General features: G+C 39.9%; 194 protein-coding genes and 2 tRNA genes (1 of these 196 only partly in view). 79 read left to right on the top strand and 117 right to left on the bottom strand.

The window, feature by feature from the left end:
- Window positions 1–632, top strand: partial view of a DUF2911 domain-containing protein gene (locus J1G40_RS04665; RefSeq protein WP_265241420.1) — the 3' portion only. Its footprint begins 211 nt before the window's first position; only the last 632 of its 843 coding nucleotides appear in the window; the start codon falls outside the window, past its left edge; its stop codon occupies window positions 630–632.
- 55 nt (window positions 633–687) lie between these two features.
- On the opposite strand, the gene J1G40_RS04660 is transcribed toward J1G40_RS04665, so the two are convergent.
- The 7 genes from J1G40_RS04660 to J1G40_RS04630 form a co-directional block, all read right to left on the bottom strand.
- Entirely contained in the window at window positions 688–2,394 is a 1,707-nt protein-coding gene (locus J1G40_RS04660; protein WP_265241419.1) for a sodium:solute symporter, read from the bottom strand.
- Window positions 2,395–2,498: 104 nt separating this feature from the next.
- The gene (locus J1G40_RS04655) at window positions 2,499–5,030 is read right to left on the bottom strand and encodes a PIG-L family deacetylase (RefSeq protein ID WP_265241417.1); all 2,532 of its coding nucleotides are present in this window, start codon (window positions 5,028–5,030) and stop codon (window positions 2,499–2,501) included.
- A 78-nt stretch (window positions 5,031–5,108) separates the two neighbouring features.
- Entirely contained in the window at window positions 5,109–5,654 is a 546-nt protein-coding gene (locus J1G40_RS04650; protein ID WP_265241415.1) for a mechanosensitive ion channel family protein, read from the bottom strand.
- A 4-nt stretch (window positions 5,655–5,658) separates the two neighbouring features.
- Window positions 5,659–6,606, bottom strand: coding sequence for a septum formation inhibitor Maf (locus tag J1G40_RS04645; protein ID WP_265241414.1), 948 nt, complete (start codon window positions 6,604–6,606; stop codon window positions 5,659–5,661).
- A 35-nt stretch (window positions 6,607–6,641) separates the two neighbouring features.
- Window positions 6,642–7,229, bottom strand: a complete 588-nt coding sequence (locus J1G40_RS04640; RefSeq protein WP_265241412.1) for a Maf-like protein — start codon at window positions 7,227–7,229, stop codon at window positions 6,642–6,644.
- A gap of 3 nt (window positions 7,230–7,232) precedes the next feature.
- Window positions 7,233–7,760, bottom strand: a complete 528-nt coding sequence (locus J1G40_RS04635; protein ID WP_265241411.1) for a KdsC family phosphatase — start codon at window positions 7,758–7,760, stop codon at window positions 7,233–7,235.
- Complete coding sequence (locus J1G40_RS04630; RefSeq protein ID WP_321160190.1) at window positions 7,744–8,544, bottom strand: Rossmann-like and DUF2520 domain-containing protein; 801 nt, start codon at window positions 8,542–8,544, stop codon at window positions 7,744–7,746. Before J1G40_RS04630 ends, J1G40_RS04635 begins: the two co-directional genes overlap by 17 nt.
- Window positions 8,545–8,646: 102 nt before the next feature.
- Here J1G40_RS04630 and ccsA point away from each other — a divergent pair, with 102 nt between their 5' ends.
- The 5 genes from ccsA (at window position 8,647) to bshB1 (ending at window position 16,051) form a co-directional block, all read left to right on the top strand.
- Window positions 8,647–11,820, top strand: a complete 3,174-nt coding sequence (gene ccsA / locus J1G40_RS04625; protein ID WP_265241409.1) for a cytochrome c biogenesis protein CcsA — start codon at window positions 8,647–8,649, stop codon at window positions 11,818–11,820.
- Window positions 11,821–11,917: 97 nt separating this feature from the next.
- Window positions 11,918–12,472, top strand: a complete 555-nt coding sequence (locus tag J1G40_RS04620) for a hypothetical protein (RefSeq protein ID WP_265241408.1) — start codon at window positions 11,918–11,920, stop codon at window positions 12,470–12,472.
- A 207-nt stretch (window positions 12,473–12,679) separates the two neighbouring features.
- On the top strand, window positions 12,680–14,086 hold the full coding sequence (locus J1G40_RS04615; RefSeq protein WP_265241389.1) for an MATE family efflux transporter: 1,407 nt from the start codon (window positions 12,680–12,682) through the stop codon (window positions 14,084–14,086).
- A gap of 40 nt (window positions 14,087–14,126) precedes the next feature.
- Window positions 14,127–15,302 carry a trans-sulfuration enzyme family protein gene (locus J1G40_RS04610; protein WP_265241387.1) on the top strand — a complete coding sequence of 392 codons (1,176 nt, stop codon included), beginning with the start codon at window positions 14,127–14,129 and terminating at the stop codon, window positions 15,300–15,302.
- Between the two features lie 26 nt (window positions 15,303–15,328).
- On the top strand, window positions 15,329–16,051 hold the full coding sequence (gene bshB1 / locus J1G40_RS04605) for a bacillithiol biosynthesis deacetylase BshB1 (RefSeq protein WP_265241385.1): 723 nt from the start codon (window positions 15,329–15,331) through the stop codon (window positions 16,049–16,051).
- On the opposite strand, the gene J1G40_RS04600 is transcribed toward bshB1, so the two are convergent.
- Window positions 16,048–18,102 (bottom strand): tetratricopeptide repeat-containing sensor histidine kinase, encoded by a 2,055-nt coding sequence (locus tag J1G40_RS04600; protein ID WP_265241383.1) that lies wholly within the window; start codon window positions 18,100–18,102, stop codon window positions 16,048–16,050. The genes bshB1 and J1G40_RS04600 overlap by 4 nt on opposite strands.
- 297 nt (window positions 18,103–18,399) lie before the next feature.
- Here J1G40_RS04600 and J1G40_RS04595 point away from each other — a divergent pair.
- Window positions 18,400–18,475: transfer RNA gene (locus tag J1G40_RS04595), tRNA-His, on the top strand.
- A gap of 146 nt (window positions 18,476–18,621) precedes the next feature.
- On the opposite strand, the gene J1G40_RS04590 is transcribed toward J1G40_RS04595, so the two are convergent.
- On the bottom strand, window positions 18,622–20,193 hold the full coding sequence (locus tag J1G40_RS04590; RefSeq protein WP_265241381.1) for a M28 family peptidase: 1,572 nt from the start codon (window positions 20,191–20,193) through the stop codon (window positions 18,622–18,624).
- 80 nt (window positions 20,194–20,273) lie between these two features.
- On the bottom strand, window positions 20,274–21,128 hold the full coding sequence (locus J1G40_RS04585; RefSeq protein WP_265241379.1) for an AraC family transcriptional regulator: 855 nt from the start codon (window positions 21,126–21,128) through the stop codon (window positions 20,274–20,276).
- Between the two features lie 132 nt (window positions 21,129–21,260).
- On the opposite strand from J1G40_RS04585, the gene J1G40_RS04580 reads away from it, so the two are divergent.
- From J1G40_RS04580 to J1G40_RS04565, 4 genes are read left to right on the top strand one after another with little or no spacing between them, the layout of a single operon-like run.
- Window positions 21,261–22,181, top strand: a complete 921-nt coding sequence (locus J1G40_RS04580) for a dihydrodipicolinate synthase family protein (RefSeq protein ID WP_265241377.1) — start codon at window positions 21,261–21,263, stop codon at window positions 22,179–22,181.
- 22 nt (window positions 22,182–22,203) lie between these two features.
- On the top strand, window positions 22,204–23,787 hold the full coding sequence (locus tag J1G40_RS04575) for an aldehyde dehydrogenase (NADP(+)) (protein ID WP_265241376.1): 1,584 nt from the start codon (window positions 22,204–22,206) through the stop codon (window positions 23,785–23,787).
- A gap of 13 nt (window positions 23,788–23,800) precedes the next feature.
- Window positions 23,801–25,522 (top strand): DUF885 domain-containing protein, encoded by a 1,722-nt coding sequence (locus J1G40_RS04570; RefSeq protein ID WP_265241375.1) that lies wholly within the window; start codon window positions 23,801–23,803, stop codon window positions 25,520–25,522.
- The gene (locus J1G40_RS04565) at window positions 25,512–26,522 is read left to right on the top strand and encodes a 4-hydroxyproline epimerase (RefSeq protein WP_265241373.1); all 1,011 of its coding nucleotides are present in this window, start codon (window positions 25,512–25,514) and stop codon (window positions 26,520–26,522) included. The genes J1G40_RS04570 and J1G40_RS04565 overlap by 11 nt, the downstream gene beginning before the upstream one ends.
- A gap of 15 nt (window positions 26,523–26,537) precedes the next feature.
- Here J1G40_RS04565 and J1G40_RS04560 read toward each other — a convergent pair whose 3' ends face one another.
- The 4 genes from J1G40_RS04560 to J1G40_RS04545 all read right to left on the bottom strand — a co-directional run bounded on the left by J1G40_RS04560 (window position 26,538) and on the right by J1G40_RS04545 (window position 32,509).
- A complete protein-coding gene (locus J1G40_RS04560) occupies window positions 26,538–27,521 on the bottom strand; it encodes a carbohydrate kinase family protein (protein ID WP_265241371.1) in 984 nt (327 codons plus the stop codon).
- Between the two features lie 235 nt (window positions 27,522–27,756).
- Complete coding sequence (locus J1G40_RS04555) at window positions 27,757–28,386, bottom strand: response regulator transcription factor (RefSeq protein WP_265241369.1); 630 nt, start codon at window positions 28,384–28,386, stop codon at window positions 27,757–27,759.
- A 736-nt stretch (window positions 28,387–29,122) separates the two neighbouring features.
- Window positions 29,123–31,102 (bottom strand): PorP/SprF family type IX secretion system membrane protein, encoded by a 1,980-nt coding sequence (locus J1G40_RS04550; RefSeq protein ID WP_265241367.1) that lies wholly within the window; start codon window positions 31,100–31,102, stop codon window positions 29,123–29,125.
- A gap of 138 nt (window positions 31,103–31,240) precedes the next feature.
- Window positions 31,241–32,509 carry a TolB family protein gene (locus J1G40_RS04545; protein WP_265241366.1) on the bottom strand — a complete coding sequence of 423 codons (1,269 nt, stop codon included), beginning with the start codon at window positions 32,507–32,509 and terminating at the stop codon, window positions 31,241–31,243.
- A gap of 288 nt (window positions 32,510–32,797) precedes the next feature.
- Between J1G40_RS04545 and J1G40_RS04540 the strand changes: the two genes are divergently transcribed.
- Genes J1G40_RS04540 through J1G40_RS04525 form a run of 4 tightly spaced genes read left to right on the top strand, consistent with a single transcriptional unit; the run spans window position 32,798 to window position 35,760 of the window.
- Window positions 32,798–33,238: a thioredoxin family protein gene (locus J1G40_RS04540; RefSeq protein ID WP_265241365.1), complete on the top strand. Its 441-nt coding sequence runs from the start codon at window positions 32,798–32,800 to the stop codon at window positions 33,236–33,238.
- A 39-nt stretch (window positions 33,239–33,277) separates the two neighbouring features.
- Window positions 33,278–34,225 carry an FAD:protein FMN transferase gene (locus J1G40_RS04535; RefSeq protein ID WP_265241638.1) on the top strand — a complete coding sequence of 316 codons (948 nt, stop codon included), beginning with the start codon at window positions 33,278–33,280 and terminating at the stop codon, window positions 34,223–34,225.
- Complete coding sequence (locus J1G40_RS04530; protein WP_265241363.1) at window positions 34,222–34,434, top strand: DUF4266 domain-containing protein; 213 nt, start codon at window positions 34,222–34,224, stop codon at window positions 34,432–34,434. The genes J1G40_RS04535 and J1G40_RS04530 overlap by 4 nt, the downstream gene beginning before the upstream one ends.
- A complete protein-coding gene (locus J1G40_RS04525; RefSeq protein WP_414855659.1) occupies window positions 34,435–35,760 on the top strand; it encodes a DUF3570 domain-containing protein in 1,326 nt (441 codons plus the stop codon).
- A 141-nt stretch (window positions 35,761–35,901) separates the two neighbouring features.
- Here the strand turns inward: J1G40_RS04525 and J1G40_RS04520 are convergent, their stop codons facing one another.
- The 4 genes from J1G40_RS04520 to J1G40_RS04505 form a co-directional block, all read right to left on the bottom strand.
- Window positions 35,902–36,450, bottom strand: a complete 549-nt coding sequence (locus J1G40_RS04520; protein WP_265241360.1) for a carboxymuconolactone decarboxylase family protein — start codon at window positions 36,448–36,450, stop codon at window positions 35,902–35,904.
- Window positions 36,451–36,718: 268 nt separating this feature from the next.
- A complete protein-coding gene (locus tag J1G40_RS04515; protein ID WP_265241359.1) occupies window positions 36,719–37,564 on the bottom strand; it encodes a helix-turn-helix domain-containing protein in 846 nt (281 codons plus the stop codon).
- A gap of 123 nt (window positions 37,565–37,687) precedes the next feature.
- A complete protein-coding gene (locus J1G40_RS04510) occupies window positions 37,688–39,406 on the bottom strand; it encodes a serine hydrolase (protein ID WP_265241358.1) in 1,719 nt (572 codons plus the stop codon).
- Between the two features lie 214 nt (window positions 39,407–39,620).
- The gene (locus J1G40_RS04505) at window positions 39,621–40,289 is read right to left on the bottom strand and encodes a hypothetical protein (RefSeq protein ID WP_265241356.1); all 669 of its coding nucleotides are present in this window, start codon (window positions 40,287–40,289) and stop codon (window positions 39,621–39,623) included.
- 144 nt (window positions 40,290–40,433) lie between these two features.
- On the opposite strand from J1G40_RS04505, the gene J1G40_RS04500 reads away from it, so the two are divergent.
- Entirely contained in the window at window positions 40,434–41,381 is a 948-nt protein-coding gene (locus tag J1G40_RS04500) for a helix-turn-helix transcriptional regulator (protein WP_265241355.1), read from the top strand.
- A 78-nt stretch (window positions 41,382–41,459) separates the two neighbouring features.
- On the opposite strand, the gene J1G40_RS04495 is transcribed toward J1G40_RS04500, so the two are convergent.
- From J1G40_RS04495 to J1G40_RS04450, 10 genes are all read right to left on the bottom strand, one after another.
- Entirely contained in the window at window positions 41,460–42,545 is a 1,086-nt protein-coding gene (locus tag J1G40_RS04495; protein WP_265241353.1) for a hypothetical protein, read from the bottom strand.
- Window positions 42,546–42,850: 305 nt separating this feature from the next.
- Window positions 42,851–43,264 carry a YeeE/YedE family protein gene (locus J1G40_RS04490; RefSeq protein WP_265241352.1) on the bottom strand — a complete coding sequence of 138 codons (414 nt, stop codon included), beginning with the start codon at window positions 43,262–43,264 and terminating at the stop codon, window positions 42,851–42,853.
- Between the two features lie 4 nt (window positions 43,265–43,268).
- Window positions 43,269–43,826, bottom strand: a complete 558-nt coding sequence (locus tag J1G40_RS04485) for a YeeE/YedE family protein (protein ID WP_265241351.1) — start codon at window positions 43,824–43,826, stop codon at window positions 43,269–43,271.
- Between the two features lie 29 nt (window positions 43,827–43,855).
- Entirely contained in the window at window positions 43,856–45,166 is a 1,311-nt protein-coding gene (locus tag J1G40_RS04480) for an FAD/NAD(P)-binding oxidoreductase (protein WP_265241349.1), read from the bottom strand.
- Between the two features lie 157 nt (window positions 45,167–45,323).
- A complete protein-coding gene (locus tag J1G40_RS04475; RefSeq protein ID WP_265241347.1) occupies window positions 45,324–45,530 on the bottom strand; it encodes a DUF2892 domain-containing protein in 207 nt (68 codons plus the stop codon).
- Between the two features lie 133 nt (window positions 45,531–45,663).
- Window positions 45,664–46,647, bottom strand: coding sequence for a DUF3365 domain-containing protein (locus J1G40_RS04470; RefSeq protein WP_265241346.1), 984 nt, complete (start codon window positions 46,645–46,647; stop codon window positions 45,664–45,666).
- Between the two features lie 31 nt (window positions 46,648–46,678).
- On the bottom strand, window positions 46,679–47,023 hold the full coding sequence (locus J1G40_RS04465; RefSeq protein ID WP_265241345.1) for a rhodanese-like domain-containing protein: 345 nt from the start codon (window positions 47,021–47,023) through the stop codon (window positions 46,679–46,681).
- Window positions 47,024–47,208: 185 nt separating this feature from the next.
- Window positions 47,209–48,621, bottom strand: a complete 1,413-nt coding sequence (locus J1G40_RS04460; protein WP_265241343.1) for an MBL fold metallo-hydrolase — start codon at window positions 48,619–48,621, stop codon at window positions 47,209–47,211.
- A gap of 67 nt (window positions 48,622–48,688) precedes the next feature.
- Window positions 48,689–50,422 carry a SulP family inorganic anion transporter gene (locus J1G40_RS04455; protein ID WP_265241341.1) on the bottom strand — a complete coding sequence of 578 codons (1,734 nt, stop codon included), beginning with the start codon at window positions 50,420–50,422 and terminating at the stop codon, window positions 48,689–48,691.
- A 68-nt stretch (window positions 50,423–50,490) separates the two neighbouring features.
- Complete coding sequence (locus J1G40_RS04450; protein WP_265241339.1) at window positions 50,491–51,123, bottom strand: Crp/Fnr family transcriptional regulator; 633 nt, start codon at window positions 51,121–51,123, stop codon at window positions 50,491–50,493.
- A 374-nt stretch (window positions 51,124–51,497) separates the two neighbouring features.
- Here J1G40_RS04450 and J1G40_RS04445 point away from each other — a divergent pair, with 374 nt between their 5' ends.
- From J1G40_RS04445 to J1G40_RS04435, 3 genes are read left to right on the top strand one after another with little or no spacing between them, the layout of a single operon-like run.
- Complete coding sequence (locus J1G40_RS04445; protein WP_265241337.1) at window positions 51,498–53,999, top strand: heavy metal translocating P-type ATPase; 2,502 nt, start codon at window positions 51,498–51,500, stop codon at window positions 53,997–53,999.
- A gap of 23 nt (window positions 54,000–54,022) precedes the next feature.
- Window positions 54,023–54,811 (top strand): cation transporter, encoded by a 789-nt coding sequence (locus tag J1G40_RS04440; protein WP_265241335.1) that lies wholly within the window; start codon window positions 54,023–54,025, stop codon window positions 54,809–54,811.
- Between the two features lie 4 nt (window positions 54,812–54,815).
- Window positions 54,816–55,526: a PepSY domain-containing protein gene (locus J1G40_RS04435; protein ID WP_265241334.1), complete on the top strand. Its 711-nt coding sequence runs from the start codon at window positions 54,816–54,818 to the stop codon at window positions 55,524–55,526.
- Between the two features lie 21 nt (window positions 55,527–55,547).
- Here J1G40_RS04435 and J1G40_RS04430 read toward each other — a convergent pair whose 3' ends face one another.
- The 11 genes from J1G40_RS04430 to J1G40_RS04380 form a co-directional block, all read right to left on the bottom strand.
- Complete coding sequence (locus J1G40_RS04430) at window positions 55,548–56,039, bottom strand: CIA30 family protein (protein ID WP_265241333.1); 492 nt, start codon at window positions 56,037–56,039, stop codon at window positions 55,548–55,550.
- A 48-nt stretch (window positions 56,040–56,087) separates the two neighbouring features.
- Window positions 56,088–56,252, bottom strand: a complete 165-nt coding sequence (locus J1G40_RS04425; RefSeq protein ID WP_265241332.1) for a Lacal_2735 family protein — start codon at window positions 56,250–56,252, stop codon at window positions 56,088–56,090.
- 232 nt (window positions 56,253–56,484) lie between these two features.
- Window positions 56,485–57,036: a carboxymuconolactone decarboxylase family protein gene (locus J1G40_RS04420; RefSeq protein WP_265241331.1), complete on the bottom strand. Its 552-nt coding sequence runs from the start codon at window positions 57,034–57,036 to the stop codon at window positions 56,485–56,487.
- 22 nt (window positions 57,037–57,058) lie between these two features.
- Window positions 57,059–57,715, bottom strand: a complete 657-nt coding sequence (locus J1G40_RS04415) for an SCO family protein (RefSeq protein ID WP_414855658.1) — start codon at window positions 57,713–57,715, stop codon at window positions 57,059–57,061.
- A gap of 10 nt (window positions 57,716–57,725) precedes the next feature.
- On the bottom strand, window positions 57,726–59,411 hold the full coding sequence (locus J1G40_RS04410; RefSeq protein ID WP_265241329.1) for a tetratricopeptide repeat protein: 1,686 nt from the start codon (window positions 59,409–59,411) through the stop codon (window positions 57,726–57,728).
- Window positions 59,412–59,607: 196 nt separating this feature from the next.
- Window positions 59,608–60,330, bottom strand: a complete 723-nt coding sequence (locus tag J1G40_RS04405; protein ID WP_265241327.1) for a DUF6090 family protein — start codon at window positions 60,328–60,330, stop codon at window positions 59,608–59,610.
- Window positions 60,327–61,130, bottom strand: coding sequence for a hypothetical protein (locus J1G40_RS04400; RefSeq protein WP_265241325.1), 804 nt, complete (start codon window positions 61,128–61,130; stop codon window positions 60,327–60,329). The genes J1G40_RS04405 and J1G40_RS04400 overlap by 4 nt, the downstream gene beginning before the upstream one ends.
- A gap of 101 nt (window positions 61,131–61,231) precedes the next feature.
- Window positions 61,232–61,960, bottom strand: coding sequence for a DUF6090 family protein (locus J1G40_RS04395; protein WP_265241323.1), 729 nt, complete (start codon window positions 61,958–61,960; stop codon window positions 61,232–61,234).
- A 153-nt stretch (window positions 61,961–62,113) separates the two neighbouring features.
- Window positions 62,114–62,854 carry a sulfotransferase family protein gene (locus J1G40_RS04390; RefSeq protein ID WP_265241322.1) on the bottom strand — a complete coding sequence of 247 codons (741 nt, stop codon included), beginning with the start codon at window positions 62,852–62,854 and terminating at the stop codon, window positions 62,114–62,116.
- 254 nt (window positions 62,855–63,108) lie between these two features.
- A complete protein-coding gene (locus J1G40_RS04385) occupies window positions 63,109–63,555 on the bottom strand; it encodes a hypothetical protein (protein WP_265241321.1) in 447 nt (148 codons plus the stop codon).
- Window positions 63,556–64,003: 448 nt separating this feature from the next.
- A tRNA-Ser gene (locus J1G40_RS04380) sits at window positions 64,004–64,088 on the bottom strand.
- Between the two features lie 195 nt (window positions 64,089–64,283).
- Between J1G40_RS04380 and J1G40_RS04375 the strand changes: the two genes are divergently transcribed.
- The 3 genes from J1G40_RS04375 (at window position 64,284) to J1G40_RS04365 (ending at window position 67,030) form a co-directional block, all read left to right on the top strand.
- Entirely contained in the window at window positions 64,284–65,039 is a 756-nt protein-coding gene (locus J1G40_RS04375) for a sulfite exporter TauE/SafE family protein (protein ID WP_265241319.1), read from the top strand.
- 86 nt (window positions 65,040–65,125) lie between these two features.
- The gene (locus J1G40_RS04370; protein ID WP_265241318.1) at window positions 65,126–65,761 is read left to right on the top strand and encodes an NAD(P)H-dependent oxidoreductase; all 636 of its coding nucleotides are present in this window, start codon (window positions 65,126–65,128) and stop codon (window positions 65,759–65,761) included.
- A 75-nt stretch (window positions 65,762–65,836) separates the two neighbouring features.
- On the top strand, window positions 65,837–67,030 hold the full coding sequence (locus J1G40_RS04365) for a DegT/DnrJ/EryC1/StrS family aminotransferase (protein ID WP_265241315.1): 1,194 nt from the start codon (window positions 65,837–65,839) through the stop codon (window positions 67,028–67,030).
- Here J1G40_RS04365 and ribB read toward each other — a convergent pair.
- The 8 genes from ribB to J1G40_RS04325 form a co-directional block, all read right to left on the bottom strand.
- Window positions 67,027–68,169 (bottom strand): 3,4-dihydroxy-2-butanone-4-phosphate synthase, encoded by a 1,143-nt coding sequence (gene ribB / locus J1G40_RS04360; protein WP_265241314.1) that lies wholly within the window; start codon window positions 68,167–68,169, stop codon window positions 67,027–67,029. The two genes, J1G40_RS04365 and ribB, sit on opposite strands and share 4 nt — an antisense overlap.
- The gene (locus tag J1G40_RS04355; protein WP_414855657.1) at window positions 68,166–69,656 is read right to left on the bottom strand and encodes an LptF/LptG family permease; all 1,491 of its coding nucleotides are present in this window, start codon (window positions 69,654–69,656) and stop codon (window positions 68,166–68,168) included. The genes ribB and J1G40_RS04355 overlap by 4 nt, the downstream gene beginning before the upstream one ends.
- A gap of 73 nt (window positions 69,657–69,729) precedes the next feature.
- Window positions 69,730–70,374 carry a LolA family protein gene (locus tag J1G40_RS04350; RefSeq protein WP_265241313.1) on the bottom strand — a complete coding sequence of 215 codons (645 nt, stop codon included), beginning with the start codon at window positions 70,372–70,374 and terminating at the stop codon, window positions 69,730–69,732.
- A 77-nt stretch (window positions 70,375–70,451) separates the two neighbouring features.
- Window positions 70,452–72,818: a DNA translocase FtsK gene (locus tag J1G40_RS04345; RefSeq protein ID WP_265241311.1), complete on the bottom strand. Its 2,367-nt coding sequence runs from the start codon at window positions 72,816–72,818 to the stop codon at window positions 70,452–70,454.
- Between the two features lie 64 nt (window positions 72,819–72,882).
- Entirely contained in the window at window positions 72,883–73,248 is a 366-nt protein-coding gene (locus tag J1G40_RS04340) for a diacylglycerol kinase family protein (RefSeq protein WP_265241309.1), read from the bottom strand.
- Window positions 73,241–73,747, bottom strand: coding sequence for a thiol peroxidase (tpx, locus tag J1G40_RS04335; RefSeq protein WP_265241307.1), 507 nt, complete (start codon window positions 73,745–73,747; stop codon window positions 73,241–73,243). The genes J1G40_RS04340 and tpx overlap by 8 nt, the downstream gene beginning before the upstream one ends.
- Window positions 73,748–73,853: 106 nt before the next feature.
- Window positions 73,854–75,338 carry a Na+/H+ antiporter NhaC gene (nhaC, locus tag J1G40_RS04330; RefSeq protein ID WP_265241304.1) on the bottom strand — a complete coding sequence of 495 codons (1,485 nt, stop codon included), beginning with the start codon at window positions 75,336–75,338 and terminating at the stop codon, window positions 73,854–73,856.
- Window positions 75,339–75,407: 69 nt separating this feature from the next.
- Complete coding sequence (locus tag J1G40_RS04325; RefSeq protein WP_265241302.1) at window positions 75,408–76,628, bottom strand: trans-sulfuration enzyme family protein; 1,221 nt, start codon at window positions 76,626–76,628, stop codon at window positions 75,408–75,410.
- Between the two features lie 153 nt (window positions 76,629–76,781).
- Between J1G40_RS04325 and J1G40_RS04320 the strand changes: the two genes are divergently transcribed.
- The 3 genes from J1G40_RS04320 (at window position 76,782) to lpdA (ending at window position 79,389) form a co-directional block, all read left to right on the top strand.
- Window positions 76,782–77,240, top strand: coding sequence for an Lrp/AsnC family transcriptional regulator (locus tag J1G40_RS04320; RefSeq protein ID WP_265241301.1), 459 nt, complete (start codon window positions 76,782–76,784; stop codon window positions 77,238–77,240).
- Window positions 77,241–77,321: 81 nt separating this feature from the next.
- A complete protein-coding gene (locus tag J1G40_RS04315; RefSeq protein ID WP_265241300.1) occupies window positions 77,322–77,825 on the top strand; it encodes an ankyrin repeat domain-containing protein in 504 nt (167 codons plus the stop codon).
- A 157-nt stretch (window positions 77,826–77,982) separates the two neighbouring features.
- Window positions 77,983–79,389 carry a dihydrolipoyl dehydrogenase gene (gene lpdA / locus J1G40_RS04310; RefSeq protein WP_265241298.1) on the top strand — a complete coding sequence of 469 codons (1,407 nt, stop codon included), beginning with the start codon at window positions 77,983–77,985 and terminating at the stop codon, window positions 79,387–79,389.
- A gap of 14 nt (window positions 79,390–79,403) precedes the next feature.
- Here lpdA and J1G40_RS04305 read toward each other — a convergent pair whose 3' ends face one another.
- Window positions 79,404–80,588, bottom strand: coding sequence for a DUF1624 domain-containing protein (locus J1G40_RS04305; RefSeq protein ID WP_265241296.1), 1,185 nt, complete (start codon window positions 80,586–80,588; stop codon window positions 79,404–79,406).
- A gap of 170 nt (window positions 80,589–80,758) precedes the next feature.
- Between J1G40_RS04305 and J1G40_RS04300 the strand changes: the two genes are divergently transcribed.
- The 5 genes from J1G40_RS04300 to J1G40_RS04280 all read left to right on the top strand — a co-directional run bounded on the left by J1G40_RS04300 (window position 80,759) and on the right by J1G40_RS04280 (window position 88,585).
- Window positions 80,759–81,292, top strand: a complete 534-nt coding sequence (locus tag J1G40_RS04300; RefSeq protein WP_265241294.1) for an NADPH-dependent FMN reductase — start codon at window positions 80,759–80,761, stop codon at window positions 81,290–81,292.
- A gap of 5 nt (window positions 81,293–81,297) precedes the next feature.
- Window positions 81,298–82,593, top strand: coding sequence for an anthranilate synthase component I family protein (locus J1G40_RS04295; RefSeq protein ID WP_265241293.1), 1,296 nt, complete (start codon window positions 81,298–81,300; stop codon window positions 82,591–82,593).
- 73 nt (window positions 82,594–82,666) lie between these two features.
- Window positions 82,667–83,974, top strand: coding sequence for a tRNA lysidine(34) synthetase TilS (gene tilS, locus J1G40_RS04290; protein ID WP_265241291.1), 1,308 nt, complete (start codon window positions 82,667–82,669; stop codon window positions 83,972–83,974).
- Complete coding sequence (locus tag J1G40_RS04285) at window positions 83,962–85,956, top strand: protein-disulfide reductase DsbD family protein (RefSeq protein ID WP_265241289.1); 1,995 nt, start codon at window positions 83,962–83,964, stop codon at window positions 85,954–85,956. The genes tilS and J1G40_RS04285 overlap by 13 nt, the downstream gene beginning before the upstream one ends.
- A gap of 229 nt (window positions 85,957–86,185) precedes the next feature.
- The gene (locus J1G40_RS04280) at window positions 86,186–88,585 is read left to right on the top strand and encodes a penicillin acylase family protein (RefSeq protein ID WP_265241288.1); all 2,400 of its coding nucleotides are present in this window, start codon (window positions 86,186–86,188) and stop codon (window positions 88,583–88,585) included.
- A gap of 255 nt (window positions 88,586–88,840) precedes the next feature.
- On the opposite strand, the gene J1G40_RS04275 is transcribed toward J1G40_RS04280, so the two are convergent.
- The 4 genes from J1G40_RS04275 to J1G40_RS04260 all read right to left on the bottom strand — a co-directional run bounded on the left by J1G40_RS04275 (window position 88,841) and on the right by J1G40_RS04260 (window position 91,970).
- Window positions 88,841–89,632 (bottom strand): DUF6090 family protein, encoded by a 792-nt coding sequence (locus tag J1G40_RS04275; RefSeq protein ID WP_265241287.1) that lies wholly within the window; start codon window positions 89,630–89,632, stop codon window positions 88,841–88,843.
- Window positions 89,629–90,366 carry a DUF6090 family protein gene (locus tag J1G40_RS04270; RefSeq protein ID WP_265241286.1) on the bottom strand — a complete coding sequence of 246 codons (738 nt, stop codon included), beginning with the start codon at window positions 90,364–90,366 and terminating at the stop codon, window positions 89,629–89,631. The genes J1G40_RS04275 and J1G40_RS04270 overlap by 4 nt, the downstream gene beginning before the upstream one ends.
- A 12-nt stretch (window positions 90,367–90,378) precedes the next feature.
- Window positions 90,379–91,161 carry a DUF6090 family protein gene (locus tag J1G40_RS04265; protein ID WP_265241284.1) on the bottom strand — a complete coding sequence of 261 codons (783 nt, stop codon included), beginning with the start codon at window positions 91,159–91,161 and terminating at the stop codon, window positions 90,379–90,381.
- Between the two features lie 89 nt (window positions 91,162–91,250).
- On the bottom strand, window positions 91,251–91,970 hold the full coding sequence (locus J1G40_RS04260; protein WP_265241282.1) for a DUF6090 family protein: 720 nt from the start codon (window positions 91,968–91,970) through the stop codon (window positions 91,251–91,253).
- 200 nt (window positions 91,971–92,170) lie between these two features.
- On the opposite strand from J1G40_RS04260, the gene J1G40_RS04255 reads away from it, so the two are divergent.
- Window positions 92,171–93,706 carry a YifB family Mg chelatase-like AAA ATPase gene (locus J1G40_RS04255; protein WP_265241280.1) on the top strand — a complete coding sequence of 512 codons (1,536 nt, stop codon included), beginning with the start codon at window positions 92,171–92,173 and terminating at the stop codon, window positions 93,704–93,706.
- A gap of 80 nt (window positions 93,707–93,786) precedes the next feature.
- Complete coding sequence (locus tag J1G40_RS04250) at window positions 93,787–94,149, top strand: four helix bundle protein (RefSeq protein WP_265241635.1); 363 nt, start codon at window positions 93,787–93,789, stop codon at window positions 94,147–94,149.
- 114 nt (window positions 94,150–94,263) lie between these two features.
- Here J1G40_RS04250 and J1G40_RS04245 read toward each other — a convergent pair whose 3' ends face one another.
- From J1G40_RS04245 to J1G40_RS04235, 3 genes are all read right to left on the bottom strand, one after another.
- Complete coding sequence (locus J1G40_RS04245) at window positions 94,264–94,977, bottom strand: DUF6090 family protein (RefSeq protein WP_265241278.1); 714 nt, start codon at window positions 94,975–94,977, stop codon at window positions 94,264–94,266.
- A 76-nt stretch (window positions 94,978–95,053) separates the two neighbouring features.
- Window positions 95,054–95,770: a DUF6090 family protein gene (locus J1G40_RS04240; RefSeq protein WP_265241276.1), complete on the bottom strand. Its 717-nt coding sequence runs from the start codon at window positions 95,768–95,770 to the stop codon at window positions 95,054–95,056.
- A 507-nt stretch (window positions 95,771–96,277) separates the two neighbouring features.
- On the bottom strand, window positions 96,278–98,524 hold the full coding sequence (locus J1G40_RS04235; protein ID WP_265241274.1) for a carbohydrate binding family 9 domain-containing protein: 2,247 nt from the start codon (window positions 98,522–98,524) through the stop codon (window positions 96,278–96,280).
- Window positions 98,525–99,005: 481 nt separating this feature from the next.
- Between J1G40_RS04235 and J1G40_RS04230 the strand changes: the two genes are divergently transcribed.
- Entirely contained in the window at window positions 99,006–99,608 is a 603-nt protein-coding gene (locus tag J1G40_RS04230) for a hypothetical protein (RefSeq protein WP_265241272.1), read from the top strand.
- A 73-nt stretch (window positions 99,609–99,681) separates the two neighbouring features.
- Here J1G40_RS04230 and J1G40_RS04225 read toward each other — a convergent pair whose 3' ends face one another.
- The 3 genes from J1G40_RS04225 to J1G40_RS04215 all read right to left on the bottom strand — a co-directional run bounded on the left by J1G40_RS04225 (window position 99,682) and on the right by J1G40_RS04215 (window position 104,319).
- Window positions 99,682–101,403, bottom strand: coding sequence for an ABC1 kinase family protein (locus J1G40_RS04225; protein WP_265241270.1), 1,722 nt, complete (start codon window positions 101,401–101,403; stop codon window positions 99,682–99,684).
- Window position 101,404: 1 nt separating this feature from the next.
- On the bottom strand, window positions 101,405–101,767 hold the full coding sequence (locus J1G40_RS04220) for a hypothetical protein (RefSeq protein WP_265241269.1): 363 nt from the start codon (window positions 101,765–101,767) through the stop codon (window positions 101,405–101,407).
- A gap of 371 nt (window positions 101,768–102,138) precedes the next feature.
- A complete protein-coding gene (locus J1G40_RS04215; RefSeq protein WP_265241268.1) occupies window positions 102,139–104,319 on the bottom strand; it encodes a tetratricopeptide repeat protein in 2,181 nt (726 codons plus the stop codon).
- A 273-nt stretch (window positions 104,320–104,592) separates the two neighbouring features.
- Between J1G40_RS04215 and J1G40_RS04210 the strand changes: the two genes are divergently transcribed.
- Together J1G40_RS04210 and J1G40_RS04205 are read left to right on the top strand one after the other, a co-directional pair.
- A complete protein-coding gene (locus J1G40_RS04210; protein ID WP_265241267.1) occupies window positions 104,593–105,717 on the top strand; it encodes a helix-turn-helix domain-containing protein in 1,125 nt (374 codons plus the stop codon).
- 118 nt (window positions 105,718–105,835) lie between these two features.
- Window positions 105,836–106,567, top strand: coding sequence for a CPBP family intramembrane glutamic endopeptidase (locus tag J1G40_RS04205; RefSeq protein WP_265241265.1), 732 nt, complete (start codon window positions 105,836–105,838; stop codon window positions 106,565–106,567).
- A gap of 131 nt (window positions 106,568–106,698) precedes the next feature.
- Here the strand turns inward: J1G40_RS04205 and J1G40_RS04200 are convergent, their stop codons facing one another.
- The 6 genes from J1G40_RS04200 to J1G40_RS04175 form a co-directional block, all read right to left on the bottom strand.
- Entirely contained in the window at window positions 106,699–107,217 is a 519-nt protein-coding gene (locus J1G40_RS04200) for a nuclear transport factor 2 family protein (RefSeq protein ID WP_265241263.1), read from the bottom strand.
- Between the two features lie 142 nt (window positions 107,218–107,359).
- Window positions 107,360–108,646 (bottom strand): hypothetical protein, encoded by a 1,287-nt coding sequence (locus J1G40_RS04195; RefSeq protein WP_265241261.1) that lies wholly within the window; start codon window positions 108,644–108,646, stop codon window positions 107,360–107,362.
- Window positions 108,647–108,699: 53 nt separating this feature from the next.
- Window positions 108,700–109,986, bottom strand: coding sequence for a hypothetical protein (locus J1G40_RS04190; RefSeq protein WP_265241259.1), 1,287 nt, complete (start codon window positions 109,984–109,986; stop codon window positions 108,700–108,702).
- 21 nt (window positions 109,987–110,007) lie between these two features.
- Window positions 110,008–111,486, bottom strand: a complete 1,479-nt coding sequence (locus tag J1G40_RS04185; protein WP_265241258.1) for a hypothetical protein — start codon at window positions 111,484–111,486, stop codon at window positions 110,008–110,010.
- A 225-nt stretch (window positions 111,487–111,711) separates the two neighbouring features.
- Window positions 111,712–113,421, bottom strand: a complete 1,710-nt coding sequence (locus J1G40_RS04180) for a hypothetical protein (protein ID WP_265241256.1) — start codon at window positions 113,419–113,421, stop codon at window positions 111,712–111,714.
- 202 nt (window positions 113,422–113,623) lie between these two features.
- The gene (locus J1G40_RS04175) at window positions 113,624–117,547 is read right to left on the bottom strand and encodes an ATP-binding protein (RefSeq protein ID WP_265241254.1); all 3,924 of its coding nucleotides are present in this window, start codon (window positions 117,545–117,547) and stop codon (window positions 113,624–113,626) included.
- A gap of 532 nt (window positions 117,548–118,079) precedes the next feature.
- Between J1G40_RS04175 and J1G40_RS04170 the strand changes: the two genes are divergently transcribed.
- The 3 genes from J1G40_RS04170 to J1G40_RS04160 all read left to right on the top strand — a co-directional run bounded on the left by J1G40_RS04170 (window position 118,080) and on the right by J1G40_RS04160 (window position 121,839).
- Window positions 118,080–118,955, top strand: a complete 876-nt coding sequence (locus J1G40_RS04170; RefSeq protein WP_265241253.1) for an AraC family transcriptional regulator — start codon at window positions 118,080–118,082, stop codon at window positions 118,953–118,955.
- 101 nt (window positions 118,956–119,056) lie between these two features.
- Entirely contained in the window at window positions 119,057–120,388 is a 1,332-nt protein-coding gene (locus tag J1G40_RS04165; protein ID WP_265241250.1) for a vanadium-dependent haloperoxidase, read from the top strand.
- Between the two features lie 137 nt (window positions 120,389–120,525).
- Complete coding sequence (locus J1G40_RS04160; RefSeq protein WP_265241249.1) at window positions 120,526–121,839, top strand: serine hydrolase domain-containing protein; 1,314 nt, start codon at window positions 120,526–120,528, stop codon at window positions 121,837–121,839.
- 44 nt (window positions 121,840–121,883) lie between these two features.
- Here J1G40_RS04160 and J1G40_RS04155 read toward each other — a convergent pair whose 3' ends face one another.
- The 3 genes from J1G40_RS04155 to J1G40_RS04145 all read right to left on the bottom strand — a co-directional run bounded on the left by J1G40_RS04155 (window position 121,884) and on the right by J1G40_RS04145 (window position 125,102).
- The gene (locus J1G40_RS04155) at window positions 121,884–122,255 is read right to left on the bottom strand and encodes a MauE/DoxX family redox-associated membrane protein (protein WP_265241248.1); all 372 of its coding nucleotides are present in this window, start codon (window positions 122,253–122,255) and stop codon (window positions 121,884–121,886) included.
- Between the two features lie 106 nt (window positions 122,256–122,361).
- Complete coding sequence (locus J1G40_RS04150; RefSeq protein WP_265241246.1) at window positions 122,362–123,243, bottom strand: hypothetical protein; 882 nt, start codon at window positions 123,241–123,243, stop codon at window positions 122,362–122,364.
- Between the two features lie 116 nt (window positions 123,244–123,359).
- Complete coding sequence (locus tag J1G40_RS04145; RefSeq protein WP_265241244.1) at window positions 123,360–125,102, bottom strand: tetratricopeptide repeat protein; 1,743 nt, start codon at window positions 125,100–125,102, stop codon at window positions 123,360–123,362.
- A gap of 226 nt (window positions 125,103–125,328) precedes the next feature.
- Here J1G40_RS04145 and J1G40_RS04140 point away from each other — a divergent pair, with 226 nt between their 5' ends.
- Entirely contained in the window at window positions 125,329–126,741 is a 1,413-nt protein-coding gene (locus J1G40_RS04140) for a TIR domain-containing protein (protein WP_265241242.1), read from the top strand.
- A gap of 177 nt (window positions 126,742–126,918) precedes the next feature.
- Window positions 126,919–127,443 (top strand): hypothetical protein, encoded by a 525-nt coding sequence (locus tag J1G40_RS04135; protein WP_265241241.1) that lies wholly within the window; start codon window positions 126,919–126,921, stop codon window positions 127,441–127,443.
- Between the two features lie 86 nt (window positions 127,444–127,529).
- Here the strand turns inward: J1G40_RS04135 and J1G40_RS04130 are convergent, their stop codons facing one another.
- From J1G40_RS04130 to J1G40_RS04090, 9 genes are all read right to left on the bottom strand, one after another.
- Window positions 127,530–127,811, bottom strand: coding sequence for a hypothetical protein (locus J1G40_RS04130; protein WP_265241240.1), 282 nt, complete (start codon window positions 127,809–127,811; stop codon window positions 127,530–127,532).
- 151 nt (window positions 127,812–127,962) lie between these two features.
- Window positions 127,963–128,733 (bottom strand): hypothetical protein, encoded by a 771-nt coding sequence (locus tag J1G40_RS04125; protein WP_265241239.1) that lies wholly within the window; start codon window positions 128,731–128,733, stop codon window positions 127,963–127,965.
- A 419-nt stretch (window positions 128,734–129,152) separates the two neighbouring features.
- Entirely contained in the window at window positions 129,153–130,382 is a 1,230-nt protein-coding gene (locus J1G40_RS04120) for an aminotransferase class V-fold PLP-dependent enzyme (protein ID WP_265241237.1), read from the bottom strand.
- Between the two features lie 183 nt (window positions 130,383–130,565).
- A complete protein-coding gene (locus J1G40_RS04115; RefSeq protein WP_265241235.1) occupies window positions 130,566–131,087 on the bottom strand; it encodes a DinB family protein in 522 nt (173 codons plus the stop codon).
- A 68-nt stretch (window positions 131,088–131,155) separates the two neighbouring features.
- A complete protein-coding gene (locus J1G40_RS04110; protein ID WP_265241233.1) occupies window positions 131,156–132,040 on the bottom strand; it encodes a DUF1080 domain-containing protein in 885 nt (294 codons plus the stop codon).
- A gap of 35 nt (window positions 132,041–132,075) precedes the next feature.
- Window positions 132,076–132,267: a hypothetical protein gene (locus J1G40_RS04105; RefSeq protein WP_265241230.1), complete on the bottom strand. Its 192-nt coding sequence runs from the start codon at window positions 132,265–132,267 to the stop codon at window positions 132,076–132,078.
- A gap of 19 nt (window positions 132,268–132,286) precedes the next feature.
- Window positions 132,287–132,412 carry a hypothetical protein gene (locus J1G40_RS04100; RefSeq protein ID WP_265241228.1) on the bottom strand — a complete coding sequence of 42 codons (126 nt, stop codon included), beginning with the start codon at window positions 132,410–132,412 and terminating at the stop codon, window positions 132,287–132,289.
- A gap of 31 nt (window positions 132,413–132,443) precedes the next feature.
- On the bottom strand, window positions 132,444–133,166 hold the full coding sequence (locus J1G40_RS04095; RefSeq protein WP_265241227.1) for a DUF6090 family protein: 723 nt from the start codon (window positions 133,164–133,166) through the stop codon (window positions 132,444–132,446).
- Between the two features lie 68 nt (window positions 133,167–133,234).
- Window positions 133,235–135,019, bottom strand: a complete 1,785-nt coding sequence (locus J1G40_RS04090; RefSeq protein ID WP_265241225.1) for a hypothetical protein — start codon at window positions 135,017–135,019, stop codon at window positions 133,235–133,237.
- 269 nt (window positions 135,020–135,288) lie between these two features.
- On the opposite strand from J1G40_RS04090, the gene J1G40_RS04085 reads away from it, so the two are divergent.
- The 4 genes from J1G40_RS04085 to J1G40_RS04070 all read left to right on the top strand — a co-directional run bounded on the left by J1G40_RS04085 (window position 135,289) and on the right by J1G40_RS04070 (window position 139,731).
- Entirely contained in the window at window positions 135,289–136,149 is an 861-nt protein-coding gene (locus J1G40_RS04085; protein WP_265241223.1) for a DUF2911 domain-containing protein, read from the top strand.
- A 166-nt stretch (window positions 136,150–136,315) separates the two neighbouring features.
- Window positions 136,316–136,816: a (2Fe-2S)-binding protein gene (locus J1G40_RS04080; RefSeq protein WP_265241222.1), complete on the top strand. Its 501-nt coding sequence runs from the start codon at window positions 136,316–136,318 to the stop codon at window positions 136,814–136,816.
- A complete protein-coding gene (locus J1G40_RS04075; RefSeq protein WP_265241221.1) occupies window positions 136,800–139,022 on the top strand; it encodes a xanthine dehydrogenase family protein molybdopterin-binding subunit in 2,223 nt (740 codons plus the stop codon). The genes J1G40_RS04080 and J1G40_RS04075 overlap by 17 nt, the downstream gene beginning before the upstream one ends.
- A gap of 28 nt (window positions 139,023–139,050) precedes the next feature.
- On the top strand, window positions 139,051–139,731 hold the full coding sequence (locus J1G40_RS04070; protein WP_265241220.1) for a class I SAM-dependent methyltransferase: 681 nt from the start codon (window positions 139,051–139,053) through the stop codon (window positions 139,729–139,731).
- A gap of 6 nt (window positions 139,732–139,737) precedes the next feature.
- On the opposite strand, the gene J1G40_RS04065 is transcribed toward J1G40_RS04070, so the two are convergent.
- Window positions 139,738–141,030: an APC family permease gene (locus J1G40_RS04065; protein ID WP_265241218.1), complete on the bottom strand. Its 1,293-nt coding sequence runs from the start codon at window positions 141,028–141,030 to the stop codon at window positions 139,738–139,740.
- Window positions 141,031–141,327: 297 nt separating this feature from the next.
- On the opposite strand from J1G40_RS04065, the gene J1G40_RS04060 reads away from it, so the two are divergent.
- Window positions 141,328–141,657, top strand: coding sequence for a YegP family protein (locus J1G40_RS04060; protein WP_265241216.1), 330 nt, complete (start codon window positions 141,328–141,330; stop codon window positions 141,655–141,657).
- A gap of 409 nt (window positions 141,658–142,066) precedes the next feature.
- On the opposite strand, the gene J1G40_RS04055 is transcribed toward J1G40_RS04060, so the two are convergent.
- The 3 genes from J1G40_RS04055 to J1G40_RS04045 all read right to left on the bottom strand — a co-directional run bounded on the left by J1G40_RS04055 (window position 142,067) and on the right by J1G40_RS04045 (window position 144,141).
- Window positions 142,067–143,179 carry a pyridoxal phosphate-dependent aminotransferase gene (locus J1G40_RS04055; protein WP_265241214.1) on the bottom strand — a complete coding sequence of 371 codons (1,113 nt, stop codon included), beginning with the start codon at window positions 143,177–143,179 and terminating at the stop codon, window positions 142,067–142,069.
- 184 nt (window positions 143,180–143,363) lie between these two features.
- Window positions 143,364–143,666, bottom strand: a complete 303-nt coding sequence (locus J1G40_RS04050; protein WP_265241212.1) for a hypothetical protein — start codon at window positions 143,664–143,666, stop codon at window positions 143,364–143,366.
- A 31-nt stretch (window positions 143,667–143,697) separates the two neighbouring features.
- Window positions 143,698–144,141 carry a hypothetical protein gene (locus J1G40_RS04045; RefSeq protein WP_265241211.1) on the bottom strand — a complete coding sequence of 148 codons (444 nt, stop codon included), beginning with the start codon at window positions 144,139–144,141 and terminating at the stop codon, window positions 143,698–143,700.
- Between the two features lie 225 nt (window positions 144,142–144,366).
- On the opposite strand from J1G40_RS04045, the gene J1G40_RS04040 reads away from it, so the two are divergent.
- The 11 genes from J1G40_RS04040 to J1G40_RS03990 all read left to right on the top strand — a co-directional run bounded on the left by J1G40_RS04040 (window position 144,367) and on the right by J1G40_RS03990 (window position 156,550).
- Complete coding sequence (locus J1G40_RS04040) at window positions 144,367–145,560, top strand: Nramp family divalent metal transporter (RefSeq protein ID WP_265241209.1); 1,194 nt, start codon at window positions 144,367–144,369, stop codon at window positions 145,558–145,560.
- Window positions 145,561–145,605: 45 nt separating this feature from the next.
- Window positions 145,606–146,340 carry a 5-oxoprolinase subunit PxpA gene (gene pxpA / locus J1G40_RS04035; protein WP_265241634.1) on the top strand — a complete coding sequence of 245 codons (735 nt, stop codon included), beginning with the start codon at window positions 145,606–145,608 and terminating at the stop codon, window positions 146,338–146,340.
- The gene (pxpB, locus tag J1G40_RS04030) at window positions 146,337–147,074 is read left to right on the top strand and encodes a 5-oxoprolinase subunit PxpB (RefSeq protein ID WP_265241207.1); all 738 of its coding nucleotides are present in this window, start codon (window positions 146,337–146,339) and stop codon (window positions 147,072–147,074) included. The genes pxpA and pxpB overlap by 4 nt, the downstream gene beginning before the upstream one ends.
- A complete protein-coding gene (locus J1G40_RS04025; RefSeq protein WP_265241205.1) occupies window positions 147,067–147,906 on the top strand; it encodes a biotin-dependent carboxyltransferase family protein in 840 nt (279 codons plus the stop codon). The genes pxpB and J1G40_RS04025 overlap by 8 nt, the downstream gene beginning before the upstream one ends.
- A gap of 191 nt (window positions 147,907–148,097) precedes the next feature.
- The gene (gene ilvD / locus J1G40_RS04020) at window positions 148,098–149,774 is read left to right on the top strand and encodes a dihydroxy-acid dehydratase (RefSeq protein WP_265241201.1); all 1,677 of its coding nucleotides are present in this window, start codon (window positions 148,098–148,100) and stop codon (window positions 149,772–149,774) included.
- A gap of 132 nt (window positions 149,775–149,906) precedes the next feature.
- Window positions 149,907–151,640 (top strand): biosynthetic-type acetolactate synthase large subunit, encoded by a 1,734-nt coding sequence (ilvB, locus tag J1G40_RS04015; RefSeq protein ID WP_265241199.1) that lies wholly within the window; start codon window positions 149,907–149,909, stop codon window positions 151,638–151,640.
- 8 nt (window positions 151,641–151,648) lie between these two features.
- Window positions 151,649–152,227 (top strand): O-methyltransferase, encoded by a 579-nt coding sequence (locus J1G40_RS04010; RefSeq protein WP_265241198.1) that lies wholly within the window; start codon window positions 151,649–151,651, stop codon window positions 152,225–152,227.
- Between the two features lie 59 nt (window positions 152,228–152,286).
- A complete protein-coding gene (gene ilvN, locus J1G40_RS04005; RefSeq protein ID WP_265241197.1) occupies window positions 152,287–152,814 on the top strand; it encodes an acetolactate synthase small subunit in 528 nt (175 codons plus the stop codon).
- Between the two features lie 27 nt (window positions 152,815–152,841).
- Window positions 152,842–154,317, top strand: coding sequence for a ketol-acid reductoisomerase (gene ilvC / locus J1G40_RS04000; RefSeq protein WP_265241196.1), 1,476 nt, complete (start codon window positions 152,842–152,844; stop codon window positions 154,315–154,317).
- Between the two features lie 62 nt (window positions 154,318–154,379).
- Window positions 154,380–155,972, top strand: coding sequence for an NADP-dependent glyceraldehyde-3-phosphate dehydrogenase (locus J1G40_RS03995; RefSeq protein WP_265241194.1), 1,593 nt, complete (start codon window positions 154,380–154,382; stop codon window positions 155,970–155,972).
- 35 nt (window positions 155,973–156,007) lie between these two features.
- Window positions 156,008–156,550, top strand: coding sequence for a GNAT family N-acetyltransferase (locus J1G40_RS03990; protein ID WP_265241193.1), 543 nt, complete (start codon window positions 156,008–156,010; stop codon window positions 156,548–156,550).
- Between the two features lie 188 nt (window positions 156,551–156,738).
- Here the strand turns inward: J1G40_RS03990 and leuB are convergent, their stop codons facing one another.
- From leuB to leuC, 4 genes are all read right to left on the bottom strand, one after another.
- Window positions 156,739–157,794, bottom strand: a complete 1,056-nt coding sequence (leuB, locus tag J1G40_RS03985; RefSeq protein ID WP_265241191.1) for a 3-isopropylmalate dehydrogenase — start codon at window positions 157,792–157,794, stop codon at window positions 156,739–156,741.
- A gap of 25 nt (window positions 157,795–157,819) precedes the next feature.
- Window positions 157,820–159,337 carry an alpha-isopropylmalate synthase regulatory domain-containing protein gene (locus tag J1G40_RS03980; protein ID WP_265241189.1) on the bottom strand — a complete coding sequence of 506 codons (1,518 nt, stop codon included), beginning with the start codon at window positions 159,335–159,337 and terminating at the stop codon, window positions 157,820–157,822.
- A gap of 85 nt (window positions 159,338–159,422) precedes the next feature.
- Window positions 159,423–160,019 (bottom strand): 3-isopropylmalate dehydratase small subunit, encoded by a 597-nt coding sequence (gene leuD, locus J1G40_RS03975; RefSeq protein ID WP_265241187.1) that lies wholly within the window; start codon window positions 160,017–160,019, stop codon window positions 159,423–159,425.
- 55 nt (window positions 160,020–160,074) lie between these two features.
- On the bottom strand, window positions 160,075–161,490 hold the full coding sequence (gene leuC / locus J1G40_RS03970) for a 3-isopropylmalate dehydratase large subunit (protein ID WP_265241185.1): 1,416 nt from the start codon (window positions 161,488–161,490) through the stop codon (window positions 160,075–160,077).
- A 311-nt stretch (window positions 161,491–161,801) separates the two neighbouring features.
- Between leuC and J1G40_RS03965 the strand changes: the two genes are divergently transcribed.
- Window positions 161,802–162,914, top strand: coding sequence for a DUF2911 domain-containing protein (locus J1G40_RS03965; protein ID WP_265241183.1), 1,113 nt, complete (start codon window positions 161,802–161,804; stop codon window positions 162,912–162,914).
- A 192-nt stretch (window positions 162,915–163,106) separates the two neighbouring features.
- Window positions 163,107–164,204, top strand: coding sequence for a DUF2911 domain-containing protein (locus J1G40_RS03960; protein WP_265241181.1), 1,098 nt, complete (start codon window positions 163,107–163,109; stop codon window positions 164,202–164,204).
- A gap of 64 nt (window positions 164,205–164,268) precedes the next feature.
- Here the strand turns inward: J1G40_RS03960 and recG are convergent, their stop codons facing one another.
- Window positions 164,269–166,374 (bottom strand): ATP-dependent DNA helicase RecG, encoded by a 2,106-nt coding sequence (gene recG / locus J1G40_RS03955; RefSeq protein ID WP_265241179.1) that lies wholly within the window; start codon window positions 166,372–166,374, stop codon window positions 164,269–164,271.
- Between the two features lie 81 nt (window positions 166,375–166,455).
- Here recG and J1G40_RS03950 point away from each other — a divergent pair, with 81 nt between their 5' ends.
- Together J1G40_RS03950 and J1G40_RS03945 are read left to right on the top strand one after the other, a co-directional pair.
- The gene (locus tag J1G40_RS03950) at window positions 166,456–168,546 is read left to right on the top strand and encodes a M1 family metallopeptidase (protein ID WP_265241178.1); all 2,091 of its coding nucleotides are present in this window, start codon (window positions 166,456–166,458) and stop codon (window positions 168,544–168,546) included.
- Window positions 168,543–169,484, top strand: a complete 942-nt coding sequence (locus tag J1G40_RS03945) for a patatin family protein (protein WP_265241177.1) — start codon at window positions 168,543–168,545, stop codon at window positions 169,482–169,484. Before J1G40_RS03950 ends, J1G40_RS03945 begins: the two co-directional genes overlap by 4 nt.
- Before the next feature lie 36 nt (window positions 169,485–169,520).
- Here J1G40_RS03945 and J1G40_RS03940 read toward each other — a convergent pair whose 3' ends face one another.
- From J1G40_RS03940 to J1G40_RS03905, 8 genes are all read right to left on the bottom strand, one after another.
- The gene (locus J1G40_RS03940) at window positions 169,521–170,039 is read right to left on the bottom strand and encodes a hypothetical protein (protein WP_265241176.1); all 519 of its coding nucleotides are present in this window, start codon (window positions 170,037–170,039) and stop codon (window positions 169,521–169,523) included.
- A gap of 77 nt (window positions 170,040–170,116) precedes the next feature.
- Entirely contained in the window at window positions 170,117–170,893 is a 777-nt protein-coding gene (locus tag J1G40_RS03935) for a hypothetical protein (RefSeq protein WP_265241174.1), read from the bottom strand.
- Window positions 170,894–170,962: 69 nt separating this feature from the next.
- On the bottom strand, window positions 170,963–171,709 hold the full coding sequence (locus tag J1G40_RS03930) for a polyphosphate polymerase domain-containing protein (RefSeq protein WP_265241172.1): 747 nt from the start codon (window positions 171,707–171,709) through the stop codon (window positions 170,963–170,965).
- Window positions 171,684–174,674 (bottom strand): right-handed parallel beta-helix repeat-containing protein, encoded by a 2,991-nt coding sequence (locus tag J1G40_RS03925; RefSeq protein WP_265241170.1) that lies wholly within the window; start codon window positions 174,672–174,674, stop codon window positions 171,684–171,686. Before J1G40_RS03925 ends, J1G40_RS03930 begins: the two co-directional genes overlap by 26 nt.
- An 82-nt stretch (window positions 174,675–174,756) precedes the next feature.
- Complete coding sequence (locus tag J1G40_RS03920; RefSeq protein WP_265241166.1) at window positions 174,757–175,434, bottom strand: DUF4956 domain-containing protein; 678 nt, start codon at window positions 175,432–175,434, stop codon at window positions 174,757–174,759.
- 219 nt (window positions 175,435–175,653) lie between these two features.
- Entirely contained in the window at window positions 175,654–177,213 is a 1,560-nt protein-coding gene (locus J1G40_RS03915; RefSeq protein ID WP_265241164.1) for an FMN-binding glutamate synthase family protein, read from the bottom strand.
- Between the two features lie 61 nt (window positions 177,214–177,274).
- Window positions 177,275–178,549, bottom strand: a complete 1,275-nt coding sequence (locus J1G40_RS03910) for an amidohydrolase (protein WP_265241162.1) — start codon at window positions 178,547–178,549, stop codon at window positions 177,275–177,277.
- A gap of 11 nt (window positions 178,550–178,560) precedes the next feature.
- Window positions 178,561–179,106 (bottom strand): DsrE family protein, encoded by a 546-nt coding sequence (locus J1G40_RS03905; RefSeq protein ID WP_265241160.1) that lies wholly within the window; start codon window positions 179,104–179,106, stop codon window positions 178,561–178,563.
- 128 nt (window positions 179,107–179,234) lie between these two features.
- Here J1G40_RS03905 and J1G40_RS03900 point away from each other — a divergent pair, with 128 nt between their 5' ends.
- From J1G40_RS03900 to J1G40_RS03890, 3 genes are all read left to right on the top strand, one after another.
- Window positions 179,235–181,559 (top strand): ATP-dependent helicase, encoded by a 2,325-nt coding sequence (locus J1G40_RS03900; RefSeq protein WP_265241158.1) that lies wholly within the window; start codon window positions 179,235–179,237, stop codon window positions 181,557–181,559.
- Between the two features lie 75 nt (window positions 181,560–181,634).
- Window positions 181,635–182,540 carry a glycoside hydrolase family 16 protein gene (locus tag J1G40_RS03895; protein ID WP_265241156.1) on the top strand — a complete coding sequence of 302 codons (906 nt, stop codon included), beginning with the start codon at window positions 181,635–181,637 and terminating at the stop codon, window positions 182,538–182,540.
- 85 nt (window positions 182,541–182,625) lie between these two features.
- Window positions 182,626–183,246, top strand: a complete 621-nt coding sequence (locus tag J1G40_RS03890) for an L-threonylcarbamoyladenylate synthase (protein ID WP_265241154.1) — start codon at window positions 182,626–182,628, stop codon at window positions 183,244–183,246.
- A 129-nt stretch (window positions 183,247–183,375) separates the two neighbouring features.
- Here J1G40_RS03890 and J1G40_RS03885 read toward each other — a convergent pair whose 3' ends face one another.
- The 3 genes from J1G40_RS03885 to J1G40_RS03875 all read right to left on the bottom strand — a co-directional run bounded on the left by J1G40_RS03885 (window position 183,376) and on the right by J1G40_RS03875 (window position 185,790).
- Window positions 183,376–184,227, bottom strand: a complete 852-nt coding sequence (locus J1G40_RS03885; protein WP_265241152.1) for a flagellar motor protein MotB — start codon at window positions 184,225–184,227, stop codon at window positions 183,376–183,378.
- Window positions 184,228–184,329: 102 nt separating this feature from the next.
- Window positions 184,330–185,331, bottom strand: a complete 1,002-nt coding sequence (locus J1G40_RS03880) for a glycosyltransferase family 2 protein (protein ID WP_265241150.1) — start codon at window positions 185,329–185,331, stop codon at window positions 184,330–184,332.
- Window positions 185,332–185,343: 12 nt separating this feature from the next.
- The gene (locus J1G40_RS03875; protein ID WP_265241148.1) at window positions 185,344–185,790 is read right to left on the bottom strand and encodes a type I restriction enzyme HsdR N-terminal domain-containing protein; all 447 of its coding nucleotides are present in this window, start codon (window positions 185,788–185,790) and stop codon (window positions 185,344–185,346) included.
- Window positions 185,791–185,815: 25 nt separating this feature from the next.
- On the opposite strand from J1G40_RS03875, the gene holA reads away from it, so the two are divergent.
- Window positions 185,816–186,820: a DNA polymerase III subunit delta gene (gene holA, locus J1G40_RS03870; RefSeq protein ID WP_265241146.1), complete on the top strand. Its 1,005-nt coding sequence runs from the start codon at window positions 185,816–185,818 to the stop codon at window positions 186,818–186,820.
- Between the two features lie 6 nt (window positions 186,821–186,826).
- Here holA and J1G40_RS03865 read toward each other — a convergent pair whose 3' ends face one another.
- From J1G40_RS03865 to J1G40_RS03815, 11 genes are all read right to left on the bottom strand, one after another.
- Complete coding sequence (locus J1G40_RS03865) at window positions 186,827–189,082, bottom strand: aminotransferase class III-fold pyridoxal phosphate-dependent enzyme (RefSeq protein ID WP_265241144.1); 2,256 nt, start codon at window positions 189,080–189,082, stop codon at window positions 186,827–186,829.
- A gap of 112 nt (window positions 189,083–189,194) precedes the next feature.
- Complete coding sequence (locus J1G40_RS03860; RefSeq protein WP_265241142.1) at window positions 189,195–189,596, bottom strand: hypothetical protein; 402 nt, start codon at window positions 189,594–189,596, stop codon at window positions 189,195–189,197.
- 4 nt (window positions 189,597–189,600) lie between these two features.
- Window positions 189,601–190,089, bottom strand: coding sequence for a hypothetical protein (locus tag J1G40_RS03855; protein ID WP_265241140.1), 489 nt, complete (start codon window positions 190,087–190,089; stop codon window positions 189,601–189,603).
- Window positions 190,090–190,105: 16 nt separating this feature from the next.
- Window positions 190,106–190,591: a DoxX family protein gene (locus J1G40_RS03850; protein ID WP_265241139.1), complete on the bottom strand. Its 486-nt coding sequence runs from the start codon at window positions 190,589–190,591 to the stop codon at window positions 190,106–190,108.
- Window positions 190,592–190,711: 120 nt separating this feature from the next.
- Complete coding sequence (locus J1G40_RS03845; RefSeq protein WP_265241138.1) at window positions 190,712–191,908, bottom strand: helix-turn-helix domain-containing protein; 1,197 nt, start codon at window positions 191,906–191,908, stop codon at window positions 190,712–190,714.
- Window positions 191,909–191,963: 55 nt separating this feature from the next.
- Complete coding sequence (locus J1G40_RS03840; RefSeq protein ID WP_265241137.1) at window positions 191,964–194,375, bottom strand: thiamine pyrophosphate-dependent enzyme; 2,412 nt, start codon at window positions 194,373–194,375, stop codon at window positions 191,964–191,966.
- A gap of 161 nt (window positions 194,376–194,536) precedes the next feature.
- Window positions 194,537–197,374: a metalloprotease gene (locus J1G40_RS03835; protein ID WP_265241135.1), complete on the bottom strand. Its 2,838-nt coding sequence runs from the start codon at window positions 197,372–197,374 to the stop codon at window positions 194,537–194,539.
- A 4-nt stretch (window positions 197,375–197,378) separates the two neighbouring features.
- On the bottom strand, window positions 197,379–198,065 hold the full coding sequence (locus J1G40_RS03830; protein WP_265241133.1) for a TIGR00730 family Rossman fold protein: 687 nt from the start codon (window positions 198,063–198,065) through the stop codon (window positions 197,379–197,381).
- Window positions 198,066–198,186: 121 nt separating this feature from the next.
- The gene (gene uvrA / locus J1G40_RS03825) at window positions 198,187–201,051 is read right to left on the bottom strand and encodes an excinuclease ABC subunit UvrA (RefSeq protein ID WP_265241131.1); all 2,865 of its coding nucleotides are present in this window, start codon (window positions 201,049–201,051) and stop codon (window positions 198,187–198,189) included.
- 157 nt (window positions 201,052–201,208) lie between these two features.
- Window positions 201,209–201,976, bottom strand: coding sequence for a TIGR03915 family putative DNA repair protein (locus tag J1G40_RS03820; protein WP_265241129.1), 768 nt, complete (start codon window positions 201,974–201,976; stop codon window positions 201,209–201,211).
- Between the two features lie 2 nt (window positions 201,977–201,978).
- Entirely contained in the window at window positions 201,979–202,206 is a 228-nt protein-coding gene (locus tag J1G40_RS03815; RefSeq protein ID WP_265241127.1) for a hypothetical protein, read from the bottom strand.
- A 124-nt stretch (window positions 202,207–202,330) separates the two neighbouring features.
- On the opposite strand from J1G40_RS03815, the gene J1G40_RS03810 reads away from it, so the two are divergent.
- Window positions 202,331–203,083: an XRE family transcriptional regulator gene (locus tag J1G40_RS03810; RefSeq protein ID WP_265241126.1), complete on the top strand. Its 753-nt coding sequence runs from the start codon at window positions 202,331–202,333 to the stop codon at window positions 203,081–203,083.
- 3 nt (window positions 203,084–203,086) lie between these two features.
- Here the strand turns inward: J1G40_RS03810 and J1G40_RS03805 are convergent, their stop codons facing one another.
- From J1G40_RS03805 to J1G40_RS03795, 3 genes are all read right to left on the bottom strand, one after another.
- Window positions 203,087–203,998 (bottom strand): alpha/beta hydrolase, encoded by a 912-nt coding sequence (locus J1G40_RS03805; protein WP_265241124.1) that lies wholly within the window; start codon window positions 203,996–203,998, stop codon window positions 203,087–203,089.
- A 9-nt stretch (window positions 203,999–204,007) separates the two neighbouring features.
- Window positions 204,008–205,702 (bottom strand): gamma-glutamyltransferase, encoded by a 1,695-nt coding sequence (ggt, locus tag J1G40_RS03800; RefSeq protein ID WP_265241123.1) that lies wholly within the window; start codon window positions 205,700–205,702, stop codon window positions 204,008–204,010.
- Window positions 205,703–205,782: 80 nt separating this feature from the next.
- Window positions 205,783–206,367, bottom strand: a complete 585-nt coding sequence (locus J1G40_RS03795; protein WP_265241121.1) for an acyl carrier protein phosphodiesterase — start codon at window positions 206,365–206,367, stop codon at window positions 205,783–205,785.
- A 93-nt stretch (window positions 206,368–206,460) separates the two neighbouring features.
- Between J1G40_RS03795 and glmM the strand changes: the two genes are divergently transcribed.
- The gene (glmM, locus tag J1G40_RS03790) at window positions 206,461–207,849 is read left to right on the top strand and encodes a phosphoglucosamine mutase (protein ID WP_265241119.1); all 1,389 of its coding nucleotides are present in this window, start codon (window positions 206,461–206,463) and stop codon (window positions 207,847–207,849) included.
- On the opposite strand, the gene J1G40_RS03785 is transcribed toward glmM, so the two are convergent.
- A complete protein-coding gene (locus tag J1G40_RS03785) occupies window positions 207,846–208,835 on the bottom strand; it encodes a sterol desaturase family protein (protein ID WP_265241118.1) in 990 nt (329 codons plus the stop codon). The two genes, glmM and J1G40_RS03785, sit on opposite strands and share 4 nt — an antisense overlap.
- Window positions 208,836–208,924: 89 nt before the next feature.
- Window positions 208,925–209,833 (bottom strand): lysophospholipid acyltransferase family protein, encoded by a 909-nt coding sequence (locus J1G40_RS03780; protein ID WP_265241117.1) that lies wholly within the window; start codon window positions 209,831–209,833, stop codon window positions 208,925–208,927.
- Window positions 209,834–209,872: 39 nt separating this feature from the next.
- Here J1G40_RS03780 and J1G40_RS03775 point away from each other — a divergent pair, with 39 nt between their 5' ends.
- Together J1G40_RS03775 and J1G40_RS03770 are read left to right on the top strand one after the other, a co-directional pair.
- Window positions 209,873–210,520 carry a rhomboid family intramembrane serine protease gene (locus J1G40_RS03775; protein WP_265241633.1) on the top strand — a complete coding sequence of 216 codons (648 nt, stop codon included), beginning with the start codon at window positions 209,873–209,875 and terminating at the stop codon, window positions 210,518–210,520.
- A gap of 153 nt (window positions 210,521–210,673) precedes the next feature.
- Complete coding sequence (locus J1G40_RS03770) at window positions 210,674–212,320, top strand: hypothetical protein (protein WP_265241116.1); 1,647 nt, start codon at window positions 210,674–210,676, stop codon at window positions 212,318–212,320.
- Between the two features lie 73 nt (window positions 212,321–212,393).
- Here J1G40_RS03770 and J1G40_RS03765 read toward each other — a convergent pair whose 3' ends face one another.
- Window positions 212,394–213,500: a TlpA disulfide reductase family protein gene (locus J1G40_RS03765; protein WP_265241113.1), complete on the bottom strand. Its 1,107-nt coding sequence runs from the start codon at window positions 213,498–213,500 to the stop codon at window positions 212,394–212,396.
- 102 nt (window positions 213,501–213,602) lie between these two features.
- Window positions 213,603–214,106 (bottom strand): hypothetical protein, encoded by a 504-nt coding sequence (locus J1G40_RS03760; RefSeq protein ID WP_265241112.1) that lies wholly within the window; start codon window positions 214,104–214,106, stop codon window positions 213,603–213,605.
- Between the two features lie 166 nt (window positions 214,107–214,272).
- Between J1G40_RS03760 and J1G40_RS03755 the strand changes: the two genes are divergently transcribed.
- Window positions 214,273–217,191 carry an FAD-binding and (Fe-S)-binding domain-containing protein gene (locus J1G40_RS03755; RefSeq protein ID WP_265241110.1) on the top strand — a complete coding sequence of 973 codons (2,919 nt, stop codon included), beginning with the start codon at window positions 214,273–214,275 and terminating at the stop codon, window positions 217,189–217,191.
- Here the strand turns inward: J1G40_RS03755 and J1G40_RS03750 are convergent.
- On the bottom strand, window positions 217,177–218,043 hold the full coding sequence (locus tag J1G40_RS03750; protein WP_265241108.1) for a UDP-2,3-diacylglucosamine diphosphatase: 867 nt from the start codon (window positions 218,041–218,043) through the stop codon (window positions 217,177–217,179). The genes J1G40_RS03755 and J1G40_RS03750 overlap by 15 nt on opposite strands.
- A 203-nt stretch (window positions 218,044–218,246) precedes the next feature.
- Between J1G40_RS03750 and aroC the strand changes: the two genes are divergently transcribed.
- The 5 genes from aroC (at window position 218,247) to J1G40_RS03725 (ending at window position 223,825) form a co-directional block, all read left to right on the top strand.
- Window positions 218,247–219,314 carry a chorismate synthase gene (aroC, locus tag J1G40_RS03745; RefSeq protein WP_265241106.1) on the top strand — a complete coding sequence of 356 codons (1,068 nt, stop codon included), beginning with the start codon at window positions 218,247–218,249 and terminating at the stop codon, window positions 219,312–219,314.
- 82 nt (window positions 219,315–219,396) lie between these two features.
- The gene (locus J1G40_RS03740) at window positions 219,397–220,722 is read left to right on the top strand and encodes a dicarboxylate/amino acid:cation symporter (RefSeq protein ID WP_265241104.1); all 1,326 of its coding nucleotides are present in this window, start codon (window positions 219,397–219,399) and stop codon (window positions 220,720–220,722) included.
- Between the two features lie 86 nt (window positions 220,723–220,808).
- Entirely contained in the window at window positions 220,809–221,840 is a 1,032-nt protein-coding gene (gshB, locus tag J1G40_RS03735; RefSeq protein WP_265241102.1) for a glutathione synthase, read from the top strand.
- A complete protein-coding gene (locus tag J1G40_RS03730; protein WP_265241101.1) occupies window positions 221,833–222,660 on the top strand; it encodes an N-formylglutamate amidohydrolase in 828 nt (275 codons plus the stop codon). Before gshB ends, J1G40_RS03730 begins: the two co-directional genes overlap by 8 nt.
- Entirely contained in the window at window positions 222,653–223,825 is a 1,173-nt protein-coding gene (locus tag J1G40_RS03725; protein ID WP_265241099.1) for a flavohemoglobin expression-modulating QEGLA motif protein, read from the top strand. Before J1G40_RS03730 ends, J1G40_RS03725 begins: the two co-directional genes overlap by 8 nt.
- A 55-nt stretch (window positions 223,826–223,880) precedes the next feature.
- Here the strand turns inward: J1G40_RS03725 and J1G40_RS03720 are convergent, their stop codons facing one another.
- Window positions 223,881–224,294, bottom strand: a complete 414-nt coding sequence (locus J1G40_RS03720; protein WP_265241097.1) for a thiol-disulfide oxidoreductase DCC family protein — start codon at window positions 224,292–224,294, stop codon at window positions 223,881–223,883.
- Between the two features lie 37 nt (window positions 224,295–224,331).
- Entirely contained in the window at window positions 224,332–226,230 is a 1,899-nt protein-coding gene (locus J1G40_RS03715; protein ID WP_265241095.1) for a tetratricopeptide repeat protein, read from the bottom strand.
- A 346-nt stretch (window positions 226,231–226,576) separates the two neighbouring features.
- Here J1G40_RS03715 and J1G40_RS03710 point away from each other — a divergent pair, with 346 nt between their 5' ends.
- The 5 genes from J1G40_RS03710 to J1G40_RS03690 all read left to right on the top strand — a co-directional run bounded on the left by J1G40_RS03710 (window position 226,577) and on the right by J1G40_RS03690 (window position 230,684).
- Window positions 226,577–227,083 carry a hypothetical protein gene (locus tag J1G40_RS03710; RefSeq protein ID WP_265241093.1) on the top strand — a complete coding sequence of 169 codons (507 nt, stop codon included), beginning with the start codon at window positions 226,577–226,579 and terminating at the stop codon, window positions 227,081–227,083.
- Window positions 227,084–227,207: 124 nt separating this feature from the next.
- The gene (locus tag J1G40_RS03705; protein ID WP_265241091.1) at window positions 227,208–227,696 is read left to right on the top strand and encodes a T9SS type A sorting domain-containing protein; all 489 of its coding nucleotides are present in this window, start codon (window positions 227,208–227,210) and stop codon (window positions 227,694–227,696) included.
- Window positions 227,693–228,349 (top strand): PorT family protein, encoded by a 657-nt coding sequence (locus J1G40_RS03700; RefSeq protein WP_265241089.1) that lies wholly within the window; start codon window positions 227,693–227,695, stop codon window positions 228,347–228,349. The genes J1G40_RS03705 and J1G40_RS03700 overlap by 4 nt, the downstream gene beginning before the upstream one ends.
- A gap of 1 nt (window position 228,350) precedes the next feature.
- On the top strand, window positions 228,351–230,276 hold the full coding sequence (locus J1G40_RS03695) for a hypothetical protein (RefSeq protein WP_265241087.1): 1,926 nt from the start codon (window positions 228,351–228,353) through the stop codon (window positions 230,274–230,276).
- Between the two features lie 30 nt (window positions 230,277–230,306).
- The gene (locus J1G40_RS03690; protein WP_265241085.1) at window positions 230,307–230,684 is read left to right on the top strand and encodes a hypothetical protein; all 378 of its coding nucleotides are present in this window, start codon (window positions 230,307–230,309) and stop codon (window positions 230,682–230,684) included.
- The last annotated feature ends 2 nt before the right edge of the window (window positions 230,685–230,686 follow it).

Genomic DNA, 230,686 nt, shown 5'->3' with positions numbered 1-230,686 from the left:
ATGCAAGAACCAAAATCACTTTTGGTGATGACGTGAAAATAGGGGAACAAACTGTTAAAGCCGGGACTTATGCCATTTTCACAAAGCCTGGTGCGGCTTCCTGGGAAGTCATCTTCTATACAGACGCCAGTGGTGGGGGAACTCCACAAGATTGGGATGAAAGTAAGGTAGCTGCTAAAACTACAGCAGAAGTTTATTCTATGCCCATGGATGTTCAGACGTTTACAATGACCATAGATGACTTAAATAACAATGGTGCTACTTTAGGCATGTTATGGGAGAAAACCTATGTAGGGGTGCCATTTACGGTACCTACTTCTGATAAAGCTGTAAAGAGTATTGAAAGCGTAATGTCCGGACCATCTGGAAACGACTATTTCGCGGCGGCTTCATATTATTTCGAAGAAGGGAAAGACCTTGGAAAGGCCAAAGAATGGATAGACAAGGCTGTTAGTATGAACGACAAGGCTTTCTGGGTAATGAGACAGCAATCTCTTATTTATGCTAAAATGGGAGACAAGGCAGGAGCTATTAAGGCGGCCAAAAGATCTTTGCAAGTTGCAGAAGCAGCAGGTAATGCAGATTACGTTAAAATGAACAAAGATTCCCTAAAAGAATGGGGAGCAATGTAGAAGAGATTCTCTTGCTTTTAATTGGAATAATCCCGGCGAATTCGCCGGGATTTTTTTATGCTTTCAATTCTGGATTATTCAATGTTCTGTCGAAGACTTCAATAAGGCAAGCCAGGAATATAACAAGGCCACATCCAAAAGCGTTGAGCCAGAGGTAAGACATCCAATCGAGACTATAGCCTACAATTACAATTATTTGTGTTATGATGGCTGCAACAAATACCGAATTACCACGAATAAATTTAAAAAAGAAGGCCATCAGAAAGATGCCCAGTACATTGCCATAAAATATAGAACCTATAATATTTACGAGTTGAATAAGGTTGTCAAATAGGCTCGCCACACAAGCTATGATGATAGCGATAATGCCCCATAGCAGTGTAAACCCCTTGGAAACCGTAACGTAATGTTTTTCGTCATAATCTCCTTTTTTATTTCTTTTATAAAGATCTAGAGCACTAATGGTGCCAAGGGCATTGAGTTCGGAGGCGGTGGAAGACATTGCTGCCGATAATATCACCGCCAGAAGTAAGCCAATTAACCCCTTTGGAAGATGATTCAGAATAAAATGGATAAACACGAAGTCTTTATCATTGGTCTCAACGGAATCGTCTGCCATTGAAATAAGCGTTTTTGCGGTTTCCCTTTTGGCCCTTTCTCTTTCGTTAATGGAAATTATTTGTTGCTTGGCCTCCATAGTGGCAGTATATTCCTTTAGTTCTAAAGCTGCCGAAAACCTATCCTGTGCAATTTTCTTTTCTACTTCGAGTTCTCTATGGTCTTGCTCCAGAATTTTGTAATCTTCTGCAAATTCTGATGCTAAAACTGCTTCGGATGCTACGGGATTGAAATTGAGAGGGGAGGGGTTGTATTGATAGAAAACAAAGACCATAACCCCAACTAAAAGGATAAAGAATTGCATGGGTATTTTCAGCAGTCCGTTAAAAATAAGACCTAACTGACTTTCTCTTACAGATTTACCCGAAAGGTAGCGCTGCACCTGGCTTTGATCTGTTCCAAAATAGGCTAGCGCCAAAAACATTCCGCCAGTCAGGCCACTCCATAGGGTATACCTGCTTGTGGTGTTAAACTCAAAATCGATGATATTTAATTTATCGCTGGCCCCTGCAATTTTAAGGGCTTTGCTAAAATTGATATCGGCCGGAAGATAGCCCAGGATAAAGAAGAATGCGATAAACATTCCTGTCATTATGATGAACATCTGTTGTTTTTGGGTAACATTTACAGCCTTGGTGCCACCGGAAACAGTGTAGATGATGACCAGAGTCCCAAGAATTATGTTGAGCGTTTTCAGGTCCCATCCCAGTACTGCCGACAAGATGATTGAAGGAGCATAAATGGTAATTCCTGCAGCCAGGCCACGCTGGACTAAAAATAAAACTGCAGCCAGAGATCTCGTCTTTAGGTCGAATCTGTTTTCTAAAAACTCATATGCCGTATATACCTTTAGTTTGTGATAAATAGGTACAAAAACCAGGCATATAATAATCATGGCCAGGGGCAAGCCAAAATAAAACTGTACAAAGCCCATACCATCGTGAAAGGCCTGTCCGGGAGTAGATAAAAAAGTTATTGCACTGGCCTGGGTAGCCATTACTGAGAGCCCTATAGTCCACCATTTGGTCTTGTTTCCTCCAAGGACATAATCATCTACGTCCTTGCTGCCTTTAGTTTTCCATACCCCATAGGCAACAATAAAAAGCAGTGTACTCGAAAGTATGATCCAGTCCAGATTCCCCATGCTAAGCGTTTGAGATCATTATGTAGTAAAAAACAAGAATGTAAATGAAATTGAGGATGAGTACCAGACTGTACTCTTTTTTCCAAACTAACTTACTTCGCATATTATCCTTTTATGTCGTTTTCCGAATCCACCTTATCCTTTCCTATGGATAACATGTTGGCAAATATCTTATAAGCTCCTGACACTCCGGCCGGAAGTTCCCGGAAAAAACTAAGTCCGGTATAGATGTAATGACCTTTGCCATAAGGGCTCACTAAAAGACTCCCTTTTGTAGCCGTTTCGTCTTCATCATTCATAGACAGGATAGGAGTAAAATTTGGATCCCATTCACTAGGGAAATACAATCCTCTTTCCTGTACCCATCCTTCAAAATCCTTGGGCTCGATAGGGTTAGGAAAGTTAACCAGCGCATGGTCTTTGGCAATTATTTCAACAGGGGAATTCTCGTTGGTCACCCTGTCTCTTGACAATTTAAGCGGAAATGGAGCAATATTTTCATAGGCCCTGTCCCACCTGCCAGCAGTATTATATTGTACTATCAGGTTACCACCCTGATGTACATATTTAAACAAGAGATCTTGTTTAAATTTAAGTTCGGGTAATACATTATATGCCCTTATGCCCATCACCACAGCATCGTATTTATCCAGGCTGCCCTCCTGAATATCTGAGGGGCTAATAGTATGAACAATATAACCAATCTGTTCAAGGCTTTCTGGCACTTTATCTCCTGCGCCAGCTATATAACCGATATGCTCACCTGCTTTTTGAATATTCAATCTTACCACCTTTGCTTCAGAGGGTAACAGCACAGACTGGGTAGGAATATGATCATAAGCAATACTTATTAATTCTTTTGTCAGTTCCTTGCCATCTATTTTTACAATAGGCGAAATATAATTTTCATCTTCTTTTTCTGGTGGAGTCAGGGTAAAAATTAATGTCTTCTCTTCCCCTTTATTGATGATTTCAAAAGGAATTACTTCTTTATCTACCTTCCATCCTTCTGAAAAACACAATTGTACCTCTCCTTTAAGATTGTCTTTCAAGGCTTTTATGGTAACAGGAATCTGTTTTGGGCTGGAGTCCGAGAAAATAATCACCTTGTCTTCTATCCTTGAAGAAGCTTCCGGTAAAACTTCGAAAGGCTGGTAAAGCTCCCCTTTATCTGGTCTGGAATACCTGCGAATTACTGCTTTTTTAAGATGTAATGGGGTACCGTTGATCTCTAGTTCGAAGGTGGCGAAAAACTTACGAGCGGTCTCAGGGCTTCCTATTATATCAGGATTATCAACTTTATACATCCCAAGACTCCCTTTTTCGGCCAACCAATACGGACTGCTGTATTCAGCGTCCTCTGGGATCAGCATTTCTATTTCCAAATTCTTTTTGGTGTTATGCGCCAGGGCTATTTCTTTTTCACTGGCCATACTGTTACCTACTTTTACCGACTTGAGTGTAATTTGGGCATTACTTCTGTTAAGTGCCTCGAGATTTACTATTATGCTATTTCCCGGATTGGAATAAGCAAAATCGGCCGAAGCTTCTAAATAGAGCCCGGTCACAGCAGTAATTAAATCTTCAATTTCCCCGGTCTTTATTAGTCTCCAATGCGGATCCTCTATTTTTTGTATGAGCGTATAAGCCGATAGCAGTTCAGGAAGGTGTTGTGAGGGATCAGAAAAATTGAAATTATCTGCCACCGCATATAAAATATCACCTACTGCAGCACCGCCTTTAACCCTGGACCAACTTGTATCGATACCATCAAAAATATTATTCTCATCTTGAGGAAGATCCCCTTTTAAAAGTTCTATATATTCCTTTTCACTACCTCTTGTTGTAAGTCGACCAAAACCCTGGCAGAGGTGCTGGCTACTGGCCAGAGAAGCAATTTCGTTATTAGAAAGTCCTTTCAGCGGATAGTATACGCCGGTGTCAAAATTCAGCATATTTGATTTATCTGCTTTTTCAAAATTTTCTCTGCTACCATAAAACCACCAGGAGGTATTAAAAAAAAGCCTTCGGGGTTGCCATGTAGCTGTTTTGCTCAAATGCTCCGGATAAATAGTGGCATTGCCTGCAAGATCAAAAGCTTCAGTACTCAGAATAGCAGATGACGTATGATGTCCGTGAGTGCTGCCTGCTGTTCTGTGATCAAATCTATTTATAATAACATCGGGTTTAAAATTTCTAATGACCCAAACCACATCGCTTAGCACAGACGCCTTATCCCATAATTTAAGTGTTTCTTTAGGGTGCTTGGAATATCCAAAATCATTAGCGCGGGTAAAAAATTGTTGCCCTCCGTCAATTCTACGGGCAGCCAACAGTTCCTGGGTTCGCAAAACGCCTAACAATTCGCGTAATTCCGGCCCAATTAAATTTTGTCCTCCATCGCCTCTGGTGATAGATAAATATCCAGTTCTGGCCTTGACATCATTAGACAGGTAGGAAATTAATCGGGTATTTTCATCGTCAGGATGCGCCGCGATGTACAGAGCAGAACCAAGAAAATTCAGTTTTTGGAGTGCATGGAACGCTTCAGATGAAGATAATTTTTTAGGAGCTTGTGCAGTGGCTGGTAGAATCGCTATAAGTATTCCAATGAAGAATACCAGAATATTGCGCATAATATGGATCTTTTGTCGGTCCTCAAATATAGAAATATTCACCGCTTAGAATACCGCTTTTACAGTTTCTTTAACATGCTAATGCTCTTCATTACCCTCATCCGAAGTTTCCTTGCTAAAAATTGTGGTCACTGCTTTTTGAATCATCAGATTGTTCGGGTAGGTGAGTAGTTCACCATTATTTTTTCTTAAATGAACATGGAAGGCCTTTATATCCTCTATAATATATGTTTCCTCAAAATCAAATTCCTTGTCCCAAATCTTGATCCTGTCGCCAATTTTAAATGGAAATGAGAAAAATAGAATAACCCCTGCGGTTATATTGCTTAGTATAGACCAGTTGGCGAACAGCGCCACCCCGATTACTGCAAATACCGATGAGAATAACAAGCCGAGATTCCTGAAGTCTATTCCCCAGATAAGTCCTAAGATTCCAATCCCTAGTGCGGTAAAAAATACGGATACGTACTTGGTGATCAGCAAAGTCCTTGCCTCTACTATATGGCTTAGCTTACCTACTTTCTTAATGGTTTTTGAACTTATAAATCTTAAGATCAATAGCGTAAGTAGACAAATTCCTGTCCATAACAATTCATTTCTGTGTTCAAGAACAAAATCTTCCATATTTCTAAATACCTAAGCTGTCTCGTAAAATTACATCCTTATTTCCATTTTGCCTCCAGTAAGGGGTCTTTAAAACCTTATTTTTAGTCGCTGTTGAGGTCAGTATTTTTGCGTTATTTCCGAACCCGCTTTTAAACGACTCTGTCCACCCTTCAATGGTATGTGGAAATTCCTTGCTGAATTTAATTTTTAGATTCCTTTCTAGCCCCGGGTAGTCCAGTTCGTAGTGCATATAGCCCTCTGCTTCGGTTAATGTTGCTTTCGCAGCATATGCTTTAAATTCCTTATGCCCAAGACGGGTGTACTCTAAAGAGGGGATAATTTGCAAATCGCCCTTTGGCAGGTTTTGGTAATCGATTCTAATTTTATTCCAAAGTTCATTCTCTAGAATAGTTTTATCTACTTTAATGTTTTGGTCTGCCTCGCCTTCAAAATACGAATGCGCCATAATTTCGAATTGGTCCCTGTTGTTAATCTGTGCATAAACGTGTCCGCACCATTCTTGTACAGAATTAGTCACCTTGATGGCGTGTTGGTTGTCATATACAGGATAGAAAGTACTGCTCATAATAGAGTAGGGGTAAATTCCAGTTAAATATTTCTTGGTGCTATTTAGCTTAAGTACCGGAATATTTTGTGGGTTACTTCGGTCTGCCTTTACCTGTTCCTCGGCTAAAAAAGGCTCTGTGACATAAATCAGAACGGCATGTCCTTCTCTGATCTCTCCATACCTGGCTTGTTCCAAATTGTACGAGGTGATCTCTGCATCACCGGCATACCAATAAGTTTTAAATTCTTTGGAGAGCCGTTTTTTTGGAGAATTATCTTTGATTTCTTCTCTTAGCGCAAGATTTTTATCTGCATCGGATGCTTCTACTTTACAGGATTCCAAAACAAGGATCCCTAATGCAAAAACCACTATTGCCAGTTCAAATTTTATCCATTTTCTCATGAGTACACATTTTAGTCAAAATTACCCAAAAACCCTTAGCCTACCATGCTCATTAACGTTTTGTAAACCAAATGGGTCGGAAGTCCCATTACATTGTAATAGGACCCTTTAATATTATCAATTCCTATGAGTCCAATCCATTCCTGGATACCATAAGCGCCTGCCTTGTCAGTAGGACTAAAATTAGACACATAATAGTTAATTTCTTCCTCAGAGAGGCTCTTAAAGGTCACTTCAGTAGTATCGTGTAGTGTATGCTGACCGGAAGCAGTAGTAAAACATACGGCAGTAATAACTTTATGTGTATCTCCAGACAACTTTTGCAACAAACTGCAGGCTTCATTCAGGTCCTTTGGCTTAGACAAAGAATGGCCATTATGCCAGACGATAGTGTCCGAAGTTATGAGGATGTCATTGGGATGCAACTGGCCGTCGAATGCTCCGGCTTTTAATATAGCCAGATACCTGGCAATGGCTTCTGCTTCTAAATTAGTCGGATAAACTTCTTCAACGGGTTTAAGTCGCACCTCAAATTCTATTCCCAATTCCTCAAAAAACTTCCTTCTTCTTGGGGAGCCCGATGCTAGTATGATATGGTGATGTTTCAGTTTTTCCTTTAACATCTTCTAGTCGTTCGCTGCGCTGTAGTTTTGGAACCAATCTCCCCTGGCTTTCAGTACTTGTTCTATAACATCCCTTACACATCCTTCACCGCCATTCTTAGGAGAAACATAACTGCATATGGCTTTTACTTCCGGAATTGCATTTTGAGGGCAACTAGATACGGCTACCAATTCCATCGGTGGCAGGTCTGGCATATCATCCCCCATATAGAGCATATTCTCAGGGGCAATATCATAGATGTCCATATATTCTTTAAGCGGGTCTTCCTTATGGTGAGCTCCCAGGTAGATGTCTGTTATACCAAGTGCTTTTAATCTGGATCTCACCCCTTCATTGGTGCCGCCAGTAATTATGCAAATATTGTACCCTTTTTGTAGTGCTGTTTTTAAAGCATAACCGTCTTTAACATTCATTTTGCGAAGCATTTCTCCTTTTGTGGTAATTAACAGTGTCCCATCTGTTAACACTCCATCTACATCAAAAACGAAAGTGTTGATATCCTTTAAATATTCCTTATAGTTTTTTTTCATAAGTCTTCAAAATAGATTCACTTAACAATGAATATATATCCTTTTGATTTTTAGAATTTAATAATTGCAGGTGTTTATCCATTGTACCTGTATCGTTTCGCCTTGCAGGCCCGGTTTGGGCCTCGAAGGGCGGCATGTCCGCAATTTTGTTTGTAGTTTCTAGAATTAATGGTTTTAAAATGGAAAAAGACAATTGGTGCTCCCCGCAAATCTCATTTGCGATAGTAAACATATGATTTGTAAAATTATTTACAAAAACAGCCGAGAGGTGCAAGGCGTTCCTTTGTTCGGCAGAAATTTCATGTACCTCCCTGCTTAAAGTACTGGCCAGCTTATGCAGTATTGCAAGGTCTGCCTCATTTTCTGCTTCAATGCAAATAGGGACCTGCTTAAAATTAATTCTGCGGTTTTTACTAAAGGTTTGAAGCGGATAAAATACCCCTGTCCTGTTATTTACCAACCGCTGCATAGTAACACTGCCTGAGGTATGTACAACTAATTTATTACTTAATTTAAGTAACTCTGAAACAGTATTTATAGCGTCATCACTTAAAGCAATAATATAAATATCTGCATCTACTAGTAAATTGTAATCTGAAGTTATTTCGGTGGTCTTATGGAAGTATTCAAGGGCTTTTTTGTTTCTTCCTATGACCTGCCTTATTTGTACGCTGTCGCAATCAGAAAAAGCATCGAATAAATGCCTGGCTACATTTCCGGTTCCGATAAGGACAATTGAAAGCATCCCCAAAAGTACAATTTTTATTAGGCTTGTCGTTGACAAAGAATTAACATTTATCTTAGTCCTTTTATAGAAGATAATTCACCGTTAAGTGCCAAAAAGGCTGTATTTTTGCCTCCTGAAAACCAAATTGGAATTGCTTCAATGACAGAAGTACTCAAGAAGATCTTCTTTTCAACCAGATTGATGGCCATATTATTTATAGTCTTCGCTACGGCCATGGCATTTGGGACTTTTATAGAAAGTTGGTATAGCACGGAAACCGCAAGGATCTGGATTTATAATGCCACCTGGTTTGAGGTGATCATGGTGCTTTTTGTCATCAATTTTATTGGTAATATGTTTAGGTATCGGCTTTTCCGCTGGGAGAAATGGCCGGTATTAACCCTACACCTATCCTGGATCCTGATAATTCTAGGTGCTTTTGTTACCCGCTATATTAGTTTTGAGGGAATGATGCCCATTCGTGAAGGTAATTCAGAGAATGTCTTTTATTCCGATAAAACTTTTCTGACTGCTTTTGTGGATGGAGAAATAAATGGGGAACCCAGAAGAAAACCGCTTGAAGACGACCTTATCGTAACTTCCGAAGCCATTAAATCTTCTTTACCATGGAATAACGATTTTGACGGACAGGAATTTACCATTTCCTATGTAGATTTTATAGAAGGAGCAAAAGAAGGCCTGATCCCTGATGAGGATGGTACAGAATTTTTGGAAATTGTCGAAGCAGGGGATGGCAATAGGCACGAACATTTTCTGGAGGCAGGCAAAGTCACTAATATCCACAACATTTTATTCAGCCTGAACAACCCTACGGAAGGGGCAGTTAACCTTGTAGTTACAGATAGTAGCTATCAGATACTTTCACCTTTTGAGGGAAGTTTTATGAGAATGGCAGATCAGTTTCAGGGCCAGCTGACTAAAGACAGCTTACAAACACTGCAGCTACGATCTTTATATCAACTTGGAGGAATGCAGTTTGTTATTCCCAAACCCTTGACCAGAGGGAAATTTGGAGTGGTAAAAGTACCGGAATCCGAGATCACGGAGGCTACACAGGATGCCCTGGTCATAGCAGTTACTTCTAATGGAGAGCGTGTACAGAAAAAACTCTTGGGAGGTAAAGGCTCAGCAACGTTTTCGGATAAGTTTAGTGTTGGCGGGCTAGATTTTACCCTGGCTTATGGTTCTAAAGTATATGAATTGCCCTTTAGTATTAGATTGCACGATTTTATTGCTGAAAAGTACCCTGGAACCGAAAAAGGGTATGCTTCCTTTATGAGTAAAATTACCGTGGAAGATGAACGCCCATTTGATTATGATATTTATATGAATCATATTCTGGACCATAAGGGCTACAGGTTTTTCCAGGCGAGCTTTGATCCGGATGAGAAGGGTACCGTATTGTCTGTAAATCATGATTTTTGGGGCACCTGGATAACCTATATGGGCTATTTTCTCCTATACATCGGACTTATGGGAATAATGTTCTTTGGCAAAACACGCTTTAAAGACCTTGGAAATCAACTAGCCAAACTAAAAAAGAAGAAAGCCGCCCTTACTACGACTATTCTGCTGGCAGGTGTTTTGAACTTAAATGCCCAGGAGCACACGGCTGATGACGGACATGACCATACGGTGGCGCCAACACAGCAGCAATTAGATTCTCTTTTACTATCAACGGTTGTGACCGAGGAGCATGCCGCCAAATTTGGCGAATTGGTGATACAGGATGAGGGGGGAAGGATGAAGCCCATAAACACCTTTGCTTCCGAATTATTGAGAAAGTTGAGCTTTAAGGGCACCTATAAAGAGCTCAATGCGGATCAGGTGTTTATCTCCATGATGCTGAATCCGGCACTGTGGTACAATACAGAAATTATCGCCCTGGACAAAAAGGCGCAAAATGATAGTATCCGTACTATTATAGGGATCTCTAAAGGGCAGAAATACATTAAGGCAACCGATTTTTTTGATGCCAGGGGTCAGAATAAACTGGGTCCCTATTTGCAGGAGGCATTTGCTACTAATACTCCCAATAAGTTTCAACAAGATTTTAAAGACGCCTATTTCCGACTTAGCTTGTTAGACCGGGCGCTTAGTGGGGAGATTGTTAAAATATTTCCACTGCTTAACGATGAAAATAACAAATGGATATCTGCCCTGGAATACAGGGGCGGCCAATATCAGGTTGGTGATTCTCTTTATGCCAATTTCATTAAAAATGCGGTTCCTTATTACCTGATGTCCGTACAACGGGCCATAGTTTCAGGGGATTATTCCGAAGCAGACAAATTGTTGGCTGCATTTCACAAAAACCAGGAAAATCACGGGAGCGAGGTCTTACCGACCGAAAAGAAAGTAAAGGCAGAGATCATTTATAACAGATTAGACTTATTTAACAGATTGTATAAATACTATGCGCTTGTTGGAGTACTTATGTTCCTGGTCTTGATATTCCGAATTTTCCGTGAAAGAGAAATATGGCGTATTGCCACTTACTTTTTCAAAGGGACTATCTTCCTCTTCTTTATCTGGCATACCGCAGGTCTGATAATGCGTTGGTATATCTCCGGGCATGCACCCTGGAGCGACGCCTACGAAAGTATTTTGTATGTGTCGTGGGCCACCCTTGGTATGGGCCTCTTATTTAGCAGAAAGAGCGAAATGACTATTGCAGCGGCCACCTTTGTCACCTCCATGTTACTTTGGATAGCCCATCAGAGCTGGGTAGACCCCTCTATAGCCAACCTGGTCCCTGTTCTTGATAGTTATTGGCTAATGATACATGTTGCTGTAATTGTTGGTAGTTATGGGCCGCTAACCGTAGGCATGATATTGGGAGTAGTGTCTCTACTACTCATTATCCTTACCGGCAAAAAGAACAAGAAACGGATGGAGATCAATTTAAAGGAATTGACCGTCATCAATGAACTTAGTGTTACGGTTGGCCTTGTAATGTTAACCATTGGGAATTTCCTTGGCGGTCAGTGGGCCAACGAAAGCTGGGGCCGGTATTGGGGATGGGACCCTAAGGAGACCTGGGCACTCATCTCAATAATGGTCTACGCCTTTGTGATTCATACCAGACTTGTTCCTGGCCTAAGAGGCAGGTGGACATTCAATTTTCTGACCATAGTGGCTTTCGGGAGTATTATGATGACCTATTTTGGTGTTAATTTCTATTTAGTAGGATTGCACAGTTATGCCAGTGGAGCACAGGTGATTACACCAGATTTTATCTGGTATACGGTGATTGGTGTACTGCTTCTGGGAGGTATAAGCTATTGGCGCTATAAAGTTAACTACAAGTAATTCTCCCTCAACAGACTATTTAAGTATCCTGATTCTTTTTAATGGGGTAGGACTCAATTTCCTTAAATTTATCGTGCAAAAAACTAAAATTTCTACGATGGCTAAACGTAAACTGAAATGGAATTCTGAGAAAATACTAAGTCTGTCCGCAATGAGCATGAGTTTTATTACCCTGCTTATATTCATGTACCAGACCGATCTTATGAAAAAACAAAACTACCTCTCTATCTTGCCGTATTTGGTTGTGGGTGATAGTCATAATAGAGCTAATCTATCCTATGAGCTAGATATTTATAATCATGGAGTCGGGCCAGCAATTATAGAATCTGTTACTATAATTCACCAGAATAAAAGATATGATCTCAGAGAACACGACAACAGGGTTTATTCTCTATTACGGACTCTGGCCCCACGTTTAGACAGTGTCATAAATTATTCAACTTCCACTTTGGAAAGGGGATTGGCCATTCCGGCAAATGCGGAGTACAATATATTCGCTGTTAATAATTCTACTGAAGATTATCTTCTTATGACTTCCGAACTTGAACGTTTATTAGCAGAAGGATTGAACTTTGAAATTGTTTATAAATCCATGCAAAATGAACATTGGATGATTAGCATAGACTCTGAGGGCCCTGTTAAATTGGATTGAGAATCTCCTACACGGCATCAAAATTTTAAAAAATATTTGGTGCATTTATTTAATTATTCAATTTTTTTATGATCTTTGCGCCATCATGAAGTTATAGAAATTATGTTAGCCATAGATGTCATAGGTAGTACACCTGAAAATTAGAGCCGTATTCTTTGCTGCTCCAAGACATCATTTTTCTTCTATTAAAACATAATTATTTCTATAATGACTCAAGATAAACTCACATTTAAAAAACTATTCAATTCGTTCATCATTGCTATAACAGGCAGGGAGAATAATTTTACAGAAGGCAGTATACGCAAGGCCATATTTATGCTTTCCATCCCTATGATCCTGGAGATGATGATGGAATCTATATTTGCCGTAGTAGATATTGCCTATGTCTCTCAGGTAAGCGTAAATGCAGTAGCCACTATTGGGCTCACAGAATCTGTAATCACCCTGGTATATGCTGTGGCTATAGGCCTTAGTATGGCTGCTACGGCCGTAGTAGCCAGAAGAATAGGGGAAAAGGATATAAAAGGCGCGCGAGAAGCCGCTATGCAGGCCATTATGCTTGGGGTTTTGGTGGCCCTTTGCGTAGGTGTTGTTGGTATTTTTTATGCCAAAGAAATCCTGGCCTTGATGGGTGGCGAATCGGATTTGATCGCAGAAGGATATGGTTATACTCAATGGTTAATAGGGGGTAATATAACCATCCTACTACTGTTTTTGATCAATGCCATTTTCAGAGGTGCCGGAGATGCTTCAATGGCTATGTGGACATTGGTATTGTCTAATGGTTTAAATATCATCCTGGATCCCATTTTTATTTTCGGATGGGGGCCCATCCCGGAATACGGTGTCATGGGAGCGGGTATTGCCACAAATATTGGTAGGGGAACCGCGGTAATCTTTCAACTCGCCATCTTGTTTTTCGGATGGAGTCGGATTAAAATCGGTTTTCAGGATATCGTATTACGTACTAAGGTGATGATGAACCTGGTAAAAGTATCGATCGGGGGCATTGCCCAGTTTCTTATTGGAACATCGAGCTGGGTCTTCTTAATGCGCCTGATGTCAGAATTTGGCAGTGAAGTACTTGCAGGGTATACAATAGCCATACGGGTAATGATGTTTACCATCATGCCTGCCTGGGGTATGAGTAATGCCGCCGCTACATTAGTAGGACAGAATTTAGGAGCCAAACAACCTGATAGAGCAGAAAAATCTGTTTGGATTACCGGGAAATACAATGCGTATTTCATGTTGATGGTATCTGTGGTTTACCTGTTGTTTGCAAAAGAAATTGTCACCTGGTTTAATGCAACCCCCACTGTTGTCGAAAATGGAGCACTTTGCCTACAGATTATAGCAGCCGGGTATATCTTTTATGCTTACGGGATGGTGGTATCACAGGCGTTCAATGGTGCCGGGGATACCAAGACACCGACGAAAATCAATTTCATTGCCTTTTGGATTTTTCAGTTGCCATTCGCCTATCTGGCGGCAATAACTTTTGAACTCGGAGCCCTGGGAGTGTTTATGGCCATCACTTTGGCAGAAGTAATGCTATCGGTAATCGCAATTATCTGGTTTCGCAGAGGTCATTGGAAAAAAGTTAAGGTATAGTCTAATTTTGTAACTTTAACACGGCTAAAACCGGATTGTTATGGAAAGAAAAAAAAAGGGGTTAAACACAATTTGCACTCATACAGGCGAGATAAAAGATGACACTTACAAAGGAGCCATTTCTCCGCTGTATATGAGCACTTCCTACGCATTTGAAGATGTAGATGTAAAGCGATACCCGAGATATTTTAATACCCCAAACCAGGAAGGCCTATGTAAAAAGATCGCCGCGCTGGAAAACACAGAGGCCGCACTCATCTTTGGTAGCGGAATGGCCGCGATAAGTACGGCGTTGATGGCCTTTCTCAGGGCAGGAGACCATATTGTGCTTCAGAATTTGCTGTATGGGGGTACCATCAATCTGGTGACAGAAGAATTTGAAAAATATGGTATATCCTATTCCTTTACAGAAGGATTGCATGCTGATGATTTTGAAAAGCTAATAAGGCCCAATACAAAGGTGATCTATATAGAAACCCCTTCAAATCCTTTATTAACCCTTACAGACATCAGTAGTATTGCCGCCCTTGCGAAAAAGCACAATCTGATATCGATGATAGATAACACTTTTGCGAGTCCGGTAAATCAGAACCCTGTAGACTTAGGTATAGATATTGTTGTTCATAGTGCCACCAAGTATATGGGAGGGCATTCGGACATTTGTGCAGGTGCGGTGGCAGCATCTTCCAATCATATTGAAAAAATATTTGCACTTGCCAAGAACCTTGGAGGTAGTTTAAGCGACTATACAGTGTGGCTGCTCGAAAGGAGTTTAAAGACCATGGGGATCCGGGTTAGGGCGCAGAACAATAATGCGCTCCTAATGGCAGAGTTCTTAGAAAAACATGAGGATATTGATAAAGTGTACTATCCGGGGCTGACGTCGCACCCGGACCATGAGTTGGCCGTTGCCCAGATGAAAGGTTTTGGTGGAATGCTGTCTTTTGAATTAAGGGAAGAACTGGATGCTGCTTTATTCCAGAAGTCCTTGCAGCTTATTAAATCTTCCATGAGTCTGGCCGGGGTAGAAAGTACTGTGCTTACACCTGCAAAGGCTTCACACTCCTTACTGTCGGCCGAGGAGCGAAAAAAGCAAGGTATTGCTGATGGTCTTATCCGATTTTCAATCGGTATTGAAGAAATTGAAGACCTTATTGCGGATATTGAACAGGCAATTCAGAAGGTAAGAAAGATGGCATCGGCTGTAGCCAACTAGTTATATAATAATTGAGGTTAAAATATATGAAATTAGACATTTTGGTTTTTGGTGCTCATCCGGATGATGCAGAATTAGGGGCCGGGGCAACGATAGCAAAGGAAGTAAGCAACGGTAAAAAAGTTGGCATTATAGATCTTACCAGAGGAGAACTTGGAACCAGAGGGTCTGCCGAGTTACGCGACAAAGAGTCTGCAGAAGCTGCCAGAATACTGGGGCTGGCAGTAAGAGAAAATTTAGAATTTGCAGATGGTTTTTTTGTGAATGATAAACAGCATCAAATTGCTGTGATTCAGATGATACGAAAATACCAACCAGATATTGTGCTCTGCAATGCGGTTTCTGATCGCCATATAGATCATGCAAAGGGGAGTAAATTGGTAAGCGATGCCTGTTTCCTCAGTGGTTTGTCAAAAATAGATACAAAGCTGCCGGGTGACGATCAGTGGCAGGAATCCTGGAGGCCAAAAAATGTCTACCATTATATACAGTGGAATAATATAACTCCTGACTTTGTTGTTGATGTTACGGGCTTTATAAAAAAGAAGCTGGAAGCTGTCGCGGCCTATACCTCACAATTCTACGATCCGGATAGTAAAGAACCTGATACGCCAATAAGCAGTAAAAATTTTGTAGACAGTTTAGAGTATCGTTCAAGAGACTTTGGACGGTTGGTAGGGGTAGAGCAGGCGGAAGGTTTTACGGTAGAGCGGCATATAGCCGTTAAACATCTGGGTGATATTTTTTAACTCGCTTTGCTGTAATTTTTTTCTTTTTCTGCTTTGGGTAAGGTGAAATAGAATGTACTACCTGTTCTTAGGTTACTGTTCACCCAAATGGTGCCATTGTTTTTTTCTACCATTTCCTTGCATAATGAAAGTCCTAAGCCTGTACCTTTTTCATTATTTGTACCGTAGGTAGTGATGTTCGCATTTTTAGAAAAGAGCTTTTCCTGTGTTACCTTATCCATTCCTACACCGGTATCCATTACTGAAATTTCCCAATGGTGCTGTTTTTGTTCAGACCTAATAGTAACAATACCACTCTCTGGTGTAAACTTGAGTGCATTACTAATAAGGTTTCGGATAACAATATCTATTTGATCACTATCGGACCAGGTAAGCGTGTTGGCGGCAATTTCACTGACAATTTTAATAGATTTTTTCTCTGCAATTTCAGAAAGCAGGTTAACATTCATATCAACCAGAGCTTCAATATCTACCACTGAAGGCTTGGTAACCGCGCCATTCATTTGGGTATAACCCCAGGAAAGCAGATTATTTAGCGTAAAGAAAATATGATCCACGTCGTCTCTGAGTTTAGGAATAAATTCCAGAAAGTCTTTCTGACTTATTTCACCGTCCTTAAACATTTTCAACAAACCTTGCAGTGCTCCAATTGGCCCCCTGAGATCATGTCCAATAATAGAGAACAACTTGGTTTTAGTTTCGTTACTTTCGCTAAGGGCGGTCTCCCTGTTTTCAAGAATTTCCTGTTTACTCTGTAATTCTGCGTTGAGCTTTTTCTGTATTTTCTGCCCTCTGTGCACCAAGATGGTAATGGCTATAAAGATGAGTAAGATAGCCAGGGCCGCATTTACATAATTTTGCTGCTTAGCCAAGGCTCTTTCATTCTCCTGGATTAACTCCATTTTCATATGATCGTGCTCATCCTTAACTTGCAGCATAGTAAGACTTTTTTGGTTCTCACTTCGTGAAAGGGTGTCCGAGAGTTCCTGATAAATCTCGTGATAGGATAGGGCAGTAGCGAACTTGTTTTTGTTCTTGTTAATTATATAAAGCGTGCGCGCACATTTTTGTTTGCCCTCTAAAAAATCAATTTCATTGGAGATATTAAATGCTTCCTGGGCATATTTTTCGGACAGTATGTCCTTTCCTTGTCCAAGGTAGGCCTCCGCCATTCCGTTGTACAAATCTATTTTACCCCTGGTATCATTCAGGGTTTTATGAAGAATATTACTCTGATCATACCAGTAAAGTGCCCATTTATATTTTTTCTGCTTTAAGTATATTTTCCCTTTGGTTTCATAGGCAAACGCAAGCCAATCCGGGCTTGAGTTTTTTTCAAAGATGGCGGTGCTTTTATTAATATAGAACATTGCGTAATCCAATTCTTCCATATCTGCATAAAGCGATGCTAAGTTGCTGAAAGTTTCTGCATTAATAAGTTCATCATTTAACTCGTCATTGATCTTTTTAACTTTCTTATAATATATTAAGGCGTCTTCAAAATCATGCTGGGATGCAAACAAGCTTGCAATGTTTTCATTTAGGATAGAGAGCATTTGTTTGTTGTCTTTCTCTTCTGCCAGTTCTAATGCTTTCAAATAGCCATTGAGTGCTTTTGCAATATCACCTTTATAACCATATTCGCTAGACAGGTTATTTAGTATTCTTAATTTTAAATCATCATTGTTGATTTCTTGTGCAATAGTCCAGGCCTCGTTGTATTTTTCGATGGCCTTGGCATTTTTACCCTTATCCGAATAATAATCCCCTATTCGAAACAGGGCCTCACTATGTCCGTTTTTGTATTCAGCAGATTTGCTGTGCTCAAGTGCCTGGGTAGCCAATAACAACAAACTGTCTTCATTGATATATCGCATTTTACCAGAATACTTGTTGAGGAGATTGATATAGGTGGTATCCTTTACATTAAAATCATTTTGAGACTGTAATTTGGTAATTCGATCCTTTATTTTTTGGTGATCTTTATGTTGCGGGTAGCCGAAATGAATGCTGCACACAAGCATTAAAATAAGAAGAGAGGTTCTTCTCAAATTTTTAGGTAGGTTTTGTAAGTCGGGCGTATTCAAGGGCATTTTTTGTACAACATAATCAAGACGTAAAAATAGGTTGCTCTTAAGGCCATATCTAATTTATGTTGTGAAACGGCGATTTTTGTGTGTTTTATCGCATTTAATGTGCATTTAGTCGATGTTTTTACAAATATGGCACCCAATTAGGGGCTGCTCTAATTGTTGACTTTTTTCTGAAAACCTGGAATTACCAAAATATCGTTCCATTTATTTTGAATCAAAGACTAAAAAAAATTACCTTTGCCACCGCTTGCAAATGGTGGTTGTAGCTCAGTTGGTTAGAGCGCTGGATTGTGGTTCCAGAGGTCGCCGGTTCGAACCCGGTCTTCCACCCAAGAGGTCATCACGCTGCAGGCGTGATCCTGGACTCAGAAGGTTATAGCTTACAGAGCGCACCTTTTAAGTAAAAGTAACAGAGAAAGGCCCGGTTGATATCAACCGGGCCTTTTATATTTATCGCACAATCTCTTATGGGCTATTTTATTTGGTGGCTTTATCAACAATCACCCGCTGATCCCTATTGGCTACGGCCCATGCCGTATGGAAAATAAGACGACTTCTGTTCTCTAAAAGATCGTAATTAATTTTATCCGGAGTGTCACCGGGCCTGTGGTAATCGGCGTGGGTGCCATTAAAGTAAAATATTATAGGGATATTGTTCTTTGCAAAATTATAATGATCACTGCGGTAATAAAAACGATTAGGATCATTATCATCATTGTATTTATAATCTAACTCCAGGCCAGCATATTTTTCATTGATTTCCTCAGAAAGTTCATGAAGATCAGTGCTCAATTTGTCCGAACCAATTAGGTAAACATAGTTCCGGTCTCCATCTCTTTTAGGGTCTATTCTACCAATCATATCAATGTTTAAATTGGCTACAGTTTGGGATAAAGGAAAAATGGGATCTAAATCTGTGTAGTACATGGAGCCTAAAAGGCCCTTTTCTTCTCCGGTAACATGCAGGAATACTATAGATCTTTTTGGTCCATTGCCCTTATCTGCGGCCATTTTAAAGGCCTCCGCAATTTCTAACATAGCTACAGTACCCGAACCATCATCGTCTGCCCCATTGTTTATTTGTCCGTCAGCCGTAATTCCTATATGGTCTAAATGAGAAGAGATAATTACATACTCATTAGGTATTTCGCTGCCTCGTACTATAGCAGCCACATTTTCGGATGAGATTTGATCATTTTCACTATTCAAATCCAGGGACACCTTGGCGGTCTTGACTTCCAGATTGGCAGCTTCTTCAATATTTGGTAAAATGTCTTTGGCCATGGTTGTTCCCATTATAATCAGGGTGGGATTTTTGTCTTCGCTTTTCAACCCCATATTTCCAGACTTATTTCGTTGCATATAGTCGAAATATCTCTTGTATCGCGCGTAATTAGCAGTGTCATAATACAAGATGGCTTTAGCGCCCTTTGCTTTGGCTACTTCTGTGCGCTTTCCTATAGATTCGGACATATTGCTCCAGGCAGATTTATCATTAGAACCAGAGAGGACGTAAGAGCCATCAGCATTCTTGGGCTCACCAAATTTCATAAGGACAATTTTATCTGTTACGTCAATGTCTTTGAAATCGGAATAATCACCTTCTTCAATTCCATACCCCACATAGACAATTTCATCATAAGCACTAATATTTCCTGAAAACGTAAGAAACTCTTTTCCAATAGTATATAATTTATCATCTATAGTAATAGTTCCAATTGGTAACTTTGCCATTTCTAAGGGTACATTCTGAAAATAATCTCCATCTTCCTTAGCAGCAGGGATACCTAATTTCTGGTATTCTTTCTTAATGTATTCAACTGCTTTTTTCTGACCTTCCTTACCGGTTTCCCGCCCTCCAAATTCATCTGAAGCATAGATATATAGATGGTCTTTTAGCTCCCCTTCTGTAATGGTCCCTGCATAATTTTCAGCACTTGCCGTAACTTCTGCTGCTGAACTGGAAGAACTCTCCGGAGGAGAGACCGTCTTCTGGGATGAATTACAGGCCAGAAATAGGCCGAATACAAGAAATAATATTTTCTTCATAATGGATGGATATTACATTCAAAATTCCCCAAAAATAGTGAAAAGAAAACGAACAAATTGTAAGAAAAATATAAATGTTCTTAGCTGGCGCGTTTCCCTATTTTATTGAAGTATGCGGTAGGAGTAACCCCCTTGATATCCTTAAATTTTCTATTAAAATTGGAAATAGAGCTAAAACCTGATAGCGTAGCAATCTCCGAAATGGAAAGCGAAGAACTATCTCCCAGTAATAAACAGGCATGCTCTATCCGTAATTCTATAACAAACTGGAAGAATGTTTTGTTGGTGCGCAGTTTAAAGAAGCGACAGAAGGCACCAGGGGTCATAAACGCCATTGCTGCGACAGTATTCAGCGTTATCTCTTGCTGAAAATTGTTCATTACAAAGTCGAAAACAGTCTGCATTCTACTCCCTTCATTTACTGATAATTTTTTAGGGTAGACAAAGCCTGTTAATACCTGCTGTTCCGATTTGGAAAGCAAACGAAGCAATTCCAGGAAAATCAGGAATTTTGAAAACTTATCTGTTGTGGCAATTTGTCTTATAAGTTTACAGGCAACTTCTGTATTGGAGATTAACTTAAACCCGGCATCGGACCTCATAAAAAATTCCTGAACCTGCTCCATCTCAGGAATATCAAAAAAATATTCCCCAAATGAAGTTTTAGTAAAGAATATAGAAATCATATGTGCTTCTGCAACATCAGCCGCACTTCTATATACATGAGGACATTTTTGCCCAATTACAAACAGGTCCCCGGATTTAAAAGGATGTACACTATCTGCTACTACCAATTTCCCTGTACCGGCAACTATATAACTTATCTGAATTTCTTCATGCTGGTGAAGCTTATCATAGAATTGCTCCGAGTAATCTGTCTGTACCACTAACCGTTCATGTACCGGTTTGGGAATTTTAAAAGGTTGAACCTTCATAACATTAAGCGTATATTACTCAAAAATATAAATTAGATTCTAAAATGGGTTAAAATAAGCTCAAAAAAGGGTAAAATTTAGGCATGGTAACAACCTTTGGGTATTTATTTTTGTCTTATAAAACAGCAACATATGGATATTAAATGGGAAGGTGTTATGCCTGCAGTAACTACTAAATTTACCAAAGAAGACGAGTTAGATCTTCGTATGTTTCGGATTAATATTGAGGCCCAGCTGGCAGCTGGGGTACATGGCATAATCCTGGGAGGCACCCTGGGGGAAGCAAGTACCTTAACAGAAAATGAAAAAGAAATATTAGTTAAAGAAACCGTGGACCTTGTAAATGGTAAGGTGCCGGTGATTCTAAACATAGCTGAACAGACCACAACTGGGGCAATTACTGCCGCCAGAAAAGCCGAGAAATTTGGAGCAGCTGGCCTGATGATGCTACCGCCAATGCGCTATAAGGCAGATGATTTTGAAACAATGACCTATTTTAAGGAGGTGGCACAAAGCACAGATTTACCCATTATGATCTATAATAATCCAGTAGACTATGGCATTGAGGTAAGTCTGGATATGTTTGAAGAGTTATTGAGTTGTGATAATATTAAAGCGGTAAAAGAGTCTACGCGCGATATCACCAATATTACACGTATCAAAAATAGATTCGATGATCGTTTAAAAATATTGTGCGGGGTAGACACCCTGGCACTCGAAAGCCTGTTGATAGGTGCTGAAGGTTGGGTAGCCGGACTTGTATGTGCATTTCCAGAAGAAACTGTTGCTATTTATGAGTTGGCCAAAATGGGCAGAATAGACGAAGCCATTAAAATATATCGTTGGTTTATGCCTTTATTGGAACTGGATATAAGCCCTCAGTTGGTCCAGAATATTAAATTGGCCGAAGTGGCTACGGGCATTGGCACAGAAAATGTAAGAGCCCCAAGATTACCTCTAAGGGGTGCAGAAAGGGAACGGGTTTTACGGATTATTGAGGAGGGTGTAAAAACTCGGCCCGACTTAGCAGCATTTAAAGCGATGAATCCTTAAATTTGATACAGACATTTATATTATGATTCACGGTAAAAATTATATAGGTCATTCGACATCGGCCCAGGGTTCAAAAACATATCAAACATTTAACCCTTTATTGAACAGGGAAAATGAAACCCTGTTCCACGAAGCTTCTGAAGAGGAAATAAACAATGCAGTTTCCCTGAGTAAAGCTGCGTTTAATACTTACAAAGAATTATCTGGCTCAAGGAAGGCTTCCTTTTTAGAAGCCATAGCCGACGAGATCATGGAATTGGGTGATGAGCTGATTCAGACCTACTGTTCAGAATCCGGACTTCCGGAAGGCAGGGCTATGGGGGAAAGGGGCAGAACCATAGGACAATTGCGTTCTTTTGCCCATCTGATTAAAGAAGAATCCTGGGTAGATGCCTCTATCGATACGGCACAACCAGATAGAGCACCCATTCCCAAGGCGGATATCAGGAAAATGCTGGTACCTCTTGGCCCCGTGGTAGTTTTCGGGGCAAGCAATTTTCCACTGGCATATTCTACCGCCGGCGGAGATACCGCATCGGCACTGGCTGCGGGCTGCCCGGTAATTGTTAAAAGTCACCCCATGCACGCAGGCACCGGGGAACTGGTAGCCTCAGCAATCATTTCAGCCGCAAAAAAAACAGGAATGCCAGACGGGGTATTTTCCAATTTAAATAGCAGTGGCATAGAAGTCGGGCAAAGTCTGGTAAAACATCCCGATGTAAAAGGAGTTGGTTTTACCGGAAGTATCCGTGGGGGAAGAGCATTATATGACCTGGCTGCAAGCAGAGAAGAACCTATTCCGGTCTTTGCAGAGATGGGCAGTATTAACCCGGTTATTATTCTTCCTTCAGCCATGAATAAAGATGGAGCTGAATGGGCTGCCACCTATGCCGGTTCTATTACCCTGGGTAGCGGACAATTTTGTACCAATCCCGGATTGCTGCTAGGGTTAGATGGTGATGAAATGGAGCATTTTGTTGCACAACTTTCAGAGGAAATTATAAAGAAAGAGCCTTCCTGTATGTTGCATCCTAATATAATTGGGGCGTATGAGAAAAATAAGGCCATGGCCACTGCTCAGGCAGGCACTGATGTTGCCGCTTCATATTCGGAGGAAGTCCCTCCCAATTTTGCAAGACAAACTGTTCTTACTGTAAATGGTAAGACCTTCCTGGAAAATAATAGCTTGCATCATGAGGTTTTTGGACCTTTCTCTTTGGTGGTAAAAGCCAAAGATATGACTGAGCTTGTAGAAATAATCTCAGGGTTAGAAGGCCAGCTAACCGGAACTATTATTGCTGAAGAAGAGGAACTATCTAATAATCCTACCTTGGTAGGAGCTTTGCAAAACAGGGTAGGGCGGCTAATTTACAACGGTGTCCCCACCGGTGTTGAAGTATGCCCGTCTATGCATCACGGAGGTCCTTATCCCTCTTCAACAGATAGCAGATTTACTGCAGTGGGTATCCATGCGATTAAAAGGTGGGTAAGGCCTGTAAGTTATCAGAATTGGCCCAACAACCTCCTGCCGAATGCTTTAAAAGATGAGAATCCGTTAAAAATTTCCCGCCTGGTTAATCAGGAGCAAACTAAAGACGAACTCTAAAAACAGTGAATTAATGAAGTGTCTGGGGACCTTACTGTTTTTAGTGCTATTTGTTAGTTGTAATAGCCATGTGGAAAAAAACGAAGCTACCCATTTACAGGAAATCATCTCTTCCTATGAGACCCATGAGGGTTATGATAAGGAAGAATATCCTTTGGGACTTTTTACAAAGGCATATTTTAAAAAAGAAGCAGAATTTGCTGAAACCATCATAAAGGAACTCGATGCCCTGGACAAGAGTTCATTGAGTGAAACGGATGATATTTCTGCAAAATTACTTCGATTTCTTCTACAGGATAAGATAGATTTTTATAATTATGAACGCTATCTGAACCCAATTCTGTCAGATGCAGGTTTTCATGCCAGCCTGCCCTATATGGTAAGGCCACTTGCAGATCATAAACAGGCCATAAAGTACCTGGATAAGCTTAATGCCATACCCCAATACGTAGACCAGCAATTAGTGCATCTAAGAGCAGGCCTGGCCAAAGGTGTTGGGCAACCAAGAGTAATATTTAAAGGATATGAATCTTCCTATAATGATCATATAGTAGCAGATTTCAAAGAAAGCTATTTTTATTCTCCCTTTAATAATTTACCAACAACATTAAGCAAGAATCAAAAAGACAGTTTGTTGCTGGCAGCTAAGGAAAGCATTCAGAAAGCTGTGATTCCCCAATTTAAGAGGATCAAGGCCTTCTTTGAAGAGGAATACCTGCCAAAAACCAGGACATCTACTGGTATTTCCGAGACCCCGGAAGGCATTGATTACTATCAGAACAGGATTAATTACTATACTACCAGTACGGCCTATTCAGCGGACAGCATCCACAACATTGGAAAAAAGGAAGTGGCGAGGATTAGGGCGGCTATGGAAAAGATCATAGAAGGACTTGAGTTCAAGGGAAGTTTTGCCGATTTTCTTAATTTTCTTAGAACAGATGATCAGTTTTATGCCAAAACTCCTGAACAGCTGCTTATGATAGCACGCGATATGGCGAAAAGGGCAGATGAACAATTGCCGAGGTTCTTTAAAACGTTACCCCGTAAACCTTATGGGGTAGCTGCAGTACCAGCTGCAATTGCTCCAAAATATACGGGCGGAAGGTACGTAGGTACCGGTTCCCAAAGTACAGATCCCGGATATTACTGGGTAAATACCTATAATCTTCCCAGCAGGCCACTGTATACTTTACCCTCACTTACGGTTCATGAAGCCGTACCGGGGCACCATCTGCAAGGGGCGCTGAATTTGGAATTGGGCGATAGCATTCCCGAATTTCGCAAAGACCTCTACCTTTCGGCTTACGGAGAAGGCTGGGGCCTCTATACAGAGTTTCTAGCCGAAGACATGGGCATGTATACCTCCCCCTATGAACATTTCGGGAAATTAACCTATGAAATGTGGCGTGCCTGCAGGTTGGTGGTAGACACCGGCATTCATGCAAAGGGTTGGACAAGAGCGCAGGTGGTAGACTATATGGCTGCTAACACGGCCTTATCCATGCATGAGATCAATACCGAAACAGACCGGTATATCTCCTGGCCGGGCCAGGCACTTTCATATAAGATAGGAGAATTAAAAATCAGGGAGTTGCGCAAGAGGGCAGAAGAACAACTCGGAGAAAAATTTAATATTCGTGAATTTCACGAAGTGGTGCTGGGACAAGGCACAGTTACCCTTGCTATTTTAGAACAAAGAATAGAAAATTATATTACTAAGAATGGCAATTAGAGGGACTTTTAAATGTATTGATGCGCATACCTGCGGTAACCCTGTTCGTCTTGTAGTAGAGGGTGGTCCCCAATTGCGGGGTGCAAATATGAGTGAAAAAAGACAAGACTTTTTAGAGCAATACGACTGGATACGCAGAGGGCTGATGTTTGAACCACGGGGGCACGATATGATGAGTGGAAGTATACTCTACCCTCCTTCCGATGTAAATAACGATATAGGGGTGCTGTTTATTGAGACCAGTGGTTGCTTGCCTATGTGTGGACATGGCACTATTGGAACGGTAACAATTGCCATTGAAGAAGGCCTGGTACAGCCCAAAAAACCGGGATTTTTGAGATTGGAAACTCCGGCCGGACTGGTAGAAGTTAGTTATAAACAGACCAATGGTCAGGTAGACTGGGTGAAATTCTTAAATGTAGAATCGTATCTGGCAGGCCAGGAACTCAACATAGATAGTGCTTCACTGGGCTCCCTGCAGTTTGATGTGGCCTACGGAGGTAATTTTTATGCCATTGTGGATGCCCAGGAAAATTTTAGTGATATAAGGGATTACAGCGCAGCCGACCTTATCAGATTTAGTCAGGAGATTCGGGATAAAATCAATCTGAAATATAAAGATCAATTTATTCATCCCCTGGACAGCTCCATTAAAAATGTGAGTCATGTTTTATGGACAGGGGCGCCTATTTCTGGAGAAAGTACAGCAAGGAATGCTGTGTTTTATGGAGATAAGGCTATAGACAGATCTCCCTGTGGTACCGGAACTTCTGCCCGGATGGCACAATGGTGTATGCAAGGTCGTTTAGAGGTAGGAGATGAATTCATTCATGAGAGTTATATAGGATCTAGCTTTATTGGTAGGGTAGAGGAGAAAACCGAACTGGCAGGCTTACAGGCAATTCGTCCAAGTATTCAGGGCTGGGCCAAAATTTATGGGCATAATACCATTACCATAGATGACGATGATCCTTATGCCTTTGGATTTCAAGTCGTCTGAAACTAATGAACGCTTTTAGATACTACCGTAAGTATCAAGAATCATTTGATCTGTTTCATCTTTAGATTTAAAAACGTCAAATGTCCTGCCCTGTGTCCTTTGAGCGCCAAGAGAGTTGGCATATTTGGTTGCCCTGATGTAGTTGGTTTTATCTTCCAGCAAACCAAATCCTAATCCGCCTGCAAAGGAGTCCCCACAGCCAGTAGTGTCTACCACGTGATCTACCCAGACAGATTTTACAAATACTTCCTTAACATCCTCGTCTTCTTTATAAAATACGGCCCCTCCTTTTTCATCCAGGGTAACAATAAGACAATTGATACCATTATTCAGGGTATGTTGTGCAAGGGCCATTAAATGCTCTGTACTCACTTCGTCAAAATGCTTAAGTTCTTCTGTTTGGTATTCCTTTTCGAACCAGCAACATTTAGATTCTTCCAGATTCATTTTTAAAACATCTATATAGGGTAGCCACTGATCCCTGTCTATCCAGAATTTTATGAGTCGGTCACCAAGGATAGTGGTCGTATTGGTAGGCCCGTGGGCATCAAAAATAATGGTTCCTTCACTGTTCTCTTTTATATACTTCAGGGTTTCCAAAGGCACCTCATAGTCTGTTATCGGTACACAAACGAAAGCATCACAATGCAACAGTTCTTGCAGGTCTTCGGGTACAATAGGGTTCATAAACCCGGTTTGTTTCTCCAATCTGTTATTCTGATCAACAAACTTCAACTGAATTACATCACCCTGGTCTGCATCAGAGGTAATATAGGCAGTGTTTATGTTAGAATAATTGCTAAGAAGTTCCTTAACAGGACCTTCATCAATTTTGCGAACATGGGATACCAAATGTACTGTTCCATTTTCCCCAAGTAATTTTGCCAGACCTATAGCCGTATGGGTGGCACATCCATATTTTTCTATTACTTCTCCATGATGTGTGGTAATATGATCTCTTGGTATGGGTCCCAGAACCGCTACATTATATTTAGCCATTATTCTAACGCAAATTAAGTTGTGTAAAGTTCAAGATAAATAAAAGTAGGTAATCCCGGAAGTTTTAACTTATATATTCCGAAGAAAAGGAAAGGATAGTTTAAAAAAAAAGCATTTTAGTCCAAAAGAGGACTAAAATGCCTTCCGAATAATTGAGCTAGCAATATAGATATTCCCTGATGATCTGATGTATTTGAAACACACCTGGCAGACCTCCAGAAGACTATCCATTGTATCATGATAGTTCTAACTCCTGAAGCTTGTTTAATGCTTCGGATTTAGAATTCACATCCAGTTTAAGATAGATATTCTGAATATGAAAGTTTATGGCACTTGTGGTTACAAACAGTTTGTCAGCAATAGTCTTGTAGGTTGCACCTTGTGACAAATGCTCAATAATCTGATTTTCCCTTTTAGAGAACGATTTATACGTTTTGCGCTGAAACATGGCAATGACTTTCTTGGCAATATCATTACTGATAATTGCACCTTCGTTGCGCACCGACTTCAGTGCACGATGGAGTCGTTTTTCATTAACAGGCTTTGTGAGGTACCCGTTAGCACCATTTTTAAAGGCTCTTTTTATACAATCGAAGTCGCTCTGATCACTATTGATAATTATTTTGACATTCGGATCTTTATCGCGAAAAAGTTCCATGCCTTCAATGCCGCAGATGTCCGGGGTTGAAATTTCCGAAACAATTATATCCGGGAGAATATTCTCATAGTCTTCCAGGGCTTCGTTTACAGAACTATAGGCACCTGCCAGATCAAAGTCTGAATAGGATTCAAAAAAACTTGAATACAAATCTTGAATTTCGGGATTATTATCAATAATGATAATTTTTAAAATCTCTGGTTTCATATTAAATAGAATTTGGGTTGTATTTCTTCTGATCTTCTGTTGAGGAAGATCTTAAGTTTGTCAGTGTCAGGTTCTTGGTTCTTACAATCACAAAAATTGGGATTGTAAAGTTTACTGCATGGAAGTAGGATTCTTATTCTTGGTCACAAAGCACCAGGCACTTATAATAAAGCGTTGATTAAACTTTTAAAATAATTGATTGCCTTTTGCTTGTTATGGCATGACCAATAAAGGATTCCCACCTTGCTAGTTTAGCAGTATCTGAGTTCCGGTCTGTGCCTAAAGTTGAGGTTTAAAAAAGAATAGGATTCTTTTTGTTTACGCCTGTCGTTCTGTGTTGTGACGGTGGGGTGGTTGACGCCTGATGTTGAGCTCTCAGTTGCGTCGCTCTTGATGTTGATGTCGGGGTTGAGGTACGTTTCCATTGAGTAGGGGATTTGGGTTGTTAGAAAATGTGGTTGTATATTTTTCTATAGTAAATATACCTAATTATGCTGCTCTGGCATAAAATTAGTAGGTATTTTCGTTCAAATGCGCATAGTTTTAACGTTTAGAAAAATAGCACAGGACATACCTACTGGTCGGTCTGTGAAATCCGTTTCTTACTTTGCCTTTGTAACCCTGATAATGGAGATAGGGGAGTGAAGAAGATTTTAAAAAGTAGACTTTGCTGCTGCCTTCCTTCTAAGGAAGGCAGCATACAAAGCCGGTCATTGACTAATACAACATTGGCATCTTATAAATCGTCAAATTGAATTTCGGCAGTGGCTACAGGATCTGAAACCTGCATTATCCATTTTTCATCACTGTACTTCCCAGATAAATGGTTAACCACGGCGCTTCTTGCATCCTCTTTCATTTTAAAATCGGCCAGATATACATAATACAACCCATTTTCACGATTATAAAATTGCTTGGCATTAAGACCTTGTTTCGTTAAGTCGTTTACAAAAGCCTTCAAATACCTTTTGTTCTTATAAACATTGGCAATTAAATAATAACCAGGCTCAACCCCGGCAATATCTGACCGATTTAGTACTTTAATTGGAAGCTTCGCATAATCCTTGTGTTTGCCAACTTCCTGATCTTTACTCGCTATATTATCGAGCTTATCATTTGTTTTTACATTTTGGGCTGTTTTACTTTTATCATTATTTATAACATATTTTTTCGTTGCTGTTTTTGAATTCGCCTTTTTCTCCGCCTGTCGAACATTTCTGTCTACTTTGGCATAATTCCTATGTACCTGACCATTAAAGACCACGGTTTCAGAAGGTACATCATTGGAGGCAAGCAATGTTTTTGGAGTACGATTATCTTGCAGATTATCCTTGATGGTCCTTTCGATATCTTTTCGTAAAAACCGGACAATGGTTTCAAACCTTTTCTCAAATTCCTTATTACGGGCATTTTCAACCGAGTCTTGTCTCATAATCAATTCATCAAGAATTAGACTATTCTGATAGGCCAACTCATTATCCGAATTTATTTGTTCTGAATTTTTCTGGTTTTTGCGATTTGCTTTTCTAGAATTCTTCGTTTTACCATTAGACTTTTGCAATGCAGGGGCATTTTCATTATCGGTAGCAAGACTTGCAACATGGGCTGCATAATCTTCTGCTATATCATCTATTAATGTATTGGTACTGCTGTTAGATGCCAGTTGTTTTTTATTCTGGGCCTTCAATTGAAGTATCTGCTCTTCGTAGTTACGAATAATCTGGTCTATTTTGGCGTCAGTTGAGATATCTGCAAAAGCCAATGGGGCATCATCATTCTTAAAGGTATAGGCTAAAGACAGTTCATGGTTCCAGCCAAAGTCGGCATCTTTATCAAGAATGTCTTTCTCCATCAAATATCCGAGCGACATTTTCTTATTCAGGTTAAAACCTAAACCAACAGACATTCCATATTCGTTATCAAAGGTAGACTGCAACCAGCCGTACTTTGGCAGGTCTAACAGAACAGCTCCTATATAAGACAGGCTGTTGTCCTGGTTTCTGCCCACCTGTACTAACGGCATCAATCTAGCATCGGCAAAAAGCCCATATTTTGAGATAAAACTGTGAGTGTATTGCAGCGAGGCCCTAATACTCTTGTCGTTTAAATTTGCAGAAAAATTGTTGGTAGTTTGGTTGTACTTCAGTAAATCTTCTGCATAAAGACCAAAATCAAATCGCCCGACTGACAAGGTCACTCCTGGTTGTATGGCCACTTTACTTTCTTTTTGAGCTCTTGATAGCGTAGGGTCTTCACTGGTTGCGATTACCCTGTTTTGGTCTAACCCCTCATTAAAATAAGTGACGTTGGTTCCAAAAGTAAGTTTGCTTTTATCTCCTAGTTTGATAGAATGAGCATAATTGGCATTAAATCCAAATTCCTGAATTACACCAGACCACTGGCTGTAGACACCAATACCCAAAGCTGTATTCTCGTTAAGTTTATTGCTGAATCCAAGAAAATAGTTCTGACTGTTATCTTCGAAGGTAGCATACTGATTCCTGTGAAGTATATTCAGATAGGATTTGTTTTCTCTTACCAGAGAGAATGTCGGATTTATCAAAAATCGGTTAAAAAATAACTGATTGTGGTAGGTGTTTTTAGAACCGTTGGTATTGGTTGGGGTTTCCTGAGCGAAGGCAGCAGGAATACTGATTACCACGTACAGAACGGTAAAAAGACAGATCTTATTTAAGATAGTTGTATTGCAGCTCATCTTACTGAAAATTTGGGTTGTTGTATTTTAATCTCTTCCGATTGTATTGATAATCGGTATCGTCGTCATTGCATCATAGGGTATTGTAGGGACACTGAATTTTTTGAGTAATTCAATGCGTTTGCTTCCCTGCTAACCCTATTCGTCGTCGAAAAAGGCGTTGGAATAGTCTATTTTTGAACTGGTATTCAGGGCTTCCAGTAGATTGTATTCCATTTTCGCTTTAGAGGTGTTTTCTTGCTCTGAGGCATATGAGAATACCACGCGTTGAACGTTTCCTTCGGCTTCTCCCCGGTTAGACATTACATAACCCTTTCCTTTTTCTTCAGAGAGAAAAATTGAAAAGTCGTCCTTTTCACTGTTGATTGGGCTACCTAAGTTGACAGACCATTGCACTTTTCTTTGCCCAACCTGGGCCATATAAAGATCCATGCCGCCATAACCCTTTCTTCCGTCAGAGGCAAAAAACAGGGTGGTACCATCTACCATATTTGGATAAAGGTCGTTTTTCTTACTGTTTACCTTATCGCCTAGATTTTTAGCAACTCCCAATGATCCGTCCTCGCGAATAGCAGCAACATAGATGTCAAATTTACCGTAGGTTCCAGGCATATCCGAAGCAAAAAACAATCGCTTACCGTCGCCCGAAATCGCAGGATGGATAGAAGAATAGTTCTTGGGGCTTAAATGTACTTGTTTTACATTTTTCCACTGTCCATTAATTTTATCTGCTTTGTAAATTTTATGTACTAATTGCTTTTTAGAGAATAGTCCATAAGTAGGTTTTACATATTCTGCCCTTGTAAAGTAAGCTACTCTGCCATCTGCAGAAATGGCCATAGGAGCTTCAAACGAAGTATCTTCACCAGAATGCTCTGCTGTTTGTGAAACCGGTATAGGCTTTGAGGTCATCTGGGCATCAAAGAACTGGTCTACTTTGTCATGAAGTTCAAGAGAACTGGCAGAACTGGCTATATAGTCCTGAGATTCCTGATCTCCTTCATTGGGATTAATAAGGTATTCTTCCTGTATTACAGCTACCCAGTCTCTTTGATCCATTTTAGAGGAAACATGCCAGTGATTTAATTTAGCTTTGGCAAATTCATATCGCTCCTGATAGCCTTTATTTAGTCCTTTACCTTTTTGGAGTTCCTCCAATTTGGCGTACCAGAAAACTGCAGTTTCAAACTTTTTGCTCATAAAGTAGACGTTACCCAAATCTTCATAGATTTCCTGATCTGTATAACCCAGACTTTTTAATTGCAAATAGTCTTTCTTTCTTTTTTCCGTTTCTTTTACACTTGCAAATGAAGTATCGGACATTTCAAATTGTTGTGCGGATAATGTATAACAGAAAAGAGTTAAGATACATATAAAGGCCGCTTTGTAGGTAGTAGCTTTCTTCATGAGATAAGATTTTGAGTTCTTAGAAAGTTCAAAGTTGGGTTTTTATCTTTGAGTTGTTGTTAGTAAAATTTCATAGGTTTTTGGTTGAAGGTGTTAAAATCGACGACCAACTACCAGGTTTTCACTACAGATAAATAAACTGTGCCTACCACAAATATTGGGGTTAACAGATTTTTTGGATGTCCAAATAATAAATCTATGTTAATAGGTAATTTTAGTGTTTTTAGATCGTTTTATTTAAAGTAAGTATCGAATTATTGATGCTTATCGAGAAAATTATAATGAGATATGAAGTATCTTACCACCACTTTTCTGCTATTTTTTTTGATGTCATCTTTGGCATTTTCTCAAGATTGGCAGACAGATTTCGAGCAGGCCAAAACGCTTGCAACCCAGGAAAACAAAAATATCATTCTGGTTTTTCAGGGCTCTGATTGGTGTGCTCCCTGTATAAAACTGGATAGGGAGATCTGGAGCACCGAGGAGTTTAAGAATTATGCGGCCAAACACTTTGTCATGCTTCAGGCCGATTTTCCAAAAAAGAAGAAAAATGCCTTACCTGTTGAATTGCAGAACGCAAATGCCCTTCTGGCAGAGGCATACAATAAGAATGGGATATTTCCTTTAGTAGTGATTATGGACAACAGAGGGAAAGTTTTAGGGCAAACCAGTTATAAGAAAATGTCGCCTTCTGATTATATAAAACTTTTAGCATCTTTTAAAGCTTAGGTATTGAAAAGTATCACAATAGTATTTACACTTATTTTCATGTACTATCCGGTATCGGGCCAGCAAACCTATAAGCGCAGCCTGGAATTGATGGGTAATGGCTTTGAGATTACGGTTGTCGCCAACGACCAGAACATGGCGGATGAATATATAGACCTTGCAATAGAGGAGATGACAAGAATAGAGCGGCTTATTTCTTCCTGGGATCCCAATTCACAAACATCATATATTAACAACAATGCAGGGATTAGGGCGGTTAGAGTAGATGCGGAACTTCTGGAGCTTATAGACCGGGCGATTAAAATTTCAATTCTTACCGATGGTGCTTTCGATATCAGCTACGCTTCTATGGATAGAATATGGAAGTATGATGGAAGCATGTCTTCCATGCCTTCTGAAGAAGAAATAAGACAGTCTGTGGCGAAAGTGGGCTATGAAAATATAAAATTGAATAAAGAAGAAAGCACCGTTTTTTTAAGGAATAAAGGAATGAAAATAGGTTTTGGCGCTATTGGTAAGGGGTATGCTGCCGACCGGGCGAAGGCTGTCCTATTGGAGCATGGGGTAAGCTCTGGGATCATTAATGCATCCGGGGATATGAGTGCCTGGGGCAGGCAGGTCAATGGTCAGCAGTGGAAAGTAGCCATTACTAATCCTCTGGATAAAGAAAAGGCTTTTGCAATGTTACCTATTAACAACGGAGCTGTCGTGACTTCAGGGAACTATGAAAAGTATGTAAAATTTAATGGGATACGTTATAGTCATATTATTGACCCAAGAACAGGGGTTCCTGCAAGGGGAATAATCAGCGCTACGGTATTTGCACCCAAGGCCGAGATTGCTGACGCATTGGCAACAGCCATATTTGTTATGGGTACTGAAGTGGGAATAAACAGAATTAATCAGTTGCCCAATATAGAATGTGTGATTATCGATGAGCAGGGTAAGTTGCATACATCGTCCAATATTCAAATAAGTAAAATATGATTAGGAAAATGCTACTTGTTGGTTTGGCTCTTGGCTTTATTACTTCCTGTGCGGTTGTAAAGGAATATGAAAAGGTAAACCTCAATGATCCGGACATGCTGCTAACAGATAGGAAGTCAGATCGTAATATTACCATATTTCACTCTTACAGGGAAGCCGCTGTTGGGGCCAATGGAGGTAAAACAGGGGGCGGCTGCGGCTGTAATTAAATGATACTTTTGAAAAAGATAATTGCCTTAGTTATTTTCGTCTTTGCATTTTCGCTTCAAGCATTAGATGCACAAAGTAGTACACCCCAGTATCAAAAAAGAATACTCGAGGCCACTGAAGTGGATTTCTTGTCAAGTTATTACTCTCAGGATGGTGACAATGCCGCCGTTAGTGGGGGCATTGGTACAGAGGAATTAACAGATATTACCGGGACGGTTATATTATCTATTCCCTTAAACGACAATGATGTCCTGACAATAGATGCAGGAGTCTCTGCTTATACTTCTGCCTCATCAAGTAATGTTAACCCTTTTGACAGCAGTACCCTTTCCGATCCGTTTGTAGCTACATCAGGAGCATCAGGGGCCGACACCTGGGCTAACCTGACCGGGAGCTATAGCCACAGCTCTGAAGATAGGAATACCATCTGGAGCGCACGCTTATCCGTAGCAACCGAATATGATTATTTCTCGGCTGGTTTGGGTGGTAGTTATACCCGGCTATTTAATGAAAAGAATACGGAGCTCAGTATCTCTGCTAACGTTTATATAGATAATTGGAATACGATATATCCTTTTGAATTAAGACCTTTCGGAATAAGTGGGGATGGTATAAATGATACTTTTTTTACATTCAACACCATAAGTGGCAATGCCAACTACGCTCCCGCATTTACAGCATTTGAATCTACCGGTCGTAATTCTTATTCGGTCGGTCTGGGATTTTCTCAGATTCTGTCAAAAAATGCACAGGCATCTGTTATGGTGGATCTGGTTCAACAAAGTGGTCTATTATCTACTCCTTTTCAAAGGGTATATTTTAGTGATGTGGCCGACTCATTCATCGAGAATTTTCAATTGGCAGATGATATAGAGCGCCTGCCAGACGCCCGTTTTAAAGTTGCCTTGGGAGGAAGGTTAAATTACTATATTAATGAAACCTTTGTGTTGCGGACCTATTACAGGTATTATATAGACGATTGGGGAATAAATTCCCATACGGCAAGTCTCGAGATACCGATTAAGATTACAGATAAATTTACTTTATACCCATCGTACAGGTATTACCGCCAAACAGCGGCCGATTATTTCGCGGGCTACGAAGGGCATTTGTCTACCGATAACTATTATACCTCAGACTATGACCTCTCGGACTATTCTGCTAATCAGTTTGGGTTTGGTGCAAGCTATACGGATATCTTTACCAAGTTGCACATCTGGAAATTTGGTCTAAAAAGCATTGATTTGAAATTCATTCAATACGATCGCAGCAATACTTTGAGTTCTTATATGATCACTACCGGTTTTAAATTTGTTTTTGATTAGTTGGTTTAAAACCAAAAAAGGCCCCCGAAGGAGCCTTTCAGCAACAAAAAATCAACAATCTACTTCATTATCAAATCTTTATTTGTTGCTTTTGGAATATAGAGGACAGAAATAACTACCAGTCCTTACCTAAACTTTAGCCTATGCAACAGCAGTTTCCAGAGGTTGTGCTATTGGAAAATCTATCTCTATTTCGGTAGTATTATTGATATAATTGGAAATTGTTTTGTCACCTACCAATACAATGGTGTCTATCAAATTCTCTTTCGTCCATCCGGCATTAAAGAAATTTTCTAAAACTTCCGTATCAGATGCACCTCTGTTTTCTGTCAGGTTTTTAGCTAGTCTTGCCAGGGCATCGAGCCTGTTATCAAATGAGGCCCCTCCGGCTCTTAATTCTAGTATTTGATCTGCTGTGAAACCATTCATACCCGCAATTGCTGTGTGGGCAGATAAACAGTAATTACAGCCGTTTACCTCACTTACTGCCAGGTTTACAACTTCCTTTTCTTTTGCCTTTAAGGAGGTCTTGGCATTAGATAGGGTCAGATAGTTTTCTAATGCATGCTCACTGTGTGCATAAGTGGCGAACAGGTTGGGTACAAAACCAACTGCTTTTTCCAATTGATCAAAAATCGCCTGATTTTTAGTGCTTACTTCATTTTTTGTCGGAACATTAATTGTGCTCATAATTTTATTTATTAATAGTTAAACTTAATTCTTGTTTTGAGGAAGCATAGCGCTCATCTCATTTACAATGCAAAGATGGTTCACGAATGGGGGCAAGAACATATACGTTATTCCCTATTGATTGTCAATTGTTCCCTTCCTAATGACAATTGAAGTAGCAACGCGGATTTATTGTGGAATTTTAGGGCAGCATGGCAGCGTATTCCCTAATCGGTAACATGGATATAGAAAAGTGTCTGGTATAATTGAAAGGCTGCTAAGTTGGAGATCAGACTGTGCTTAGCTTCTTCTTTTTGAATTCTATCGGGCTGCAGCCAATGTGTTTTTTAAAAAATCTGGAGAAATGTCCTGGCTCCTTATAACCCAGTTCGTATGTAATCTCCTCGGCGGTTTTGTCAGAATATAAAAGCAACCGCTTGGCCTCGAGCAATATACGCTCATTAATAGCAGTTAGAGGCGTCTTATTGCTGTATTTATTGAACAGGTTAGAAATGGTCTTTGGAGATTTAAACAATAGTTCCGCATAATCTGCCACTGTGTGTTTTTCTCTGAAATGCTGTTCTACCAGGATATTGAATTTTCTGATAATATCAAATTGTGAGTTGTGTATATCTGTATCGGGTAGCTCCTTTTTAACCAACCTGCTCGATTTTATAAGTAATCTCTTAAGAAGGGACCGCAACATTTCACCCTGGATATGATCACTGGTCTCGAATTCTTCTTTAAAGAAGCGAAACAGCAATTCGAAACTTGAGGCTTCTTCCTTGTTAAGATGTATTGTGGTGGGGTGGGAGGAGCCAAAGAAAAGGAACCCATTACAGGATACCTCCTCGTCATGATCCCTTATACAGTAGAATTCTCTGTTAAATAGCAGCGCTATTAAGCCATCATCATTACCTGGTATTTCTATCACATTCAAAGGGGTACAGAATACCAGCTGATCTTTCTCTAATGCCATTCTATACCCGTCAATAATAATAGTGGTAGCCTGCTTGCTACTCCAGATGACCTGGAAGTATTGCTGTTCTTTTAACAACTCCCGCGAAGGAGTACAATTAAACTCGGCCAAAGTAATTAGCCCATCTTCCTGTAAGCTTTTATAATCTAATCTCATCCCTGACTTAGTCGGTTAAAACCCGGAAACAAAACAATTAGCTGTCCATTTAATACGATATGCCTTTTGTGTCGTAATTATCATTACAATCCTAGCAGATCAATATTCAGATTGGATGATGGTTTATTCAATTTTTGAACCCACCATTGTGCGTCCTCCCTGCAGCAGAGTGAGGCTTTCGACTTTATCATCCTCGTTCCGATTAAAAGTAAGTTGGGCTTCTACCACTTTATAATAAAATACAGATGATGATTTAGGAAATACGGGAAATTGGGGCTGTCCTGTAGCCTGGACATTTAGCTGCTTTTCATTTCTTGTCACGGTTAGTATAAAACCAGGTGCCAATTCATATTTGCCGACATAGTTTTCAAGGATGCCTTCGTCAACAACTATTTCAGTTACAAGTTTGTTGGTGTCAACGCCTAACTCTTTTAGTTTATCCAGGCCATTTAAATTACCTGGATTAATGGCTACCGATTTTTCGTAATTTTCTATTGCCTTTTCTTTGTTTCCCTTTTCCATAAAAGCCTCTCCGTAACTATCATAAACATTTGAGGAATTCGGATAATTCTCAATATTTAATTTAAATACGGCAAGGGCATTTTCTAATTCTTTCCTGGCGAGAAAATAATAGCCAAGATCGTTTAGTTCATTCTCAGAGAAGTCATATATATCTATTGGACTTTTCTTTAACTCACTATAGGTATCAAGAGCGGCAGTAAGTCCATCACGCTCTATTACCTGCAGCATTTTAGCACCAATAGAGGATTTAATTTTATTCAATGGAGATTTTGAATACAAAAGGTGCCTTCCTAAATCGTCTGCTCCTGTAGTTGAATTACACAAAACCACAACACCTTTGCTTCCATCTTTAGTAAAACCGGCAAAAGTCCGGTACCCTCCAGTACCTCCGTTATGCCATATAATTTCTTCTTCGTCAAAAACCTGGGTGTGCCATCCAAGGCCCACAATGGGCTCTGCCCCTTCAGCTCTTGAATTTTTATGAGACAATTGCATGGCAGGGTATAATTTAGTCTTTACCATCCCCATGTTGGCCGCCAGATACTTAATCATATCTACTGCACTAGATCTTATCGCTCCTGCCCCTGCCAGGGTAGTCAAATCCCAATTCTCTACTTCAATTCTCCCCCGATGCCCTGTGGCGAGGTGCTTGCTCATTTCCGGAGTAAGTAGAATTCCCGTGTTTTCCATTTTTAGAGGATTGGCAATTACGCTCAACATTAATTCCTCATATGTAGTATTGTTTTTAGCAGCCAGGAGATGGCCCAGAAGACCAGCGGCATAATTAGAATATTCGTACTTACTTCCAATATCTCTGGAAAGTTCATACGAGTTTAAAAAATCGTATAGTTGTTTTTCGGAATAATCTATATAAGGGTTAGCCGGGTTGGCCGGATTAAAATTATCGGGCATCCTGGGTAGAGAAGAGGTATGATTAGCCATGTGCACCAATTTGATGCTTACACCATTTCTTGTGGGAGCTTTTACTCCATCGGGTAATAAGATTTGCAATGGATCCTCTAGATTCAATTTGCCTTTAACCACCATATCTGCTAACAATATCCCGGTAAATGTTTTGGAAATAGAACCAATCTCAAAAATGGAATACTCATTTACTGGTTCATCAGTTTTTAAAGATTTAACGCCAAAACTATGATAACGCGTCCCTTCCTGGTCAATTATTCCAATTACTATACCCGGATTCTTGCCATTGTCTATTCGCAACTTAATATTCTCAATTACTTCATCAGACAATTTGGTTTGAGCCTGACAACAGAACAGAGCACCAACAAGAAGAAAAAAGAATAGATTTTTTAGCATATCGAAGTCAATTTTTAGGAGGTATTAGAAATTTGCTATGATAGATGAAGACGCAACTCGTTACCGGCACAAAAATATCAGCAGTTACTCACGCATTCATTTATCGACTGCATAAGTTCATCAATTTTTATGAATTATAGAGGATTATAATTAAAAATCCAATGACAGTGCATTTTATGGCGAAGGATATTCAATTATATGGGAAGGCTATTAATTAGAATTCCATTTTTTTTTGCTCTTCTAAGTCTACAGCATGATAGAAGGCAGCAAAAGTGGCTTTCACCCAGAGGATAGCGATGAAAGCGCCAACGATAAAACACAATAAACCTCCAAGGAAGAGCGGTATGGCCAGTAAGGCGATACCAAAGATTTGCCAACCATGATCCCTGGTCATTTCCCAGCTTTTTTCGATAGCAGCTATTGGTTCCAGATTTTTGTCCATTACCAGGTAGGAAACAAATGCCAGCCTGCAAGCAAAGATAATCCCCGGGATGATAAAGAAGACCAATCCAATTCCAATAATGGCGAAGGTTAATAAACTGGCCAGGACTATATTCATATAGTTCTTTTTAAAACCCTCGAAAAGCAAATACATGTCCATAGGTTCATTTCGGATACCTTTGAGATTTAATAAATCACCACCGTAGTTAATTACTGGAAATACTAGCAAAAGATAAGCTCCCGAGAGAAGTTTTAAGAAGATGTTAGATAACGTATTGTCAATTTCCGATTCACGAGCAATGGATGCCGGACTTTCGAGAAGACCAACAATTAATGCCACCAAAAAGAAATAGAGAAAATATTTCCACAACTGTTGCCAGGCGTAGCCATAACTGCCAGTTACTGTGGTTTTCGGACTGCGTTCAGAGTTTATTACTTCCATGGTGTTTTGAATATTGTTTAGGATAAAAATACATGCTTCATTCAAAAATCGCTTCCAACTTTAGTAGTGATTTTAAAAACACTACTAAGGTATTTATGGGTATTGAACACATTTATATACTTTTAACCTATAAATAAACAATTCTTGCTCAGCCTTGCATTTATAGTAGCTTTTATTTTTTGCCTTGCAATTGCCATTGCAGGAATTTGGATTTCAAGGCATTTCATTAATACCTACAACACATTTTTCCATAAACATTACTTCTATTATTTGGTGACCTTTTACGCTTTTGCATTCTATGGGATTTGGGCACAAATTCTGATGCGAATATTGCTGAACACTATAAGCACCAAAAATGAAACCATCATACTTGCAGCAAATTTCCTGCCCATTCTGGGGGTTCCATTTCTTTTTATATCCTGGATCATGTTGGTGAAAATGGGTTATTCGATAACATCATCTCCAATAAGAAAAAAACTATCAGTTCTTGTAGTTGTTTTGTTTGCAGGGTTATTTCCCCTGTGTTGGGTAGTGTATGTTGCATTGTACAAAGCACATTGGTTTTTGGGTGAACAGTTTGCCTATACCCAGCTAGGACTTATGTTTTTTGCTGAATTTGCCATAATGACCTTTTTTGCCGTTAATGCCTTTAAATACTCAAAACCCATTAAGACGGGCAGAAGGAAAATCATCAGGATTTTTACCTTTTTGATGCTTTTGGGAATCATCATTCGGGCGGCCACTTTACCACTTTTATTTACGGATATAGCGTTTGTGCCCCCCATAGTTCTGTTGTATTTTTTGTCTAATATATGCCCCTTGTTCTATTTAAGATTTAAATCGGATGTACTATTTACCCCTGTTTTTGCAGGAAGGCCCAGTGATGAAAAAAAGGAACTACTTTATAAAAAATACAGCATTACCAAGCGAGAAAAAGAAATTGTTGAGGGTATTTGTAAGGGGCTGACCAATCAACAAATCGCCAACGAATTATTTATAAGCCTGCAAACTGTAAAGGATCATACCCACAGAATATACTCCAAAATTGGGATAAACAGCAGGTTGAAACTGGTGCAGCTGATTAACGGGTAATGGTTGACCTTAATTATTTCGGCGTTGAAAGCCAGCTATGATTAATTAAGATGCCAGATAACTTTCTTTATCTGCTCTTTATGGAAAGTGAACTTCTACAGGATTTAAATTGATATAAAACGGTTTTGCGAAGCTTAAACTCAATTCACCGGTTGCGGCATCAGTATAAGGGGCCATACACAGTAACCTGTTGTTTTTAAAATCGGTTTTAAGTACGGTCAGCCCAAATAGATTTTCAGATTTTAAGATGGTACTACCTTCTTTTCCCCAGGCTTCCCAGGGGCCTTCCATAGAACTGGAGCGGTAAAGACGTACACTCTTGTCTACTTCCTCATCAGATTGTCCTTCATAAATTCTGTTACAGGTTGAAACTATTAAATAATACCACCCATTGTCCTTGTCATGAACTAATTTAGGCAACTCTAATTGGGTAAATTTATCTCCATCCGGCAGGGTAGTGGGGGGGTACATTTTATCTATTCTGAATAATTCCCCTTCTTTTTTTAAGAGTGCATGAGCCATTGCATTTTTTAGTGGTGCAATCTTGGCTGCCCAGAACAGGTGTACATCCCCTTCCAAACCGATAAACACAAATGGATCTCTCCAGGCCATTATAGGCCCTCCGCCTTCTCCATCGTTATGCCCCATGCTATCTGGAGCGTCCAGATAATAGCCCAGGCCAATAATCTCATCCCGATCTCTTATTGGTGATGATATGGGTTCATCCGCAATTTCATTTATTGTATAACCATCATTGGAAACAGCCAGGGCAATGTTTTGCAAAAAACTTCGGTCCTGACCCGCGTTCCAAAGACCGGTATAGGCAGTTAATTTTTTACCATTGGGTAAAACCTCAATAGAACCGCTCCAAATGGTCTTGGAATCGTGCTTATCTTCACCTAAACGGGCACTTAAGAAGCAGCCTTCATCTTTCCAGCTTAGCCCCTCGTCCTGTGAACTAAAGTGCCTGATGTGAAAGGGATAAGAATTTCTTTCGGATGGATAAAGACCAGTACCGTCTTTTTTTGTGCGACTCACCGCCAGGCAGTAAAGATGTATTACATCATCTTCTACAAATGACCAGGCGTCCCACAGATAGAGATGTGGATGGCGGATACCGTTGGTAAACGCCGAGTTGTATGCTGTCGGAATGTTTTGTTGCATGTGGAACTAACTTATAAACCTTTTCTAATAGCTTAAAGCTGGCAAAGTTAAATTATTTATTTCTTAATTAACGCTATTTATTATAAAGAGGTTTTGTAGTTTAAAACTTAAATATAAGGCAGGTTTTTCCTATTTGTATCAAGTTAGGCCATCTTTTATATTATGGCCCGGAAAAATTTTTATTCCAGGAATCGTCCTGGTCATTCTAAGGACCAGTCTATTGATGAAAAGACAATCCACATGCAGCCAGTTAATTAAATCAGATTTCTTTTTAATTCAGTAATAATTCTGAAGCTGAACCAGAATTAATGGGGGAGCTTGTCTTTCAGCAAGCCATATAAGAAAGTACCCAGGATAGCGGCTCCAATAACCACAAATATAGATACATACCCCGCCCCTGCAAGAGTAAACATCGGTCCGGGGCATGCGCCCGCCAGGGCCCAGCCTAAGCCAAAGATAATGCCCCCAAAAATATATCTGTAAAAATTCATTTCCTTGGGAGGTAAAACTATTTTCTCGTTGTAGAACGACTTCATTCGAGTTCTTTTTATAAACTGTACCACTAGTATACCAAGCAATAATGCAGAACCTATTATTCCGTACATATGAAAAGATTCAAATTTAAACATCTCGTATATGCGAAACCATGAAGCTGCTTCTGATTTAAACATTGTTATACCAAAAACAATCCCGATCAATAAATATGATACTGTTCTCATAAGGTTAAAAAATTAAAGGAAAAATAAAATGAATCATAACCAGGCCACCAGCAAAAAAGCCGATCACAGCTATTAGCGAGGGTAATTGTAGATTACTTAAGCCCGAAATAGCGTGCCCGGAAGTACAGCCACCAGCGTAGCGCGCTCCGAAACCTACCATCAGACCGCCAATAGCCAGTATTGAAAGGCTCTTTATATTGGTCAGGGCACTTAAGTCATAAAGAACTTCCGGTAGATAGGCCTTACCTGCACTATTGAATCCCAGTAACTTTAAATCTTCCACTGTTGCCGGATTAATAGCAACCGCTGTTTCTTCGGAAAGCAGATTGGCGCCTATAAAACCACCAATAATAGCTCCTAAAACCACAACAAGGTTCCATTTTTGTTCTCTCCAATCGAATTTGAAGAAAGTTGCCTGGTTACCTGCACCACAAATAGTACAAAGTGTTCTTAAGTTAGAGGACATTCCAAAATTTTTCCCCATCAATAACAACAGGAACATAATAAGCGTAATCATTGGTCCTGAAACGTACCAGGGCCAGGGTTCATAAATCCAATTCATATTAGTTTATTTAGTGTGGCAATTAAATATCAAACATATTTTCCTTTCATCATTTTGTTCCAGTAAAGATAGGGTAAACCGTATTTTTTAAGCACCCAAAGCCTCCAGTGCTCTTTGGAAGAATCTGATATAAGCATTTGTTTTAATTTCGGGTCAGGAGTAAAATTATTGTTGTAATCAAATTCGGCAAGGACCATTTTACCATAGTCTGTCACCAGCGGGCAGGAAGAATAACCGTTATAGGCCATGGTGCCCATTTTATTATGCTTTATTAAAATATCAATATTGTCTACCACAATAGGGACTTGTTTCCGTATAGCAGCGCCGGTTTTGGCAGTCGGCAAGGCTGCGACATCACCAAGGCTAAAAATATTTGCATAGCTATTGTGCTGCATAGTTTTATGGTCCACGTCTACCCAACCGGCATCATTTACCAAAACCGAATCTCTTACAAAATTGGGGGCAACCGAAGGGGGAGCGGTGTGTAACATATCGAAATGTATTCCATATCTGTTACCATCCCTGCTAACTTTCACATCCTTGTAGTTGTATTGGAAAGTAGTGTCTATTTCTAATTGTTCCGACTCATCTTCCGATGGTACAACGCAACCACCTTCCTTGATGGCTTTGCCCAATTCGTACCAGGCAATCTGTTTTTCGCCATCAACAGCAACTAATTTGTGATAAAACCTTAGGTTAATATCTTTTCTATTGACAACTTTCATTAAGGTCTTCGCAATCTCCGGAACACCAAAAATGATAGTACCGCTGGTGGCAAATACCACATCCGTTTTTTTCCGTACCCCACTTCTTCTGAAGTGATTTTCTGCCAGATACATTATTTTCTGGGGTGCACCTCCGCATTTAATCGGTGTTGCAGGCTGTGTAAAGAGGGCCGTGCCGCCTTTAAAATTTTTGATGACCTCCCAGGTATGATCAGGATCTGTATAGTTGCTGCACACCACACCTTTATCTATGGCCTCTTCCAGTCCGGGTACAAGACTGTAATCGTAAGCAATTCCGGGGGCTACAACCAGATAATCATAGGTTATATCTCCGGTAGCCTCTGTATGTACGGTATTTTTTTCCGGGTCAAAACCAGTGGCTTTATCTTTTATCCACTTGGCACCCTTCGGAATTACCGAAGCCATCGGCCTTGCAGTCTTTTTATAATCGAAGGTGCCGGCCCCGACCAGCGTCCACGCCGCCTGGTAATAATGTGTATCTGCGGGTTCTATTATGGCTACGTCTTTTGCCTTCTTTTGACGAATTAGCTGTGCGGCCACCATTATACCAGCGGTACCGCCTCCAATGATTACTATTTGATGATGTGATCCCATTTAGAAAGGTGTTTTTAATATTTGATAAAGTTAAACTGTTTTTCAGGGCCCGGCAGTAACCTAGGTTACATAGCCATAAAAAACTACCTACGCTCTTATACCAGATACCCTGCTGCGAAACTAAAAGGGCACTGGATGGCTAAAAAGAGGTTACTTACTAATTATTCTTCTTGTGTGTATTGAGCCCGAAAAAAGTATACAGAGGACAAAAATTGATAAAACTGGTAATAAGAAATATCCCCGCTAAGGCCAGCAGTACCATCCCCAATGTACCATCAATTACTTTGTAATAGTATAAGGCCGCAATGATTAGTGCTACTACAATTCGGATTCCGCGGTCTAAACCACCCATATTTTTTTTCATAATCGGATATTTAAATTATTTAATTAACTATTTGTTCTATAATAAGTACAAGTGCAGTAACAATGCCTATACACACCAGGCATACCAATAAAAGCTTAATCCCTTTATTATACTTCATTTGCACCTACCTTATTCATTCTATGCTTTCTTCTTCAAAATGTATAGACCAGATACCGCGCACCTGATTTTCAGCATAGCCTACCGCCTTGTCTCCGGGATATAGTGCATTAAGCGTGGCCAATGTGCCTGGTACAATTTGCTCATCAGGTTTACCATGGCACTGCAGGCACATAGCATTGGTGGTTATTGGATAGTAAAAACTAACTTCCCCTTCTTCCCGTTTTACAATGGGTTTGGGTGTTGTTTTTGCCGCAATTAATTTCTGATAATAACTTATATATCCCAATTCTTCCTGATTCGCCATATTATCCGGGTTTCTCGGTTTGTCAGATACCCTTTTGATAATAGCATTTTTCATAACAGACACACTGTCTGTGAGTCTGGTGGCCTGTGTATTGCAAAATTCAATAGCGCCCGAGGGCCCTTTTTCAGCAATTGCCCGGATCAGGTTTTTACCAAGTTGATTTTTGGCTGCTTTGGCATATTCCATTCCTACGCCAGCATACCTGGTATGGATATTTTCTGACGCCCTGAGCTGTTGTTCGCTATCCTCCTGGTTTTGATGATTTACATCGTACCAGTCTGGTTTCTCAATATCATTATCGTATAAGTATTCGGCTATTTGGGTAATGGCATCCTCAGGGTAGGGGATATAGGGCATTATGCCAAACTTTTTAAGTGCTCCGGGCATTTTAGAATTCTGTTCGGGGTCGTTCACCCAATTCATTAGGGCATTAGTGAATTCTTCCTTTGTAGTATTTTCTGTGATATAGTGCTTTTTAATGGCCACCATAGGCGGGGCTATCATACTTTCTTTTGTTACTTTGGGATTGTGGCAGATATAGCATTCTTTCTCCAGAAGCATCTTTCCCGGATGCCCTATCTCACTTGCGGCAACCTCATTTTGTGAAGTATCTGTTATAGGTACTGTATCTGACTTTTTACCTTCTTTACAGGCTGCAAATACTAGAATCAGCGCAAGTAGCAGTTGTTTCATAATCTAATTTTTAACGCCATGATTGGCAGATTTAACCCCATTGCAAATACCCTCCCTTTAAGTCGTACACTTTCTTAAATCCCATATCTATTAGCCTCCGGGCCGACTTCAGACTTCTTGCACCTGATCTGCAATACAGAAACAAGGGCTTATCCGGATCTAATTTTTTAAATTGTTTAATAAATTCAGGGCTATTATAGTAATCGATATTGACTGCATTTGGGATATGGCCCTCATTATATTCTTTTGGGGTACGAACATCCACCAATTGAACATCATTTCGCCTTATTGCCGAAGCATAATCCGCTTTTTCTAAAATTATAATTTTATCGGTGCTTTCGTCTTTAGTTCCTAAAAGAGTATTTAAAAATGACATGGAATAAATTTAATTAGTTAAAGGTACATTGCCTGTTGCAAGTGAAATGTGATTAATATCATTTATCACATAAAAACAACATTAATATTGTATTAGAATTAAGCCCGTAGCTTTTATAAAACTACATCAGGAAACGGCCCGTCAACAGACAGGCGGACCGTTTCTTAATGGATAGTGCTTCTAATTTATAGCATTGTAGAAGGACAGATATATTCAGATTTCTCCATACCTGTTTTTGCTATTTCTTCAAAACCTCCGACAACATCTGCGAAATTGGTCCATCCTCTCTGTTTTAAAATAGAGGACACAATCATACTTCTGTACCCACCACCACAATACATTGCAAAATATTGGTCTTTTGGAAACTGGGCCAAATGCTGATTAATTTGATTAAGAGGAACATTTATAGCGCCTATCAGATGCTCAGAGTCGTACTCGCTCTTTTTACGCACATCAAATATTGGAAGTTCTGATTTGGCTTTTTCCTCCAGGGCTTTCGCCGTTATTCGTTGCGAAGTTTCAAAATCTTTCCCCGAATCTTTCCAGGAGCTAAATCCGTTCTTCAGATAGCCAATGACGTGGTCGTAACCTACCCTGGATAATCTGGTAATGGCCTCCTCTTCTTTCCCGGGATAAGTTATAAGGAGAATTTCCTGCTTTACATCCGGGATCATTTCACCTACCCACATGGCAAAACTTCCTTCCAGGCCAATGTTAATACTATTAGGGATAAACCCTTGAGCAAAATCTTCGGCGTCTCGTGTATCTAACACCAGTGCAGCTGTTTCATTAGCGGCGGCCTCAAATGCCTCGGGAGTAAAGCCCGTTTTGGCGCGGTCCATAACCTTATCCAGGCTATCATAACCTTTAATATTCATCAAAACATTCTGTGGAAAGTATCCGGGAGGGGCGGTAAGCCCGGTGAGCAATTCCTTTATAAACTCCTCCTTAGTCATATCCGCTCTTAAAGCATAATTCACTTCTTTTTGATGCCCCAGGGTATCTGTGGTTTCCTTACTCATCATTTTTCCACATGCAGAACCTGCTCCATGGTTAGGATAAACAATTAGATCATCTGATAAGGGCATGATTTTGTTCCGAAGAGAATCAAATAAATGTCCTGCAAGTTTTTCCTCGGTCAGGTCTGACACCACATGTTGTGCAAGGTCTGGCCGGCCTACATCCCCAATAAATAAGGTGTCGCCGGTAATAATTCCATGTTCCTTGCCATTTTCATCTATTAAGAGGTAAGTAGTACTTTCCATGGTGTGGCCTGGTGTATGGATCACTTTTACTTTATAATCGCCAACCTCAAAGATCTGTCCGTCTTTTGCTGTAGTAGCCTCATAGGCGGGCTTTGCCCCGGGTCCAAATACAATTTCAGCTCCCGCTTTCTTCTGCAAATCCAGGTGACCACTAACAAAATCGGCATGAAAATGAGTTTCAAAAACATATTTAATTTTTGCATTATCTTTTTGAGCCCTGTCCATATAAGGCTGAACTTCTCTTAGGGGATCAAAAACTGCTGCTACTCCTTTACTTTCTATATAATACGCGGCATGTGCTAAACATCCGGTATAAATCTGTTCTACTTTCATCTATTTGTTTTTTTAAGGTTAATGAAGCAAATTTAGCTTCGTAATAATTAATATACAGTGACTTAGGTTACATAAGTATTTTTTTTGATTGCAGCGTAATCTTTTCTTCAATCGCGCTTTTTTGGCTCAGGGTCTTACAATGTTCAAAAGCCTCAGTTGTCTTTACGAATAAGTTCTCCTTTCCAATATCTTCTATTAAACCGCTGGTATAAAAGATATCCCTGATGGGTCCTATCGCCCCTGATACCAGAAATTTTATCTCTCTGTTTTTTAGCTCATTTATTATTTGCCGTAGCATATGTACGGCACTGCTGTCAATATAATTAATGGCTTCTGCATTCAGAATGACATATCTCAGGTCTTGCTCTCTACCGCGGATTTGTTTTAAAAGTTCTTTTTTAAAGTATTCTCTGTTACCAAAATAGAGTTGGGCATCAAAACGAAGAATGAGAAATTCTTTGAAGGTTTCTGTGTCTTGTGGAAACCTCGCCACATTTTTAAAGTAGTTAGTATTTCTGATTCGTCCCAGTACAGCTATATGGGGCCTGGAGGTTCTGTATACCAGCAGCAGTAACGAAATGAGTACTCCCAGCAGTATACCTTCCTTAATTCCAATCCCAAGAGTTGTCATAAAAGTAACGAGCAAAACGAAAAATTCATCCCTTCTGTGTTTAAAAAGGGTTACAGGGTATTTAAAGTCGATCAGCCCAAAAACCGCTACCATAATAATTGCTGCCAGCACAGCATTAGGCAAATAATAGAATATTGGGGTAAGGAATAATAATGTAAGCCCTACGACCAAAGCACTTACCATAGGAGCTATACCAGTTTTTGCCCCGGATTGCTCATTTACTGCCGTTCTGGAGAAACCCCCGGTGGTAGGGTATGACTGAAAAAATGAACCTACTATATTTGAAGTCCCAAGGGCAATGAGTTCCTGATTGGCATCTACTTCGTAATCATCATGTTTTTCTTCAACTGCCTTGGCCACTGATATGGCTTCCATAAAAGCAATCAGTGCAAGTGTCAATGCTATAGGAAGTAATTCTGAAACCCTTGACAGGTCTATCCTTGGCGTGGTAAGCGCTGGTAGTCCTTTTGGAACCTCCCCTACAATCTGAACCCCAAGTTGATGCAGTCCGAAAACATACACACTGAATATGCCCAGTGCTACAATAAGTAAAGCCCCGGGAAGCCGATTATGGATTTGCTTTAGTGTTTTAATAAACAGTATCGCTGCTAGTCCTATTACAAGGGTAATAATGTTCGTGTCTGAAATATTATTAAAGGCGTTTTTTAAAAGGATATGTATCTGGTTACTGCGTTCAATATCGATGCCTAATAAGTGTTTTAGCTGGCTCAACCCTATGATAATCGCGGCTGCAGAGGTAAATCCACTGATAGCAGGTTTAGATAAAAAATTAACCAGAAAACCCATTCTCAGCAACCCCAAACCCAGTTGAATTACCCCCATGAACAGGGCCAGAAAAATGGCCATTGCAATATACTCTTCTATACCCGAAAGGGCCAAAGCACCCAGCCCGGAAGCCACCAGTAATGAATCCATGGCAACAGGTCCTACTGCTAGCTGCCTTGAAGTGCCCATTAAGGCATAGATAATTTGTGGAATGAGTGATGCATAAAGCCCAAATACCGGGGGCAAGCCCGCAATCATGGCATAAGCCATACCCTGGGGGATAAGCATGATGCCTACGGTCAGCCCGGCACTAATATCGCCAGGAAGGCTGGCCTTTTTGTAGTCTGGGAGCCATTGAAGTATTGGAAAATAACGTTTGAGCATCAATACAGAATTTGAGCACAAAAATAGCGCCTATAGATGCCACAGACAGTAACTTAAGTTACACAGGCTTATAATTCCAAAATTTTAATATAATTACGGTGCAGTTCAATTTTCCCCATTTGCTCCAGTTTTTTAAGAAGTCTGGAAATTACTACTCTGGAGCTATGCAGATCATAGGCGATCTCCTGATGGGTATTGTGGATGATATCTTCCTTATTAATTCTGGCCTTTTCTTTCAGGTAGCTGACAAGCCTCATATCCATTTTATCAAAAGCAATACTATCTAGCGTTTGCAGTAGTTCATTGAGGCGGTGGTGATAACTATCGAACACAAAATTCCTCCAGGACTTGTATTTGGCCGTCCACTCATCCATTTTTTGAATAGGTACCATGATTAAAGTGGTATCCATTTCTGCAATTGCCCTGATTTCGCTTATGGCATCACCCATACAGCAGGTCAGGGTCATAGAACAGGTGTCTCCTTTTTCCAGGTAATAAAGCAATAGTTCATCACTGTCTTTATCTTCACGCATTACTTTAATGGCCCCTGAAATGAGTAAGGGCATTGCCTTAATATACTGCCCTATATCCATAAGTTTATAGCCCTCGGGGACTTCCTTAAAAGACCCCACTTCGGCAATCTCATTTATCAGAGCATCTTCAAAAATATGACCGTAACTTTCCTTTAATGCTTCAATCATTTTAAAATTATTTTTAGCCCTTTATGACTGGTTTGATGTGTTTATCAAGATGTTGCCAAATAGATTTCAGGGGACCTATTTATAGCAAATACTTAAACCTGTTGATACAATAACAAAGTTAAGATATAAACTACAATTGATACGGCCTAAGGACCCAATAAAATGATAGATCCAGAGGTGTATTAAAATTGTACAAAACTACAATTGCGATAACACTTAAGACCTTTATTTACAGCCAATTTTTTATTCGATAAAGCATATAGTATTTTTACATGGAATTTACCGAAGTATGCTTTACTATTCCAAGCTGCTGCAGGTGAAAGACCTGTTATAACAATCAGGCAAATTAGTATCGCGCATTGATCTCTTAACTTATGAAACACAGCTATCACATACACGGAATGACCTGCAATGGCTGCAGGCAACATGTAGAGGAGGCACTTTCCAGGGTTGAAGGCGTTCTAAAAGTAAATGTTGATTTAGAAGAAGCCGTGGCATCCATTGAAATGGAGAGCCATATTGCCCTTGAAAAATTTCAAAATGTTTTGGAAAATGACGGTGGGCGGTATAGTATCCATATGCCCGGGGAACATAATTTAGAAAAGGAGAAGAAGGCCCAAAAACCTAGGGGTAAAGGTACCGGTACATTTTACTGCCCCATGCACTGTGAAGGGGACAAAACATATGACCAGGCCGGAGATTGCCCTGTATGCGGGATGGATTTAGTGGAAGAACAATCCCTAGCGGCTGGCACGTCCAGAAAATGGACATGCCCCATGCATCCCGAGATCATAAAAGATGATCCGGGAGACTGTCCTGTCTGTGGTATGGATCTTGTGCCTGTGCAACCCGGACCTTCTGCGGAAGAACAGACATATAAAAATTTGCTAAGGAAATTTTGGATAGCCACTGTCTTTACCTTGCCCATATTCTTAATTGCCATGTCTGAAATGCTCGAGGGCAATCCCCTGTACAATATTATGGACCAGAAATACTGGAACTGGATACAGTTTGGACTTTCATTATCCGTAGTCTTTTATGCGAGTTGGATGTTTTTTGAGCGCGCTTACAGGTCTATAAAAACCTGGAACCTCAATATGTTTACTCTCATTGGAATTGGTGCGGGAGTTGCCTGGTGCTTTAGTGTCTTTGGGATGTTTTTTCCAGATTTCTTCCCGGCGCAGTTTAAGACCCCTTCTGGTAGTGTACATGTCTATTTTGAAGCGGCAGCAGTTATCCTGACACTGGTGCTTTTAGGACAGCTGTTAGAAGCAAGAGCCCATAGTAAAACAAATTCTGCTGTAAAAGAACTTTTAAAACTGGCTCCAAACACTGCGATAAGGATTAGGGACGGAGCCGAAGAAGTAATCGGGATTGATGAGATTGTACCAGGTAATATCTTAAGAGTAAAACCTGGAGATAAAATTGCTGTAGACGGAATTTTAACCGAAGGAGAGGCCTCGGTAGATGAATCTATGATTAGTGGGGAACCCATTCCAGTTTATAAAAACGTAGGAGATAAGGTAATCAGCGGAACTATAAATGGCAACCTTTCCTTTTTGATGAAGGCAGAAAAAGTAGGTGCGGACACCCTACTTTCGCAAATAATACAAATGGTCAATGATGCCAGTAGGAGTAAGGCTCCTATTCAGCATCTGGCCGATAAAGTTTCCGGATATTTTGTGCCAATTGTGGTCCTGATTGCCATCATCACTTTTGTGATTTGGGCGCTGTTTGGGCCAGAACCGGCCTATGTTTATGCCCTTGTTAATGCCATTGCTGTTTTAATTATTGCCTGCCCATGTGCGCTTGGCCTGGCCACCCCGATGTCTGTTATGGTGGGCGTTGGGAAGGGTGCACAGAATGGGGTATTGATTAAAAACGCTGCTGCTCTAGAGAGAATGGCTAAGGTAGATACCCTTATCATAGATAAGACCGGAACCATTACCGAAGGCCAGCCGACGGTAGAAACCATTGAAACAAATACGGCTATTTTAACGGAAGAAAAAGCACTGGAATATATAGTATCGTTGAATCAGATGAGTGAGCATCCCCTGGCGGCGGCTACTGTGAACTATGGAAGAGCAAAAGGAGTAAAATATTTGAAAGCTGAAAAGTTCAGGGCAGTAGCAGGAATGGGTGTTGAAGGTGAAATAAATAGTAAGATCATCTCTCTTGGAAATGACAAAATGATGGCATACTCCGGTGCAATTTTGTCCTCAGCTATAGAGGATAAGGCTGAAGAATATCAACAGCAGGGTAAAACTGTTGCTTTTCTGGCGGTAGATAAAGAAGTAGTGGGGTTTGTGGTCATTGCAGATAAAATAAAAAAGACGAGCAAAATGGCCATTAAAATGCTAACTGATAAGGGAATCAATGTGATTATGCTTACCGGAGATAACCCAAATACAGCATACGCAGTGGCCAGGGAACTGCAGCTATCAGATTTTCAAGCAGCCATGCTCCCGGCAGATAAGTTAAAGGAAGTAGAACGGCTTCAGGATAAAGGCCATATAGTTGCTATGGCTGGTGATGGTATTAATGATGCTCCGGCCCTGGCCAGGGCCGATGTTGGCATTGCCATGGGTACCGGAACAGATGTTGCTATAGAAAGTGCCGGGATTACCCTGGTAAAGGGAGATTTAAAGGGTATCGTCAAGGCCAGGAACCTTAGCAATAAAGTAATGAAAAACATTAAGCAGAACCTGTTCTTTGCTTTAGTGTATAATACGCTTGGCGTACCTATCGCTGCAGGGGTTTTATTCCCTTTCTTCGGGATTTTACTATCACCCATGATTGCCGCAGCGGCTATGAGCTTTAGTTCTGTTTCGGTCATAGCAAATGCGCTGAGGTTGAGGACAGCATCTATTGGCTGACGTGCACCAAATATTTAAAAAAGTTGAATAAGTCAGTTTTCAAAATATCAAAAATGGATTGCCCATCTGAAGAGGCTATGATTCGGATAAAACTCCAATCTATCAGGCAAATCATAAAACTTAATTTTGATATTCCGAATAGAAAACTAACGGTTTACCATAATGGAAATATAGAGGAAATACACAATGAAATTTCCGAGCTTAAATTTGATGAGCAGTTAATTGCATCTGAAAGAACAACAGAAACTATATCGGATGATTCTATAAGTCAGAGAAAAGTACTTTGGACAGTATTAGTCATTAATGCCATTTTCTTTATTCTGGAAATGACAACAGGTTTGTTGTCAAACTCAATGGGTCTTGTTGCGGACAGTTTGGATATGCTTGCGGATTCTTTTGTATATAGCCTAAGTCTTTTGGCCGTGGGGGGTTCAATATTAAGAAAAAAGAGTATAGCTAAAATAGCAGGGTATTTTCAAATAGTATTGGCAGTAATTGGATTTTTTGAAGTTCTGAGACGTTTTCTTTTCCCCGTAGAAGTTCCAGATTTTAGAACAATGATCATAGTTTCAATTTTGGCGTTGATGGCCAATGTGGTTTGTCTGACTATATTACAAAAATCAAAAAGCAAGGAAGCACATATGCGTGCCAGTATGATTTTCACGTCCAATGACATTATTATAAATACAGGAGTTATTATGGCAGGAATCTTAGTGCTGTTGACCAAATCTCAAATTCCGGATTTGATTGTAGGCGGAATTGTTTTTGTTATTGTGATTCAGGGGGCAAAGAATATATTAAAATTAGGCTAATAAAATGGTAAAAAGACATGCAGCAGTAAAAATTCGCAAGATTCATAGGTATCTGGGCGTATTTCTGGGGATTCAATTTTTAATGTGGACCATTAGCGGACTTTATTTCAGCTGGACAGACATCGATGAAATTCACGGGGATCATTTTAAACAATTACCTCCGGTATCTACTTCCTTTACAGGATTACTGGGAATATCAGAAATTAAGGATATTGAGAAGGTTTCTTCCATGGAACTTTTGGAAATTGCCGAAGCACCTTATTACTGGATCAATTCCTCTGTCTTGTATAATGCTATAACAGGAGAATTAAAGGAGCAGTTGACCAGCAACGAGGCATTAAAAGTGGCCGCAAGATATATGCAACCGAGTCTAAAAGTAGCGACCGTTAAACTTATCGAAGAAGTTGGGCCACATCACGAATATCGTGGCAGGCCGCTGCCTGCTTATGAAATTTCGTATCAGAGCAAAGAAAACCTTAAGGCGTATGTTGCAGTCCAAAATGGTGCATTCCAGACCGTGCGGCATCGCAATTGGCGCTGGTTCGACTTCCTTTGGATGACACATACTATGGATTACAAAGGGCGGGATAATTTTAATACCTCATTGTTGAGGATCTTTTCTTTACTGGGGCTGCTTACGGTATTGAGTGGCTTTACTTTATGGTTTACCAGTTCTCCAAGAATTAATAGACTAATGAAAAGGAAATACAAATAACAAGCAAGAATAAACTTTATTTCATTTCAAAGAGATGGTATCAATCTCTAGTTTAAAAGATTCGGCTCTTTTATTCCCTATTAAGAATGCAATTTCTTCTATGCCGTCGGCCGAGTAATTGGGGCTGTCCAGTTTACGCCCTCTGAAAGTAGGATACATATCTTTTAAGGGAAGCTCAATGGTTTCCCAGTCATTTGATGTTTGGAAATAACTGATATAGGAATAATAATCGGTCGATTTTTTTTTAACCCTGAACTGATAGGTTTTCCCGTCTCCCTTTATCCGGAGTACTACTTTGGTATAAGGAGTTGTTGTAATTTTCTTAAATCGATATCGCAAAGAGGAGAAGCCTCCATTATTTTCCAGGGATACCTTCCCATGAAAAACGCCCTGTCCTTTTTCATTGATATAAAAGCTTCCGGCAGATCTGCCTCCCATGACCACATCATCAACAACGGTCCAGTTTGCCTGATTGTTGGCCTTGTTAAAGTCGACTATGATATGTGATTGCATGACTACTGTGCTAATGATTATCAAAAATAGTCCCTGCATAGATAGCACTTAGCCCAAATTTTCCATTTGTGCCAGCACCTGTTCTGCTTCATAAATCTTCTGGTCGCTCATTTTCCTGTTGGTGGTAGAAAGTGTAAAGGCTTCTTCCAAAAGCCGTTTATATTGCTTTTGCAGTTTATCTTTTTCAGTTTTCTTTTTAAATAGTCCGAACATCTTTTAATTTTTTGGAGGGGGGGGTACCCAATAATTATTGATAGGCTGTAAATATAAATATTGTTTAACAATTATACATTAACATTAAACAAATTTTAAGATTTTAAAAAAGATCCCCTTAAAGAGTACATATATTTTTTAGACTTAATAACTGCAATCGGTGTTTGTTAGCAAAACACAAACAATAAGGAACAAATTTATCTTGGCGATTTATAACATGATTTTTTCGGGACTATTTCAGTTCAAAATGTTGAAAAATTTTGTCATAACCAGCATGCAGCATTTTACCTTCCATGGCAAATTGCTCGGGAACTACAGTTAAGCCCAGACCTTCGGTGAACCTATTCATAAAGCTCCAGGTACAGCAAATTATCATGGCATCATACAAAGCCCTTTCAGACCAGCCCGCATCAAATACAGCATCGGCATCAGCCTGAACCATTTTGGTTGGGTTTAGTGTTAATTTGTGCAGGTATTTAAATATCGGTTTTAAGTTTTCGTCAACTTCTGCCGTGTCTATGTCATTAAGCAGACTGGAAACCAGTGATTCGTCTATTCCGAATTCCACTGCCGTAGCGGTATGTGCACCTGCACAATACTTGCAAGCATTAGTGGCGGAAACATAAGCTGCCATTAGTTCTCTTTGAGCAATGGAAAAAGGAGAATCATCGGTCCTCATAAGTATCTGATGAAGGACGATTAATGGTCTTTCAATTCCTGTGTTGAATTTTGCGAAGGCGTGGGGTACTTTGTCCTCGGCGCTAAGTGATGGGAAAAAAGGCATATGATTTTAGTTTAAGTTAGAATTAATTTTTAGGTCTATACTGGATTAAAACATCAATGTCACTCTTTAAACGTTCTATTTCTTCATCTTTGGTGCCGTCATAAATTCCTCTTATCTGTTTCTTTTTGTCTACCAGGATGAAATTTGGGGTGTGAATAAAATCCTGCAAACCCCCATCTCCCTGTTCCACAACCGCGAAATAGCTTTTGCGTGCCAATTCATAAATATGTTTCTTATCACCTGTGGTGACATTCCATTTTTCATCAATTACACCTTTGCTATCTGCATATTGGCGCAGTACAGGAACACTATCCAGCTCCGGAGTTACGGAAAGCGAGAGGAACATGATATCGTCCTCTTGCATAAAAAGGTGCTGCAATTTTTCCATATTATTGGTCATAATAGGGCAGATACTAGGGCATCGTGTAAAGAAGAAGTCTGCCACATAAATTTTATCCTTATAATCTTCCTGAGTAATTGTATTTCCGTTTTGATTTATTAGTTCGAAATCTGCAACTGTATGGTTTTCAGTAGAGTTATGAAGGTTTATGTCAACCAGTTCCTGATTAAAATCTGAGGGTTGGTAAACGGGTAATTGGGTCTTGGAAGTTCTATGGCAAGAGGCGATCACGAAGGTGAACATAATTAGAATTAAAAATTCAATAACTTTAAGCTTCATTTGTATCCTATTAGCTAATGCTTTTTGAAATAAACATTTTTGCTTCAGTAACTTCTGGCCTATCACTGTTGGAGTTCGCAGTCATTTCCAGTAATTTTTCAAAATACACTTTTGCTTTTTCCAGATCACCAGATTGTATGGATGCATTGGCCGCGCCATAAAGGCCATTAAATCTGTTGGGAGTTCTCTTTAAACTCTTTTCGTAGGCATCCAGCGCCTCCTTTGGTTTGTCAATAGCCAATAACAAATCTCCAAGGAGTTCGTTGGCTGGTACTACTTCCCCGGGAGTTACAGGATGTTTTTCGGTGGTATCCTCTAAAGCTGCAGATGCTAACATTAGGTTTCTCGCTTTTTCACGGTTACCCATGGCGAGGGCTATCCAGGCTTCCGAAGCCTTCAGTTGAACCATCACTTGCTTGGCTTTGTATTCGTCTTCTAGTTGTACAAGTTCTTGTTGCAGTGTTTTAAGGATAGCCAGTTCATTTTGAGCCGTATCCAGATCTCCTTTATTCGCCGAACCAAGGGCCCTGGTAAAATGTAAAATAGATTTTTCCCAGGGAAATTTCTTCCAGTCGAATTCCGTTATCGGAGTTTCAAGTGTTGCGGCCATGTCCCAATCCTTATTTTCCAAAGCCATTCTTGCCGGGATGGCCGCAAATGGGTACGAGACAGTTGCATTGTTCCCCCATACTTTTTTTATGCCTTTTACATAATTGTATTGCTCTTTGGCCATTTCGGTATTTCCCTGTTGTAAATAAGCGTATAGCAGATAATCCAGGGCATGTATTTCGCTGGTCCAATGGCCTTCATTACCACTAGACTCGGCATAGCATTGGGCAGCGGAGGCCGACCGAATGTTAGATTGTATAGACTCTTCCCATAATCCCAATCTCGTAAATATATGGGAGGGCATGTGCTGTGCGTGTGCAGAGTTGGGGGCAATGTCTGCATATCTCCTTGCAGTAGTTAGTGCCATTGGGGCCAATTCCGGATTATCATAATTATGTATTATATAATGGGCAATTCCCGGATGGTTGGGTTTGTCCGGAAAAATGGCTTCTAATATTTTACCGGCTTTTCTTTCATTAGTATGCATTTTATCTCCAGGGTCGGCGGTTGATTTCAGGGCGAGGGCATAAAAAATAGCAGCCTCGGTATCATCGGGATACTTTTGATAAATCTCCTCCATTTTTTGCTCCATCAAAAAAGCCCTGGTTTTATGATCTATGGTTTTCCAATCTTTATAATAGGCCCCTATAGCATTTAGGTAATCTTGTTCTTTAGCGGTTTTAGAGAGTGGTTCTGCCATTTCAAGAACAAAGGCGCCTTTCTCCAAATCTTTTGATTCTGGAGCACTCCATAGCGCATGATAGATACTCATGGCCACTCCCCAGTAGGCCATGGCACAATCCGGATCGGCATCGATAACCTTTACAAAAGCTTTTTCGGCTTCGTCATATTCAAAGGAATGTAAGAGGGATACGGCAAGATTAAAGGCATCGCGCACATCATAATCACAATTGAGGGAGAAATCTACCTCCCCAAATTGTCCGCTGCCACAAAGCAGCAGTTCTCCTCTCTGGAGTTCTATAAAGGCCAATGCGGGGTTAGGTTTTGGAACTTTTTCCTTACATGCCATAGTAATCAAAAAGAAGGGAAATAAAAGAATCACCAGTAAATGGCGGATTGGTCTCATGTGGTTGCATTTAAGAATTAAGTCGGGGGATATAATTACTGGAGCACTATTGTATCTAATTAAGTGCTCCTCTTTAAAGGTAAGCTAATTGTTTGATATTGTAATAAATAGACTGGATATTGCGCAAGTATATAGATAGACCTCCTTGTTAAACAGACGGCTCCGGGAGGATTTTTTCCGTAAATGGTCAACCTTTTTATATTGTTTCTAATGATTTTTCTATCATTTCAACTAATTCTTCGGTATGATACAAAGCCTTGGTTTTTAATTCCAAAGCGAGTCTTCTAAAATGTATTCTATGCATCAGCATGTTCTTATAGGTGGTGTCCTCCATCAAATCCTCGTAATTTATCGGTGTGTGTTTGCGGTATTCTGTCTCTCGAAAATGCTTGTGTACCATAGGAAGTACGGAGGAGGGCCAAAACTGATTTTCTAATCGCACAGTCTCGGCAATTAATTGGGCATATTCCATGTCGAATAAGTTAATAATACCTCGCTGTAGTGCATCTGTATGTATAATATCAAATCCTATTGATCTAATGGATTCATAGCTCGATTTCGAAATTATGATATCGGGTGAGTAAAGTGCTTGTGCAAAAACTATATCCAAAGAAGGGGAATAGGGTTTTCTTTCATCCAGGTGCTTAACAATATAATTTGCCTGTTTAATACTTCGTTGCTCCAAGGAAATACTGGCATTTAAACGATCAATGTTGATTAGAAGATCTTCATGCAATGCATGAAGCAAATTTTGTTCAGTGATGTTTTCTTTTCGCTCTTCATTCCAATTGTTCACCTGAAGAGCCAACAAAATACCGATCATGACCAATGTAATCTCGCCAACAGCATAAAGCAGGTACTTACTGAATTTGTTTTCAGAGAGCAGTCTTTGACGAATGCGCCGAAAGAATTTTATCATTTCCCCTTTTTTAAATCTTTATTAATCATCTTAAGCAATTCCCTCCCCATTTTTTGCACTTCCCGGGCGTCCCAATAATGCTTATTTACCTCTTTTATTAAATCTTTGATCATAATCACAACTTTCTCATCTTCCCTGATAACATCGAATATTTGTTTTGGTTCCGGGGGGTAACTGCAGGAAATGTTATGTTTATCCCGTAAATAGTTCTTTAAGTCTTCTGCGAATTTATATTTATAATTGATTGATTGCTCTCCAAATTTCCAATCCAGATGATAGTAATATTCATTGATTTTCACTTTAAGGGAATCGTTATTCATATCGGATAATATTGCCAGGTTATTAATTTCATTGATGGCAGAATAGTTGAAGAACATACCTAAAAAAGTGTTATTAATCTGATCCATGCTTGTATCTATGTATTCCTTATCCAATTCATCGGGATGTGGCTTAGTCCAAACTTTTACTATAAAAGTATCTGGCCTTGGTATATCTGGCAGAGTATCGGTGGGAATTCCTGACTTCCTTAATAAATACTGCCAGGAATGGAATCGAAATTCATTGAACTCCATTGATATATTTTGTTCACGGATATCATGTTCAATGGCTTTTGCAAGACTTTTTAAATGATCCTGTACCGTATTTTTTTGAATTCTGTCTACATTCCAATTATTGATAGATAATGCAATTAAAATTCCAATGACTACAAGAAAAATTTCCCCAATGGCATATAACAGGTACTTACTGAATTTGTTTTCAGAGAGCAGTTTTTGACGAATGCGACGGAAAAATTTTATCATAATTTTTTATTCTTATCTTCCCGAGTTGTCTTCCCGGGGATCCCCTCCAAGTAGGGGAGGGCTTTTTGACGGTTTCTACCAAAGAATTTTAGCATGGGTTCTTAAGAATTATTATCCAAATAAGCTTTGATATCTTCTAATATTCTCTGACTACGATCTCTATACTGCTCTATGGTAAGCATATAATTTTCATAAAAGATACTATATCGAAAAGCGCATAAGTTTTTGAATTCTTTACTGGTAAGCATATAATTTATAAACTGCTCATCTCTTTTATTCTGCATGATATTAGAATACCAATCATTAGACTTCCAGAGATCATTTGTTTTAATAAGGTCATCAATAATTATGGTCTCTACTTTTTCAGCAAAGAAAATGGAACTCGCATAAAAATTAATAATTTTAAATGCCAATGAATCATTTTTACTTTCAGCATTATTTTCGAAATTACGTAGCAAATTATAGCCCCTTTTTTCTATACTTAATACTCTTACGTCTGTCAGAATTGAAAAGACAAACTCATTTTCTTCTATGTCTTTTAGTTGTAATGAGTCATTCAATATTTTTTCAAAGAGTTTTTTTCTTTCCTTCATGAAGTTTAGCACCATAGCAACTTCAGAAGCATCTTTCTTGATATCTTCAGCAACAATGCCATAAATATTGTTTAAAACCTCTTTTTTTTGTCGTGATTCGTTCCAGTTATTGATGCTGAGAGCAATCAATATTCCAATTACAACCAGTGCAATCTCACCAAAGGCATATAGCAGGTATTTGCTGAATTTGTTTTCAGTGAGGAGGTTTTGACGAATGTGACGGAAAAATTTTAGCATGGGTATAATGGTTTGTCTTTGTCTCTTGTAGCTTGCCTGCCCCCTATAGGAGCTAACTCAAACACATTTCGGTTTCTGCTGAATCCCACATTATGTTTGGAACATCTGTTCCCGAGTGCTTGCTATGATTTTCCTTATAGCGTTCTTTTTGCTTCAGGCAAAAAAATGAATTAAACTATATAGTATTGCTATAAGCATAAATGCACCAATAGCTAAAAACAAATAAGCTCCCTTTGTGATATCTGCAATTGTCTTTTTAACTTCAGCCCGATCATTGACATTGGGAAATTCGGTCGTTGGGGCTTCAACACCCAAGAATTTACATAATGGCTCCCATCCCTGATCTACTGTAAAAATCAGAAGTTTGTCAGCAGAAACAGCCGATTTCACTTCTTCTATATGTTCGGCGTAACGGGCAATGGCCGCTGCCTTATCATTCATTGTCCCTTTATGGGAGCGTTGCCAAATTAATTGGGAAGACATATTACGCATCTTCTTAGCAAAAGGTGTTATTAATGCAAAAAATTTGAATTGCCAACGGTTTTCTGTAAAATAGATGGTATCTATGGTACTCTTATACCACGCCTCAGGTCTCCGGGGATGAAGAGTTAGCACCACTTTGGCATCTGGATATGCCTCGAGCAATTCTCGCCAATCGCAACAACCTGGATTATCTACCGTAGCCGTGTAATTTGCAAATACTTCACTCCAATTGTGCTGCTGTCCTGCTGGGGCATTAGCCACCCGATTCCAAAAGTCAAGATGAGTTTTGTTCTCTTTGTTTAAGAGCACTTCAGCCAGATGATATGATGGAAATCCAAGTGCATTCAATGCTGTATAGGTAGACATTGTTCCGGTTCTACCAAAACCAGCACCGATAATTTTTAAGCTCATGACCTGTTTTTAGCTATCAATGTGCTTCAGTCCTGGAACCAAGAACATACTGATCATTGTTTTCCAAATATAAAGGATAAAAAGGGAAATTTTGGGAGATGAGATTTGTAGTTGATTCTGAGGTATACGACGTTTGCAAGTGGTATAAAATATTACAAGATTTGGAATGACTCTCTTTATTTGTGTATTCTTACTAAAAAAAAGCCCTTTGAAGGGCTTTTTTCTATTTAGGGTATTAAAATTCTCTTTTAGATTTAGTCTCCCTCGCTCATTGAGAAACTTCCATCCCCATTGAAGGACTCAAGCGTTATGGTGACAGACCATACCCCGGAGGTTCCTCGGTCGGTTACACCTGAAAATGAATCCGGTTCGGTGGCGCCGTTAAGCGACCTGTTCAATACGGAATTGCCATCAGCATCCAATACTAAAATGTTGAAAGTCCCTTCGGCAGTTGCTGTAATGTCGGCATTATAATCGGCCCGGCTTAAATTGTTCAACCAAATAAAGGTGCGTGAAGCACTACCTCCGTTTCCTGTGAAATCCCCGTCCACATCACCATTAAAATCGTCTCCATTGTCAAAGAGTACAGATCCATTGACCCTAACCTGGGCCATGGTGTCATTATCATCATTACTACACGATGCAAAGATTATAGCCACGCTAAAAATTATAATTGCAAAGAAATTGTTTGTAGGTTTCATAATAAATAAGATTTAAGAATATATATTACAACCTTAACGGATATTGCACTATTTTATTCTAATTACACGTCCCAAAACCCCGCAATTTTCATTGCGGGTTTTCTTTTGCGGAGGAAGAGGGAGTACCTTCGGTGTTCCCTCATACCACATGCTGCAAATGCAACTTTAAATCCTTGCAGGATTAACGTCTTAAAAACAAAAATCCCAAACAAGCGAGCTTGATGGGATTTTATTATTTCAAGCCGCGTTAAAAGTTGCGCTTGATTGTGGAGGAAGAGGGATTACTCGCTACGCTTGTGATCCCTGGGCCTCGCACTCCTTACAATAAAGCTCGAAGCTACTACCGTAGCTTTGGGCCTTTTTCTTTCTGCACCTAACAAAATCAAGCTTTTGATGTTCGCAAAAAGAAAAAGCCCGATTTCTTTCAGAAATCGAGCTTTGCTCTAAGCGGAGGAAGAGGGATTCGAACCCCCGGAGGTGTGACCCTCGCTGGTTTTCAAGACCAGTGCATTCGACCACTCTGCCATTCCTCCTTAATGAAACTAACTTCTTTTGTTAGTTAAAGAATTAAAAAAGTTCAAGTTGAATTAATCCCGCCTAGGGCGGGATATCTAAATTTCTCCTCAAACCGGATGCAAATATATAACCCTTTTTTTATTCCCACCAAGGATTGACTATTAATTGCATCTAAAAGTCGATATTTTGATCAGGACCCGTATTTTTGTTTAATGGAAGAATGGTACCATTATTTACTCTTAGTTGTTGTAGGGTTTGCAGTGGGTTTTATTAATACCGTAGCTGGTGGTGGGTCCTTAATTTCACTGCCCGTCCTTATTTTCCTTGGGCTACCCCCCAGTGTGGCCAACGGTACCAACAGGGTAGCGGTGGTCATCCAGAATATTATGGGAACGGCCGGTTTCAGGAGTAAAGGGGTTTCAACCTTTCCGTTTAATCTCTACTTAGGAATTTCTGCCCTTTTTGGGGCCATCCTGGGAGCATATATTGCAGTAGACATAAAGGGGGAGACCTTTAACAGGATATTGGCCATCATAATGATTGTAGTGGTACTGATCATTATTTTTAAGCCTAAAATCAGGATGGAAGAACTACAGGAGAAAATCACAGGGAAACGCCTGTGGATAGGGATCATTGCCTTCTTTTTCTTTGGAATCTACGGTGGTTTTATCAACGCTGGCCTGGGCTTTATTATTATCCTATTTTTGCACTACGTCAACCAAATGACCCTGGTAAGGTCTAATGCTACCAAGGTAGCCGTGGTCCTGATCTATAGCCTTGCGGCCCTGACTGTTTTTGTATTAAACGATAAGGTAATTTGGGAAGTGGGTTTAATTCTGGCCATAGGCAACGGTATTGGTGCCTGGCTGGCCAGCAGGATTTCGGTGAATAAGGGCGATGGTTTTATAAAAACCTTTTTGGTGGTAATGGTGGTGATCATGTCTGTTAAGCTCTGGTTCTTTAATTAGGGGTCATTGGGCCATCTAACAAATATGTATCTGTATATAAATACTATTGCCGCGGCAATAGTAAATCTAAAATGTGATAGCTATAAATGGAAAATATAATCGAATATCTGGAATGGCGCTATGCGGTCAAAAAATTTGATGAAAACAGCATCCTATCTAACGAGAAAATCCAGAAACTAAAAAATGCCTTTAACCTTACTGCTACCTCTTATGGTTTACAGCCTATCAAGATGGTTGTGGTTAGCAACAAGAATTTGCAAAAACAATTAGTAGCGCATTCGTGGGACCAACAACAGGTAGCGCAGGCATCCCATCTTTTAATATTTTGTATAGAAGACAGCATAGATGCTAAATACATCAGCAGTTATTTTGAGCGGGTTAAGCAAATTAGGGGAACCAGTGATGAGATACTTAACCCTTTTAAAGAAGCTATGCTCAATAATTTTGAAAATATGGATTCCGGACAAATATATCAGTGGGCCAAGAACCAAGCCTATCTGGCTATGGGGAATTTACTCACCATCTGCGCTGTGGAGAAAATAGATTCCTGCCCGATGGAAGGTTTTATCCCTGCTGCATACGATGAATTACTTGGATTAAAGGAAAAGGGTTTAAATTCCGTTTTAGTGATGCCTGTGGGTTACAGGGCAGAGGATGATATGTTTTCCGGGCTTAAAAAAGTAAGGAGAAATATACAAGACAGCGTCATCGAAATAGACTAACTCTTTTACAATTAGCAATTATCAATTAGCAATTATCAATTAGCAATTATCAATTAGCAATAAACAATTAGTAGTATGCCGGGATTTGAATTATTTGGTGAAAAAGAAAAGGCAGAGGTACAACAGGTGCTAGACACAGGAGTACTAATGCGTTATGGTTTTGATGGTATGCGCAACGGGCAATGGAAAGCTCTCGATTTGGAAAAGAAATTAGAGGAAAGGATGCAGGTAGAGCACGCCCAACTACTTAGCAGCGGCACGGCCGCACTCACCGTGGGGCTTGCAAGTGCAGGGATAGGAGCAGGGGATGAGGTAATATTACCCACATTTACTTTCGTTGCAAGTTTTGAAGCCGTCCTGGCCCTTGGGGCCATTCCTGTTTTGGCAGATGTTGATGACACCCTTACCCTGGATCCGGATGCAGTGGAAAATGCAATAACAACAAGGACAAAAGCGGTGATGCCAGTACATATGTGCGGTTCCATGGCAGATCTTGAATCACTGAAACAGCTGTGTAGCAAACACAGTCTATTGCTGATAGAAGATGCCTGCCAGGCTATCGGCGGGAGTTATGATGGGAAACCTCTGGGCAGTTATGGAGACATGGGGTGTTTCTCGTTCGATTATGTAAAAACCATTACCTGTGGTGAAGGGGGCGCACTTATCACCAACAATACAGAATTTTATCAGAATGCTGACCATTATTCGGATCATGGTCATGACCATATCGGCAATGACAGAGGAGCAGAAGGCCACCCGTTTCTTGGATATAATTACAGGATTTCCGAATTGAATGCGGCGGTTGGTCTGGCGCAAATATCCAGATTAGACGATTTTCTGGAGATTCAAAAAAGGCATTATACAATTATAAGAGAAGCCCTGAGCAGCATCCCGGAAATAACCTTCAGAAGCGTGCCGGAGAAAGGGGTAGAAAATTACTCTTTTTTAAGTTTTTATCTGCCTTCTGCCCAAAAGGCCAAAGCGGCCCAATTGGCTTTAGGTTCAGCGGGTATCGATGGTTGTTTCTATTGGTTCGATAATAATTGGCACTACCATACCAAATGGGATCACCTTAAAAAATTAACCAGCCTGGGGCCTTTAAGCAAGGAAGTGGTTGAAGGTTTGCCAGATTACAGCGCATCCAATTTCTCCAAATCGGATCATTGGGTCGGTAGAAATATCTCCTGTCTGATTAAATTAGGATGGTCAGCAGAGGAAATTCAAAAAAGAGCTGCCGATATGGCAAAGGTTTTAAAAGAAATCCTCTAATAAGATAGATAGTCAACAATTTCTAATCCATAACCAATAATTCCAACGCGTTTGGTCTGTTGGGTGTTGGTCATCAGCCTCATTTTGCTAATATTGAGATCGTGTAGAATTTGTGCCCCGATACCAAAGTCCTTGGCATCCATAGCAATTTTAGGAGCCTTCATAATTCCTTTAGCCTGGTTCTCCCTTAAACCGGTAATTCGTTTCAACAGATTAAAAGATTCACTTTGCTGGTTGATAAAAACAATTGCGCCTTTACCTTCTTTGTTCAGTAATCGGAACATATCGTCTAACTTCTTGTCGGCATTGTGGGTAAGTGTTCCCAGAATATCATTATTCACCAAAGTAGAATTAATCCTGGTAAGTACTGGGTCATCTAACTTCCAATTCCCTTTGGTTAGTGCCAGATGTACCTGGTCATTAGTGGTTTGCTGATAGGCATGGAGGGTAAATTCACCAAATCTCGTCTCGACCTCAAAAGATTCCTTTTTCACAATCAGGCTATCGTGCCGCATACGATAGGCAACAAGGTCTTCAATAGAAACCAATTTAAGATCGAACTTCTTTGCCACCTCCACCAGATGTGGTAAACGCGCCATGGTGCCGTCTTCGTTAAGGATTTCTACAAGGATTCCGGCAGGTTCAAAACCCGCTAATCTTGCAAAATCCACAGCAGCCTCGGTATGTCCGGTTCTGCGCAATACACCTCCGTTTCTTGCACGTAAGGGAAAAATATGTCCCGGCCTCCCTAAATTAAATGGTTTGGTCTGTGGATCTACCAGTGCTTTGATGGTTTTTGCACGGTCATGAACAGATATCCCGGTAGTACAACCCTGGCCTATAAGATCTACAGAAACTGTAAATTGTGTATGATGCAAGACAGTGTTGTTTTCTACCATCATGCTTAACTCTAATTGTTCGCAGCGTTCCTCGGTAAGTGGGGCACAAATTAATCCCCGGCCGTGTCTGGACATGAAATTGATCATTTCCGGACTCACCATTTCAGCGGCGGCTATAAAATCTCCTTCATTCTCCCGGTTCTCATCATCCACTACAATGATAACCTTGCCATTTTTGATATCTGCTATGGCTTCTTCAACAGTATTCAATTGAATTTTCTCTTCCATCTTTGCAATCATATTGCACTTTCTTTAGTTTTCTTTTTAAAGAGGTCTTTGAAAAAATCTATTATATGCCCGAAACTGGTTAACCCTCTGTCTGCAGTTGCCCTCCTCGTTAAAAAGATCCCCAAAGGTAACATTATTAAGGTAGATAGCCATGCTCCTGCGATAGGATGAATATTTCCTTCCTTGGCGTAGTTACCAGCAAACACTCCCAGAAAATAGTAAGCTAAAAATAGCACTATGGCTATGACCATTGGAAGTCCAAGCCCCCCTTTTCTTATAATTGCTCCCAGGGGTGCCCCGACAAAAAACAGGATGATACAGGAAAAGGCCAGGGCAAATTTCTTGTGCAAAGACAAGATATGCATATTGGTAATCTTATAGCGCCGATCTAATTCATCTTTTTTGCCATTGACCGAATTTAGTATGGAGGAAACGGAATTATTGGCCGAATTTAAAATTTGCACCCGCTGCCATTGCTGATATAAATCCAGAACACCTGCTATATCTGTAGGGGGTTCCTTTTCCGGAATCGCTTCTATTTGTACCTTTTGAGTAGCTTTAGCAGTATCAGCTTGTGCAACAGCGGTATTCTTTGTCATGGGAGTTATCAGCGAATCTAACTTTATTGATTTGCTTTTCTTTTCCGCCATGGTATCCTTGGCCATAAGGGGTACAAAGACTCCCATTCTGTTAGCGATGTTTTTAGAGAAGGCACGGACTACGTTTACATTTCCCCTTTTAAGAGAGTCGATATCTTTTGTGAGGCGGGCTATGTTTTTCATTTTATCCGTTCTCACATTCCGCTCTTCTTCAAGATCCTGGTCGTTCTCCGGCACCAGAATGTTCCTGGTATAACTCTCAAAATTGGCCCTTGCAAATGGGAAATTCCGCTTGCCCTCTTTCCCCTTAGGTATAATATCTTCATAATAATGACCGTCGGTAAGCACAAGCGAAATAATTTCGGAGCCCTCGCTACTAATAAGTTCGCCCTTTTTAGCTTTGATCACCTTGTTGTTTTTTTGAAGGTGCGATTTTTCATGAATAATGACCTTATCCAGAAAGCGGTCATTTTCTCCGTGTTTATTATCCACTTTGATATTCATGCCTTCAAAATCACTAAAAACGCCTTCTTCAATTACCGCTGCAGGTTTTACAGTGGCGATGTTTTTTCGGAGGTTGTAGATTTTTTGTTCCGAAGCAGGGATAACATTATTGGCAAAATAAAAAGTAACTCCGCCAAGAATGGTCACAAAAAATATAAGGCTAAGCATAGACCTTTGAAGTGAAATGCCCGAAGCCTTCATTGCGGCAAATTCATAATTCTCAGCAAAAGCCCCAAAAGTAAGGATAGAGGAGAGTAATACGGTCAGCGGTAAAACTTTTTCTGTAAGATTGGGCATCAGGTAAAAGAGGAACTTGCCAATAATTACAATGTCAAGACCTTTCCCTGCAAAATCGTCAATGAAAAGCCATATCGTCTGAAATATGAAAATAAACATCAATATTACAAACGAACTGAAAAAATTGAGTAGAAACCGTCTTAATATATAAGTATCTAATATACGCAAATGGCTAATTTCTTATGATGTAGTAACCATCGTTCTGGTACTTATTCTCATCAAAAGTAAATAAGGTTTTTGACAATGGCTGATCTGTTTTAAAAGAATTAACAGTAATCGTAGTCTTGGTGCCATTCTTCCCCGTTTCAATAAGCTTGTAAATATGCTTGGTTTCAATATCTATCCCCAGCAGCCTTGAGGCAATTTCGGAATTAGTATCAATAGGAGTTAGTTTTACAAACTGTATTTTTCTCCCCTGTACATTCTGCAGGATATCCCAGTCATAATTATGTCCTTGCTTGTAAAAAGTAAGTAATTTAGAAGGCGTCATAGCATTCTCATCCTCAGATTTGTCTTCTATGGTTACTTCCTCATTTTCGGGTACAATAGTATACACTTTATTACCATCATACATCTGCTGAGCGCCCAGGGAATTAAAGAGGTATTTATCCCCGGCCAATGTAACATCCCCTCTGGTTTCTGTGTTGATGTCAGCTTCCGTATTTTGCAATTCAAATTTAAAAGCGACATAAATGTTGCCATAACTTTGCACCTTCTCGTAAACCTCGTCTAGCAAGGCTTTAGCCTTATCAGTACTTTGGGCCGAAACCAGGCTACTGGCTATGGTAAATAAAAAAAGAAGTACTATACGTTTCATTTTGCTTTGTTGTCTAATTAATTTCATCTCATCTCATCACTAAGTGGTAAAAACCACTTTCATTGGGGCAAAAATAACTATTTACCTTCATTACTTAAGAGTTGTTCCAGGGCGTACATATCGGAAACAAGTACTTGCCTTGCTTTACTTCCTTCAAAAGGCCCTACAATGCCTGCTGCCTCTAACTGATCTATAATTCTACCTGCTCTGTTGTATCCAAGTTTTAATTTTCTCTGTATCAGTGAGGCAGAACCCTGCTGGGCAGTAACCACAACTTCGGCAGCATCCCTGAACATGCTATCTCTGTCCTCTATTGCATAATCAAGAGCTGTGCCAGAATCTTCACCAGAGTACTCAGGCAAAAGATGTGCTTCCGGATAAGCCCGTTGCGACCCAATATATTCGGTAATTTTGGCAACCTCAGGGGTATCTACAAAGGCACATTGAATTCTGGTGACATCGTTACCCTGGGTAAACAACATATCTCCGCGGCCAATCAACTGATCGGCTCCCTGAGAGTCAAGAATGGTCCGTGAATCTATTTTAGAAGTAACCCTAAAAGCAATTCTGGCAGGGAAATTAGCTTTAATTATTCCTGTAATAACATTAACCGAGGGCCTTTGTGTTGCAATTATAAGATGTATACCAATGGCCCTTGCCAATTGAGCAAGACGGGCAATCGGAGTTTCCACTTCTTTCCCCGCGGTCATTATAAGATCGGCAAACTCATCGATCACCAAAACGATATACGGCAAGAATTTATGTCCGTCATTTGGGTTTAGTTTACGCGATTTAAATTTTACGTTGTATTCCTTAATGTTACGGACCATGGCCAGTTTCAGTAATTCATACCTATTGTCCATTTCTATACAAAGCGAGTTCAACGTATGTATCACCTTGGTGTTATCAGTTATTATCGCCTCTTCCGAATCGGGTAATTTGGCCAGAAAATGCCTTTCAATCTTATTGTACAAGGTTAATTCTACCTTTTTAGGATCAACAAGGATAAACTTTACCTCTGCAGGGTGCTTTTTATACAGTAATGAAGTCAGAACCGCATTCAGGCCAACAGATTTACCCTGCCCTGTGGCACCAGCCATAAGCAGATGCGGCATCTTGGCAAGGTCCACAACAAAGGTTTCATTGCTAATGGTTTTGCCAAAGGCGATTGGCAACTCCATTTCGGCTTTTTGAAATTTTGTCGCGGCTATGACAGACCGCATAGATACCGTACTGGCATTCTTGTTAGGTACCTCTATTCCTATAGTCCCTTTTCCCGGGATTGGTGCTATGATCCTTATGCCCAATGCCGCAAGGGACAAGGCAATATCGTCTTCCAGGTTTTTTATCTTGGAAATACGAACCCCGGCCTCGGGTACAATTTCATATAAGGTAACCGTAGGCCCTATGGTTGCCTTTATCTGAGCAATTCCAATTTTATAGTTTTTCAGGGTGTTAACAATCCTGTTTTTGTTCTCTTCCAGTTCTTCCTGGTTAATAGTGATGCCGCCGGTAGATCCGTGTGGGTCCAGAAGATCCAGATGGGGAAATTTATAATTGCCTAATTCCAGGGTAGGGTCGAATTCCCCAAAATCCTCAACTAATTTATCTGCTAAAACATCCTTCTCTTCCTTTTCTTCCTTAATGCTTTCAACCTCCATTTTAATAGGATCTTCCCTGGCCACCTCTTTGGTTTTGCCTTTGGGTTTCTCTTTGGTGGTTTCCGGCTCTAATGGAGGAATATCTTCTTTGTGGGTATAGGTGTCTATTACAATTGGGGTTTCTTCTTCTACGGGAAGCACAACTGTCTCAGCTGTCTTCACCTCTTGTTTGGTTTTGAAGTCGGTTTTAATCGCCTTACTCTTCGTTCTGAGATACGCTCCAATAGCTTCGGGACTAAATTTAAACAGCCGGACCAAAATTACGATCAGTCCAAAAAGAAGTAGGAGCAGCACTCCAATTTTACCGGTATAGTCCTGAAGGAAATCGTTCATTTCATAACCTACCAGGCCACCCAGAAGCGGTTGGCTAAAAGCAAAAAAGCCAAAAGCGATAGAGGTCCAGATAAGGAAGATGAGTCCCCAGATCCATTTATTCCAAAGTCCCTTTCTGTCTATTCCAAGGAAAAGGTATAGCCCGGTAAGACATAATAAAAAAGGGAATATAAAAGAAGCAAGGCCAAAGCCCTTATACATAAAAAAATGACTGACACTTGCCCCAAATTTGTTCAGCAGATTTTTGGCCTCTTCATTTCTATTGGCAAATTCTGAAAGCGTACTCTGATCATCCTGCCATGTGAAGTAGAATGAGATAAAAGAAAAGAACAGGGCAAGGCTAACCACTACCAAAAGGCTGCCCAGGATAATCTTATTCTGTTTTGAAAGTTTTAAGGACCCCCCTTTTTTTGAAGTTGTACGGGTCGACTTTTTTCTTTTCTTGGCCATTAAACAGTGCTATACTTTGGGGTAAAAATACAAATTTAGGAAGGATAAGTTCAGGACATCGATCTTAAAAGATTTTAGGAAGATAAATTATCAGGCCAATAATGGCAGCGGCAATGGATACCATCATCACAGCTCCGGCAGAAATATCTTTTATAAAACCTATCTTATGATCAAATTCGGGTTGCACAAAATCTGAAAGTTTTTCAACTGCAGTGTTTAATCCTTCAATGCCCAGTACAAGAGCAAATGCAAAGATTTGCAGTATCCACTCTGTGTTCGAAATATCGAAATAAAATCCGGCAGCGGTCATCAGCAACATTATAAACACCTGAATTTTAATGCTGCCCTCTGTTCTGACCAGTAACAATGCTCCGCGCATTGCAAAACCTATACTTTTAACACGGTTTTTAAGAAAGCTTTCCTTAGCCATTTTTAAGCGCTTCTATGGCATTATCGTAGTTGGGCTCATCTCCGATTTCTCCTACTTGTTCTGTATATATTACTTTTCCATGCTCGTCTATGACCACTACAGATCTGGAGAGCAAGGACTGGAATCCGCCATCGGTGAATTCCACCCCATAGTCTTTTCCAAACTTATGGTCTTTAAAATCAGAAAGCATATGCACTTTGTCTATTCCCTCTGCTCCGCAAAACCTTGCCTGGGCAAAAGGGAGATCACGCGATATACACAATACCTCAGTATTATTTAATTCAGCCGCCCTCTTATTGAACTGCCTTACAGAATTTGAACAAGTACCGGTGTCTACACTCGGAAATATATTAAGCACCAGTTTCTTCCCTGCAAAATCTGTGAAAGACGCGGAAGACAGGTTGTCTCTGGTTAATTTAAAAGATGGAGCTTCACTTCCTACAGCTGGCAAGTTGCCAATGGTATTAACAGGAGTGCCCCCCAGGGTTACAGTAGCCATTTTTAGTGTTTTAAATTCTGTGTGAAATTAAAAAATTAAAAGGGTAATCGCATACTTAGGGACGAAAACTTTGTGCTTTTTACATCGGCTTTTGTAAGGGTGAAATTTATGCCGATTTACTTGTCAGTTGCTTTATTTTAATTCCGAGGCCGGCAAAGACTAATGTGGTAATAGGGCTTAACCAATTAAATATGGCATAGAACATATAATCTGCCACACTAACCCCTAGTACTCCGCTATGGTAGGCGCCACAAGTGTTCCAGGGTATAAGCACCGAGGTTACGGTTCCCGAATCTTCCAGAGTTCGGCTTAAATTTTCAGGGGCTAATCCCCTGTCTTCATAGGCTTTTGAAAACATTTTACCCGGCACAACAATGGCGAGGTACTGGTCTGAAGCCGTAATGTTAAGCGCGAGGCAACTTCCTACGGTGCTGGCAAAGAGTCCGAATGTGGTTTTGGCCATTGCCAGTAAAGATTTAGTGATACGAGATAAAGCTCCAATCCCGTCCATTATCCCACCAAATACCATGGCACAAACAATGAGCCAGATGGTGCCCAGCATGCCCGCCATTCCTTTTGCTGAGAACAGATCATTGAGTGCAGGATTGTCCGTGGCGATATTTGTTTTAATGGTAATGGCATTTAAAATTCCTTTATATCCCGATTCAAATGTCAGGCTATCAGCGCCTGTAATACCTGCCACAATATCTGGTTGAAAGAAAAGAGCAAAAACACCTCCCAATAAGGTGCCTATTAAAAGAGCGAGTAATGGAGGGGCTTTTTTTACAATTAGCAAAATAACAGCCAATGGCACTAAAAACAGCCACCCGTTAATATTGAAGGTAGCATCTATGGAGCTCAAGATTGCTGCGGTATCGGCCTCGCCACTGGTATCCAGATTTAAACCAATTATGATAAATACGGTTAGGGTAACAAGAATTGTAGGAATGGTTGTTAATGACATATAGCGGATATGTCCAAAAAGTTCACCGCCTGCCATGGCAGGTGCTAAATTTGTAGTATCGCTAAGGGGCGACATTTTATCACCAAAATAGGCGCCAGACAAAACGGCTCCGGCAGTCATTCCCAAAGAAATTCCAAGAGCATCTCCTATTCCTATTAAAGCAATACCTACGGTTGCTGCGGTAGTCCAGCTGCTACCTGTAGCTATAGATATGATAGCGCAAATAACTACACAGGCACCCAAAAATATGGTAGGATTCAATATTTGCAGGCCGTAATAGATCATTGCCGGTATAATTCCGCTTACCAGCCAGGTACCTGCCAACGCCCCTACCATTAGTAATATAAGTAAAGCCCCTGTGGTAGATTTCACATTTTCCGCTACTTCTGCCAACATTTGTTTATAGGAGACCTTATTAAAGAACCCTACGATGGCAGCTACAGCGCCACCCATTAAAAGAATAAACTGGTTAGAACCCCCAATGGCATCATCTCCAAATACATACACATTATAAGCCAACATCCCTACCAGGGCGAAAACCGGGATAAGTGCTTCCCAGATGTTTAATTCAATATTCTCTACAATATGTTCGTCCTGTCTGAACGGGTTCTTTTTTTTGGCGGCCATAAGGTTTGGATTAGTTTGCTGGTAATATTACGATTTTGAATACTGTTGTGCAAACCAGAGGCCACCCCCCTAGATCATAGCTTTGAGATCTTCCAGGATTCCCAGTTGTAACATGCATTCTTTCATTGTCTTGTAAGTACGGTGAATGTCGTTGTCCAGGCCAATAGAAAATCTAATCAGGCCGTCTGTTAAGCCCATTTGCTGTTGTTCTTCCAAAGGAATTTCTGAAGAAGTGGAAGTGCCGGGAGCACTAAAGAGGGTTTTGTAGAAGCCCAGGCTTACCGCCAGATACCCCAGGTTTTTTTTCTGCATTAATTCCATCAAATCATTGGCATTCTTTAAGCTACCAACGTCAATAGTCATGATGCCTCCATAGCCGTATTCTGAAGTCATCTGGTTTTTCATGATTGTATGACCAGGATGTGAAGGGATTCCTGGGTATACCACACGAAGCCCGTCCTTTTCAAAGTTCTGGGCGAGGTATTGAGCATTTTCACTGTGTTTCTTCATGCGAATGTGCAGGGTTCTCATGTTTTTTAGAATGGAAGCCGCCCGGATGCTGTCTAAGGTGCTTCCCAATAGCATTCCTGCTCCGTTATTAACATCTTTAAGGCTAAGACAAAACTCGGTGGTACCACAAACAGCCCCGGCGACACAGTCACTTGTTCCATTGATAAACTTGGTCAGGCTGTGAATCACCACATCGGCCCCTAATTTTGCCGGGGCAATAGATAAAGGCGAAAAGGTATTGTCTACAACCAATGGAATATTGTGTTTTTTAGCAAGTCGTGAAAGTGCTTTTATATCTGCTATTTCTAGCAAAGGATTACTAACACCTTCACAGTAGATCATTTTTGTATTTGAAGTGATGGCACTTTCAACTGCCTCAATTTTAGTGGTATCAACGAATGACGTTTTAATCGAGAACTTTTTCAGGAAGTTTTTCATAAAAGCATACGTGCCTCCATATATAGTCCGGCTGCTCACAATATGATCACCGGCATCGCACATTTGGAGAATAACGCTGGTTATGGCTCCCATTCCGCTGGCATATACATTGGCAGATTCTGTTCCTTCCAATGCTGCAAGCGCCTCTCCCAGGTAGAGGTTAGAAGGGGAGGAGTGTCTGCTGTAAAGGTAACAGCCTTCGGTATTGCCCTCAAAGGTATCGAACATCGTTTTTGCAGACAGGAAGGTATAGGTAGAAGAATCGGAAATGGAGGGGTTAATCCCGCCAAATTCACCAAAATACTGTAAGTCTAGAAGACTATCGGAAGCTTTATAACGCATATCTCTTGATTTAAACATCAAAATTAGAGCATTATAGATTAAATATCAATATATTACGATTAATATAGAAAATAAAACTATAATAAAGTATATTTACAGTATTAAAATAAGTAAATAGGATTATTTTTAGGTAGTTGATGAAAATATTTCACTATGAAATTAGATAGCACAGATTTAAAATTACTGTCATTATTACAGGCAAACAGCAAGAAAACAACTAAGGAGTATGCCAATCAGCTAGACCTTTCCACAACAGCCGTATATGAAAGGATAAAGAGATTGGAGAAATCTGGAGTAATTTCGGGTTATGTTGCATTATTGGATCGTAAAAAAGTGGATAAGGCCTTTTTAGTCTTTTGCCATGTTAAACTGAGTCAGCATATAAAGGAATATGTGCTGCAATTCGAAAAAGAGGTACAGCAATTAGAAGAAGTTGCAGAATGTTATCATATCAGCGGGGACTATGATTATATCTTGAAAATACATGTGAGAGATATGGAAGCATACAGAGATTTTATGGTAACAAAGCTTACAGCAATTAGTAATATCGGTAGTACTCAAAGTTCTTTTGCTATAAACGAGGTGAAGAACAGTACGGCTGTTTTTCTATAGCTCCTGATTTCACCTAAAATCTTGTTAAACAGCCTTTTCTATCTGCACTATTTATGTACTTTTCTATCTAAACCAGCAGTGATGAAAAGAAAACAGTTTATTAAAGCCGCTACAGGTACCGGATTAATCATGACAGCCGCTCCTTTATTTGCCTTTAAGGCTCAGGAAGATGCACCATTTAATAAAACAGTGGTGCAAGAGTTCGTCAGGGTTTCGCATGGGAAAACAGAGAGGGTAAAAGAGATGTTGGAAGAGCATCCTAACTTACTTAATGTGGCCCACGATTGGAAAAATGGCGACTTTGAAACAGGATTGGGGGCAGCAAGCCATGTAGGGCATAAAGAACTTGTGCAGTATTTTTTGGATAAGGGCGCCCAGGCCAATATTTTTACGGCCTGCCTTTTTGGGAAAATGGAAATAGTAAAGCCCATGTTAAATGCCTTTCCCAATACAATTAATGCGTTGGGGCCTCATGGGTTTACACTTTTGCATCATGCTGTCCAGGGAGGGGAAGAGGCTATGGAAGTAAAAGAATTTCTGGAAGCTATGGGTGCTAAGGAAATGAGGATTCCAGTATTTTCATAATGTTGCATCTTTCGCTGTAAAAAAGGACCAATCCGCTTCACAAATCCCTGTTTTGGATGTGCAGGCCTGCTTGTACAACGACAAAACATTCGTACTTTTGTACTTAAGATCAATATCAAATTATACATTTGATTTCCACACCTAGAAATACAAGATTATGAGTTCATATGATGTAGCAATTATAGGCTCCGGCCCTGGAGGTTATGTTGCAGCTATTCGTTGTGCCCAGTTGGGTATGAAAACTGCAATTATTGAGAAATACAGTACCCTTGGCGGTACCTGTCTGAATGTCGGATGTATCCCTTCAAAGGCATTGCTGGATTCTAGCCATCATTATGAAGAAGCAATTAAGCATTTTGCAGAGCACGGAATTGAGATTCCCGGAGAAGTAAAGGTAAATCTGGAGAAAATGATTTCCAGGAAACAAGCTGTGGTAGATCAGACCACCAAGGGTATTCAGTTCCTGATGGATAAGAATAAAATTGATGTCTTTGAAGGGGTAGGGAGTTTTAAAGATGCCACCCATATAAATATTACCAAGGGCAAGGGAAAGCCCAAGACCATTGAGGCAAAAAATACCATAATTGCCACCGGGTCCAAGCCTTCGAGCTTGCCTTTTATAAAAATTGATAAAGAACGTATTATCACCTCAACAGAGGCGCTAAAGCTAAAAGAGATTCCAAAACACATGATGGTCATTGGTGGAGGGGTTATCGGTTTAGAGCTTGGCCAGGTATATAAGAGACTTGGATCTGAAGTGACAGTTATTGAGTACATGGATCGCATAATTCCCACAATGGATGCGGCCCTCTCCAAAGAGTTGATGAAGGTGATGAAGAAACAAAAGGTTAAGTTTCACCTTTCACACAAAGTAAAATCTGTGGAAAGAAAGGGGAACGAGATTACAGTTAAAGCAGATAATAAAAAGGGTGAGGAAGTTGTATTTACAGGAGATTATTGTCTTGTATCTGTGGGCAGACGCCCATATACTGATGGTCTTAATGCAGAAGCTGCCGGTGTAAAAATTGATGAAAGAGGCATGGTAGAAGTGAATGATCACCTTCAGACTACAGCGCCAAACATTTATGCTATAGGCGATGTGGTAAGGGGGGCAATGCTTGCACACAAGGCCGAAGAAGAAGGTAGTCTGGTAGCAGAACAACTTGCCGGCCAGAAACCACATATAGATTACAACCTGATTCCCGGAGTTGTTTATACCTGGCCAGAAGTGGCTGCGGTGGGCAAAACAGAAGAAGAGCTTAAAGAAGCCGGAGTCAGCTATAAAGTAGGGCAATTTCCTATGCGAGCTCTTGGAAGGTCCAGAGCGAGCATGGATATAGATGGGTTTGTAAAGATTTTGGCAGATAGCAAAACGGATGAAGTCCTGGGAGTACATATGGTCGGGGCCCGTGTGGCAGATCTTATAGCCGAGGGGGTAACCGCTATGGAATTCAGGGCATCAGCTGAGGATATCGCCAGAATGAGTCATGCGCATCCAACCTATGCCGAGGCTGTTAAAGAAGCTGCGCTTGCAGCAACTGAGGACCGGGCATTACATATTTAGACGGTAGTAGCGAATTAATTCTTGACCACTCCTATTGCCCTTAGCAAGCGGGTAAAAGAACTTTTTAATACCCTCTGAATTGCAAGGTACAAAGGCGCTATTAATTGCCATAAAGCGCCTATCGCCATATTCAGGCTAGCTTTTATCTTCTCTTCATGTGTATCGTATAAAAGTGCCAGGTAAGAACATAGCACCATAAAACCAATGGCTCCTGTAATGGCAAGCGTGGGGTTCAGTGAATGATTGAAGTAATAATAAAGCCCCATTCCTGTAAAACTACCATAGAGGATAATAAAATGAATTACATAAATAGATAAGGTGTTTTGGCCTGTCCGTAAAAACGTTTTGTTCTTTAGATATTCACGGAATAACATAAATATGGCAAAGACCACCAAAACATCACCCAGGCGAATAAACAGATAATTGTTAGAATAAATGGCTTTGAATAATCCGATACCACTCCATTCTGAAAGTGACACAAAAAAACTGGACGAGAAGTAGATCAGGGCCAAACCAGAAATTGCGGTTATTGGAATAGCTGCATGGTATAAGTTTTTGGCATTTTTATAATGGGTAAAGATGGTTGCCAAAAATCCTCCAAAGGCGGTATATCCCAACCATGGAATAATTGTAAATACAGAACCATTAGCCCTGGATATGTAATTGGCAAGAGCAGCAGGCATAAAACTTAAATCCCATTGTTTATAAGCCGGCTCAAAAAGAAATAAAACCAAAGTAATCGCCAATAAGCTCACCGGGAAATATATTTTCTTGCTGTTATGGGTCAAAAGATATACCCCAATTATTGCCAGGATGGATAAACCTATGCAATGCAGCACATCTACCAGAAAAAACGATTTGTATATTACCCCTTTAAATAGCCCAAACAGGTTTAGCCGAAGCAGGTAGGCAATTACTAAAAGTTGTAAGCCTCTTTTGACTCCTTTTTTTATCCTGGGGTTTTCCAGTCCCCGCTGTGGTACCTTGATCAGCAGATAGGTAAAAATAAAACCGGAAACCGTAAAGAATACGGGAGCAGTAATACCCCTAAAATATTTCCATACCACATAAGCGCTATTTGCAGGGTCCCTAAAGGCGTTGTCCAGAAGTCCGTCTATAAAATGCCCCTGTAGCATCATAAGAATTGCCCATGCCCGCATAGCGTCAATAAAATATAATCTGGCAGTTTTCTTTTCCAATAGGGTGCTGATTAAATTAAGATCTAAATAACTTTTCTACACTGCTTTCTTAATTCCTATATACTTGTTTAACAGTGTCTTTGGATGTTAACGCTGCAAAATTAGCTAAAATGCTCGCAATTCAGATCGAATTGAGGTATTTTCGTTGCTCGAACTTTTTAAACGATTTTATGGCTCAAATATTGGCATTCGCAGGAAGCAATTCCTCTACTTCCATCAACTATAAACTAGTTAAATATACCACCGGTTTAATAACCGATCACGACATTCAACTATTGAATATGTCGAATTTCCCTTTCCCGATGTACAGTGAAGATCTGGAGAAAGAGAAAGGATTTTCCAATTCCTTAGTGGAGTTAAAAGACGATATAAGGAATGCCGATGGTCTTATAATTTCGGTGAATGAACATAACGGAGGCCCTTCCGCTTATTATAAGAACCTCCTGGACTGGCTCTCCAGGCTGGAGCGTAAATTCCTTACAGATAAAAAGGTATTGCTTATGTCTTGCTCGCCCGGGGGCAGGGGTGCTATTGGCTCGTTGGAGTACAGCCAGAATATATTGCCCCGGTACGGTGCAGAAATTGTCACAAGTTTTTCATTGGCCAATTTTGGAACAAATTTTAACCAAAATCAGGGGATAACAGCTGTAGAACTGGCCACAAAACACGGTGATGCACTAGAAGAATTCTTGTCCAAACTTTAGATGTCTTGCGAAAAGAAATAACTTTTAAGTTAAAGAATTTAAAGGTTTTTAAGAGCCAGTTGCTGCAGTGGGCATCCCAATTCCATGAAGTTGCGTGGTTAGACAGTAATGAACACAGTACCAACTACCATACTTACGATGCAATTCTGGCGGTTGATGCCCTGACATCGCTTAAGACAGATTATACAGATGCCTTTGATCAGCTTCAAGAATATCATAAGCAAACAGGCGATTGGCTTTTTGGTTATTTGTCTTATGACTTAAAAAATGATGTGGAAGCCCTTAGTTCCGATAACGCCGATGGGCTGGAGTTCCCCGACCTTTATTTTTTTCAACCCAAGAAGCTTATTTCCATAAAGGGAGAAAATGTGGTATTCAGCTATTTGAATATGGTTGCTGATGAAATTAATGAAGATTTCAAAAAGATTACACGGCAGTCAGTTTATCAGGATTCACCCAGCACAGAAGGGGAGGTCAAAATTAAACTTCGGATTTTTAAAGATGCCTACTACAGCCAAGTTCAAAAAATGTTGGCGCATATTCACAGGGGCGATATATACGAGGCTAATTTTTGCCAGGAATTTTACGCGGAGAACACTGTTGTTGATCCGCTGAAGATATACAGGAATCTCAATGCTATTTCCCAGGCACCCTTTGCAGCTTACCTGAGGCTGGAAGACAAATACCTGCTATCTGCAAGCCCTGAACGCTACTTGCTAAAGCAAGGGAATAAGGTAATTTCACAGCCTATTAAGGGTACTGCAAAACGATCTGAACAACCGGCAGAGGATCTTGATCTTAAAAACAGATTAAAGAACGATGCGAAAGAAAGGGCAGAAAACATCATGATTGTAGACCTTGTACGGAACGACCTTTCTAAAAGTGCGCTTAAGGGTAGTGTTGAGGTAGAGGAACTGTGTGAAGTGTATTCCTTTAAGCAAGTGCATCAAATGATATCTACAATTACCGCTTTAGTTTCGGAAAACAAAAACCCGATCGATATAATAAGGGAAACCTTTCCCATGGGCAGTATGACAGGGGCGCCAAAAGTATCGGCCATGAAGATAATTGAAGATTTAGAGGCTACCAGGAGAGGTTTGTACAGTGGCGCTGTAGGGTATATTAGCCCGGAGAATAATTTCGACTTCAACGTTGTAATAAGGAGCATCCTATACAATCAGAGCCGTCAGTTTGTTTCTTATTCCGTGGGCAGTGCTATTACTTCTAAAGCTGTTCCTGAAAAGGAATACGAAGAATGTCTTTTAAAGGCCAAGGCGATGCGGCAGGTATTAGAAGCCTAGAACAATACGTAGTGTAAATTACTTGGACGTATCCAAAATTGGTTACGGCAGCAACTTTAAGTACTTTTGACAGGTGCTAAGCGAATTCAAAAAACATATTGAATATAATTTCCCCGCCCTCCTGCAGTCACCATTTTTGTTGGCCTGTAGCGGAGGTATAGACAGTGTGGTTTTAGCCCATCTGTGCGCGGCCTGTAATTTAAAATTCGCACTGGTTCATTGCAACTTCAGATTGCGCGGAGAAGAAAGTGATGCGGATGAGGAATTTGTGAAGGCATTGAGTAAGGAACTGAACCTAAAATATTTTGTAAAAGGTTTTGATACAGAATATTATGCAAATTTAAATAAAGTGTCAGTTCAGATGGCTGCAAGAGATTTGCGATACTCCTGGTTTGAAGAATTAAGAGGTAAGGAAAAGTATAGTTATTTGGTTACTGCACATCAGGCCGATGATAATCTGGAGACATTTCTCATTAATCTTTCAAGAGGAACTGGGATTGAAGGACTCAATGGAATTACAGAGCGCTCCTCAACTATTTTGCGCCCATTGTTGGTTTTCACCAGGCAGGATATTCAGCAGTATGCAACTAAGAACAAGCTGTCATGGAGGGAAGATTCCAGCAATGATGATCGCAAATACCTCCGCAATAAGATCAGGCATGAGATAGTGCCAAAATTAAAAGAACTGCATCCAACCTTTGACAAGAATTTCGCTAAAACATTAAAATACCTTGCAGGTACATCGGCCTTGGTAGATGAGCATATCTCCGATCTAAAAAAGACACTACTTCAACCCCATAAAGACCACTATCGAATTTCGGTGAAGGAGCTGAGTATGCTCTCGCCATTAGAGCCCCATATCCACGCCATATTCAAAGAATTTGGATTTACGCAATGGGAAGATATTTTAGGACTGTTGACCACCCTTAGCGGTAAGGAAGTAAGATCTGGCACGCATCGACTTATCAAAGACAGGGATGAATTGCTATTACAGGAATTAAAGCCCGGTAAAGCTACCCCCGACATGTATTTTCTGGACGATCCAGATTCCAGGCCGCCTTTGCAGCTGTTGCAACAGCGTGTTAATGAGATCTCAGAAACTGCCGATACCATACTATATGTTGATAAGGAAACGTTAAATGATAGACTAAGTGTAAGGAAATGGCAGAATGGTGACTATTTTTACCCTTTGGGAATGAAGGGGAAAAAGAAGGTTGCCAAATTCTTTAAAGACGAGAAAATGGACCTGATTGCTAAAGAAGCACAATGGTTACTATGCTCTGGGAATGATATTGTCTGGGTCATAGGTAGGCGGGCAGATGATAGGTTTAAGGTGACAGGTAAAACAAAGAAGATTTTAAAAATCACATGGGTAGAATAAGTATAAAATGGCTGGTTGTAGTACTCCTTTTCATAGGTACTCCGGTACTTTCCCAAACGGAGGACAATCCTGTATTATGGTCGCATGAGGTGACTACCCTGGAGGATGATACTTTTGAACTTGTATTTAAGGCAGAAATCCTTGAGGGCTGGCATGTCTATTCTCAATATACTGCTGATGGTGGCTCCTTACCCAGTGTTTTTACCTTTCTGAAAGCCAATGAAGATTATGAACTCCTGGGGAAAACTAAAGAAAGCCAGACCATAAAAGAGTACAGTGAGATTTTTGAAGTGGAGGAAACTTTCTTTAAAAAAAATGCGGTTTTTACTCAAAAGATAAAGCTTTTAAAACCCGGACTTTCCCAGGTAGATGTTGATCTGTTTTATCAGGTGTGTAAGGAAGTTTGCATACCTATGGATCGGGCCTTTAGTTTCTCTTTAACCGGTGAAGCCGTGGTAATTAATGAAAAGGAATTAGACGAACGCAGCCTGGCCATGAGCAGCGCCCTGAAGCTAGAGCTTAAGAATAAAGAAATATTGCTTACCGAGGAAGGTGAAGGAATAAAAGGTAGCTCGGGTCTATGGATGATTTTTGGATTAGGATTCTTAGGAGGTCTAATTGCACTGCTTACCCCATGTGTATTTCCGATGATCCCCTTAACGGTATCTTTCTTCACCAAGCAATCCGAAAATAAATCGAAAGGCATCGTCAATGCGATGCTTTACGCATTTTTTATTGTTCTTATCTATTTTCTATTGAGTCTTCCCTTTCATGTGTTCGATTCAGTTGATTCGCAAATTCTTAATACTATTGCCACCAATATATGGCTTAACATCCTCTTCTTTATAGTCTTTGTATTTTTTGCATTTTCATTTTTTGGCTATTACGAATTAACCCTTCCCAATTCGTGGGCAAATAAAATGGATGCAGCTTCCTCTAAAGTAGGAGGGGGGTTGGGAATATTCTTTATGGCAGTTACCCTGGCTATCGTTTCATTTTCCTGTACAGGGCCAATTTTGGGAGGTTTATTGGGAAGTACCACCCTTGCCGTTGGTGATGTTGCTACAAACTTAACTGCCGGGATGGTAGGCTTTGGACTGGCACTGGCATTACCATTTGGATTGTTTGCCCTTTTCCCTGCCTGGCTCAATACCCTCCCTAAATCAGGGGGCTGGATGAACACGGTTAAAGTTGTTCTGGGATTTCTTGAACTGGGATTGGCACTTAAATTCTTATCAAATGCGGACCTGGTAGGGAATTGGGGATTGCTAAAGCGCGAGGTTTTTGTGCTGCTCTGGATTGTTCTTGCACTGTTGATGACGGTATATTTATTTGGAGGATTCAGATTCACTCAACAGGGACCTAAACAAAAAATTACGCTTCCAAGGAAATTATTCGGATTGCTTAGCGCCCTTTTTACCCTGTACCTGATATCCGGACTGGGAGGATTTAGTTCCTTAAAACAGCTAAGTGGTTTTCCACCACCAGATTTCTACAGTGTTTTTGAGCAGGATAGTGATTGCCCGCTGGGAATAGACTGTTTTAAAGATTTTGATGAAGGGGTGGCTTATGCACAAAAGATAAATAAACCCATACTGCTAGATTTCACTGGGTGGGCATGTGTGAATTGCAGAAAAATGGAGGAGAATGTATGGAGTGAACCCGATGTTTATCCACTGATCAAAGAGGATTATGTACTAATTTCTTTGTACGTAGATGACAGGAAAGAATTGCCGAAGGAACAACAGTTCAGCTACAAATATGATTCCGGAAGGGTAAAGGACATTAACACCATTGGTGAAAAGTGGGGCACTTTTCAAACGGTGAATTTTGGAGCGGCTTCACAGCCCTATTATGTATTACTTTCCCCGGATCTGGAAGTGCTGAGTCCGGCCATTCAGAACACAGACAGCGATACCTATAGAGAGTGGCTTAAATCTGGTCTGGAGCACCATAAATTATCTGCCAGTTTGAAAGAATAATAGCAAAAGCAACAAACATTTATTACAAATTTTTGCGGTAATCTTTTAAATTCCAATTTTATTGTATCCTCAAAAGTACTCGCTTGGAATCTAGTGTATACCTTCTAATGTCTGTTTGGTAGTTAAAAACCTCTAGCATTAGAACTGCGCAATTCCAATAAAACGCCCATAACCCCTCTTTTTTAATAGGTGGAATACCGCTATCTTTATGGGGCAAAAAAATCAACAGGTGAAAAAACTTATAAAGTTAGGCTGGGTGCTTGGGGCGATTGTTGTATTAGTGGCTATTTTGTCATTTGTCTTTATACAGACATTAAAGCCAGATTACGAAGGGGAAAAGGAATTTACCCAACTGGGAGATACCGTTGAGGTATATTATGACGGCTATGGAATTCCGCATATTTATGGTCAGAGCGAGGAAGACGCCTTTAGGGCCCTGGGGTATGTTCATGCGCAGGACCGGCTTTGGCAGATGGACCTGCTAAGAAGAATTGCACGTGGCGGACTCTCGGAAGCTTTTGGAAAAGATCTTATTCTTACAGATAAGTTTATGCTCTCTCTGGGGATAGACGATGCTTCTACTCAAAGTGTTTCACAGTTAGACGGCGATAGCCAATCGGCCCGGATTTCTCAGGCGTATTTAGATGGGGTAAACAAATTTATAGCCGAGGGGCCAACACCTATTGAGTACTATTTAACAGGATTAGAGAAAGAAACTTTCCAGATCAAAGACATTTACAATTCCATTGGTTATATGGCCTTCTCTTTTGCTATGGCACATAAAACAGATCCATTGCTGTCTGAAATTAAAAGTAAACTGGGCCCTGCTTATTTAAAGGATCTGCAGATAGATTCGGATACCAGTACCGTGCGAATTAAGAATTATCCGGAAGTTGACCAGGATTCCACAAAAAATACCCTAAGCGCATTTACGGCAACAGCATTGAAAGGTTTACCACTTCCCCAGTTTGTTGGTAGCAATAGCTGGGTGATTGGTGCTGAAAAGACTAAAAGTGGTAAAGTTATCCTTGCTAATGACCCACATATAGGTTTTGCCCAACCATCGGTATGGTATGAAGCCCATGTGACTGCCCCAGGCTATGAAATGTACGGGTATCATCTGGCAGGCATCCCTTTTCCGGTACTGGGACACAACAGGGAAATTGCTTATGGGATTACCATGTTAGAGAATGACGACATTGATTTTTATTACGAACAGACCAACCCTGCGGATAGCACACAATACAAATCTGGTGAAGATTGGGCATCTTATGAAATTCTGACCAGAAGCATTAAAGTAAAGGACACTACGGATGTGGTCTTTAGCTATAAAAAAACTAAGAATGGCCCTGTGCTCAATGGCATAGCCAATCAGGTCAGGGGAGAACGGCCTATTAGTATGTCCTGGATTTATACCCAGTTAGACAATAAGAATTTAGACGCTTTTTACGATGTGAGTCATGCTACGGACTTAGACTCATTTAAAGCCGCACTGAGAAATATTCATGCCCCGGGTCTTAACCTGATGTACGGCGATGCAGAAGGTAATGTGGCCTGGTGGGGTACTGCCAAATTATATGAGATGCCAGAGGGGGCGCATACCAAATTTGTTCTCAATGGCAGCACCGGTGATGAAAGACCTATTCGTTATAAGGACTTTTCTGAGAATCCTCATGCTGTGAACCCTGGTTCAAATTATGTGTACTCTGCAAACAATCAGCCCGACGCCATGGGCAGCAAGCTCTACCCGGGTTATTACCTTCCCGAAAACCGCGCAAAAAGAATTGTTGAATTACTGGAGCAAAAAGATGACTGGGACAAGGACGCCGTAAGTAAAATGATTACGGATCACACTTCTACGGTGAATGTTGATATTGTTAAGGAATTGGGCAAGCTTGTAGATGTAAAGCAATTATCTGATGAGGAAATTGTCTTGGTTGATGCGATGAGTACCTGGGAGGGAGACTATCCTTTAGAAAGTGTCGCAGCCACGCTTTATCACAAATGGATCTTTTACCTTTTAAAGAATACTTTTGAAGACGAATTGGGAGAGGAATTGTTTACGCAGTTTTTAAGTACCCATTTCCATAAACGGCTAATTGCACCTATGGTGAGTACCCCGGATTCTGTATGGTGGGATAATATGAATACGACCGAGGTTGAGGAAAACCAAAGAGACATTGTAAACGGTGCCTTGCTGCAGGCCATTGATTCGTTAAGGGGATTGTTTGGAAATGATCCGACTAAGTGGACCTGGGGAAGGATACATTCGGTTGAGCACGGACACCCTATAGGGCAGGTAGCTTCTATGCGCCAGTTTTTTAATGTCGGGCCTTTCCCGGCTACTGGAACAAGGGAAGTAATAAATAATATGGCATTTACCTATGGCGATGGCGAATTGTTCAATGTGAAACACGGCCCTTCTACCAGAAGGGTAATAGACTTCTCTGATATTGAAAACAGCATTAGTATTTTGCCCACCGGCCAATCCGGGAACCCTTTTAGCGACCACTATGACGATCAGGCAGAGATGTATGTCAACGGGGAGTTTAGAAAAATGATGATGAATAAGGAGGAGATCATCTCCACTGCTGAATCCAAACTTATATTTAAGCCCGGTCCTGAGTAATCCTCATTTATTTAAACGTATTGCATGCGTGTTTGTGAAAACCCAAAACCGGCTTGTTGGGTCATAGGTCTTTCCGGAATCCTCATCATACCATCTCCGATGTGCTGGTGGTAGGGAACGGTTTTGTACCTTCCTGCCGCAGGTAGGTATGAGCTGTTTAAATGGTTTATTCATGGTGTTAGCCTTTCCGTATTTATTAAATCGTATGTATAATAATCCTCATAGGGTTTTATTTGCATACGACCTTACCATTGATTAATTCTCCATTTTCTGAATACCCCTATTATTTAGCTCTTCAATGATTAGTTGTGAAATTCGTTTATAGTCATCTCTAAGTGGAATTGCATTAATTAAATAAATGTAAATGTCTTGAGTTATATTAGCAATGAGATTATAATATTTGATATCCTCTATAAGATCCTTTCTAATTGGAGCCAGCTTATTAGCCATACTAATAGGATAATAATTACCTGGCCACGCACTACTGTAATTGCCCTCCTTCACGATCGCTCTGGGGATTATAGAATTTTCATATTCTTCTAAATTTTTAACGCTTTCTACAAATCGTTCCTCCACATGTTTGAAACGATCTACAAGAGTAGGCCAATTTGTAAGCAGGACTTTCAATGAATCATTCTGAATCCGATCGATACCGCCTGAGTTTACTAAGCTGTTTAGAACAGTATTAATGCCACCCCAGACAGCAATATTAGTATTAGGAGAATTGGCGGCAATTTTTTGTACAATGGGAATAGTGTCGTCTGTAATTAAATTTAGATAGGATCTACATTGTTTTTCCTGTGTCTTTCTTTTTTCTATTAACTGATCGAGTTTGATCTGATTTTCATCAAATTCTAGCTTTAAGTTGATCAGTGCCTCGTTCTCTGCTTTTCTGTCTTTTTGGTCTTCATTCCAATTATTAATTGAAAGGGCGATCAAAATACCGATGACAACTAATATGATTTCCCCTATGGCGTATCTGCCGTATTTGAACAATTTGTTGTCATCAGCTAGTTTTTTCCGGATTTTACGAAAGAAGTTGATCATTGTTTATCTCTCAAAATGGTTTGTAATATTTTGTTTTTTTCCTTCAATGCGCCTAGTGTATTCAAAGCGTTTGATGTGCTCATTCTGAGTTTCATCAGCAAACCTTTAAAATCTGTATCATTAAAATGTTTTGAAACTGTATCCATGTCAATTAAATTCCGATCAATATCACTGTTATCATACCTTTGCGGGCTAAAATAGCTGTCAATTTTCGAGGCATTTATATTTTTAAAATAATCCCTTACATCATTTTTTATAATAAGTTCAAGACGTACAGCGTCCGAGAGGGCGGCATTTTCATATTTAATATAATCATTGACCTCTCGTCTTATTCGGAGGTCTTTAATAAACTCCAATTCGGTTAGCTGATTCTTGCCGGAAACCAGATCAAGTTCCGGAGCTCTATTAACCTGTCCTATACTGAATGCGCTATCCTGCCTTCCATCGTTCTGCGAAAGCTCATAGAGGTAATAATGCAAGTCCTGCTTTAGTCTAAGAATTGTTATCATCTCGTTAATAGTCGCCTCATCATCTTGAATGTCATTGAGGATGTTTTGATAGCGCTGTTCTTCAATCTTCCTTTCCTTAATTTCTTCATTCCAATTATTGATTGAGAGGGCAATTAAAATACCAATAACAACAAGTACAATCTCCCCCACAGCATATTTGAGGTATTTGCGTGTTTTATTTTTCTCCATAAGGTTGTAGCGTATTTTACGAAAGAATTTAATCATTTATAAATAAGTTCAAAATGAAGGTTTAACAATAGAATCTATACGCTGAATATTCGCACCCATTCGTTGATAAATGGGTAATAATGTGTTGGTATGTGTGACCAATTCCGCTAATAAGTTTAAAAAAGTTCGATCTTGTAACAAATTTGAATAGTCACCGGCATTTGCGGACAAAGGCTCATAATCAAAATCTTCAACTTTATTAATAGCATCATTGTTTACTGCAATATTGATTATTGAAATGTAGTCCACCTGTCTATTTAAAGCTGGACTTAAATGGTTGTCCACAAAATTGTTTTGCAGCTCTTCATAAGCGGCTAATAACTGTAAATTGGCCTTTAATTGTGTCAACTCTTGACGTAACTTTTTGGACCTTAGAAGGTTTAGCTTACCAGAAGCAATTAACTCATCGTAAATACTGGTTTGGTTAGATTTCCCCATCAGAAAACGTTTTTTTACATCAAAAAGGCATTGTTCTACGTGCCTTCTCAAACTATCATGCATTGGTATTCCACTTAATTTAATCAGTTCTCTTGCCCCGTTAACTACTTCAGTATATTTTTTTAATCCGCGTTGATGCTGAAACCTGTTATGATTCATTTTTTTTGCAATTGCGTCAAATAATAGTACTTCTTCATTTTTATCGAGCCTGTTTTGGTTCCAATTATTTACTTGTAATGCCAGCAGAATACCTATCATTACCAATACAATCTCCCCAATGGCATATAATAGGTATTTTGAGAATTTGTTTTGGGTAAGAAGACGTTGTCTTAGGTGTCTGAAGAAGTTGATCATGTTTGTTTATTTTTAATTTCAATGCGGCAAGCTGGTATCCACACACCCCAGCTGGCCATAGTTTTCGCTCTGCCCTCTATATAAGTTTATCATTCTTCTATATAATTATCTATAGCTGAAACTAAGGCTTTTATAGAGGTTGATGCTTTCTCATAATTAACAACTTGATTGTTTAATGTTAATAATCGATAATCGATAACATTATGGTAATAACTGTCATTCCAAATAAATTTGAAATCATTTGGCGTTGCAAACTTTGAAAATGTTGGGTGGTTGAAATTATTTAAATAATAAGAGCGATTTACTTCGTTAATCGACATCTCTAATTCATTAATCCAATTAAGCATTTTATAGTTGCTTTCAAAAAGTTGAACAATTTGGAACCGAATGTTCTCGTCTTTAATAAGGTCTAATCCTGCGGATTTCAGGTCTTCGTAAAAGGCACTATTCGGTTGAAGTAAGCGCATTCCGTAAATTACCCCAAATAAAGTGTCTAACTCTTTAGTATATTCATAGTCTTTATTTTCTAAAAGCGATTGTAAATGCTTTATATCAGAAATTGAATTGTTTACATGTAATTGCCCAGCAATAATAAGATCCAGATCTACTAACACCCCTTTTTTTATTTCGGATAGCGTCTTTATTTCCGATTGTTTTTCAATCCTCTCATTATTCCAGTCGGAAATTGACAGGGCTAATAAAATACCAATCAATACTAAAAAAATTTCACCAATGGCATACAGCAGATACTTGCTGAATTTATTTTCGGTTAACAGTTGTTGTCTAATACGTCTAAAGAACTTGAGCATAGGAAGTAATCGTTGGCAGTTATTCCCTAAGATAAGGAATTGATAAATACGAAATACGAAGTATATTTTTCTAACCTCGTACCTCGTACCTCGTTCTTCCAAATAACTGCAACGCCTTTTCAGGGAATAAATTGATCTTCGCTTTGGCTGTCCGGTTCAGAGGGCCACTAAGAATTAGTCAAAGATCAAAACAAAGCTAAATGCTCACAAAAGTTTATGGTAGTGCCGTATTTGGGGTAGAGGCAACTACCATTACCGCTGAGGTTAATGTAGCTTTGGGCATAGGTTACCATTTGGTGGGCCTTCCGGACAATGCCATTAAAGAAAGCAACTTTAGAATTGCAGCCGCATTATTAAATAATGGGTATAAAATTCCCGGGAAGAAAATTACGCTTAATCTGGCTCCGGCAGATCTCCGCAAGGAGGGTTCTGCTTATGACCTTACTTTGGCCCTTGGGATATTAACTGCTTCGGGGCAAATACTGGGAGAGGGCCTGGAGCAGTATATTATAATGGGTGAACTTTCACTAGATGGCAGCCTGCAACCCATTAAGGGGGCGTTGCCTATTGCCCTCAAAGCCCGTGAAGAAGGATTTAAGGGCTTTATTTTGCCTGTCCAAAATGCCAAAGAAGCCGCAATTGTTGAGGGTTTGGAGGTTTATGGGGTGGGGAATATTAAAGAAGTCATTGCATTTTTTGACAAGGGAGACCCGCTAAAAAGAACTGTAATAGACATACAGGCCGAGTTTTACAAGGCCCTGGAATTCCCGGAATTTGATTTCTCGGATGTTAAAGGGCAGGAAAGTATTAAGCGATGCATGGAAATTGCCGCCGCGGGGGGGCATAATATTATCCTTATAGGCCCTCCAGGTGCCGGTAAAACTATGTTGGCCAAGCGCCTTCCTTCTATCTTACCGCCCATGACCTTGGACGAGGCCCTGGAAACCACCAAGATCCATAGTGTGGTGGGGAAAATCAAAAACAATGGTCTAATGAGTCAGCGGCCGTTCAGAAGTCCGCATCACACCATTTCAGACGTGGCCCTGGTAGGAGGGGGGAGCTATCCCCAGCCAGGGGAAATTTCTTTATCACATAACGGGGTGTTATTCTTAGACGAATTACCGGAGTTTAAAAGGGGGGTACTAGAGGTAATGCGGCAACCATTAGAAGATAGAGAAGTGACCATTTCCAGGGCCAGGTTTACCGTTACCTATCCCAGTAGTTTTATGCTGGTGGCCAGTATGAACCCGAGCCCCGGGGGGTACTTTAACGATCCGGATGCTCCGGTAACTTCTTCCCCAGCAGAAATGCAGCGGTACCTGGGAAAAATTTCCGGCCCTCTATTAGATCGCATAGATATCCATATAGAAGTGACCCCGGTACCTTTTGAAAAACTTTCTGAAGACCGTAAGGGTGAAAGTAGTCTAGAGATTCGCAAGCGTGTAATCGCTGCCAGGGAAATCCAGAACCAACGTTTCAGGGCACTTGACACCGTTCATTATAATGCCCAGATGAACAGCAAGCAAATTCGGGAGTTTTGTGAGCTGGACCTTCCTTCAAAGAGTTTATTAAAGAATGCGATGGAATATTTAAACCTATCGGCCAGGGCATATGACCGTATCCTGAAAGTAGCAAGGACCATTGCCGATCTGGAAGGGGTCATGGATTTAAATGGAAACCACATAAGCGAGGCGATTCAATATCGGAGTTTGGATAGGGAAGGGTGGTTAGGTTAATTAATGTTCGAGGTTGGAAGTACGAAGTACAAGGTGGAATTTTAGGTGACAATATTTAGTAATGAAACTAAAATAGAGTAATACAGGATCTCAAGCTTAGAACTAAAAGATTTGCTGTTGATTGTTGGAAGTTATGCAAAAAAAACCCTAAATCTCGGGAATATGATGCTTGGGAAAGACAGCTAATACGATGCTCAAGTTCAGCAGGAGCAAATTATAGAGCCTCCCAGCGGGCGAAGTCAAAAGCAGATTTTATAAACAAACTAAAAATTGTAGAAGAGGAAGCAGACAAATCTATTTATTGTTTAGAATTATTTGAAGAGGTCCTGGACCCGGGTGAAAATGAAATCAAACAGTTGAAAAAAGAGGCGAATGAGCTTTTGGCGTTAATAGTTGCATCGATTAAAACTGCTTGGAAAAACAAGGACAAACAAAACCGATAATCATATTCTCTTAATTCGTACCTCGTATTTCGTCCTTCCTCATATCACGAGCGTGACGACCGCACCGGTAGGGGAGTGTTAATTAAAAATAGCGTTCTAAACAGTCCCAATTCTTTACTCTTCTTCTAATTCCTCTTTAATAAATTGCAGTACTCTTCTACATTTCTCTAACAATCTGCTTCTCTGTCCATTTAACCAATCCTCACGCTCACTAATGGCCTTTAAATTTTCCAAAAACGATTGATTGCTTTGTACCGAGGCATAATCGTTCGGAATTCTTCTGTTGCTGAAATTATGGATCATGTATTTTGCCACTTCTTCTATATAAACATCTCGAATTGCTTCTGACTCATTAGTTTCAAAGTGCTTCAGCTCACTTTCGAACAGATTTACAATGGCCACTCTCAATTTTGCTGAGGTTAAAACACTAAATCCTTCGTTTTTAAAGATTTCATATCCCGAATAGCTGAGCGTAGTGTTTCGAAAATCTAAACTAGCCACAAAAAAATGGTACTCAAGAGAATCCGAATAAGGTGTTTTATCAACAATGGCGGAGGTGATAATCGCTCTTGAACTATTTAACTCTTTCACTGCCTTGATGGTTTCTTCTAAGGCCTCACAATTCTTAGTTAACGATTCAGACAGTTGACCAAGCACCTCCCGCTCCATAATTCTATCCTTTCTCCATTCATTCCAATTATTAATACTTAAAGCAATCAGAATACCGATGACAACAAGTACAATCTCACCAATGGCATAAAGGAGGTATTTGCTCAACTTGTTTTCAGTTAGAAGTTGTTGACGAATCTTTCGGAAGAATTTTATCATGTGAAGTGGTTGGTTTTTCTTGATAAAGAATGGAGCCGAAGATAGGCAGTAAATAAATACAGCCATTGTTAGTCTTTCATTCTTTCTTTTTTAATTCTCTCAGGATCATTTTATAAAGATTATTAAAACTTTTATTCCATTCTTCTTGCCATCGTATTTGATCCTCTCTGTAGGCCTTAAGGGTTCTGAGTATATTCAGATACGTTTTAGATTGCTTCAATTCCTTGTAATCAATGGGTATCATTTTCGTTCGCATGGCTACTTTTTCAAATAGATTGATTAAGACCGGGTTGGCAGTATGAAAGAAGAAATCTTCCTGTCTTTGCGATAGATTTTCCATCCAACCAGCATCATAAATCCCCAAATATTCTCTAATCGTATCATTTGTTATGAGATTTCTTCCATAAGTTTTAAGGCTTTCATAACCAGCATTTTGGAAGGAGGGAGAACACCATGTCAAAGATTTTGAAAAATGGTATGCCAGTGAATCATGGTAACCAGTGTTCTCTTCCAATTGTTTAAGTATAATATCCACAGAGGCAATTGAATTTTTGTTGCTTTTCAGGCATGCGGTATTTCGGAAAATATTATCTTCTAGTGCAATCAAAATATCATTCAGAATCTGATGTTCAAATTTCTCGGTTTTACGGGCTTCATTCATGTTATTAATCTGCAAAGCAATCAATATCCCTATCACCACCAATAGAATCTCCCCAATAGCATACACTATGTATTTGCTGAACTTGTTTTCAGTTAGTAATTGTTGTCTAATTTTTCTAAAAAACTTTAACATGTGTAGTATTGGTTGGTGGTAGTCTTCCCAAGATACTGAATTATTATCCGGGAATCAGAATTGATAGATAATCGTAAACTGGATGGATTTTAATTGAATTGCACTTCGGTATCATTCAAATTTGTAAAATACATACTTACACATTCGGGTGTATAACCGAAGCTATTCAATACAGGAGTTTGGATAGGGAAGGGTGGTTAGGGTAGGTTTCAGTAATCAGTAATCAGTAATCAGTAATCAGTGAACAGTGAACAGTGAAGAGTAAACAGTGAACACGAGATCTTTTTTGATTATCCTGTGGATGATTGAAAAAGGCTGCGAGATGATACGGCTGGATAAAGTAGACAGTAAAAAGTAAACAGTAAAAAGTAAAAAGTAAACAGTTATCGTCAGCCTGAGGGCCATGTGCTGCAAAGCCCCGTACGGCTGGAAATGAACAATTCATCCTGTTGGGTACCAGAAATCAGGCCCTCTTAGCCTTGATCAACCTTAGTTTAAATATCTACACTAAAAACGATAGGTATAAACCATCTTAAGCGCCCCTCCCTGTTGTATGGTAAAAAACCTTCTGTTCAATGCGGGGTTGTTCTGCCAATTGTGGTTATACACAAAAAAAATGTCGGTTCCGGGAGTAATTATCCATCGAAACCGGGTATTGGTCCCCAGAACTTCGCTTACATCATCAAACTGAATGTTTGACGAGAGCGAAATATCCGGGGTAAAATCAAAGCCTAGATCCAAGCGGAATAAATTGGTATTAAACCCACTATTTTCAGCGGTTACCTTGGTGTATATGTATTGGCTGCCCAGATTAATGCCCGGTACCGGACGAATAGTTAAACCCATCACCAGGTTCGAGATATTCCCAGTCCAGAAACCACCGGCTTCATAGCCAATAGATCCCGATACTTTGCGGAACGATGCGGAAGACGCCTCCAATTCATAGCCCCAATTTGCATAAGCTCCGGGAACCACAACTATAGAGCCATCCCTGAGGATATCAAAATCCTCATCTAAAAACTCAAAGTTCCTGCCCACCTTAAATTCCAGTTGTTCCCCTGATTCGAAGGTAATTTCTCCCAACGTAAATGTAAGGTTCTCGGTAAGTAATTTATTCTCCAGTGAGGTGAGATATTCATAGCGAATACCCCACTCAATTTCTCTTATAAGGGAGCTTTTTTCGAACAAAGGCGAATAGCTAATTCCCGGTTGAAATCTTTTAAATCCGTTACGTCTGTTAAACCCAACTGCCGGGTCGTAGGCCACACCAAATACCCGGTAAGATGCATAAGCAGACCAAGGCCGGTTCGGAAAATTAAAACGTATGCCACGTACCGATCTATCTAGTAGTGAAGTGGTCTGGTCTAATGGGGACGCTGCATTATGTCCTATAAAAAAAGCTGAAAACTGCAATACATTGTCACCCATAAATTCAGAAGTGCTCAAAGTAAGGTCGGTTCCCAGGGTACTTCTATCTTGCACCGGATCCCCTAACAGCACATCGTCTTTAGTGCTTCTTAGGGTATACAAAACCCCTATGGAGCTTTCCTTCCAAAATTCCCGTCTGTACCTTGCCACCGTAAAACTTTCCGGATTCAGCTCCCCTTGCTCCCCGGTACGCACATGTATCAGCGCAATATTGTTCTTCCCCATATTACCTACTAACCTGCCACCGTATTGTATCGGAATGGGCACCCCGTTTACCAGGCCGATCCTGCGACTAAAATAAGGATCCACACCACTTCGTGGGGCAAATGATAAAATGGAGGAGCCCTCAAGGAAAAAATCTCTCTTTTCAGGAAAACGCAAAGGAAAACGTGTAAGGTTTATTTGTCTATCGTCTACCTCTGTCTGTGCAAAATCAGTATTGTATGTGAAAGAGACCTTCAACTGGGAAGTAATATTGTAATTAATATCAAACCCAAGGTCGGCGGAAGTAGTGTTGTCAGACTCATCGTTCTCCTCATCATATTCTTTGCTAGACTGGGTAATGGCATAAGGGACAACTTCTAACCCTATTCCCTGAGACGGGTCAACAAGGCCGGTAAGTATACCGGCATTCTGTGGCCGCAACAGCCCCTGATTTCGTCGATGGCCGGTCCAAAGCAATTCCTCGTTTTTACGACGTATGGTCCTTTGAAAATTAATTCCCCACGTATCGCTTTTAGGATCAAAGTTTATGCTCCTAAAGGGAATCCTGATTTCGGCAGACCAGCCAAAATCACCAATATAGGTCCATGCCTTCCATATACCATCCCAGTCTTTGTTTAAAGTCTGTCCCTGGCCTGAAGAAATGAGACCATCTCCCCGCAATCCCAAAGGATTAATTTCAAAAAAATAAGCCCTTCGTTTGTCCATAAAGGTGTCGAATATCCATCTGAAACGGTCGTCTGTTTGCAGTGATGCATCCCTTTTTTTCTGAAAAGCCTTTATACCTGTTGGATCACTATCATAGCAAATTACCCCGATATAGATATTTTGTTTATCGAAAGCAACCCTTATTTCTGTTCTATCTGTAGGTTCACCGCCCTCTTTGGGTTCTTGCATCAGGAAATTGCCATTACCCGGTATATTTAACCAAAACGACTCATCGACAACACCATCCATCTGAAGCTCAACACCATTGAGTAAATGCCCCTTTATTTCCTTAAGCCCAATCTCATTCACAATATCCTGGCCCAATCCAGGAAACGGGAAAACACACAGCAATACCAGAAATAAGGCCTTAGGAACAATTTTTATTGAGCAATTCATAGTAAACTCTTAACGATACTCCTTTTTGGGTTTTTGCGTATGACGAGACATAAAATTACGGGAAAAGAAAGTAATTATAGGAATCAAATCACTGAAGAGATTTAATATAGGTTCTTAGATATGCAAGAATGGTTTGGATAGGGTTCAGTAATAAGTGATCTGTATACACGAGATCTTTTTTGATTATCCTGTAAATAATTAAAAAATGCTGCGAGATGATGCGGCGGGTAGAAATGAACAGTAAACAGTAAACAGTGAACAATGAACAGTAAGCAATTATCAGTATAGAAGTTTGGATAGGTAAGGCGGGCGGGGCTCTTATCAGACATAAGTCTCGACAGAAAACACTGACTGGTATCCGAAGAATAAAAATAGCGCAAGCTTAAATTTCCTAAACAATTAGGTGCCAATCCTGACATATATCATTGCCCAAATAGATCATACTTCTGAAATTTATGGATCAAATAAAAAGTATATCATTATGAAAAATACAGATAACACACACTTTATGGATAAGGTGGTAGAGTCTCTTAGAAAGGCCGCCATCGAGATTGAGGAATTTCAAGTACAAGCCGCTCTTGGCAAGGCAGAAGCACATGATGCTTACGAAGTAGCAAAGAAGCATTTCAACCAATTTATTCATGAAAGCAAGTCAAAAGTCCGGGAAGGCAAGGAACAGGTCAATGAGATCAATGCTAAACTAGATGAACTTCGCGTTCAGTTGGCATTAGGGAAGGCAGAGACTAAAGAGAAGTTCATAGAACAAAAGAAACTCCTTTTAAAATCGCTTCACGAATTGGAGGTTAAAATTAAGAGTAATCCAAAAGTGAGCAAAATGTACGCATTTATGCAGATTGAGATAGAGAAATTCAGAGTAAAATTGGATGTACTTGAAGAGAAATTTGAGGAAGGTAAAGAAAGTGCTAAAATAGCCTTCGAGAAGCGCAAAGCAGAATTCAACGAATTCATTAATGGGGTTAAAACGAAACGTGAAAAGAAACAAGAAACCAAATGGGAACATTTCCAAACAGAGGTTTCTGAGGCGTTTACCCATTTAAAGCGGGCGTTTGAGCCAACGGCATAAACACTATCCTTATTTATCAGAAAGAAAGCACGATGTTTTAGATCGTGCTTTTTTTGTGCTTAATAAACGCATGTCAATCCTCCCAAACGTCCGAATCGTCATGATCGCCTTTACGTACATCCCGTATCATACCAATCCCAAGTATAACAGTAAGAATAAGGCAAATTATGCCAATTACAGAGAAACCACCCCATAGTGGCTCAATCTCCGATATAATAAATAAGGTCGCGCCAATTATAAGAGCGCTCATTATAAACGCCGTGATTATTTGTTTGGTGACCCGATGTAAGGTATGAACCATAGGATCTATTCCTTTATGAGTAATATCTACTTTAACTTGTCCACTATTTATTTTGCGTATGGCGTTTTTCAGATCACGGGGAAATTCCTCCATGTAATTGCCTATTTCAAATAGCGAATTAATAGCCTTTTCGCCCATTTTGGCAGGACTGAATTTTTTTGAAATTGCTTTCAATAGATAAGGGCGAACCATGGCTAACTGATCCAGGTCCGGATCTAACTTTTGTATAACACCTTCAATGGTAACCAGTGATCTGGCGAACAGATAAAAATGTGTCGGTACTTTTAAACCATGCTCAACAATGATATCCTTGAGCTCCATCATAATTGTACTCAACTCATTTTTATGAACATCGCGTACGTAATGCTTTTCAACAAATTCGTTGATATCAAACTCCAGTTGCCTTATATTTTCAATGGCCTGATTGTTTGATAAGCGTTGAAGTGCTTTAATGATTTTGTTTACATCCCTTCGTGTAATCGAAAGGAATAACTGTCCAAATGTCTGAATATCCCTGGGTAGGATACTTCCCATCATACCAAAATCCAGGTAACATATATGTGAATTTGGAAGCACCAATAGATTTCCCGGATGAGGATCGGCATGAAAGAATCCATAGTCGAATATCTGCTTAAAATAGGTTTTTGTCAATCGATGAGCAATAACCTTTGGGTCATGACCTTTTTCTGCCAGGGCCTCAATCTTATCGATCTTGATACCGGAAATAAACTCCAGTGCCAACACTTTATCAGTCGTATACTCCTGATATACCTTAGGGGCACTTGCATATTGGTCATGACTTTCATCCTGGACAATGTTGTTATAAAAACGCTGTACATTGATAGATTCATGAATAAAATCCAGTTCCTTCAATATGGATTCCTCAAAATTGCGTACTAGGCCAACAGGATCAAAACTATTAAGTGAAGGAATACGCTTAGACAATACTTCGGCAATATTATACATGAGTTTAATATCCTCAATAATTGTTTCCTTAATCCCGGGACGCTGAATTTTCAGGGCTACCCGTTTTCCGGAATGCAGTGTAACAACATGTACCTGTGCCATGGATGCAGAAGCGAATGGAGTTGAATCGAACCAGGCAAATAATTCATCTACATCACCTTTTAACTCCGTTTCTACCATTTCCCTGGCCATATTTTCGGGCATGGGGGGCACCTTGTCCTGGAGTTTTTCCAATTCACTGATCAAATCGGGCGGAATCAGTTCGGCATGGTTACTCATAATCTGACCGAACTTTACAAAGGTGGGGCCAAGTTCTTCACAGACAAGGCGCATTTTTTCCCATTTATTAAAGCTCAGGGCATGTTTGCGCGTAGTGCGCGGTACCAATCCGCGTACAAAACCATACTTTTTTTGTTTCTCCAGATAATAGACCAGGTCTTCGAAACCATATTTAACCAGTACCTTAAGAATTTGGTTGTATCTGGTGGCAGATCGGTACCTGCCTTTTATGTCGGGATAGAAGTTCATATCAGGCCTTCTTTTCAAGATGATTCAATCTGGCTTCCAATAAAGCAATTGCCGCATCGGCGGTCTCAAGTTTTTCATTTAACGCCTTTATCTCATCCAAATGGGCGATATTCATTTTCTTATAAAATGTAACCACCGTTTCCTCGATCTTCACTTCCAGTTCATCCTTTAACTGACCGGCCTTTACAATAAGCTTATCCATAAATTCCAATTCATTTCCATCTGCGTCTAAATTGTTGCCATTAATGGAATCTGTTTTTGTATCAGAAAGCTCTTGTATCCTTTCTATCAAGTGCGTGTCTTTTGCCAGATAGTACAAACTGGACGACAAGGTGACTAATTCTATAAGTGTCTTGGTTTTCATATGAAGACATATTTAATAGGTTTATCAAATTTATCACTGATACCTTAATTTATCTATGATTAAAGTCATATATAGCAAGGAGATTGGTTTAGATGTCCCAAAGTGGATAAAGCTTCCCTTAGAATGTTTAAAAAGACGTGTAACGCTGGTAAGGGTAGGTTGTCAGTGAACAGTTATCAGTGAGTGGTAAACTGCAAACACGAGATCATTTTTGATTAACCTATAAATGATTGAAAAAGGGCTGCGAGATAATGCGGTTGAATAAAGTAACAGAAAGCAATTATCAGCATAGAAGTTTGGATAGGGAAAGCTGTTGGTTTAGGTTCAAATCAGCTAGTTGAAGAAGGACGTATCTCTTGGTTTTTTGGAGATCAATCTTTGCGCCAGGTATTAACTGCAAGTTCTGATTTTTCCCATTTTTGATTTTCCAGGTTGTAAACATAAACGTAAGAGTCAATCACCATCCCATTTGCATAGTTAAAAGCATATTGATATTTAAGGTTGGTTCTGTTCATATAGCGGTCTTCTGCGATAGGCAGAAGTTCAATGGTTGGAAATACCTGTCCGTTTTCAGCCATCTCACGTTTGTAAAATAACTTGCCCGCCTCAACCCAAAATTTACGAGGACCGTAAGTGCCTACCACTTCTTTGAGCTGATTGGCCAGGGTAATGGAATCTAAATCTTTTACATATACGATATGTGCTAGGGCGTCCTTTAAATAATAATGACTGGGATTCAACTTAATCGCTTCTTCATAAACTACTTTAGCGCTATCTAGTTGTCTATTTTCCAGGAGTGATTCTGCCTTTAAAATGCTTTTGTTAATTTTCCAGTACCAGGTTATTAAGGAACCTTTTAAATCGTTTTGCTCCTGCCTAAAAGCATAAATCTGCCCGAGATCGTTCTTTAAAAACTCAGTGTTCCATGTACGGCCGGTCAAGGTGTGTCCTGCAATTATTTCATAATCTCCTGCCAGTACAAGTGGACCAATCCCTTGATTGGATACATAGCGCAACAGGGTATTTTTATTTATCCAAAACGTTTGTGTCTGTTCATTGTCGTTCGACCTGTATACGCCTTCAAATTTCTTTAATGCCTTTTTGGTTACAGGATTGTCCTTTAAATATGCAATGGCCAGATCGTGTACCTTGGTAAGATTTTGCCAATTAGGATGTAGTAATTTTATTTTTTCCTGGGTTTTGGTAGCTGAATTGATATCGCCTTGTAACAATTGTGGTAATAGTTTTAGGCTAAAAAGGACATCGTCATTTGGTTGAACCAGTAGCAGGGCATTTATTTGTTTTAAAATATAATCATAATCCTCACGGATCAGACTGGCATCAAGAAGGTTATAGCCGTTATTCTGACTTTTTTTGTATTCCCAGGCGTCGAAAGCCAGCTGTGTATACGCTTCAAGATTTTTTGTCTTTCCATAAATTTTGTTTAATACCCCGTTATAATTCTCATCGCTAGGATCTACTTCCAGTTGTAATTTAACCAGCTCCTCCGCCTTATCAAATTCGTCATAGGCAAGGTATTTTAGTATAAGAGCTTCTCCTTGTTTTTGTAATGGCAATTTGTACCGGTAACGGAATGCTTTATCTGCTAATACGCGATCTTCAAATTTACTAAGGTTAAAATTCAAATTTCTTTTCCCGCCGTAAAGGTATGCAAGCGCAAATGTACTGTCTTCTTTTACAGCATTTTCATATTGCCGATTTCTAAAATGTTCCAGGGCTTTTAAGTTACTGCTGGTAATTTCCTTAATGTTTAAATCGAGATAATTTGGGTTATTAAATTCTTTAGAATCTAATGTGCGAATAACAAATCTAGAAATATTATCGATCAGGCTTAATACATCTTTTCCGGTAACCTTTTCTTGTGCTTTGATCTTTGCATTTTTCGCATTTCTGATATATGTAGTAATTGTGTATTCATTATTTATGATCTCATATTCCCCATCCACATAAAAGTCATGGAAATAACTCGCCTGTTTAACCTTTTCTGTAGTATTACGTATACCGGCCACTTCAGGACTCAAGTTTTTGTTCTGCAACAAGTCTTCATGGAGCAACATAGAAATTCCAAATTCTAGCCATGTAGTGGTACTATCGGCAACTTTAGATTTAAAATCATATATATAGAAACCGGTTCTAAACTCTTCTTTAGTAATTAGGGCGGATCTTTGCTCACCTGCCTCTGTTGTATAGTTCACAGACTTTGTTGTTGAACCGAGATCTGCGGTTCCAAATCCGAAGTAAAGCCCAACGGTTATTAATACCAAATTCAGAGGGAAAATGATCTTCTCTCTCAGCCGTAAAATTTTGCTATTAATACGCTCCCGGTGATAGAGGTAAATGACCAAAGAAGGGATGATACCTACAAAAAACCACAGCAAGATGTCTACCCAATAGGGAGATATTTGATATCGGTTTAAAATCCAATCCACAAATTGTAAGAAGGTCCAGGCAGCCACTAAATAGGCAGCAAAAAACTGAAGTACCTGCAACCATTTTTTTTGTCTTTTTTTGGATGTACTCTTTTCCGACATAGTATTATTTAATTATCACCAACAGTTTTATATATGATGAGTGCAATTCACTGAAGCACATGTCATTCAGTTGATAGTAATTATTTAAAGAAGGGGAGCACTCAAATATAGCCAAATCCCGGGCAATGTACACAGTGTGTGATCTTTTTGGTTATCCTGTGGATGCTTGCAGTTAGTGATTAACAATTAGCAGTAAGCAATTAATTAAAAACGGCTGTCATTAAACACGTGATGACCGTTGCCTTTCTGGAGATATCCTTATATTTAATTGTTATGACATACAACTTAGGTGCCTTGCTTTCTTTCCTGGTGGCTTTCCAGTTATTCTTTGTAGCAATCTACTTATTTACGCATAAGAAGGGCAGCAAAAGAAACAATAGCCTTCTTGGGTTTTTGTTCTTAATGTTTGCTATTAATCTACTGGATTTTACAGCTCGGGTAAGCGGTTTGGTCTTCGCTAATCCGATGCTTCACCTTTTAGATGACGCATTTTTCTTTTTATATGGACCTGTTTTATTTTTCTATTCACGTGCCGTGGTATACCGCGATTTCACTTTTAAAAGAAAAGAGCTAGGGCACTTAATACCTTATCTGATATTTACGGCTCTTGTTATATTTCTTATCCTGGTGGTTGATGCTGAGACCAAATCTGAAGTTGCTGAAAAATTTAACACAGCAGAATTACCCCCCTGGGTATACGCAATTAGCCTGCTTACTTATTTACATGCTGTTTGCTACCTATGGCTCTCCTGGCGAACAATCAAAACATACCATAAGGTTATAAAAGACAAATTCTCCAGTATTGAGGGGATTAATCTCAATTGGCTGAGTTTTATGATCCGGGCATTTTTTGGAATCACGCTAGTGGCTATGATCCATAACCTGACTCCCATCTTTGGGAACATCTATTTCGTATATGCTTCGGTCTTGGTATTGCTTGTTGTTTCGTTTTACTTTATCAACCTTGTACTGGTAAAGGCCCTCAATCAGCCGGCCATATTTTCGGGAATAGACAGGGAAGAAACCAGGAAATATGCCATGTCTAACCTTAGCCAGGAAGAGGCAGATCATTACAAACTTCAGCTGGCTAATTTAATGCAGTCCAAGCAGTTCTTCCTGAATCCGGAACTGAAAAGTAAGGATTTAGCAGAGGAATTAGGCGTAAGTAGTAAGGTGCTATCGCAGGTAATTAATCAGGGATTTAATCAAAATTTCTTCGATTTCGTCAATAGCTATCGCTGTGAGGAAGTGAAAAGAATATTACAGGGCCCGGACAAGAAAATTACTGTTATCGAAGCCATGTACCAGGCTGGCTTTAATTCCAAATCTTCTTTCAACAAGGAATTTAAAAAACTAACCGGCCAAACCCCGACCGAGTATAAAAAGAGCTTGTCCTAAAGCAGGTTAAACCATATAACTACCACCACTGCCGCATTAATTCGTCCGTTTTCCTGAAGACGGTCGACTCGCATTATCAACTACCATAGTTTTGGAACTCATCTAAAATTCTAGTAGTATGGAAGCTAAAATTAAAAATGTACCGGCTGAAGGTTACAGTTGGTTATTCTGCCTGCGGGAAATGCTTTTGGTATTTCTTCCTGCATTCTTATTTGTTAAACTAACTAGTTCCTGGGCCGGGGAAGACATTATCAGAGGCTTTGTAGTTATTTGGGGAGCCAACCTGATGATGCTGGCCATGATCTGGACAAGCATGAAGCTCCGCGGGCAAACATGGCAGGAGTTAGGACTCACCTTTAAATCTGTAAATCTTAAACAGGCGCTGATCATCATTGGACAATCATTGCTTGTATTTGTATTTGGCGTAGGCTGCTTTATCCTGGGCTCGGTTATCGTAGCTAATATTAGCGGGATTCCGGAAAGTGCGGATTTCAGCAATTATGAATTTCTAAAGGACAATCTCGGTGGTCTTATATTATCCCTGGCAGGGGTCTACTTTATATCCTCTTTTGGGGAGGAAGTTATTTACAGGGCGTTTCTAATCAATCGGCTAACTGAGATGACAAGGTCATTTAAATACAGCAAGCATTTGGCCGTACTGATAAGTGCCATTTTCTTCGGGCTAATTCACTATGAGTGGGGGGCTATGGGCATGGTTCAGACCGGGTTTATGGGCCTGGCGATGGGGGTATCCTATCTGGTACTAAAGAAAAGGTTATGGGTGCTGATCTTGGCACATATCTATATGGATACGCTGCTTTTTGTTCAGCTCTACCTGGCCAGTAATTAAAGCAATATTACTGCTGAAATTTGTTTTTGATCTGTTTGGTTTAAATCGGAATTGTGTAAAGAAATAAGTACAAGGCCAGGATTTACGATCACAAATCCTGGCCTTTAGTATTGGTTTATTGGTGTCTGGTTTTACATTTGTTCTTCCTGTTTCAGGGGAGAGTGATGCTCGTGAACCATTTTCCAGCCCTCATCAGTTTTAACAAATAACAGCGTAATCTGATCGTTCACTACAACAAGATCTTCTCCAAATTTCAACTCAAAATCTGAGTGAAAGGTAAGATTGGCTACTTCTCCGTATACTGCAATTTTCAGGTCTTTTGCATCAAACTTGACAACCTCGGTCACCGACCCAAAGACATTGCGTTCGTGACTTTCATTGCCTTCACTGCCATTTCGTGGCTCTCCGCCTTTAAATTCGGTAAACTTGGGGCCATAGGCATGGAAGGAGATGAGTTTGTCAATATCCCCGTCTTTAATGCTTTGTGCAATGGCACCAAATGTTTCCATTACCTCTTGCTCAGCCTCCGGGAATTCATCATTTATAAGATCAACTTTAACTTCTGTCACTTCCGATTTCGCCTCTTTTTGCTGACATGCCGTAACAAAAAAGCCTAAAGCTATTAATGTAAATACTAACCGTGTTTTCATAATTATAAAATTTAAATGTTTGATTTTGATTACAATACAAGATTACCCCAAATTCCAAAAAAAGGCATTTACTATTTATTCAAAACCTTGGAGTATTTGTGAAATGACGTTTAAAATTAGCATCACTGTCTTATTGCTGCTATTATTCCCAGAGCCGGGAACAATCTACACAATAGACTATCTCACTGGTAGATTCTTTATTCCCATTAATAACTATTTCAAGTTTCTTGGCACCTTCGCCTAAATTCACAACTGGAAATGTCAGGAGTCTTTCTCCTGTGCTGGTGTTGGTGAAAGTGCTTTCTTCCTGGTGTGCTTTTGTCCATTTGTCTTTACCGAATAGCCCCCTGTAAGTGATTCTTTTTATACTGCTTTCTCCTCTTGGCAGACCCTTAAGACGTACCATTACCAGGATCTCATCTCCGGTAACAAAGGGGCCATCAGATGAAATACATCTGGAATATCCGTTATTCGTGTCAATTCTTTTGCAAATTTCCAGACTGTAAATAGGGTCGGATAGCTTTGGAGGTGCAAAAGGAGTTACGTATATACTCAGGAATTCTTCTTTTACATTATCCCCCTTCTGAGCTCTTAAAAGATACCTCGTTGTACGAATAGGCGATACAATTTTATCTCCAATGGCCTCAACAGGCTCACCGTTAAGCGTAACTTTATCAGCGTTATAAACATCCCATAAAAGTTTAGATGCTATGCCTCTGCGAACGGTAGGGCGACTGGCATAAAAATTACCTAAGACGGGCTCATTGTTCTCCACCTCAATTCTAACATTCTTGCTTTCTACCTTTGTTGGCCCTTTGGATGAGCCTGCACTTGCCATAAGTACGTATGTTGAGGTTTTATCTATAACAACATTTTTAGATCCGCTAGTTGGAACGCTAAAAAGCGCTCTGGTTCCCTTTTGTAATAAACTAACTTTTGAAGCATTCTCTGTTTCCCATGAAAGTGTTACCGTTTCTCCTTTTTCGGCGAAATCCTTGCTTGTAGAAAATGAAATTATCTCAACTGGAGAAGCTGCGGCTAAACTCCAGGTCATTGGAAATGGAAATGCTTCACACAGTATAATGCTTCTATTGGCGATCATACAAACTTTAATGCTTTCGCTGCTAAAATCTTTCCCTCCCGGTTTTTTAGAAATTTTAAAACTGGCGTTATGATTCCCAACTTCTATTTGGTGACTTTCCAAAAGGACATCCCTATAATTGGCCTTTCCATCTGCCATAACGGGAAACGCCCTAATTACCATGCCCTTGGTATCAACTTCTCTGGAAAAACTGTATTCAACGGAAACCTCAATTTCCGAGCTTGACAAATTTTCTGCGTTGAAATTATGAATACTTATTCCTCCCTGAGCCTGAATAAAGGACATTGCCGTAATGCTCATTAAAATTGTTAATAATAGACTTTTCATTGTTTTAATATTTTTTAGTTGATAGCGTACCCTTAATTTGTCTTCTGTATTTTCTAATCTATTTTATTAGCTCGTTCACTTATTTTATTGGGTATACCCGAGGCCACATATAGTATATGATAGCCTTCATCTCCTCCTAAATCTGGTCCGCCAACTTTAGTGGTTATCTGAACATAGCCCTGAATGGTTCCATCTGCTCTTTTTGTGATTTCAACAAACTTTACTCCCAGGTCTTTATCATTTTCTTGTTGTTCATTGACTACCAAAAGTTTTTTGTTATTTACTACCAGCGCATGGGAGGTGCCATTATCAGCATCTGCCAAAGCAGCTCCATCTTCCTTTGTAACAACAAATCTTTTATATACTTCTCGGATATCCATTTTATATGGAAGGTTTGCTATTGTAGGTTTAATTTCAAAAGCAATTTTAAACTGTGCTGTTAAGGGAGGAGCGGCCCATGGTTTCCACTTATTGTCGCCTATTCCGTCCAGATCGAAATCGCCTTTGCTGTCAAACCTGTTAGAATCGTCCTGAATTAACATCATGTAATACCCTTTCGCCTCCTTCCACCATATCATTTCTGAGGGATGAATCTCAGGTCTGTGATGATGCAACCATTCTCTAACCCAGGGACCATAAAGGCAAATTTCTTTCCCTTCAAGTCCAATTACAGGATCCTGGCTTTTCTTCCCCTTTTTCTTTTTAAAAGGGAAAAATACATTTTGATACAAACTTTGATCCGGAGTAACTTCCCCCTCCAGGAGATATTGACCTCTCTTATTTTTGTGCCAGCCGCTGCTACTCATTAAAAGCGTTTCTTCCTTGTATGGGAGTGTTTCAGTAATTAAAAATGAAAAGTCGTCATTAGGTAGAATAAACAAATTCCAATCCATCTCATCACCGGTTCCGTCATAGGTTTTAAAATTTTCTAATTTTCCACAGCAAACTTGTTTTCTGGTGCTAAGAGGCAGCCAATTATTTTTATACCCTGTGCCGGGAAGGTCCTTAATTTTTTTTTCTGCAGGCCTGGTGCCTATATTGTTTCTAACTGGATCAAACCCCTCTATCCCCTGCATTTTATAGACAATTTTATTCCATTTTGCTATGTCTTCCCGGGTGCTTCTGGGAGGATTGTTCACCAGGAAGTTATTTTTGGAATCATCCACAGCAACAGGGTTTTTTTGTGGGCTCTTGGTTCTATGATCACGAGTTGTTACTTTCTTAGTTCTGTGGTCACGGTTCACCTGAGCTTGGACAGGTGCAATAGAAAAAGAAACTAAAATCACAAATGACAAGCATAGAAATATGGGATATGATTTAAGCGTTTTAGTTTTTTTCATACCGTGTTGATTTAAATGTTATTAATTTATTTTCGGTGCATCAAATTCATTACTTCGAGACTTAATTACTTCCCTGGCCGTTTCTCTTATTGTTGCCTTGTTGTTTTGAGCCAATTTTTCCAGGTAGCCGGAGACCTGACTATTTTTAATGAGACTGAGCGAATAAATAGCTTCAATTTTTATCTGATCGGATGTTTGTGAATGTTCAATCAGGGATTTGATAAATGGATAAACAATGGGTGAGCCGGTATTCCCCAGTACAAACAACTGCTGAATTGTATCTTTTTCGGTCCTCATTTCCTTTAGAAGAAAGCTGGTTAATTCATCTGCTTGTACGCTGTCGATAGCTTTAATCCGATAAGCCATTCCTCCCAGGGTAAGTTGAGCAGTAGACCTGATAAAATCGTCTTGGGGCTCCTTAGCCTTAAATGCAATAGCTTTTACAGTTTCAATGGCATTCTTAGTTGGAAAGGCTGTGGTGGTTAGTTCTGTCAATAGCTCTTCCAGAAGTTGTTCATTGTTATGATTCCTGCTGATAATATCGGCAATAGCATCTGTAGCTTCTGATGTTTCCGCCGTTGATAATGCCGTGCGAAGTACCCTGGAGATTATAGAATTAAACGGTTCTCTTTCCAGGATCCCACCCACTTGTTTACAGGTATCCGGGTATAAATAAAAAACTGCTCTGAACTTTTCAATTAAAGACACTTCCTGCTCTTTGGTTAAGTCATGAGCTGTGGATAATCTTTGAAATAGCTGCTGCCAATTATCTGTACCCAAGGTTCCTGCATGCACCATTTTAGTTATATTTTTGGTAGAAACAGGAGCACTTAAAGTGGTTTGGATGCTGTAATTGTCAGAGTTTTTTATAGTTAATAAATGCTCTTTTATGTTATTTTTTATTTTGGTTTTGGACCTTAGCAAAACCGCCACTTTGGTGCCTGATGCACTTATGGTATCCGTTTGGTAAAGCACTATTTGCGCTTCAGAAGTGTTAATTTTATTGATTGCGCCATCATTATCAGTTTCAATTGTAGTGGCATTATCTATATCAATACTTTGATTTTTTCTCTTCGACTTGTACGCCAGATATTTTACTATTTCTTTATTATAGGTAACAGCTGATGAACCGGACTTTGCCATACGGTAGTTAGCCATATAGGTGCCATTATTGTTTTCTTCTACAGTTTGCCAGCTTTTAGATTTCTTTGCTGGTTGTACAAATTGCATCCTGCCAATAATATCTTTGAAAACACCCGTTGCCATGTTGCTCAGGGATGAATCAAAATAAATATGTCCTATTTTCCCGGAATCATTTATCTGAACAAATACTGGTTGCTTTAAATCTTTGCTAATAAATTCTGTATCCATACTAATTCCGCCACTTTTGAGGGTAAATGAAAGGTCTGTTAATTGATAACAAACCAACTTACCCTCAGTATTTTTCTCCAAGATTGTTTTTGCCAGTTGAGCTTTTATAAGTACTTGAGCTTGCTGCAAAGTGGCACTTTTAAAAAATGGTTTTTTTAGATTGACGGTATCCGAACTGTATAATTTTTTTATGTCGTTATATCCTAAGCTTTCTGAACTATAGGAATAATGCAATTGGTCAGAAACCTCAGTTACCATACTTCCTTTACACCCGAAACTTAACAGGCATAAAAGAAATATGTAACTAAAAAAAACCCTCTTTCCCAACATGATTGTCTATGGTCTTTTATTATTTTAATTGCCTATCATCACAGGTTCTTCGTCATATTTGGCAATATTGGCCAATGTATGAGTATTACTGCCCTCGGCGATAGTTCCTGATGCCTTAAATCCGTCCCAATTAAATACATTGTGGGTTATACGTTTGCAATCCCCTCCATAAATTGGTACAAAATCCGGAACACAAACTTCGGCATATGCATCAAGTTTGCCACTTAGCATATTGACGTCATAACCAAAATAGTGGTTAATGCCAACTACAATTTCTTCAGAGTTTTGATTCCAGATCCCTGTATATGCCTGTAGTTCCATGTCTGCCTTGATGAAGGTAAGTTCGCTCTCAACCCCACCTCCCAATACCTCTGCAAATTCAAGACCTGCTTTGCCATAGGCCTTTAAATTTACTAATGGTTTTGCATCTACCTGTGCAACTGTTCTTTCAATCTTGCCTTCGTATTCATAACCTAACTCACCTTTAATACCAATAAGACCTACGAAGTCTATCCCTGCTATTATTGGAACCTCAAATTCAAAAGAATTATCAAAGCTTTTACTGTAGCTGTCGCTAATCGAGTGTTTTTGCGGAAAAGATCTATTATCATTAATAATTGCCGTACCCAGTATCTTTAGCTGAATATTTGTAGTCATCTTTTTGGATACATCGGAAGGAGCATTAAATTCGCCTGATGCACTAAGTATATCCATAGAATTATTTAAAATTGTACCCTTAACCTTTCCGGATGCAGACACATTAAATTCTGACTTATTTTTTTCCGGATTATTAGGGTCGTACGGATAAATTTTTGCGTAACGATGTAATCTACCTTCAATACTGGCCTGAAATGTATCGGGGTGACCAAAACTCCAAATTGCTGTTTTATCTGCTGGCTTATATTCGTGAATAGGAGATAAGTTGCCAATCCTTTCAATTCTGAATTTCTGAAAGCGGCGAGGAACAATGGTTCTTTTGGCCATCATACGGCCGCTGGATGATTTTGAGAAATTATATTTATTGATTTCCTTTTTTTCACTCTCAGTGTACATGCTGAAGGGCTTTAATGTAATTACTTTTCCTTTTACATTATCAAATGAAGTGACCACCCCCACTTTTTTTTCAAGACTCATAAACTTTTTAAGGTTGGCTCCTTTTCTAAATGTACCTACAGATCTTGGAGCTGTCGCCTTTCTTGCATTTAAGTATCTGTTACTGGTATATGTTCTTGAAATTGTTTTAGGAGTCTTATTTCGTAATGAAAAGCCCTGGGCATTAAGTAATTTTTCAGTTTCATTGAGTTTGTCTATTGCTTGCTGTGCAGTAGTTCTTCTTCCATTTTTCAAGGTAATGCTTCGGCCAGGCGAAACAGCTCTGCCATTTTTATCTTCAAGTTTAAATGGCACAAATTTAATTTTACCTTTGGATGTTGCCCGGTAGTTAGGATTATTAGAGCTTATTTTAACAGCCTTCATTTTGTTTTTTTGAACAGGGGATCGTTGTGCTTCTTTTTTTAGTCTTGCAAAGGGGTCATCCACACTTTTATTTCTTTGGTCGCGGACAGTAACATTTTTGTTTTGGGTGCGATGATCACGAACAGTGACGTTTTGGTTTGGAGTACGTTGATCTCTTTTTACCTGGGCATTTAGCGGCATCATGGCTACCATAATGAAAGCACTCAGCATCAAAATAAGAAGGGTAGCTGTGCTTTTAGTTTTTTCCATTGTTTTCATAATAGTTTATTTTATCTTTCAATACAGCAAATTCAAAGTTGATCTTGCTCGAATGTTTATGTATAGCAAGAATAGCTCAAGATTCGCTTATGTTCATGCACTATTTATTCAAAGACTAGGAGTAATAGTGAATCGGGAATAAAAAGCTTGTACTATTATTGCATATCTATGCAATTAATACTTTTAAAGGGTAGAAAATCAGTTACTTAGAAACTTCGCTAGGGGTAATGCCAAATTCTTCCTTGAAGGCACGGCTAAACCATGAAGGATCGTTAAAACCGGTCTCATAGGCCACCTCGGAGATGGTCTTATTTGTGGACTGGATCAAATCCTTAGCTATTTGAAGACGAATAGAGCGTATAAAGACGGCGGTTGATTTGTTTGTAATGGCTTTTAGTTTTCTATAAATCTGGGATTCACTTAGATGTAATTTATCGGCGAGGTTTTTGGCACCAAAGTCAGCATTGCCAATATCCTCCCTTATGACTTGGATGATTTTTTGAAGGAATTTTGTTTCGGGATTTTCTTCCTGTTTGCCCAGAAAATTGTACAGGCCATCTTTTTGGATTTTGTCGACTAGTTTTTTACGCAATAACAATAGTTGATCCAATCTAATGAACAATTCTTTTTCATTAAAAGGTTTGGCCAGATAGGCATCTGCACCTTGGGACAGTCCTGTCAGCCGATCTTCCGCAGTTACCTTGGCCGTTAAGAGAATAATGGGTATATGGTCTGTACGTTCATCGCCCTTGAGCGTAGCACACACTTCGAAACCGTCTTTTCCGGGCATCATGACATCACTGATAATGATATCCGGTATTTTCTCATAAGCCATTTCTATACCCTTATCCCCATTAATGGCATGAAGTGTTTGGTATTTTCCTTTGAGACAGGTTTTTAAATAATGGGCAACATCCTCATTATCCTCAATAATCAGTGCCAGGGGTAATGTAGAGACCTCATCAAAAAAGGAGGATTCTACTTTGGTATTGGGAGCTGTTTTTTTAACGGGAGGTTCATCCGTTATTTTGGCATCCAAGATTTGAACCGCATTATTAGTTACTGGTATTTGTACGGTAAAAGTGCTCCCTTTACCAAGGGCACTCTCTACAGTAATGGTCCCTTTCATTAATTCTACAAATTCCTTGACCAGGGAAAGACCAATGCCTGTACCTTCTTGCTTAGATGACAATTCGTTATCTACTTGATAGAAGCGATCAAACAAATGAGCGATGTCATTTTCTGCTAGCCCCAAACCATTGTCCTGAACTTTAATGGAGAATAGTTCGCCGTCTTTAGTTTTGATTTTGTTGAGGTGAACAATTATTTTACCATAGGCTTTGGTGAATTTTATTGCATTTGAAAGTAGATTGGAAATAATCGATGCCATCTTATTTACATCTATATCCATTTCCAAGGCATTAATTTCGGAATATACGGTAAGATTTATATTCTTGGATTCGGCCAAGGAATGAAAACTTTCACTCAAATACTTCACAAAGGGAATGGCATCGGTCTGTACCAAATTCAACTCCATAGAACCACTTTCCACCTTTGACAGATCCAATAACTCATTGACCATGTGCAATAGGTTTTTGCCATTACGACGAATCATGTTCAAAGATTTTTCAGCCCCTTCAAATTGTTTGTTCAGTACATTGGTTTTTAAGGTTTCCGCCATTCCAATAATAACAGTGAGAGGTGTTCGAAATTCGTGTGTGATATTCGAGTATAAACGTGATTTTGATTCATTCAACTGCTCTAATTGTTCCGTTTGGTGGTTCAAAAGTTCATTTTTGTGCCGAATCTCGGTAGTCCTATCTGCTATAAGATTTTCTAAATTTTCATTTTTTCTTTTCAATTCCTTGGACCTCCATTGTAACAGTAGCGATACCAATGCAATTGCTCCCACAACATAGATTAAATAAGCCCACCATGTTCTGTGCCATGGTGGTAAAACGGCAAAGTAGAAACTATCCTCGTTACCCAAATGATTGAATACATTTTTTGAACGTACTTTAAAACTATACTCCCCTTCAGGTATGTTCGTATAGTCCTTCATGGTTTCAGAAGTCCAGGACGACCAATCTTCATCAAAACCTTCCAAGATATATTGGAATTGGTTTTCGGACTCGTTGTCAAAACTTGTGGCAGAATACTCAAATCTGAATGCATTACCTTGAAACGGAATTGAAGTATTTCTTTTGGCCTCCCCGGCACCTCCATAGAGCATCGAGTCATTTTGAATCGTTACCTTTCGAATATGGGAATTAAAGTCCAATTTCTCATTGCCGACAATAGTAAGATCATGACGAATCACCCCGCCACTGCCACCATACCAAACCACATCGTTAGCTTCCGGAAAATGCGCTACACCAAGTTCTTGTGTAATACGTTCATCTGCGTTTTTTTGAATACGGTATGTTCCATTTCCCTCATTTATTGCCTTGATTCTAGATCTTCGTTCATCTTCCTTTTGTAATTGGGCAAACATCCAAACATGACCATCTTTGTCTTCAAGCTTCACCGAAATTTCCCCGGGTAATTTAAATAGCTGGGCAATGCTCGAATCTTTAATGATACTATCCTGTTTTTTATCATAAGCGTAAATATCATTATCGATATTGAACAATACCTTATTATTGATCGATCTTAAAAACAGCACTCCATCCGGTAGTTCTTGGTTAGATTTAAAGTGTTTGACTTTTGGATTATGAAAACTATCTGAATTTCTAAGTGATCCGGCTTCTATCTTCCATACGCCATCAACTTGGGATTCTAACCATAGATTTCCATCGGTGTCTTCTATAATTTTACGAATATCATCATCGATACCTCCTATTCTTCCATCGTTTTCCCATTTCCCATTGTTATAAACAATAGAGGCCAGACCATCTGCCAAACCAACATAAATTCGATTAGGATTTTTCTTTGATCGAAACAGAGCTCCACTTTTAAGCTTAATTTGTTGTTCCAATTTATGGTCTACATAAATGTATAGCCCTGCTCGTGTACCCACAAATAGAGTATCATTGGACATAAGAAATTCAATGGCTTGTTTTGATGAGGTTCCAGTGGAAGAAACCAAAGGACTTATATTTTCAAAATAACTATGGTTTTCAATACTTTCGTGATTACCCAATCTTAGGACACCATTGTAGTTGGCAAGATATAGCTTGCCATCAATTACAACAATATCGTTCACGTAACCTTCAATACCTTGCCTCTCGTCAAAAATAGAATAGGGCGATGATAGTTCAACTCGGGATATTCCATAATTGGTAGCGGCCCAGACCCCTTTTTGATTATCTTCGAACAGTCTAAAAATGGTATCGTCCTGTAATCCCAAATCTTTATTTACTGCTTGAATTATGTTACCATCTCGATCGATGGTGATTATCCCATTTCTTACCGTCCCTATGGCATAATTGCCATTACTGAGTTTAATGATTCTACGTGCCAATGATTTCGACAAAAAATTCGAAGTTTTCACATTCAACGTTTGGATCTTGCCATTTTCTAGTACAAAAATCCCCTTAGTATATGTTAGGATTAAAAGTTTGTTCTTATCATGGGTTGAAACATCAGTAATTACTTTTGCCCCTATTTTAGAAGCATCGATTACCTCCTTAAATCCATTAGCGTCTATTTTTTTTAGTTTGAGGTTATTCTCCACCGCGTAAATTTCATTCCCTATTTTTTTAGAAAAATTAAAACCTGAAGAAGAATCATGAACTGAGAAGCTATTGTTTTTCCATTCGAATATTTTTTTCTCCGCTGTAAAGTATATGCTTTCATTTTGAATACTAATATCGCCAACGAGTTGAAAGTTCTTTTCTTCCAGATTTTCTTTCAAGGAAATAAATTGGAGCAACCCCTGCTCATCGGGCTCTAAGTACCCCAATTCATTATAACCACCAACATAGATTCTGTTATTCGAAGCTATTGCCAGCGCCCTGGCTATACCATAGTTTGGCAGTTCTATAAGTCTCCAGGAGACACCATCATACTCCAAAACCCCATTATTATTGCCTACGTAAATGAAACCTTCCTTGTTTTGTACAACAGCCCAATTTTGGGAAGCGGCGTTGTAATCTGTAGGGGAATAATTCTGAATATAGGGCAACCCGGTGTTTGAAACTTGTTGGGAGTGTAAGCCATGAATACCTAGGTTGAAAACAAGCGCAAGCAGAACCAATGGTCTAGATCCATTTTTAATGCAAATGTAAAAGAGATGTAAATATTGGATCATAACCATTTTCCCTTGGTCTTTTAGTGTACATTAACCGCACCACCACACATGCTTAATACCTATATACGTAAATTAAGAAAATAAATTGGTTGTTCTTTGACTAAGCGAATTTATTAAAGCAGCGTCATAATCAACATACAGTTTTTCAATATAGTTACCACTAAATTCACTTTTGTTGGCAGAGCGCAAGCGCTGCCTGGTCTTTATAAGGGAATGAAGATTTATAAGGCAGCCCTTGACAGTCTTATCCCCAAGGTACTGAATTATCGGTTAAGTTTTCAAAAAGTAATATCCCCGTGATTATTAATTTTTACCTTTTTACAGTATTGAAGAATTGTTATCTTAGAGAGGAATAAGATTTGGAGCCAATAATTCAGGTGTCCTGCTGTTCTAAATACGTCTTATAATGGAGATAATCGACTTTTATAAGTTTGTTGAAGGGAATCCTTTATTTAGGCAGATGTCTGTAGATGATGTTTTGTTTACAGCGTATGATTGCCCATTAGAAGGATCACCGGTAGATTACTCCACAGAAAAGAATTATTTCTGTTACGTCTTTGTCGGAGGAGGCAGGTGGAAAACCCCAACAGAAGAATATACCTTAAGGGCAGGAGATGCTGCTTTTTTAAAAAAAGGCGTACACAGGGTATTTAAAATTCTCAATGGCGATTTTTGTGCACTACTGATTTTCATGCCCGATGAATTTATAAGTTCGGTACTCAAGCACGAGACAGACCTGATTTTAGCGGAGGCCCTGGATGAAGAGACAGATTCTGTTATCCCATTAGCCCTAAATCGGAGTCTTATACAGTATTTTAACTCCTTAATGAACTATTTTTCGGAATCAGACCCGCCTTCCAAAAGCCTGCTAAAAGTGAAATTCAAAGAATTAATCATCAATATTGCCACCGGCGGTCACAATCCCCTTGCAACACGCTGCTTTAAGGAAATTGCTGCTACCGGTAGAAAATCTATAAAGGTGGTAATGGAAGAGAACTTCATTTTTAATCTGAAATTAAAGGATTTTGCAGCGTTATCTAATCGGAGTCTGGCAAGTTTTAATCGGGACTTTACTAAAATATACGGAACAACTCCGGGAAAATGGCTTAAAAGAAAACGGCTAGATTATGCCAAATATCTTCTGGAAACAACCGATCTCAATATCAATGAAATTACCCTCGAATCTGGTTTTGAGAATACTTCACACTTTATCCGCAGTTTTAAAGCCCATTTTAAGAGCGCTCCTATGACCTTTAAGAAACAGATGTTGACTAAGGTGTAAATTCTGTTGAGCTGAGGTTTTTAGTATATCATTTGATATTCCTGGAACATTTTCGGAATTAGATATTTTCTAATATTGTGTACAAATTAATTTCACCTATTATGAAAATTACACTTAAACAACCGTTAGCCATTCTGGGATTTATAATAGTACCTCTGCTTTTTATGAGCTGTTTGGCTCAGAAGAAAAATGCAGATAGTTATTCTGCTGAGCTCGTCGGGGTCTGGAACAAGAAAGTAATAGATTATGCTATTGCCGAAGATAACCTCTTTACCCTAAAAGGGGTACGCACCACCGCAATGATGCATGTAGCAATGCACGACGCACTCAACACAATAGTACCTAAATATGAGCGATACGCCTATAAGGGTACTGCCAGCGAAGCAAACCCTATTGCCGCGGTATCCCAGGCTGCATATGAGGTAGCTTTAAGCCAGTATCCGGATCGGCAGTCCGAATTGGATAGAGAGCTGGCAAAATGGTTAAAAACAGTAGAAGAGGGGAGTGCCAAACAAGAAGGGATTCGCCTTGGAAAGGCTACTGCCACGTCCATCCTTGGTATGCGAAAGGGTGATACCTATAATGAGGAGGCAGAATACACCTGGCATCCTATGGCTCCGGGGGTGTATGCAGAATTCAGTGAACACAGTGGCACTCCAGAGGGGTTTATTTTTGGAGCGGGATGGTCCAGGGCAAGAACTTTTATGCTTAAAAGTTCTGATCAATTCAGGGTCCCACCGCCACCAGAGATCAACAGTGCAGATTATACAAAGGCCTTTAATGAGGTAAAGGAAGTGGGTGGAAGTACAAGTAAGACCAGAACAGCAGATCAGGCCCATTACGCCATGTGGTGGAAAGAATTTGTCGAGATTTCAATGAATAGGCTGGCTACGAGTCTTGTATCGAAAGAGCAAATAGACTTATGGACAGCTACCAGGTCATTTGCATTGCTTAATATGACCATCTACGATGCCTATGTCTGTGTTTTTGACAACAAGTTTTTCTATAATCATTGGAGACCGTATACGGCTATTAGATGGGCGGCCAATGATGGTAATCCCGATACAGAAGCCGATACCACCTGGAATACACTTCACAACCATACCTATGCCTTTCCTTCCTACCCTTCAGCTCATGGTTCTGGCAGTGGTTCAAGTATGGCAGTATTGGCCAACACCCTGGGAATGGGAGATGACTACAAATTTACAATGAAAGTTCCGGAGGTAGAGATTTCCGGTCCAATGTCCGAAAAAGTAAAAATGGACCCGCCCGAACGCAGTTTTAATAGTTTTTCTGAAGCAGGTCTGGAAGGAGCAATGTCAAGACTCTATTTGGGGATTCATTTTAGATATGATTCCGTGGAGGGTAATAATTTAGGGGTGAAAATTGGCGAATATGCCTGTCAAAATTTTCTAAGACCCCTTAGCAATTGAAAAATATTAGCTTTTGAAAGGCTATTTAATAAGTTAAAAATTCGATGAAATACATAATAATAGCCGCTTTAATCGGTTAATATCTTATATAATACTATATTCAACCTGCCAAAACCATAAAGCAGTAAACCCAACGCATGCAACGATTCAAGGTCCCAAAAGGTCTGTCTATTTTATTTCTTATGCTTCTGGCTCTAACTATTGGCATAGGTTATCAGTTTTCATCCGATGCCCCAATCATTGCAAATACAAAGGAAGTAACCAAAAAACCAGTATTTAGTGAGGAGCAGTTGAGGTTATACCATTTGCAACAGCACGAATTACAAGTTGCTGTAAATGCCTATTTTGAAAAAGCTATTGCGAATGGGGATGTTGTTGGTGCCGGACTAAGTATCGTAAAGGGAGATTCTATTATTATATCAGAAGGCTATGGCAAAAGGAACATAAACCTTGAAGACCGGGTAGACGATCAGACGGTATTTAGACTGGGGTCCTTATCTAAGGGATTTGCGGGGGTTCTAGCCGCCAATTTAAAGGATGAAGGCAAGTTAAATTGGGAAGACAGGGTTAGCGATTACCTTCCGGATTTTCAATTGGGAGATCTTATCAATACCCAAAAAATTACCCTGGCCAATATTTTATCTCATACATCAGGTGCTCCTTACCACAGTTTTACTAATCTGGTAGAAGCCGGCTTACCGCTTACAGATATTGCCAAACATTTTAAAGAGGTTAGGCCAATAAGTAATCCCGGATCCTTGTATAGCTATCAGAATGCATTATTTGCCCTTTCTGAAGAGATTATGTACAAGGCCACCGGCAAAAAAATTAACACTTCTCTTGAAGACCGGTTTTTTAAGCCTCTGGAGATGTGTTCCACCACTATGGATTATGAGGCCCTGGTGCAGACAGAAAATGTTGCTTTGCCTCATACACCGAGACGTTATGGATGGAGGGCCAAGAGGCTGACAAAGAGCTATTTCAATGCAATTGCAGCAGGAGGCATAAATGCCAGTGCTCTGGATATGGCAAGATGGATGCGATTTTTACTGGGTCACAACCCAGAGGTTATGAGTAAATCTGCATTAGCGGAAGCGTTTAACCCATTTATAGAAATTAAAGGGCGGAGTAAATATTATCATCGCTGGCCCGGGCACTTATCATCGTATTACGCCTTTGGGTGGCGGATACATAAATTTAAAGAAGATGATACCAAGCAGGAGAAAACCATTTGGCACCATGGGGGCAGTGTAAATAACTACCGAAATGAAATTGCGGTTTTTCCGGAGGCCGATCTTGGGATTTGTGTGCTTCTGAATAACCAATCTAAAATTGCAGGCACTGTAATACCAGACTTGTACAAGGTGATTCGTGATGTATATAAAAAACACCCTTCCAATATTGCTTCCGCGGGCAATGCAGCATCCCATTCACATCTTAAGAAAGGATAACTACTTCATTTTAAAAAATAACAACTATTCTAATTTATAAGGTTCTAACGGCTAAGCGTAGCCTTTAGTTTCCAGGCTATACCGATAAACAGGAATTGCACCGGAAGCCTTATTAAAGCCGCTTTTTGGCTTCCTATAGCCGGGGAATCTGCAAAAACATCCCATATGTGTATGGGTAAGAAGATCAGCATAAGCAATAGTAATCCCATGGCGCCCAGTTTTGCATATTTTGGTATTAACAAAAGTACCCCCAGTAGTATCTCTAGAATGCCAGAGGCATATATAATGGCGGTGGTGAAGGGCAAAAAGGAAGGAACAAACGGCTCGTAAAAATCCGGTTTTAAAAGGTGTTGAACACCCGCATATATCATAAATGCAGCAAAAATCAATCTAATTATACTCCAGAAAATTTTCATAAGCTTTGATCTTAAAGTGAATCAGCAGGGAAAATACACTTTTTTATCCTTATTGAGAACCAGATATATATTAATGCCGCTGTTGCCATTCCACAGTACATTTATATTAGAAACTATCAATAGAATATCTGCGCGACCAGGCAACAGATTCCCCTGATCCAAGGGAAATATCAAAAAATAACTCCGGACTTATTACATGCTTACACCCCCAGAGGTTTACCTTCTTGGTTAAAAAACTGCCGGTTTCAGAGATCCGCATTGTATTTTTCAGGTGCTTTAATTCCCAATTAGCTTTTACTTCAGTATCACCGGAAAGTTGGCTGTAAAAGAAGGGGACATTTGGTGTACCGTTAAACTTAACCTTATTTAGGCCTATTTCCACTTTGTTGTCCGGATTGACGATTTCCCCAGAGGCCCCGGGCCTTAAATTGAAAGGAAATTTTAGCACATAATCACGCCCTATTGGCGTATTGTTAAGCGCAGTAAAATTATGAACGTATTCGTCTGTAATAATAGATTTATCCCCGGTATTCTGCAGCGTATAATTAATGGTGAAACCACTTTCTTCTAACCTAATCTCTTTTTCTAAGATATATGCATATCCATTACAATATTCAGATATACAGCGCATTATTATACTCTTGGGATTAAGGGTGTATTCAAATTTTCCAGGTTTTATCTCATATTTTTTGCTAAACAGATACTGCTCGTCCTCTTTCTTTAATAATCCCACTCCTATCTTATGGAACCAGCCTCCAACGGGCGCCTCATCAAAGCCTACGGGGGTCTCAATTCCAAATTCATTGTAGAAGCCCTTACCCACTTGATGCGGATTTTCACCATCTGTTTGTTCAATTGTAGTTACGGGTTTGTTCTGAAATTTTACTTTGGTTATTTTGCCTGTCCAGTCGAATCGTGAAAAACTATAGTGTTCTTCGGGCAGGGCGATTAAAATTTCCAGCTTTTTGTTTTTAATTATATGAGACATGGCAGCAAAGTAGTAAGGATATATGCAAAATAGGCTATAATTTAAAATTTTAGGACAACGGCTAAATTTACTTAAGTTAGCTCGTATTAAAATAACATGAATAAGGAACAGGAATGTTAATTCATTGGATATCCATGATCTGCAGGTAACCCTATTTTGTCTATTAAATTAGACCAGCGAGAATCACTATACATAGGTTTAAAAGATGGATATGTCAACGCCTCAATTAAAACCGGGTCTTTAACTTCAAAAGCCCTGTTCAGCCATTTAAAAGATGCTTCGTAATTTCCTCTGAACGCATATAAATCAGCAATATTGGCGGGATCCGTTGCGCTATATTTTTCAAGGAAGACTTCGAACAATGCATCAGCTTCTTCTGTTCTATTCAAGGCATATAAGACGAAATTGCGCCCATAAAGGCTGAAAAATTCGTGTTTTTCCTTTTCTATTGCTTCCAGGGCTTCGTCATTTCTGTTTTGGGCTAATCGAATTCTTGTAATCATAAAATGATAAATCTCCCAATTGGGATAATATAATCCAAATGTCTGAAAGGCCTTTTCTGCCTCATCCAGGCGATTTAACCTGTAGTAGGCATGACCAAGATTAAAGTAATTAACATAAACCAGGGGATCTAACTCAATTGCTTTTTTTAGATAGTCTACTGACTTATCAAGGTCTCCAAAGGTTTTATTTGCAGCAGTGCCCAATATAATTCCATCATTGGGAAGTAAATCCAGTGCCTTGTCCATGTTTTTTGCCGAAGCTTCAAAATCCCAGGCCAGTTCCTGCAAACTTGCTAATGTGGCATATGCATATCCAGAATCAGGATCAATTGCAATGGCCTTTTTTATCGCTTCAAGTCCCAAGGGGATGCCCTCTTTTGGTTCGTATATACTGAAATTATATGTGCCCGTATCATATATTCCTGCAAGTAAACGCCAGGACGCAGCATAGGTAGCATCCAGTGCTATAGATGCTTTCACTTTAGCTTCTGCCTCAATGTAAGCGTCTTTGGTATTTTGGTTGATAAGATGTCTGGCCTGAAGATATAAATTATAGGCCTCTGAATCTACTACCCTGGATTTCAACGGATCATCTAGCAATGACAGCTTTAACTCTTTGCCAACCTCTGCCGCAATCTCATCCTGAATCTTAAAAATACCGTCAAGTTTACGATCGTAGGTATGAGACCATACGTGGGCACCGTCATTCGTATTGATCAACTGGGCTGTAACCCGTATCATGTCTCCTGCTTTTCGGATACTCCCTTCCAGAATATGAGAAACTTTAAGTTCGTCTCCGATCTCCGTAGCCTTGGCGTCCTTTCCTTTATATGAAAATGATGAGGTGCGGCTGATTACTTTTAGTTCTGGAATTTTTGCAAGGAGATTTAATAATTCCTCGCTTATTCCGTCAGAGAAATACTCATGATCCTGCTTAGGACTCATATCCGCAAAAGCCATTACAGCAATGGACTTATCGCCAAACTCTACCACCTGTGCATCATCTCTTGTAAACCTATCAACCAGTAGTACGATAATGGCAAGAGTAAGTGTGGTAATGATTAGTCTATTGAGACGGGAACCGGTTTTATTTGAAATAGATTGATCTGGTTCAACATCAATTGTTTTCTTTAATCCCTCAGGGGTAAACTCATACACCCAGGCAAAACTCAGCCATATGGGAAATCCAATTGCCAATAGTACCAGGGACCATTTTAGAAGATAATCCGGTGCCCCGAACGCTGGCAATACTATAGAAAGTACCTGGGTTACCAACCAGGCCACTACTAAATAAGCTATTGCAGACTTAATGACATTCCGTCTTTTAAGCTCATTAAAATAGTCGTTGAAATTCATTACCTAAAAATACAAAAAATAAGGTGAGACTTCCCATCTTGCAACGGACAGGACCAATAATGTCCTAAACCATTGCAGACAAGATGGGGAGTTATATTTCAAACATCTGGTTGCTAGGCATTAACAATTATATTCTTTATATTGGGGAAAGAACAAATGAAGCCGATAAACTTCAGGCCGTCCCATGCAACATATCATATTTATTGATGACTAAGATGTAAATGAAATGGGTAGGAAGACCAAAATATCCATAATCTATTTCTCGGAAGACAAAGATGTACTGCTGCATCTTTTGCATCATTTAAAAGATTTGATGGAGGATTACAATTTAGCTGTATGGCAGGATGATCCCATTCTTCCCGGCCAAATGTGGAAACCTCAAAATGCTTCTCTAATTCAACAGGCTGATGTATTTCTCCTTTTGATAAGTGATCATTTTATGCATTCTGAGTTTATTAAGCAACTGGAGTTTAAATTGGTGATAGACCGTTATAAGGAGGATAAGGCTAGGGTGCTTCCCATAATTATTGATAAATGCAACTGGGATATCGAGTTTAAATCGGATGATTACGATTTTAAACTTAGCGAACTACAAGTTTTACCAGAGGTAGGAAAGCCTATAAGCGAATGGGAGGTGCCAGAATTGGGATATAACAGCGTTGCTGCAAGTATTAAAAAAGTGATTGCTTCTATTGGCATAAGCCCCGATCAGTCGTTCACGGTGAAAGATGAAGATGAGAAAGTTGCTACTGCAGAAGAAGAACAATTGGAGATCAGTTTTAATGAAGAAGGTCCTCCAGGAAAGACAGGGGAGGAGAGCAAAATCAGGCAAGCAGCGGAGGCACAAAAAATAATAGAGGAAGAACAAAGACAAATAACGGCAGCGGAAAAAAGAGATGAAGAGAACAGAATCAATGCGGCTGCCGCCGCTGCTAAAAGGATAGAAGAGGAGAAAAGGCGCGACAAAGAAACTGAAAACAGCAGAAATATAAAAGAAGAGAAGCGCTCTGAAAATACTAACATTGGTTCTGTTTCTTCGAATGAAGAACAGCAGGGCAAATATGGTAGTTTAAAAAGAGTTGGGGTAGTGGTTCTGGGAATTATATTAATCATCCTCCTGGGAGTATGGATTTTTTCAGGGACAAACAACCTTAAAGAAGAACAATTGCCAGTACCACCTTCGGAAAATATAAATGCCGTAAATGATGCTTTATCTGCGCCTGCTAAAGAAAGCGAAACAGTTAAGAGTGAAACATCTTTGTCAAAACTGGAGATAGGGGACCTCTTTGAAGGGGGAATAGTTTTTACTATAGATGGAGCAGGGAAAACAGGTAAGATTGCACAACTGGAAGACGCTGGCCCAATGACCTGGAACGAGGCAATAAAAATTCATGAACAACTCGGTGACCAATGGCGGTTACCCTCTTTTGAAGAATTGGCAACAATGTACCGCAATATTGGTCGAGGAGCATCTAACCAGGGCGAATTTGCAAATTCGCTGTATTGGAGTGCTACGGACTACGATGAGCACCAGGCAAGGCTTTTAAGATTTAGTGATGGCAATACATCTTATCATTACAATAAGGAGCTGGCACATAGAACGTATCTGGTAAGGGCAATTCGTGATTTTATCCGATAACTAACAGGCAAATCTACAGCTATAGACTAATTTTGGTTTAATGTTCGATAAACTTCAATTGGGAAAGTTCAGCACTTAGATTGAACATTAATTACCGACGGAATGATTGTTGAAGATAAGACCCCGAGCGAACAAAATGCACTATCTTAACAAAATAATAATCTAATCTCAAACAATATGAAAACATTTTATGTACCCTTATTAATGGCAATCGTTTTAATTGGATGTAAGGCTGAAACAGAGTCTGATGCCGATAGTGCTGCTGATATGGCTTTTGAAAAAAATTCTAAAACCGTGCTGGCAAATCTAAAAGGATTTCAAAATGAAAACCTTGACTATTCCATGTATGCGGATAATTTCAGTCTGCTCGAAACTATGTTTGGAGTTGAAAAGGATTCTACGTCCCTGGAGGAAATGATTGAAAGCGATAAGGCACTCTGGGAAGTGATGGACTTTAAAATGCTGACCGATCCCCCAGTGTTATTACCTGGTGTAAATCCGGATACAGGAATGCCAGATGGTTCAGTGCGCCATTATAGCGAGTGGGAAGTGACTTGGTCGGCGACTGACTCAACGGCTGCCAAGACTGGTAAAATCAGGCTATATGAATCATTTGACTTTGATGCTGAAGGTAAAATCCTCGTCCAACAGGTATATGGGGATTTCTCGGGATTGATGACGTATCTGAGTGGTTCCGATTAAATCAAAGGCTTAAGCTAATTCCCAATAACAAAAAGCGGGCAGACTATCAATTTGATTGTCTGCCCGCTTAATAATTTAAAGGTATATCAGCCAGGTACAATAATATTGTGCACCCGAAGTATTAGTGGGTCTACCATAGTTCCCCCATTCTTGAGATGTAAGGGAATTAATGTTTCTCCAAATTTGTTAAAGGATTCTTCGGATTCCCATACATCGGTCACATGCCAGCCGGTTCCATGTTTGGCAGAGACATGATAAAGTCGTTCAGGAATGTTCCCTAGTCCTGCATTTTCAAGATCTTTCACCACTGCCTCATATACCTCTATGCCGGTATCAGGGAAGGTGAATTGTACAATTATATTTTCCATTATTTTAGGTATTCGTTTTTCTACTTCTTTAGTTTTTCGGATTACGCTCTGGTTTTATGTTAATAAAAGCTCTATTGTGTATTTTGGCTAGTAACCCTTACCACAAGACTTATAAAAATTATAATTTAAATTACCAGCTCTTTGAGAACACTTATTTTGACCATTCCGGTGTTACGACGGTAACAACTCTGAACACATTAGAATTTCTTGGCCCTTCGTAATTTTCATTTAAACCATCGAAAAATCCGTCAGGAATCGTCATATCTTCACTAAACGCAGGGGATAAAGCATCATGAAGACTTGAAAACAAGTCGTATGAAATAGTGGAATATGGGAAATCATCAGATTCTGGAGAAATAATTTGAGAATTCCCCCAGCCCTTCATAGTGGTTTTGCCATCTGCCATCGCTTTTTCAACCATTGGTTTCCATTTATCCGACTCAAAGGCAAGATGCATCCCATTGTTCTTGGTATTGTGATAAATGATGCGGACAAAATTAAAATCTTTGGGGGGGTCCACATTTTCTCCTTGTATATGGTTGAGTCCCCTAAGAAAAACACTAGCCCTATTTGTGCTAATATCCCAGGTCTGGATATCCTCCATCTTTACATTGGGGAACATAGCATCAACACTTCCCCAATCTGCTCCCTTATCAATGTCTTTAAATGTATTGATAATTAAAATGTTAGACCCATTCTCTTGATTCATTCCTCCAATTCTTTGAAGGATGGCCCAAAAAAGTAGATTACCTTTTTTTACCTCGGCTTCTGCCCATGTTTTCCAATAGGTGGTTTCTCTTTTTAAATAATCATCCATATCAGCCGGTGCTACACGCCTGTACTGGTAAGTTGTAATTCCTTGAGCCATTGCAAATTGCAAGCTCAATACACATGTAAATAAAATTGTAAAAACATTTTTCATAATAGTGTTGTTTTACTTAGGTTTCATTTTTATAAATTCAAAAAGGGTAAACAATGCAAATTGCAATACGGGAGAAGAGGGGGATACTGCAAATGAGATTAAGATAAGATACAAAGATCTGTTAATGCTCCTGTAAACTATTATCCCAGCGACAATGAATACTATCCGAATCATCATATTCTCTGTCCGAACGAATATATCTATTATCGGAAGCACCGTATTTTAACTATTACGGTAGATTTAGCTTATTCTGTAGTACTTGATGATAAAGAAGAATATTTGTTGTCACTGTTGGCATGCAGGAACAAATATCGCATTAGCTAATATGGCTTTCTGTAGCATTAAAAGCCAAGGTCTACCAGCAAGTTTTAACCTAAAAATGAAGTCGCAAGTAATGTTGGTTATGCTTCAATAGTGAATTATATCAAGGCGCTCTTTAACCCTGCAATCAACTGATCTATTTCTTCTTCACTGGTGTAATGTACAAAAGACATTCTCAGCACCCCGGGCTCCAGGGCAATGTCCATATCCATCAATGGTCTGACGGCATAAAAATCACCTGTGCCTAACATTAGTTTTTGCTCGGTAAGTATCTTATATACTTCTTCTATGCTCTTGTTTAAAGAAAGAATGGAAACAATCGGCAATCTACTCTCAGTATATTCCGGGCCTACTATCCGAACATCATTTCGCGATCTTAAAAAATCCAAAAGTTTTTCCAGTAAGGCGGTTTCATGCTCCCTGAATAATGTATTTAGGGCATTGTTTCTTTCAGCAGCTGTTCCTTCTTCCTTAAAATGATGTTCATAAACGGCATCAAAATAATCCAATATTCCGCTTACTGCACCTATCTGTGCATGATCAGGACCTGCCGGGGTCAGCATACTTCTGGTAACCCCTTCTTTAAAAAAATGGGCCTGGTTTTCCATTTTACCTATTAGTTCCTTATCCACATACATCAATCCTAAATGCGGGCCAAAGGTTTTATAGAGGGAAAACATATAGACATCTGCTCCCATAGCTTTTATATCGGGAAATCCGTGTGGTGCATAACCCACGCTGTCTACCACGGTGAGTGCTCCGCGCTGCTTTGCTTTTTCACTTATTTCTTTTACCGGATTTATATGGCCAATGACATTAGAACAATGGGGAAAAGCTACCATTTTTGTACGCTCAGAAAATAGGTCCTCCAGCTCTTCTAAACTCAGCAATCCTGTTTTTTTATCTACATGCCATTCTATTACTTTAATCCCGCTGGCCGCCAATCTTCTCCAGGCCCCCGCATTAGCTTCGTGGTCCTGGCAGGAAACTATGATTTCATCACCTTCTGCCCACATAGGCCGCATGGCATGTGCAAGTACATATACATTTTGAGTAGTGGAAGGGCCAAAATGAATTTCCGATGCTTCCACATTCAGGTATTCGGCCATTCTCTTGTAGGAGGTGTCCATCATTTCCCCGGCCTTGGCCGAAGCTGGGTATGGGTAGTAGGGCTGTACTTTATTTTTAGTGTAAAAAGAAGTCAGCTTATCTACCACTTGCTTACAGGGATAAGAACCCCCAGCATTTTCAAAAAATGCCCAGCCTTGTAAAGAAGGTTCGGAAAAAGCAGGAAATTGTGAGCGTACAAAGTTGAGATCAAGTTTCATAATAATAGCATTCAAGGATAATTATACATTAATTCGTGTGCGGAAAACACGGATTACAAGTATAACGATCTTAAGGCCAAATTACTAATCTGAACGTAACTGCATTGTATCGCTGAAGCGCATAATCAAAGCGGGCGTTTATTTAACGTCCAGACTTTGTGATCAGGAGGAACAACGGACAAATCAGAACAACTTGTATTGCGGAGGGGTAATCCCTTTTAGCCTAAGGTAAATGGCAGCCTGGCCTCTGTGATGGCCAACGTGTTCATTGGCTTTCTGTATCCAGCCTAAACGACTTACCTTAAACGGTCCTCGTACTACAATTTCCTCTAATTTGCTGGCATCCATATTTTGGATCCCGGCAATTGCAAAGTCGAAGCTTTCTGAGACCAATCTTCTTACTTCACTTTTGGTATGGAAAGCGGCTTCTTTCTCAATATTCATATCCTTGTAAATAGCTACTTCTCCTGTTCCATTTGCACTTAAACCTATAGTACCCTGAGCTCCATGTAGCATTTGTTCTGCAAAACTGCGACCGCCTTCGGTGGGTTTAAATCCAAACTGATCTTCGGGCATGGCCTCTATATAAGACAGAGACATGGCCTTACTTCTTTCAAAGTCGGCCACCAGATTGTCAATGGTAGTATTTTGGGATAACCCAATTGCACTAATGAGTAGTGTTAAGATGTAGATCGTTTTTTTCATGATATAAATTTTTAGATGAATACATTAGAAACAAATAGCCAGGTATCTGTTTCATTTAAAGTTTTAGTCTAGTAAATACATGATTCCTTATCATCTTTGATGTAATACGACTTATAATTCTTGGCTTTCTTATCCATACAACCGCAGAGATTCAGGAGTTCAATAGATTTAAAATCGATGGGATGCGTCTCAGCCTGGATAGAGATATACCCTTCTTTTAAGGGAGCTCCTTCCTGGTAGGCACTTTCCTTGTAGCCACTGATAGAACCACCTCCAATGGTTGGGTTGCGGAATTCCATGACTACCTTGTCTTCCAGGATGTGTTGGATTAGTGAATCTCCCAGTACCAGGGCTTCAACTTCTACCCATTGGTCGCCATGGTAAGTATCAGAAACAGAGCTGACACAATGTGGAGTAAAGAGCGTATCGCCCTTAACAACATTGGTGCCCGGGGTACAGAGGTTAGCGTTTGTTCTGGGATTAGTACCATCACCTCCCAGCAACTGCAACTCCAATGAAATAGGGAAATCCTGTTCCAGGCCTATGGTAGCCGGTTCCTGACAATGCAACATCAATCCGTTATTCCTGAATGCCCAGCCCGGACCTCCTGTCATTTGTTCACCAACAAAACGATATTTGGCTCTTAGGCGATAGTATGAAAATTTCTCCTTATGATAAAGATGACCAAAATTTCCGCTGAACGTATCTTGTTTCATATAGCGGACACTTAGTAGGCTATCTTTAAATACAAATGTATTGTTGTAATTTACCCCCAGCTCATAACCAGCGAACTTGGGTGTCCAATCGTCTATTCCTGTCCCGTCAAAAAGCGATATCCACTCTTCCTTATCCGCATTTTCAGGGGAAGATGTACATGAGTTATTAAAAATCACCAATGCTAATATTAAAAGAAAGGCAGTGCCTTTAAAAGTGGTATTTAAGAAGTGTCTCATTAAAGTTGTTTTTTTAAGGTTGTTTATTAGTTATATCAGCCAGTGGTGCCATCGCCATCAATATCCTGGTTTAGATGACTTTCAAGAGCTACCAAAGTCTTTTTTAAAAGGACTCTTGTCTTTTCTAATTCTTTTTCCAAAACAGCTACCCGGTCTTCTACGCTGTCCGCCTGTTTTTGTTGTTTATCCAATTCGTCTTGTTGTAATAAATCCCAGAAAATGCCCATAGTACTAATATATTACTTGTTATTCTTTCTTTGCTGTGTTGTTCTTATTTTCATTCTTCATTTTAATATATCGGGAAACCAATCGTACCCCAAGCCGGGCAAACAAGATCACTGCAATTACCATTACGATATCCATTCCGCTCATACAGCTGTAATTTTATAGGGTTGAAGCTAAGTTAGTTATTGGCTATTTCTTTATCTATTCGGGCAATAAGGCTTTCCAAATCTTTTATGAGGTAGTTTTGATACCCCATTAAGCCTTCAAATATAAATTTTGATTTATTCAGTACTTGCTGGTTATATAAATTGGTAAAAAACGAATTGTAATCTTTTAGTTCCAGACCTTTATTGGAATAGCTCTTAAATTCTGACATTTTCATTGGGGTGATGTATTTTTCATCATGAGCAATCACTGATCTTTGCTCTAGCTCCTTATACAAATTTATACTTCGAGTATAAAAATCCGAGAGTTTAAGTCGGATAGAATCATTGGAAATAGCATTAGCACCAGATTGCCTCAGATTATCATAGGTGGTGCTGTTGATAGAAAATGTGGCAAAAGGATACATCTGTGCAAAGTGAAAAGGCAAAGAATCACCAGCGGCTTGTTCATTTTTGAAATGTTCCAGTATATATTCTGTAGATTTTTTGCAATATTGAAAATACTCCTGATCAGAGGTGATATCAAACAGGCATTGAGACAGGTCTGCTCGCAGTTCTTTAAGTGTATCTATCTCAATACCCCTGGCTTTCCGGTTTTCGTTCCAGTTATTAATTTGCAAGGCTATAAGTATACCCAAAACCACCAGGACTATTTCGCCAATGGCATATTTAAGGTATTTCCCCGTTTTGTTTTCGCCTAAGAGATGTTTCCGGATATTCCTGAAAAATTTGATCATAAGCTTTAACTTTTCCTTGTCTGGATGGATCAGGGGTTGGCCTGACTAAGGTAGGGAAATCTAAATAACTAAGTAGTGCCATTATAATTAAGGGGCGAGGGATCTGGTAACCCAAGTTCATCCAGGAGTTGCTTATATCTCGGATCTTGTTTTATCTTTTCGTCTTCAATAAAAACACGAATCCAGGCATAAAACGCATGTTCCTTGGCCTGGGCTAAATTTTCAAAACCTTTATCCAGATCTCCTGCTTCAAAATAAGCATATGCCAGGCACAGAGATATGAATGAGTTGGGCTCCTGGCTTTCCATTTCTTTAATAATGCTCATAGCTTTCTCCCTGTTGCCTGTTTTAAAAAGTGCCCGAACTTGTCCCATATAGCGCCACCCGTAATTTATTTTACCTGCTTTTTCCAATACTTCAAGACCCTCTTTATGCCTGCCCATTTCTATAAAGATTGTGCCTTTCACAAAAAGGCTTAAAGCGTAATCATTTTGCATGGCCAACGCTTTATCAGCTTCAGCAAGTCCTTTCTCATATTCGCCCACCATCATATATAAATAGCCCAGCCAGGCAGTATGCATTGCAGAAAATGGATCTATTTCCTGGGCGCGTTTATGTGCTGCGATAGCCTCATCCATACGGCCAAACAAGGCTAAGTACCAGGCCCGGTGGTAATGGTTATACGCCATATTCGGATGTATTTGATCTGCCTTATTAAACGCATATTCTGCTAAATCCCAATCCCACCCGAAATAAGTGTGATATTGAGACAGGGCAGCCCAACCTTCTGCGTTAGTTGAATCTAGTTGTATTGCGCGTTTGGCCGCAGCCAGGGCTTTTGGAAATACATCATCAGGGGGCATAAGGTTATGCCCAAGTGTAATATACCCTTCCGCCAAACCGGCATAAGCATAGGGGTCTGCGGCATTCCTGTCTATTGCCTCCTGAAGATAAACCAGCCCACGCTGCCAATCTTCCATAGTAGACTTGTTCAGAAAGTATTTCCCTTTGAGATACAATTCATAAGTCTCAGGGACAACTGGTTTTATTCCTGCCTGTAATAGTATATCTGCAGCTTTAAGGCCTATGCCTATTTCTCTTGAGACTTCCGTTACAACCTCAGCGCTTAACGCACGTATCTCCGATACGTCTCTGGCATACTCTTTTTCCCATTTAGGTTGTTCATCAATGTCTTCTGATATCTTGATATGGAGCTTTACCAAGTTGTTATTTTTTTCAAGAGTACCGGAAATAAAGTATTCAATTTCTTCCAGTTCCTCAACAACCAGACTATTCCCAGGGTTAAACCCCGCTTCAAGGTAGCGAGACGCTGCTATATTCAGTACCGTTACCTGACTCATTTTTGAAAATTCGTCTATAAGAGATTCTGTCATTCCTTCATTGAAATATGCAATTTCCTCATCATCACCAATAATATCAAAAGGAAGTACTACAATGCGGGTATCCAGGCCCTTATCCCCCGGGTTAGACCATTGCGCTCCAGCCCAGAAACTGGCTCCAATTAACAACAAAATCGCTAGCGTAATTGCCCCAAAAATAACCCGGTTAAGTCTTCGGCTATTACTGGAGTAAATGGTTGCATCTGTCTCTAAGTCACCTGTCTTTTGGAATCCCTGGGGGGTAAGGTCATAAATCCATGAAAATACAATCCATAAACCAAGTCCGATACCCAAAATGGCGATTAGGAGTTTCATGGCATAAGCAGGGGCATCAAAAGCCGGTAACAGGATAGATGCAATCTGGATGATAACCCAGCTAACCGCCAAATAAGCCACGGTGGACTTAAAGACGTTCCTGCGCTGCAATTCGGAAAGGAGACGCCGGATTTTCATATCACCTTTTTGGTAGATTAAAACTAGAGTTTTGTATGCCGAAATACCTAGGCAGGGAGAACTTAGTATTAGACTTATAATTTAAGGAATATTTATTAAAATGCCTAGGGAATAAGGGGATAGAAAACACTATAGCAATTCGATATATTGGTGATCAGCAATTCATTAGTACAATATAATAGCAATTTATTTTTATGGGGTATAGCAGAAAATCAAAAAAGGGGTACTTTTAGAATATAAGGGGTTCTGATAAACAAAAGACAGTAATTATGAAAAATTGTTTGATATATACCACACTCTTCCTGGCAATTACTTTTGGGTGCCACAGTGTACTGACGGCGCAGGAAGTAGAGATTCCAAGGGCCAGTCCAAAGGCCTCTATTAGTCAGACTATTGGCGTTTGCAAAGTAACTGTTGATTACTCAAGGCCAGGTGTCAGGGACCGAACAATTTTTGGGGGCCTTGTGCCTAATAACAAAGTATGGCGGGCTGGTGCCAATGAGGCTACGGTGATTTCATTTAACTATGAAATCAAATTTGGAGGTCAAAAGGTGGCCCCAGGAAAATACGGCCTGTTCATGATTCCGAGAGCAGATAATTGGATAGTTATATTAAATAAAGATTGGGGGCAATGGGGTGCCTATAACTACAGCAATGAAGATGACGTTTTAAGAATTGAAATTAGTCCGCAAAAAGCAGATTTTATAGAACTATGTACCTACAGTTTCACAGGGGTAGATAAAACTTCCGGTAATTTAAATATGGATTGGGAGCACACCAGAATATCCATACCCCTAACCACAGAGGCCCATACACATACTTTGGCAGAAATAGAGAAGGGAGTTAGCAGTGTTAAGTCGGGCTGGTATAATTTCTCTGCAGCAGCCCAGTACCATTTTTACGAACGTAAAGAAGCCGCGAAGGCATTGGAATATATAGATATGGCAATTGCTTTAAAAGCTCCCAACCCCGCTCCGTGGATGCTTAAGTCGCAAATCCTGGCTTCTGAAGGAAAATATAATGAAGCTATTGACATGGCAGAAAAGGCTATTCTAGTCTCTAAAAAACACAATTTTCTGTTTGAAATTGAGGAAAATGAAGAGAATATACATAAATGGAAAAACAGGTAGATCACTATGTTTTTTGGAAACAAGTTTGGTTATACATCAGCATGGGACTAATGATGCGTTAGTTGACAACTTAGTAATGACAAAAACATAATCAATATTTATTGTAGCTTTAGAGAACCCTTTAATGGTTCAATGGAATAGCTTATAATTAATAAAAAAAATTTAAATGAAAATTAGTGTAAATAAGGTAGTGCATGAGGTAGATGTGGATCCGGCTACTCCTATATTGTGGGTAGTACGTGAGCAATTGGGCTTAAACGGCACCAAATTTGGTTGCGGGATAGGCCAGTGTGGTGCTTGCACGGTGCAGCTAGACGGAAACGCGGTCCGTTCCTGTTTAACTCCTATTCAGCAAGCGGTGGATAAAGAAATTACCACTATTGAAGGAATTGCGCCGAGTGAATCCGAATTGCATCTTATTCAGCAAGCCTGGATAGATGAACAGGTGCCGCAATGCGGTTATTGCCAGTCGGGGCAATTAATGTCGGCACATGCCTTATTAACTACAAACCCCAATCCGTCTGATGAGGATATTGATTTGGCCATGAGTGGAAATATCTGCAGATGTGGAATGTACTCCAGAGTAAGGAAAGGAATTAAGAGAGCGGCTGTAGCCATGAATAATTCAGCAACCACTAAAATTATGAACGATGAAGAAATGGACTAGAAGGGCATTCATTACCACAGGTGTAATCACCGGTGGTGCGTTGGTATTAGGGGTGGCTATACGACCTGGAAACCGGGCAAGGAAAGTAAAAGACATGATCGCCGGGGAAGGGGAGACCGTACTTAATATTTGGTTGAAACTGGCTGCGGATAACAGCATTACGGTTATAGTTCCACATGCGGAAATGGGTCAGGGTACACATACCACCCTTCCAATGATGCTGGCAGACGAAATGGATGCAGATTGGAAGACCGTTAAAATGCTCGAAGCTCCCGGAGATAAGCAATATGCAAACTACGCATTGGCAAGAGGATTTATTATGGGAGAAAAAGATTTCCCTTCCATTTTACTGGGAACCATAGATGGGGTATTCCTAACTGCCACCAAACAAATGAATCTTCAAATTACCGGGGGAAGTGCTTCGGTCAGATTTACAGGGATGTACGCCATGCGTGTTGCAGGGGCTGCCGCCAGGGCTGTTTTACTTAAGGCAGCTGCAGAAAAATGGGAGGTTGCAGAAGAAGAGTTAGAGGTAAAAGACAGTTATATATCGCATAAGGAAAGTGACAGAACTGCACCCTTTGCTGATTTTGTTGCTCAAGCTGCTGAATTATCACAACCTGCAAAACCTCGCCTTAAAAATGCAGACGAATTTAAAATTATGGGCACCTCCCCACCACGGTTCGATATCCCTGCAAAGGTAGATGGCACGGCGTCTTTTGGTATTGATGCAAGTTTACCCAATATGAAATATGCGGCCATAAAGGCGTCACCAGTTTTTGGTGCCCGTTTAGTACCGTTACCAGACGATGCTATTGCCGAAATGCCCGGGGTACAGAAAATTGTAAATCTGGATAATGCTGTGGCTGTTATTGCAGATGGCTACTGGCTGGCTAAGAATGCCTTGAATAAATTAGATATAGCATTTGAGAAAACAGATAATGATACCATAGGGTCTGAGGACATCTATGGGCAGTATCTCCAAGATATGGACAAGGCCCTGGCCGAAGGAAATGAAGAAAAAGATATAAAAAAGGGTAATGCGGGTGATGCACTTGAAACAGCAAAAGAAGTTATTGAAGCAGAGTACAGGGTGCCTTATCTGGCACACGCCACTATGGAACCTATGAATTGTACTGCTGTAGTAAACAATGATGGATGCCAATTATGGGTTGGGAGCCAGAATCCGTTGGGATTTGCTGCCAGTGTTGCAGAGGCACTGGAACTGGATACTGAAAATGTGGTAGTACACAATCAGTATCTGGGAGGAGGATTTGGACGGAGGGCAATGCCAGATGTTGCCGTACAGGCGGCACTGATTGCCAGGGAAGTAGACTATCCGGTAAAGCTCATATGGTCTCGGGAAGAAGACACGCGTCAGGACCATTACCGGGAAGCAAATATCAGTCGTTTTAAAGCGGCCCTTGGTGAAAACGGTAAAATTACTGCATGGAACAACCAATTCCTCTTTAAGCACGACCCCGAAGAAGCGCCCCATATACCTTATGATATAGGGAATCAGTTTATTCATTACGCTAATAGTGAAACCCACGTACCATGGGGCTGGTGGCGTAGTGTGGATTCTTCTATGCACGGCTTTTTTACGGAATCTTTTATGGATGAGATGGCGTATAAAGCAAACAAAGACCCGTATGAGTTTCGCAGGGCACATCTTACCAATGCACCGAGATATTTAAAAGTATTGGAAATGGCCGCTGAGAAGGCCAACTGGGGAGCCGCTTTACCAGAAAATTGGGGACGAGGCATTGCTATTCATAAATCATTTGACACCATAGTAGCTCAGGTTGCGGAGATTGAAATAATAGATGGAAACCTTAAGGTACATAGGGTGGTCTGTGCGGCAGACCCGGGCTACGCCTTTCATGAAGATGGCTTTAGGGCGCAAATGGAAAGCGGTATAATTTACGGACTAACAGCTGCCTTGTATGGCGAAATAACCATAGAAAATGGCGCGGTAAAACAAAGTAATTTCCATGATTATAAAATGGTGCGTATGAATGAGGCACCTGTCATAGAATCTTATATCATCAAAAGTGATAATTGGCCGGGTGGGGCAGGGGAGCCAAGTACACCCGGGATAGCCCCGGCGGTCGCCAATGCTGTATTTAATGCTTCAGGAATTAGGATTCGGGAATTACCCATTAAAAACCATAACCTGTCTGCACGTTCTATGAAACTAGGATAAGATGGGCCTATTTAAATAAGATCCAAAAATGAGAAAAACGAATATTTTTTTACTGCTATTCAGCATGCTTTTCCTCTCAATGGTGAATGGGCAAAGCACAACAAGCATAGAGCAGCGGAACGAACAAATTCGCCAGCGCTGGAACAGGAGCCTGGTAAGGGATTCTGCCTATACTTTTAATAAGGAAGTGAATAACCTCCTAAAGCAAACCACTGCGGCTTTACCCAAGGGAAAGGCCCTCTGTGTGGCTATGGGACAGGGGAGAAATGCTATGTACCTTGCGAGAAATGGCTGGGATGTTACGGGTTTTGATCTGGCAGATGAAGCAGTAGCATACGCAGTGGAACAGGCTAAAAAAGAACAAATTCCATTAAAAACAGAGATTACAAGTTTTGAAACTTTTGATTACGGGGAAAATAAATGGGACCTTATCACCTGGTTGTATGGAGGATGTTTGTGGACCGAAGGGATTACCTCTACAATTAAGACGGCCCTTAAACCGGGCGGACTTTTCGTCTTTGAATTTTTTCACAGGGATGCCGGCATGAAGATGAACAGACCTACATTTGGTTGTGAAGAAAACGATATTAAACAAAAGTTTCTGGATGAAGGCGGTTTTGAAATTTTGCTGTATGAAGAAAAAGAGGGGGTGGCAGATTACAGTTTAAAACCGTACAAATTAGTGTATATGGTAGTTTCAAAAAAGTAACATTCCCTATTTTGGTTTAGATATCTTTTGGTTTATAAAGTAGGTGATTAATCCTATCCCAACAATGAGCAATCCAATGCCAGACTCCTTTGGCCGGTTCATAATGAGGTAGATCAGTATCCATATGCTAAAGGCCGTAAAAATAATGGGTAAAAGTGGGTAAAGCGGAGCTTTGTAGCTACCTTGTATGGCCTTGTTTTTCCTTACAAAGAAAACTCCTGCAACAGTAAGGGCCGCGGCAAGTTGCAATATAAAACCACAATACAGCAAGACACTCTCAAATGTTCCTGTAAGTACATAAACAATACTTATGCCCGTTTGGAACCAGACAGCCATTACCGGGAGATTATTCTTATTTTTCTTCTTTAAGAAACTCCAGATTTTTAAATCTTTACTCATAGCAAAAGAAACTCTTGGGCCTACCCATGTCATTGCACTAATGCTGGAAATTAGAAAGAAAGAAATTAGAATATTAATAATTTTCGCACCATCACTTCCCAAAAGTTCACTTGCAAAAACATGTCCGATATCGAGCTGTCCTTTAAGCTGATCTAAACTCCCATGCTTAAGAAAAACATATTGCAATAGCACATAGAGTAAGGTCACAATCAAAGTGCCCCTTAGCAGGGCTTTAGGAAGGTTGATATCTGGCTGGTGAAATTCTTCAACGATATAAGCAGCGGCATTCCAACCGGTATATGAATAACTAACATATACAAAGGCTATGGCAAAAGAGGGTAAAAACAATTCGGTTTGCCAGGCGTTGCTAAAATTAAGAGCAGAGTTATCGGGTGCATATAATACCCCCATCACAACTAAAAAGAGAATAAGCAATACCTTAAACCAACTGGCATAGGATTGGAACTGGCTGCTGATATTAATACTAAAAGAGTGCACAACGGCTACCAGTATAATGGCTGCCAGTGCAAGGATTTTGGGGTCTATCTGAAAGACATTGCCTAAATAGACTCCTAAGGCCATTGCAGCAAGGGCAATGGGGGCAGCAAATCCTATTATCAACGAAATCCAGCCAGACAGATAACCAGCAATAGGGTGATACAGTTTAGAGAGAAAAACGTATTCCCCGCCAGATTTCTTAAAGGTACTTCCTATTTCTGCATAGCAAAAGGCTCCGGCAATGGCCATAACACCCCCCAATGTCCAAAGAATAAGAATAGACCATGTGTTTTCTATGTCTTGTAGCTGAAAGCCCAGACTGGTAAAGACGCCGGTTCCAATCATATTGGCAATTACCAATGCTGCGCCTACTTTCCAGCCAATAGTTTGCTTGCTACTCAAATGCTTGTCTTATTGTATATATCCAGCATGTCTGGTTCATTTTCATCTTGATTGGGAATTTATTGCATCCCATGACAGTGCCAAATCATCTTCCTAAAGTAACGATTTATTTTTTTGATAGTTGTTTTGAACTACAACTTAGAAAGGCAGATTCCCTCAACCAAATGCTATTATAAACATTAATAAATGAACTAAATTCATCTGAAATTCTCAGTTTAATGACCAAAATCAGGTTCGGATAGCTATTTTTTTATTAGGTTTGAAACATATTAACGTTAACCACTTACTTCTATAAACATGGGAAAATTTGAAATCAAAAAAGACAAAGCAGGAAAATTTCGTTTTAACTTAAAAGCGGCAAACGGATTGGTAGTACTAACCAGTGAGGCCTATAATACAAAAGCGGCCTGTGATAATGGTATTGCATCTGTTAAGAAAAATTGTGGTAGTGATAAATGCTATGACAAGAAAGTTGCTAAAAATGGCAAGCCCTATTTTAACTTGAAATCTACAAACGGACAAGTTATTGGCTCTAGTCAGATGTACTCCAGTACCTCTTCAATGAATAAGGGAATTGCATCAGTAAAAAACAATGCTCCTAAAGCTGAGGTTAAAGAAGACTTCTAGAATTATTTTTAATTACAAGATGAAAACAGCTCTTCGGAGCTGTTTTTTTTTGCTTTATTTAAGAAAGCAAGATAGAATTAAATGCCTTATTCTATGCATATAGATAAATATACCATGCCCATAGTATACTGAGGGCACAAAGGGTATATACGAAAAAGGGTGAAAGAGTTCTTTTGCTCATAATCAGTGCTTTACTATGCAATTTTTCAATTGACAATTATTAGATAGTTGTTCTGTGAAAGGTTCAATTTTTCGGATATCGTGTTCAAAACATCCAATTGAAGGGAAATAATATGGATAATATACCTGTATCTACCTATGATTTATAACTAGTTTTGTTCTAGGGGGCAAAATACCGGTTGAACTGCCTGTTTTAGTAGTTGTGGGCTGTTGTACAGAGGAGAATGAATTAACTCATGACGCGTTTTAAAGCTTTACTGAAGTGAAGCATTTGTTCTGTGGTACCTGTACTAATTCTTGCCCAATCTAACATGGGTGGAAATGGCCTTCCTATTAAAACACCTTCATTTTTCATAGCCGCCATAACTTCTGAAATAGGTCTGCCTGTTTTAAAGAAAACGAAATTGGTATGAGATTTTACATATTCCAATCCAATTTCATCAAGGGTATTATATACTGTTGCTTTGGCTTCCATGTTTTTTAAAAGACTGAACTTGTAGAAATCATCATCTCGGAGGGCCTCTTTGGCCGCTTCAATTGCCAGGGTATTGCTCATCGCCATTACCCCTGCTTTGAGTTTACTGGCAATTTCTGGTTTCGCAATCAGGTAGCCGATGCGAAGGCCAGCCATTCCATAAACTTTTGAAAAGGTTTTGGAAACTATAACATTTCTTCCCTCTTTTACCAGGGTAACCATAGACGGATAGTCTGGTTCCGTTATAAAGTCGTAATACGCCTCATCACTAAAAATCATTGCCTTCTTATCAAATGAAGTGCAAAAATCTTTAAGTTGATCTTTTTTTATAAGGGTTCCTGTAGGGTTATTGGGATTACAGAGAAAAATCAGGCCGGTTTTACTGTTAATCTTTCCGGCCATCTGGTCCAGGTCATGTTCAAGGACATCATTTACCGGCACCCTGTGTACTTTACCTCCAAAATTTTCAGAATACCTCATTAGCGACTGAAAAGTAGGATCTGCGGCTATCACTTCTGCTTCGTTTTTCCCATAGAGCAGTCCTGCTACTTTTAGCCCTTCAGTAGAACCTCCACAAACAACCACATGGTCTTTGGTAACACCCTCCTTTTCAGCAATCATTTGAACCAATTCTCTTAACACCCCAAAAGGATAACGGCAGGCAATATCAAATGAATTTGTAAGAACTTCTCTTACTCGTTTTGAAGGGCCATAGGGATTCTCGTTCGAATTGAGTTTGGCGATGGTATTCGAGTTCCAGGGTTCGGGAATATAGTCAACTGCTATGGCGTCCAGGCCGGCAAGTAGTGCAAACCCTCCGGAAAGACCTACCGTTTTAAGCCATTGTCTTCTGTCTGTATTTTTCATAGTGTATCTTAAGAAAAATAAGATACAAATAATAAGTCATCTGTAATCAGGGCAGAAGAGAAATAATAGAGAACACGCTATGTAAATAGTACTTGTAAAGCCAAATTTTCGATTTTTGGCAGTATTATGAAGAATTTTGGGTACTGTTTTCCTGCCAAGTCACAAATTGATAATGGCCTTATAATTATAGCCTGTAGAGCGTATTGGAAACCAAAATGGTCAGAGTGAGTAATACCATTGCAAAATTAACCGTAATGGCAATAATCTTTTTTTCGTTTGTAGGTTCGTCAAGGCCTTTATAAATGATATAAGAGCCATAAATACCCAGAATTCCGGAAAAGACTACCGGCAGTCCAAACAGGTATCGTGATAATTCTGCGTTAATATTAATGATGATGCTTAACGCGGCAAATGTTAATAAAACCAGGATAAGCTGGCTGATTTTATAAGATCGCTCGGTATAATTACTATTCGCATTTGCTTCCATCTCTAAAAGGGTTTTAGTGGGTTTGGGGTACCTATATTACCTTAATATTGATTCGTAATCCTTCAATAATTCCCATTATATTGTTTACTGTCTCCTGCAAATAATGCTTTATTAGAATATGGGGTATTCTTATTGTTGTAAAGCCATTTTTATAGGAGTGCATAGTTTCCTCCAATTCATTAATAGCTTGTTCATGCGTAAGCATTTGGTATTCAGTATCAATTTCAATATTCAGCTTCACACGTGAAACTGCAATATCAATAGATTTATTACCATCCCACCACTCTAACATCGGATGAACACCAGCTGCTTTGAGTCCGTAGTATAATTGTACGGCCTCCAGTGGCGTACCATTTCTTCGCATAAGTTTTTCCATTCTTTGTGTATGCTGAGAACACAATTCAAGACCAAATAATTCCATAGCATTTTTGTGATCTATATAGCTCAGCTCATTATTACATTCGAGGCACTTCATTAACTCAGTTCATTTTGATTTGGGACTATTATAACCAGCACTTTTTTGGATTATTATAAAGTATCGACGTATGGACCCCCACTTTTAGACGAACTGCATTTTTTTAGATGAAATGCACATATTATGTTAAAATTGACTACAATTTTTTTAACAATACAATACGACCAAAGATGCAGCCAGCCATATTTATTGTAATATTGAAATAAATCTGAAACCAACCATTTCATGTTTAAAAAAATTGGGCCGGGCATATTAGTTGCCGCTGCATTTATAGGGCCTGGAACTGTTACCGCCTGCACCTTGGCCGGAGTAACCTTTGGTTATAGCTTGCTTTGGGCCATGCTCCTTTCCATTATAGCTACCATTGTATTACAGGAAATGGCTGCCAGATTGGGAATAATTACTCAAAAAGGTTTGGCAGAAGTGATCAGGAAAGAGCTGCAGACCCCTGTGGTTCGTTTTATTGTCATAGGCATTATACTCGCTGCAATCGTTGTTGGTAATGCAGCCTATGAAGCGGGGAATATCGGAGGGGCCACTCTGGGTTTAGCGGCCATTTTTGGAGATCGTTTCTTGTCTTTCTACCCCTTTATAATTGGCGGAGTCGCCTTTGCCCTTTTATATATAGGATCTTATAAAACCCTGGAGAAAGTCTTTATAACCCTTGTGTTGGTAATGAGTTTGTCTTTTGTCTTGACCGCAATAATAACCCAACCAGATCTTGAGAAAGTCTTTACAGGGCTCTTTATGCCAACGGTACCTGAAAATAGTATCTTAACAATCATTGCCCTGGTAGGGACAACAGTGGTGCCTTATAATCTCTTTTTACATGCCTCATTGGTGAGTGAGAAATGGAAATCCGACTCCGATTTGGAATATGCCAAACGAGATACTTTAATATCAGTAGGCTTAGGAGGACTTGTATCAATGGCTATTATTATAGCTGCGACCGCGATAAACAGTGAAGAGGTAACCGATGTATTTGGCCTTGCACAAGGACTGGAGCCCTTATTTGGCAAGGCAGCACGATACTTTATGGGGGTAGGATTATTTGCTGCTGGGGTTACTTCTGCCATAACTGCTCCATTAGCCGCCGCCTACGTTGCTGCAAGTTGTTTCGGCTGGAAGGCCGGACTAAAAGACGTAAAATTTCGCCTGGTCTGGATGCTGATTTTAATTACAGGGGTCTTGTCTCTATCTTTCAATATTACCCCTTTGGAAATAATACAATTTGCTCAGGTCGCCAATGGTGTCTTATTGCCACTCATAGCTATTTTTCTTCTTTGGATAGTGAACAAATCAACCGTAATGGGTAAATTTAAGAATACGATATGGCACAATATAATGTCATTACTAATAATTGGTTTGGTACTGGTTCTGGGAATAAAGAGTATTATAACCGTCTTTGGATTGCTTTAAAGAAAGATGAAAGGCTAATACACTAAATGAAAAGGATTGAGCAAGATGTATATTGATATCAATTGTGATGTAGGGGAAGGGGTAGGCAATGAAAAAGCACTTTTTCCGCTTATCTCCTCATGCAATATTGCCTGTGGTGGCCATGCCGGAGACCTCGCAACAATTAAACGTCTGGTTTTGTTATCCAAATCGCATAATTTAAAAGTAGGAGCGCACCCTTCCTATCCCGATCGGGCTAATTTCGGGAGGATAACCGTGCAAATGTCCAGGGATCATTTAATAGAAAGTATACGCGAACAACTTGCAGTAATAACAGATATATTAGAGCACGAAGGGGTAAATCTGCATCATATAAAAGCTCATGGGGCATTATACAATGATCTTGCCTCAGATGTTGTTTTGGCAGAGATCTTTCTTGATGCAATACATATTTATGATAAAGAGCCACTACTATATGTCCCTTATAATTCGGAATTAGAAAAACTTGCACTGTCCAGAGGGCATAGAGTGGCCTATGAAGCCTTTGGAGACCGGAATTACAACGATGATTTAAGCCTGGTTTCAAGAAGTGAAAGCAATGCGCTAATTGTAGATCCGGAGGTAGTATTACATCATGTCCTATCTATTGTTCAGGATCAAAAAGTTAAAACGATCACAGGGAAGTTTGTAGAAATTAAGGCAGATACAATATGTATTCACGGCGATACACCATCTGCCGTGCAGATTATAGCGTATCTTTCTAACGAATTAGGTAAATACAACATCGGTATATCCAAGTGAAATCTTATAATATCAACATAAAACCTTTTGGAAAACAGGCCATCCTGATAGAATGGCCCAATAAGGTAGATGAACAAATTTTGGAAGATATATTACAGTTCCAATTTCATTTAAAACAAGATCATCTGAACGAAATAGAATGGGAAATGGTGGCTGCCTATAATTCTTTGACATTAATTCACCGTGATGGCGAGATTAATTTCAGCAAATTTAGGAGAGAATTAAAAGACTGGTATTCTTCTGAAGCAGCACCCGTAGTACTCGACCGTTACCAGTGGAATCTACCCGTATGTTATGACAGTGAATTTGGAATTGACCTTTCAGTAGTTGCCCAGGCGCTGAAAACTTCTCCGGAAGAGATAATCGGGCTCCATACCAGGCATGTATATACGGTTTATGGAATTGGTTTCCTGCCGGGATTTATGTATTTGGGAGGCTTGCCTAAAAGTCTTGAAACGGAAAGAAGGGCAGAGCCGAGGTTGAATGTCAAAAAGGGGGCTGTAGGGCTGGCCGGGAAACAAACGGGCATATATCCACAGGATTCCCCGGGAGGATGGAATATTATTGGGAATTGTCCGGTCCCTATTTTTAATATCAATAATGATGACCCGTGCTTTGTGAACGTGGGTGACCGAATTGCTTTTTATCAAATCAACAAGGGGCAGTACGAGTTGCATAAGATAGAAGCAGAGGTAGGTATTTACAATATCGAAAAAATCAAAATCAATGCTTAAAGTTGTCGCATCAGGATTCTTTTCAACAGTTCAGGATATTGGAAGGTTCAATTTCAGGAATAAAGGGGTTCCTGTCTCCGGCGCAATGGACAGCTACTCTGCGGCTATAGCCAATTCCCTGCTCGAAAATGAGAGCTCGGATGCCGTACTTGAAATTACCATGACTGGTCCTACACTCGAGTTTAATGAACCTACCTATATTGCCATAACGGGAGCAGAGTTGTCTGCTGAGCTCAATGGGAATGGTATAAAGGCCTATGAAGTTCATCAAATCAGGCAGGGAGATATTTTGTCTTTTGGAAAACTGATCAATGGATTCAGGTGCTATCTTGCCATTAAAAACGGCTTTAAGACAGAGGAGGTATTGGGAAGCAGGTCTTTTTATAAACCCATCACAAAACTAAACTGTATCCGGGATTATATGGAGCTCAACTATGATGCTGTTCCGGCATTTACCCCTAAAATTGCCGAAGTTAAAGCAGCTCCATTTCACAAAGTAAGTGGTCTGGAGGTGCAATACGGACCAGAATATGGAATATTGAGCGATAAACAACTGGAAATCTTATTTTCAAAAGAATTTAGTGTTGCCAAGGAAAATAACAGAATGGCATATCAGCTTAACGAAACTATTGACGGGCACAGTATTAATATGCTTACTTCGGCCACCTTGCCCGGCACAGTGCAGCTTACACCTGCCGGGAAACTGATAATTTTAATGCGCGATGGGCAAACCACAGGGGGCTATCCGAGGATTCTTCAACTTTCCAAAAAAGCCATCTCCATTTTATCTCAAAAGAAATATGGAGATCAGGTAGCATTTGAAATGTCATAGATGAAATACAAGCATTTATTGAATATGGTAAAATTATTAACCTATCATATTGAATAACAGTGTTTTATCATAATATTTCGCGTCTTGAATTTGAACCAGCAATTTAGCCCAATCCCATAGACCTTTGGAAACAATTATCTTTGGCTTTGTCAGTAAATAGTAGGCTTTCACCAGAACAAACAGCACTATTAATGGAATTGAATAAGTATAGTAAGAATGTTACCCAAGATCCGACACAGCCTGCAGCCCAGGCTATGCTCTATGCCATTGGACTTACAGAAGATGACCTCAAAAAACCCCTGATAGGAATCGGGAGTACAGGCTATGAAGGAAATCCCTGCAATATGCATCTCAACGATTTGGCTCAACAGGTTAAACAAGGCACAGCAGATGCCAATCTGGTAGGGCTGGTTTTTAATACTATAGGTGTAAGTGACGGCATATCTATGGGAACCTACGGAATGCGCTATTCTTTACCATCAAGGGATATTATCGCAGATTCAATGGAGACGGTAGTACAGGCCATGAATTATGACGGCCTGGTAACTGTAGTGGGATGTGATAAAAATATGCCAGGAGCCTTAATGGCTATGATACGTTTAAACCGGCCCTCAATATTAGTATATGGAGGTACAATTGCTTCCGGTTGTTTAAAAGATAAAAAATTAGATATCGTTTCGGCCTTTGAAGCATGGGGCGAAAAAGTGGCTGGTACTATGGGTGAAACCGAGTACAAAAATGTTATTCAGAATGCCTGCCCTGGTGCAGGTGCCTGTGGTGGAATGTACACTGCCAATACAATGGCTTCCGCTATTGAAGCCCTGGGTATGGCCTTACCATATAATTCTTCTAACCCGGCTATAGGGGAAGATAAAAATCAGGATTGCTTAAAAGCAGGGCTGGCAATGGGTAATTTGTTAAAAAACGATTTAAAGCCCAGTGATATCCTTAGCAGGAAGTCGTTCGAGAATGCCATAAGGTTAATAACTGTAATGGGAGGGTCTACAAATGCCGTCTTGCACTTTTTAGCAATTGCAAAAGCTGCGGAGATCGAATTTACTTTAGACGATTTTCAGAAAATAAGTGATACCACCCCGTTTTTGGCCGATTTAAAGCCAAGTGGTAAGTTTTTAATGGAAGATGTTCACAGGGTAGGAGGAACTCCTGCCGTTATGAAATTCATGCTCGATAATGGAATGCTCCATGGAGACTGCCTGACGGTTACCGGTAAGACCATTGCAGAGAACCTTGCAGAACTACCTGACTTGGCAGAAGGACAAAAGGTCGTAAAACCATTGAACGATCCTATAAAGGAAACCGGGCATTTGAGAATATTATATGGGAATCTTGCCCAGGATGGCGCTGTTGCCAAAATAACAGGAAAAGAAGGTTTGGTATTTACCGGACCGGCCAAGGTTTTTGAGGATGAGTTTAAGGCTAATGAAGGTATTGGTAAAGGACTGGTGAAAAAAGGGAATGTGGTGGTGATACGATATGAAGGCCCTAAGGGAGGTCCCGGAATGCCCGAAATGCTAAAACCCACTGCGGCCATAATGGGAGCAGGTCTGGGAAAAGACGTGGCTCTTATTACTGATGGCCGATTTTCAGGAGGTACCCATGGCTTTGTAGTTGGACATATATCCCCGGAGGCACAGGAAGGCGGAACCATTGGGCTGGTTAAGGATGGAGATATTATTACGATAGACGCAGAAAAGAATAGTATTTCTGTGGCCCTTTCAGACGAAGAGTTAGCCGAAAGGAAAGCCAGTTGGATTCAGCCGCCCTTAAAAGTGAGAAAAGGTAGCTTATATAAATATGCCAAAACCGTTTCATCTGCCTCCCAGGGCTGTGTAACCGATGAAATTTAAGATTGAGTTCTTCGGGAATAGGCAGATTTTAATTGAAATATAAAGATATTAGGAAATTGATCATAAATAGGGAGAACTTCTAACATTGCCGAAAAAGCATATGGAATCTATCTCTGTATTTGCGCTTTAAAGATGGAAACACTAAAAGAAAAAAACACAGGTTCAACCAAACAAACCACAATCCGGATTAGTGGGGCAGAGGCCCTGATTCATTGTCTTCTGGCAGAAGAAGCGGATTTGATTTACGGGTATCCCGGAGGTGCTATTATGCCTGTTTATGATGAATTATATAAGTTTCAGGACAAACTAACTCATATCCTGACCCGTCATGAACAAGGAGCAACGCACGCTGCGCAGGGGTATGCCAGAGTTACAGGAAAAGTAGGTGTAGCCATGGCCACTTCCGGTCCGGGTGCAACAAACCTGGTTACTGGTCTGGCAGATGCTCAAATAGATTCAACGCCTATGGTTTGTATTACCGGGCAGGTTCCGAGACACCTTTTGGGTTCGGATGCTTTCCAGGAGACCGATATAATTGGTATTTCTACTCCTGTGACCAAATGGAATTATCAGATTACCAAAGCCACGGAGATTCCCGAAATTATGGCCAAAGCATTTTATATTGCTAAATCCGGAAGACCGGGACCGGTTTTAATTGATATCACCAAAAATGCTCAATTTGACGAATTGGACTTTAGCTATGAGCCTTGTACAGGGGTTCGAAGTTATAATCCTTCGCCAAAGATCAATTCAAAAGCCATCGAGCAAGCTGCGGATCTTATAAATAATGCTAAAAAGCCCTATATCATTTTTGGGCAGGGTGTTATTTTAGGACATGCCGAAGAACAGCTAAAGGCACTAGTGGAAAAAGCAGGAATCCCTGCTGCATGGACAATTCTGGGATTGTCTGCCATGCATACAGATCATCCCCTTAATGTTGGGATGGTAGGGATGCACGGTAACTATGGCCCAAATATTCTTACTAACGAATGCGATGTACTCATTGCTATTGGTATGCGTTTTGACGATAGGGTAACAGGAAGTTTGGACACTTATGCAAAACAGGCCAAGGTGATCCATTTTGAAATAGATCCTGCCGAAATAGACAAGAATGTAACCACAGATGTTGCTATTTTAGGTGATGCCAGGGATTCCCTGGAATTACTATTGCCGCTTATCAAAGAGAATAAGCACGAAGAGTGGCATAATGAGTTCAAAACTAAATACGAAGAGGAGTTTGATGCAGTTATAAAGAACGACCTCCACCCAACTAAAGAAGGTCTTACCATGGGTGAGGTTATAGAAGAAATAAATCTTGCTTCAAAAAACAAAGCAGTTATTGTTACCGATGTGGGGCAGCACCAGATGATAGCTTGCAGGTATGCTAAGTTTAATCAGTCTAAGAGCAATATAACTTCAGGTGGCCTTGGCACTATGGGTTTTGCACTACCGGCGGCAATTGGTGCTAAAATGGGGGCTGAAGACAGGGAAGTAGTGGCCATCATTGGTGATGGAGGTTACCAGATGAATATTCAGGAATTGGCAACGATTTACCAGAATAAGACAGCAGTGAAGATTGTGGTACTTAATAATGACCACCTTGGCATGGTGCGTCAATGGCAGGAACTATTTTTTGAAAGGAGGTACGCTTCAACGGTAATGACCAATCCGGATTTTGTAAAGATCGCTGAAGGATACCATATAAAGGCAAAAAGGGTGGAAAAACGCAAAGACCTTAAGGCCACAGTAGAAGAGATGATGGCTTCCAGTGAGCCGTACTTCCTGGAAGTAAAAGTAGAGAAAGAAGACAATGTATTCCCTATGATCCCATCAGGAGCTTCGGTTTCAGATATCAGATTAAAGTAGCCCTTGTAATGAACGACTCTACAATTTTGAATACCCCGGAAATTCATTCGGAAATTCTTGATAAATCTGAGGAAATGGGCTTTACTATGCCTTCAGATCTTTATATAGGATCATTATTGAGAACATTAATTACTTCTAAACCCGGGGGGCAATTCCTTGAGTTAGGAACAGGAATTGGTTTGTCTCTTTCATGGATGGTTGAAGGATTGGACGATACGGCAGAATTAACCACCATAGATAACGATGTTGAACTGACATCCATTGCTATGGGGTACTTTGGAAAGGATCCGAGGGTGAAAATTATTTGTGGGGATGCAGAGCACTGGATACAGAACAATGCTGATAAAAGCTTCGATCTGATCTTTGCCGACGCCTGGCCGGGTAAGTATAGCCAGATAGATGAGATACTCAGTATGGTAAATAAAGGCGGATTCTATGTTGTTGATGATATGAGTCAGCAACCCAACTGGCCCGAAGGGCACGGGGACAAAGTTGAAGCATTGATCAGCTATATGGAAAACAGAGAAGATTTTACAATAACGAAGTTAAATTGGTCTACCGGACTCATTGTAGCTACAAAAAAGTAGCGTGTTTATAATAAGAATTTTTACTTCCCTGTCAAAGGGGGAGAAAATTAAAAGAGATTATGGAAAATAAGTGGTTTACAATCTCAGTATATTCTGAAAACAACGTAGGATTGTTGAATAGGATATCCGGAATATTTTTAAAGAGACACATTAATATAGAGAGTTTAAATGTTTCAAAATCAGAAATTAATGGTGTTTCTAAATTTACTGTAGTAATTTTTACCACAGAAGATTGGACGCGTAAAATTGTACAACAAATAGAAAAGCAAATAGAAGTCATAAAGGCCTTCTATCATACAGATGAGGAGACCATTTATCAGGAATCGGCTCTTTTTAAGATAGCTTCCAATTTACTTTTTGACGATCGGCAAATACAGAATATTATCAAAGAAAGCAATGCACAGATAGTGACAGTATCTCGGGAATATTTTGTTTTGGCAAAGACGGGCAGGCGAGGAGAGATTGATGAAATGTACCATCAGTTATCTCCATATGGAATAATGCAATTTGTGCGCTCAGGAAGAATTGCCGTGACCAAGTCTGTAATGCAAATCACCGCTTTATTAAAAGAATTTCAAACGAAATAAGAACATACACTAAATAGGAAAACCAAAATGGCAAATTACTTTAATACGCTTTCATTAAGAGATCAATTATTACAATTAGGAAAATGCAGGTTCATGGAATCTACCGAATTCTCAGATGGAGTAAATGCATTAAAAGGCAAGAAAATAGTTATAGTGGGTTGTGGTGCCCAGGGTTTAAATCAGGGGCTAAATATGAGAGATTCCGGATTGGATATTTCTTATACCCTTAGGGAAGCTGCTATTAAAGAACAGCGGCAATCCTATAAGAATGCCACCGAAAACGGATTTACTGTTGGTACCTACGAAGAGTTGGTGCCCAGTGCGGATCTGGTAATTAACCTTACCCCGGATAAGCAGCATACCAGTGTTATAAATGCGGTGATGCCTTTAATGAAGAAAGATGCTACATTATCTTATTCACATGGATTTAATATTGTTGAAGAAGGGATGCAGATCAGAAAAGACCTTACAGTGATTATGGTAGCTCCAAAATGCCCTGGGTCTGAAGTGAGGGAAGAATACAAAAGAGGGTTTGGCGTGCCTACACTGATTGCCGTGCACCCGGATAACGATCCTCAGGGTAAAGGTATGGAACAAGCTAAAGCCTACGCTGTAGGAACTGGCGGACATAGGGCAGGGGTATTGGAATCTTCTTTTGTTGCTGAAGTTAAATCTGACCTAATGGGGGAACAAACTATACTTTGCGGGATCTTACAAACAGGCTCTATATTGTGTTTTGACAAGATGATCGCTAAAGGGATAGAACCCGGCTATGCTTCTAAACTTATTCAGTACGGATGGGAAACAGTGACAGAGGGACTCAAATACGGAGGAATTACTAATATGATGGATAGGCTGTCTAATCCTGCTAAAATTAAGGCTTTTGAGTTGTCCGAAAACCTGAAAGATATTATGCGCCCGCTTTTCCATAAACATATGGATGATATCATGAGTGGATATTTCTCAAAAACCATGATGGAAGATTGGGCTAACGACGATAAAAACTTATTACAATGGCGTGCGGCAACCGGTGAGACAGCATTCGAGAAAACCCCTGCAGGTAAGGATAATATCGCGGAACAGGAGTATTATGACAATGGTGTACTGATGGTGGCATTTGTAAGGGCAGGCGTGGAATTGGCTTATGAATCCATGACCGAATCGGGTATAATTGGTGAATCTGCCTATTACGAATCGTTGCACGAAACTCCGCTAATTGCCAATACCATTGCAAGGAAGAAACTTTTTGAGATGAACAGGGTTATCTCGGACACCGCAGAATACGGTTGTTATTTATTTGACCATGCCTGTAAACCATTACTTGCTGATTTTATGGAGCAAATAGATGTTGATGTTATAGGAACACACTTTGGTGAAGGTAAGGACAATGGCGTGGATAATGCTAAACTGATTGCCATTAATCAAACCCTGAGAGAACATCCTGTTGAAATTGTAGGGGCCAGATTAAGGGCGTCTATGACAGCAATGAAGCCAATTGTATAAACCGGATTTAACCCGGGTTGAAGAGGAATATCAGTTACAGGATCAAAAAGACAATTTAGAACATGAATGCTACCGCTGAATTAATACCAGAAAAACACCAGCTAGACGAACCTATTCATCATAAACACTATTTGATAAATGGGGAACTCTTGTCCTGGAGTGGAAAGTCGTCAGAGATTTATTCGACAATTTCATCCACAAAGGAATATAAACCTAGTTTATTGGGTAGTATTCCTGATATGGCAGAAAAGGAAGCCCTGTTGGCTTTAGAGGCTGCCCATGGAGCATACAACCAGGGGCAGGGCGTTTGGCCGACAATGAAGGTGAACGACAGAATAGAATGCATGGAGAAATTTGTAAAGCAGATGGAAACCAAGCGCGACGAAGTGGTTAAGTTACTGATGTGGGAAATAGGTAAATCTTTGCCAGACTCAGAGAAAGAATTTGATAGGACAGTAGAATATATTTATGACACTATTGAAGACTATAAGCAACTTGACAGAAATTCTGCCAAATTTGAAAAAAATGATGGAGTCTATGCTCATATAAGGCGTGGTCCTCTTGGTGTTGTCTTGTGCCTGGGGCCGTATAACTATCCGTTAAACGAAACCTTTACATTATTGATACCGGCCCTTATTATGGGGAATACCGCCATTTTTAAGCCGGCTAAATTTGGAGTTTTACTCATAACTCCCTTATTAGAGGCATTTCAGAGTAGTTTCCCCAAAGGGGTAGTAAATATTTTATTTGGAAGGGGTAGGGCTCTTGCCGCTCCAATTATGCAGACCGGCCAGGTTGATGTTCTTGCATTGATTGGGAATAGTAAATCTGCCAATGCCTTGCAAGATCAACATCCAAAAAGTAACCGTCTAAGATTAGTTCTGGGACTGGAAGCCAAGAATCCAGCCATTATTTTACCCGATGCTGATCTTGAGCTGACTATTGACGAATGCATATCGGGAACAACTTCCTATAACGGACAGCGATGCACGGCCTTGAAGGTGGTTTATGTTCATGAGGATATTGCAGAAGCATTCAACAAGAAGTTTTCTGCCAAAGTAGATGCGTTGAAATTTGGGAACCCCTGGGATAAGGGAGTGCAACTCACCCCATTGCCCGAACCCGATAAACCCGATTATATTCAGGAACTTATTGATGATGCCCTGGCTAAAGGAGCCAGGATTCTTAATAAGAAAGGAGGAAAACGTTATGACAATTTTATCTGGCCTGCCGTGCTTTACCCTGTTACCAAAGAAATGAGGGTATATCAGGAAGAGCAATTTGGACCGGTAATACCCTTGGTGCCTTTTAATGATATAGAGGAACCACTAGATGATATGGCCGAAAGTAATTATGGGCAACAGGTGAGTCTTTTTGGCAAGGATGTTTATGCCCTGGCCCCTTTAATAGACACCCTGGCTAACCTGGTGTGTCGTGTTAACCTCAACAGCTCTTGCCAGCGAGGACCTGATGTTTACCCGTTTACGGGAAGAAAAGACTCGGCTCAATCTACCTTAAGTGTTCATGATGCCTTGCGTTCTTTCTCTATCAGGACTTTTGTTGCTTTTAAGGACAATGAGTTGAATAATGAAACTGTTCAGCAGCTGTTAGAAACAAAACTGTCTAACTTTATCAGTACAGACTATATTTTGTAAGGCTACAGACTTAATAATTAAGTTGTCGGAATCTCATGGGAAATATTGAAATTAGAATAGCTGACTCATCGGATGCTGTAGCTATTTCAATCCTGGGAAGGGTTACTTTTACGGAAACTTTCGGACATCTGTTTCGGGATAGAAAAGATCTGCAGCAGTACTTACTACGGACTTTTTCAGTAGAAAAGATCGAAAACAGCTTAAAAAAGAAAGAGAACGTTTATTGGATAGCATTTGCAGACCGCCTGCCTGTAGGGTATGCTAAACTTAAGCTAAATTCTCCATCCCAATTTGTTCTTGGTGATGATGATGTTTGTCAGCTACAGAAAATTTATGTGCTTAAAGATTTTCTATCATTGAGAATTGGCTTCCAATTGCAGGAAAGACTTTTGCAACGGGCAATTAAATCGGATTACCATGCTATCTGGCTTTCTGTCCTGGATGAAAATGAAAGGGCAATCAATTTTTACAAAAGAAATGGGTTTGAAACTGTAGGGCAGCACGAGTTTCAAATTGGCCGGGAACATTTTGATTTTATTGTGATGTCCAAATCTCTGAAGTCAGATAGGGATTCCTGATTACTAATTTTCCCTTTCTCTATACAATTGATGCCTGATAACCTTTAAACTATCAAAAACCGATCTGTTTATTTCTTCAAATAAGGACTGTTTGCACGGCAGCGTCTTAAGAAGGCCGGTTTAAGAACTAATCCTTCAACTATCATACCTTAAATCCTGAGCAATTCCTGTTGTTCCTGCTATGCCTATTAAATATTCTGGGCCAGCCAGTCGCCAACTTCGCTGGTTTTATAAGATTTGCCTCCTTCGGCCAGATCTTCTGTGACTATCCCTGCTGCAAGTGATGCATTAACTACATTGCGAATGGCCAGAGCTTCTTCCGCCAGGTCTAAATCTTCAAAAAGCATAGCTGCAGACAGTACTGTAGCAAGTGGGTTGGCAATATCCTTCCCCGCCGCTTGTGGATAGGAACCATGAATGGGTTCATAAAGGGAAACATTGCTACCTACGGAAGAGGAGGGCATCAGACCCATCGAGCCCGAAATAACTGAGGCTTCGTCTGTTAAGATATCTCCAAATAAATTGGCAGTGATCATAACATCATAAGCTTTTGGCCATTGTACCAATCTCATGGCTACGGCATCAACAAACTCATAGGATACTTCCACCTGCGGATATTCTTTCTCCATGGCTTGTACCGTTTCTCTCCATAGGCGTGAAGACTCCAAAACATTTGCCTTGTCTACGCAGCATAATTTTTTTGAACGCTTCATGGCCATTTCAAAACCCTTTTTGGCCAAGCGTTGTATCTCTGCCCTGGTATAGGTCATGGTATCAAAAGCGGTATCACTATCCTGAGATCTGCCTCTTTCACCAAAATAAACTCCTCCCGTTAATTCTCGGAGAATAATCAGGTCTGTTCCTTCTATACGCTCTTTTTTTAAGGGAGATTTATCTATTAATGATGGGAAGGTGAAGGTAGGTCTGACATTGGCAAACAGGCCTAGTTTTTGTCGCATCTTCAATAGTCCCTGCTCTGGTCTGACCTTAGCTGATGGGTCATTGTCAAATCTCGGATGCCCAATAGCTCCAAATAACACCGCATCTGCCGAGGAGCAAATCTCATGGGTCTCATCCGGATAGGGCTCTCCTACTGCATCTATGGCCGCAGCTCCGGTTAAAGCAGGCTTCCAACTAATTTCGTGATCAAATTTACTTGCTATAGCATCGCAGACTTTTACTGCCTGGTCTATTACTTCAGGGCCAATACCGTCTCCGGCCAATAGGGCAATGTTTAGTTTCATATAGATTCTTGAATGGTTTATACTTTTAGATGATATTCAACATTTTTTCTGTAGCCTTAATCGCGGAAACTGTCTGGTCAGAATCCAATCCTCTTGTTGTAAAACTGGTTCCGTTATTCTGCCAGGTGATTATTGTCTCGCATAAGGCATCGGAGTTACTGCCGGGAGGAATTCTTACTGCATAGTCTACAAGGGTGGGTAAATCTTGTTTTTTAGCTTTATATACTTTCCTGAGTGCATTCATAAAGGCATCGTACTGTCCATCGCCCTGGGCGTGCTCCTCATAAGTCTCTCCATTGATATCCACACATACTGTTGTAGATGGTTTAAGTCCTTTAGAATGAGTAAGCACATAAGATTTTACAAAAACTTTCTGTTGAAAGGTTTCACTATCCAGTACATCTGATATGATAAAAGGTAGATCTTCTTTGGTTACCTTTTCTTTTTTATCACCCAGTTCAATGATCCGCTGAGTTACCTTTTTCAGGTCCTCATCGTTTAAAGTAAGGCCTAATTCCTGAAGGTTCTTTTGAATATTAGCTTTACCAGAGGTCTTTCCCAGCGCATACCTGCGTTTCCTTCCAAATCTTTCTGGTAGTAAATCATTAAAGTAAAGATTCTTTTTGTTATCTCCATCTGCATGTATACCAGCTGTTTGTGTAAAAACATTGTCACCTACAATTGGTTTGTTTGCAGGAATTCCAAAACCTGTAAATGCAGAAACTAATTTGCTTACTTTAAAGAGGGAAGATTCATCCACAGCTATCTCCAAATGCGGCATAAAATCGTTCACAACGGCAACCACACTTGCAAGGGGAGCGTTACCTGCTCTTTCGCCCATTCCGTTTACCGTAAGATGAAGACCATGGCATCCAGCCTTTAATGCCTCCATAACATTAGCCACACTGAGATCATAATCATTATGTCCGTGGAAATCGAAATGCAAATCGGGATATTTCTCAATAATCTGCGCAATATAGCGCCCGGCTTCTTCGTGGGTCAATACGCCCAGCGTATCTGGGAGTAATACTCTTTTTATGGGTTGAGTGGCCAGGAAATCAAGGAATTGAAATACGTATTCAGGAGAATTCCTCATTCCATTGCTCCAATCCTCCAGGTAAACATTAGTAGCTATAGCATTGTCCTGAGCCAGTTGAATAACTTGCTCAATTTCGTTAAAGTGTTGTTGTGGAGTTCTCTTTAATTGATGGGTTAGGTGGTTCAAAGAGCCCTTTGTCAGCAGGTTCTGAACTTTGGCTTTCGCCTTTATCATCCATTCAATAGACAAGCCATTATCAACAAAAGTGAGGACTTCAACCCTGTCTTCATACCCCATCTCATGTGCCCAATCCATAATTTGAATTACAGATTGAAATTCCCCTTCAGAAACTCTGGCAGAAGCAATCTCTATCCTGTCTACTTTTAGTTCATCCAGAAGCAATTTAGCCAGGGTGAGTTTTTCACCAGCCGAAAAGGAAACGCCAGAGGTTTGTTCACCATCCCTCAGCGTAGTATCCATTATTTCAATCTTCCTTGTTTTCATTTCATTCGAACTGATTTCAGCATGCCATGCGTTTTGATGTAAGCTCTGGAATTAAATACTGTTATGACATCAAACACTACTTTGCCTAGAGCGGTGTATTTTCTGTAAAACTCCTGATTTCTTCTTTTATATTGATCAGATAATCAATATCATCAAAACCATTGAGCATATTCTCTTTTTTGTAGTCGTTGATCTGGAACGACTCCTGTTCTCCGCTATCAAGTAATCTAATGACCTGATTTTCCAGGTGGATCTCTAGCATAGTATCAGGATCAGCTTCTATAGCGCTGAATATTTTCTGAAGAAATTCTGCACTAACCTGTACCGGGAGGACTCCAATATTTAAGCAATTATTTCTAAAAATGTCAGCAAAAAAACTAGATACCACTGCCCTGAAGCCATAATCGTAAATTGCCCATGCTGCGTGCTCTCTGGAAGATCCCGATCCAAAATTCTTACCTCCCACCAATATTTTTCCAGAGTAGATCGGGTTATTTAAAACAAACTGCTCTTTTGGGGTATTATCGGCATTGTACCTCCAATCCCTGAACAAATTGTCACCAAATCCCTTGCGCTCAGTGGCTTTAAGAAACCTGGCAGGAATAATCTGATCTGTGTCCACATTCTCTAAGGGTAGGGGAACTGCTGTGCTTTTTAATATGTCGAATTTATCGTATGCCATCTTTTACTTTACTTAATTTATCTTATAATTACCTTTCACTGCTCACTGCTCTGCACTAGGCCATCTCAGGCTCCATCAATTCTCTCGGATCCGTTACTTTACCTGTCACAGCAGCTGCCGCGGCCACAAGCGGACTGGCCAAAAGCGTTCTCGCTCCGGGACCTTGCCTTCCTTCAAAATTTCTATTAGAGGTACTAACGGCATATTTTCCAGCCGGAATTTTATCATCGTTCATCGCCAGGCATGCGGAACAACCAGGTTCCCTTAGTTCAAACCCGGCCTCGTTCAGAACCTCAAGTAAACCTTCTTCTTTTATGGCTTCCTCAACCCTGTGTGATCCGGGAACCAACCAGGCGGTAACATGATCTGCCTTTCTACGTCCTTTAACCAGGGAAGTAAAAGCTCTGAAGTCTTCTATACGTCCGTTAGTACAACTTCCGAGAAATACAAAGTCGATCTTTTTCCCTAACATGGCTTCTCCTTCATTAAAATCCATGTATTGCAAGGATTTTTTATAGGTAGAAACACCACCCTCTACGGCTTCTGCCTGTGGGATACCATTAGATATGCCAATTCCCATTCCAGGATTAGTTCCATAGGTAATCATGGGCTCTATATCGTTTCCATCAAAAGTTACTTCTTTATCAAAAATGGCATCCTCATCCGTTTTTAATGTTTCCCAATAGGTCATTGCCTTATCCCATGCAGCGCCTTTAGGGGTATATTCCCGCCCTTTAATATATTCGAACGTCTTTTCGTCCGGGGCGATAATGCCACCTCGAGCCCCCATTTCAATACTGAGATTACAGACGGTCATTCTTCCTTCCATACTCATATCTCTAAAGACCTCTCCGGAATATTCAACAAAATAACCTGTTGCTCCGGATGTGGTGAGTTTGGAAATAATATATAAGGCAACATCTTTTGGGGTAACCGCCTTACTTAAGCTGCCATTAATGTTAATTCGCATCCGTTTTGCTTTGGGTTGCATAATACATTGAGATGCCAGCACCATTTCCACTTCAGAAGTTCCAATCCCAAAAGCAATTGCTCCAAAAGCACCATGAGTAGAAGTATGAGAATCCCCGCAGACAATAGTTGCTCCGGGAACTGTGATTCCGTTTTCCGGCCCAATTACATGGACTATTCCATTCTTTTGATGCCCCAATCCCCAATAAGGAATATGGTGTTCGGCTGCGTTTTGTTCCAGGGCTTTAAGCTGGTTTGCAGACAAGGGGTCTTTTACCGGCAAGTGCTGATTTATGGTCGGAGTGTTGTGGTCTGCCGTGGCAAAAGTACGTTCCGGATGCAGTACCTTAATGCCTCGGTTTTTTAAACCGAGAAATGCTACCGGGCTGGTAACTTCGTGCACCAGATGGCGGTCTATAAATAGCACATCCGGGCCATTTTCAATATTACGCACAACATGCGAATCCCATACTTTGTCAAATAGTGTTTTGCCTGTACCCATAATTCAGAAATTTCTAAGCTAACAAAACTATTAAACCTATAGTTATTAGGAAATAAAAGCAGAAAAAATTACGATGTTCAAACTACAATATTCCGCTTACTTATGTTCGTTATCAACAATTTACACCGCAGATAAATACTTAATTTTTGAGTAAGCAAGAAATTAAATACTGCGCTATACAATCGTAAGTAAGCGGGATATTTATAGTTTAACAATAGCGAATAAGAGTTTAACATAATGGTAACGCTTTGAGGTAAGCGCTATCCATATCTTTAAAAGCAAACAATTCTACTAATTATAAAAACAGATTAATGAAGTTATTTTACAAAAGGAGTCCGGCCTTATTCTTGTTGGCGGTATTATTATACAGTATTAATGGTGTTGCCCAATTAGACCTTCCCAGAGGCAGCCAAATGGCAAAAGTATCTCAACGTATTGGCATAAGTGATGTAGCAATTATTTATTCCCGCCCTAGTGTCAATGAAAGAGAAGTGTGGGGCAATTTGGTTCCTTACGGGATGAACAATTTGGGTTTTGGAACAGCCAAAGAATCTCCCTGGAGGGCAGGGGCCAATGAAAATACAGTAATTAAATTTACAGATGATGTAAAAATTGAAGGTCAGCCACTATCTGCAGGTAAGTACGGTCTTCATATGATTATTAAAGAAGGTGTGGATCAGGCCACCATAATTTTTTCAAAGAATCACAATGCCTGGGGAAGTTATTTTTATGATCCGGCTGCAGATGCACTTAGGGTAGATGTAACTACTTCGGAAATTCCACATATGGAAGAGCTGACCTATCTTTTTCACAATGTTGATGCCACCACTGCCACTGCTTCCCTAAATTGGGAGAAAAAAAGAATACCTTTTAAAATTGAGGTTGCTGTTACGGATATAGTTCTTGCGGATATCCGGGAAAAGCTGGAGAATTCGCCAGGGTTTAATAGACAAACCTGGGAACAGGCGGCAAACTTTTCACTTAATAACGGAGGTGATTTAAATGAAGCATTGGGTTGGATAGATGGCGCAATAGCCGGAAAATTCTTTTCTCAAAAGACCTTCGCGAATACCTCCATTAAAGCCAGAATACTCGATAAAATGGGTAAAAGTTCTGAAGCTACTGCGCTTATGGATGAAGCCCTGCCCCTGGGTACTGTATTTGAAGTTCATCAGTATGGCAGGCAATTAATAGCCGGAGGCAAACACGATAAAGCGCTCGAGGTCTTTAAATGGAATGCTAAAGCTCATAAGAATACCTGGCCGGTAAATTACGGACTGGGCAGGGCCTATGCAGCCAAGGGAGATAACAAATCTGCAATTAAGTATTTAAAGCTGGCATTAGATAACGCCCCTGCCCAGGCAAATAAGGATAGAGTAGCAGCTAATATTGATAAACTTGAAAAGGGAGAGGCTATCAACTGACCTTATATCAAAGCTTAGTATTTTGGAAAACGTCCTATGTTCATAGGGCGTTTTTCATTTATAGGTTATTTGTGTGTAGTGGTATTTATGTTTAACACAGGGCAGGCTGCTTTTAACATAACAGTAACGCTATAGAGTAGGAGCTATCCATATCTTTAATTCCAAACAATCTATTCATCTAAAAACAAACTCATGAAATTACTTTACAAGAAAAGTACGCCAATGTTATTCTTGGCGATGTTGTTATTCAGTCTGCCAGCCATGGCCCAGTTAAACCTTCCAAGAGGTAGTCAGATGGCCAAAGTAAATCAGCGTATTGGCAACACTGATGTTACAGTTATCTATTCCAGACCTAGTGTCAACGATAGAGAAGTATGGGGTAAATTAGTACCCTATGGTATGAATAATTTAGGATTCGGTACGGCCAAAGAATCTCCCTGGAGGGCCGGAGCCAATGAAAATACCATTATAAAATTTACAGATGATGTAACCATAGAAGGTCAGCCGTTAGAAGCAGGAAAATACGGCCTTCATATGATCGTTAATGAAGGGAATACCGCTACTATTATATTTTCAAAAAATCATGGTGCCTGGGGAAGTTATTTCTACGACCCTGCAGAAGATGCATTGCGGGTAGATGTTACCACTACGGAGATAGCACATACAGAAGTATTGACTTATGTATTTGATGAAGTTGATGCCACCTCGGCTACCGCTTCTTTGTATTGGGAGAAAAAGCGTATCCCGATAAAGGTGGCAGTAGATGTGCCCGATTTGGTTTTGGCCGAAGTCAGGAACCAATTACAGAATTCACCTGGTTTTAATCGGCAGTCCTGGGAACAAGCTGCGAATTATGCAATGAATAATGGAGGTGATCTGGAAGAAGCCATGGGCTGGATAGACAGCGCCAGAGAAGGCAAGTTTTTTAGTCAGAAAACCTTTGGAAATACAGCTTTAAAAATGCAACTACTATTAAAAATGGGTAAAAAGGACGATGCTTTGGCCATGGTAGATGAGGCGGCCGGCATGGCGAATATGAATCAACTCAACGCCCTGGGATATCAACTATTGGGTATGGGAGAGCATGATATGGCCGTGAAGTATTTTAAGTTGAACGTAAAAAATAATCCAAAAAATGCCAATGTATACGATAGTTTGGGTGAGGCGTATAAAACCAAGGGTGATAAAAAGAATGCCATTAAAAATCTTAAGAAATCACTTACTCTTAATCCTCCACCAGCAGTAAAAGCGAATTCAGAAAAGTTGTTAAAAGAGCTGGGGGCTGGGTAAAAAGTATTTTATTCTTTAGTAAGCAGGGGTTCATGGCTTAGTAAGTATTGAACCCCTTCCTTATTTAACTTATATAGGTCCAGATGTTTTTATGTCGCACAAGTTGCTGGTAGGTAGCTAATAGTTTACTATTGGCAGGCTGGCTCAGTCCAGGGTCTTCTTTTAATATTCTTGACGCATAATAACGGGCAGTTTTGAGGATATCATTGTCTCTAACTATATCCGCTATCTTTAAGTTTAATAACCCGCTTTGTTGTGTACCCATGAGGTCCCCAGGCCCTCTTAATCTTAGATCTACCTCGGCTATTTCAAAGCCATCATTGGTAGAGGTCATGGTAGCCAATCTCTCTTTGGCTTCAGAAGATAATTTTAACCCGGTCATTAAAATACAATAACTCTGATCCGCTCCGCGGCCCACACGTCCTCTTAACTGGTGTAGCTGAGATAAACCAAACCTTTCCGCACTTTCTATAATCATCACCGAGGCATTCGGGATGTTTACGCCAACTTCTATCACTGTAGTCGCTATCATTATTTGTGTTTCTCCCCGCTGAAAACGACCCATTTCATAGTCCTTGTCTTCAGATTTCATTTTCCCATGTACTATAGAAATCTGATATTCGGGAAGAGGAAAATCTCGTACAATGCTTTCATAACCATCCATTAGGTCTTTATAATCCAATGCCTCTGATTCCTGTATCAAGGGATATACCACATATATTTGCCTGCCTTTTTTAATTTCATCTTTGATAAACCTAAATACTTTCAGACGGTTGGCATCTAATCTGTGTACAGTTTTAACCGATTTTCTTCCAGGGGGTAGTTCATCAATTACAGAGATATCAAGATCTCCGTAGAGACTCATCGCAAGTGTGCGCGGAATTGGAGTAGCTGTCATTACCAAAATATGAGGTGGAATCTCATTTTTGTGCCATAGCCTGGAGCGCTGTGCCACACCAAATCTATGTTGCTCATCTATTATGGCCAATCCCAGGTTCTTAAATTGCACCTTATCCTCGAGTACAGCATGGGTGCCTATAAGCAGGTGCAATTCCCCATTTTCTAGTTGTTCATGAATTATATTTCTTGCTTTTTTCTTAACCGATCCCGTGAGCAGTGCAATGTTTATGCCCATGTTTCTGACCAATTCAATTAAGCTATTATAATGCTGATTGGCCAATATCTCTGTAGGCGCCATAAGACATGTCTGATATCCGTTATCTAAAGCCAACAATATGCTCATCAGCGCAACTATTGTCTTTCCGGAGCCAACATCACCCTGCAATAATCTGTTCATTTGTGCATTACTCCCCAGGTCTGCCCTGATTTCCTTAATAGCCCTTTTCTGGGCGGAAGTAAGTTCAAAAGGGAGATGATCTTTATAGAACTCATTAAAATAGGAACCTACATGCTCAAATGGAAAGCCCTTTATTTTCTTCTTTCGGAGGAGTTTTTTGGTAATTAACTGTATTTGAATATAAAAGAGTTCTTCAAATTTTAGCCGAAACTGGGCTTTTGCCAACAGGGCCTGATTCTTAGGGAAATGAATGTTGTACAGAGCATCACTTTTGGAAATCAATTTTAGCTCGTTTATCAGGGCAGGAGAGAGGCTTTCCTGGAACTGGCCTTTTGTTTCTAAAAAGAGCTGCTGCATTAATTTATTTACAACCCTATTGGTTACCCCTTTATTGCTCAGCTTCTCCGTGGATGGGTAAACGGGTTGCATGGCAATTTTAAGACCACTCTCGTGCTCTGTCAGCAGTTCCATTTCTGGATGTGGCATAGAGAATTTACCGTTAAACCAATTGGTTTTGCCATAGATGACATAAGGCGTGTTTAATTTAAGGTTATCGCGTATCCATTTCTGCATCCGAAACCAGACGAGTTCCATTTCACCTGTATCATCAACAAAGGTAGCGACAAGGCGACTCCCTTTTTTTTGTTCTACGGTCTTTAGATGTATAATCTTCCCTTTTATCTGAACATCCGCACTACTGCGTTCTAATTCCCCAATGGTATAGTATTTGGTTTTATCAATATATCGGTTGGGAAAAAAATTGATAAGATCCTGATAAGTTCCTATACCCAGCTCACTTTGGAATAATTGTGCCCTGTTAGGGCCAACACCTTTTAAATAAGTTATGGGCGTTTGAAGGAAATTAGCGTTCATAAGACTAAATTAATGCTTGCCCTATAGAACTGCAACAAAGCAAAATGCTAAATTTGGTGTAAAAATTGCTTAAATAGCAGTATGAAAAGCCTTTTACTTGTATTATCGGCACTTATTTTATCTCCATGTATTTCTCAAAATCAGCCAGGAGTAGATTTTACACATGGTGCGGTAAGCCTGAGCATAGACCCTGAAAAAAGAGAGATTAAAGGAGAGGTGATTTATTCCTTTCATGTACTTAATAAGGTAGATTCTGTCTTTTTGGATGCCAGAAACATGGCTTTTAATTCCGTATTACTAAACAATAGAAATGTAAATTATAATATTAACGGCAAGCATATTATTATTAGGAAAAAGTTTAAAGCAGGAAAAACATATCAGTTGGGTCTGCGCTATAATACGGTTCCAAAACAAACTGTATATTTTGTGGGTTGGGACGATGATCAACGCAATGCTAACCAACTCTGGACGCAGGGCCAGGGGAAGTATACAAGTCATTGGCTTCCCAGTTTTGACGATATGAATGAAAAGGTAGCGTTTGATCTTAGCATAAGTTTTGATGCTAATTATGAAGTGGCTGCAAACGGCAAATTGGAAGCCATAAATATTGAGGATGGAATAAAAACCTGGAGTTATAATATGAACCATCCGATGAGTAGTTATTTGCTTGCCTTTGCTATCGGAGACTATGACAAAAAAGAGTTGGTCTCTTCCAGTAAAATACCCCTTAATCTATACTACTACCCGGCAGATAGCAGTAAGGCAGAGCCCACATATAGGTACACAAAAAAAATCTTTGATTTTCTGGAAAAAGAAATTGGTTTTGCTTATCCATGGCAAAACTATAAGCAGTTACCTGTAAGGGACTTTCTTTATGCCGGAATGGAGAATACGGGTACTACATTGTTTTCTGATGCTTATGTCATTGACTCTATTGCGTTTGTTGATAAGAACTATGTTAATGTCAATGCGCATGAAATGGCACATCAATGGTTTGGAAATTTAGTAACTGAAAAAAACGGGAAACATCATTGGCTGCATGAAGGGTTCGCCACATATTATGCCTATTTGGCAGAGAAAGAAGTCTTTGGTGAAGAATATTTTTATTGGAAACTCTATGAATCTGCAAGGGCATTGCACAACCTTGAACGCGAAGATAGGGGCGAGGCATTGACAGATCCGGGGGCATCCAGCCTTACTTTTTACGAGAAGGGCGCATGGGCTTTACAAATTCTAAGGGATACTTTAGGGGAAAAGGCCTTTAAAGCAGGGATAGTTAGCTACCTGGAGAAGTATAAGTTTGGTAATGCAGGGATTTCTGATTTCATAAAAGAAATGGAAGAAGTAAGTAAACGTGATCTTTCGGATTTCAGGATGTTATGGTTAGAAGGAACAGATTTTCCATATGAGAAAGCGATAACTCACCTCAAAGAAAATTCCGTTAGCCTGAGCACATTTTTTGAACTAAAATGGGAACTTTCGACGAGTAACCAGACCAATGAAGAGATTATCAGAACGTATTGGAAGAATTCAGAATCTCCGTATCTAAAGAAAAACATCCTGGCGCAATATCATAAATCGCTATCGGAAGATTTTATAAAAGACGCTTTTAATACAAATGACATTAAAATAAGACAGGCTCTTGCCATTGCAATGAACCGGATACCTGAAGGATTGACAAGGGAATTTGAATCGCTTCTCGATGATAAAAGCTATGTAACCCTTGAAAACGCCTTGTATAAAAACTGGGTCCATAATCCACAAAAAAGGGTACATTATTTAGATAAGACAAAAGATATTGAAGGACTTCCAAATAAAAATGTGCGCTTACTTTGGCTATTGCTGGCTTCCCTGACCAAGGACTATGCTGACGCAGCTGTAAGAGAACAATATATGGAAGAACTCAAGGGATATACCGCACCAAAATATCCTTTTGAAGTGCGTCAATTTGCTTTTACCCTTATTTCCGAGGTATTTGCTATGTCTGATGACAACCTTAAAGATTTGGTTAATGCTTCGGTTCATCATGCCTGGCAATTTAGAAAATACGCCCGTACCCTTTTGGATAAAACACTTACGAACGAAAAACAAAAGCAACGATTAGAGAAATTGTCAGGAGAACTAAAAGGCGAAGAATTACGTTATATTAGAAGTAAATTACAATTGAAATGAGAGCGTTGGTGATTTCAGGTGGGGGTAGTAAAGGAGCTTTTGCCGGAGGCGTTGCTCAATATCTTATGGAGGAGTTAGATCATAACTATGATCTGTTCCTGGGGACTTCTACCGGAAGCCTATTAATTTCTCATTTGGCTTTACAGAAGATTCAAAAAATTAAGGAAGTCTATACTTCAGTAGATCAGCATAGCATATTTAGCAATTGTCCTTTCACTATACAGAAAAAGTATGGGGTAGCCAATATCGGTATCAATCACTGGAATGTATTGAAGAATTTTTACAGGGGCAGTAAAACCTTTGGCGAAAGCGATAATTTATTATCACTTATCCGGGAAACAATAACCCCGGAAGAATTTAATAAGCTTAAACACGGGCCAAAAGACATTGTGGTTACCGTATCCAACTTATCCTTGAATCAGGTAGAGTACAAATCGATCAACGATTTTGACTATGAGGATTTTTGTGAATGGGTTTGGATCTCCTGTAATTATACTCCTTTTATGAGTCTTGTCAGGAAAAATGGCTGTGAATATGCAGATGGAGGCCTTGGTAGTATGGTGCCGATTGAAGAGGCTATCAGAAGGGGCGCAACCACCGTAGATGCAATAATCTTGCATACAGAGATAACTCACTTTAACAGAATGCCCTCTAAAAATGTTTTTTCTTTGCTTACAAGCATGTTCAGCTTTATGCTAGACAGGATTGAGTATCAAAACATAAGGATAGGAAAGTTTGTTGCTAATCACCACGATGCGATCATTAACTTTTATTACACCCCAACGGTGCTTACCACAAATTCTTTAATTTTCGATAAGGAAAAAATGCACGATTGGTGGGAGAGTGGATATCACTATGCGGAAACCAAGAATACGGAATTAAATGAAATAGAAATTGCGGTGGAACAACCTAATCCCGGAATTGAACTCAGCAGTTAATAGATCTTATTAAGGATTACTACTAATCTTGATCTGCTACCAAAGATCTCCGATTTCCTTTTTTACAAAAGATAAGGCAGTGGCCGATGGAGATGGCTTGTCCATAGTTTGAGTCAGAATGTCTTCTCTCAGTTTATCCGCTGAATCAGTTTCACTCATGCCGGCTTTACGTATCATTTGAATTGTAGCACTTTTAGCTGCTTTGATTATATTCCAGCATTCATCGCTCATATAGATCTGTTGAGACAGATTGTGATCAAATTCGTTCTCGATTGTTCTTATCAAGAGATTTTCATAATCGTTTTTGTCCGAAGATTTGGGAGCTACCCTTACAACAAGGCTGGGAATGGCAATACGCTCCAGAAATAGAGCCATACGCTCATAAGCCTGGAGGCGAATGGGCATAGCATTCTTTTGAGAGTCTTTATGAAGAAGAAATCTGCGTCTTCCTTCCTCGTTTCTGGTATGTAATCTGAAAAAATAAAATGCAATAACACCAGTAATTACTGCTGGAAGCATATAGGCAAAAAGTTGAAAAATTCCGTCTCCGGTCATGTGTTTGGTTTTTGGTTACTGCATTTAGAACGCTGTATTCTCCTAAAAATTATACTAGCAGTTCACCAGTTCTGAGACTAATTCCCATTTTTCATATTCTCCTTTACCATAAGGTAAAACTGCGTATAGTTTGGATGTAACTTTAGATTTATACCTTCCTTAAAATTTCCGTCTTTCCCCAGGGTTACAATTCTTCCAGGATCAATTTCATAATTCTTCTGTAATACCCCGGCAATAGTATTGGCTTGTGCGGCAGCTATATTTAATTCCCCGGTCATGGTAAGGCCTTCAATGGTCACCAACATTTTAGGATTTGCCTTTAGGATACTGGCAAATTTTTCTATCCAGGGCTCAGATGTACTGGTTATTTCGGTATTGCTGCTACCCCCGAATAACATATCCAGACTTGCCGATATGATTACCGCACCGTTGGATACAGCTATTTTAGCTTCTTCTCCTAAGGTCTGCTTGGCATTGGTTAGCACTACAATTGCTGTTGAATCATTACTTGCTATACCATCAATTATGAATTTCAACTGATTTTCCTTTTGTTCCAGACTGGATAAGGCCTGGTTTATGGCCGATGAATTTTTACTGGAAACTTCTGCAAAACTGTTTAGGTTCTTTAATAATGTTGCATTTGCATCTTGCAGATCTTTCACCTGTTCTTCAAAAGATGCCGCTCTTGATACTCCTATCTTTTCATTTTTACGAGCATCAAGAACCACGTTTTCCATAGAATCCAGCTTAGTGTTTAGGAGATCTATTTCTTCCAGTAATTCACTCTTTTTCTGAGCGTTTATGGTAGCTATTGAAGTAATTATAAGTAGGCATGAAAGTAATTTTTTCCTCATTTTTCTAGTATTATATCAACTGATAAGGTAACGGGTTTCCGATGACAAAAATAGAATATTTCAACGGGCCTAAAAAAGTGTTCGTCCATTTATCAAATCTACTCCCTGGACATATTTGGAATTTCTGGAAACCCTTGAGCTAAATTGTTGGGAAATTCTTCTGGCTTCAAAATCGTCGGCCATATCGTACTTCAGTTCAAGAACAACAATGCGCTTATCTATTTTCTTAATTGATTCCTGGTACTGATTAATCCCCGGGTTGTAAAAGCGCTGATGGTAATCTAGTGTTACCCTGAATTTTCCGCAAGCGGAGAGAAAATAGCGCCTTTCATAGGCATTAAAAAGTGTAGGATTTAGCAGACTCAGATTATTTATAAGTTGTTGTTCATCACCAAGTCTCGCCAGTACCTGCTCCTTAAGGTCCCACGCGTCACCCGCATCTAGCTGGTAGTTAAAATCCTTGATTTTAAAAGACAATTTATCTCCAACTTCTCCAAATTTCTTTTTAATCTCTACTGTGGGGTTCGTTATTGAAGAGAAATCATCACCATACCAGCGTAAACGGTACTTCTCTCTTTCTCCAACTCCTGATACGTTTTGCTTATAAAAGTTAAGGTTGTTATCATCAAAGTAAACATTGTTTACCTGACGTCTTTCATAGATTTCGCTAAAACAGTAACTGTTCAGATACAACAACGAGATAAGATCTTCCAGGTAGTCACTAACAAAAATGAACTTCCTCTCATAACGCAAATTGTTGCCTTTGACAGTATCGACCATTCCCGAAATCTTATCTGCTGCTTTTGCCGTATTCATTGCCATACATTAGTTCAAGGACTTTTTTGGATTTGGTCTCAACAAGTACATTGTCTATAGCCAGTTGTGAATTTTCTTCGATTAAATAATCGAGCTCATTAGCTTCAAGGAGCAGATTATCAATGCTAATTTTACCAGGACCAAATTCACTTTTCTTCTGGAAGGCAGAGATCGCTAGTCTGGAACCTGAAATCTCAATATCCTCAAGTGCTATTACAGACAGATCTTTACTTACAACTCCTATTTCCCCGCCTACAATTTTAATGTTTTTGCCTTTTAGTGAACTGCCCTCACCTATACTAATTGCTTTATCAGAAGAGCCAATTACCTCTACATTGATAACTTCCAAATTGGAACCCGAAACATCAATCCCATCGTTGCCACAGTTTACAAAACTGCTGTTAGATAGCTTGCCTGTTACAAAATCTCCGTCAAAAGCATCAGATTGAGTGTCTTTAAAGTTTACGCCGTTTATAATAAATTCGGATCTGATAATATTCAGACCATCCTCACTGCGGTTTTTCTCAAAAGTAGAATTAGTGATCTCTACATAGGATTCATTAAAGTTTACCGCCCCGGAAAGCGTCCAATCACCAATTACTGGAAATGATAAATTGCTGAATACACAATAATTCAGTACAGACTTATCGGCAGCATTTGATATTAGAATCCCGCCTCCATTTGCCCCGGAAGAATAGAATTTAATAGGGTTTGCTTTACTGCCTTCGCAGATAATTGGACTATAGGAGATAATGGAGGCATTATTAGACATATCTAATTGAAATCCTTCTTCAACCGTAATTTTAAAATTCTGAGGTATTCTCAAGTGTTCTTTTAGCAGGTGCTTTCCTTGAGTGAATACCATAAGTTTTTCATCCTCATTGACGGTAATAAATGGAAATTTATCGTAGTTGTAAGCGGAATTCTTTTTAAAATTCATTACAAAATCCGGATCTTCTTTTTCATACGGAATGATACTGTTTGTCCTTAATCTCGTGGTCCCTAAAATCTTATAGGCAAGATTAATTTTGGCGATATCTTTGGGATAACGAAATTCCCCTTTCTTATTTTTCTTAGAAACAAAAGCATTAAGAAAGGCCCTTTTTAATGGAAGAACTATTCTTTTTTCTTTTCCCGGGCCTACTATTTCTTCGGCAACTGGCTTAGAAAGCGCTTTGCCCTTTAAAGTTTGTATTCTGCTAATTGCGATAGGGAAGCTTGTAATGTTTCTTATATCGAATGTCACTTCCTTAGTGTCATAATTAGATAAGTGCACAATAAGTCCGTTAGCAGGAAAGATTTGTTTCTTTATTAGATTACTGTTGTGTTCCAGAACTCCCGGGTCAAATTTTATATTGAACTCCTTTTTTAATTTAGACATAATGGCCGAAAGCTCATTGTAATTGTCATTGTACAGTTGTTGTACAAAATTTTCATCGCTGACAAAAGCCAGTTTTTCTAATAGCTTGGCCTTGTAAACAGCATCTTCTGTTGTAAATATATAATCTCTGATATTCTCTACCTTATAACCCGAATTTGAGTCGGATGCTACCGGTTCTAACTTGTTAGTGACGGGATTATAATAGATTCTGAGATTGTGCCATATTAACCCATGATGTCCTCCAAATAAATTGGAAATAGCCACGTACAAAGAAAGTTTATCAACATCAAAGACCTCCGACACCTTCAATTTCCCTTCGCGCACCCCTTCTAACATGTTTTTTGCTATATCAAATTGCTTTTTTAAATGTGGGGTAGCAAGTACTTTATTCGCATTAAAAACTCGGATTGGAGCTGTGTTTACGCTTCGTATGTTCCTGTCGTTTGGATTTTCGGGCATATCCAGGATGCGTTGATTCTTTCTGTCATCCCATAAGATAGACTCGTCAAAACTGATAATGATGCCCTCTCTTCGCTGATTGTTTTCAATAAGAATTTTATCAATAGATTCTTCCAGTGCCATCACCCCAATTTGCTTTGTTGAGATAGTATCTCTTTCTTCAACCTGCATTTCTACATTCAGGAAATCATATCTTAAACCTAATAGTCCATTTTCCTTTATGGCCTTCTGATATAACCATTCCCAGGCATAGTTACGTGCTATGGGATGTTGTACCGAAAATTTTCGCATCCCGTACAGCGTTTGCTCGCCTTCCAGTTTTACCTTATAAGACCATTTTAAAGTGTCTCTCAGATGATCTGTCCAATCTCCCTTCAGACGAATGAGCGATTTTACATTTATCTGTTCTTTGGTGGATATTTTTGCTTTAACCCAATCATCATCCTCTGAAACCAGAATACCATCAACCAGGGCCTCTGCGCGTTTCCTTTTAATTTTATTCAGCTCCTTCTCCTTTATAGAAATTATAAGTTCTTTAAATCCTAAACCAATTTCGTAGGGTGTTATTTTACCAGGAACAATATCTATGGCCTCATACGACTTGCCTTTTCCTTTTGTAAACCTTCCCGTATTTACATGTGCAATTTTATCGATGTCCAAATCTTTATGAACCAGTGGAATTTTGTGAGTATAGTATTTAATATTATCAACGTAAAGCTCTTTTAATTTACGGGTGAAATCCAGGTTGATAAAATTAACTTTATCCGATTCTTGTTGGCCCGGGTCTTCTTTAAGATAAACATGTAGGTAGGTTCTGTCGCTCATGATTTCCGGACTCAAAGAATCATTGTAGACGTAATACAGATGTGGTGTGCCTAACTCATTATTTATAAACATTGTGCATACAGAATCCCTGTGAATCTGGTTGAGACCTTTGGTAAGCATTTCTTCTAAGCTGCTGGTATTAAAAAGAACAGTTGCAGCAGTTGTTTCCTTTTTTTTTGCTTCAACATTCTTATCAGAGGTGTCATATGCCATTTGCACAGAAAACAAAATCACCGGGATTAATAGTGAGAAAGGAAGTAAGATCTTAAAGAAATCCCTTTTATTACTACCTATTTTCATAAATCAAGTATATGATATTCATTCAGTTTTATTCTAATACGCCATAAAGTTGTATCTAATGATCTAGCTATTAGACAGAAGGCTATATAACACTATCGATAAAGGTTACTGTCATATCTTCATCGATATTGCCAAGTTCTTTTGATATGACCTGCAATCTGTCCATATCCGAAATACTTATCAGATAATTCAGATTGAGGTTCCCCGCGGTCTTATTAAACCTTTTAAGTTCTAACTGCCTGGAATGCTCACTAAGAATACCGCTGATTTTCTCTAACATGTCATCCTTGTCTGCGCCATTCACCGGAAGGTTAATTACTATGTTTTGCGTAAGAGTACTATTTAGCACATTCTTTTTCATCAGAATTATAATGATGATGAGCAAAACAAAACCAATAAAGGTGGGAAGAAACTGGTTTGCTCCTAATCCCAGGCCAATAGCTATGGATATAAAAAAGAAACCCAGCTCTTCAGGTTCCTTAATAGCCGTTCTGAATCTGACAATAGATAAAGCTCCAACCAAACCAAGAGACAGGGCAAGGGAAGATTTAACAATAGAAATTATTATGAAGGTGGTGATACCAACAAGAATGAATACCCTGGACAATTGTTCCCTGTTAGATATTGCATTACCGTACTTCACATATAATTTAGATAGAATAAAAAGCAAAATTGCAGCAATTACAATGTTTATGGAGAAATTGAGAACAGAGAAATCCTGCTGCGTTGTAAAATCAAATTGGTTTAATAGTTCATTCATATGTATTGTCAATAGATTTGTTAATCATATGTAAAGATATTCTTTCTATAGGGTTAATTAAAGGTTTTGTAGGGCATTTTGCACAAAGTATTCAACAGGAATGTTCACAATTTCTGACCTTCTCCAAACGATATAGATTAGGTAGTTACGCGGGTAGAAAGGGTTTAATTTATAACGTACTTATGTGGTCATAATATTTATGGAGAACATCAGTACTGCTTAGGATTTATTACCCCCCAGATAAGGGCAGTCCTGTAGCGATTGCATACCGGAAAAGGGAACTGTGGCCTTTTCATATTTATAGGTCGACTTTAAATTGCTGTGAAGGAAATCATCATCCACATTGAGTTGTATGTCTTCCATTGTAAACTGGCATGGATGCTCATAACCTGCGGCATGTGTTATTTCGAGGAATTCTTTGCGAAAGGTTTTAAAATATTGCGCCAACCGGTCAGATTTTAGTGGCACATTTATCCCATTTTGAAGCCATTTGCTCTGTGTGGCTATTCCGGATGGGCATCTGTTGGTATGACAAATCTGAGCCTGTATGCAGCCGATACTCATCATAGCTTCCCGGGCTACATTTATACAATCTACACCCATGGCAAAAGCCATAGCAGCCTTCCCAGGGAAACCCAATTTTCCACTGCCAATAAAAACTATTCTATCTGCGAGTCCCTTTTCCTTAAAAAGCCTGTAAAGACTTGTAAAACCATAAACCCAGGGAAGAGAAACATGATCTGCAAAACTAGGAGGTGCAGCTCCTGTTCCGCCTTCGCCACCATCAACAGTAATAAAATCAGGGCCCTTACCTGTTTCCAGCATCAGATCGGCCAATTCTTCCCACATATCTAATTTTCCTATCGCCCCTTTTATCCCTACCGGCAAACCGGTCTCCCCGGCTATATCTTCTATAAGTTGTAATAATTTGCCAACACTGTCAAAAGCCAGATGGGTTGTTGGGGAAAGCACATCTTTGCCAACAGCAACACCTCTTATTTCAGCAATTTCCGGACTTATTTTTGCACCGGGTAATACCCCACCTTTTCCAGGTTTAGCCCCTTGTGACAGTTTAATTTCAATAGCCTTTACACAAGGGTTTTCATCCACCAAATGCTTTAACTTCTCCATCGAAAATCCACCTTCTTCTGTACGGACACCAAAGTATCCTGTGCCAAAATGAAAAACTACATCTCCACCTCGTTGGTGATATGGCGAAAGTCCACCCTCACCGGTATTGTGATATGCTTCGCTTTTGGCAGCTCCTATGTTCATTGCTTCCACCGCGGCGGCCGAGAGCGAACCAAAACTCATTGCTGAAATATTGATTATTGAAGCAGGCCTGTATGGCCGTTTTCTTTGATTATATGCGCCAATTACTTTAGCACAGGGTAAGAAGGTTGTATCCTTTCTATTAGGGTGATCTTCTGAAAGTTTAAAGGACATCATCTGGTTCTTTACAAAGAAATGCTGATGATCATAAATATCCCTGTCTGTTCCAAAACCTTCATAATTGTTCTCTTTTTTCGCAGAAGCATAGATCCAGCTACGTTCAATACGATTAAATGGGAGTTCCTCCCTGTTGTTTGCAACAAAATACTGCCGCATTTCCGGGCCAATACTTTCGAGCCAATAGCGCAAATGGCCAACTAGTGGAAAGTTGTGTGTTATGGTATGGGCTTTTTGTAAAAAGACATCCCTGATTACAACAGCAATCACAAAAATAAGTAACCATCCCCACCATGGGATCTTGGTAAGTATGTCTAGAAAAACATCCATAGAAGAACAGTTTAGGTAATTCGTTATGGCACCGGAAACAATAGGGCGTATCGTAGGTAATCTACATATTTAAATAATCCAGACTCATCTCTGTAAGTGCTTTAACACCCAGTAACAGACCACTTTCATCAATCTTAAAATCGGGCGTATGGTGTGGAAATGCCGCCTGGTTTCCTGGGGTCATGCCGCCCAAAAAGATAAAAAAACCTGGAACCTCTCTTTGAAAATAGGAGAAATCCTCAGCTCCGGTTTTCGCCTTTTGTGTCTGTACGTTTGGCTCCCCGGCTACACGCTTTATAGTGGGCAGCATTTGTTCTACAAGCTTGGGTTCGTTATAGGTAATGTCTGTCATATCCTGTATAACTATTGTAGCGTCTCCTCCATAAGTTTTTGCAATGGCTGGCACCATCTCTTCCATTCTTCTGTTTATATGGTCTTTCATGCCATAGTCTAGCGTTCTTATAGTCCCGATCATTTCGGCACTTTCAGGGATAATATTAAATCTAACCCCACTTGTAATTTTTCCTACGGTAATAACCGCAGCCTCATTGGTTAAATTAGCCTCCCTACTAATTATTGTCTGAAGGCCATCTATGATCTTTGCACTGATAAGTATTGGATCAATACCAGACCAGGGCTGCGATCCGTGACTTTGCTTTCCTTTTACATTAATAGTAAAAGTTTGAGCCGCAGCCATGGCACCCCCGGAAGTATACCGAATTACACCGGCCGGAGTTTGTGAGTTGATATGCAGGCCAAAGATGGCATCCACATCCGGGTTTTTTAACACCCCTTCTTTTACCATCATTAGCGCTCCTCCTTCTTCTCCTTCCGGCGCCCCTTCTTCGGCAGGTTGAAAAATGAACTTTATTGTCCCGTTAATTTTGTTCTTGTTTTTGGAGAGTACCTCGGCTACACCCATCAAAATAGCAGTATGGGTATCATGACCACAGGCGTGCATGACCCCAACCTTTATTCCCCTAAATTCGGAAGTTACCGTCGATTTAAATGGAAGGTCATTGCGCTCCATTACTGGCAAGGCATCTATATCGGCTCTTAAAGCGACCGTTTTACCTGCTCGGTTCCCTTTTAAAATACCAACCACCCCAGTATGGGCAACCCCGGTTTGTACCTCCATTCCCAGGGATTTAAGATGTGCTGCAATCTTTTCGGCCGTTTTAAACTCCCGGTTAGACAATTCCGGGTTTTGATGAATATCTCTGCGCCATTCTATCACCTTGCTTTCAATTGCGTTGTAGTCTTTTTCCAAATTGTGATCCTGGCTCATGGCAAAACTCCCAAGAAGCAGCATTACTGTAAATACTAATTTATTCATCCGTCTCTTTTTTAAAATTTAATTAATTGATATCCATCGTCCTGCAGCTGAATTAATGCGGTCATGGCTGAAAGAGCCAATTCTACTCCTTCTATGGTTTCTTCTACCGGGTAATTTCTGGATAATGAAGATTGTCCGCAAAAAACAAATTTTGCACCTGATGCTATAAGTTCCCGAACCAGTTTCTCATTAGGGTTATTAACTGCAAAACGCTTTTGATAGGCCTGATTGTTTATGATATCCTTCGATGCTTGGTTATGCACAACAAGTACTACTTTAAGGTTTTCTTTTGGAACACCGCTCTGCGCGTGCATATTAAGAAACCGTGCCGCAGTTTCAATACTTTTGTTAATTTCGGAATGACTCTCAGGACTGTTCATTATATCAAAGACCACCCTGAATTCTTTGGAAACATTGGTGATATACGTAGGATCTTCAATTTCCCATACTTTCCCGTAACTTTTTATTATTGGCCCGGATTGTTTTGATTGTGAGAATAAACTAACAGGACTAAAAAACAATAGTGCTAATCCTAAAAATAATATCCCTCTTCGCATAGACATCATAGATTTTCTAAATATATTCAAATTAGATAAAATAGCCGGGGCATTGTTTATAATTATTAAAACGATGCCTTTATGAACCACTTAATTATGGCTAAATTCACGGTCTAAAATAATTCTACTTGGAAAAGTTTCTGAATCAGTTAAATGATGCTCAAAAAGCCCCTGTTTTACACAAAGAAGGGCCTTTGATGGTTATTGCCGGCGCGGGTTCAGGAAAAACAAGAGTACTCACTTATCGCATAGCCCATCTGATGGGGCAGGGCGTAGATGCCTTTAACATCCTTGCACTTACGTTTACCAACAAGGCGGCAAGGGAAATGAAAAAGCGAATAGCAGAAATAGTTGGTGGTTCTGAGGCCAAGAATTTATGGATGGGTACTTTTCATTCTGTATTTGCAAAATTGTTACGGTATGACGGTGACAAATTGGGCTATCCCAGCAATTTCACCATTTATGACACTCAGGATTCTCAACGTCTTATTTCTTCTATCATCAGGGAAATGGGATTAGATAAGGACATTTATAAATACAAGCAAATACAAAATCGCATATCTTCTTATAAAAACAGTCTCATTACCGTCAAGGCTTATTTTCAAAACCCTGAGCTCATAGAGGCCGATGCTATGGCCAAAAGGCCAAGAATGGGAGATATATATACCAATTATGTAGACCGTTGCTTTAAGGCAGGTGCCATGGATTTTGATGACTTGCTTCTACGTACCAATGAACTCTTAACGCGTTTTCCGGAAGTTTTAATGAAATACCAGAACAGATTTCGGTACATCCTTGTAGATGAGTATCAGGATACTAATCATTCCCAATACCTCATTGTTAAAGCACTTGCAGACCGGTACCAGAATATCTGTGTTGTGGGAGATGATGCCCAGAGCATCTATTCTTTTCGTGGTGCTAACATTAGTAATATCCTGAACTTTCAGAGAGATTATGACGATGTGGCGGTATACCGATTGGAACAGAACTATAGATCTACAAAGAATATTGTGAATGCGGCCAATGCCATAATAGCCAACAATAAAAATCAGTTAGAGAAGGTGGTCTGGACGGCAAATGACGAGGGCAATCTGATAAAATTACACAGGAGTGTAACCGATGCCGAAGAGGGTAGATTTGTGGCCAGTTCTATCTTCGAAAATAGAATGCAGCATCAATTACCCAATGGCCATTTTGCAGTGTTATATAGAACCAATTCACAATCAAGGGCTATTGAAGATGCTTTGAGAAAAAAGGACATTCCTTATCGGATCTACGGGGGACTTTCATTCTATCAACGGAAAGAAATAAAAGATGTTTTGTGTTACCTGAGGCTGGTGATCAACACAAAAGATGAGGAAGCTTTAAAACGGATCATAAATTTCCCTACCAGAGGAATTGGGCAAACGACGGTAGACAAACTTACAGTCGCAGCCAATCATTATGGGCGATCCATATTTGAAGTAATGGAAAACCTGGATAAGATAGACTTAAAGATCAACTCGGGAACCAAACGGAAACTAGAAGATTTTGTAAGCATGATCAAGAGTTTCCAGATAATGAATGAGAGCGCCGATGCATTTACCTTGGCAGAACACGTTGCTAAGAAAACGGGCATCTTGTTAGAATTTAAGAAAGATGGTACTCCCGAAGGTATAGGCCGTATGGAGAACATTGAGGAATTACTCAATGGAATTCAGGATTTTGTTGAAGGCCAGAAAGAATTAGCAGACGCCAAAGGAGACCTTACGGAATTTCTGGAGGATGTGGCCCTTGCTACAGATTTGGATAAAGATACCGGAGATGATGACAGGGTGGCACTGATGACAATTCACCTGGCCAAAGGACTGGAGTTCCCTTATGTTTATATTGTGGGAATGGAAGAAGATCTCTTTCCTTCGGCCATGAGTATGAGCACCAGAAGTGAGCTCGAAGAGGAGCGTAGATTATTCTATGTTGCCCTTACCAGAGCAGAACAGCAGGCTTATCTAACCTATACGCAAAACCGCTACCGATGGGGAAAATTGATAGATGCAGAACCCAGTCGTTTCATTGAGGAGATAGACGAAAAATTCATTGAAAACCTTACCCCTGTTGACAACTACAGGTTTAAACCATTAATCAATACAGATATATTTGGGGAAGTAGATAAAAGTACTCTGAGGCAACAAAGGCCAAAAAATGGCACCCCACCAGCCGCACACAAACCCAATGAGAACCAACTCCGGAAATTAAGGAAGTTAAAACCCCAATTAGCTACACCAATTGGCAATACCAGTAGTGTTGACCCTAACCTGGCAGAAGGAACACTTGTAAACCACACCCGATTTGGCAAGGGGAAAGTACTTAAAATTGAAGGGGTGGGGAATGATAAAAAAGCAGAGATTTTGTTTGAAAAAGGCGATGTAAAAAAACTGCTTTTGAGGTTTGCAAAGCTCGAAATCCTCTCCTGATACCCTGGTCTGAGGATTAAACAAAAATTGGAGTCGATTTTATTTTATTTTATATTACCGCAAAAATTTTGCAAGATGTCTGAAAAAAATTATGCTAAAATGATATTACTTCACCTTATGGTCTTCTTTGTTGTTTCCTGTAGTAGTGGAGGATCTGAAGATACGCCTGCGGTTGAGGAACAGCAGCAACAACCCCCTCAGGAAGAAGTAGATGATACCCCCGATGTAAATTCTCCGGACTACTGGACCAATGCAGAATTGGTATGGAGTGATGAGTTTGACGGGGATGAGCTTTCAGCTGATAATTGGTTATTTGAGACCGGAGATGGCGGTTGGGGCAACAATGAACGACAAAATTACGTAGCGGATGACAATGTTGAAGTGAGCAATGGCACGTTAAAAGTACATGCTATAAGAAACGATGATGGTCTGGGGACCGTTACATATACTTCTGCTCGTTTAAATAGTAGAGAATCATTTAGATTTGGAAGAATGGAATTCCGTGCCAAAATTCCTGAGAATAGAGGAAATGGCCTATGGCCTGCACTTTGGATGTTGGGAAATAATATTGGCTCTGTTGGCTGGCCAGGATGTGGTGAAATAGATATCATGGAGTATGTAAGTTTTGAGCCGGATCAGGTTCACTTTTCAATTCACAGTCTGGCAAACAACCATACTAACGGCACACAGATAACATCCGGGGCCGTACCATTGGAAACTATCGAAGAAGAATTCCACAATTACGGAATACTTTGGACAGATAGTTACATCAAGTTTTATATTGATGATATCAACAATGTACAATTGAATTTTGAAAGACCTACCAGCGCTGGTTTTGAAGGCTGGCCTTTCTCACAGCCATTTTATTTCCTGATCAACATTGCTGTTGGTGGAACATGGGGTGGTCTTGAGGGAATTGATGAAGCGGCTTTTCCGGCTACCATGGAAATAGATTACCTTAGGGTATATCAGGTAAATTAGGGTATCCGACTCAAAATTGTCACCTCTTTTTTTATTGCCGTTTAAAACTTCATAAAGTGTAACTTAGCATTTTGATGTATAGTTTGTGGCAGAATTTATAAGAATATATGAGGAGAATCCAGATCCACTGAAAATAAGTAGGGTGGTGGAGGTATTGCGAAAAGGTGGCCTGGTCATCTACCCCACAGATACTGTTTACGGACTGGGTTGTGATATCACCAAATCCCGGGCATTAGAAAAAATAGCCCGTATAAAAGGGGTTAAACTGCAGAAGGCCAACTGGTCTTTTATTTGTGAAGACCTGAGTAACCTTTCGGACTATGTCCGCCAAATAGATACGTCAACATTCAAAATATTAAAACGAGCTCTACCAGGGCCCTATACCTTTATTCTGCCCGGGAATAATAACCTGCCTAAAGATTTTAAGAAGAAAAAAACGGTTGGGATCAGGGTTCCGGATAATGCAATTGCAAAGGCGCTGGTACATGGATTAGGAAACCCAATTGTATCTACTTCTATAAGGGATGAAGATGATGTCCTGGAGTATACTACTGATCCGGAACTAATTTACGAGAAATGGGACCACCTGGTAGACGTTGTAATTGATGGCGGCTATGGAGGTAATACAGCATCTACGGTTATAGACCTTTCAACTTCTGAACCCTTAGTGATTAGAGAAGGTAAGGGTAGTTTGGATATATTCTAATTATTGCAATTTTGCTGACCCATTTTTGTATCAGATAGGTTGCGCGACAACTAAAAATAAAAACCACGACCTGAACTTATTAAAAAGCAGGTCGTGGTTTTTTTATATAGAATACTAGTCTAAAAAGATCTAGTTGTTTATTGCAGGATCTTTCATCCCTTCTTCGATCATACTATAGAATTGATCAATTTTAGGTAATACTACAATGCGTGTTCTTCTGTTTTTAGATTTATCCGAAGCAGATACCGGGATATATTCAGCTCTACCGGCTGCAGTCATACGCTTGGGATCCACATTATAATCGTTTTGCAAGATTCTAACAATAGAAGTTGCTCTCTTAGCACTTAAATCCCAGTTGTCTAATAAGACTCCTTTTCTATAAGGGACATCATCAGTATGTCCTTCTACCATAAATTCGAAATCAGGTTTGTTATTAACTACCTGGGCAACTTTGGCCAAAACATCTTTAGCCGCATTAGTTACATTATAACTTCCGCTACTGAATAAAAGTTTGTCAGAGATAGAAACGAAAACCACTCCTTTTTCAACACTAATTTCAATATCTTCGTCATCAAGATTGCCAAGAACCCCTTTAAGACTCTGTACTAATGCAAGGTTTACAGAATCTCTTCTTGTGATAGCATCCTGTAATTTTCGAATGGTAAGGTCTTTTTCCTGAAGACTTTCGAGCGACTTCTCCAGGTTTTCAGCTCCCTTGGTAGTCAGGGTAGTTAAATTACCCATATTGTTGATCAGTTCCTGATTGTTGGCTTTTAGAAAGGCATTTTGATCTTCCAAAGTCTGCAACCTGGAAGTTGCCGTCGCCTTTTCTTCCAAGCAAGAGTTTAACTTAACCGTTGCAGAATTTAATAAATCCTGTGTTTCCTTTTGCTTTGCCTCTAAATCGGCAAACTTCTTTTGTGACACACATGATGATAGCATCAGTGCTACACCTAAACAGCCTAAGATGATTTTTTTCATAATGAAGTTTCTTGTATTAAATTAATTGATATTAGTTTTTTTGTAGGGACCTCAAGCCAGCAAAATTATAGAAATTGCCATCCTTTGATTTTCTAAAATTAGTTAATCTTTTACTAAAATGTTAAATTTCCTTACCTGATCTACGAAATGAGACCAAACTATGGACTTTGTCGCGTAGTACTTTAGTATAAAATTAGCTTTTTCTCGTTTGCGATACATCTTTCTGAAATTCCTATAATAGCTAAGGTGTGCCTTTAGAATAGCAAAGCAGTGACTTATCTTTAATTGAAATACAAATCTAAGCGCTGCAACTCCATCCAGGACCAATCTGGCCAGAATAATTGGCAGTGCTTTCCGCCTTGGAAGATTTTTGGTAATAGAATAGAGCGAATTCCTGAAATTTAAAAATGTCTTTTTAGGATTCATATTACTCAGTGTAGAACCCCCCAAATGATAAACTTCTGAGCCTCCAACGTAGTAGACTTTATGACCAGCAATTTTTGCTCGCCAACATAAATCTACTTCTTCCTGATGTGCAAAATAGTCCTCATCAAAGCCGCCAAGGGAAGTAAAAACATCTCTCTTGATAAACATACAGGCACCAGTGGCCCAAAAGATTTCTGTAATGTCGTTATACTGACCCTCATCTTTTTCCAACGCCTGAAAAATTCTTCCTCTGCAGAATGGATAGCCGTACTTATCCAGAAAACCTCCGGCAGCACCGGCATATTCAAAATGGTCTGGCTTTAGGAGATCCAGTATTTTGGGTTGAATAATAGCGGCATCAGGGATTTCTTCAAATGCCTTTATAATGGGTGCTAACCAGTTTTCGGTAACCTCTACATCCGAATTTAACAGGCAGAATATATCGGCCTCAAGATGCTTTAGAGCATCATTATAACCTTTGGCAAATCCTCCATTGACCACATTCTGCACAATTTTTACATTCGGGTAGTTTTCTTGTACGAAGGCCACCGAACCATCAGTGGATGCATTGTCCGCAACTACCACTTCCGCACCAGGGGAGTAATTAATTACCGAAGGCAGGTATTGTTCTAAAAGGGCATGCCCATTCCAGTTGAGTATGACAATTGATAATTTCAAAACGCTTGCAAATTAACGGCTAAAATCAGGAATACCTTGTAAAAATGAATATTTTTCTTTCTCGTAATCCATTTGGCAGTAGATATGGTTATGCCCATTGGTAACCATCAGGTAGGATGCATTAAGGGTCATATTATACCGGGCAATCTGATCAAATACCTCCTGGGTAATAGCAATGGCAGGGGCCTTGCATTCCACCAAAATCCGGATGCCACCATCAGGATTATAAACCACTATATCATACCTTTTCTTCATACCGTTGATTTCCAGTAATTTTTCCACATTAATAAGACTGGCAGGGTAATGCTTATCCTGAATTAGCATATGGATAGTGTGCTGTCTCACCCATTCTTCTGGCTGCAATACAACAAATTTTTTGCGGATGATATCAAATATGCGGACCTTATTTTCGCTATTTTTGAAACGAAAGTTATACGAAGGAAAATTAAGGGTTTGCATGCGCAAATTTGATGAATTTTTTTGAATGGAAGAAGTAAAAAGGATTGTTGATGAAGTAAAGGCTGGTAAAGTAAGGCCCATTTATTTCCTGATGGGAGATGAGCCCTATTATATTGACAGGATTGCAGGATTTTTACAAAATACAATCCTTACAGAAGAGGAGCAAGGTTTTAATCAAATGGTGCTTTACGGAAAAGAGGCCAATATCCAGGACATTGTTGCAAATGCCAAGCGATATCCCATGATGGCAGATAAGCAGGTAGTTATAATTAAAGAAGCACAAGAACTTTCCAGAACAATTGAACAATTACTCCCATACGCAGAACAACCTCAGCCGAGTACTGTACTTATTTTGTGCTATAAATACAAGAAATTGGATAAGCGTAAAAAGCTTTACAAGGCCATTCAGGCGTCTGGCGGATTGATCTTTGAAAGCAAGAAAATGTATGAAAATCAGGTTTCTGAATGGATACGCAAAGTACTGTTGGGAAAGGGATACCGAATTTCACACAAGGCTACAATTATGCTGGTGGAGTATTTAGGTACTGATTTGAATAGAATTAATAATGAATTGGAAAAGTTGCAATTGGTTTTACCCAAGGAAACCGAGATTAATCCTGAAGCCATTGAGGCACATATTGGAATTAGCAAGGATTACAACAATTTTGAACTTAAAAAAGCCATTGGAGAAAAAGATGCCGCGAAAGCCACAAGGATAATTACGTATTTCGCTCAGAATCCAAAGGACAATCCTTTTGTAGTAACCATCTCGCTCTTGCACACCTTTTTTACGCAGTTATTGAAGTATCACGGTTTATCGGATCACTCCCCAAAAAATGTGGCTGGCGTGCTTCGAATTAATCCATATTTTGTATCAGAATTTCAGGTAGCTGCCCGGAATTACCCAATGAAAAAAGCCAGTCGGATTATTTCGCATCTAAGAGAATTAGATCTAAAAGGGAAGGGAGTAGGGGCCCAGAACATGGCGCAATCCGAATTATTAAAAGAATTATTAGTGAAGATTATGTAGGGCTGTTTATTTCCCTACACCTTTTAAGATTTTAGCTATAGCATTCACCAAAGTAGCTGCATCATCCATCCTAAAGGCCAGGGGGGGCTTTATTTTTATGACGCTATCAAAAGGGCCATCTGTACTTACCAAAATATTTTGTTCCCGAAGACTATTTTTTATATGTGCTGCCAGTGCAGTATTGGGACTCCCGGAATTATCCAACAACTCAACTCCCAGAAATAGGCCAGATCCTCTGATATCGGCTAGCTGGGGATATTCTGCCTGGAGATTTTCCAGTAATTTTTTTAGATAATTACCAACAAGCAGGGCATGTTCTTGCAAATGTTCGTCTTCTATAACCTTTAGTACTGCCTCTCCAATTGCACAGGAAACGGGATTGCCACCAAATGAACTAAAGAACTCTGGTCCGCTTTCAAATGCAGCGGCAATGTCTGAGGTGGTCACCACGGCACCTATAGGATGCCCATTACCCATAGGCTTACCCAGAACTACAATATCGGGGACCACATGGTACATTTCAAAACCCCAGAAATAATCTCCCAATCTCCCAAAGCCCACCTGTACCTCATCACTGATGCAAACTCCACCTTGAGATCTGATGGCAGGGTAAACGCTATTTAAATATCCCTTGGCCAGGGGTACCTGTCCGCCGCACCCCACAATAGGCTCTGCTATAAAAGCAGCAATTTCATTTTTATTAGCCTCAATAGTACTTAAAGCGGCGGCTGCAAAATGCTCCCCTGCGCTTCCATCGTTCTCATAACCGGAACCAAATACTTTGGGCAAAGGAGTTGCGATAGTACCCGATGGTTGCCCTACACCTTTTTTATGACTGTATTTATAATGACTAACACCAATTCCCATCCTGGTATTTCCATGATAACCGTGTTCCAGGGACATGATTTTTGTTTTACCGGTATATGCCTGAGCAAGTCTTAAGGCCAGATCACTGGCAGCACTTCCGGAATTGACAAAAAACACCTTGTTAAGCTTTGATGGGAATTTACCCAGGAGTTTTTCACTATAGGAAAGTATTTCCTCATAGATATACCGGGTATTGGTGTTTAATTTTGCCATGGCCCGCTGGCCGGCCCTAACAACAGTAGGATGGCAGTGCCCTGTGATCATAATATTGTTATAGGCGTCAAGAATGGCATTATGCTCTGTGTCGTACATGTACTGAAACGCCGATCGATGCATTTCAATAGGCCGCTCATAGCTTAGTGATAGTGCTTTGCTAAGGAAGGTATCTCTCCTTTTCAATTGAACTTCCGGTTGCGATCTTTTTGCGGACTTTAGTTTGGCTGCACTTTTGAATTGGGCGCTTGCCGATAACGGATTTATTGCCAATAGTTGACGCAGTAATTTCCATGCTGGTTGTTCACTAATAGTGATATATTCAGAATCTGGTTTCAGGGTTTTAGTATAGGCAGAATTACACACACTGGTACATAGTCTTGCCGCGATGAGATAATACAAAATATCTAATTCCTGATTTTTTAGCGGGAGAATTTCATGATATGCTGCCACCACTTCTTTACCTACCTGAATGGGGTCCTCTTTGTTCATCATTACATAGGTGAGTGCCACAGCCAATTCATTAATAAGCCAGGTATCGGCCATATCTCCTAAATCAATAATTCCGGAAACCTTACCACTTTTGGTCAGAACGTTCCAATCATTAGCATCATTGTGAATTATACTGGTTCGAAGCTTATGTTGTATGGGGCGTATCTGCTCTTCATATTGTAAAAAGAAATAGTCTACGAGGCTCCTGTCCCGCGGATCGCCAATATATTCCAGGTACTTATAACTTTGATTGAAGTGATTGAGATCCCAGGGAATTTTTTTGGCACTAATGGCACTATTGTGGAACTTCATCAGGACGCTATCCATCTCGGCCAAAAATCTTCCAAATGAATTCAATAGGGCAGGGGTGTGGGCAACATCAGCTAAAAACTCTCCCTCTACAAAACTCAGAAGGCGAAACAAGGCATCATCTTGTTCAACCAATTTCCTACCGTCTTTGTTGGCAAATGCTTCAGGAAAATCGTACCCCTTTATAAGAGCGAGCGCATTTAAAGTTTCATTTTCTGCCTGAAGCAGCTCTTTATTCGCCTGATCATTAACGTATTGTTTAAGTACAAAAGATCCTTTGGCAGTTTTAATTTTAAAATTGACACTGTCATACCCTTCCAGAGAGCTAATTTCTGCTCCGGTTATGGCGAACTGCTTTTGAAGTAAATCAGCTATTATCACAGCGCTTGTTTAGAAGCTAAACTTACTACAAATCCTTTGTTTAAAACGAATTAATTGAATAAAAAAGGCCGGTGCTAAGCCTGTAAGCGATCTGATGGGGATGGTGTTGACCTTATCTATCTATTGTATTCTGGTTTCCATTTTCATCATCAAATATTGAAGTATATGTTATTTGCTGAGGACGGTATTCGAAATTGATAACCCTGTTATTCCTGCCTTCCAATTCAAACTGTTCTTCAACAATGATGTATTTAAATTCGATGCTGTTTTGCGCAGTTTTCTTCTTAAGGAAGAATTCATATATCCCATCTTTATCATCATCTTTCATTGGCAAGCTAACTTCCCAAGGGGGTGATGTAAATGATCCTCTCAGACCTACATTTTCATATTTATCGACGGCATTCATATCTACTTTAAAGGTGATAGATTTCTGATGGGTTGTCTGAACACACCCAGAGGTAATTAGTATTAGCAAGATAAGGCCCAGGCAGGGAAATTTTTTGAGAACTGTCATCGTTTTAAGGTTTTTGCTTGGTATAGGTGTATTTGTTTCGAATAAGGGAATCCCGGGTATCGGTATAAATCACTTTTTTGCTAATCTCGAAGCTGGTATTGCTTATTGTATAATATTTAAAGATCAATGCGGGTTTATTATTATCCCTTCCTTTATAGCGGGTGGTAAATTTTAAGGAGTCGTTTACATTAGATTTAGCAATGACCTTTTCTATGCCAAAATAACGACCATCCTTACGAATTTTTATAGTGCCCGAACCATTTGCTGAAGGTTCATCCAGATATTTGGTATCCATTTGTAATGTGTTCTTATTTAGCTGTACGTCCATGCTGGTTCTTAATTGTACCGCTTTTCCGTCCGAGTAGTTAATGTACATTAGTGTTCCTACCCACGAGGTATCATCGAGCTTATGGAAATCTGAAAGCTCTAAATGAGCCTGGGCATTCATAAAAGTTGTAATTAGGCATAAGGCCCCGATTATTAAGTATCTCATAATTTATGGTTTAATATTAGTAGCATTTTTTGATGATCAGATAGTCTAATCCAAACCTTCCAGATCCCAGGTAAAGGTTGTAAAGTGCAACCCATAGAAAGCTCATGGCGGGTAGTATGCCCCAGACTCCCTGTCCCCATTTTTGGCAAAATATGGCAACGAGCATTGTACAAGCTATGAGGAAGGCGGCAACCCTGGTCTTAAGTCCGAATGCCAGAAACAATCCTCCGACGGCTTCACTGAAAGCGCCCATCCAGGCAAAGAATACAGGTGCAAGGGCAAAAATTCCTCCATAGCTGGCTACATCTTCGGGGAACCAGGCGGATACTTCGAAGAATTGTAAGTTCTGTCCCGGAGGTGTCCAGGGCATGCCAAATTTATCGGCCCCAAAACTCAAAGCCAGGAGCATTCCGCATATAAATCTTACAATGGCAAAAATGGCATCGGCGAGTATATGTTCCTGTAGGATGGGATGGATTATTTTTTTAATGATCAATTTCATTTGAATCGTATTTTATTATGGAGGCAAAACTATACGAATGAAGAAATTGCTGCGCTTTAAATCGTACCATTGAGGTCTCAAATACGATTTGAGTCGCCTTATTCTAAACAAAAATTGAGTTTAATTACCTGCTTTGAGGAATTCGGAAGGAGAGCTATGAGTTAACTTCTTAAAGGCCCTATTAAAGGTAGCTTTACTGTTGAATCCACATTCGTAAGCAATTCCCAGCAGGGATAATTGTTCCTGCCTCCCTTTGCTGAACATCTCTTTAACGGCATTGACCCTATATTCATTGATGAAATCGTTGAAGTTTTTATTGAAACCGTAATTAATTACTTCTGAAAGTTGTGCCCTGGACAAATTAATGGCCTGGGCCATCTCCTGAAGATTTAAATCCGGGTTTAGATAGGGTCGATGTTCTTTCATGTAGATCAGGAGTTCTTTCTTATATGCATCAATCTCAGCTGCCTTATTTTCTAATCTCTCCGTAGAAACAGTTTGAACGGAATTAGGAAAGTATTTAAGTTTATCTTTAAGTTTAAAATCTAATCCGTTGAGTTTGGTGGTGTCTGTGAAATATCCCTTTATGCCTACGTAAATTACGGCCAGTGCCGAAAAGAAATCTTTCCACCATTTTTGTATCCAACTGAGTTCTATTACATATTCATTTACCAATTGCTGCAGTACCCCATATAGGAATAAAAAGGAATATATAAGCAAGAAATTGCGAATCCAGTTAAGTTCTAAAGCATAAGTGTTAGAGAAATAATTCTGAATTGCTCCTTTGTATTTGTAGTATAACTGAAGGGAAAAAGTTAAATATAATAGTTGCTGAATAATGCCAAATGTTTCTGTAAAAGGAGCAACTACACCATTTTCAAAGCGCATCATGAGCACCCCATTTTGCTGATTATCAAATCCGGGTTGGGCTGCATCATAAATAAAAATGACGCTCCGATAAACCACATATACCAAAACAGGAACAAAGTGGTATAAGTCGCGTCTTTTAAACTTAAAATCAGAAGTTGTTACAGATTTTACATAGAAGTAAATTAAGGGTCCAATGGCCAGGAATAATGAAATAAGCCAGTAATTAATCTTGGTGTTGTTATAGGTATCGTACCACCCCATAAAGCCAATAGTATAGGTAGTTCTATGATAACAGGTGATTAGGACCAAAAGCCCCAGGAAAAGATCAGAAATCTGAACTTTTTTGTAGTATCTGACCAATAGTAAACTACCAAGGAGCAGCCCCTGGCTAACCAACACCAAAAGCGGGGTACTATATAAGTTGAAATTTGGAAACGCAAGGAACATCAAAGCAATTTATGCTAAATATAAAAAAACCTGCTATTCTAGAATTGGGATTCTGTTAAAACAACTCCGGGTAATCTGTGGGGTTGGCCTCATTCATTATTTCATAGACTTTTTCAAAGATGTCTTCAGCACTTGGTTTTGAAAAATAATCACCATCACTTGCGTAGGCAGGTCTGTGTGCTTTTGCCGTCAGGGTTTGAGGTGCAGAGTCGAGATATCTGTAAGCCCCCTGTTTTTCTATTATCTCCTGCATAAGATAAGAAGAACATCCCCCCGGGACATCTTCATCAACTACGAGAAGGCGATTTGTTTTTTGTACACTTTTAAGCACATCAAATTTGGTGTCAAATGGCAGCAAAGATTGGGCATCTATGACTTCAGCATCCACACCTACTTCTTTTAATTCCCTGGCAACCTCCAGTACTATGCGCAATGTAGAGCCATAAGATAATAAGGTGATGTCAGTACCTTCTTTCAGGGTTTCAACCAGCCCGATTGGCGTGCAAAGTTCACCCAGGTTATCGGGCCTGGGTTCTTTTAAGCGATAACCGTTTAAGCTTTCAATAACTAGGGCAGGTTCGTCACTTTTTAGAAGGGTATTGTAGAAACCAGCAGCTTTGGTCATATTTCGGGGAACCAGGATATGCATACCCCGCAGTAAATGAATAAGTCCACCCATCTGAGAACCCGAATGCCAGATCCCTTCTAACCGATGTCCTCTTGTTCTTACAATTAAAGGAGCTTTCTGTTTTCCAACAGATCTGTATAGCAGGGTGGCAAGGTCGTCGCTTAATGTTTGCAGCCCGTAAAGGATATAATCCAAATACTGTATCTCGGCAATTGGGCGCAGTCCTCTGAGTGCCAAACCAATTCCCTGTCCTATGATAGTTGCCTCCCGAATTCCGGTATCCGCTATTCGCAATTCTCCGTATTTCTTCTGCAGTCCTTCCAGCCCTTGATTAACATCTCCTATAGCCCCGCTATCCTCACCAAAAATGAGTAATTCCGGATATTTTTGGAAGAGTTGATCAAAATTGTCCCTTATAATTATTCGCCCATCCACAAGTTCGGGATCGGCACTGTAATTAGGAGTAACCTCGGCAATATGGGTAGCTCCATTACTGGTTTCACTATGAAGGTGAGAACTGTATTTTGGCTGTGTCTTTTGGATAAATGCATTGATCCAGTTAATAAGGGCCGTCTTTTCAGGACTGTTCTCCCCAAGCAGGTATCTCAATGATTTTCTTGCTTTGACGGCCAGGTCCTTCTTTAAAGGCTCTTCAATTGCAATAAGATCATTTTTAATTTTTGTAATGAAACTCCTGTTGCTGCTGGTGGCTGAAGCCTTATCCAAAAGCTGTACAAGGACTTTCTTGTCTTCAATATGAGGAGCCAGAAATTCTGCCCAGGCTTCTTTTTTAGCGGTCCTGACATCTCTTTTGATCGTTTTTTCAAGATCGGCAAGTTCTTCTTCTTTTGCGATTTTATTTTCAATGACCCATTCCCTGAAGCGCTTATTGCAGTCGTTATCCTTTTCCCATTCAAGACGAGCTTCACTTTTGTACCGTTCGTGGGAACCTGAAGTGGAATGCCCTTGTGGCTGGGTAAGTTCAGTGACATGAATAAGGATAGGCACATGTTCTTCCCTCGCCATATCGGAAGCATTCTCATAGGTGTGAATCAGGGCAGTGTAGTCCCATCCTCTGACTTTCAGAATTTCGTAGCCATCTGCGTTCTTATCACGTTGGAATCCTGATAAAATCTCAGATATATTTTCTTTTGTGGTTTGGTATTTTGCCGGAACGGAGATGCCGAAATTGTCATCCCATACGCTAATAACCATTGGAACCTGTAGCACGCCCGCTGCGTTAAAAGTTTCAAAGAAATGCCCCTCACTGGTGCTTGCGTTGCCTATGGTGCCCCAGGCAACTTCATTGCCATTTACCGAGAATTTGGAGGCATCAATACCTTTAACATGGCGATAAATTTTTGAGGCCTGTGCCAGTCCTAATAGTCTGGGCATCTGTCCGGCGGTGGGGGAGATGTCCGGACTACTGTTCTTTTGCGCAGTAAGGTCTTTCCAGCTGCCATCCTCATTGATACTGTAGGTGCCAAAATGCCCTCCCATCTGTCTCCCGGCAGACATCGGTTCTTTCTCAATGTCGGTAGTGGCGTAAAGTCCGTGGAAGAAATTTTTTGGACTAAGAAGATCAAGCGCCATCATAAAGGTTTGGTCCCTGTAGTATCCGCTCCTGAAATCTCCATTTCTAAACGCTCTGGCCATTGCCAATTGGGGAAGTTCTTTCCCATCTCCAAATATTCCAAATTTCGCCTTTCCCGTAAGCACCTCGCGTCTGCCAAGCAGACTACATTCCCTACTGGTTACCGCAATTTCGTAATCTCTTAAAATTTGTGCCCTGAAATCATCGAATGAAATATCGTCGCTTGACTGTAGTTTTACGTCCATCGGGCCTTTTAGAATTTTGAACAAAAATATCAAAATAGATTGGTAATTGCAATGGCCAACTGGAGAAAAGTTTTAAATAAATCCTAAAAAAGTAAGTGTATTTATTGATTTTGTTACGTATGCTACAATAAAAATCAATTTTATTAGGAATATTGCAATAATTAAAACCACTTGCGGGTAAACAATCCTATTAAGGTTTTTGGGCTTATGGTGACTATAAACCTAATTTTTTCATCGTAATTGGGTTGTCCTAATTCCCAGCCATTGGTGGAATATAGTGGAAAGTAAAGTTCAAAATAATCTGTTACCAGATTTAACCTGATTCCGGAATCATAAACAAATCGAGCATCCTGATTTCTACTTTTCATCAGGCCGATATCCCCGTAGAGTTCAATCCATCGCCAAAGGTTAAAACTTGCATTGGTGGTCATCATCCAATCATTGGCAAAGGGGTTCTCCAACTTGGATTTAAAACCTCCTTCTGCAATGATAATTTGCTGGCTGACGATCCCGCTATCTTCCGATCTCCCCAGGTAGTTATAGTCGAACAGATAATCTGTAGGCCTGTCCAGAGCGAAACTAAAAAAATCGGAATTGGTTTTATTGCGCAAAAACTTACCTGCGAAAAACCTAAGGTTTAATTGTCGGTTGTTTTGAAATAGTTTTCGGTACTCCAGGTTAAAAGCCAGCTTGGAGAAATCACTGGAGTGCTGGGCATCTGCAAACCAGTTAAAATAATTAATTATTCCTGTATTATAGGAGTTGTACCGTACATTAAACACGCTGTAATCCGGATCAGTTTCCAGTTCATCAAGGGCAGGATCAATGGTTCGGAAAACGTTTACATGCCGCAACACCAAGCTTTGCCTTTTATTAGATATTAGATTGTCCGAACGCCATCCAAAGCCAATAGAAGGCGTCAGGGTAGAATATCTGGAATTGGTTTGAAAGTGAAAAGTAGATCCTCTTAGTGCGTAATTGGTCACATACATACCACTTTTACGATGATATTTTCTATAGTTAAATCTGCCAAATCCGACAAATGATTTCTCCTTGAGGGCATAAGAAGGCGCAAAATCGAAAATAAAGGGCCTTTCTAAAAGCGTTTTGTTGGTAAATCTCAATCCTGGTGTTATCCCATCGTATACATTAAAACTAGCCACAGGCATATAAAAGACCTGATTATAATAGGGATCTTCCGAATCTTTAAAGAACTGAAACTTCAATTTCTTATTACTGGATAAAAATCCACTTAGGGTTTTCCAGTTGTCCCGCTGATTAAATTCGGGGATCTTTTGATCGTAATTCAGAACGAGTCGTTCTTCTGTAGTTCTTGGTATCTTAATGGTTTTAGTCGATTCAATATCGCGAAACCAGTATTTTGAGACCACAGAATCTCCATTTATACCAAAAAGAGAAATAGGGACATTGGTCCCTGTTTTGTTCTTTAATACTACTGAAAGCGAATCTTCTTCTTTAATTATCTTTTTAATTTTGAAGTCGATCCGTTCATCTGAATTTACATAGGCATCAAAAAACCAGTCAACGTCCTTATCTGCATTCTTTTTGATAATATCCTCAAAATTTTTCGGCTTAACCTCCTTTAAGTTATACGAAGAATAAAATTCTTTTACGCTTTTGTCCACCTTATCCTGCCCAAGGTAGTCTGCCAAATAGGCCAGCCCTAATCCTGCTTTATATGTGTTGGCAATCTTTTGGTTAAATTTAATCAGGGAATCGTTGGGAGTTGTCAAGGCCTGGTCCAGATTCTTACGGGCAGTGAGCATGTAAAGGAATGAGTACTGCTCATTAAAATCCATGTCTGCCAGGTGAAAACTTCTAAAACCCCATAGATTTGATAATTTTCCTAATAGTTTCTGATTGGAGTAGTATTGATCTACGAATTTGATCATTAAATAATTTACCAGGGCGTCTGACACCCATTTTTCTTTCCTTGGATTCAGAAAAACGGTCTCTCGCATATAGCTAATCAATGCGGTTTTAAGAAACTTCATTTCAAACTGAAACTGTGCGTCATATGGCCTGATGAATGTTGGCAGCTGACTTAATCCGTATAAGGGGTTCTTATTAAAATCTACTTCACTGACCAACAATTGTTCATAGGGAAAATCGCCAAGATTCTCATGAATAAATTTACTAATCTTGTTTATAGATATCCCTTGCAGTACTGAAGGGTAGTTATTTGAACGGATATCAGTAACTACAATAGAATGCCCGGTTACATGTTTTATAAACCTATTGGAAGGGTTAAGAATAATATCACAACTTTTCCTGTTTGCTCCTTTCAAGGATGCGTATTGTTTCCCGGGAAAAGAGGTAACGTTAACCTCATTGTAATTGGTCCCGATATAGAGCGAATCGGGAAAGATAAAATTAATATTGGTATCTGTTATTTCCGTATATAAATCCTCCAGATTCTTATTAGAATATAGCTGCCAGGTGCCGTCGTAAACGGCGGGGGTAAGGTACCAGTCTTTCAGGTAGTAGCCATTTCTGTTGTCGTATCCGTAAGGTGTAAATTTGTTAGATGGTAGTTTAACCGTATAAGTAATGAAGAATTTTGCTTCCTTTCCGGGAAGCAAGGGTTTGTTGAGAATAAATTTAACGATATCCTTACCACTGGTGCGCTGCCATATCAGGCCTCGATATTCACTGTCTACAATGCTAAAAATTTCTGTTGATCCGCGTTCTTCATCCTTGGCGAGATGAAGACTTTTTTTAAACTCTTCTGCAAAACGTTTGGCAAGGGCAGTTTTCTTATCCGAATAGGCATGTGCCCAATCATTAAAATATAGGGTTTCTAAAGTATCTTTTGAACTATTAACATAGATGAATTCTTGTTGAATGTTAATAGATTTAGTCTGATGATCCAGGGTAGCGGTCAGCGAATTGCTATGTTGCGCATAGGCCATGCCCCCGCAAAAGAGCAAAAATATTAACTGCTTACATTTTATAGTTCTCAGAACTTCAGAATTCATTAATTTAGAAATTGGGGCTAAGGGATTTACCTTTGTAGAAGGCATCAATAATTTCAACTACTTCGTCTTCAGTATCCACAATTCTGATCAGGTCCAAATCTGTTGCACTAATATTACCTTTACTTAGCATGATGTCTTTGATCCAATCAAAGAGACCAGTCCAGAATTCGGAGCCTACCAGAATGATAGGGAACCTACCTATTTTATTTGTTTGGATCAAGGTCATGGCTTCAAACAACTCATCAAGAGTACCAAAGCCACCCGGCATCACAACAAATCCTTGTGAATATTTAACAAACATTACTTTTCTGACAAAGAAGTAATCAAAATCCAGGCTTTTGTCTTCATCAATAAAAGGATTGTCATGCTGTTCAAAGGGAAGGTCTATATTTAAACCAACAGAGGTGCCTCCTGCCAGGTTGGCCCCTCGATTTCCGGCCTCCATAATGCCAGGCCCACCACCAGTGATAATACCATATCCTGCTTCCGAAACTTTTTTAGCAATATTTATGGCCATCTTGTAGTATTTGGCATCAGACTTTGTCCTAGCCGAACCAAAGATGGAAACACAGGGACCAATAGCACTCATTTTTTCAAATCCCATGACAAACTCTCCCATAATCTTAAATATGGCCCAGGAGTCATTGGTTTTTATTTCGTTCCACCCTTTGTGGTGTTGCTCTTTTCTCATATTATTAAGAATAAATTTTATACCATATAATGAAGTTAGTTTATCTACTTCACGGAATACTCACAATTTCCAAAAAAAAGAAAAACCAGACTGCAATTATCCAGGAATTCTATTGTAAAATTTAATGATTGAGCAATTCCCTGCTTTGCTTTTGTAAGGCCAGCTCTTTATTTAAAAACTCCGCAGTATAACTTTTAGTATCCAAACAGATTTCTTCAGGAGTACCTTTGGCGACAATCATACCACCTCCACGCCCCCCTTCATATCCTATATCAATAATGTAATCTACCATTTTTATAACATCAAGATTGTGCTCAATGACCAACACTGTATTGCCTTTGTCCACCAATTTGTTTAAAACTTCCATCAGTACGCGTATATCCTCAAAATGAAGTCCGGTAGTGGGCTCATCCAGTATATAAAAAGTATTTCCGGTATCTCGCTTAGACAATTCGGTTGCCAATTTTACCCTTTGTGCCTCACCTCCTGATAAGGTGGTAGACTGTTGCCCCAGAGAAATGTAGCCTAAGCCCACATCCTGAATGGTTTTAAGTTTGCGGTAAATCTTTGGGATTTTTTCAAAAAAGTCGACCGCCTCGTTAATCGTCATTTCAAGAACATCAGAAATAGATTTGCCCTTATAGCGGATCTCCAGAGTTTCCCTGTTAAAACGCTTGCCATTACAGGTTTCACAATCCACATACACATCTGGCAGGAAGTTCATTTCAATTACTCTTAAACCGCCCCCCTGACAGGTCTCACATCTGCCGCCTTTAACGTTGAAACTAAACCTCCCTGGTTTGTATCCGCGGATTAAGGCTTCTGGTGTTTTGGCAAACAAAGCGCGAATCTCGCTAAAAACCCCGGTATAGGTTGCCGGATTTGATCTGGGGGTTCTTCCAATAGGGGATTGGTTAATATCTATTACCTTATCTATATGTTCTAAGCCGCTTATTTTTTCATAAGGCATGGGCTTTTTTACTCCATTGAAATAATAGGCATTCATAATGGGATATAGTGTTTCATTGATCAGGGTAGATTTACCACTACCGGAAACACCGGTTACTCCAATCATTTTGGCCAACGGAAATTTTACACTCACATTTTTGAGGTTATTTCCTGTACACCCATTTAATGTAATAGATTTTCCGTTTCCTTTCCTTCGTTTTGCGGGGATGGGAATCTCCTTCCTGCCTGTTATATATTCGGCAGTGAGCGTCATATGCTTTTTAAGTGATTCTGGCCTTCCCTCGGAGATGATCTCACCTCCGTGTTTTCCTGCCCTTGGTCCTATATCTATAACGTGGTCTGCCCGTTCAATCATATCGCGGTCGTGTTCCACAACGATTACAGAATTTCCTATATCTCTGAGCGACTCCAGCGAGCTGATGAGTTTGTTATTATCTCTTTGGTGCAGTCCAATACTGGGTTCATCTAAGATATAGAGTACCCCTACCAGCTGAGAACCTATTTGGGTTGCCAGTCGAATACGCTGGGCTTCTCCTCCGGATAGCGATTTGGAACTTCGGTTCAGTGATAGGTAATCTAAACCAACATCTAGCATAAACCGGATTCGCGTACGAATTTCCTTGATAATTTCCTCCGCAATTTTCTTTTGATTTCCATCTAATCTGGCATCAATCAGATCAAAGAATTCGGCCAATTCAGCTATATCCATATGGGTAAGCTCAGCGATATTCTTGCTATCTAACTTGAAGTAAAGCGATTCTATTTTTAATCGGGATCCATGGCATTCCGGACACTCTATTTTGTCCATATATTCCTTGGCCCACCTTCTTATGGAGGTAGAGTCTGTTTGATTGTATTGCCCTTTAATAAAATTGGCAATGCCTTCATAATCTATTTTATACTCTCTTTTTATCCCTAAAGTCTTGGAATCTACTTCAAAACTTTCCTCTCCTCCATAGAGGATGATCTCCAGTGCTTCTTCAGGAATTTTATTTATGGCATCGGTAAGTTCAAAGTGGTACTTTCTGGCGATGGTCTCTAGTTGTTTAAAGGCCCATGATTTTTTATATTCTCCCAATGGGGCAATTCCACCCGCTTGGATGGAGAGTTTAGTATTCGGAAAGATTTTATTTCTGTTTACTTCATATACATGCCCGAGACCGTTACAATTTTTACACATCCCTTTTGGGGAGTTGAATGAAAATGTATTGGGTTCGGGACTGGGGTAGGAGATACCGGTGGTAGGACACATAAGGTCGCGACTGAAATACCGGGGAATGTTGGTGCCTTCCTCTAAAACCATAAGTACATTGTCTCCACTGTGCATGGCGGTATTAATAGATTCCCTGAGGCGTTTATGCAGGTCTTCGCTTTCCACAACCTTTAAGCGGTCTATTACGATCTCTATATCATGGGTTTTGTAGCGATCTACCTTCATGCCCTTGGTAATATCGAGAACTTCCCCGTCTACCCTGACTTTCACAAATCCCTGCTTTCCGATCTGTTCAAACAATTCGCGATAATGACCCTTCCTGGATTTAATAATCGGAGCCAGGATATTAATTTTTTTGTCAGTGTAGGCCGAGATAATTAGACCTTTAATTTGCTCATCACTATAACTAACCATCTTTTCGCCTGTCTTATAACTATAGGCATCTGCGGCTCTGGCATATAAAAGACGGAGAAAATCGTATATCTCGGTAATGGTACCCACGGTAGATCTGGGTGATTTTGAGGTGGTTTTTTGCTCAATCGCAATTACAGGAGAGAGACCATCAATTTTGTCGACATCCGGCCGTTCTAACCCCCCTAAAAACTGCCTGGCATATGCAGAAAATGTTTCTATGTACCTGCGTTGTCCTTCGGCATATATGGTATCAAAAGCCAAAGAAGACTTACCACTTCCGGAAAGCCCGGTTATCACCACCAGTTTTTCCCTGGGAATGGTAACATCTATGTCCTTTAGATTGTGGACCCTTGCTCCCCTGACTTCAATATTTTCCTCGTAATTTATCATTGGATTTGACAAAGTTGCAAAGGTACAATTTTGAGACCTAAAAAAGAACTGGGATTTACTCTTAAATTTATAAGATAACTGTAACTATAGTATCATTTAATCCACGCAGCAAGCTGTAATTTGGCGTTGTGATTACATTGGTGGAAGCTCTCATCAATTAGACCGCATGTTTTTCCTGTAAGTAGGACCGATACCGTTTTGCAGGGGGCTGTTTAAACAACTTTCTGTTAATTAATGAGGTAATATCAGCACGCTTAAAATAATCATTTCTGATTTTATCATAATCCATAGTTTCGCCTCTTGACAAGTTGGGATTTATCGCATTGAGGGAGTGCATCTCTTTAAGATCAAGGGTGACCATTTCCACTCCCTTACCGTTATAATAGATACCGTATTTGCGCTTTATATCATAAATGATCCAGGGGTTATCTGCATAACGGCTCCGGAAGTATTTGGAGATCAATGGTAGTATATTATGATCTGGCGCTAGATTGGCAAAATAAATACCATCTCCCGTATACTCAAAGTTCAAAGAAGCTTCTATTCTGTTTTTTTCTTTAGCCACCATTGCGGCAAGATGTTCAATTTTGTAGGATTCAGAAGGTGCTTCTAATAACTCAGCTTCTGAACTGAACAACCCTTGTATGTATTTATATAACAAAAACTCTATTCCCTCACTCTCGCTTAAGTAGGCAAAATAGAGCTGCTTTATAGCGTTGTTGCTTTTATTCTGTATGCCCTTCCAAACCCTTTTTGCCTTGTCCATTTGAGTAAAAACAGTTTGAATTTCGGAAAACAAACCATTTTGTGTTCTACCATTTTTACGGATATCAGCTACATTGAGCTGCTCTTCAAAACCGACAAAAATGGCAGTTAAGAATCCATTAAAACTCCCGTCATAAACTAAAATTTTTGAATTTTTCATTCTTAATCAAATAAGGTGAATTGAAGATTTTTTAAGTTTTTCATTGCCTCAGGGGAAGCGGGGGCAAGATTGTTTCCATAAGGGGGTACGCTATTTCTATCGTTTATCTTAGGACGGAATTTATTTCTTCCGGTCTTAAGCCTGCTAGTGGGATTAACAAAGTAATCCTGGTCTTGTGTGCCTTTCTTCGCCAGGGCAAAGAGCTTGTTATGTAAATCATCAAACTGCATATAAATTTGTATTTAATCCAAAAATATGGAAATATTCCTAATTATGGAAATATTCCAATAATTATTTTGGATATATTCCATAATTTGTATCTTTGAGAAGATTAGGAATTTTATTTTGATAAGGATGGAAAATGAACTTACAGTTAAACGGTTTACAGATGTTCGCAGAGAATTGGGTTTTACCCAGGCAGAATTTGCCCAGCTTCTGGGCATTTCAAACACCACTGCGGATATTGAAAGGGGCAGAACAAAATTGTCGGGAAAGGTGGTCGCAGAGTTGTTGAAGCAATTTAAAATAAACCCGTTGTGGTTATTTGGAGAAAGCAGCCAACAATATCTGGAGACTTCAAATACAAGCGTAATACCAAAAGTGGTTACTGTAGATTCAGCAGATAAGGACAATATGGTTTTAGTGAATGCAAAAGCGGCTGCAGGTTATCCTCAAAATATACAGGACACCAGTTGGTATCAGCAACTCCCGGCTTTTGACCTTCCTATTCCGGAATTTAGAAATGCTACTTACAGGGGCTTTCAGGTAGAGGGAGACAGTATGCTGCCTAACCTGAAACCAGGGGAGTGGGTCCTGGCAAAAGCTATTGAACATGTAGACGATGTAAGCCCGAATAAAATTTATGTAGTGGTCCTTGAAGATGCAGTTCTGGTTAAAAAAATAGAGAAAAGACCTAATTCTAACAACATTACCCTGATATCCTTAAATGAATCTTATCCACCTTATGATATCAAACCATTCCAGGTTCAGGAAATTTGGCAGGTAAATAGCAAGATAACCTTTGGAGTGGATGCCACTACAGAAAAGGGGCTATTAAGACAATTACAGGAGTCTATGGATGAGTTAAAGCAAAAACTGGCAAATTGATCGCTACTGCTGAAGGTGTTCCTTTATAAATGTTATCATCATTGCCCTGGAAACGGAATGTTCATCTTTCGACATGGATCTCCAGAGTGCTCCGTGATTCATGGATTCTTCGTAATATATTATAAAATCAGCATACTCGATTTCCAATAAAGCCTTCTCAAATAATTCGGTATACTGCTTAATTGCATTATCGGCAATTAGCAATATGGGTAGCTTTAATTCCTCTAAATAAGTTGTTGGAGAAGCGGCTTTAAAGGTCGATGGTGGCCCGAAGACATCAATGACATGCGTTTTGGCCATGGCCCTTGAGGCTTCATTCTCGTGATTGAGGAAAACACTGTAATAGTGTTCTATGTCAAAGGCTCCGGAAACTGGAATTATTCCCCGTATATTATCAGGAGATAAGTCATTTGCCTTTAGATAACGACTATCCATGGCCAGGAGCGCTGCTAAATGTGCCCCTGAAGAAAAGCCACCTACATATATATTTCTATGGCTGTATTTAAGAGAATCAGCATGATCGTACAACCATTTAAATGCCGCAGCAACATCTTTAATATGCTCCGGGTGTTGAACGCCTAGTTTCTTCCGTTTCTCGGAAAACTCACCTTTACTCAATCTATGCCCAACAGATGCAACGGCAATTCCTTGTTGGGCAATTTTTCTGCAGAGCTCCATCTCCATGTGTCTGTCAACAAAAGACCAGGCGCCTCCTCCAATCCATAGCAAAAGGGGAGGGTTATTCACTTCTTCGGGAAGTAATAAATTTAAGCGTTGCAGCTTGTCATCGACCAATTTCTCAGCGGCCATATAAGGGATGTCTGATATTTCTTTAACCGATACCACATCATTGTTTTGCTGAGCACAAGAACTGGTTAGCATCAACAATAACAGTATGTATACATATTTACTCATAACATCATTTTAAAAACCTACTGCAGTATCGTCTCCTCTTTTATCGGCTCCACCTTCATAGCGGCCATCAGGCAACACGAGTATAGCATCTACTTTGCCTATTATCCGGCTTCTCTTTTCGTTGATTTTATAACCTTTAGCTTTGAGTGCTTCCAATACATCTGCTTCAAATCCTTCCGTTTCAAATGTGATATGATCTGGTAACCACTGATGGTGAAACCTTGGTGCATTTACTGCCTGCTGCATATTCAGCTTGAATTCATAAGTATTTAAAATAGTCTGGGCAACTGCTGTTATTATTGTAGATCCCCCGGGAGTGCCCACTACCATCCACAACTTTCCATCTTTTTCAACAATGGTAGGGGTCATAGAACTTAGCATTCGTTTCTCCGGCGCAATGCTGTTAGCTTCGGCTCCTATTAAACCAAACATATTAGGTGTCCCTACCTTTGCACTAAAGTCGTCCATTTCATTATTTAAGAAAAAACCCAATTCCTCGCAGTATAATTTGGATCCATAACCGCCATTTAAGGTAGTAGTAACAGAAACGGCATTGCCCATGGCATCAACAATAGAATAATGTGTGGTTTCCGGACTTTCAATTACTTCAACATTTCCGTGCGATACCTCTGAAGACAGGGTGGCCTGATTAAATGTAAAATTGCTCATCCGTTCTTTCAGATAGCTGTCCTTTAAGAGCACATCAAGAGGAATGTCCACAAAATCCGGATCTCCCAGGAAATAATTTCTATCGGCATAAGCCCTTCTGGAAGCTTCTGTAAACAATTGAATGGCCTTGGAAGAATTATGCCCATAACCTGACAAATCATAAGGCTCCAGCATCTTAAAAATCTGGTTAATTGTTACCCCGCCGCTGCTTGGGGGGCTCATAGAAATTATTCGCAGATCTTTATAATCAAAAATTATCGGTTGTCGCCAAACCGCCTCATACTTTGCCAAATCCTCCTCAGTGAAATATCCTCCCTGATCCTGAATAAATGCAACGAGCTTTTTAGCAGTTTCTCCTTTGTAGAATTCGTCTCTTCCATTTGTGGCAATTCGTCTCAGCGTATTGGCAAGTGCCTGGTATTTAATAGTATCTCCAGGGATATATTTTTTAGAAAACAAGGTACTATCGCCATTGGCCTCTATCAACTTTTCGTGATAAGAGGAAAGTCGCTTGGCTTGCTTTTCGGTAACTATTACTCCTCGTTCGGCCAGGGCTATCACAGGTTCAAAGATCTGTTCAATAGGGAGGCTGCCAAATTTGCTATGCACTTCAAAGATACCGGCCACAGTCCCGGGAATACCAGCCGCGGTAGCACCCTTGGTGCTTTTTTCAGAGATGAAATTCCCCAGGGAGTCCAGGTACATATCTCTATGGGCGGCAATTGGTGCTTTTTCTCTATAGTCTATTGACCCGAGATCACCATTTGCCTTTCTATAGACCATAAAACCACCACCGCCAAGGTTACCGGCAAAGGGATAGGCAACAGCCAGGGCCATTTCAGTTGCCATCATAGCATCAAAGGCATTTCCGCCTTTTTTAAGTATAGCGACGCCAATTTCAGAGGCTTCTTCCCTTGCCGAGACTACCATGGCATTTTCGGTCACCAGTCCCGTTGGAGGCGCAATTTGCCTTTTGCAGTAAATAAAAAGAAGTAGCATTAGTGGTAATAGAAAGTGTACTTTTTTTAATCGCATTATTTACCGTGGTTTAGTTTAGTGAAATACGTTTGTTAAAATAGCATATAAACAAGATGTTGGGACCAATTTTATCATGCTCATAAGGAAACAAATTTTTGCCTTGAAAAGGTAATTAATTCTTCAAAGAAAGAGCTAAATTCAGCTTCGAAATCATCGTAATGTGTTTCCAGATCTACAATGGCAAAATTCATTTTGCTTTTGTTCTTTGTCCTTCTGTTCATTCCCTGAAGTACCTTGGAAATGCCGTGTAATTTAGCGTAATTGACAATCCAGTTATCTGCAATCATATAAGGCATCATTCTTTGTACTCCATCTGGAAGTATTGGATAATTATCCTCAAGCAAATCGTAAAAATTGTCAACAAATACGGGCAAGGGCTCTTCCGAATACTTTTTCCAGTTTTTGGCCAGAAAGTGATCGTAAAAGATATCTACAATTACACGGCTATAATGACTGTAATTTTCGTGAAGTCGTTTTGAACTTTTTCTTACCGTAGGATGTGTGTCTGTATAAGTGTCAATAGCTCGGTGCAGAATGATCCCTTTCTGAACGCGCTCTGGCAGATGTTCATAATTTCTCCCCCTGATACTATCGGCAATGAAGTTCCCGATAGTGATCTCATCATCATTGAATGACAAATATATATGAGCTAGAAAGTTCATTCGTCGGTGTTCATAATTATGATGTCGAATTTACAAATTACAAACATAGATTAGTTGACAGTCCTGTATATTTGCAAAAACTTTTTCAAAAGTATGACTTTAATAAAATCTATATCCGGCATCAGGGGAACCATAGGAGGCTCGCCAAACGAGAATTTAACGCCCTTAGATGCCGTAAAATTTGCTGCGGCATACGGTACCTGGTTAAAGGAGTATTCACAAAAACAGCAACTTAAGGTGGTTATTGGTAGAGATGCCAGAATATCCGGTGAGATGATCCAGAATTTAGTAGTAGCTACCCTGGTTGGCCTTGGCATAGATGTAATAGATCTCGGATTATCGACAACACCCACAGTGGAAATCGCTGTGCCTTTGGAACAGGCAGATGGGGGTATTATTTTAACGGCCAGCCACAATCCTAAACAGTGGAACGCCCTTAAATTACTGAATGAGCGAGGAGAGTTTTTAGACGCTGCGCAGGGAGCAATAATATTGGAACTCGCAGAAAAGGAAGATTTCATTTTTTCTGAAGTGGATGAATTAGGAAGGGTTACATTAAACAATGACTATATAGATATCCATATTAAGGAGGTACTCAAGTTGTCACTTGTTGATGCGGAAGTAATAAAACAAGCCGGGTTTAAGGTTGTAGTAGATGGGGTGAATTCTACAGGAGGTATTGCCATCCCAAAACTACTAGAAGCCCTGGGCGTAGAGGTTATTAAATTGTACTGTGAGCCTACAGGTGATTTTCCGCACAATCCTGAGCCATTAAAAGAACATCTTGCAGATATATGTAAGTTAGTAGTAGAGGAGAAGGCCGACTTTGGTATTGTGGTGGATCCGGATGTAGACAGGCTGGCTTTTATAACAGATGATGGTGAAATGTTTGGTGAAGAATACACTCTTGTTGCCTGTGCAGATTACGTTTTAAGTAAGACAAAAGGGAATACAGTTTCTAACCTATCCTCTTCAAGGGCTTTAAGAGATATTACTTTAAAGCACGGAGGTCATTATGAAGCTGCTGCGGTTGGGGAAGTAAATGTGGTTACAAAAATGAAGGCCAATAATGCCATAATTGGAGGAGAGGGCAATGGAGGAATAATTTACCCGGAAAGTCATTATGGTCGGGATTCCCTTGTGGGAACAGCTCTTTTCCTCATGCTGATGGCAGAGCAAGGCGGAACGGTCAGGGAGCTTAGAGACAGCTATCCTAGTTATTTTATGAGTAAAAAGAAGATTCAATTAACTGCAGACCTTGATGTTGATGGCATTTTGACAGCTATGGAAGAAAAATATAAAAGTGAGAATGTTTCTACTATAGATGGTGTAAAAATAGATTTTTCAGAAAATTGGGTGCATCTGCGAAAGTCGAATACCGAACCCATTATCCGAATTTACACTGAAGCAAAAAGTCAGGCAGAAGCAGATCAGCTGGCAGACCGCATCATTGCAGAAATTAAGGAGGTAGCAGGGATTTAGGGATTAAGCTTACTCAAATACTGATCGCGGACTACTTTAGCGGTTTTATGCTCCCCGGTATGACTCCAGCCCGGTGGCATTATCAGGTAACTGATTTTATTCTTAAAGCCCGGTGCGTGGTAAATGTCTTTTGCCAGGGCAATAAACTCTCCGAAATAAACATCAAAGAAGTTTCCCGAATTTATTTTTCTTGTAATGCCGTAATCTATTTTAATATTAGTATTTTCTTCCTGATACGTCCCGAAAACCCTGTCCCAAATATTTAAAAGATTGCAGAAATTAGTGTCTATATAAAGCGGGTTTCTCGCATGATGTACACGATGGTGAGAAGGAGTTAGCATAAACTTGTTTAAGAAACCAAAACGGGCATCTTTGATAAAATTCTCACCCACATGTATAAATGCACCATAGGTGCCATCTATGAACATAATCAAAAACAGCATTGCAGGCTCTACACCTAATAAGATACATACCGTGGTTCTGATTACATCGGCATAGGGGGCTTCCAAAAAGAAATGGGCATAGGTCACTGTCAGATTCATTTCTTCTGGTGCGTGATGTGTAGAATGCAGACACCAAAACAGTCGCACCTTATGTCCCAGGTAGTGATATATAAAATGCCCGAATTCCCAAACAATATAGCCATAGATGAGCCAATACCAGGTAGGTTTGGTCTGGAAGGGCGCATATTCCTGAAATAAGCCTATGCACAAGGTTACCATGGCGATAGCAATAAACCTTCCAATGAACCTGTTAAAGACGTATATCAGGAAGTTTACTTTATATACTTTGGTCTGTGGCTTCTTGTAGACTAACCCAAGGATAAACTCTAATATTACCAGTAGCGGTATTAAAGGGTAAATGAGTGTAACTATACCATCATATGTCCGGAACACTTCGTAATTACCTGTCTCAAAAATTTCCCAGGCGCTGCCAATTCCCAAAAAGCCGATGATCTCATCCCAAAGTATATCTAATATTTCCATTGGCAAAAGTTAAGGCTTAGGAAGATTAAATCCCAATTTAGCTAAAATGTAAATCAGATGAACATGTATATGGGGTGACTGAATCAGACCTAATTAATACCTTCAGGTACCTTGTCTCTGTGTTTCCACCTCCTGTGTGTCCAAAGGTAAAGCTCTGGCCGTTGCTGTATTTGCTCTTCCGTCAACTGCAGAAACTTGTTGGTTATCTGATGCTCTTCAGTATTTTTTCCTGTGGTGGTTATAGGGATTAGTTCGGCCTGATAATAACCTCTTTTCAGCTTATCGACTTTTACAAAAACGACAGCCATATCCAGTTTTCTGGCAATATTTTCAGGGCCGTTGAATATAGGAACCGTAACACCTAAAAAAGGGGTCCAATATTGTGCCTTTTTGGCCATTGGAGACTGGTCGCTTACCATTCCATAAACTCCTTTTTTGTTGTTCTGGTCGTTGCGCATTACAGTTTTGACTGTCTCTTTCTGATTAATGGGAATGGTATTCCATTTGCTCCGGATGCGTTTTATTAATTTGTCGAAATAAGGGTTGCCTATATCCTGATATACGGCATACCCCTGTGATTTCAGGTAATTGTTTATACTTATGATCCACTCCCAATTGGCGTAATGGGAACAGAGCAGAAGTACATTTCTTTCTTTTTCGAGACCCTGTAGCAGTTCTATATTTACACATCTAAAACGGCTGATCATATCTTCACTCGATAAGTTCATCGTTTTTACGGTTTCTAACATGACATCGCAGAAATGCGCATAAAACTGCCTGCGAATTTGCTTTATTTCAATGTCTGATTTTTCGGGAAACACTAATTGAAGATTTTCAGTTACCACTTTCCTACGATATCCGGCAAGATGATAAATCAGAAAAAAAAGAAAATCTGATAGCATATAGAAAAGGCGGTAGGGCAGAATGGAAATTACCCATAGAAAAGGATAAGCAAGTAGAAAGACCAATAGCTGCATAGAAGTAAAAACTATCGGCAAATATAGCTATATTTGGCGCTTAATATAATTGAACTTTCCATGAATATGCATTTGGCAACAATTGCCATCATCGCTGCCAATGTACTTCTGTCTTTAAAAGGATTTAATGATGCCGCTTTTTTCGACAGATATAAATTTCAGATTGGTCCTATCAAAGCAGGTCAGAGAGAAAGAATGTTCAGTTCGGGATTTCTTCATGTTGATTTTTCACACTTGTTCCTCAACATGTTTACTCTTTATTTCTTTGCCGATGTGGTAATACATTGGTTTGGCCCCATTAAATTTCTAATTATCTATACAATTAGTCTTGTTGGTGGAAGTTTATTGGCCTTATTTTTCCACAAAGATGAACCATTTTATAGCGCGGTAGGGGCTAGCGGGGCGGTAACTGGTATTTTGTATGCAGCCATCTTATTGCAACCAGATATGCAATTGGGTATTATGTTTATCCCTATCCCAATACCTGCCTATATCCTTGGAATTCTTTATATGGTTTATTCTATCTACGGTATGAAAACCAGGGTGGGTAATATTGGCCACACCGCCCATTTTGGAGGTGCAATTGGCGGTTATATAACTACGCTGCTCTTTCTTCCGAATTTATTGGTTACGGAAACCCTTATGGTGATATTATTAGCCATCCCTATTTTGATTTTATTTGTGCTTCAAAAAACAGGCAAAATCTGACTACTCTTTCCAAATAGCAGCCTCCGGCAAACCCTGGTAAAAAATAACAGGTTTCTAAATCTGCATGCCATACGTCGAATATTTTTGTAGGAAAATATACCAAAAAAGGTTTTTTGACGTTACCTAATTGACCAAATCTAATTAAAACTACTTATGAATAAGAAGGTATCCCTGTTTCTGGGGGCTCTCATGGGGATGTTTATATCCTGTAGCGATGAGACAACGATATATCATGACGACTTAAAAGAGGACCTGGTGCTGGAGGTTGATGAAGTAAAACTCCAGGGTAGCTTAAATTATACCAAGGCAGGCGTTTTAGATATTCTTGAAGAAAATGCCATTACAAACAAATTAAGCCGGCTTACCGGGAAACCCGATGAACAGGCCGGAGATTACCCTTTAACTTTAATTGCTCAAGTAAATCCACCAAGTTATGGTAGTTCTAACCTCACGGCTACACATGTTGATATAGCAGGGGATTACGCCTATGTTTCTTATAATACTGTAGGTCAGGAGTATTTTGGGGCTATCCAGGTGATCAATATTGGTAACCCGAACAATCCCAGGGTAACTTCACAACTTATTTATTTAAATGCAGATTTGAATGCCATTGCATACGATGGTGGCTATGTTTATGTTGTGGGGGGTGTAGATGCTGAGAAATCTGTAAGAGCTACATCTAATGCATTGCTTGCTAAAATCGCAGTCTCCGGAGGGCGACTAATTACGGATAATATTATTTATGGATTTCAGGAAGGTTTTAACGCCAATTCTGTAGTAGTCAATGGAGCTTCGATTTTGGTAACTAGCGGCAAGGATGGTACGTTAACTTCTTATAGCAAAAGTGATCTCATAACTGAAAACGAAGTGTTATATACTGATCTTAGATCCGTATCTGTTGATAATAACAATATAGCCCTATTGGATGCAAGCAGCGGGGTTAGGGTTTTAAACAATAGTTTTCAGCCAATTAAAGATATTCCTATAAGCACTGACTTTGGTGCTGCCTCAAAAAAGACAATTGATATTTCTGGCGATAAGATCATAGTGGCGGAAGCCAGTAAAGGGGCAGGAGTGTATAGTTATTCTACAGGAAGTCTTTTGGAATATATTCCTATTCTTATTAACCCGGAAGGAGTAGCTGAATCTGACATCAACACCAACGCTGTGGCGATAAATGATGATATTATTCTGATGGCCAATGGGGGAGCAGGACTTTGCTTATCCGAAAAAGGAACTAATAATACCAATGTATATGGGATAATAGCCTTAGACGGCTCAACTAATTTTGTTGTATCTAAGGATGACTATGTATTTGCAGCATCAGGCCGTGAGGGGCTTCAAATCATTAAATTAAACAGGCCCAATGAGAGCCTGGCTTCTATCTGTTCTGGCCTGCCTGTTTATGAAGGGAGTTCTAAGCTTACCGTAAACAGTGGTGATAATTATCAATACCAGGGTTCTAAGCGTTTTAATAATATCAACGTTAGTGGTTCCCTGCTACTATGTGGTTCATGGACAGTCAATAACAGGGTTTTTGTAAACGACAATGCCCTTTTTGAAATGTTTGGAACGATAACTGTGGGAAAAAATAACAGAAGAAGAAATGTCACCGTTGATCCGGGCGCCATCCTTAGAATTGAAGGAAGTCTTACCATCTATGGAGATTTAATTTTAGAAGATGGAGCGACCATTGAATTTTTGGGACCAGACGCCTCGGCTAATATTTTTGGATCTGTCGTTAAAAACGGAACTGTTACGGTTAGTGGCACTTTCGACGATGTCAGGAATAAATTCTAAAGAAACACCACACACCAATTAATAAAAAAACCCGGTCAGAAATGGCCGGGTTTTCTTTTGGTATGCTAATGTTTTATTGAAGCATTTCAGATATTTTTTCCTCCAGGGCAGGCCCCCGAAGATTTTTGGCTACTATAATGCCATTCTCATCCAGTATAAAAGTTGCAGGGATAGCATCTACATTATAAAGTTTCGCAATCTCATCAAAATATTTCACATTGGACACATGGTTCCAAACCAGGCCATCGTCCTCTATTGCTTTTTTCCAGTCTTCTGCTTTCCTGTCTAGCGAAACGCCAAGAATACTCAGGCCTTTTCCCTTATATTTTTCATATACTTTTACCACATTAGGATTCTCCGCTCTGCAAGGTCTGCACCAGGCCGCCCAGAAGTCCAGAATAGTTGCTTTCCCTAAAACATCATTTAACGCAAGTTCTTCACCGGTAGGTGTTGGTGCAGAAAAATTAGGTGCTTTTGCCCCAATAGAGGTGGCTACGGATTTATCCAGTTTGTCCTTTATTTTTTTACCGGCAGTGGTTTCTTTTATCTCAGGACTAAGTGCATCATACAATGCTTTAACTTCCTTTTCGGATAAAACGCCCATAGTAAGAATCTTATCTAATAACAAAGCTGAAATTAATGCATTTGGGTTTTCCTTTGCAAAGGTTAGTTCAAAGTCTTTGGCTTCTTCCTGCAACTCCTTATATTCATCTCTCAATGAAGTCATGCTTGCAGAATCTTGCTGCATGGTTGCCATCCTCATATCGTTGCTCATAGACATGGCCCTGTTAGAAAAGCTTCTTGAGATATCAAGAAAGTCGGCAAATAATTTGTTCTGGGGGGTTCCTCCAATTTCGGAAAAGCCCAGACTGTCTTTCTGTGTACTGATATTGATTGTTCCTTCTTCTATTATTACAGGAATGTTTCCTCTTATTTGATCAATAAAAACATAATGTAACTCAGGAGAACCGGCTTCGCCTTTAAATGCAAACTTGCCCGTTTCTACTTTGGCGGTATCTATATCTACTGGCCTACCTTGTTCATCGGTTCTTTTAAGAAATACCAAAGTGCCATTTTCTACTTCACCTCTAAGGTCACCGTTAATGGCAAAGCCGTCGATACTTTCACCACAGGAAACCAGCAAAGTCAGTGGTAGCAGGGCATAAAATAATTTCTTCATATTATTATGAATTAAGATGCGCAAAGGTACTTATATATGAGAGAATAAAAAAAGCCCTTAACATATTGTAAACGTTAAGGGCTTTTGGAATGTTATTGCGTTTTAGAACTGATATCGGATTCCCAGTGCTATATCGAAATCAAAACTATCATTAAAGTCATCATATCCTATTAAACCAATTTCAGGTCTAAAATCTAACGATAGGAGTAAAGGAATATCAAAATTGTATTCTATTCCTATGTTACCTGCTCCAAATACAAAGAGGCCACCATCTAAATCCACACCAGGTTGTGGTTCAAAGTCGACACTACCAAGTCCGCCACCAACACCGTAATACCAGTTAAAGTTACCATCCAGAGTGTGCACCCATTGGTACAAGCCCGCCAATTTAAAGGCATCATAATTACGACTATCTCTCCAGCCCAGATCAAATTCAGCTCTATTGTATCTGCCTATAGATTTTTGATACGAAATTTCAGCGCCAAATCCGTCACTGTCCCCAAGGCGCAAGCCCAGAGCATGATCCGATATTTCCTGGGCACTGACACCACATACAGTTAAAAATGCAATACTTGTGACTACTTTTAAAATTTTCAAATGTTTCATACTAATTGTTCATGTTTGTGCTATGTAACTGGCAGTTTACGCATCGATATGAATAGGTTCTAAGCCTTTTACTTAGCGGTCAGATTAATTAAGGTTCAAAATTAGACCAATGTTAATGGCCTTGAGTTAATAAAAACTTAATTTAGCATCCAAAAATTGTTCCAAATTGAATAAAAATTTTTTGACAGATCTAAAAAAGCAACTCGAAGGCCATCTGCACTTAGATAATCTTACTAAATCTATTTACGCTACCGATGCATCCGTATATAGAAAAACACCGGCTGCGGTAGCTTTTCCTAAAAACGAAGATGATCTCAAAAAGCTGATTGTCTTTGCCGATGAAAATGGGGTTGGACTAATTCCCAGAACGGCCGGCACCTCCTTGGCCGGCCAATGTGTTGGTGATGGGATAGTGGTAGATGTTTCTAAAAATTTTACTCAGATTCTGGATTTCAATAAAGATTTAAAACAAATTACAGTACAACCCGGGGTGATTCGTGACGAATTAAATCAATTTCTTGCCCCGCATGGACTGTTTTTTGGCCCCAATACATCTACCGCCAATAGATGCATGATCGGGGGCATGGTTGGTAATAATTCTAGTGGGACCACCTCTATACAATACGGGGTAACAAGAGATAAGGTAATTGCTTTAAAAACATTACTCGCAGACGGTTCAGAAGCTACATTTGCCGCCTTGAGCCCGGAGAGGTACAAGGAGAAAATATCAATGAAAAACCTTGAAGGCAATATCTATCGGGAGGTGTATAACGAACTCTCTAATAAAGATGTGGGCCAGAACATAAGGACCGAATTTCCAAAACAGAGCATACACAGAAGGAATACCGGATATGCAGTGGATGCCCTTCTGGAGAGTACAATTTTTAGTGATACGGATATACCTTTTAATTTTTGTAAACTTTTAAGTGGGAGTGAGGGGACACTTGCCTTTACTACTGAAATTACCCTGCAATTAGATGACCTCCCTCCTCCGCATGCTGCCATGGTAGTTACCCATTACAGACAACTACAGGACTGTTTAAGCGATGTTGCCGTGGTAATGCAGCACAATCTTCACCTCTGTGAGATGATGGATAAAGTGATATTGGATTGCACAAAGAATAACAGAATGCAATTGGCAAATCGGTTTTTTGTTGATGGCGACCCCGCCGCATTGCTGATGTTAGAAATTAAGGCGGAAACAGAAGAAGATTTAGAAGAGCAACTGGCTTTATTGAACGCTACCATTAAGCGGTCTGGCCTGAGCTACGCCCAACCCGTCTTGAAGGGAGATGATATTAACAAGGCCATTGAATTAAGAAAAGCAGGCCTGGGATTGCTGGGCAATATGGTAGGAGACAGGAAAGCAGTGGCCTGCATAGAAGACACGGCAGTAGCACTGGAAGACCTAAGCAATTTCATAGGCGAATTCACCAAAATCATGAAAAGTCATGGACAGGAAGCCGTTTATTATGCACATGCAGGTGCAGGAGAATTGCACTTGAGGCCCATTCTGAATCTTAAGAAATCTGAGGACGTCTCTCTATTCAGGACAATTACAACAGAAGTGGCACATCTGACCAAAAAATATAAGGGTTCATTTAGTGGCGAACATGGGGATGGTATTGTAAGGGCAGAGTTTATACCCTTAATGATAGGCCATGAGAATTATGATTTACTGAAGCGGTTGAAGTCCTGTTTTGATCCTAAAAACATATTTAACCCGGGGAAAATTGTTGATGCGTATCCCATGGATGAATCCCTGCGCTATGAAATAGACAGAGAAGAACCAAATATCTCCACCTTTATGGATTTCTCTGACAGTGAGGGGATCCTTAAAGCGGCGGAAAAATGCAACGGCAGTGGAGATTGCAGGAAAACAGAAAAGATGGCCGGTGCCATGTGCCCGTCCTACCATGCCACCAGAAGTGAAAAAGATACCACAAGAGGCAGGGCCAATGCTTTGCGCGAATACCTGACTGGGGGAGGGCAGCAGAAGAATCCTTTTGATCAGCCCGATCTAAAAGAGGTTTTTGATCTCTGTTTAAGTTGCAAGGCATGCAGCACTGAATGCCCAAGTAATGTGGATATCGCAACACTTAAATCTGAATTTCAATATCAGTATCAGGAGGCTAATGGGTATCCAATAAGAAGCAAAATATTTGCACATGCTACCAGACTAAATAAATTGGGCAGCAAGTTGCCTGGCCTGACCAATGCCGTGTATTCTTCTAAATTTCTCGGAGGCATTATTAAGAAACTATCTGGAGTAGCGAAACAAAGAGCACTGCCAAAAGTAGCAAGCTTTAATTTCAATAAATATTTAAATAATATCAGGGACAAGTACGGTCCGGGTGAGCATAAGCTTATTTTATATATTGATGAGTTTACCAATTATCTGGATGTGGAGTTGGGGAAAGATGCAATTTTACTTTTGACCAAACTTGGCTATGATGTTCGGCTGTTCTATGGGGAAAGCGGACGCACCTATATCTCCAAAGGCTTCTTAAAACAAGCCAAAAGACTAGCCGAAAGAAATGCAGATAAAATTCGTGAATTTATTGATCAGGGGCTCCCTATTGTAGGATTGGAGCCTTCGGCCATCCTTACCTTCCGCGATGAATACCTGAGGTTTGGTATTGAGTCGGAGCTGATAGATAAAATAGGGTCGCAAGTGTATTTAATCGAAGAATATTTGGCCAGGGAGATTAAAGAAGAACGTATAGGCAGTGATCATTTTGACGAGACGGCCAGAACCATAAAAATTCACAATCATTGCCATCAAAAAGCATTGTCTGATCAGAAGGTGACTTTTGATATCCTGAACTTACCAGTAAATCATAATGTTACCATAATATCATCTGGTTGTTGTGGGATGGCAGGTTCATTTGGGTATGAGAAAGAGCATTATGAAATTAGTATGAAAATAGGGGAGCTAAAGTTGTTCCCTGCAATTCGAAAATCGGATGAACAAGTGCTTATTTCTGCAAATGGGACAAGTTGCAGGCATCAGATTTTTGATGGGACCGGTAAAACAGCAAAGCATCCTGTAACCATTCTAAAAGAAGCTTTACTCATCAATTGATTCCCCGTCTTTTGCTTTTTTTTGTTTTGATTTCTTCGCAACAATAGATGCTATTAACTCGTTCATATCCATCCCTTTAAGATCTTCATCGGCGTAGAAGGGAGACAATTTGTCCTGATTGTAGTGATAAATTTTCCATCGTTTAAAGGAATATTCCAGGGCGGTCAGATTTTCTACCCAATCCCCGGAATTTAAATAGGTGCATTTGCCATATTTGTTTTCATGCACTTCTTTTTTCGGTTGATGAATATGCCCGCATAATACATAATCATATCCATTTTCCAGGGCCAGTTCAACGGCCGTTTTTTCAAAATTACTGACAAATTTCACTGCACCTTTAACGCTGTTTTTAATTCTTTTTGAGAGCGAATATTTACCCCGTCCTAATTTGGATAATATCCAATTTATAATGCGGTTAAGACGAATTAGCAAGTTGTAGCCATAGCTTCCGAGCTTAGCGAGCCATTTGCTGTTCTGTACGGATAGATCAAAAACATCTCCATGAAAGAACCATGCTTTCTTTCCATTTAAGTTAAGTACAAGCTTGTCTACAATATTGATGTTACCCATGGTTGTGCCACTAAATTTTCTCAGTACCTCATCATGGTTCCCTGTGATATAATATATCTCTGTCCCATTGGAAGCCATTCCAATTATTTTTTTCAGGACTTTTAAATGTGATGGTGGAAAATACCGTTTATTGAATTGCCAGACATCAATGATGTCTCCATTTAAAACTAATATAGAAGGTTTTATGCTATTTAAATAAGAAATAAGTTCTTCTGCATGACAGCCAATGGTGCCAAGGTGAACATCTGAAACAACTGCTATTTCCAGTTTGCGCTTTCTCAATACCTTTCGGTTTAAATGTTATTGCAAAATTATAAAGTCCAATTACAATACCATTAGGTTTTTGTTTAAGCTATGAACACCATATGGTTAAGTTTAAATTAAGTCGCGTCACTTTTTGTTAATCTATAATTAATCAAGTGGGCTTTGTTTCCACTTATTTAACATTTACCTTTGAGCCTTAATCAACTATCTGAATCTAGTCCATGGCGGGAAATACATTTGGAACTCTTTTTAAACTAACCACTTTCGGAGAATCACATGGCGTGGCAATTGGCGGGGTATTGGATGGATGTCCTGCTGGCATTTCATTAGACTTAAAAGCTATACAGGCAGATCTGGACAGAAGAAAACCAGGGCAATCCGCAATCGTTACTCAGCGAAAAGAACCGGATACTGTTGAGTTTTACTCGGGTATATTTGAAGGTAAAACCACGGGTACCCCTATAGGATTTGCCATTCATAATACCAATCAGAAATCACACGACTATTCGCACATAAAAGACTCCTACCGCCCATCCCATGCAGACTATGTTTATGACAGGAAGTATGGCATAAGGGATTACAGGGGTGGTGGCAGGAGTTCTGCAAGAGAAACAGCCAGTCGGGTAGTCGCCGGAGCAATTGCCAAGCAGTTTTTAAAAGATATTAGTATTCAGGCCTATGTCTCTCAGGTAGGGGATATGAAATTGGATAAAGATTATAATGATCTTGACCTTGCCATGGCCGAAACTAATGCCGTCAGATGTCCCGATCCTGAGACTGCTTCCAAAATGGAAGATTATATAAAGGCAGTAAGGAAAGAAGGAGACACTATTGGAGGAATTATTAGTTGTGTTATTAAAAATGTCCCTGTTGGTCTCGGGGAACCTGTTTTTGACAAACTGCATGCAGAATTGGGTAAAGCTATGCTTTCTATTAATGCCGTAAAAGGTTTCGAATATGGAAGTGGTTTTGCCGGGGTTGCCATGAAAGGGAGTGCTCATAACGATCAATTTAATTCAGACGGAACAACAAAAACCAATTATAGCGGTGGCGTTCAGGGTGGAATTAGCAACGGGATGGACATTTATTTTAATGTGGCCTTTAAACCTGTGGCAACCATTATTCAGGCCTATGAAACTATAGACAAAGACGGCAACAAAGTACAGACAAAAGGAAAAGGCCGGCACGATCCGTGTGTGGTGCCAAGAGCAGTTCCTATTGTAGAGGCAATGGCCGCTCTGGTTCTGGCAGACTTTACCCTGCTAAACAGGAATATCCAGGCCCAATAAAGCGCCGCTTTCTCTTTTCTTTTTTTTCTAGGGGGTTAATTCTCAAAATAGTATCTTACCGGGCAAATTGAAATAGCATTGTATGAAAAAGATGGAACTTCATTGGCAGATCCTGATTGGGATGATTCTGGGGATTATTTTTGGTTTTGGAATGACCTATTTTTCCTGGGGTAAGGATTTTGTTACCGATTGGATTAGCCCGTTCGGAACGATTTTCATTAATCTGCTAAAATTAATTGCTATTCCACTTATTCTGGCTTCTTTGATAAAAGGAATTTCTGATTTAAAAGATATTTCAAAATTCAAAAACATAGGTTTGCGTACCATGGGGATTTATATTGGTACAACAACAGTGGCCATCATTCTGGGATTGGTTCTGGTAAATGTATTGGAGCCCGGAAATGGTATTTCTGATCAAACCATAGAAAAGCTTACTTCTACATACGCCGCAGACAGTGGGGTAGTCGCAAAATTAGAGGAGGCCACAAGACAAAAGGAAAGTGGCCCGTTAAAGTTCCTTGAAGACATGGTGCCAGATAATGCGGTAGCCGCTCTTGGAGATAACAGGCTAATGCTGCAAGTCATCTTTTTCACCATTTTTATGGGAATCTCAATGTTATTGATAGGTGAAGAACGTGCAAAACCACTTAAAAAATTCTTTGATTCCTTAAATTTTGTGGTCCTGAAAATGGTAGATCTTATAATGCTTATAGCGCCTTTAGCGGTATTTGCTTTATTGGCAAGTGTAGTAGTTTCTTCGAGCGATCCGGAAATACTACTGGCCCTTCTCAAATATGCAGGGGTGGTCATTCTAGGGCTTTTACTAATGATTGTATTCTATTGTACGCTTGTTGCCATCTTTGCCAAGGTTAACCCTTTCTGGTTTTTAAAACAGCTTAGTCCGGCCCAACTACTGGCTTTTTCTACCAGTTCCAGTGCGGCAACATTACCTGTTACTATGGAAAGAGTAGAGGAGCATATAGGGGTAGACAAGGAAGTTTCTAGTTTTGTTTTACCCGTTGGAGCGACCATAAATATGGACGGAACAAGTCTCTATCAAGGGGTAGCGGCGGTATTTATCGCACAAGCATTGAGTTTTGACCTTCCCTTGAGTGCACAGCTGATGATTGTAATAACCGCTTTGCTGGCTTCTATAGGAACAGCAGCTGTACCGGGAGCAGGAATGGTTATGTTGGTTATCGTATTAGAGTCTGTCGGTTTCCCGGCTGATAAATACGCTATTGGCCTTGCCTTGATTTTTGCAGTGGACCGACCCCTGGATATGTTCAGGACAGTCGTAAACATAACCGGGGATGCTACGGTTTCGACGGTTGTTGCAAAATCAGTAGGAAAACTAGGTAAACCCCATGTTGAGGATTGGGATGATTATCTGGATGAGGTGAGATAGAATGTGATATAGTAACAGTACTTTGTTATATTAAATCAAATAATATTATTTTTAAAATGTATTAACCATAAGAAGCTAAGTGTATTATGAATATTTGTTTCTTAATGTATCCCTGGGAGGAGATAGATCCGGAAAATGATACCAGTCTTGCATTCATTCATGAATGCGTTAAACGCAATCACGGTGTAGCCCTGTGTACACCTGCAAACCTTACTATCCGGAATAGTGTTACCAATGCCTTTTGTACGGTAATTAACAGGATGGAAAAAGTACCCTCCAGCCTTAAATCGTTTTATAAGCAGGCAGTAACCAGGGAAGAAATGCTGCCCCTCGCAGGTTTCGATGTAATCTTTATGCGTGCCAACCCGCCTTTAGACCCGATAATGCTCAATTTCCTTGATTCTGTCAAAGATGATGTCTTTATCATGAATTCGCTTCAGGGGCTTAGGGAGGCCAATAACAAATTGTATACGGCAGCTTTTGGCGATAGTCATAGTAACATCATCCCGGCAACTCATGTATCTAAAAACAAGAATTACCTGGTAAATCAAATTAAGGATTCCAGTGCAGATAAGATGATTTTAAAACCTTTGAACGGTTTTGGAGGGTCAGGAGTTATACTGATTGAAAAGTCGGCTATGAACAACATAAAGTCGTTGTTAGATTTTTATGTAACTAATTCAGATGGAACATCTAACTATGTAATACTTCAAGAATACATTGAAGGTGCAGACCAGGGTGATATCCGAATATTGATATTAAATGGGGAGCCTATTGGGGCAATGAGGCGTATTCCGGGATCTGATGATCACAGGTCTAATGTATCTGCCGGGGGTTCTGTGGCAAAGCATATTCTGACCAAACAGGAAAAGGCCTTGTGTAAACAAATAGGACCCAAACTGGTTAAAGATGGCCTTCATTTTGTAGGCATAGATGTGATAGGCGGCAAATTGGTTGAGGTGAATGTAATGTCACCCGGCGGAGTAACCTATATGAACAAGGTGTATAAGACCAAAATTCAGTCAAAGGTTATCGATTTTATAGAAAGTAAGGTGTTAGACAAGCTTCAGGCTTTTGACAGGCGCTCCAGGCTGCGTAACGAGGTAGAGAATGCATAGGCTTACAGTCGATAAAATTATTGCTAATATTCGTTCAGAAATTCCTTTTGAAGCGGTTTCTGAAGACTATTCCTTCACACTTAAAATAGAGGAATACGCCCCTTATATCTGCGGAGCGGTACATGATGGGCATCAATTTAGAAAATCTTTATGGGATAATTGTCTCCATACCGCCTATGATCGCTGGTACGAAGAGGATCCATGTACCAAAGAAATGGTGAGAGAGCATCCCATTGTTATTGCGGGCTGTGACAGCCGGTTCGAATATGATTTAAACAGGGCTCCGGATACGGCTATTTACAAAGATGCCTGGGGGAAGCAACTTTGGCGAGATCCCTTGCCCGAAAAGGAACATCATAAAAGTCTGGACAAACACAAAGCATTTTATGAAGTTGTGCATGCCCTGATGTCACAGATTGAAAGGAAATACGGGAAGGCGATAGTGTTTGACATCCACAGTTATAACTGGAAAAGGTGGGAGAGGGAAGTACCTACCTGGAATCTGGGAACCTCCAATATTGACAACAGCAGGTTTGGGGATACTGTATCCTCTTGGTGCGGTAAATTAGAACAAATGTCATTGCCCAACAGTATAAGGTCTAGCTCGGCAGTTAATGATACTTTTCAGGGGAATGGATATTTCTTAAAGTTTATCACTAATAATTTTGATAACACCCTTGTTCTGGCGACTGAAATAGCCAAAGTATATTGCGATGAACATAGTGGGGTAATTTATCCTGAAGTTGTGCGTTCTGTTGCAAGACATCTGCAAGATTTAATACCTTTGCAGGCCGAAGAATTCCATAAAGCTAATGATTAGAGAAAAAGAGAGAACGGACTTAATGCGGCAATATGCTGATCTGTTTGAAATAGATGCCAATCTCGACAGATTGGTGAAGCGGATTGAATTGCTTAGTTATGTGAATCCTTTAAATATTGAAAAGGAAAAACATAGATTCTTTGCGTCTAAGTATAGCGATGATCCGGAGTTCAATTATCCAAAACTCAAATTCGACCCCTATAAATTGCACCGTTTGTTCTTTTCTCAGCGATTAGAAAGGATAGATGACGACGAGATTAGAAAGTTGTACCAGGAAATCATCTACTTCTATGCCAATATGGTACAATGTATTGAGACGGTGGGCCAGTCCCGGAAGTTTTATTACAATTCATTGGGGATCTATGGTACGCCAACCGAGAAGGATGTACAAAACGCCAAATTTATATTGCATTATGAGGATGAGGCGCCTTCATCAGACATGGAAAAGATTTTTTCCCCGGAGGAAGCCCGCGATTATTTTGAAGATTTTGCCCAGCAATACGATTTTCCGTTAAATATCAGATTCTCCACAAATATTGCGGCAGATGCCATGGTGAGTAATATCTCACAGACAATGCTGATTAAAAAGAATACCACTTTTAGTAAGAATCAATTGTTAACCCTTGCTAACCACGAAATTGGTGTGCATTTGGTAACGACTTTTAATGGGATGCATCAGCCTTTAAAAATATTTGCTAACGGTTTCCCTAAAAATGTGGAAACCCAGGAAGGGCTTGCCGTTTTTAGTGAATACATGAGTGATGCACTTACATTAAAGCGACTAAAAGAATTGGCTTACAGGGTTCTGGCGTCTGACAGTTTAATAAAAGGGTATACATTTTCAGACACCTTTGACTTAATTCACAATCAATACAAACTCAATAGAAGTGAAGCCTTTAGTATTACCTTAAGAGCACATAGGGGCGGGGGCTTTACTAAAGACAGATTGTATCTTAGCGGGCTGCGCAAAGTGTATAAGCGCTATGCTAAGGGGCAGAACATGGATCACTTGCTCACTGGCAAAGTATCCATAGACTATGAGGACCAAATCCGTTATCTACAAAGCCTGGGGCTTGCTGAGGACATTACATACCACAATCTGGCATTTGCCAGGAAATTGAGCAACAATGCAACGCTAGATTTTATTTTAAATAATCTTAAGTAGAAAACCCCGGAAAGGACCAGTTCGTTAGCAGAAAGCGGTAGTGTAGCCGCCAATTCTAATCCATAAATTTCACTTTTAATTCAGGAGTCGGCACCATACAGGCATCTTTTTTGCCAAACCAACGGTACCTCCTTTTAGCCACCAGGTCATAAATCCAATCTCTGAACGGACTTGGGATCCATTCAAGTACAGCCAGCAGTCGATAACCCCCGCCAAATTGCTGACCTATTTTTAGAGCAGCTGTGGATTTAACATAATAAGCAACATTTGGGTCAACTAGTATAATGGAATCAATTTTGGAAGTGTCTATGCCGCGCTCCTTTATAAATTGTTGCCCGGTACTTCCTTGTAAGGGGGCAAAACAAAAGCGGTTACGTTTATCTCTCTTAATGACGTATTGAACAGCATTATTGCATAAATTGCAAATGCCGTCAAATAATATTAACTGTTTATTCTCAGGAATATTCACATGGCAAAATTACGATCATTTAAAGAGATTACCTATTTTACAAGGCACTCAAAAAGGAACTCAAATCTTGAGACTTATCAAGCCTGAGCTTCTTTTTAAGACGGTACTTGGATTTAAGTATACTATCTGGCAGAACGTTTAAGGTTGCGGCTATTTCCTTTGTGGTGAGATTCATACGCAAGAAAGCGGCGAGGCGTATTTCCTTTTCTGAGATGTCTTTGTAAAGCGTTTTTAATTTTTGATCAAAGTCGTTGTGGACTTCTGCAAAATAGCTTTTGAACACTTCCCAATCCTTGTCTGAAGCATTCTCCTTCTTCAACAGCATGACAATGCGCCTGAATTCAACTTTAAATCGGTCCGGATCATTCTTAATGTTCTGCAGGTTATCCATCAATTCCTGGATAAAGGTATTTTTTTGAACCAGATGTAGGGTCTGACTCGCCAGTTCTTTCTTTTTATATTCTATCTCCTGCCGATAGATTTCCTCTTGTTTCTCCCTGGCGATTTTATTCTTTTTGATTCGTTGTCTGAAGCCGAAAAACAGTAGTCCTGAAATCAGAATGCCTGCTCCGGTACCCCCGGCATATAACCCTTTCGTGAGTTGGTCAACTTTGGCTTTTTCATTGAGCGTCATTATCTCTTCTTCCTGGAGAGCAAGTGCTGCTTCTTTTTTCTCGGTTTCGTATATAATTTTAAGTTCTTCTAGTTTCCTGGTCCGGTCTATATTGAAAATAGAATCATTTAGATGCTTGTATTTTTGATAATTCTCAAGGGAAGCACCAGGTTTATTATTTTTTTTATGAATGGTACTACGTTTTAAATACGCATCTCTTAGAATGGATAGGTTTCCATTGCCATCGCCAGTAGCGTACGCAAATACATCTGATAGTTGGCCCAACGCATCTTCCAGACGGTTTAGTAATATATAGGATTCTGCCAATTCTAGTCGTGATATAGCAATACGTCTTTCAGAATTGATCTCTTTTGCCAGCGAAATACTTTTCTGGAGGAATTCTGCACCTAGTTTTGGTTTTGCCTGTAAATTAAAGAGGGCTCCCATTTGCGCAAGGGCCGACGCTTCTGTGGAAGGGACATTCGCTATTTTAGACTTTTCAATGCTCTTTACCAGGGCAGCTTCGGCCTTATTAAATTGCTTCAAAGCTGTGTATGACTTGGCAAGATCTGCCTCAGCTACGGCCTGATAATACGTGTCATTCTGGTTGATGTATATTTCCAATGCCTCTAGATTGTATGCAATGGCTTTTTGGTAATTGCCAATACTGTGTTCAATTGCCGCCAGATGGGTTTTGGCGTCAGCAATCCTCACATCCCTGTTAATTGGGGTGCTGACAACAGGTAACAATTTAAGGCTCTTAAGGACATTTTCCAGGGCGATAGTATAATGCCCTCGGTTTTCATTAATCCGACCTTTAAAATCCAGTGAATAAGCAACTCCTACAGAATCTTTGTTTTGGTAATTGAATTCGAGGTTCTTATCATTGATTTCATCAGCCTTATCCAAATTTCCAAGCTCAAATTCTATTAAGGCCAAACCGTGATATGCCTGAGAAACGAAGATATGGTTGTTGTAAATTTTAGCGTATTTAAGTGATTCTGAGTAGTGATATCTTGCCGAATCCACATTGTTTACATTGTTGTAGAGGATCCCCAATTGATAATTGGCCATTGATTGTCCGCCGCTAAACTCGATTTGGTTTGAAATCTCGAGTTGTTCAAAGGCATATTTTTTTGCCAATTCTGGATTGCGATACATGTAATAATTAATGATGTTGTTGTTGGTCATCACCTTCAGTGTATCCAGATCGTGTTTTTCGTATGCCAGGAGAAGACTGTCAATGTCAAAATTTAATTGTGCGGTTCCATTGTGGAATGCCAAAAGGCAATACAAACAGCATACAATTACTTTTAAATTCATTTTACTAATAAGTTAGTTGCCCCGAATATAATCAAAAGTGGATGTATATAGGCTAACCAAATCTGAGGCAAGAAAAGGTGTTGTCCATGATTTGTCCAGTAATATCCAAGAAACATGTAATTACTAAAAAGCCTCATATCCTCAATAAATAAAGGCCTTTCAGCGTTTTATCGACAATTTTTATAATTGCCTTGTCCATGTCCATATTGCGTGCTATTAACTTTCCTTGTCCATAGTTTGTCCATGCTTAAGATTAGGCGAGAGGGCTTATCTCTTCTAGGTTTGGGGTGTTGAATCTTAAAATCTATAAATTATGAAAACCCTAAAAACAATTTTAGCAAAATCAATGCTCTTAAGTATTATCGTCTTAACCGTATTCTCCTGCAGCAAGGATGAAGATGAAATGGAAGCTCCCGTGAAGGCAGAGGATATTCGCTTTCGTGTACAACTGACAAAAATTAAGGCAACCGACACCTCTGGGGAGGGGGATGCTAATAACGATAAGCTTGAAATCTTTGGTGAACTATCCACTTATCTGACCATTGGAACAACTGTGGATACCAAAGTTCTGTGGTCTGTTGATCTGGAAAACGCAATTAGCGTGGGTCAAAATGACTCTCAATTGACCGGTGAGACAACATTTACCGTTTCCGCGGATCAGCTTGTTAATAGCAGTATCACTTGTGCTGGTGATTTAGAGGAGAACGATGGGGGAGGTTTTGTACAAGACCAGGGAGAGGAATCGAGCACATTCTCTTTAGGCTCTATAACAGGAACTCAAGATATTGAGCTCACTTTTTCAGAAACATCTGGTCAGATATCTGTGGTGACCTTTATCATTACGAGACTTTAATGGTTGTATTAGCGGCTGGTGCCTAAAGTTGTAGATTCAACAACTTGGCATTGGTCGCTTTTCAACATCGCATTGCTATATACCCACTGCATACTTCCATTTTATAATCATTAAAGTAAATCAGATGAAAACAATTGTACTCGTGCTTTCCATGTTTTATGTTCTAACGACCTATTCGCAGGAATTAAAACGACAGATGTTGGCTTCTGCAGGCAGCAGTCAACTGGTTGAGTCAGTAGCCGGTAATTTTTTTATACAGCAAAGTGTTGGTCAACATAGTGTTATTGGCACCTTCACCGCAGAAAATAATGAATTACGGCAAGGCTATATACAACCATTACCGACTATTTTAGTTGGGGGCGACCCCAACAGTTTAGAGGTTTTGGTTTATCCCAATCCATTTACCAGTGGTGTTGTGGTTGCTTTCGAACAAGGTCTTGAAGAGGAAATATCTACAGAGCTGTTTGATATGAGCGGTCGATTGGTGCAATCAGCAACATATGAGGCCAAACCACAACTGGTAATACCATTAGCAGGTCTTTCTCAGGGCGCTTATTTTCTTCGTCTCAGTTCGGAAGGGCGTAAGGTGGTGAAGCAATTGCTTAAACGATGAGACGTTTAGCATTATTTATTTTCCTCTTTTTTCTTTCAAAGTCGGTTACTTCCCAGTTGCTTTATGCAGAGTGGGGACAGACGATTTCTAGCTTTGACTATGAAAATTCTGCAGGTGGGACTCTAGAAAACCTTCAGTCTAAGATAGGTTCCTATATCAATGTTGGTTATCAATTTCAATTGCCTGGAGATAGGACGACCATAGGCTTGGGAGCCGTATTCAACACCTATGGCGCGGTGGCGAGTGATGCATTGCTCGACAATTACTTTAATTGGGATGTAAGCTATGCAGGTATCCAAACTGGACTGACTTACTATTTTGCCAGGTCTAAGGCCTTTCAATTCTATGTCAGGCCCAAGGTCTCATTGGAATATTTGGTAAGAGGAACCCAAACCTTAAACAATCAAGTGTTTGATTTATCGGGCGAAGATGAATTCGACAATTTTTTATTGGTGCCAGGATTGGGTGTAGGCTTGCAGTACCCCATTTCAAACAAAGCAGCAATTTATTTTAACTACAATTTTGGCCGGAGTTTTTCTTTGGTGGATTCAAATCCCGAAGATGATGAAAATCTAAATATGAACATGCACAATATTGGTCTTGGTATAGTAATTCAGCTACCAGGCTGCAATTGTGCCTTTAAATCATTTTAAAATGAAAAAGAATTACCATTTAATATGGCTATTGTTCCTTGTTCCGCTTTGGGCAACGGCCCAAGTAGAGGGTATTACCTACCAAGCCGTTTTGGTAGATAACAATCCGAATGAAATACCAGGCATTGATGTTCCTTCAAACAATATTCCCAATCAAGAGTTGACCATTAGGTTCACAATATTGGATTTTTCAGGGACCGTTGAATATCAAGAAACACAGGGAACGCAAACTGATGCCTATGGTACCATCAACCTTACTGTTGGGCAAGGCCAAACAACGGGGCAGAGCCTGGTGAATTTTGGTCAAATCAATTGGGATGGTCCCAAAACCTTGAACGTGGATATCGACTTGGATGCAGGTTCCAATTTTACCACATTTAGTAGTCAACCGTTGACCTATGTACCCTATGTTCGCCATCGAGAATTAATTGCAGATGGTATAACCAATCTGAACAATGAGTTTTATGTTAACAATGGTAGTAGATCTCAATTTAGTGGCGACGTAACGGTAAATCAAGAATTTACCGCTAATGCCAGGGCAAATTTTTTTGATCGTGTCATGATCGACGCTACAATGCCAGACACCAATCAGGCGAATATTGGCGCATATCCTTTGTTACTTCAAGGAAGTTCGCATGGCATGGCTATTCAATTAAATGAGAATACTCCAGGCAGAAAAGACAACTTTATGTCGTTTTGGAATGCCAATGACGAACCAATTGGCAGAATAGAAGGTTTTATTCCCAATCAGGCAGCGTTTGATTTCGCTTCAATTAGCGCCATTCTTTTAGGTTTTGAACCTACGGAAGACGATGAGCCCGAAGAAGGTGATGACGAAGAAGATGTCGACAGAAATGATTACCCAACCGATTTTCCGGATGCTCTAGACACCTATTTCAATAATGATTACTCTTTGAATTTTTTAATACAGGCCACTGATATTGTAAATTCTACATTTCAGTTGCTATGGAATAGTGCTTGTTTTGGTACTTGGGTGCCGGGAGTTGATGCCGACTGTGATGATTTTGTATGGTCCCTATATGATGTTTTTATTCAAGGAACCCAATTGGCCCTTTATTTGGGGTATAATGAATTAAACAAAGGAGTTGCCTTTGAATCCGGAGGAGCCGATTATGCCGAATGGCTAAAGAAATATGATTCCAGCGAAAAGTTCACTTTTGGAGATGTGGTTGGTGTCAAAGCAGGTGTAATTTCCAAAAGTTTTACGGAAGCAGACCACTTTATGGTGGTTTCTAAAAACCCCATTGTTTCTGGGGCCATGCCCACAGAGGAAAAGAAGAAAAACTACAAGCAAATTGCATTTCTGGGACAAGTGCCCGTCAAAGTTATTGGCGAGGTAAACAAAGGCGATTACATTTTGCCCTCAGGTAACGGTGACGGATTGGCCATTGCGGTTTCCCCCCATAATATGAAGGTTAATGATTACCAACGCATTATTGGAGTTTCATGGAATGAATACCATGGCAATGAATTGTTCAGCTACATTAATACCGCAGTAGGTATAAATTGTAATGACCTAACGCGCCAAGTGCTGGCAATGCAGGTGACAATGAATCAAATGCAGATAGCATTGGCACAAGTAAACCCGAATTATAGACCTACTTTTTTTGATGTTGATGGAGTCACCGTTTCCAATGATATGGGCACAACAAAGGCACCTGCCATGAAACATTTAATAACAGCTAAGTACGGTTTAAAAGAGGACGCCACTGTTCAAGAAGCGATACATCAGGTAAACATCCTTATGAAAGAGCACGACTTGGGTAACAGTCTTTTTAAATTTTCGGATTTACCCTATTTGACGGAAGTGCTTAGTAAGCCCACAGAGGAAAATATCACCAAAGCCAGAAAAGCGTATGCCCGCGCACAAAAGAATATTGAAAACCTTTCTAAAAGAATCAACTAAAGCAAATACCAATTTTAAAAACAAATAACAATGAAAAAACTATTTTTTTTACCAGCACTAGTTTTAATGCTAATCAGCATCGCCTGTACAAAAGATGAAGAAGGCGAGAAGATCAATTCCAATTTAACCGGAAGTTGGATTGGTACTTATACCGGAGATGATAGAGGTGTTTGGACTGTCAATGTAAGTAGCACCGGGAAGGTAACTGGAACGGCCACCTCCTCTTATACTTCCGATTCGGCTGATATCAAAGGTGAAGTCAGCGATAATGGTGCGTTATCCGCTACACTGGGAAACTCAGAGGACCGTTCGTTTGTAGGGCAATTAAGGGAAGATAATGAAGCAACAGGCACCTGGATAGATGAACGCAGAGATCAAGATGGTACATGGACGGGAAGCAAGCAATAACT

Origin of the sequence: Muriicola sp. Z0-33 (assembly GCF_026126425.1) — a bacterium.
Taxonomy (GTDB): domain Bacteria; phylum Bacteroidota; class Bacteroidia; order Flavobacteriales; family Flavobacteriaceae; genus JAFMPW01.
Note: the sequence above shows the minus strand (reverse complement) of the source record. Positions and strands in the feature narration are given on the sequence as shown.

What these genes read in the sequence shown, in the direction of transcription:
- J1G40_RS04105 (WP_265241230.1), bottom strand. Translation starts at nt 132,267, where the DNA reads ATGGGCATTTTCTGGGATTTATTACAACAAGACGAATTGGATAAACAA.
- J1G40_RS03765 (WP_265241113.1), bottom strand. Translation starts at nt 213,500, where the DNA reads ATGAAGAAATTATTTTATGCCCTGCTACCACTGACTTTGCTGGTTTCC.
- J1G40_RS04240 (WP_265241276.1), bottom strand. Translation starts at nt 95,770, where the DNA reads ATGTTAAAGTTTTTTAGAAAAATTAGACAACAATTACTAACTGAAAAC.
- J1G40_RS03775 (WP_265241633.1), top strand. Translation starts at nt 209,873, where the DNA reads ATGAATATGCATTTGGCAACAATTGCCATCATCGCTGCCAATGTACTT.
- J1G40_RS04510 (WP_265241358.1), bottom strand. Translation starts at nt 39,406, where the DNA reads ATGCTAAAAAATCTATTCTTTTTTCTTCTTGTTGGTGCTCTGTTCTGT.
- J1G40_RS04650 (WP_265241415.1), bottom strand. Translation starts at nt 5,654, where the DNA reads ATGGAAGATTTTGTTCTTGAACACAGAAATGAATTGTTATGGACAGGA.
- J1G40_RS04450 (WP_265241339.1), bottom strand. Translation starts at nt 51,123, where the DNA reads ATGATTGAAGCATTAAAGGAAAGTTACGGTCATATTTTTGAAGATGCT.
- J1G40_RS03830 (WP_265241133.1), bottom strand. Translation starts at nt 198,065, where the DNA reads ATGAGAAAAGAGCAACACCACAAAGGGTGGAACGAAATAAAAACCAAT.
- J1G40_RS04270 (WP_265241286.1), bottom strand. Translation starts at nt 90,366, where the DNA reads ATGATTAAATTCTTTCGTAAAATACGCTACAACCTTATGGAGAAAAAT.
- J1G40_RS04345 (WP_265241311.1), bottom strand. Translation starts at nt 72,818, where the DNA reads ATGGCCAAGAAAAGAAAAAAGTCGACCCGTACAACTTCAAAAAAAGGG.
- J1G40_RS04645 (WP_265241414.1), bottom strand. Translation starts at nt 6,606, where the DNA reads ATGAGAAAATGGATAAAATTTGAACTGGCAATAGTGGTTTTTGCATTA.
- J1G40_RS04045 (WP_265241211.1), bottom strand. Translation starts at nt 144,141, where the DNA reads ATGAAGTGCCTCGAATGTAATAATGAGCTGAGCTATATAGATCACAAA.
- J1G40_RS04590 (WP_265241381.1), bottom strand. Translation starts at nt 20,193, where the DNA reads ATGAAGAAAATATTATTTCTTGTATTCGGCCTATTTCTGGCCTGTAAT.
- J1G40_RS04200 (WP_265241263.1), bottom strand. Translation starts at nt 107,217, where the DNA reads ATGAAAACACGGTTAGTATTTACATTAATAGCTTTAGGCTTTTTTGTT.
- J1G40_RS04265 (WP_265241284.1), bottom strand. Translation starts at nt 91,161, where the DNA reads ATGATCAACTTCTTCAGACACCTAAGACAACGTCTTCTTACCCAAAAC.
- ribB (WP_265241314.1), bottom strand. Translation starts at nt 68,169, where the DNA reads ATGATTGCAAAGATGGAAGAGAAAATTCAATTGAATACTGTTGAAGAA.
- J1G40_RS04220 (WP_265241269.1), bottom strand. Translation starts at nt 101,767, where the DNA reads ATGAAAACCAAGACACTTATAGAATTAGTCACCTTGTCGTCCAGTTTG.
- J1G40_RS03700 (WP_265241089.1), top strand. Translation starts at nt 227,693, where the DNA reads ATGAGACGTTTAGCATTATTTATTTTCCTCTTTTTTCTTTCAAAGTCG.
- uvrA (WP_265241131.1), bottom strand. Translation starts at nt 201,051, where the DNA reads ATGATAAATTACGAGGAAAATATTGAAGTCAGGGGAGCAAGGGTCCAC.
- gshB (WP_265241102.1), top strand. Translation starts at nt 220,809, where the DNA reads ATGAATATTTGTTTCTTAATGTATCCCTGGGAGGAGATAGATCCGGAA.
- J1G40_RS04340 (WP_265241309.1), bottom strand. Translation starts at nt 73,248, where the DNA reads ATGGCTAAGGAAAGCTTTCTTAAAAACCGTGTTAAAAGTATAGGTTTT.
- J1G40_RS04560 (WP_265241371.1), bottom strand. Translation starts at nt 27,521, where the DNA reads ATGGCTAAATATAATGTAGCGGTTCTGGGACCCATACCAAGAGATCAT.
- J1G40_RS03950 (WP_265241178.1), top strand. Translation starts at nt 166,456, where the DNA reads ATGAAAAGCCTTTTACTTGTATTATCGGCACTTATTTTATCTCCATGT.
- J1G40_RS04530 (WP_265241363.1), top strand. Translation starts at nt 34,222, where the DNA reads ATGATTAGGAAAATGCTACTTGTTGGTTTGGCTCTTGGCTTTATTACT.
- recG (WP_265241179.1), bottom strand. Translation starts at nt 166,374, where the DNA reads ATGAACGCTAATTTCCTTCAAACGCCCATAACTTATTTAAAAGGTGTT.
- J1G40_RS04090 (WP_265241225.1), bottom strand. Translation starts at nt 135,019, where the DNA reads ATGAAAATCCGGCGTCTCCTTTCCGAATTGCAGCGCAGGAACGTCTTT.
- ccsA (WP_265241409.1), top strand. Translation starts at nt 8,647, where the DNA reads ATGACAGAAGTACTCAAGAAGATCTTCTTTTCAACCAGATTGATGGCC.
- J1G40_RS04585 (WP_265241379.1), bottom strand. Translation starts at nt 21,128, where the DNA reads ATGAAGGTTCAACCTTTTAAAATTCCCAAACCGGTACATGAACGGTTA.
- J1G40_RS04225 (WP_265241270.1), bottom strand. Translation starts at nt 101,403, where the DNA reads ATGAACTTCTATCCCGACATAAAAGGCAGGTACCGATCTGCCACCAGA.
- J1G40_RS04235 (WP_265241274.1), bottom strand. Translation starts at nt 98,524, where the DNA reads ATGAATTGCTCAATAAAAATTGTTCCTAAGGCCTTATTTCTGGTATTG.
- J1G40_RS04405 (WP_265241327.1), bottom strand. Translation starts at nt 60,330, where the DNA reads ATGATAAAATTCTTTCGGCGCATTCGTCAAAGACTGCTCTCTGAAAAC.
- J1G40_RS04260 (WP_265241282.1), bottom strand. Translation starts at nt 91,970, where the DNA reads ATGCTCAAGTTCTTTAGACGTATTAGACAACAACTGTTAACCGAAAAT.
- J1G40_RS04285 (WP_265241289.1), top strand. Translation starts at nt 83,962, where the DNA reads ATGGGTAGAATAAGTATAAAATGGCTGGTTGTAGTACTCCTTTTCATA.
- J1G40_RS04610 (WP_265241387.1), top strand. Translation starts at nt 14,127, where the DNA reads ATGGAAAGAAAAAAAAAGGGGTTAAACACAATTTGCACTCATACAGGC.
- J1G40_RS04245 (WP_265241278.1), bottom strand. Translation starts at nt 94,977, where the DNA reads ATGATAAAATTCTTCCGAAAGATTCGTCAACAACTTCTAACTGAAAAC.
- J1G40_RS04385 (WP_265241321.1), bottom strand. Translation starts at nt 63,555, where the DNA reads ATGAAACCTACAAACAATTTCTTTGCAATTATAATTTTTAGCGTGGCT.
- J1G40_RS04370 (WP_265241318.1), top strand. Translation starts at nt 65,126, where the DNA reads ATGGAAAATATAATCGAATATCTGGAATGGCGCTATGCGGTCAAAAAA.
- J1G40_RS04300 (WP_265241294.1), top strand. Translation starts at nt 80,759, where the DNA reads ATGGCTCAAATATTGGCATTCGCAGGAAGCAATTCCTCTACTTCCATC.
- J1G40_RS03795 (WP_265241121.1), bottom strand. Translation starts at nt 206,367, where the DNA reads ATGAACTTTCTAGCTCATATATATTTGTCATTCAATGATGATGAGATC.
- ggt (WP_265241123.1), bottom strand. Translation starts at nt 205,702, where the DNA reads ATGCGATTAAAAAAAGTACACTTTCTATTACCACTAATGCTACTTCTT.
- bshB1 (WP_265241385.1), top strand. Translation starts at nt 15,329, where the DNA reads ATGAAATTAGACATTTTGGTTTTTGGTGCTCATCCGGATGATGCAGAA.
- J1G40_RS04115 (WP_265241235.1), bottom strand. Translation starts at nt 131,087, where the DNA reads ATGAAAAAAACGATCTACATCTTAACACTACTCATTAGTGCAATTGGG.
- J1G40_RS04635 (WP_265241411.1), bottom strand. Translation starts at nt 7,760, where the DNA reads ATGAAAAAAAACTATAAGGAATATTTAAAGGATATCAACACTTTCGTT.
- J1G40_RS04130 (WP_265241240.1), bottom strand. Translation starts at nt 127,811, where the DNA reads ATGGAAAATATAATTGTACAATTCACCTTCCCTGATACCGGCATAGAG.
- J1G40_RS04110 (WP_265241233.1), bottom strand. Translation starts at nt 132,040, where the DNA reads ATGAGACACTTCTTAAATACCACTTTTAAAGGCACTGCCTTTCTTTTA.
- J1G40_RS04570 (WP_265241375.1), top strand. Translation starts at nt 23,801, where the DNA reads ATGAAGTGTCTGGGGACCTTACTGTTTTTAGTGCTATTTGTTAGTTGT.
- J1G40_RS03730 (WP_265241101.1), top strand. Translation starts at nt 221,833, where the DNA reads ATGCATAGGCTTACAGTCGATAAAATTATTGCTAATATTCGTTCAGAA.
- pxpA (WP_265241634.1), top strand. Translation starts at nt 145,606, where the DNA reads ATGTATATTGATATCAATTGTGATGTAGGGGAAGGGGTAGGCAATGAA.
- J1G40_RS03810 (WP_265241126.1), top strand. Translation starts at nt 202,331, where the DNA reads ATGGAAAATGAACTTACAGTTAAACGGTTTACAGATGTTCGCAGAGAA.
- J1G40_RS03980 (WP_265241189.1), bottom strand. Translation starts at nt 159,337, where the DNA reads ATGAAAACAAGGAAGATTGAAATAATGGATACTACGCTGAGGGATGGT.
- J1G40_RS04135 (WP_265241241.1), top strand. Translation starts at nt 126,919, where the DNA reads ATGAAAACATTTTATGTACCCTTATTAATGGCAATCGTTTTAATTGGA.
- J1G40_RS04190 (WP_265241259.1), bottom strand. Translation starts at nt 109,986, where the DNA reads ATGAAAAAAACTAAAACGCTTAAATCATATCCCATATTTCTATGCTTG.
- J1G40_RS04165 (WP_265241250.1), top strand. Translation starts at nt 119,057, where the DNA reads ATGAAAATTACACTTAAACAACCGTTAGCCATTCTGGGATTTATAATA.
- J1G40_RS03885 (WP_265241152.1), bottom strand. Translation starts at nt 184,227, where the DNA reads ATGAAAAAAATCATCTTAGGCTGTTTAGGTGTAGCACTGATGCTATCA.
- J1G40_RS03740 (WP_265241104.1), top strand. Translation starts at nt 219,397, where the DNA reads ATGAAAAAGATGGAACTTCATTGGCAGATCCTGATTGGGATGATTCTG.
- J1G40_RS03705 (WP_265241091.1), top strand. Translation starts at nt 227,208, where the DNA reads ATGAAAACAATTGTACTCGTGCTTTCCATGTTTTATGTTCTAACGACC.
- J1G40_RS04375 (WP_265241319.1), top strand. Translation starts at nt 64,284, where the DNA reads ATGGAAGAATGGTACCATTATTTACTCTTAGTTGTTGTAGGGTTTGCA.
- J1G40_RS03710 (WP_265241093.1), top strand. Translation starts at nt 226,577, where the DNA reads ATGCTCTTAAGTATTATCGTCTTAACCGTATTCTCCTGCAGCAAGGAT.
- J1G40_RS04490 (WP_265241352.1), bottom strand. Translation starts at nt 43,264, where the DNA reads ATGAGAACAGTATCATATTTATTGATCGGGATTGTTTTTGGTATAACA.
- J1G40_RS04155 (WP_265241248.1), bottom strand. Translation starts at nt 122,255, where the DNA reads ATGAAAATTTTCTGGAGTATAATTAGATTGATTTTTGCTGCATTTATG.
- J1G40_RS03860 (WP_265241142.1), bottom strand. Translation starts at nt 189,596, where the DNA reads ATGACAGTTCTCAAAAAATTTCCCTGCCTGGGCCTTATCTTGCTAATA.
- leuB (WP_265241191.1), bottom strand. Translation starts at nt 157,794, where the DNA reads ATGAAACTAAACATTGCCCTATTGGCCGGAGACGGTATTGGCCCTGAA.
- J1G40_RS03935 (WP_265241174.1), bottom strand. Translation starts at nt 170,893, where the DNA reads ATGAGGAAAAAATTACTTTCATGCCTACTTATAATTACTTCAATAGCT.
- J1G40_RS04365 (WP_265241315.1), top strand. Translation starts at nt 65,837, where the DNA reads ATGCCGGGATTTGAATTATTTGGTGAAAAAGAAAAGGCAGAGGTACAA.
- J1G40_RS03930 (WP_265241172.1), bottom strand. Translation starts at nt 171,709, where the DNA reads ATGAATACGGCAAAAGCAGCAGATAAGATTTCGGGAATGGTCGATACT.
- J1G40_RS04170 (WP_265241253.1), top strand. Translation starts at nt 118,080, where the DNA reads ATGGAGATAATCGACTTTTATAAGTTTGTTGAAGGGAATCCTTTATTT.
- J1G40_RS03850 (WP_265241139.1), bottom strand. Translation starts at nt 190,591, where the DNA reads ATGAAATTGATCATTAAAAAAATAATCCATCCCATCCTACAGGAACAT.
- J1G40_RS04565 (WP_265241373.1), top strand. Translation starts at nt 25,512, where the DNA reads ATGGCAATTAGAGGGACTTTTAAATGTATTGATGCGCATACCTGCGGT.
- J1G40_RS04100 (WP_265241228.1), bottom strand. Translation starts at nt 132,412, where the DNA reads ATGAGCGGAATGGATATCGTAATGGTAATTGCAGTGATCTTGTTTGCC.
- J1G40_RS04660 (WP_265241419.1), bottom strand. Translation starts at nt 2,394, where the DNA reads ATGGGGAATCTGGACTGGATCATACTTTCGAGTACACTGCTTTTTATT.
- J1G40_RS04455 (WP_265241341.1), bottom strand. Translation starts at nt 50,422, where the DNA reads ATGCTCAAACGTTATTTTCCAATACTTCAATGGCTCCCAGACTACAAA.
- nhaC (WP_265241304.1), bottom strand. Translation starts at nt 75,338, where the DNA reads ATGGCCGCCAAAAAAAAGAACCCGTTCAGACAGGACGAACATATTGTA.
- J1G40_RS04655 (WP_265241417.1), bottom strand. Translation starts at nt 5,030, where the DNA reads ATGCGCAATATTCTGGTATTCTTCATTGGAATACTTATAGCGATTCTA.
- J1G40_RS03695 (WP_265241087.1), top strand. Translation starts at nt 228,351, where the DNA reads ATGAAAAAGAATTACCATTTAATATGGCTATTGTTCCTTGTTCCGCTT.
- J1G40_RS03960 (WP_265241181.1), top strand. Translation starts at nt 163,107, where the DNA reads ATGAAATTACTTTACAAGAAAAGTACGCCAATGTTATTCTTGGCGATG.
- J1G40_RS03875 (WP_265241148.1), bottom strand. Translation starts at nt 185,790, where the DNA reads ATGCAAACCCTTAATTTTCCTTCGTATAACTTTCGTTTCAAAAATAGC.
- J1G40_RS04145 (WP_265241244.1), bottom strand. Translation starts at nt 125,102, where the DNA reads ATGAATTTCAACGACTATTTTAATGAGCTTAAAAGACGGAATGTCATT.
- J1G40_RS04140 (WP_265241242.1), top strand. Translation starts at nt 125,329, where the DNA reads ATGGGTAGGAAGACCAAAATATCCATAATCTATTTCTCGGAAGACAAA.
- J1G40_RS03770 (WP_265241116.1), top strand. Translation starts at nt 210,674, where the DNA reads ATGAATAAGAAGGTATCCCTGTTTCTGGGGGCTCTCATGGGGATGTTT.
- J1G40_RS04480 (WP_265241349.1), bottom strand. Translation starts at nt 45,166, where the DNA reads ATGGGATCACATCATCAAATAGTAATCATTGGAGGCGGTACCGCTGGT.
- J1G40_RS04215 (WP_265241268.1), bottom strand. Translation starts at nt 104,319, where the DNA reads ATGTCGGAAAAGAGTACATCCAAAAAAAGACAAAAAAAATGGTTGCAG.
- J1G40_RS04085 (WP_265241223.1), top strand. Translation starts at nt 135,289, where the DNA reads ATGAAAAATTGTTTGATATATACCACACTCTTCCTGGCAATTACTTTT.
- J1G40_RS04575 (WP_265241376.1), top strand. Translation starts at nt 22,204, where the DNA reads ATGATTCACGGTAAAAATTATATAGGTCATTCGACATCGGCCCAGGGT.
- J1G40_RS04460 (WP_265241343.1), bottom strand. Translation starts at nt 48,621, where the DNA reads ATGAAAGTAGAACAGATTTATACCGGATGTTTAGCACATGCCGCGTAT.
- J1G40_RS04315 (WP_265241300.1), top strand. Translation starts at nt 77,322, where the DNA reads ATGAAAAGAAAACAGTTTATTAAAGCCGCTACAGGTACCGGATTAATC.
- J1G40_RS04425 (WP_265241332.1), bottom strand. Translation starts at nt 56,252, where the DNA reads ATGTTCGGACTATTTAAAAAGAAAACTGAAAAAGATAAACTGCAAAAG.
- J1G40_RS04400 (WP_265241325.1), bottom strand. Translation starts at nt 61,130, where the DNA reads ATGATAAAATTTTTCCGTCGCATTCGTCAAAAACTGCTCTCTGAAAAC.
- J1G40_RS04205 (WP_265241265.1), top strand. Translation starts at nt 105,836, where the DNA reads ATGGAAGCTAAAATTAAAAATGTACCGGCTGAAGGTTACAGTTGGTTA.
- tpx (WP_265241307.1), bottom strand. Translation starts at nt 73,747, where the DNA reads ATGGCTACTGTAACCCTGGGGGGCACTCCTGTTAATACCATTGGCAAC.
- J1G40_RS04420 (WP_265241331.1), bottom strand. Translation starts at nt 57,036, where the DNA reads ATGCCTTTTTTCCCATCACTTAGCGCCGAGGACAAAGTACCCCACGCC.
- lpdA (WP_265241298.1), top strand. Translation starts at nt 77,983, where the DNA reads ATGAGTTCATATGATGTAGCAATTATAGGCTCCGGCCCTGGAGGTTAT.
- J1G40_RS03855 (WP_265241140.1), bottom strand. Translation starts at nt 190,089, where the DNA reads ATGAGATACTTAATAATCGGGGCCTTATGCCTAATTACAACTTTTATG.
- J1G40_RS03845 (WP_265241138.1), bottom strand. Translation starts at nt 191,908, where the DNA reads ATGTTCCTTGCGTTTCCAAATTTCAACTTATATAGTACCCCGCTTTTG.
- ilvC (WP_265241196.1), top strand. Translation starts at nt 152,842, where the DNA reads ATGGCAAATTACTTTAATACGCTTTCATTAAGAGATCAATTATTACAA.
- J1G40_RS04555 (WP_265241369.1), bottom strand. Translation starts at nt 28,386, where the DNA reads ATGAAACCAGAGATTTTAAAAATTATCATTATTGATAATAATCCCGAA.
- J1G40_RS04195 (WP_265241261.1), bottom strand. Translation starts at nt 108,646, where the DNA reads ATGAAAAGTCTATTATTAACAATTTTAATGAGCATTACGGCAATGTCC.
- J1G40_RS04435 (WP_265241334.1), top strand. Translation starts at nt 54,816, where the DNA reads ATGGTAAAAAGACATGCAGCAGTAAAAATTCGCAAGATTCATAGGTAT.
- J1G40_RS03690 (WP_265241085.1), top strand. Translation starts at nt 230,307, where the DNA reads ATGAAAAAACTATTTTTTTTACCAGCACTAGTTTTAATGCTAATCAGC.
- J1G40_RS04025 (WP_265241205.1), top strand. Translation starts at nt 147,067, where the DNA reads ATGCTTAAAGTTGTCGCATCAGGATTCTTTTCAACAGTTCAGGATATT.
- J1G40_RS04120 (WP_265241237.1), bottom strand. Translation starts at nt 130,382, where the DNA reads ATGAAACTTGATCTCAACTTTGTACGCTCACAATTTCCTGCTTTTTCC.
- J1G40_RS04445 (WP_265241337.1), top strand. Translation starts at nt 51,498, where the DNA reads ATGAAACACAGCTATCACATACACGGAATGACCTGCAATGGCTGCAGG.
- ilvD (WP_265241201.1), top strand. Translation starts at nt 148,098, where the DNA reads ATGGAATTGAATAAGTATAGTAAGAATGTTACCCAAGATCCGACACAG.
- J1G40_RS04430 (WP_265241333.1), bottom strand. Translation starts at nt 56,039, where the DNA reads ATGCAATCACATATCATAGTCGACTTTAACAAGGCCAACAATCAGGCA.
- J1G40_RS04010 (WP_265241198.1), top strand. Translation starts at nt 151,649, where the DNA reads ATGAACGACTCTACAATTTTGAATACCCCGGAAATTCATTCGGAAATT.
- J1G40_RS04275 (WP_265241287.1), bottom strand. Translation starts at nt 89,632, where the DNA reads ATGATCAACTTCTTTCGTAAAATCCGGAAAAAACTAGCTGATGACAAC.
- J1G40_RS04515 (WP_265241359.1), bottom strand. Translation starts at nt 37,564, where the DNA reads ATGAGATTAGATTATAAAAGCTTACAGGAAGATGGGCTAATTACTTTG.
- J1G40_RS04470 (WP_265241346.1), bottom strand. Translation starts at nt 46,647, where the DNA reads ATGAAACAACTGCTACTTGCGCTGATTCTAGTATTTGCAGCCTGTAAA.
- glmM (WP_265241119.1), top strand. Translation starts at nt 206,461, where the DNA reads ATGACTTTAATAAAATCTATATCCGGCATCAGGGGAACCATAGGAGGC.
- J1G40_RS04615 (WP_265241389.1), top strand. Translation starts at nt 12,680, where the DNA reads ATGACTCAAGATAAACTCACATTTAAAAAACTATTCAATTCGTTCATC.
- holA (WP_265241146.1), top strand. Translation starts at nt 185,816, where the DNA reads ATGGAAGAAGTAAAAAGGATTGTTGATGAAGTAAAGGCTGGTAAAGTA.
- J1G40_RS04415 (WP_414855658.1), bottom strand. Translation starts at nt 57,715, where the DNA reads ATGAAGCTTAAAGTTATTGAATTTTTAATTCTAATTATGTTCACCTTC.
- J1G40_RS03895 (WP_265241156.1), top strand. Translation starts at nt 181,635, where the DNA reads ATGTCTGAAAAAAATTATGCTAAAATGATATTACTTCACCTTATGGTC.
- J1G40_RS03945 (WP_265241177.1), top strand. Translation starts at nt 168,543, where the DNA reads ATGAGAGCGTTGGTGATTTCAGGTGGGGGTAGTAAAGGAGCTTTTGCC.
- J1G40_RS03820 (WP_265241129.1), bottom strand. Translation starts at nt 201,976, where the DNA reads ATGAAAAATTCAAAAATTTTAGTTTATGACGGGAGTTTTAATGGATTC.
- J1G40_RS03715 (WP_265241095.1), bottom strand. Translation starts at nt 226,230, where the DNA reads ATGAATTTAAAAGTAATTGTATGCTGTTTGTATTGCCTTTTGGCATTC.
- J1G40_RS03910 (WP_265241162.1), bottom strand. Translation starts at nt 178,549, where the DNA reads ATGAATAAATTAGTATTTACAGTAATGCTGCTTCTTGGGAGTTTTGCC.
- J1G40_RS03915 (WP_265241164.1), bottom strand. Translation starts at nt 177,213, where the DNA reads ATGGATGTTTTTCTAGACATACTTACCAAGATCCCATGGTGGGGATGG.
- J1G40_RS04255 (WP_265241280.1), top strand. Translation starts at nt 92,171, where the DNA reads ATGCTCACAAAAGTTTATGGTAGTGCCGTATTTGGGGTAGAGGCAACT.
- J1G40_RS04495 (WP_265241353.1), bottom strand. Translation starts at nt 42,545, where the DNA reads ATGCAACAAAACATTCCGACAGCATACAACTCGGCGTTTACCAACGGT.
- J1G40_RS04535 (WP_265241638.1), top strand. Translation starts at nt 33,278, where the DNA reads ATGTACTATCCGGTATCGGGCCAGCAAACCTATAAGCGCAGCCTGGAA.
- J1G40_RS04350 (WP_265241313.1), bottom strand. Translation starts at nt 70,374, where the DNA reads ATGAAACGTATAGTACTTCTTTTTTTATTTACCATAGCCAGTAGCCTG.
- J1G40_RS03940 (WP_265241176.1), bottom strand. Translation starts at nt 170,039, where the DNA reads ATGACCGGAGACGGAATTTTTCAACTTTTTGCCTATATGCTTCCAGCA.
- J1G40_RS04160 (WP_265241249.1), top strand. Translation starts at nt 120,526, where the DNA reads ATGCAACGATTCAAGGTCCCAAAAGGTCTGTCTATTTTATTTCTTATG.
- leuD (WP_265241187.1), bottom strand. Translation starts at nt 160,019, where the DNA reads ATGGCATACGATAAATTCGACATATTAAAAAGCACAGCAGTTCCCCTA.
- J1G40_RS04485 (WP_265241351.1), bottom strand. Translation starts at nt 43,826, where the DNA reads ATGAATTGGATTTATGAACCCTGGCCCTGGTACGTTTCAGGACCAATG.
- J1G40_RS04550 (WP_265241367.1), bottom strand. Translation starts at nt 31,102, where the DNA reads ATGAGCTGCAATACAACTATCTTAAATAAGATCTGTCTTTTTACCGTT.
- J1G40_RS04545 (WP_265241366.1), bottom strand. Translation starts at nt 32,509, where the DNA reads ATGAAGAAAGCTACTACCTACAAAGCGGCCTTTATATGTATCTTAACT.
- J1G40_RS04640 (WP_265241412.1), bottom strand. Translation starts at nt 7,229, where the DNA reads ATGTTAAAGGAAAAACTGAAACATCACCATATCATACTAGCATCGGGC.
- J1G40_RS03815 (WP_265241127.1), bottom strand. Translation starts at nt 202,206, where the DNA reads ATGCAGTTTGATGATTTACATAACAAGCTCTTTGCCCTGGCGAAGAAA.
- J1G40_RS04060 (WP_265241216.1), top strand. Translation starts at nt 141,328, where the DNA reads ATGGGAAAATTTGAAATCAAAAAAGACAAAGCAGGAAAATTTCGTTTT.
- J1G40_RS04520 (WP_265241360.1), bottom strand. Translation starts at nt 36,450, where the DNA reads ATGAGCACAATTAATGTTCCGACAAAAAATGAAGTAAGCACTAAAAAT.
- J1G40_RS04475 (WP_265241347.1), bottom strand. Translation starts at nt 45,530, where the DNA reads ATGAAAAAAAATATGGGTGGTTTAGACCGCGGAATCCGAATTGTAGTA.
- J1G40_RS04230 (WP_265241272.1), top strand. Translation starts at nt 99,006, where the DNA reads ATGAAAAATACAGATAACACACACTTTATGGATAAGGTGGTAGAGTCT.
- J1G40_RS03965 (WP_265241183.1), top strand. Translation starts at nt 161,802, where the DNA reads ATGAAGTTATTTTACAAAAGGAGTCCGGCCTTATTCTTGTTGGCGGTA.
- J1G40_RS04540 (WP_265241365.1), top strand. Translation starts at nt 32,798, where the DNA reads ATGAAGTATCTTACCACCACTTTTCTGCTATTTTTTTTGATGTCATCT.
- J1G40_RS04525 (WP_414855659.1), top strand. Translation starts at nt 34,435, where the DNA reads ATGATACTTTTGAAAAAGATAATTGCCTTAGTTATTTTCGTCTTTGCA.
- J1G40_RS04505 (WP_265241356.1), bottom strand. Translation starts at nt 40,289, where the DNA reads ATGGAAGTAATAAACTCTGAACGCAGTCCGAAAACCACAGTAACTGGC.
- J1G40_RS04075 (WP_265241221.1), top strand. Translation starts at nt 136,800, where the DNA reads ATGAAGAAATGGACTAGAAGGGCATTCATTACCACAGGTGTAATCACC.
- leuC (WP_265241185.1), bottom strand. Translation starts at nt 161,490, where the DNA reads ATGGGTACAGGCAAAACACTATTTGACAAAGTATGGGATTCGCATGTT.
- ilvB (WP_265241199.1), top strand. Translation starts at nt 149,907, where the DNA reads ATGGAAACACTAAAAGAAAAAAACACAGGTTCAACCAAACAAACCACA.
- J1G40_RS04180 (WP_265241256.1), bottom strand. Translation starts at nt 113,421, where the DNA reads ATGAAAACAATGGAAAAAACTAAAAGCACAGCTACCCTTCTTATTTTG.
- J1G40_RS03920 (WP_265241166.1), bottom strand. Translation starts at nt 175,434, where the DNA reads ATGAATGAACTATTAAACCAATTTGATTTTACAACGCAGCAGGATTTC.
- J1G40_RS04150 (WP_265241246.1), bottom strand. Translation starts at nt 123,243, where the DNA reads ATGTCTCATATAATTAAAAACAAAAAGCTGGAAATTTTAATCGCCCTG.
- J1G40_RS03990 (WP_265241193.1), top strand. Translation starts at nt 156,008, where the DNA reads ATGGGAAATATTGAAATTAGAATAGCTGACTCATCGGATGCTGTAGCT.
- J1G40_RS04210 (WP_265241267.1), top strand. Translation starts at nt 104,593, where the DNA reads ATGACATACAACTTAGGTGCCTTGCTTTCTTTCCTGGTGGCTTTCCAG.
- J1G40_RS04125 (WP_265241239.1), bottom strand. Translation starts at nt 128,733, where the DNA reads ATGAAAAATGTTTTTACAATTTTATTTACATGTGTATTGAGCTTGCAA.
- J1G40_RS03805 (WP_265241124.1), bottom strand. Translation starts at nt 203,998, where the DNA reads ATGAGTAAATATGTATACATACTGTTATTGTTGATGCTAACCAGTTCT.
- J1G40_RS03835 (WP_265241135.1), bottom strand. Translation starts at nt 197,374, where the DNA reads ATGAATTCTGAAGTTCTGAGAACTATAAAATGTAAGCAGTTAATATTT.
- J1G40_RS04395 (WP_265241323.1), bottom strand. Translation starts at nt 61,960, where the DNA reads ATGCTAAAATTTTTCCGTCACATTCGTCAAAACCTCCTCACTGAAAAC.
- J1G40_RS04390 (WP_265241322.1), bottom strand. Translation starts at nt 62,854, where the DNA reads ATGAGCTTAAAAATTATCGGTGCTGGTTTTGGTAGAACCGGAACAATG.
- J1G40_RS03995 (WP_265241194.1), top strand. Translation starts at nt 154,380, where the DNA reads ATGAATGCTACCGCTGAATTAATACCAGAAAAACACCAGCTAGACGAA.
- J1G40_RS04325 (WP_265241302.1), bottom strand. Translation starts at nt 76,628, where the DNA reads ATGCGTTATAAAGCTTCCGATAGTCTTCTAGACTTACAGTATTTTGGT.
- J1G40_RS04620 (WP_265241408.1), top strand. Translation starts at nt 11,918, where the DNA reads ATGGCTAAACGTAAACTGAAATGGAATTCTGAGAAAATACTAAGTCTG.
- J1G40_RS04055 (WP_265241214.1), bottom strand. Translation starts at nt 143,179, where the DNA reads ATGAAAAATACAGACAGAAGACAATGGCTTAAAACGGTAGGTCTTTCC.
- J1G40_RS04580 (WP_265241377.1), top strand. Translation starts at nt 21,261, where the DNA reads ATGGATATTAAATGGGAAGGTGTTATGCCTGCAGTAACTACTAAATTT.
- J1G40_RS03905 (WP_265241160.1), bottom strand. Translation starts at nt 179,106, where the DNA reads ATGCGAAGAGGGATATTATTTTTAGGATTAGCACTATTGTTTTTTAGT.
- J1G40_RS04080 (WP_265241222.1), top strand. Translation starts at nt 136,316, where the DNA reads ATGAAAATTAGTGTAAATAAGGTAGTGCATGAGGTAGATGTGGATCCG.
- J1G40_RS03760 (WP_265241112.1), bottom strand. Translation starts at nt 214,106, where the DNA reads ATGAAACATTTGAAAATTTTAAAAGTAGTCACAAGTATTGCATTTTTA.
- J1G40_RS04070 (WP_265241220.1), top strand. Translation starts at nt 139,051, where the DNA reads ATGAGAAAAACGAATATTTTTTTACTGCTATTCAGCATGCTTTTCCTC.
- J1G40_RS04465 (WP_265241345.1), bottom strand. Translation starts at nt 47,023, where the DNA reads ATGTCATTTTTAAATACTCTTTTAGGAACTAAAGACGAAAGCACCGAT.
- ilvN (WP_265241197.1), top strand. Translation starts at nt 152,287, where the DNA reads ATGGAAAATAAGTGGTTTACAATCTCAGTATATTCTGAAAACAACGTA.
- aroC (WP_265241106.1), top strand. Translation starts at nt 218,247, where the DNA reads ATGGCGGGAAATACATTTGGAACTCTTTTTAAACTAACCACTTTCGGA.
- J1G40_RS04040 (WP_265241209.1), top strand. Translation starts at nt 144,367, where the DNA reads ATGTTTAAAAAAATTGGGCCGGGCATATTAGTTGCCGCTGCATTTATA.
- J1G40_RS03840 (WP_265241137.1), bottom strand. Translation starts at nt 194,375, where the DNA reads ATGGACGTAAAACTACAGTCAAGCGACGATATTTCATTCGATGATTTC.
- J1G40_RS03925 (WP_265241170.1), bottom strand. Translation starts at nt 174,674, where the DNA reads ATGAAAATAGGTAGTAATAAAAGGGATTTCTTTAAGATCTTACTTCCT.
- J1G40_RS03785 (WP_265241118.1), bottom strand. Translation starts at nt 208,835, where the DNA reads ATGGAAATATTAGATATACTTTGGGATGAGATCATCGGCTTTTTGGGA.
- J1G40_RS04095 (WP_265241227.1), bottom strand. Translation starts at nt 133,166, where the DNA reads ATGATCAAATTTTTCAGGAATATCCGGAAACATCTCTTAGGCGAAAAC.
- J1G40_RS04050 (WP_265241212.1), bottom strand. Translation starts at nt 143,666, where the DNA reads ATGGAAGCAAATGCGAATAGTAATTATACCGAGCGATCTTATAAAATC.
- J1G40_RS03725 (WP_265241099.1), top strand. Translation starts at nt 222,653, where the DNA reads ATGATTAGAGAAAAAGAGAGAACGGACTTAATGCGGCAATATGCTGAT.
- J1G40_RS04320 (WP_265241301.1), top strand. Translation starts at nt 76,782, where the DNA reads ATGAAATTAGATAGCACAGATTTAAAATTACTGTCATTATTACAGGCA.
- J1G40_RS04410 (WP_265241329.1), bottom strand. Translation starts at nt 59,411, where the DNA reads ATGAGACCAATCCGCCATTTACTGGTGATTCTTTTATTTCCCTTCTTT.
- J1G40_RS04355 (WP_414855657.1), bottom strand. Translation starts at nt 69,656, where the DNA reads ATGTTTATTTTCATATTTCAGACGATATGGCTTTTCATTGACGATTTT.